At 35.0% G+C, this 218,205-nt stretch carries 224 protein-coding genes, 1 other RNA gene, 2 pseudogenes, 3 riboswitches and 1 other annotated feature (1 of these 231 running past the window's edge); of the genes and pseudogenes, 185 read left to right on the top strand and 42 right to left on the bottom strand.

The features are described from left to right. On the top strand, nt 1–485 hold a 485-nt coding region (locus DW196_RS05710; protein WP_118250566.1), incomplete at its 5' end, for an Ig-like domain-containing protein. A 588-nt stretch (nt 486–1,073) separates the two neighbouring features. On the opposite strand, the gene DW196_RS05705 is transcribed toward DW196_RS05710, so the two are convergent. Both DW196_RS05705 and DW196_RS05700 read right to left on the bottom strand, forming a co-directional pair. Beyond that, nucleotides 1,074–1,661 carry a histidine phosphatase family protein gene (locus tag DW196_RS05705; protein ID WP_222847428.1) on the bottom strand — a complete coding sequence of 196 codons (588 nt, stop codon included), beginning with the start codon at nt 1,659–1,661 and terminating at the stop codon, nt 1,074–1,076. Between the two features lie 15 nt (nt 1,662–1,676). Then, nucleotides 1,677–2,546, bottom strand: coding sequence for an RluA family pseudouridine synthase (locus DW196_RS05700; RefSeq protein ID WP_118250565.1), 870 nt, complete (start codon nt 2,544–2,546; stop codon nt 1,677–1,679). 169 nt (nt 2,547–2,715) lie between these two features. Between DW196_RS05700 and DW196_RS05695 the strand changes: the two genes are divergently transcribed. The 5 genes from DW196_RS05695 (at nt 2,716) to DW196_RS05675 (ending at nt 10,306) form a co-directional block, all read left to right on the top strand. Then, entirely contained in the window at nt 2,716–4,872 is a 2,157-nt protein-coding gene (locus DW196_RS05695; RefSeq protein ID WP_118250564.1) for a PBP1A family penicillin-binding protein, read from the top strand. A gap of 68 nt (nt 4,873–4,940) precedes the next feature. Continuing rightward, a complete protein-coding gene (locus DW196_RS05690) occupies nt 4,941–5,288 on the top strand; it encodes a YlbF family regulator (protein ID WP_071456028.1) in 348 nt (115 codons plus the stop codon). Between the two features lie 100 nt (nt 5,289–5,388). Beyond that, the gene (locus DW196_RS05685; RefSeq protein WP_158563534.1) at nt 5,389–6,603 is read left to right on the top strand and encodes a DNA repair exonuclease; all 1,215 of its coding nucleotides are present in this window, start codon (nt 5,389–5,391) and stop codon (nt 6,601–6,603) included. Continuing rightward, entirely contained in the window at nt 6,600–9,368 is a 2,769-nt protein-coding gene (locus DW196_RS05680; RefSeq protein ID WP_118250562.1) for an ATP-binding protein, read from the top strand. The genes DW196_RS05685 and DW196_RS05680 overlap by 4 nt, the downstream gene beginning before the upstream one ends. Then, nucleotides 9,365–10,306 (top strand): 3'-5' exoribonuclease YhaM family protein, encoded by a 942-nt coding sequence (locus DW196_RS05675; RefSeq protein WP_118250561.1) that lies wholly within the window; start codon nt 9,365–9,367, stop codon nt 10,304–10,306. Before DW196_RS05680 ends, DW196_RS05675 begins: the two co-directional genes overlap by 4 nt. Nucleotides 10,307–10,355: 49 nt before the next feature. On the opposite strand, the gene DW196_RS05670 is transcribed toward DW196_RS05675, so the two are convergent. Further along, on the bottom strand, nt 10,356–11,021 hold the full coding sequence (locus tag DW196_RS05670; protein WP_071456032.1) for a class A sortase: 666 nt from the start codon (nt 11,019–11,021) through the stop codon (nt 10,356–10,358). A 340-nt stretch (nt 11,022–11,361) separates the two neighbouring features. On the opposite strand from DW196_RS05670, the gene DW196_RS05665 reads away from it, so the two are divergent. The 5 genes from DW196_RS05665 to acpS all read left to right on the top strand — a co-directional run bounded on the left by DW196_RS05665 (nt 11,362) and on the right by acpS (nt 16,830). After that, the gene (locus DW196_RS05665) at nt 11,362–12,126 is read left to right on the top strand and encodes a hypothetical protein (protein WP_118250560.1); all 765 of its coding nucleotides are present in this window, start codon (nt 11,362–11,364) and stop codon (nt 12,124–12,126) included. A 93-nt stretch (nt 12,127–12,219) separates the two neighbouring features. Beyond that, nucleotides 12,220–13,269, top strand: coding sequence for a D-alanine--D-alanine ligase (locus tag DW196_RS05660; protein WP_079346714.1), 1,050 nt, complete (start codon nt 12,220–12,222; stop codon nt 13,267–13,269). Between the two features lie 51 nt (nt 13,270–13,320). Then, a complete protein-coding gene (murF, locus tag DW196_RS05655; RefSeq protein WP_118250559.1) occupies nt 13,321–14,694 on the top strand; it encodes a UDP-N-acetylmuramoyl-tripeptide--D-alanyl-D-alanine ligase in 1,374 nt (457 codons plus the stop codon). A gap of 121 nt (nt 14,695–14,815) precedes the next feature. Beyond that, nucleotides 14,816–16,360 carry a DEAD/DEAH box helicase gene (locus tag DW196_RS05650; protein ID WP_071456036.1) on the top strand — a complete coding sequence of 515 codons (1,545 nt, stop codon included), beginning with the start codon at nt 14,816–14,818 and terminating at the stop codon, nt 16,358–16,360. A gap of 119 nt (nt 16,361–16,479) precedes the next feature. Beyond that, the gene (gene acpS / locus DW196_RS05645) at nt 16,480–16,830 is read left to right on the top strand and encodes a holo-ACP synthase (protein ID WP_071456037.1); all 351 of its coding nucleotides are present in this window, start codon (nt 16,480–16,482) and stop codon (nt 16,828–16,830) included. A 29-nt stretch (nt 16,831–16,859) separates the two neighbouring features. Here the strand turns inward: acpS and DW196_RS05640 are convergent, their stop codons facing one another. Continuing rightward, entirely contained in the window at nt 16,860–17,243 is a 384-nt protein-coding gene (locus DW196_RS05640; protein WP_071456038.1) for a hypothetical protein, read from the bottom strand. 124 nt (nt 17,244–17,367) lie between these two features. On the opposite strand from DW196_RS05640, the gene DW196_RS05635 reads away from it, so the two are divergent. The 14 genes from DW196_RS05635 (at nt 17,368) to DW196_RS05570 (ending at nt 31,523) form a co-directional block, all read left to right on the top strand. Then, nucleotides 17,368–19,047: a patatin-like phospholipase family protein gene (locus tag DW196_RS05635; RefSeq protein ID WP_118250558.1), complete on the top strand. Its 1,680-nt coding sequence runs from the start codon at nt 17,368–17,370 to the stop codon at nt 19,045–19,047. After that, complete coding sequence (locus DW196_RS05630; protein ID WP_071456040.1) at nt 19,044–19,262, top strand: YdbC family protein; 219 nt, start codon at nt 19,044–19,046, stop codon at nt 19,260–19,262. The genes DW196_RS05635 and DW196_RS05630 overlap by 4 nt, the downstream gene beginning before the upstream one ends. A gap of 9 nt (nt 19,263–19,271) precedes the next feature. After that, nucleotides 19,272–20,159, top strand: a complete 888-nt coding sequence (locus DW196_RS05625; protein ID WP_118250557.1) for a YicC/YloC family endoribonuclease — start codon at nt 19,272–19,274, stop codon at nt 20,157–20,159. Nucleotides 20,160–20,252: 93 nt separating this feature from the next. Further along, the gene (gmk, locus tag DW196_RS05620; RefSeq protein ID WP_079346734.1) at nt 20,253–20,867 is read left to right on the top strand and encodes a guanylate kinase; all 615 of its coding nucleotides are present in this window, start codon (nt 20,253–20,255) and stop codon (nt 20,865–20,867) included. A gap of 3 nt (nt 20,868–20,870) precedes the next feature. Then, entirely contained in the window at nt 20,871–21,179 is a 309-nt protein-coding gene (gene rpoZ, locus DW196_RS05615) for a DNA-directed RNA polymerase subunit omega (protein ID WP_071456043.1), read from the top strand. A 57-nt stretch (nt 21,180–21,236) separates the two neighbouring features. After that, nucleotides 21,237–23,663 (top strand): primosomal protein N', encoded by a 2,427-nt coding sequence (gene priA / locus DW196_RS05610; protein WP_118250556.1) that lies wholly within the window; start codon nt 21,237–21,239, stop codon nt 23,661–23,663. A 23-nt stretch (nt 23,664–23,686) separates the two neighbouring features. Then, entirely contained in the window at nt 23,687–24,178 is a 492-nt protein-coding gene (gene def / locus DW196_RS05605) for a peptide deformylase (RefSeq protein ID WP_071456045.1), read from the top strand. Then, entirely contained in the window at nt 24,171–25,115 is a 945-nt protein-coding gene (fmt, locus tag DW196_RS05600; protein ID WP_118250555.1) for a methionyl-tRNA formyltransferase, read from the top strand. Before def ends, fmt begins: the two co-directional genes overlap by 8 nt. Beyond that, entirely contained in the window at nt 25,108–26,478 is a 1,371-nt protein-coding gene (gene rsmB / locus DW196_RS05595) for a 16S rRNA (cytosine(967)-C(5))-methyltransferase RsmB (RefSeq protein ID WP_233541922.1), read from the top strand. The genes fmt and rsmB overlap by 8 nt, the downstream gene beginning before the upstream one ends. 17 nt (nt 26,479–26,495) lie before the next feature. Next, nucleotides 26,496–27,248: a Stp1/IreP family PP2C-type Ser/Thr phosphatase gene (locus DW196_RS05590; RefSeq protein ID WP_071456048.1), complete on the top strand. Its 753-nt coding sequence runs from the start codon at nt 26,496–26,498 to the stop codon at nt 27,246–27,248. Next, nucleotides 27,245–29,140 carry a Stk1 family PASTA domain-containing Ser/Thr kinase gene (gene pknB / locus DW196_RS05585; RefSeq protein ID WP_118250554.1) on the top strand — a complete coding sequence of 632 codons (1,896 nt, stop codon included), beginning with the start codon at nt 27,245–27,247 and terminating at the stop codon, nt 29,138–29,140. The genes DW196_RS05590 and pknB overlap by 4 nt, the downstream gene beginning before the upstream one ends. 178 nt (nt 29,141–29,318) lie before the next feature. Next, nucleotides 29,319–30,203, top strand: a complete 885-nt coding sequence (rsgA, locus tag DW196_RS05580; protein ID WP_118250553.1) for a ribosome small subunit-dependent GTPase A — start codon at nt 29,319–29,321, stop codon at nt 30,201–30,203. Nucleotides 30,204–30,219: 16 nt separating this feature from the next. After that, nucleotides 30,220–30,873 (top strand): ribulose-phosphate 3-epimerase, encoded by a 654-nt coding sequence (rpe, locus tag DW196_RS05575; protein WP_233541921.1) that lies wholly within the window; start codon nt 30,220–30,222, stop codon nt 30,871–30,873. Then, nucleotides 30,873–31,523, top strand: a complete 651-nt coding sequence (locus DW196_RS05570) for a thiamine diphosphokinase (protein ID WP_118250552.1) — start codon at nt 30,873–30,875, stop codon at nt 31,521–31,523. Before rpe ends, DW196_RS05570 begins: the two co-directional genes overlap by 1 nt. Nucleotides 31,524–31,567: 44 nt before the next feature. Here DW196_RS05570 and rpmB read toward each other — a convergent pair whose 3' ends face one another. Then, a complete protein-coding gene (gene rpmB / locus DW196_RS05565) occupies nt 31,568–31,756 on the bottom strand; it encodes a 50S ribosomal protein L28 (protein ID WP_071456053.1) in 189 nt (62 codons plus the stop codon). A gap of 218 nt (nt 31,757–31,974) precedes the next feature. Here rpmB and DW196_RS05560 point away from each other — a divergent pair, with 218 nt between their 5' ends. From DW196_RS05560 to acpP, 5 genes are all read left to right on the top strand, one after another. Beyond that, entirely contained in the window at nt 31,975–32,337 is a 363-nt protein-coding gene (locus tag DW196_RS05560; RefSeq protein ID WP_071456054.1) for an Asp23/Gls24 family envelope stress response protein, read from the top strand. A gap of 45 nt (nt 32,338–32,382) precedes the next feature. Then, the gene (locus DW196_RS05555; protein WP_118250551.1) at nt 32,383–34,059 is read left to right on the top strand and encodes a DAK2 domain-containing protein; all 1,677 of its coding nucleotides are present in this window, start codon (nt 32,383–32,385) and stop codon (nt 34,057–34,059) included. A 57-nt stretch (nt 34,060–34,116) separates the two neighbouring features. Beyond that, nucleotides 34,117–36,156 carry an ATP-dependent DNA helicase RecG gene (gene recG, locus DW196_RS05550; protein WP_118250550.1) on the top strand — a complete coding sequence of 680 codons (2,040 nt, stop codon included), beginning with the start codon at nt 34,117–34,119 and terminating at the stop codon, nt 36,154–36,156. 45 nt (nt 36,157–36,201) lie between these two features. Then, nucleotides 36,202–37,206: a phosphate acyltransferase PlsX gene (plsX, locus tag DW196_RS05545; RefSeq protein WP_118250549.1), complete on the top strand. Its 1,005-nt coding sequence runs from the start codon at nt 36,202–36,204 to the stop codon at nt 37,204–37,206. A 66-nt stretch (nt 37,207–37,272) separates the two neighbouring features. After that, nucleotides 37,273–37,512 (top strand): acyl carrier protein, encoded by a 240-nt coding sequence (acpP, locus tag DW196_RS05540; protein ID WP_118250548.1) that lies wholly within the window; start codon nt 37,273–37,275, stop codon nt 37,510–37,512. Nucleotides 37,513–37,732: 220 nt separating this feature from the next. On the opposite strand, the gene DW196_RS05535 is transcribed toward acpP, so the two are convergent. After that, nucleotides 37,733–37,996, bottom strand: a complete 264-nt coding sequence (locus tag DW196_RS05535; protein WP_071457691.1) for a GIY-YIG nuclease family protein — start codon at nt 37,994–37,996, stop codon at nt 37,733–37,735. After that, nucleotides 37,983–38,726 (bottom strand): tRNA1(Val) (adenine(37)-N6)-methyltransferase, encoded by a 744-nt coding sequence (locus DW196_RS05530; RefSeq protein ID WP_071457690.1) that lies wholly within the window; start codon nt 38,724–38,726, stop codon nt 37,983–37,985. The genes DW196_RS05535 and DW196_RS05530 overlap by 14 nt, the downstream gene beginning before the upstream one ends. Nucleotides 38,727–38,857: 131 nt before the next feature. Here DW196_RS05530 and DW196_RS05525 point away from each other — a divergent pair, with 131 nt between their 5' ends. From DW196_RS05525 to DW196_RS05475, 11 genes are all read left to right on the top strand, one after another. Next, entirely contained in the window at nt 38,858–39,496 is a 639-nt protein-coding gene (locus DW196_RS05525) for a 1-acyl-sn-glycerol-3-phosphate acyltransferase (protein ID WP_071457689.1), read from the top strand. 599 nt (nt 39,497–40,095) lie between these two features. After that, nucleotides 40,096–41,229, top strand: coding sequence for an exonuclease SbcCD subunit D (locus DW196_RS05520; RefSeq protein WP_118250547.1), 1,134 nt, complete (start codon nt 40,096–40,098; stop codon nt 41,227–41,229). A 10-nt stretch (nt 41,230–41,239) separates the two neighbouring features. Further along, a complete protein-coding gene (locus tag DW196_RS05515) occupies nt 41,240–44,371 on the top strand; it encodes an AAA family ATPase (RefSeq protein ID WP_118250546.1) in 3,132 nt (1,043 codons plus the stop codon). An 11-nt stretch (nt 44,372–44,382) separates the two neighbouring features. Continuing rightward, a complete protein-coding gene (locus DW196_RS05510; protein ID WP_118250545.1) occupies nt 44,383–47,601 on the top strand; it encodes a DEAD/DEAH box helicase in 3,219 nt (1,072 codons plus the stop codon). A 77-nt stretch (nt 47,602–47,678) separates the two neighbouring features. After that, nucleotides 47,679–49,394 carry an ABC transporter ATP-binding protein gene (locus DW196_RS05505; RefSeq protein ID WP_118250544.1) on the top strand — a complete coding sequence of 572 codons (1,716 nt, stop codon included), beginning with the start codon at nt 47,679–47,681 and terminating at the stop codon, nt 49,392–49,394. A gap of 418 nt (nt 49,395–49,812) precedes the next feature. Next, entirely contained in the window at nt 49,813–50,793 is a 981-nt protein-coding gene (locus DW196_RS05495; RefSeq protein WP_118250542.1) for a GHKL domain-containing protein, read from the top strand. A gap of 28 nt (nt 50,794–50,821) precedes the next feature. Then, on the top strand, nt 50,822–51,394 hold the full coding sequence (locus DW196_RS05490; RefSeq protein ID WP_118250541.1) for a DNA-3-methyladenine glycosylase I: 573 nt from the start codon (nt 50,822–50,824) through the stop codon (nt 51,392–51,394). Nucleotides 51,395–51,499: 105 nt separating this feature from the next. After that, entirely contained in the window at nt 51,500–51,667 is a 168-nt protein-coding gene (locus tag DW196_RS11365; RefSeq protein WP_158563533.1) for a hypothetical protein, read from the top strand. An 18-nt stretch (nt 51,668–51,685) separates the two neighbouring features. Next, nucleotides 51,686–52,102 (top strand): hypothetical protein, encoded by a 417-nt coding sequence (locus DW196_RS05485; RefSeq protein ID WP_118250540.1) that lies wholly within the window; start codon nt 51,686–51,688, stop codon nt 52,100–52,102. Between the two features lie 231 nt (nt 52,103–52,333). Beyond that, nucleotides 52,334–52,702 (top strand): MarR family transcriptional regulator, encoded by a 369-nt coding sequence (locus DW196_RS05480; protein WP_118250539.1) that lies wholly within the window; start codon nt 52,334–52,336, stop codon nt 52,700–52,702. Nucleotides 52,703–52,807: 105 nt separating this feature from the next. Next, nucleotides 52,808–53,914, top strand: coding sequence for an NADH-dependent flavin oxidoreductase (locus DW196_RS05475; protein WP_118250580.1), 1,107 nt, complete (start codon nt 52,808–52,810; stop codon nt 53,912–53,914). A gap of 498 nt (nt 53,915–54,412) precedes the next feature. Here DW196_RS05475 and DW196_RS11360 read toward each other — a convergent pair whose 3' ends face one another. The 4 genes from DW196_RS11360 to DW196_RS05460 form a co-directional block, all read right to left on the bottom strand. Further along, on the bottom strand, nt 54,413–54,553 hold the full coding sequence (locus tag DW196_RS11360; RefSeq protein ID WP_158563532.1) for a hypothetical protein: 141 nt from the start codon (nt 54,551–54,553) through the stop codon (nt 54,413–54,415). A gap of 75 nt (nt 54,554–54,628) precedes the next feature. Continuing rightward, a riboswitch (M-box (ykoK) riboswitch) is annotated at nt 54,629–54,789 on the bottom strand. 35 nt (nt 54,790–54,824) lie between these two features. Next, on the bottom strand, nt 54,825–55,571 hold the full coding sequence (locus tag DW196_RS05470) for a YibE/F family protein (RefSeq protein WP_071457679.1): 747 nt from the start codon (nt 55,569–55,571) through the stop codon (nt 54,825–54,827). After that, nucleotides 55,561–56,664: a YibE/F family protein gene (locus DW196_RS05465; protein WP_158563531.1), complete on the bottom strand. Its 1,104-nt coding sequence runs from the start codon at nt 56,662–56,664 to the stop codon at nt 55,561–55,563. The genes DW196_RS05470 and DW196_RS05465 overlap by 11 nt, the downstream gene beginning before the upstream one ends. A gap of 82 nt (nt 56,665–56,746) precedes the next feature. Next, nucleotides 56,747–56,989: a hypothetical protein gene (locus tag DW196_RS05460; protein ID WP_071457677.1), complete on the bottom strand. Its 243-nt coding sequence runs from the start codon at nt 56,987–56,989 to the stop codon at nt 56,747–56,749. A gap of 424 nt (nt 56,990–57,413) precedes the next feature. Here DW196_RS05460 and ilvD point away from each other — a divergent pair, with 424 nt between their 5' ends. The 13 genes from ilvD (at nt 57,414) to DW196_RS11350 (ending at nt 70,324) form a co-directional block, all read left to right on the top strand. Next, a complete protein-coding gene (gene ilvD / locus DW196_RS05455; protein WP_118250538.1) occupies nt 57,414–59,108 on the top strand; it encodes a dihydroxy-acid dehydratase in 1,695 nt (564 codons plus the stop codon). A gap of 13 nt (nt 59,109–59,121) precedes the next feature. Next, nucleotides 59,122–60,801, top strand: a complete 1,680-nt coding sequence (gene ilvB / locus DW196_RS05450; RefSeq protein WP_118250537.1) for a biosynthetic-type acetolactate synthase large subunit — start codon at nt 59,122–59,124, stop codon at nt 60,799–60,801. After that, entirely contained in the window at nt 60,798–61,283 is a 486-nt protein-coding gene (gene ilvN / locus DW196_RS05445; RefSeq protein ID WP_118250536.1) for an acetolactate synthase small subunit, read from the top strand. Before ilvB ends, ilvN begins: the two co-directional genes overlap by 4 nt. A gap of 24 nt (nt 61,284–61,307) precedes the next feature. Continuing rightward, a complete protein-coding gene (ilvC, locus tag DW196_RS05440; RefSeq protein WP_118250535.1) occupies nt 61,308–62,300 on the top strand; it encodes a ketol-acid reductoisomerase in 993 nt (330 codons plus the stop codon). Between the two features lie 11 nt (nt 62,301–62,311). Continuing rightward, on the top strand, nt 62,312–63,574 hold the full coding sequence (gene ilvA, locus DW196_RS05435) for a threonine ammonia-lyase IlvA (RefSeq protein WP_118250534.1): 1,263 nt from the start codon (nt 62,312–62,314) through the stop codon (nt 63,572–63,574). A gap of 181 nt (nt 63,575–63,755) precedes the next feature. Further along, complete coding sequence (locus tag DW196_RS05430; RefSeq protein WP_118250533.1) at nt 63,756–65,282, top strand: 2-isopropylmalate synthase; 1,527 nt, start codon at nt 63,756–63,758, stop codon at nt 65,280–65,282. After that, nucleotides 65,275–66,330: a 3-isopropylmalate dehydrogenase gene (leuB, locus tag DW196_RS05425; protein WP_118250532.1), complete on the top strand. Its 1,056-nt coding sequence runs from the start codon at nt 65,275–65,277 to the stop codon at nt 66,328–66,330. The genes DW196_RS05430 and leuB overlap by 8 nt, the downstream gene beginning before the upstream one ends. Before the next feature lie 4 nt (nt 66,331–66,334). Next, nucleotides 66,335–67,708, top strand: a complete 1,374-nt coding sequence (leuC, locus tag DW196_RS05420) for a 3-isopropylmalate dehydratase large subunit (protein ID WP_118250531.1) — start codon at nt 66,335–66,337, stop codon at nt 67,706–67,708. Then, nucleotides 67,708–68,286, top strand: coding sequence for a 3-isopropylmalate dehydratase small subunit (gene leuD / locus DW196_RS05415; RefSeq protein WP_118250530.1), 579 nt, complete (start codon nt 67,708–67,710; stop codon nt 68,284–68,286). Before leuC ends, leuD begins: the two co-directional genes overlap by 1 nt. 59 nt (nt 68,287–68,345) lie before the next feature. After that, nucleotides 68,346–69,386, top strand: coding sequence for a nucleotidyltransferase family protein (locus DW196_RS05410; protein ID WP_118250529.1), 1,041 nt, complete (start codon nt 68,346–68,348; stop codon nt 69,384–69,386). Beyond that, on the top strand, nt 69,386–69,526 hold the full coding sequence (locus DW196_RS11355; RefSeq protein ID WP_158563530.1) for a hypothetical protein: 141 nt from the start codon (nt 69,386–69,388) through the stop codon (nt 69,524–69,526). Before DW196_RS05410 ends, DW196_RS11355 begins: the two co-directional genes overlap by 1 nt. 59 nt (nt 69,527–69,585) lie before the next feature. Beyond that, nucleotides 69,586–70,044 (top strand): GNAT family N-acetyltransferase, encoded by a 459-nt coding sequence (locus tag DW196_RS05405; RefSeq protein ID WP_118250528.1) that lies wholly within the window; start codon nt 69,586–69,588, stop codon nt 70,042–70,044. Between the two features lie 103 nt (nt 70,045–70,147). Further along, nucleotides 70,148–70,324 carry a hypothetical protein gene (locus DW196_RS11350; protein WP_158563529.1) on the top strand — a complete coding sequence of 59 codons (177 nt, stop codon included), beginning with the start codon at nt 70,148–70,150 and terminating at the stop codon, nt 70,322–70,324. A 6-nt stretch (nt 70,325–70,330) separates the two neighbouring features. Here DW196_RS11350 and DW196_RS05400 read toward each other — a convergent pair whose 3' ends face one another. Beyond that, entirely contained in the window at nt 70,331–70,849 is a 519-nt protein-coding gene (locus tag DW196_RS05400) for an NUDIX domain-containing protein (protein WP_118250527.1), read from the bottom strand. A gap of 56 nt (nt 70,850–70,905) precedes the next feature. After that, nucleotides 70,906–71,316 carry a helix-turn-helix domain-containing protein gene (locus DW196_RS05395; protein ID WP_118250526.1) on the bottom strand — a complete coding sequence of 137 codons (411 nt, stop codon included), beginning with the start codon at nt 71,314–71,316 and terminating at the stop codon, nt 70,906–70,908. 207 nt (nt 71,317–71,523) lie between these two features. On the opposite strand from DW196_RS05395, the gene DW196_RS11345 reads away from it, so the two are divergent. The 3 genes from DW196_RS11345 (at nt 71,524) to DW196_RS05385 (ending at nt 72,694) form a co-directional block, all read left to right on the top strand. Further along, the gene (locus tag DW196_RS11345; RefSeq protein ID WP_158563528.1) at nt 71,524–71,673 is read left to right on the top strand and encodes a hypothetical protein; all 150 of its coding nucleotides are present in this window, start codon (nt 71,524–71,526) and stop codon (nt 71,671–71,673) included. Next, nucleotides 71,633–72,076, top strand: a complete 444-nt coding sequence (locus tag DW196_RS05390; protein WP_233541925.1) for a DUF2785 domain-containing protein — start codon at nt 71,633–71,635, stop codon at nt 72,074–72,076. The genes DW196_RS11345 and DW196_RS05390 overlap by 41 nt, the downstream gene beginning before the upstream one ends. Before the next feature lie 99 nt (nt 72,077–72,175). Beyond that, nucleotides 72,176–72,694 carry a DNA topology modulation protein gene (locus DW196_RS05385; protein ID WP_118250524.1) on the top strand — a complete coding sequence of 173 codons (519 nt, stop codon included), beginning with the start codon at nt 72,176–72,178 and terminating at the stop codon, nt 72,692–72,694. Nucleotides 72,695–72,711: 17 nt separating this feature from the next. Here the strand turns inward: DW196_RS05385 and DW196_RS05380 are convergent, their stop codons facing one another. Continuing rightward, entirely contained in the window at nt 72,712–73,239 is a 528-nt protein-coding gene (locus DW196_RS05380; protein ID WP_158563526.1) for an AAA family ATPase, read from the bottom strand. Between the two features lie 248 nt (nt 73,240–73,487). On the opposite strand from DW196_RS05380, the gene DW196_RS05375 reads away from it, so the two are divergent. Genes DW196_RS05375 through DW196_RS05365 form a run of 3 tightly spaced genes read left to right on the top strand, consistent with a single transcriptional unit; the run spans nt 73,488 to nt 76,379 of the window. Then, nucleotides 73,488–74,405 (top strand): ABC transporter substrate-binding protein, encoded by a 918-nt coding sequence (locus DW196_RS05375; RefSeq protein WP_118250522.1) that lies wholly within the window; start codon nt 73,488–73,490, stop codon nt 74,403–74,405. A gap of 5 nt (nt 74,406–74,410) precedes the next feature. After that, entirely contained in the window at nt 74,411–75,145 is a 735-nt protein-coding gene (locus DW196_RS05370) for an aspartate/glutamate racemase family protein (protein WP_118250521.1), read from the top strand. Between the two features lie 7 nt (nt 75,146–75,152). After that, nucleotides 75,153–76,379 (top strand): dicarboxylate/amino acid:cation symporter, encoded by a 1,227-nt coding sequence (locus DW196_RS05365; RefSeq protein ID WP_118250520.1) that lies wholly within the window; start codon nt 75,153–75,155, stop codon nt 76,377–76,379. A 286-nt stretch (nt 76,380–76,665) separates the two neighbouring features. Here DW196_RS05365 and DW196_RS05360 read toward each other — a convergent pair whose 3' ends face one another. Then, nucleotides 76,666–77,718 carry an endonuclease/exonuclease/phosphatase family protein gene (locus DW196_RS05360; protein WP_071457648.1) on the bottom strand — a complete coding sequence of 351 codons (1,053 nt, stop codon included), beginning with the start codon at nt 77,716–77,718 and terminating at the stop codon, nt 76,666–76,668. A gap of 165 nt (nt 77,719–77,883) precedes the next feature. Between DW196_RS05360 and DW196_RS05355 the strand changes: the two genes are divergently transcribed. The 13 genes from DW196_RS05355 (at nt 77,884) to DW196_RS05295 (ending at nt 87,898) form a co-directional block, all read left to right on the top strand. Beyond that, complete coding sequence (locus tag DW196_RS05355; protein ID WP_158563525.1) at nt 77,884–78,621, top strand: DUF4396 domain-containing protein; 738 nt, start codon at nt 77,884–77,886, stop codon at nt 78,619–78,621. 85 nt (nt 78,622–78,706) lie between these two features. Continuing rightward, nucleotides 78,707–79,414 carry an MgtC/SapB family protein gene (locus tag DW196_RS05350; RefSeq protein WP_118250518.1) on the top strand — a complete coding sequence of 236 codons (708 nt, stop codon included), beginning with the start codon at nt 78,707–78,709 and terminating at the stop codon, nt 79,412–79,414. A gap of 109 nt (nt 79,415–79,523) precedes the next feature. Beyond that, on the top strand, nt 79,524–80,048 hold the full coding sequence (locus tag DW196_RS05345) for an HdeD family acid-resistance protein (RefSeq protein WP_118250517.1): 525 nt from the start codon (nt 79,524–79,526) through the stop codon (nt 80,046–80,048). A gap of 64 nt (nt 80,049–80,112) precedes the next feature. After that, a complete protein-coding gene (locus tag DW196_RS05340) occupies nt 80,113–80,520 on the top strand; it encodes a DUF4809 family protein (protein WP_118250516.1) in 408 nt (135 codons plus the stop codon). Nucleotides 80,521–80,671: 151 nt separating this feature from the next. Further along, nucleotides 80,672–80,760, top strand: a riboswitch (TPP riboswitch). Between the two features lie 217 nt (nt 80,761–80,977). Then, nucleotides 80,978–81,544, top strand: coding sequence for an ECF transporter S component (locus tag DW196_RS05335; RefSeq protein WP_118250515.1), 567 nt, complete (start codon nt 80,978–80,980; stop codon nt 81,542–81,544). Continuing rightward, the gene (locus DW196_RS05330; protein ID WP_118250514.1) at nt 81,541–82,971 is read left to right on the top strand and encodes an ATP-binding cassette domain-containing protein; all 1,431 of its coding nucleotides are present in this window, start codon (nt 81,541–81,543) and stop codon (nt 82,969–82,971) included. The genes DW196_RS05335 and DW196_RS05330 overlap by 4 nt, the downstream gene beginning before the upstream one ends. Further along, nucleotides 82,910–83,563: an energy-coupling factor transporter transmembrane component T gene (locus tag DW196_RS05325; protein ID WP_118250513.1), complete on the top strand. Its 654-nt coding sequence runs from the start codon at nt 82,910–82,912 to the stop codon at nt 83,561–83,563. The genes DW196_RS05330 and DW196_RS05325 overlap by 62 nt, the downstream gene beginning before the upstream one ends. An 11-nt stretch (nt 83,564–83,574) precedes the next feature. Then, nucleotides 83,575–84,261, top strand: coding sequence for a thiaminase II (gene tenA / locus DW196_RS05320; RefSeq protein WP_118250512.1), 687 nt, complete (start codon nt 83,575–83,577; stop codon nt 84,259–84,261). Continuing rightward, nucleotides 84,242–84,787, top strand: a complete 546-nt coding sequence (gene thiW, locus DW196_RS05315) for an energy coupling factor transporter S component ThiW (protein WP_118250511.1) — start codon at nt 84,242–84,244, stop codon at nt 84,785–84,787. Before tenA ends, thiW begins: the two co-directional genes overlap by 20 nt. Continuing rightward, the gene (locus tag DW196_RS05310; RefSeq protein WP_118250510.1) at nt 84,774–85,601 is read left to right on the top strand and encodes a hydroxyethylthiazole kinase; all 828 of its coding nucleotides are present in this window, start codon (nt 84,774–84,776) and stop codon (nt 85,599–85,601) included. The genes thiW and DW196_RS05310 overlap by 14 nt, the downstream gene beginning before the upstream one ends. Beyond that, the gene (thiE, locus tag DW196_RS05305) at nt 85,598–86,248 is read left to right on the top strand and encodes a thiamine phosphate synthase (RefSeq protein ID WP_118250509.1); all 651 of its coding nucleotides are present in this window, start codon (nt 85,598–85,600) and stop codon (nt 86,246–86,248) included. Before DW196_RS05310 ends, thiE begins: the two co-directional genes overlap by 4 nt. Beyond that, nucleotides 86,238–87,059 carry a bifunctional hydroxymethylpyrimidine kinase/phosphomethylpyrimidine kinase gene (gene thiD, locus DW196_RS05300; protein ID WP_118250508.1) on the top strand — a complete coding sequence of 274 codons (822 nt, stop codon included), beginning with the start codon at nt 86,238–86,240 and terminating at the stop codon, nt 87,057–87,059. The genes thiE and thiD overlap by 11 nt, the downstream gene beginning before the upstream one ends. A gap of 110 nt (nt 87,060–87,169) precedes the next feature. Beyond that, nucleotides 87,170–87,898, top strand: coding sequence for an LPXTG cell wall anchor domain-containing protein (locus DW196_RS05295; protein ID WP_118250507.1), 729 nt, complete (start codon nt 87,170–87,172; stop codon nt 87,896–87,898). 59 nt (nt 87,899–87,957) lie between these two features. Here the strand turns inward: DW196_RS05295 and DW196_RS05290 are convergent, their stop codons facing one another. Then, nucleotides 87,958–88,488: a hypothetical protein gene (locus tag DW196_RS05290; RefSeq protein WP_118250506.1), complete on the bottom strand. Its 531-nt coding sequence runs from the start codon at nt 88,486–88,488 to the stop codon at nt 87,958–87,960. 250 nt (nt 88,489–88,738) lie between these two features. Further along, nucleotides 88,739–88,916: riboswitch (Lysine riboswitch) on the top strand. A gap of 74 nt (nt 88,917–88,990) precedes the next feature. On the opposite strand from DW196_RS05290, the gene DW196_RS05285 reads away from it, so the two are divergent. The 12 genes from DW196_RS05285 to DW196_RS05230 all read left to right on the top strand — a co-directional run bounded on the left by DW196_RS05285 (nt 88,991) and on the right by DW196_RS05230 (nt 100,760). Next, the gene (locus tag DW196_RS05285; protein WP_118250505.1) at nt 88,991–90,205 is read left to right on the top strand and encodes an aspartate kinase; all 1,215 of its coding nucleotides are present in this window, start codon (nt 88,991–88,993) and stop codon (nt 90,203–90,205) included. An 18-nt stretch (nt 90,206–90,223) separates the two neighbouring features. After that, nucleotides 90,224–91,102: a 4-hydroxy-tetrahydrodipicolinate synthase gene (gene dapA / locus DW196_RS05280; RefSeq protein WP_118250504.1), complete on the top strand. Its 879-nt coding sequence runs from the start codon at nt 90,224–90,226 to the stop codon at nt 91,100–91,102. Between the two features lie 3 nt (nt 91,103–91,105). Further along, nucleotides 91,106–91,825 (top strand): 4-hydroxy-tetrahydrodipicolinate reductase, encoded by a 720-nt coding sequence (dapB, locus tag DW196_RS05275; protein ID WP_071457631.1) that lies wholly within the window; start codon nt 91,106–91,108, stop codon nt 91,823–91,825. Nucleotides 91,826–91,840: 15 nt separating this feature from the next. Next, complete coding sequence (gene dapD, locus DW196_RS05270) at nt 91,841–92,560, top strand: 2,3,4,5-tetrahydropyridine-2,6-dicarboxylate N-acetyltransferase (protein WP_071457630.1); 720 nt, start codon at nt 91,841–91,843, stop codon at nt 92,558–92,560. Nucleotides 92,561–92,595: 35 nt separating this feature from the next. After that, nucleotides 92,596–93,741: a M20 family metallopeptidase gene (locus tag DW196_RS05265; protein WP_118250503.1), complete on the top strand. Its 1,146-nt coding sequence runs from the start codon at nt 92,596–92,598 to the stop codon at nt 93,739–93,741. Further along, nucleotides 93,738–94,805 carry an alanine racemase gene (alr, locus tag DW196_RS05260; RefSeq protein ID WP_118250502.1) on the top strand — a complete coding sequence of 356 codons (1,068 nt, stop codon included), beginning with the start codon at nt 93,738–93,740 and terminating at the stop codon, nt 94,803–94,805. The genes DW196_RS05265 and alr overlap by 4 nt, the downstream gene beginning before the upstream one ends. After that, a complete protein-coding gene (gene lysA / locus DW196_RS05255; RefSeq protein ID WP_118250501.1) occupies nt 94,802–96,064 on the top strand; it encodes a diaminopimelate decarboxylase in 1,263 nt (420 codons plus the stop codon). Before alr ends, lysA begins: the two co-directional genes overlap by 4 nt. Before the next feature lie 20 nt (nt 96,065–96,084). Beyond that, the gene (locus DW196_RS05250) at nt 96,085–97,257 is read left to right on the top strand and encodes an aminotransferase class I/II-fold pyridoxal phosphate-dependent enzyme (protein WP_118250500.1); all 1,173 of its coding nucleotides are present in this window, start codon (nt 96,085–96,087) and stop codon (nt 97,255–97,257) included. A 321-nt stretch (nt 97,258–97,578) separates the two neighbouring features. Beyond that, nucleotides 97,579–98,208, top strand: a complete 630-nt coding sequence (locus tag DW196_RS05245) for a sugar O-acetyltransferase (protein WP_071457626.1) — start codon at nt 97,579–97,581, stop codon at nt 98,206–98,208. 76 nt (nt 98,209–98,284) lie between these two features. Next, a complete protein-coding gene (locus DW196_RS05240; protein WP_118250499.1) occupies nt 98,285–99,253 on the top strand; it encodes an ABC transporter substrate-binding protein in 969 nt (322 codons plus the stop codon). Nucleotides 99,254–99,270: 17 nt separating this feature from the next. Then, nucleotides 99,271–100,008: an ABC transporter ATP-binding protein gene (locus tag DW196_RS05235; RefSeq protein WP_118250498.1), complete on the top strand. Its 738-nt coding sequence runs from the start codon at nt 99,271–99,273 to the stop codon at nt 100,006–100,008. Between the two features lie 11 nt (nt 100,009–100,019). Next, nucleotides 100,020–100,760 carry an ABC transporter permease gene (locus tag DW196_RS05230; protein ID WP_233541920.1) on the top strand — a complete coding sequence of 247 codons (741 nt, stop codon included), beginning with the start codon at nt 100,020–100,022 and terminating at the stop codon, nt 100,758–100,760. On the opposite strand, the gene DW196_RS05225 is transcribed toward DW196_RS05230, so the two are convergent. Then, a complete protein-coding gene (locus tag DW196_RS05225; protein ID WP_158563524.1) occupies nt 100,757–101,326 on the bottom strand; it encodes a prepilin peptidase in 570 nt (189 codons plus the stop codon). The genes DW196_RS05230 and DW196_RS05225 overlap by 4 nt on opposite strands. A gap of 108 nt (nt 101,327–101,434) precedes the next feature. Here DW196_RS05225 and DW196_RS05220 point away from each other — a divergent pair, with 108 nt between their 5' ends. Further along, nucleotides 101,435–102,154, top strand: a complete 720-nt coding sequence (locus tag DW196_RS05220) for a hypothetical protein (RefSeq protein WP_071457622.1) — start codon at nt 101,435–101,437, stop codon at nt 102,152–102,154. Nucleotides 102,155–102,206: 52 nt separating this feature from the next. Here the strand turns inward: DW196_RS05220 and DW196_RS05215 are convergent, their stop codons facing one another. The 3 genes from DW196_RS05215 to proB are packed head-to-tail and all read right to left on the bottom strand — an operon-like array spanning nt 102,207 to nt 106,935. Next, nucleotides 102,207–104,834, bottom strand: coding sequence for a YfhO family protein (locus tag DW196_RS05215; RefSeq protein WP_118250494.1), 2,628 nt, complete (start codon nt 104,832–104,834; stop codon nt 102,207–102,209). A 30-nt stretch (nt 104,835–104,864) separates the two neighbouring features. Beyond that, nucleotides 104,865–106,109, bottom strand: a complete 1,245-nt coding sequence (locus DW196_RS05210; protein ID WP_118250493.1) for a glutamate-5-semialdehyde dehydrogenase — start codon at nt 106,107–106,109, stop codon at nt 104,865–104,867. A 19-nt stretch (nt 106,110–106,128) separates the two neighbouring features. After that, nucleotides 106,129–106,935, bottom strand: a complete 807-nt coding sequence (gene proB / locus DW196_RS05205) for a glutamate 5-kinase (protein ID WP_118250492.1) — start codon at nt 106,933–106,935, stop codon at nt 106,129–106,131. A gap of 247 nt (nt 106,936–107,182) precedes the next feature. On the opposite strand from proB, the gene DW196_RS05200 reads away from it, so the two are divergent. The 9 genes from DW196_RS05200 to DW196_RS05160 all read left to right on the top strand — a co-directional run bounded on the left by DW196_RS05200 (nt 107,183) and on the right by DW196_RS05160 (nt 117,375). Continuing rightward, on the top strand, nt 107,183–109,153 hold the full coding sequence (locus DW196_RS05200) for a KUP/HAK/KT family potassium transporter (RefSeq protein ID WP_071457888.1): 1,971 nt from the start codon (nt 107,183–107,185) through the stop codon (nt 109,151–109,153). Between the two features lie 99 nt (nt 109,154–109,252). Next, the gene (locus tag DW196_RS05195) at nt 109,253–109,780 is read left to right on the top strand and encodes a dUTP diphosphatase (RefSeq protein WP_071457618.1); all 528 of its coding nucleotides are present in this window, start codon (nt 109,253–109,255) and stop codon (nt 109,778–109,780) included. 109 nt (nt 109,781–109,889) lie between these two features. Next, on the top strand, nt 109,890–111,260 hold the full coding sequence (radA, locus tag DW196_RS05190) for a DNA repair protein RadA (protein WP_071457617.1): 1,371 nt from the start codon (nt 109,890–109,892) through the stop codon (nt 111,258–111,260). Nucleotides 111,261–111,279: 19 nt separating this feature from the next. Continuing rightward, nucleotides 111,280–112,365, top strand: coding sequence for a PIN/TRAM domain-containing protein (locus tag DW196_RS05185; protein WP_118250491.1), 1,086 nt, complete (start codon nt 111,280–111,282; stop codon nt 112,363–112,365). 101 nt (nt 112,366–112,466) lie between these two features. After that, entirely contained in the window at nt 112,467–113,942 is a 1,476-nt protein-coding gene (gltX, locus tag DW196_RS05180) for a glutamate--tRNA ligase (RefSeq protein ID WP_118250490.1), read from the top strand. Further along, nucleotides 113,927–114,137 (top strand) — a binding site (T-box leader). It overlaps the preceding gene by 16 nt. 53 nt (nt 114,138–114,190) lie before the next feature. Further along, entirely contained in the window at nt 114,191–115,609 is a 1,419-nt protein-coding gene (gene cysS / locus DW196_RS05175; RefSeq protein WP_071457614.1) for a cysteine--tRNA ligase, read from the top strand. Continuing rightward, nucleotides 115,606–116,025: a Mini-ribonuclease 3 gene (locus DW196_RS05170; protein WP_118250489.1), complete on the top strand. Its 420-nt coding sequence runs from the start codon at nt 115,606–115,608 to the stop codon at nt 116,023–116,025. The genes cysS and DW196_RS05170 overlap by 4 nt, the downstream gene beginning before the upstream one ends. Further along, nucleotides 116,006–116,821: a 23S rRNA (guanosine(2251)-2'-O)-methyltransferase RlmB gene (gene rlmB, locus DW196_RS05165; RefSeq protein WP_118250488.1), complete on the top strand. Its 816-nt coding sequence runs from the start codon at nt 116,006–116,008 to the stop codon at nt 116,819–116,821. The genes DW196_RS05170 and rlmB overlap by 20 nt, the downstream gene beginning before the upstream one ends. 17 nt (nt 116,822–116,838) lie before the next feature. After that, nucleotides 116,839–117,375: an NYN domain-containing protein gene (locus DW196_RS05160; protein WP_071457611.1), complete on the top strand. Its 537-nt coding sequence runs from the start codon at nt 116,839–116,841 to the stop codon at nt 117,373–117,375. An 80-nt stretch (nt 117,376–117,455) separates the two neighbouring features. Here the strand turns inward: DW196_RS05160 and DW196_RS05155 are convergent. After that, nucleotides 117,456–118,155 (bottom strand): annotated as a pseudogene (locus DW196_RS05155) (IS6 family transposase). A 62-nt stretch (nt 118,156–118,217) separates the two neighbouring features. Between DW196_RS05155 and DW196_RS05150 the strand changes: the two are divergent. From DW196_RS05150 to DW196_RS05090, 14 genes are all read left to right on the top strand, one after another. Then, complete coding sequence (locus DW196_RS05150; protein WP_118250487.1) at nt 118,218–118,478, top strand: DUF1643 domain-containing protein; 261 nt, start codon at nt 118,218–118,220, stop codon at nt 118,476–118,478. 524 nt (nt 118,479–119,002) lie between these two features. After that, nucleotides 119,003–119,839 carry an ABC transporter permease gene (locus tag DW196_RS05145; RefSeq protein WP_118250486.1) on the top strand — a complete coding sequence of 279 codons (837 nt, stop codon included), beginning with the start codon at nt 119,003–119,005 and terminating at the stop codon, nt 119,837–119,839. Then, nucleotides 119,832–120,611 carry an ABC transporter permease gene (locus DW196_RS05140; protein WP_118250485.1) on the top strand — a complete coding sequence of 260 codons (780 nt, stop codon included), beginning with the start codon at nt 119,832–119,834 and terminating at the stop codon, nt 120,609–120,611. Before DW196_RS05145 ends, DW196_RS05140 begins: the two co-directional genes overlap by 8 nt. A 17-nt stretch (nt 120,612–120,628) precedes the next feature. Then, nucleotides 120,629–121,660 (top strand): ABC transporter ATP-binding protein, encoded by a 1,032-nt coding sequence (locus DW196_RS05135; RefSeq protein ID WP_118250484.1) that lies wholly within the window; start codon nt 120,629–120,631, stop codon nt 121,658–121,660. Between the two features lie 16 nt (nt 121,661–121,676). Continuing rightward, nucleotides 121,677–122,741 (top strand): ABC transporter substrate-binding protein, encoded by a 1,065-nt coding sequence (locus tag DW196_RS05130; protein WP_118250483.1) that lies wholly within the window; start codon nt 121,677–121,679, stop codon nt 122,739–122,741. 16 nt (nt 122,742–122,757) lie between these two features. After that, nucleotides 122,758–124,506, top strand: coding sequence for an adenine deaminase C-terminal domain-containing protein (locus tag DW196_RS05125; protein ID WP_187363579.1), 1,749 nt, complete (start codon nt 122,758–122,760; stop codon nt 124,504–124,506). Next, complete coding sequence (locus DW196_RS05120) at nt 124,490–125,821, top strand: amidohydrolase (protein WP_118250482.1); 1,332 nt, start codon at nt 124,490–124,492, stop codon at nt 125,819–125,821. Before DW196_RS05125 ends, DW196_RS05120 begins: the two co-directional genes overlap by 17 nt. Nucleotides 125,822–125,982: 161 nt before the next feature. Next, entirely contained in the window at nt 125,983–126,402 is a 420-nt protein-coding gene (locus DW196_RS05115) for a MerR family transcriptional regulator (protein ID WP_118250481.1), read from the top strand. Nucleotides 126,403–126,478: 76 nt separating this feature from the next. Next, on the top strand, nt 126,479–127,372 hold the full coding sequence (locus tag DW196_RS05110) for an aldo/keto reductase (protein ID WP_118250480.1): 894 nt from the start codon (nt 126,479–126,481) through the stop codon (nt 127,370–127,372). 94 nt (nt 127,373–127,466) lie between these two features. Next, the gene (locus DW196_RS05105; RefSeq protein ID WP_118250479.1) at nt 127,467–127,754 is read left to right on the top strand and encodes a DUF960 family protein; all 288 of its coding nucleotides are present in this window, start codon (nt 127,467–127,469) and stop codon (nt 127,752–127,754) included. A gap of 45 nt (nt 127,755–127,799) precedes the next feature. After that, a complete protein-coding gene (locus DW196_RS11340) occupies nt 127,800–127,955 on the top strand; it encodes a hypothetical protein (RefSeq protein ID WP_158563522.1) in 156 nt (51 codons plus the stop codon). A gap of 10 nt (nt 127,956–127,965) precedes the next feature. After that, nucleotides 127,966–128,325 (top strand): DUF1643 domain-containing protein, encoded by a 360-nt coding sequence (locus DW196_RS05100; RefSeq protein ID WP_118250478.1) that lies wholly within the window; start codon nt 127,966–127,968, stop codon nt 128,323–128,325. A gap of 12 nt (nt 128,326–128,337) precedes the next feature. After that, the gene (locus DW196_RS05095; RefSeq protein ID WP_118250477.1) at nt 128,338–128,793 is read left to right on the top strand and encodes a JAB domain-containing protein; all 456 of its coding nucleotides are present in this window, start codon (nt 128,338–128,340) and stop codon (nt 128,791–128,793) included. Between the two features lie 605 nt (nt 128,794–129,398). Next, nucleotides 129,399–129,665: a hypothetical protein gene (locus tag DW196_RS05090; RefSeq protein ID WP_118250476.1), complete on the top strand. Its 267-nt coding sequence runs from the start codon at nt 129,399–129,401 to the stop codon at nt 129,663–129,665. 158 nt (nt 129,666–129,823) lie between these two features. Here DW196_RS05090 and guaA read toward each other — a convergent pair whose 3' ends face one another. The 3 genes from guaA to DW196_RS05075 all read right to left on the bottom strand — a co-directional run bounded on the left by guaA (nt 129,824) and on the right by DW196_RS05075 (nt 132,890). Next, the gene (gene guaA, locus DW196_RS05085) at nt 129,824–131,350 is read right to left on the bottom strand and encodes a glutamine-hydrolyzing GMP synthase (RefSeq protein ID WP_071457884.1); all 1,527 of its coding nucleotides are present in this window, start codon (nt 131,348–131,350) and stop codon (nt 129,824–129,826) included. 61 nt (nt 131,351–131,411) lie between these two features. Continuing rightward, nucleotides 131,412–132,335, bottom strand: a complete 924-nt coding sequence (gene coaA, locus DW196_RS05080) for a type I pantothenate kinase (protein ID WP_118250474.1) — start codon at nt 132,333–132,335, stop codon at nt 131,412–131,414. Nucleotides 132,336–132,347: 12 nt separating this feature from the next. Beyond that, on the bottom strand, nt 132,348–132,890 hold the full coding sequence (locus tag DW196_RS05075) for an acyl-CoA thioesterase (protein WP_118250473.1): 543 nt from the start codon (nt 132,888–132,890) through the stop codon (nt 132,348–132,350). Nucleotides 132,891–132,982: 92 nt separating this feature from the next. On the opposite strand from DW196_RS05075, the gene DW196_RS05070 reads away from it, so the two are divergent. The 8 genes from DW196_RS05070 (at nt 132,983) to DW196_RS05035 (ending at nt 144,613) form a co-directional block, all read left to right on the top strand. Next, nucleotides 132,983–133,546, top strand: a complete 564-nt coding sequence (locus DW196_RS05070; protein WP_118250472.1) for a GDSL-type esterase/lipase family protein — start codon at nt 132,983–132,985, stop codon at nt 133,544–133,546. Between the two features lie 3 nt (nt 133,547–133,549). After that, nucleotides 133,550–134,152, top strand: coding sequence for a class I SAM-dependent methyltransferase (locus DW196_RS05065; RefSeq protein ID WP_071457569.1), 603 nt, complete (start codon nt 133,550–133,552; stop codon nt 134,150–134,152). Nucleotides 134,153–134,857: 705 nt separating this feature from the next. Beyond that, nucleotides 134,858–138,433 (top strand): DNA-directed RNA polymerase subunit beta, encoded by a 3,576-nt coding sequence (gene rpoB, locus DW196_RS05060; RefSeq protein WP_071457567.1) that lies wholly within the window; start codon nt 134,858–134,860, stop codon nt 138,431–138,433. A 45-nt stretch (nt 138,434–138,478) separates the two neighbouring features. Continuing rightward, complete coding sequence (gene rpoC / locus DW196_RS05055) at nt 138,479–142,129, top strand: DNA-directed RNA polymerase subunit beta' (RefSeq protein ID WP_071457566.1); 3,651 nt, start codon at nt 138,479–138,481, stop codon at nt 142,127–142,129. 105 nt (nt 142,130–142,234) lie between these two features. Beyond that, complete coding sequence (locus DW196_RS05050) at nt 142,235–142,984, top strand: hypothetical protein (protein ID WP_147408670.1); 750 nt, start codon at nt 142,235–142,237, stop codon at nt 142,982–142,984. Nucleotides 142,985–142,994: 10 nt separating this feature from the next. Beyond that, entirely contained in the window at nt 142,995–143,216 is a 222-nt protein-coding gene (locus DW196_RS05045) for a DUF2829 domain-containing protein (protein ID WP_071457564.1), read from the top strand. After that, nucleotides 143,216–143,965 carry a 3-oxoacyl-ACP reductase gene (locus tag DW196_RS05040; RefSeq protein WP_071457563.1) on the top strand — a complete coding sequence of 250 codons (750 nt, stop codon included), beginning with the start codon at nt 143,216–143,218 and terminating at the stop codon, nt 143,963–143,965. Before DW196_RS05045 ends, DW196_RS05040 begins: the two co-directional genes overlap by 1 nt. 135 nt (nt 143,966–144,100) lie before the next feature. Further along, nucleotides 144,101–144,613 (top strand): QueT transporter family protein, encoded by a 513-nt coding sequence (locus DW196_RS05035; RefSeq protein WP_071457562.1) that lies wholly within the window; start codon nt 144,101–144,103, stop codon nt 144,611–144,613. 45 nt (nt 144,614–144,658) lie between these two features. Here the strand turns inward: DW196_RS05035 and DW196_RS05030 are convergent, their stop codons facing one another. Further along, nucleotides 144,659–146,473 carry a M3 family oligoendopeptidase gene (locus DW196_RS05030; RefSeq protein WP_071457561.1) on the bottom strand — a complete coding sequence of 605 codons (1,815 nt, stop codon included), beginning with the start codon at nt 146,471–146,473 and terminating at the stop codon, nt 144,659–144,661. A gap of 96 nt (nt 146,474–146,569) precedes the next feature. Between DW196_RS05030 and DW196_RS05025 the strand changes: the two genes are divergently transcribed. The 4 genes from DW196_RS05025 (at nt 146,570) to comGB (ending at nt 149,929) form a co-directional block, all read left to right on the top strand. After that, the gene (locus DW196_RS05025) at nt 146,570–147,082 is read left to right on the top strand and encodes a VanZ family protein (RefSeq protein WP_118250470.1); all 513 of its coding nucleotides are present in this window, start codon (nt 146,570–146,572) and stop codon (nt 147,080–147,082) included. A gap of 75 nt (nt 147,083–147,157) precedes the next feature. Then, nucleotides 147,158–147,880 carry a YebC/PmpR family DNA-binding transcriptional regulator gene (locus DW196_RS05020; protein WP_079347082.1) on the top strand — a complete coding sequence of 241 codons (723 nt, stop codon included), beginning with the start codon at nt 147,158–147,160 and terminating at the stop codon, nt 147,878–147,880. A 92-nt stretch (nt 147,881–147,972) separates the two neighbouring features. Next, nucleotides 147,973–148,926 (top strand): competence type IV pilus ATPase ComGA, encoded by a 954-nt coding sequence (gene comGA / locus DW196_RS05015; protein ID WP_118250469.1) that lies wholly within the window; start codon nt 147,973–147,975, stop codon nt 148,924–148,926. Beyond that, nucleotides 148,880–149,929 carry a competence type IV pilus assembly protein ComGB gene (gene comGB / locus DW196_RS05010; protein WP_158563521.1) on the top strand — a complete coding sequence of 350 codons (1,050 nt, stop codon included), beginning with the start codon at nt 148,880–148,882 and terminating at the stop codon, nt 149,927–149,929. Before comGA ends, comGB begins: the two co-directional genes overlap by 47 nt. A gap of 70 nt (nt 149,930–149,999) precedes the next feature. On the opposite strand, the gene DW196_RS05005 is transcribed toward comGB, so the two are convergent. The 3 genes from DW196_RS05005 to DW196_RS04995 all read right to left on the bottom strand — a co-directional run bounded on the left by DW196_RS05005 (nt 150,000) and on the right by DW196_RS04995 (nt 152,675). After that, nucleotides 150,000–151,436, bottom strand: coding sequence for a recombinase family protein (locus tag DW196_RS05005; protein ID WP_118250467.1), 1,437 nt, complete (start codon nt 151,434–151,436; stop codon nt 150,000–150,002). Nucleotides 151,437–151,549: 113 nt separating this feature from the next. Next, on the bottom strand, nt 151,550–152,056 hold the full coding sequence (locus tag DW196_RS05000) for a hypothetical protein (protein WP_118250466.1): 507 nt from the start codon (nt 152,054–152,056) through the stop codon (nt 151,550–151,552). 22 nt (nt 152,057–152,078) lie between these two features. Then, nucleotides 152,079–152,675 carry a LexA family transcriptional regulator gene (locus DW196_RS04995; protein ID WP_233541919.1) on the bottom strand — a complete coding sequence of 199 codons (597 nt, stop codon included), beginning with the start codon at nt 152,673–152,675 and terminating at the stop codon, nt 152,079–152,081. Between the two features lie 174 nt (nt 152,676–152,849). On the opposite strand from DW196_RS04995, the gene DW196_RS04990 reads away from it, so the two are divergent. From DW196_RS04990 to ssb, 11 genes are all read left to right on the top strand, one after another. After that, nucleotides 152,850–153,086 (top strand): helix-turn-helix transcriptional regulator, encoded by a 237-nt coding sequence (locus tag DW196_RS04990; RefSeq protein ID WP_118250464.1) that lies wholly within the window; start codon nt 152,850–152,852, stop codon nt 153,084–153,086. Between the two features lie 3 nt (nt 153,087–153,089). Next, a complete protein-coding gene (locus DW196_RS11695) occupies nt 153,090–153,215 on the top strand; it encodes a hypothetical protein (RefSeq protein ID WP_255415097.1) in 126 nt (41 codons plus the stop codon). Next, nucleotides 153,212–153,919: a Rha family transcriptional regulator gene (locus DW196_RS04985; protein ID WP_118250463.1), complete on the top strand. Its 708-nt coding sequence runs from the start codon at nt 153,212–153,214 to the stop codon at nt 153,917–153,919. The genes DW196_RS11695 and DW196_RS04985 overlap by 4 nt, the downstream gene beginning before the upstream one ends. A 12-nt stretch (nt 153,920–153,931) precedes the next feature. After that, nucleotides 153,932–154,129: a hypothetical protein gene (locus tag DW196_RS04980; RefSeq protein ID WP_118250462.1), complete on the top strand. Its 198-nt coding sequence runs from the start codon at nt 153,932–153,934 to the stop codon at nt 154,127–154,129. A 46-nt stretch (nt 154,130–154,175) separates the two neighbouring features. Next, entirely contained in the window at nt 154,176–154,916 is a 741-nt protein-coding gene (locus tag DW196_RS04975) for an ERF family protein (RefSeq protein WP_370447142.1), read from the top strand. After that, nucleotides 154,913–155,863 (top strand): DUF1351 domain-containing protein, encoded by a 951-nt coding sequence (locus DW196_RS04970; RefSeq protein WP_158563520.1) that lies wholly within the window; start codon nt 154,913–154,915, stop codon nt 155,861–155,863. The genes DW196_RS04975 and DW196_RS04970 overlap by 4 nt, the downstream gene beginning before the upstream one ends. Nucleotides 155,864–155,875: 12 nt before the next feature. Beyond that, nucleotides 155,876–156,538, top strand: coding sequence for a putative HNHc nuclease (locus DW196_RS04965; RefSeq protein WP_118250459.1), 663 nt, complete (start codon nt 155,876–155,878; stop codon nt 156,536–156,538). Between the two features lie 4 nt (nt 156,539–156,542). Then, nucleotides 156,543–157,373 carry a phage replisome organizer N-terminal domain-containing protein gene (locus DW196_RS04960; RefSeq protein WP_118250458.1) on the top strand — a complete coding sequence of 277 codons (831 nt, stop codon included), beginning with the start codon at nt 156,543–156,545 and terminating at the stop codon, nt 157,371–157,373. After that, nucleotides 157,342–158,175: an ATP-binding protein gene (locus DW196_RS04955; protein ID WP_118250457.1), complete on the top strand. Its 834-nt coding sequence runs from the start codon at nt 157,342–157,344 to the stop codon at nt 158,173–158,175. The genes DW196_RS04960 and DW196_RS04955 overlap by 32 nt, the downstream gene beginning before the upstream one ends. Before the next feature lie 234 nt (nt 158,176–158,409). Further along, complete coding sequence (locus tag DW196_RS04945; protein ID WP_118250455.1) at nt 158,410–158,835, top strand: RusA family crossover junction endodeoxyribonuclease; 426 nt, start codon at nt 158,410–158,412, stop codon at nt 158,833–158,835. Then, nucleotides 158,832–159,260, top strand: a complete 429-nt coding sequence (ssb, locus tag DW196_RS04940) for a single-stranded DNA-binding protein (protein ID WP_118250454.1) — start codon at nt 158,832–158,834, stop codon at nt 159,258–159,260. Before DW196_RS04945 ends, ssb begins: the two co-directional genes overlap by 4 nt. A gap of 37 nt (nt 159,261–159,297) precedes the next feature. Here ssb and DW196_RS04935 read toward each other — a convergent pair whose 3' ends face one another. Beyond that, a complete protein-coding gene (locus DW196_RS04935; protein WP_118250453.1) occupies nt 159,298–159,624 on the bottom strand; it encodes a hypothetical protein in 327 nt (108 codons plus the stop codon). Between the two features lie 98 nt (nt 159,625–159,722). Between DW196_RS04935 and DW196_RS04930 the strand changes: the two genes are divergently transcribed. The 34 genes from DW196_RS04930 to DW196_RS04765 all read left to right on the top strand — a co-directional run bounded on the left by DW196_RS04930 (nt 159,723) and on the right by DW196_RS04765 (nt 187,627). Further along, nucleotides 159,723–159,935 (top strand): hypothetical protein, encoded by a 213-nt coding sequence (locus DW196_RS04930; RefSeq protein ID WP_118250452.1) that lies wholly within the window; start codon nt 159,723–159,725, stop codon nt 159,933–159,935. After that, on the top strand, nt 159,932–160,243 hold the full coding sequence (locus tag DW196_RS04925) for a hypothetical protein (protein WP_118250451.1): 312 nt from the start codon (nt 159,932–159,934) through the stop codon (nt 160,241–160,243). The genes DW196_RS04930 and DW196_RS04925 overlap by 4 nt, the downstream gene beginning before the upstream one ends. A 183-nt stretch (nt 160,244–160,426) precedes the next feature. Continuing rightward, entirely contained in the window at nt 160,427–161,689 is a 1,263-nt protein-coding gene (locus tag DW196_RS04920; RefSeq protein WP_118250450.1) for a DNA modification methylase, read from the top strand. Nucleotides 161,690–161,705: 16 nt separating this feature from the next. Further along, the gene (locus DW196_RS04915; RefSeq protein ID WP_118250449.1) at nt 161,706–162,206 is read left to right on the top strand and encodes a helix-turn-helix domain-containing protein; all 501 of its coding nucleotides are present in this window, start codon (nt 161,706–161,708) and stop codon (nt 162,204–162,206) included. Nucleotides 162,207–162,400: 194 nt separating this feature from the next. Then, the gene (locus tag DW196_RS04910) at nt 162,401–163,459 is read left to right on the top strand and encodes a hypothetical protein (RefSeq protein ID WP_233541918.1); all 1,059 of its coding nucleotides are present in this window, start codon (nt 162,401–162,403) and stop codon (nt 163,457–163,459) included. 15 nt (nt 163,460–163,474) lie between these two features. Then, nucleotides 163,475–164,983, top strand: coding sequence for a phage portal protein (locus DW196_RS04905; protein WP_233541917.1), 1,509 nt, complete (start codon nt 163,475–163,477; stop codon nt 164,981–164,983). After that, nucleotides 164,934–165,860 carry a phage minor head protein gene (locus DW196_RS11470; RefSeq protein ID WP_187363577.1) on the top strand — a complete coding sequence of 309 codons (927 nt, stop codon included), beginning with the start codon at nt 164,934–164,936 and terminating at the stop codon, nt 165,858–165,860. Before DW196_RS04905 ends, DW196_RS11470 begins: the two co-directional genes overlap by 50 nt. Nucleotides 165,861–165,979: 119 nt before the next feature. After that, the gene (locus DW196_RS04895) at nt 165,980–166,567 is read left to right on the top strand and encodes a phage scaffolding protein (RefSeq protein WP_118250447.1); all 588 of its coding nucleotides are present in this window, start codon (nt 165,980–165,982) and stop codon (nt 166,565–166,567) included. Between the two features lie 22 nt (nt 166,568–166,589). Continuing rightward, nucleotides 166,590–167,516 (top strand): hypothetical protein, encoded by a 927-nt coding sequence (locus DW196_RS04890; RefSeq protein WP_118250446.1) that lies wholly within the window; start codon nt 166,590–166,592, stop codon nt 167,514–167,516. Nucleotides 167,517–167,520: 4 nt separating this feature from the next. Further along, nucleotides 167,521–167,772 (top strand): hypothetical protein, encoded by a 252-nt coding sequence (locus tag DW196_RS04885; RefSeq protein ID WP_118250445.1) that lies wholly within the window; start codon nt 167,521–167,523, stop codon nt 167,770–167,772. A 32-nt stretch (nt 167,773–167,804) separates the two neighbouring features. Further along, nucleotides 167,805–168,338 (top strand): hypothetical protein, encoded by a 534-nt coding sequence (locus DW196_RS04880; protein ID WP_118250444.1) that lies wholly within the window; start codon nt 167,805–167,807, stop codon nt 168,336–168,338. Continuing rightward, a complete protein-coding gene (locus tag DW196_RS04875) occupies nt 168,338–168,670 on the top strand; it encodes a head-tail adaptor protein (RefSeq protein ID WP_118250443.1) in 333 nt (110 codons plus the stop codon). Before DW196_RS04880 ends, DW196_RS04875 begins: the two co-directional genes overlap by 1 nt. Beyond that, nucleotides 168,660–169,082: an HK97-gp10 family putative phage morphogenesis protein gene (locus DW196_RS04870; protein ID WP_118250442.1), complete on the top strand. Its 423-nt coding sequence runs from the start codon at nt 168,660–168,662 to the stop codon at nt 169,080–169,082. The genes DW196_RS04875 and DW196_RS04870 overlap by 11 nt, the downstream gene beginning before the upstream one ends. A gap of 2 nt (nt 169,083–169,084) precedes the next feature. Beyond that, a complete protein-coding gene (locus DW196_RS04865) occupies nt 169,085–169,468 on the top strand; it encodes a hypothetical protein (protein WP_118250441.1) in 384 nt (127 codons plus the stop codon). Further along, the gene (locus DW196_RS04860; RefSeq protein ID WP_233541916.1) at nt 169,455–170,102 is read left to right on the top strand and encodes a hypothetical protein; all 648 of its coding nucleotides are present in this window, start codon (nt 169,455–169,457) and stop codon (nt 170,100–170,102) included. The genes DW196_RS04865 and DW196_RS04860 overlap by 14 nt, the downstream gene beginning before the upstream one ends. Further along, nucleotides 170,102–170,521 carry a hypothetical protein gene (locus DW196_RS04855; RefSeq protein ID WP_118250440.1) on the top strand — a complete coding sequence of 140 codons (420 nt, stop codon included), beginning with the start codon at nt 170,102–170,104 and terminating at the stop codon, nt 170,519–170,521. Before DW196_RS04860 ends, DW196_RS04855 begins: the two co-directional genes overlap by 1 nt. A 26-nt stretch (nt 170,522–170,547) precedes the next feature. Further along, nucleotides 170,548–170,841, top strand: a complete 294-nt coding sequence (locus tag DW196_RS04850) for a peptide methionine sulfoxide reductase (protein WP_147408669.1) — start codon at nt 170,548–170,550, stop codon at nt 170,839–170,841. A 126-nt stretch (nt 170,842–170,967) separates the two neighbouring features. Then, on the top strand, nt 170,968–173,553 hold the full coding sequence (locus DW196_RS04845) for a hypothetical protein (protein WP_147408668.1): 2,586 nt from the start codon (nt 170,968–170,970) through the stop codon (nt 173,551–173,553). Between the two features lie 3 nt (nt 173,554–173,556). Next, entirely contained in the window at nt 173,557–174,213 is a 657-nt protein-coding gene (locus DW196_RS04840) for a hypothetical protein (RefSeq protein WP_118250437.1), read from the top strand. Then, nucleotides 174,213–176,903, top strand: a complete 2,691-nt coding sequence (locus tag DW196_RS04835; RefSeq protein ID WP_118250436.1) for a phage tail protein — start codon at nt 174,213–174,215, stop codon at nt 176,901–176,903. The genes DW196_RS04840 and DW196_RS04835 overlap by 1 nt, the downstream gene beginning before the upstream one ends. Further along, a complete protein-coding gene (locus DW196_RS04830) occupies nt 176,903–178,897 on the top strand; it encodes a DUF859 family phage minor structural protein (protein ID WP_118250435.1) in 1,995 nt (664 codons plus the stop codon). Before DW196_RS04835 ends, DW196_RS04830 begins: the two co-directional genes overlap by 1 nt. Before the next feature lie 12 nt (nt 178,898–178,909). After that, nucleotides 178,910–179,206, top strand: a complete 297-nt coding sequence (locus DW196_RS04825) for a hypothetical protein (protein WP_118250434.1) — start codon at nt 178,910–178,912, stop codon at nt 179,204–179,206. A 21-nt stretch (nt 179,207–179,227) separates the two neighbouring features. Continuing rightward, nucleotides 179,228–179,443, top strand: a complete 216-nt coding sequence (locus DW196_RS04820; RefSeq protein ID WP_118250433.1) for a hypothetical protein — start codon at nt 179,228–179,230, stop codon at nt 179,441–179,443. Nucleotides 179,444–179,448: 5 nt separating this feature from the next. Continuing rightward, nucleotides 179,449–179,727 (top strand): holin, encoded by a 279-nt coding sequence (locus DW196_RS04815; protein WP_158563519.1) that lies wholly within the window; start codon nt 179,449–179,451, stop codon nt 179,725–179,727. Between the two features lies 1 nt (nt 179,728). Next, entirely contained in the window at nt 179,729–180,472 is a 744-nt protein-coding gene (locus tag DW196_RS04810) for a peptidoglycan amidohydrolase family protein (RefSeq protein WP_118250431.1), read from the top strand. A gap of 154 nt (nt 180,473–180,626) precedes the next feature. Then, entirely contained in the window at nt 180,627–182,537 is a 1,911-nt protein-coding gene (locus DW196_RS04805; RefSeq protein WP_118250430.1) for a class I SAM-dependent DNA methyltransferase, read from the top strand. Next, nucleotides 182,530–183,543: a restriction endonuclease subunit S gene (locus tag DW196_RS04800; RefSeq protein WP_199566560.1), complete on the top strand. Its 1,014-nt coding sequence runs from the start codon at nt 182,530–182,532 to the stop codon at nt 183,541–183,543. The genes DW196_RS04805 and DW196_RS04800 overlap by 8 nt, the downstream gene beginning before the upstream one ends. Before the next feature lie 63 nt (nt 183,544–183,606). Then, nucleotides 183,607–183,852, top strand: coding sequence for a competence type IV pilus major pilin ComGC (gene comGC, locus DW196_RS04795; RefSeq protein ID WP_079348591.1), 246 nt, complete (start codon nt 183,607–183,609; stop codon nt 183,850–183,852). Beyond that, entirely contained in the window at nt 183,845–184,288 is a 444-nt protein-coding gene (locus DW196_RS04790) for a type II secretion system protein (protein WP_118250428.1), read from the top strand. Before comGC ends, DW196_RS04790 begins: the two co-directional genes overlap by 8 nt. Further along, nucleotides 184,272–184,574, top strand: coding sequence for a hypothetical protein (locus DW196_RS04785; protein WP_071457555.1), 303 nt, complete (start codon nt 184,272–184,274; stop codon nt 184,572–184,574). Before DW196_RS04790 ends, DW196_RS04785 begins: the two co-directional genes overlap by 17 nt. Nucleotides 184,575–184,609: 35 nt before the next feature. Next, entirely contained in the window at nt 184,610–184,984 is a 375-nt protein-coding gene (locus DW196_RS04780) for a ComGF family competence protein (RefSeq protein ID WP_071457554.1), read from the top strand. Beyond that, on the top strand, nt 184,962–185,288 hold the full coding sequence (locus DW196_RS04775) for a hypothetical protein (protein ID WP_118250427.1): 327 nt from the start codon (nt 184,962–184,964) through the stop codon (nt 185,286–185,288). Before DW196_RS04780 ends, DW196_RS04775 begins: the two co-directional genes overlap by 23 nt. A 127-nt stretch (nt 185,289–185,415) precedes the next feature. Further along, nucleotides 185,416–186,429: a class I SAM-dependent methyltransferase gene (locus DW196_RS04770; RefSeq protein WP_118250426.1), complete on the top strand. Its 1,014-nt coding sequence runs from the start codon at nt 185,416–185,418 to the stop codon at nt 186,427–186,429. 13 nt (nt 186,430–186,442) lie between these two features. Then, a complete protein-coding gene (locus DW196_RS04765; RefSeq protein WP_071457551.1) occupies nt 186,443–187,627 on the top strand; it encodes an acetate/propionate family kinase in 1,185 nt (394 codons plus the stop codon). Nucleotides 187,628–187,694: 67 nt separating this feature from the next. On the opposite strand, the gene DW196_RS04760 is transcribed toward DW196_RS04765, so the two are convergent. The 4 genes from DW196_RS04760 to DW196_RS04750 form a co-directional block, all read right to left on the bottom strand. Next, nucleotides 187,695–188,150, bottom strand: a complete 456-nt coding sequence (locus DW196_RS04760; RefSeq protein ID WP_071457550.1) for a universal stress protein — start codon at nt 188,148–188,150, stop codon at nt 187,695–187,697. A gap of 17 nt (nt 188,151–188,167) precedes the next feature. After that, nucleotides 188,168–188,467 (bottom strand): hypothetical protein, encoded by a 300-nt coding sequence (locus DW196_RS11245; protein WP_071457549.1) that lies wholly within the window; start codon nt 188,465–188,467, stop codon nt 188,168–188,170. A gap of 3 nt (nt 188,468–188,470) precedes the next feature. Continuing rightward, a non-coding RNA gene (gene ssrS, locus DW196_RS04755) (6S RNA) lies at nt 188,471–188,660 on the bottom strand. A gap of 39 nt (nt 188,661–188,699) precedes the next feature. Next, nucleotides 188,700–189,980, bottom strand: coding sequence for a replication-associated recombination protein A (locus DW196_RS04750; RefSeq protein ID WP_118250425.1), 1,281 nt, complete (start codon nt 189,978–189,980; stop codon nt 188,700–188,702). Nucleotides 189,981–190,092: 112 nt separating this feature from the next. On the opposite strand from DW196_RS04750, the gene DW196_RS04745 reads away from it, so the two are divergent. The 6 genes from DW196_RS04745 (at nt 190,093) to DW196_RS04720 (ending at nt 196,406) form a co-directional block, all read left to right on the top strand. Further along, nucleotides 190,093–190,566: a DUF3013 family protein gene (locus tag DW196_RS04745; protein WP_233541915.1), complete on the top strand. Its 474-nt coding sequence runs from the start codon at nt 190,093–190,095 to the stop codon at nt 190,564–190,566. 15 nt (nt 190,567–190,581) lie between these two features. Beyond that, entirely contained in the window at nt 190,582–191,529 is a 948-nt protein-coding gene (prmA, locus tag DW196_RS04740) for a 50S ribosomal protein L11 methyltransferase (protein WP_118250424.1), read from the top strand. Between the two features lie 2 nt (nt 191,530–191,531). Further along, nucleotides 191,532–192,287, top strand: coding sequence for a 16S rRNA (uracil(1498)-N(3))-methyltransferase (locus tag DW196_RS04735; RefSeq protein WP_118250423.1), 756 nt, complete (start codon nt 191,532–191,534; stop codon nt 192,285–192,287). A gap of 118 nt (nt 192,288–192,405) precedes the next feature. Further along, entirely contained in the window at nt 192,406–194,622 is a 2,217-nt protein-coding gene (locus DW196_RS04730) for a bifunctional (p)ppGpp synthetase/guanosine-3',5'-bis(diphosphate) 3'-pyrophosphohydrolase (RefSeq protein WP_118250422.1), read from the top strand. An 11-nt stretch (nt 194,623–194,633) separates the two neighbouring features. Then, nucleotides 194,634–195,071: a D-aminoacyl-tRNA deacylase gene (dtd, locus tag DW196_RS04725; protein WP_071457543.1), complete on the top strand. Its 438-nt coding sequence runs from the start codon at nt 194,634–194,636 to the stop codon at nt 195,069–195,071. A gap of 150 nt (nt 195,072–195,221) precedes the next feature. Further along, the gene (locus tag DW196_RS04720; RefSeq protein WP_118250421.1) at nt 195,222–196,406 is read left to right on the top strand and encodes an MFS transporter; all 1,185 of its coding nucleotides are present in this window, start codon (nt 195,222–195,224) and stop codon (nt 196,404–196,406) included. 195 nt (nt 196,407–196,601) lie between these two features. Here the strand turns inward: DW196_RS04720 and DW196_RS11750 are convergent, their stop codons facing one another. Together DW196_RS11750 and DW196_RS04710 are read right to left on the bottom strand one after the other, a co-directional pair. Next, on the bottom strand, nt 196,602–196,790 hold the full coding sequence (locus DW196_RS11750; RefSeq protein ID WP_370447145.1) for a DUF3995 domain-containing protein: 189 nt from the start codon (nt 196,788–196,790) through the stop codon (nt 196,602–196,604). Nucleotides 196,791–198,286: 1,496 nt separating this feature from the next. After that, on the bottom strand, nt 198,287–199,264 hold the full coding sequence (locus DW196_RS04710; protein ID WP_079347115.1) for a rhodanese-related sulfurtransferase: 978 nt from the start codon (nt 199,262–199,264) through the stop codon (nt 198,287–198,289). Nucleotides 199,265–199,433: 169 nt separating this feature from the next. Here DW196_RS04710 and DW196_RS04705 point away from each other — a divergent pair, with 169 nt between their 5' ends. Continuing rightward, the gene (locus DW196_RS04705) at nt 199,434–199,865 is read left to right on the top strand and encodes a NusG domain II-containing protein (protein ID WP_071457540.1); all 432 of its coding nucleotides are present in this window, start codon (nt 199,434–199,436) and stop codon (nt 199,863–199,865) included. Between the two features lie 763 nt (nt 199,866–200,628). Here the strand turns inward: DW196_RS04705 and DW196_RS04695 are convergent. The 4 genes from DW196_RS04695 to DW196_RS04680 are packed head-to-tail and all read right to left on the bottom strand — an operon-like array spanning nt 200,629 to nt 203,226. Further along, nucleotides 200,629–201,261: an ECF transporter S component gene (locus DW196_RS04695; RefSeq protein ID WP_118250419.1), complete on the bottom strand. Its 633-nt coding sequence runs from the start codon at nt 201,259–201,261 to the stop codon at nt 200,629–200,631. Between the two features lie 12 nt (nt 201,262–201,273). Continuing rightward, complete coding sequence (locus tag DW196_RS04690) at nt 201,274–201,816, bottom strand: phosphopantothenoylcysteine decarboxylase (protein ID WP_118250418.1); 543 nt, start codon at nt 201,814–201,816, stop codon at nt 201,274–201,276. 4 nt (nt 201,817–201,820) lie between these two features. Continuing rightward, the gene (locus DW196_RS04685) at nt 201,821–202,579 is read right to left on the bottom strand and encodes a phosphopantothenoylcysteine decarboxylase (RefSeq protein WP_118250417.1); all 759 of its coding nucleotides are present in this window, start codon (nt 202,577–202,579) and stop codon (nt 201,821–201,823) included. Between the two features lie 14 nt (nt 202,580–202,593). Continuing rightward, on the bottom strand, nt 202,594–203,226 hold the full coding sequence (locus tag DW196_RS04680) for an NAD-dependent epimerase/dehydratase family protein (protein WP_158563518.1): 633 nt from the start codon (nt 203,224–203,226) through the stop codon (nt 202,594–202,596). A gap of 146 nt (nt 203,227–203,372) precedes the next feature. Here DW196_RS04680 and DW196_RS04675 point away from each other — a divergent pair, with 146 nt between their 5' ends. The 11 genes from DW196_RS04675 to yajC all read left to right on the top strand — a co-directional run bounded on the left by DW196_RS04675 (nt 203,373) and on the right by yajC (nt 214,608). Further along, nucleotides 203,373–204,173: a TIGR00282 family metallophosphoesterase gene (locus DW196_RS04675; protein WP_118250415.1), complete on the top strand. Its 801-nt coding sequence runs from the start codon at nt 203,373–203,375 to the stop codon at nt 204,171–204,173. Between the two features lie 18 nt (nt 204,174–204,191). Further along, entirely contained in the window at nt 204,192–204,578 is a 387-nt protein-coding gene (locus tag DW196_RS04670) for a RicAFT regulatory complex protein RicA family protein (RefSeq protein WP_118250414.1), read from the top strand. A 12-nt stretch (nt 204,579–204,590) separates the two neighbouring features. Then, a complete protein-coding gene (gene mutS / locus DW196_RS04665) occupies nt 204,591–207,179 on the top strand; it encodes a DNA mismatch repair protein MutS (RefSeq protein ID WP_118250413.1) in 2,589 nt (862 codons plus the stop codon). A gap of 15 nt (nt 207,180–207,194) precedes the next feature. Continuing rightward, nucleotides 207,195–209,120: a DNA mismatch repair endonuclease MutL gene (gene mutL / locus DW196_RS04660; protein WP_118250412.1), complete on the top strand. Its 1,926-nt coding sequence runs from the start codon at nt 207,195–207,197 to the stop codon at nt 209,118–209,120. 14 nt (nt 209,121–209,134) lie between these two features. After that, on the top strand, nt 209,135–209,686 hold the full coding sequence (locus DW196_RS04655; protein ID WP_118250411.1) for a nucleoside triphosphate pyrophosphatase: 552 nt from the start codon (nt 209,135–209,137) through the stop codon (nt 209,684–209,686). A gap of 6 nt (nt 209,687–209,692) precedes the next feature. Further along, the gene (msrB, locus tag DW196_RS04650) at nt 209,693–210,118 is read left to right on the top strand and encodes a peptide-methionine (R)-S-oxide reductase MsrB (protein WP_118250410.1); all 426 of its coding nucleotides are present in this window, start codon (nt 209,693–209,695) and stop codon (nt 210,116–210,118) included. A gap of 111 nt (nt 210,119–210,229) precedes the next feature. Then, on the top strand, nt 210,230–210,847 hold the full coding sequence (ruvA, locus tag DW196_RS04645) for a Holliday junction branch migration protein RuvA (RefSeq protein ID WP_118250409.1): 618 nt from the start codon (nt 210,230–210,232) through the stop codon (nt 210,845–210,847). A gap of 15 nt (nt 210,848–210,862) precedes the next feature. Beyond that, nucleotides 210,863–211,876, top strand: a complete 1,014-nt coding sequence (gene ruvB, locus DW196_RS04640; RefSeq protein WP_118250408.1) for a Holliday junction branch migration DNA helicase RuvB — start codon at nt 210,863–210,865, stop codon at nt 211,874–211,876. A gap of 79 nt (nt 211,877–211,955) precedes the next feature. Then, nucleotides 211,956–212,990, top strand: a complete 1,035-nt coding sequence (gene queA / locus DW196_RS04635) for a tRNA preQ1(34) S-adenosylmethionine ribosyltransferase-isomerase QueA (RefSeq protein WP_118250407.1) — start codon at nt 211,956–211,958, stop codon at nt 212,988–212,990. Nucleotides 212,991–213,007: 17 nt separating this feature from the next. Continuing rightward, nucleotides 213,008–214,153 (top strand): tRNA guanosine(34) transglycosylase Tgt, encoded by a 1,146-nt coding sequence (gene tgt, locus DW196_RS04630; RefSeq protein WP_118250406.1) that lies wholly within the window; start codon nt 213,008–213,010, stop codon nt 214,151–214,153. Between the two features lie 83 nt (nt 214,154–214,236). Next, nucleotides 214,237–214,608, top strand: a complete 372-nt coding sequence (gene yajC / locus DW196_RS04625; RefSeq protein WP_118250405.1) for a preprotein translocase subunit YajC — start codon at nt 214,237–214,239, stop codon at nt 214,606–214,608. Between the two features lie 46 nt (nt 214,609–214,654). Here the strand turns inward: yajC and DW196_RS11565 are convergent. The 3 genes and pseudogenes from DW196_RS11565 to DW196_RS04610 all read right to left on the bottom strand — a co-directional run. Beyond that, nucleotides 214,655–214,964, bottom strand: a pseudogene (locus DW196_RS11565) (IS30 family transposase); the annotation flags it as partial. 149 nt (nt 214,965–215,113) lie between these two features. Continuing rightward, nucleotides 215,114–217,051: a heavy metal translocating P-type ATPase gene (locus DW196_RS04615; protein ID WP_370447144.1), complete on the bottom strand. Its 1,938-nt coding sequence runs from the start codon at nt 217,049–217,051 to the stop codon at nt 215,114–215,116. Nucleotides 217,052–217,177: 126 nt separating this feature from the next. Continuing rightward, nucleotides 217,178–217,747: a GNAT family N-acetyltransferase gene (locus DW196_RS04610; protein WP_118250402.1), complete on the bottom strand. Its 570-nt coding sequence runs from the start codon at nt 217,745–217,747 to the stop codon at nt 217,178–217,180. A 233-nt stretch (nt 217,748–217,980) separates the two neighbouring features. Here DW196_RS04610 and rplK point away from each other — a divergent pair, with 233 nt between their 5' ends. Beyond that, nucleotides 217,981–218,205 carry the 5' portion of a 50S ribosomal protein L11 gene (gene rplK, locus DW196_RS04605; protein ID WP_071457521.1) on the top strand. It continues 198 nt past the right edge of the window, so the window shows 225 of its 423 coding nt (coding positions 1–225); the start codon lies at nt 217,981–217,983; its stop codon lies off the right edge, out of view.

The raw sequence follows: 218,205 nt of genomic DNA, 5'->3' as shown, positions 1-218,205 counted from the left end.
ACCAACCAACAGAAGGAGAGCAAGTAGTATCCGGCAAAGGTGTTGGTGGCGATAAAATCACGATCAAAGATAAAAATAATAACGTGATTGGAACAGGGACAGTAGCGGAAGATGGTACGTTTACTGTTAAAACCGATCGTCCGTTAGAAAAAGGGGAAGAATTAACCGTTATCCCAACGACCGATGGAAAAGAAGGGACCCCAGGGACCACAACGGTGGCTGAAAAACCATTCGATAAAGATGCCCATAAACCAACCGTCAACCAACCAACAGAAGGAGAGCAAGTAGTATCCGGAAAAGGTGTTGGTGGCGATGAGATCACGATCAAGGATAAGGGTAATAACGTGATTGGAAAAGAGTCAGTGGGTAAACAAAAATTACCATCTACGGGTGAATATGATAATAAATCATTGTTAAGTACAGGACTATTATTATTAACGTTAGCAGGAGGATTGCTAGGGTGGAAATTGAAACGGAATAAATAAACTAAACAGCTAAGAATCTATTTTTATTGATTAATTGTATAATCAAGTTAGCTGCATTTAAGTTGACAAGTAAAAAGCAAATGGTTGTATACTATATGCTCTATGTCAAATGATGTGGATGAATAAAATTAAGTGTACTTAAGCAACGAAAGCCGATTGGCTTTTGTTGCTTATTTATTTGTTTTGGCTCTTTGTCAACTACTGTTGTTAAGGATTAATACGTTAGTATTTAAGATCTAGAAAGCGTTTGGTTTTCTAGATCTTTTTTGGTGATTTAAAGACAGATTATTTTAAGCAAATTGAATTTATAGTCGTAGCCTAAAATTATAAAAACTTCTCATAACATAGGTATTACGCTTAATCACTTTCCCTGTTTTCTTTGGTTGGAAAAATAATTTGAGTGTATCGCAAATGATTTTTTTAGTTGTCTAGCTTAATTTTACAACCGGCGTTAAACAAAAAAGTAAGAGAATTTCTTCCTTCACTCCACTTAATTCTATTTCATTTTTGAGACTTTTTTATCAATATATTGCCCATCAATACGATTTACTGCACAGCTAATACTTTTAGATCAGCCTTTTTTACTTTTTAAAATTCATGATTGATGGATTCGATAAAAGTGAAAGTATCTTTATCAAATGAAAATTTTAGGATTGAGCAATTTGAAAAACTAATAGTAGAGACTGTTTTAAAATCTAACCAAGCTTGAATAAATAAGTACATAGCACCACCATGACTAACTGCTAAAATTGTATCAGAGTTATCTTCTTTCATTACTTTAGTTAACGTATCGATCATACGTTTTTGGACATCATCGGCTGATTCCCCGCCATAAGGAACAAAAGCATCACCGTATGATGTTTCATTTGGTTTGATTTTAGGGTTTAAACTTTCACTCTCACCTTCAAATAGTCCAAAATGCCATTCTTTTAATCCTTTTAAACGTTTGTAGTTATCGTGTCCAGCAACGATTTCTAACGTGTCACATGCACGTTCCTGCGTTGATGAATAAAAAGCGTCAATCTCGATATGGTTATCTTCAAAGTATCTTTTTGCAATATGAGCTTGTCGAACCCCCTCATCTGTCAAAGGTGAATCACAAAAACCTTGAATTTTTCCAAGTTGATTAAAAAGAGTTTGTCCATGTCGCATTAGATAAAGTGTTTTAGCCAAAATAAACAGTCCTTTCTATTATTTTATTTCAAATAAGCTAGGGGTTGCTTGAACAACAATGTCTTCATTAGTAAAAGGATGTACTAAGTGAAGCGATATTGCATGAAGCTGTAGTCTAGGAGAGGTGGATGACGGATTATATAAAGGATCACCAACGATAGGGTGTTGGATGTTCTCTAAATGCACACGAATTTGGTGAGTTCGTCCGGTATCCAGTTTGCATTCGATATGGGTTGTATTTTTCAAAACCTCAACTACCGACACATGGGTTCTAGCATGTGCTCCCTTTTTTGTATCAACTACGCGTTTTCGTCTATCGTGACGATGACGTCCGATAGGTTTATCAATAGTAAATTGTTTTTCTTTGATAATCCCACTTACTTCTGCTTCATAATAGCGATTGATTTTCTTTTGTTCTAATAATCTGCCAAGTATAGGCAAAATGATAGGATGTTTTGCAAAAACGATGGCCCCACTTGTTTCTTTATCAAGCCTATGTACAACATAAGGAAGTTGATTTTTTGGAGCTAAATAAGCAGCCAAGTCGTTTAGTAAGGTGTCTGACTCTTGCGGTTGATTCGGATGAGTTTTTTGACCGTATGCTTTGTTGACAATGATGAGATGATCATCTTCCCATAAGACATTGACCGAATCTTTATTCCCTAAGGAAATTTCGGGCTTTGTATAATCACTATCTTCGAAAATCATCGTCACTGTATCACCGGCTATTACTGTTTCATGGAACATGACAGGTTGGTTATTTTTTAACACATTTTTTCGTGTTCTTAAAAAATGTCGGACTTTCCTAGGGATGAGCCAATCGTTTTCTAATAGGTCACGAATCGTTTTTTCATGTGTTCCTTCTGGTAAAGTGATAGACAGCTGCATAAGTAGACTCCTTTTTCTAATTTAAACGTTTTTTAAAAAATATCACGTAGTAATTTAATGTTTGTTTGGTATTTTTAATAGACTTATGAAGATAAGTCTTTAGACGTATCAGTTATTTATGATAATATGATACACTAAATATATAAAATTTAATAGAAAGGACATTATCATGGAACAAGTTAAGAAGTATTTAGAAGTGATAAAATCCTGGCTAATCAGGTTTGGTGCATGGTTAAAACCTCATTGGCAAACATTTCGAGTACATCAAAAAAGAATATGGAAGAAATACCATATCAATAAAATAATTTTATTAACAGCTTTAACAGTTGTCTTAGTCACAAGCATTTATCTGTTTTATTTGGCTAAGAGTATGAATGTTTCTGGGTTAAAAGCAGGATTGGAACAATCCACGACGATTTATGATAAAGACGGTGATGAAGCAGGTAAGCTTCGAAAAAATGGCGGAACGTTTGTAACGTTAGATAACATCTCACCGTATGTGGTAGATGCTTTGATTTCTACAGAGGACCGCCGCTTTTATCAGCATAAAGGATACGATGTGAAAGGGATTTTAAGAGCCGTAGCTAGAAAAGTGATTAGAAGAAATAATAGCGGTGGTGGTGGGAGTACTATCACACAGCAGTTAGCAAAAAATGCCTTTTTAGACCAACAACAAACATATACGCGTAAAGCAAAAGAACTCTTTTTAGCAATAGAGTTGGAAAAAGAGTATTCAAAAGATGAAATTTTAGAAATGTACTTAAACAAATCGTACTTTGGTAGTGGGGTTTGGGGAATTCAAGATGCATCAAAAAAATATTTTGGTAAAGATGCTAAAGATTTAACAATTGATGAAGCAGCTGTACTTGTCGGTGTGTTGAAAGGTCCTAGTTTATACAATCCGATTGATCATATGGATTATGCAGTCAATCGCCGTAACACAGTGCTATCTGTGATGGTTGATAATGGAAAATTAGATAAGGCTACGGCAGATGGTTTGATGAAAGAACCGATTTATTTAACGGATACCTATGTACCGGATAAGGAATCGTATAAATATCCTTATTACTTTGACGCGGTCATTTCTGAAGCGACTGACAAAACGGGCTTAACAGATGCGGAAATTTCGAATGGCGGTTACAAAATATATACAGCTTTAGATCAAGTGTATCAACAAGGTATGGACAAAACGTTTGCAGATGATAGTTTGTTTCCTCCTGCAGCGTCAGACGGTGCCATTGTAGAAGGAACGTCTGTGGCGATTAATCCTAGTTCTGGTGGTGTGATGGGGATTATTGGAGGACGTGGTGAGTATACGTATCGTGGCTGGAATCGTGCGACTGATTCAAAATTATCGCCAGGGTCTACGATGAAACCTCTATCTGTTTATACGCCAGCTTTAGAAGCAGGATACAAACCAGATGATATGTTAAAAGATGAAGAGTTATCTTATTATGATGTGCATAACTTCTCTCGCACATATAGTGGTGAAACATCTATGACGAATGCCTTGATACATAGTTTAAATGCTCCAGCAGTTTGGTTAATGCATGAGATTGGCATTGATAGAGGATATAAAAAAGTTGAACAGTTTGGTATTAAGCTAGACCAAGAAGATAAGTATTATGGACTTGCGTTAGGTGGGCTAACAAAAGGAGCTAGACCAATCGACATGGCAAGTGCATATACGGTATTTGCTAACGAGGGAGTTAGAAAAGAAACACATTTTATTACAAAAATTGAAGACTCACATGGTGTGATTATATATGAGAATCAAAAACCAAAATCAACACGTGTGACAACACCTGAAGTGGCTGAAGAGATGACAAGTATGCTTCAAGGTGTATATAGTTCAGGAACAGGAGCCGCTGCTCAGCCGTACGGTTATCAAATAGCCGGTAAAACAGGAACGACTGAAAATATAAATGCAGATGGTATGTCAAAAGATCAGTGGATGATTGGGTACACACCAGATGTGGTAGTAGCTACGTGGATTGGTTTTGATAAGAGTGGACCAGATCATTATTTACCAGGTAATGATAGTAGTTACATTTCAAATGTGTTTAGAACAGAGATGCAAAGTATACTGGGAGCCTCACCCAACACGCCGTTTCCAGTAAAAGACGCCACACAAACTGAAGAATATATTGGTAGCCAAGAAAATAACACGACGACTAATGGAAAACTAGACGGAATTGGTGATACATTAAATGATGTGGGTGGAAAAATCAAACAAGGTGCAGACACAGTAGGAGAAGGTATCAAAAAAGGTTTAGATAAAGTTGGCGAAGCTTGGCAAGGTATTTGGGACAGAGTAACCCAATAAGAGTAGGTTTTTTTAGCGAAACATGTTACAATATTAAGAGAATAAATTTCTATTAAAGGAGCATACATATGTCAAATAATATTTATGATAGTGCCAATCAAATCGAACGCGAAATTCGTCAAATGGATGAATTTTTAGCTTTAAGTAGTGCTTTTGATGCAGTAAAAGCTAATCAAGAAGCATTTGAATTATTTAAAGCATTCCAAGAACTACAAATGACCTTACAACAAAAACAAATGCAAGGTGAAGAATTTTCTGACGAAGATGCTCAAAAAGCACAAGAAATGGCAGAAAAAGTTCAAGGTGAAGCATTAATCCAAGATTTAATGCAAAAAGAACAAGCTTTCAGCATGATTGTTAATGACTTAAACCGCATCATTATGCAACCAGTTCAAGATTTATATACGTTAGATTAATCGACACAATAATGGGTGGTTAAGCAAGTGCTTAACCGCCTATATTTTTTATAGAAATTATTTTCTTTAATATGTGATGATAGTAAAAGGAGTGTGGCGCATGAAATTTATTCATATGGCAGATTTACATATAGATCAACCTTTTTCTGGGATTACTACAGAAGATGTAGCGTTCCAAAAAGAGATACAACAAATAAATTATAAAGTATTTGAAGCAATTATTGATTTGTGTATTAAAAATTCAGTGGATTTTTTATTAGTGGTAGGTGATACGTTTCATCAAGCAACATCATCAATCTATACACAAAAATTTATTATGGACCAGTTTAAAAAATTAGAAGAGCATCACATTACAGTGGTGATGTCTTTTGGCAATCATGATTACTATACTAAGAGTCGTTACTGGTTTGACTGGCCAGAAAATGTCGTACTTTTTGACAAAGAAGAAGTAACGACAAAAGTACTGACTTTAAAGAACGGTCAAAGTGTTTCGATTAGTGGGTTTTCTTATGAACATCAGTGGATTACTGACCAAAAGGCGTTGGAATTTCCTGAAAGAAGTACTGAAACGGATTATCATATTGGTTTTTATCATGGTGAAATTGGACAAGAAGGTAAGTACGCACCGTTTTCTTTATCACAATTAAAATCAACATATGATTATTGGGGATTGGGGCATATTCATAAGAGTGAAGAATTAATGGAAAAACCATTAACAATTTATCCTGGAACACCTCAAGGACATACAAGAAAAGAACGAGACACTAAAGGTGTTAGTTTTGTTGAAGTGAGTGGATCAAGTGTTTCTCAACATTTTATTGATGTGAGTAAAGCAACATGGGTACAACAAGATATCTCATTAAAAGAAACAACAAGAGCAGAACAATTAGCAAAAATAGAAAAAGAAATTATAGCAGCTAGATACATGAAAGAAGTCACGTTATTAGTTGTGAAGCTAAGCCCATCATCAGAAGAAGGCATTAGTGAATTATTATTACACAAAGAAGAAATATTAAGCTACTTACAACGTCAACTACTACGCAAAACATCGTATTATATTTGGTTAGTAGATATTGTGATTGAACCAATTAAATCAAATCAATTAATTATGGGCTTTGAAGCGAGTTTAATTGATGATTTGTCTCAGCATTTTCTACAACGAAATGAGTTTTTCTCAGTCGCTAAGGACATTACCCAACAGCCAATTGTGGGGACTAATATAATATTTGATGAAGAAGACATTCAGCGGATTGTTGAAGAAAGTAGTCAGTTAGTAAAAGATAAAATGATTTTTAAAAATGGAGTAGGCCAATGAAAATAAGACGATTATATATAAATGGGTTTGGAAAATTTAATAATCAAGTCTTCAATCTTAAGGAAGATAATCAGCTCATTTTTGGTGACAATGAATCTGGAAAATCTACGCTTTATCATTTCATTCGCGCGATTTTATTTGGGTTTCCTAAGAAAAGAGACATGGTACGTGATTTCACTCCAGTAGAAGGTGCAACGTATGGTGGTCATATTATTGTGGATCATCCTATTCATGGAGAGTTATATATCGAACGTTTCAAAGAAAAGAATAAAGGTCAAGCATATGTTAGATTAGAGGATGGTCGAGTAGGTGATGAGCACTTATTGATGTCGTTGATAACGCCACTAACGAAAGAAGTATTTGATGAAGTATTTAGTTTTCAACAAGAACAACTGATTGATCTAAATGAGTTGAATGAAGTGAGATTACAGCGTTTGCTCCTAACGGTTGGCTTGACAGGCAGTGAAAGGCTGACAGCTATTTCAAATGATTTTTTAAAGGATAGACAACAAATTTATAAGCCATCAGGTAGAATTCCTTTATTAAATCAACAATTGAAAGAATTTAATCGCTTAGAACAAAGCATTAGATTGGTTGAGGAACAGGAAAATACTTATCGTGCTAAATGGAATCGACGACTTGAGTTAGAAAAACTATTAGAAAAAGAGAAAAAAGAGCTTGAAGATAGTATGTCTCTTGAAAAAACATTACTGGAGCAACAAAAATATTTCCCACTTTATACTGAATGGCAGACGCTAAATCAAGAAACAGGTGGAAGTAGCACAGAACAAGCACCAAAAACGACAGTTAAAAGTGTGTCTGAAGCGTTGCAAGAATATAAATTCTTAACGAAAAAAGAAACGGAATTATTAGAAAATCAAAGTGATATCATTAAAGACATCACGCCAGCTGTTCAATTTTATCTTGAAAATCAAGAATTATTTGACCAATTGTTAGATGATCAATTAAGTGTTCAATCTATCAGTGAGCGTCAAGAAGTGTTGCAACAACAGTTGGATGCTTACACATCTAGTAAAAAAGAGTTGTACGATAAGTATCGTTTGTCAAATGCCTTACTTGATGTGGTGATTGAAGATAAAGAAGAAGAGTCGTTAAAAGAGCTAGCTGAAGCAGAGGAAGAGTTACTTAGAAAACAAGTCATTTTATCTAATGAAAAAAGTCGCTTGTCAATTAGACAACGAAATCTAGATAAAGAATTATCTAAATCAGAAAATCAGTTATCTATTCCATCAATGAGTCACTCAGAAGATGGTGAGATAGATGAGGCACCATTCTTTGATTCATTTACAATCAAAATGTTTTCTGGTTTGTCACTTGCGATTGCAGTCATGATGTTATTGTTGGCCATTGTTTTAGGATTGTCATGGTTGTACGTTATTGTAGCGGTATTTGTCGGTTTAGGTGTGTTTGGGTTTATTAAAGCAAATAAAGTACCCAAATATCATCCTGTAACACCTGAAGAAGCGAAGTCTATATATAAACAGCAACTAAATGAAGCCGATCAATTGGCTGATGAGTTAAATGATTTAGAAAAAAACTTAGCAATTTTCAATGAACAAGAAGCGTTAGTAAATAAACAAAAAGAACAATGGGTGACAGCTTATGGTTTCCCTATGGATGAAACAGTATCAATGTGGTTAACGACTTTACCAGTTTTTAGTCAATTACGCGATATCCAAAAAAATGAGCAAGAGATGACATTACAACTTGCAACAATTGATAAAGCCATTACGTCATATAAAGAGTCTCTTTCATTTGCCAAAGATTGGATTCCTTTAGAAGGTAAAAACATACGTGAGAGCTTTAAAGAAGTTAAACAATTTGCTGATACACAAAAAGAAGCCATCAACCGTTTGGAAGGTAGCGAAACAAATAATATCCAAAGTGAATTAGCTTCTATTAGACATCAAAAATCAGCTTGCCAAACATTGATTAATGAATTAACCAATCAGCATGAATCAACACCAATTGATGTAGCAAAAGAATGGTTAAATCGTCAAGAACAGTTAGGTCAAAATGCTAATCGTATTGACGAGTTAGAACGTCAATTAGAAAATGTGTTTGATTTGTCTAAGAATTATAACTTATTGTCAATTAATAAAAGTTTAATGAAATTAAAAGCGGAACAAGATGAGCATAAAGATCAAGAAAAGGCTTATCAAACCGAGTGGCAACAGATTGATTATGATATGAAACAAATGGAAAAAAATGGGTCATTGGATGATTTACGCCAAGAGAGAGCAACTCAATTATCTAAGATTGAAGAAATGACGGAACAATGGTTAACGCTACGTTTTTCTGAAGAATTAGTGCAACGATTATTCCAATATTTATCAGATCAACAGCTTCCAACGCTTTTAGGTACTGTCACAGGTTACTTCAATTTACTAACTAATAAAACGTATCACAAAGTTCTAGTTGAAGATGGTCAACTAATTATTGTAGACAATCATCAAAGGCAGTGGAAAATCGACCAATTATCAACAGGGACAAAAGACCAGTTGTATATGGCCTTTCGTTTAGCCTTTATTCACTTGCATAGTGAAGATTATGGCTCACCGATTATTATTGATGATGGTTGGTTGCACTTTGATGACACACGTAAAGTAACACTGTTTAAGTTATTAGATATGTTAGGTAAAGATAACCAAGTAATCTGTTTAACGTCTGATACAACCATGAGGGATTATTTTGAAACAAAAGATAAGTCTGTATTGGTTATTGGAAAGGAAGAAACAGCATGAAAAAATTGAGAGATTTAGTAGTAGATGAAACGTTTGAAACATTTGTTTTGCTCAAAACAGCAGATGTTCGAGTCGCTAGAAATGGTAAAAAGTTTATCGCGTTTACTTTTCAAGATAACTCAGGCACAATAGATGGCAAGTATTGGGGTGCGTCAGATGAAGACATTGCGACATTTACTACAGGAAATGTTGTGTTGTTAAACGGAAAGCGTGAACTTTATCAAAATATGCCCCAAGTGAAAATTATGCATCTTCGTTTGGCTAAAGAAGGTGAGCCAACAGATCCATCATTATACATGGAAAAAGCACCGATTGATATTGATGAGATGAAGCAAGAATTCAATGATTATTTGTTAGATATTACGCAAGCAAAATGGCATCGAATTGTCCGTCATATTTTTAGTAAATATCAAAAAGAATTCTTTGAGTATCCGGCTGCAAAACGTAATCATCATGCGTTTGCCGGAGGTCTTGCTTTTCATACATTAACGATGTTACGATTGGCAAAATCAGTGACAAATGAATACTCTGAGCTGAATCCATCTTTATTATATGCGGGGGTGATGTTGCATGATTTAGGGAAAGTCCATGAACTGTCAGGGCCAGTTGCAACAGAGTATACATTAGCTGGTAATTTATTGGGACATATTGTCATGATTGATGAGGAAATTACAACAGCATGTATTGAATTAAACATACCTGAATTAGATGAGGAAGTATTAGCTTTAAAACATGTGGTATTAGCTCATCATGGTCTGTTAGAATATGGTTCTCCTGTTAGACCGAAAATTATGGAAGCAGAAGTCCTACATCATTTAGATAATCTAGATGCGTCAATTCAGATGATGCTAGGTTCTTTAAAACAAATTAATCCAGGTGAGTATACTGAACGTATTTTTGGATTAGATAATCGTAACTTTTACTTGCCGAATATATAAAAAACTTTTCAGCGTGGTTAGTTCTACGCTGAAAAGTTTTTATTTTGTCTTAATAATAATTATTTTGAGCTAATTCAAAGGCATCATGCATATCTTTAGGTGCCTTTTTACCATTAACTTTCTTAACTAGCTCACCTTGTAAAATGAGGCGGTGCTCACCTGAAGTATCACATGTGACTAATGTGACTTGTCGTTTTCCCGGAACGTCTTCGATGACGTCGACACGAGTTGGTTCAACGTACTCTTTCGTTGTGACTTTATATTCGTAAATATATTCTAAGTCGGTTAAATAAATAGAGGATCCTAATTCTACTCGAACTAGTGGTGCGAATAAAAGGGTTGGATCATACATATAATGACTTGCTAGAGCATAATTTCCATTACCCATTGTTTGGTCAGGTTTCATTGTTCCGGCACCGACTGAAATGACGTAATTAGACACACCTTTTAAAATTGGTAAATTTAAATCCACGCTAGGGATAGCGATTCCGCCAATAACATCTCCTACATCACGGCCACGAGACTTTGTTACCGTGTTAAAGTCTAAAGACTCAACTTGGTCAAAATCAAATGTTGCATCTTTCTTTTCATTTTTGACGACATCTTCTCGTGTAATTTTATTAACTTTATATTGAGCAGTATTTTCTTTTACTAAAAAGTTTTTAATTTGGTTATTAAAAATTAATGCAACGCCTAAAAGAAATAGAATCACCATAATGAGATTAAAAAAGAAGTTTTTAATTTTTTGTCCTATTGTTTTTTGAGATTTTTTATGTTTGGTTGATCGTCTATTTTGTGTTGTGTCTTGTTTTTTAGATATAAGAGTAGCCTCCTTTTTTTATAATTCTAACAATTATCATACCATAATTAATAAAAAAATAAAGAAAGGAAGATTATAAAATGTTACATTATTATGTCGTTTTTCAAAAAAAAGAAGTGCTTTTTGTAACCTAAACGTAATTAAACTACAGGTGGTTATCTGTTCATTTTGTTGTAGGAAAATGGTATAGTTATATTAGTGAAATAGACAAGTAAAAGAAAGTTAGGTGAAAGTGTTGCGACAAAATATATATGTTCATTTAGATGGCATTAGTAACTCTGTTTTAACAAAAGGACTAGGTCATCAGGACTTTGATCGTTATACTGTTCATCGCCCTAAAAATTTGTTGTTGCTTGGTGCTAGTGAAATTGAAGGGGAGTATGAAGCACATACAGGTTTTAGGGTCATTCGTGGACAAGAACAAGTGGATCGTTATTTTAGTAATCTAAATTATAATAATCGTCAGGAAATAAAGTGGCTTGATTTTGAGGAATATGATACTTTAAAGCGATTAACAGCTAATGAAATTGCGGAAATATTGTATTTATCTCATATGAAAATGCAATTGCGTTCGCCGTTTTTTTATAAATTGCAGAATAATTATGCATTCTTCGAAACAGAGCAAGAGGTTATGAAAGTATATTATCGAAATATTGATGAGTTTTATCAATCGTTAGCTAAGAAAATTACGGACAAGGTATTGTATCAATTGAATGCCAACCGGTCGATATTTTCAAAACGATGTACAACTATTAATCCTCTACCATATGATATAGTAAAAGAACTAAAAAGCCTTATGCAAGAAGGCACGGTATTTGAGTTTTCTCAGGTTGGTCTAGATGAGGGTGAGTATAGAATTCCAGTACATGTTGTTGAAGATAATTTACGAAAAATCGAGAGCAATCAATTGTTTATGGAAGAAAAAGTAGGTGTGCTAACTTATAAACATCAAAAGATGACGTGGCATTTTACTCACATAAAGAACCCAATAGTATTTTAGTTGGATTTTTTATATAACAGATGAAAAATAAGGAATAGAATTTTATTACATTCTAGAGTATAATTAAATCCTAGCAAATTGAGGAGGACGACCATGAAGATTTTTTTAGTATATGGTGGAAAAAGTGCTGAACATGATGTCTCAATACTGTCAGCATTTTCAATTTTACAAGCGATTTATTACAACTATTACTCTGTGCAATTAGTATATATTACTCAGGATGGTAACTGGTTAAAAGGACGCATTTATAATGAAGCGCCTTTAAATGAAGATGATTTACGTTTAACGATTGCTAATGCACAACCGATTTTGCCAAGTGATTTAAAAGAGGGGAATGCTGTGATATTCCCAGTACTCCATGGACCAAATGGAGAAGATGGAACTATTCAAGGATTATTTGAAGTTCTTAATATGCCTTATGTAGGAGCAGGTGTGTTAGCTAGCGCGTGTGCGATGGATAAAATCATCGGTAAGCAATTATTCCAACAAGTAGGTATTCCGCAGTTACCGTATGTGGCTGTAACAAAAAATGGTTACAAAGACCATCAAGCAGAGATTTTAGCCGAATGTGAAGGCAGTTTGATTTATCCAATGTTTGTTAAGCCAGCTAATATGGGGTCAAGTGTTGGAATTAGTAAAGCAGAATCTCGAGATGAATTAATTCAAGCAATAGATGAAGCGTTTCGTTTTGATCGTCGTGTCATTGTCGAACAAGGAATCGAAGCTCGTGAATTAGAAATAGCGGTTCTTGGTAACGATGAAATCCGAACAACTTTAGCTGGAGAAATCGTTAAAGATGTTGCTTTTTACACGTATGAGTCAAAATACTTGGATAATAAAGTGGAGTTACAAATTCCAGCTGATATATCAGGTGAGTTGCAAGAAACATTGCAATACTATGCTAGAAAAGCATACCAAACATTAGACGGCAGTGGGCTAAGTCGTTGTGACTTTTTCTTAACAGCTAACAATGAAGTCTTTTTAAATGAAGTGAATACAATGCCAGGATTCACACCATTTAGTATGTATCCTTTGTTATGGCAAAATATGGGCTTAAATTATGGCGATTTATTAGAGGAATTAATCCAACTAGCTAAATTACGTTTTGAAAAAAAACAACAAATTGAAGTTGAACAGTTGTAAAGTTGGACACATGTTCAACTTTTTTTGTTGATGATAGAAAGAAGGAAGACCATGAATTTATCAGTACGTGAGATTGTTGCAGCAGTTAATGGGGTAAATCATGCAATACAACATGAGGACCAATGTGTTGAGTCGGTAGAATTTGATACTAGAAAAGTGATTGAAAATAGTTTGTTTGTTCCTCTTAAAGGAGCAAGAGATGGTCATGATTTTATTCCACAAGCCATTGAAAGTGGTGCGTCTTTAGTATTATCAGAAAGAGAATTGTCAGAGGGTGTATCCTACATCAAAGTGGAAGATACATTAGTGGCGTTACAAAAATTAGCTCAATACTTTTTAGAAAAAGTTCATCCAAAGGTAATCGGTATAACAGGAAGTAATGGAAAAACGACAACAAAAGATATGACAGAAGCAGTATTGTCGCAACACTATAAAACATATAAAACACAAGGAAATTATAATAATCATATTGGCTTGCCTTACACGATTTTATCGATGCCAGAAGACACAGACATGCTTGTTTTAGAGATGGGAATGGATCATAAAGGAGAAATCGAAGTGCTATCTAATATCTCAAAACCAGATATCGCTGCGATTACATTGATTGGCGAATCTCATATTGAGTATTTAGGTTCTAGAGCGGGTATTGCGGAAGCAAAAATGGAGATTACGGCAGGACTTAAAGAGGATGGCGTTTTGATTATCCCAAATGATGAGCCATTGTTAAAACGAATGATTATCGATATACCACAAACGGTTGACACTTTTGGTGTTGGAACAGAAGCGACTTTATCTGCATCTATCCTCTCAGAAACGAAAGTTGACACACAGTTTGAAACCAATCTATTTGAAGGAGAAGTATTTTCAATTCCTGTTTTAGGTGGATATAACGTAAAAAATGCTTTAATTGCATTATTGATTGGCCACTTTTTCAATGTGCCAGTTTCAAAAATGAAAAATGGGCTGGCAACATTTGATTTAACTAAAAACAGAACAGAGTGGTTAAAAACAAATGACGGCATTGATATTTTAAGTGACGTGTATAATGCTAATCCAACTGCAATGAAATTAGTATTGGATACATTTTCAGCTTTGAAATTAGAAGGTAGAAAATTCATTGTATTAGGAGATATGTTAGAGTTGGGTGAGCTTTCAAATCAAATGCATGAAAGTGTCGCAGAACATATTTCCCCTAAAAAAATTGATCAAGTATATTTGTATGGTGAACAAATGGAATCACTTTACAATTTGTTACATGAGAGAATGCCACAAGGGTCTATTCATTTTTACCGAAAAACAGAAAAAAAAGAAATGATGACACATTTATCGGAAAAAATGCAGCCAAAAGATACTGTTTTTCTGAAAGCAAGCAATGGAATGGGACTGAGTGAAGTGGTAGAATTTTTATTAAAAAGTCACGAATAGACAAGGTTTTATTGTTAATTATTGGATAATATGATAGTATTATACGAATGCCTATTTTCATTTTTTTTCATTATATAAAAAGAAAAGCAGTCGATATAGCAACAAACTAGGAGGATATCATTTGAAATTTAGTGAATTACAGTTAGAAAAAAGCTTATTACAAGCAATCGAAAATATTGGGTTTGAAGAAGCAACGCCCGTACAAAGTGCCACAATTCCATTAGCTTTAGAAGGAAAAGACGTTATTGGTCAAGCACAGACAGGTACTGGTAAAACAGCCGCTTTTGGGTTACCGATGTTAAATAAAATTGACCCTAATAGACCTGAGTTACAAGGATTAGTTATTGCACCAACACGTGAATTAGCTATTCAAACACAAGAAGAATTATACCGTTTAGGTAAAGAGAAAAAAATTAAAGTTCAATCAGTTTATGGTGGAGCAGATATTGGTCGACAAATTCGTGCGTTAAAAAACAAACCACATATTGTTGTGGGAACTCCTGGCCGTTTATTAGACCATATTAACCGTCGTACGTTGAAACTAGATACAGTGGAAACACTTGTATTAGATGAAGCTGATGAAATGTTAAACATGGGATTCTTAGATGATATCGAAGCCATCATCTCAAAAGTTCCAGCAGAACGCCAAACATTATTATTCTCAGCAACAATGCCAGATTCAATCAAACGTATTGGGGTTAAATTCATGCAAGACCCTGAACATGTTCGTATCAAAGCAAAAGAAATGACAGCTAACCTAATTGATCAATATTACGTTCGTTGTAAAGAATTTGAGAAATTTGATATTATGACTCGTTTGTTTGATGTACAATCACCTGAGTTGACAATTGTTTTTGGTCGTACAAAACGTCGCGTCGACGAATTGGCTCGTGGACTTGAAATGCGTGGTTATAAAGCAGAAGGTATCCATGGAGACTTACCACAGCACAAACGTATGAGTATTTTAAAGGCCTTTAAAAATGGCGAATTAGATATCTTAGTTGCAACAGACGTGGCAGCTCGTGGATTAGATATTTCTGGTGTGAGTCATGTTTACAACTATGATATTCCACAAGATCCAGAAAGTTATGTTCACCGTATCGGTCGTACAGGTCGTGCTGGTAAAGAAGGTATGTCAGTAACATTTGTTACACCTAATGAAATGGGTTATCTACATGTCATTGAAGACTTAACGAAAAAACGTATGACACCACTTCGTCCACCTTCTAAAAAAGAAGCAGTAGAAGGACAAATTGGTGCAGCGATTACTGAAATTAAAGATTTATTAGCAGCTAATGGTTTAGAAAAATATCAATTAGCAGCAAGTGATTTATTAGAAGACTACACAGCAGAAGATTTAGTGGCGTTGTTAATTAAACAAATTTCTAAAGATGATGCAGCTGAAGTCCCTGTAAAAATTACACCAGAACGCCCATTACCAAACCGTCGTGGTAATAATAAAAATGGTGGTCGTGGTAAAGGTGGTAACTATAGCCGTCGTAACAATAATAAAGGTGGCGGACGCGGAAAAGAGCAATATAACAAGAAAAAACGTTATAACAATTCTGATGCACCTAAAAAAAATAATAACAACAAATCAAACAACAAACCATCACAGAAAAAAGATGGTGGCCGTGGATTTGTTATTCGTAACAACGACAAATAATAGTTATACCAATCTAATAAGATTAGATTGGTATTTTTTATTTGTAATAAAATGATTCTATTCGCTTTTTTGTTTTAATGTCGTTATAATAACATTATCATCAAAAAGGAGCACCAATTATGATTATAGGAATTGGTATAGATGCTGTAGAGCTCTATCGCATAGAAGATATTATAAAGAATAATCCAAAATTTATTTCTCGTGTGCTAACGTCTCATGAGTTGGAAATATTTGAAACGTTAAAAATAAAGAGACAAACAGAATTTCTAGGGGGGCGTTTTGCGTGTAAAGAAGCTTTCTCAAAAGCGTATGGGACAGGAATTGGAAAAGTAGGATTTCAAGATATTGAGGTGTTATCAGAAGAAAGTGGTCGACCAATAGTGTATCAGTCTATATTTGAAGGGAAGGTTCATGTGTCCATTACTCATACAGACAAAGTAGCCTTTGCTCAGATTATTTTAGAAAAATAAAATAAACGAAACAACTGTTGTCGTTTCGTTTATTTACTAATTGATAAATTTTGAGAATGATTAGGGTGGATGATGGATATTTTCCTTATATAGTTAGCTGAAATCATACGGATTTCATTCGATTTTTGTAATTTAATGACTAAGGCATTGCGATTAATCGCATGTTGATAAATTCTGCCAACAAGTGTTTCATAACTAGCTTGTGATGGCTCTTGATATTGAAGAACCACCAGACTCTTTTGAAGTATGGCTTTACTGATTTGTTGCTGGATAAGAGCTAAATGCTTTTCCTTTTCTGACTCATCATCTAAAAAAGAAGAAATAAATCTCTGTGATGAACGGGAGATAAAACGAGTAAACTTTTTGACATGATTTTCTTTATTAGGCTTTGTAGACGGTTGCTTTTTTATCATCAGTCATTCTCCTTTTAAGTCTTTCTTTCTTTTATTATACGGAGCAGAGATAGGTTAGTCAAACAAATAATAGTAGTGAAAACAATGGAATATTTGTGAAAAAACGTGAAAAGGTGATGAAAGAATGTTAAAAGAGTGGCTTCCATCAGATTTATATAAATTAAGTCGTTATCAAACTAAAGAGTGGTTACCATTTCAAAATAGTCATAAAAAAGCATTAAAAGCACTTTATAAAAATAGTCTTTCATTGCGAGATGATTATCTAGTAGTTGGATGGTATAAAGGAAATCAATTATTGGCTGTGTGTGATGGTGAAATTAAGGATAATATTTTTTGTGTAACAAATATTGTGAGTACGTCCTACTTATTTGGATTTAGTGAATGTATGATGTTGCTTGATGAGATTGCCAAGAGTCGTCTTTTATCAGAAGTGTATTTACCTGATTTTTCGGATGTTTCATTGGTCAAAAATAAATTGTTAGATTTAGGTTTTGTTAGAAAAAATCATCCCAAACCAGGGTATTATTATCACGTAAACTATCATACTGGAATTGTTTTAGGTGGTGGTGGTGCTAGGGGATCTTATCAAATAGGTGCATGGCGCGCGTTAAAAGAGTTAGGTGTTACCTATAGTATGATCAGTGGAACATCAGTAGGTGCATTAAATGGAGCGTTTATGGTACAAGGTAATTTACATGACGCTGAAGATATGTGGCGTGATATTGCGACAAATAAAATATTAAACTTATCGCTTGGTGATAAAGAAAATAAAACAAGAGAAAACTTGATTCAAGGTGTCAAAAATCTTACTTTATCCGCACTAAAAGAAAACGGCGCTGATAGCACACCTTTGTACCATATGATTGAAATGATGATTGATGAAGACCGAATGTTTGATCCAAATAAAAAACCAATTGATTTTTATTTTGTGACAACTCATGCACCAAAAATGGAAGAGACAGTGAAGTCATTAAAAGATGTACCAAAGGATGAATTAAGTAAATGGCTATTAGCTACATCGTCATTTTACCCTGCGATGAGGGCATGTGAAATCAATGGACAGTATTATGTAGATGGTGGTTATCGTAATAATATACCTAAAGATATCTTGCTTAATCATGGAGCAAAAGAATTAATTGTAATTGATGTGAAAGGGCCGGGTGTTATTAAACCTGTAAAAACCCCTCGTGATATTTGCGAGATTACGATTAGTAGTAAGTGGGGATTAGGCACGGTGTTATTATTTGATAAAGAACGAGCTATCTGGAATATGCAACTAGGCTATTTGGATACAATGAGAACTTTCCACCGATATGAGGGAAATTGGTATGCTCTAGAACCAAATAACTATAAAAAAGAAGCAGTGAAATTAACTAAACATTTTTTAATGTATCTTAAATCACAAGAAGCTATTAAACAGTTAGGTAAGAAAGTAACTCCTCGATGGATGGTTCAACATCATGTTCAACCAGAATTATTTAGCATTTATTTGTTAGAAGAGACTGCCCGTATATTATCGGTAGATCCTTCAAGAGTATATGCTATAGATGAATTATCAGATGAAATTGTCACAGTATTTAATGAGAAAAATGATGACGTCAACGATCAAATGCTTTTATCACTTAGTGAATGGTTAGCAGATTATGTGAAACAAACTGTCCCACTGTCTGAAAAAACTGTTTTGACATATAATTATCATTTGATTGAAACAAAAGTAGAAATAATTGGTAGGCTATTTGATATTAGTTGGAAACCAGTCTTACAAGCGTTATTTATTCATTTTTTAAAGGAGAGAAAAATATGAGTCAAGAATTTTCTTATGAAATTTTGGAAGAAATTGCCGTATTATCTGAAAATAATAAAGGATGGACAAAAGAATTAAATCTTATTAGCTGGAATAATCGACCAGCAAAATTTGATTTACGTGATTGGGCACCCAATCATGAAAAAATGGGAAAAGGCATAACGTTAACTAACGAAGAGTTTGCTGTATTAAAAGAAACTCTAACTAACATGTAGGGGTAAAATATGAAGAGTATGACAGGCTATGGGCATGGAGAATGTCAAAGAGAAGATTATCAGATAGTAGTTGAGATAAAATCAGTCAACCATCGTTTTTTAGATACACAAGTTCGTTTACCAAGAGAGTATAATCATCTTGAAATGGAGATGAAAAAAGTATTAAAAAATCAATTATCTAGAGGAAGAGTAGAATGCTTCGTCACGTTAACAAGGGAAAGCTCATCATCTCAAGAGTTAACGATTAACTGGAAAGTATTAGATAGACTAGTAAAAGATTTAAGTGAGGCTGAATTTCATCGCTACAAAGAACAACCTTTTTCTGCAGAACGCTTTTTAGAAGGTGGGATATTACATCCATCATTAGTTGAGGTAGTAGAAAAAAATGATGTGATAAATGATATTGAAGTAGATTTATTAGCCGTATTTAAGCAAGCGCTAGAAGCACTAAATGTAAGTAGACAAATTGAAGGTGAGGGCCTTCAATCGTTTTTTTATGAATACATTGATTTAATTAAGCAAGAGATATCAAGGATATCAAGAAAAATAGAGACCATAAAACAAGAATATTACGATAAACTGAAACAAAAAATGATGGACTTGATGACCGATACTCCTATTGATGAGTCTAGGTTATTAAGTGAAGTGGCTATTTTAGTGGATAAGGGTGATATTTCTGAAGAATTGGATCGATTGAATGTGCATTTGAATTCTATGGCACAATTACTAAAAAAAGAAGGACCAGTTGGGAAAGAACTAGATTTTTTAATCCAAGAGATGAATCGTGAAGTCAATACAATTGGATCAAAGTCAACTAATTTAGATGTTAAATCTAGTGTGATTCAATTGAAAACGTTGATTGAACAGATTAGAGAACAAGTTCAGAATATTGAATAATTGATAAAAATTCTCATAGATACTTGCAAAAACAAAGTTTAGGGTGCATTATAGAAGGTAAACTAAGAAAATTGTAAGTGAGAGGACGACACGATGCCAGAACGAGGGTTATTAATTGTATTATCCGGTCCATCCGGCGTAGGAAAAGGGACTGTCAGAAAAGCGTTATTTGAAAAAGATGACAATCAATTTGAGTATTCTATTTCAATGACAACACGCAATAAACGCGAAGGTGAAGTCGAAGGTGTGGATTATTTCTTTCGATCAAAAGAAGAGTTTGAGCAGTTAATTTCTGAAGGTAAAATGTTAGAATATGCTGAGTATGTTGGAAATTATTATGGTACACCACTTGATTATGTGAATAAGACACTAGACGAAGGTAAAGATGTCTTTTTAGAGATTGAAGTGCAAGGAGCCATGAAAGTCAAAGAAAAAATGCCAGATGGTGTCTTTATTTTTTTAACCCCTCCAGATTTTAGTGAATTAAAAGCACGAATCGTTAATCGTGGAACAGATGAGTTAGCAGTTATTGAAAAACGAATGACTAAAGCAAAAGAAGAAATCGAAATGATGCGTCATTATGATTATGCGGTAGTCAACGATGAGGTTGAATTAGCAGTGCAACGGATTAAAAAAATTATTGAAAGCGAGCATTACCGTGTGAACCATGTGATTGATCGTTATGAAAATATGTTAAAGGAGTTATAAACTATGTTATATCCATCAATAGATTCATTATTAGAGCAAGTCGATTCAAAATATTCATTGGTTATTTTAGCAAGTAAAAGAGCACATGAACTAGACGAAGGTGCTCAACCAATGATTGAACCAGATAAATTTGTTTCAGTTAAAAATGTTGGCCGTGCGTTAGAAGAAATCGCTGTGGGAGATGTGGTTATTGACCCAAACCCAGAGCTAAAAAGAGAATTACTTAGAAGACAAGAAGAAGAAAAAAAAGCATTAAAACGCCGTGAACATCAAGAACTTGAAGCACGTATCCAATTTGAGAAAAAAATGTAAATAAAAAACCTAAGAGATAGACCTCTTGGGTTTTTTTATTCGATAGAAGGTGAAAAAATGTCAAAGATAGCACACGTGATAGTTGATGTTCCAACCATGCAAACAGATCAGCCATTTACCTACCTTGTGCCGCAAGAAATTGATGAGGCAGTTGAAGTTGGTGTGCGCGTTGAAGTACCGTTCGGAAATGGAAATCGCCACATACAAGGGTTTGTTGTAGGAGTTGATTTCTTAAATAATCAAACAGGAGATAGTGATCAATTAAAACCTTTAGTAGGTGTTTTAGATTTGCATCCAGTTGTTAATGACGAATTACTTCAACTAGCAGATGAAATGGCAAAAACCACCTTTGCATTTAAAATTACGTGCTTGCAAACGATGTTACCAAGTGTGATGCGTTCGACATACAAAAAGTGGTTAGTAGCGATAAAAGATGTGCCACAACACATAGAAGAAGAGGTTTTTTTAGGACTTGGAGAACGAGATTGGGAAGAAATCAAGGAATCATCCTATTTGTCAGAATTACACCGGTTAAGACAAGCAGGTTGTGTCGATGTTCGCTATGAAGTGACGACTAAAAATAAAGTTAAAACAATGAAAGTCGTGCAAGCCAATTTACCTAGAGAAATGCTATTAGATATTCAAGTAAATACTAGAAAAAATGCACATCAAAAGCATCGATTACTTAATTTTTTTATTGACGCTCAAGAAGGTGAGTTTTCAGTGAAAGAATTAGTTGAAGAGCATGATTTATCACGACAAGTTATTAAGGAAGCAGTTGAATTAGGTTGGCTGTTGGAAGAAGAACGAGAAGTGTACCGCGACCCTTATAAAAATAGAGTATTTCAGCAAGATGAAGCACTAGTTTTAAATGATGAGCAACAAGTTGCGCTAGATAGAGTGACAGAAGCTACGTCTGAAAATAAAAATGAGGTGTTTTTATTAGAAGGGATCACTGGTAGTGGGAAAACAGAAGTCTATCTTCAAGCAATCTCAAATGTTTTAGACGAAGGAAAGACAGCCATTATGTTAGTTCCTGAAATTTCTTTAACGCCTCAAACCGTGACGCGATTTAAACGACGCTTTGGTGATAAAGTCGCAGTGTTACATAGTGGCTTATCTCAAGGTGAAAAATACGATGAATGGCGTAAAATAGAACGTAAAGAAGCTCAAGTTGTTGTTGGAGCAAGATCGGCAGTATTTGCTCCTTTAGAAAATATCGGGTTAATTATTATTGATGAGGAACATGAAACAAGTTACAAGCAAGATGAATCACCGAGATATCATGCTAGAAACTTAGCAATTTGGCGTGGGGAGTATCATCATTGTCCAGTGTTACTTGGAAGTGCGACCCCATCTTTAGAATCACGAGCAAGGGCACAAAAAAATGTGTATCACTTGTTGCAGTTAACCAAACGAGCTTCGGACAATGCTACTTTACCAACTGTATCAGTGGTAGACATGCGACGTGAGTTGAAACAAGGTGTCACAGGTAGTTTTTCAGCACCTTTATTAACTGAATTGACTGAGCGTCTAGAGAAAAAAGAGCAGTCGGTTTTGATGTTAAATCGTCGTGGGTATTCTTCCTTTATGATGTGTCGAGATTGTGGTTATGTGTTGCCTTGTCCAAACTGTGATATCTCATTAACGCTTCACATGGATACAAAATCAATGAAGTGTCATTATTGTGGCCATGAAGAAGGTATTCCACAATGTTGTCCAATTTGTGATAGTAAAAAAATTCGTTATTATGGGACAGGGACACAAAAAGTCGAAGAAGAACTGCAACAATTATTACCTGATGCTAGAATTTTACGCATGGATGTTGATACAACACGTAGAAAAGAGAGTCACGAACGGCTATTACAAAAATTTGAAGCCAAAGAAGCAGATATTTTGCTTGGCACACAAATGATAGCAAAAGGACTAGATTTTCCGAATGTGACGTTAGTTGGTGTGTTAAATGCAGATACAGCATTAAATCTACCCGATTTTCGTTCAAGTGAGCGGACGTTTCAATTATTAACACAAGTAAGTGGTCGTGCCGGACGTGGAGAAAAACTAGGTAAAGTGATTATTCAAACCTTTAACCCAGAACATTACGCGATTACTTTCGCAAAAAATCAGCATTACGAAGCATTTTATCAGCATGAGATGAATTTGCGAAGACAAGGGAAATACCCACCTTACTATTACACCGTACAACTTGTGGTGAGCCATGAAGAAGAGCTTCAAGCAGCAAAAAAAATGCACGAGATAGCAAATAAAATCAAACAAGCCTTAACCCCACAAGCCGTCATTTTAGGGCCAACACCAAAACCAATGGCAAGGATGAATCGTCGTTACTTTTATCAAACGGTGATAAAATATCGATTTGAAGAAAATTTAGGGCGAGTACTAGAAGAAATATTACAAGAGAGTCAAAAAGATATTAGAAGCGGCTTGCGCGTTAGTATCGATATGGAACCACAGCATTTTATTTAGTGCTTAAAATAAAGGAGTTTGACATGAGAGACATAATAAAATATCCTAACACTGTATTAACTACCCCGACAAAAAAAGTGACAGAAATTGATGATGAGTTGATAGATTTATTAGATGAAATGCATGCCATTATGCTTGAAAAGGATGGAATAGGACTTGCAGCTAACCAAGTTGGCGTGTCATCTCGAGTGGCTATTGTCCATATAGATGACGAATCAGGTATCTTTGAGATGATTAATCCAGAAATTATAAAAAAATCAGGAAAAACCATCGATGTCGAAGGGTGTTTAAGCTTTCCGGAAGTTTATGGAACAGTGGAGAGATTTGATGATATTACAGTGAGATTTGTTGACAGAGAAGGATATGAAGTTGAGGTTGAGGCCTCAGATTATTTATCGCGTGTGATGCAGCATGAGATAGAACATTTGGATGGTGGGCTATTTATTGATAAAATAATAGAAAGACTATCACCAGATGAATTAATTGATTACATGGAGGAACATGGTTATGACTAAAATAGTATTTATGGGAACACCGGCCTTTTCAGTGCCAATTTTAGAAGGATTAGTGAGTGAAGGGTATGATGTGGTTGGTGTTGTAACTCAACCAGATAGACCAGTCGGAAGAAAACGTGTGTTAACTCCGCCTCCAGTAAAACAAGCAGCTCTTGATTTAAAATTACCAGTATATCAACCAGAAAAAATCAGTCAATCAACTGAATTAGAAGAGATTATCGCTCTTAATCCAGATTTAATCGTCACGGCAGCATTCGGTCAATTTTTACCTGAACGCTTGTTAAAGGCTCCTAAATTTGGTGCGATTAATGTCCACGCATCATTATTACCAAAGTATCGTGGAGGAGCACCTGTTCACTATTCAATCATCAATGGTGACAAAGAAACGGGTGTCACAATTATGGAAATGATTAAAAAAATGGATGCAGGAGATATTTTAGCCCAAGAAGCCATTCCTATATTAGATACAGATGATGTTGGAACAATGTTTGAAAAATTAAGCTTATTAGGGAAAGAATTGTTGTTAAAAATATTGCCAGATTTATTAGCTAACAAGATGATACCAACGCCGCAAGATGAATCACTCGTTAGTTTTTCTCCAAATATTTCACGGGAAGAAGAAAGAATTAATTGGAATAAAACAGCCCAAGAAATCGACTGCCAAGTTAGAGGAATGCGTCCATGGCCGGTAGCTTACGCGATGTATCAAGACAAAAGGTGGAAATTGTGGGACGTGCAACCAGTACAAGATAAAACCACAGATAAATCTCCAGGGACGATTATTTTTAAAGATAAACATAGCTTGCAAATAGCTTGTGGCAAGGAAAGTATTTTACAATTAAATACTATCCAACCAGCAGGAAAAGGCCAATTAAGTGTGACAGATTTTCTAAATGGAATCGGAAAAACAGTGGAAGTAGGAGACGTTCTTGAGTAAACAAAAACAAGTACCAAAACACATTAAACATACAGCTCGTTATACAGCGTTAGATTTACTAACGAAAATTGCCAATAACCAAGCTTATTCAAATGTTTTAATCAATGAAGCAATCAAACGCCATCAGCTATCTGATAAAGATGCCCGTTTGATGACAGAAATTGTCTATGGCACAATCAGTCGTCAATTGACATTAGAGTACTATTTAGCTCCTTTTATTAAAAAAGCTAAAAAAATCGATATGTGGGTAAAACAATTATTATACCTATCAATGTATCAAATGCTTTATCTGGATAAAGTTCCTGAGTATGGTATTTTTAATGACGCTGTGACAATTGCTAAAGCAAAAGGAAATCCTGGTATTGGAAAATTTGTTAACGGCGTATTGCGTAACATTCAACGTCATGGAGTGCCTTCTATAGATGATATTAAAGATGATGTAGAACGTTTATCAATGGAAATTAGTATGCCTTTATGGTTAACCAAACGTTTGATAGACGATATTGGATTTGAAGAGACAAAACAACTAGGAGAATCACTTTTGACACCAAGCCATGTGAGTGCACGAATAGATACACGAGTCATTGCAAGAGATGAAGCGATTAACGTGTTGCGTGAGGAAGGATTAGAAGTAGAGGAAAGTCAGATTTCACCTTATGGAGTGGTTGCTGAAAAAGGATTTTTAGCAAGTAGCTCATTGTTTAAAGAAGGAAAAATGACCATTCAAGATGAAAGTTCTATGTTAGTGGCACCAAGTATGCAAATCAATGTAAATGATACTGTGCTAGATGCCTGTGCAGCACCTGGTGGGAAAACAACACACATCGCCACTTTCTTAGAAGCGGATAAAGGTGGTAAAGTGATTTCATTAGACATCCATCAACATAAAATAAAATTGATCGAGTTAAATGCAGAAAGATTACATGTTGAAGATGTTGTTGAGGCGATATTACTAGATGCAAGAGAAGTGAAAAATAACTTTCCAGATGATTGTTTTGACCGAGTGCTAATTGATGCACCGTGTTCAGGTTTAGGATTATTACGTCGAAAACCAGATATTAAATATCATAAAACTCCTGAAGATTTTATGAACTTGCAACGGATTCAATTAGAAATTTTAGAAAGTATTGTGTCAAAAGTATCACAATGCGGTATAATTACGTATAGTACATGTACGTTAACTCATGAAGAAAATAAAGATGTGGTAGAGAAGTTTTTAAACAAACATCCTGAATTTGAATTGATAGATGTCTCTGGAGCAGAGGAACTAGAAAAAAGTTATCACCAGAAACAGTTACAATTATACCCACATCATTACCATACAGATGGATTTTTCATCAGTTGTTTCAAACGAAAAACATAGATTAAGGGAGTGTAAACATGCAAATTGAATTCCAAACGAGTGTAGGACGTAAGAGAAAAAATAATCAAGATACTGTTGGTGTCTATAAAAATAAAAAAAATATTACGTTAGCTATTGTAGCTGACGGGATGGGTGGACATCAAGCTGGAGACACAGCAAGTTATCTTGCTGTTACTGGATTAGGCGAAGTTTGGGAAGAAACCATGTTAACTCAAAAAGATGATGTCTGTGATTGGTTAGTCGATCATATACAAGAAGAAAATGCACGCATTTTTGATCAAGGAAGTATAAATCCAGAGATGTTTGGTATGGGGACAACCATCGTTTCCACGGTTATTTTAGAAGATGAATTAATTTTAGCGCATGTGGGCGATAGCCGGGCTTATATTGTTCGTGATGAGGAAATTAAGCAATTAACAGATGATCATTCATTAGTGAATGAATTGATAAAAACAGGTGAAATTTCAGCAGAAATGGCACAAAATCATCCTAAGAAAAATATTTTGGTTCGTTCAATCGGCGTACCAGGTGAAGTGGAAGTAGATATTTCTCTTATCTCATTTAAGCCACAGGACATGATTTTACTATGCTCTGATGGATTGACAAATATGTTAACCGATGACGAAATTAAAGAAGTTATGTTGACGGATTCACTATTAAAAAATCGAGTGGAAAAATTGATAGAACTGGCTAATATAGCAGGTGGAACAGATAACATTACGGTGTTAATAATCGATTTTGACGATGACTTACAGGAGGATACACCATGATAAACATAGGAACAAAAATAGGGGGACGCTATGAAATAATTGGTAATATTGGTAGCGGTGGTATGGCAAATGTTTATTTGGCTCGAGATCTGATTTTGAATCGTGAAGTTGCAATTAAAGTATTGCGTTTTGATTTTCAAGATGACCAAAATGCAATTCGACGTTTTCAACGTGAAGCACTAGCAGCGACAGAAATGGTTCATCCCAATATTGTGAGTGTTTATGATGTTGGTGAAGAAAATGGCATGCAGTATATTGTCATGGAATATGTTCGAGGAACAGATTTAAAACACTATATTCGTAACTATTCCCCAATCCCATTAGATACGGTTGTTTATATGATGGAACAAATTTTGTCAGCTGTTTCACTTGCCCATGAACATGGCATTATTCACCGAGATTTGAAGCCGCAAAATATTTTAGTTGATGAACAAGGCAATGTGAAAATTACTGATTTTGGTATTGCAATCGCGTTATCTGAGACATCTTTAACTCAAACTAATACACTGCTTGGTTCTGTTCATTATTTATCACCAGAACAAGCAAGAGGTGGTATGTCGACTAGGCAATCAGATATTTATGCTTTAGGGATTATTCTCTATGAGTTGTTAACAGGACAGGTGCCCTTTGAAGGAGAATCAGCTGTTTCAATCGCATTGAAACACTTCCAAAAAGATGTGCCATCAGTCCGTCAATATAATCCAAGTATTCCTCAGGCATTAGAAAATGTTGTGCTTCATGCAACAGCGAAAGAAGTGTCTGATCGATACAAAACAGTCAATGACATGTATTCAGATTTGAGTACTTCTCTAAGCCCTGAAAGAGCAAATGAACCAGTTTACGCACCAAGTTCTATGACAGATGAGACAATCATGTTAACTCCTGTTAAAGAACCTGAACCAGTCGTATCAAAAATGCCATTAGAAGAATCTGATTTGGATTTACATAGTCAAAATGATGAAACATCAAATGACAAACCTCGATCGAAAAAAAGAGGAAAGGCAATTGCTGCTATTCTTGGTATACTAGTTGTGATAGGTATTGGATTATTCGCATTAGGAACTAAGCAAGATGAGGTGACTATTCCTAATATAGAAAACATGCCACAGTCTGAAGCGATTAAGGCATTAGAAGCAAAGAAAATTAAAGTTAATCCTAAAATAGAGACAATTTCTGATGATAAAATAGAAGAAGGACGTGTTGTTAAAACACAACCACCTATTGGATCTAAAATCAAGCAAAAGGGAGAAATTGTTCTGTATATCAGTTCGGGTAAAAAATCTGTCTCGATGATGGATGTTGAGGGAATGTCAAAAAATGAAGCAAAACAAGCGCTAATAAAATTTGGATTTAAAGAAAATAACATTAGTGAAAAACAGGAAGCTTCTAGTGATGTGGAAAAAGATAATGTTATGTCACAAAGTATTCAACCTGGAACAGAAATTGTTCCTGAAAATGAAAAAATTACATTAACTATTAGTAAAGGTCCGGATAGCTTTTCGCTTGCTTATTTGACAGGATACACACGAGACCAAGTAGCTAGATATATTGATAGTGAAGGATTGTTATTACGAAGTGAAGGACAGGATTATAGTTCCTCTGTTCCACAAGGACAAGTTCTATACACAACACCCGCTGGAGGAACACCGGTTAAAAAAGGTGATTATATTACAGTAGTTTATTCATTAGGACCTGAACCTGTGAAAGCTGAACCAAGTAGTAGTTCAACAGAACATTCAAGCGACACAACAGATTCTACTGAAACGACACACCATTCTGGAGACGGAAATCAAACTAATCAAAATCAAGGAAACCAAAATAATAATCAACAAAATCAAAATAATGGAAATACCAAGCCAAGTCAAAGTGAACCAAAAGAAAAAAAAGAATAGATATTTAGAATGATTAAAAAGTGATTATTGATATCGTAGTAATGATGTCGATAATTGCTTTTTTTGTATTTGTGTAATGTACGTTCTGTCTATATAAGTCTGTATAAAAAAAGAAAAAGGGTATAAAAATATGGTACAATAACACATAGAAAAATGTGATTATCAAAGGAGGAAGTAAATGCCTAAAGGACAAATCTGTAAAGCGTTAAGTGGTTTTTATTACATTGACTATAAAGGCAAGCGTTATCAAACACGAGCACGAGGGAATTTTAGAAATCGAAATATTACACCACTTGTTGGTGATTGGGTAGAATTTGAAAGTACAAATGAAACAGATGGCTATATTTTAGATGTTTATGAACGAAAAAATGATTTAGTTAGACCACCTGTTGCTAACATTGATCAAGGTGTCGTTGTATCGAGCTGTGTGGAACCTAATTTTTCTACTAATCTATTGGATCGATTTTTGGTTACGTTATCTGAAAAAGATATTGCGCCTATTATTTATGTTACGAAGATGGACTTAGCTAGTGATGATGTGAAGCAAAAGATGATAGAAATCCAGAAAGACTATGAACAGATTGGTTACCCTGTTTTACTTGCAGAGAAAGAATCTTTAGAAGATTTAACAGATTTTTTTAAAGATAAGTTAACGGTGTTTATGGGACAATCAGGGGCAGGTAAGTCAACTTTGTTAAATCAATTATCACCAGATTTATCATTAAAAGTAGGAGAGATTTCCGAAAGTTTGGGACGAGGTCGCCATACAACGAGACATGTTGAACTGATTGATTTATTTGACGGATTAGTAGCAGATACTCCTGGTTTTAGTTCGATTGATTTCTTAGAAATGACATTAGATGAATTGCCGAAACGTTTTCCAGAATTTGTTGAAGCGTCAGTTTACTGTAAATTTAGAGAATGCAAACATCGTCATGAACCAAAATGTGAAGTGAAGAGAAGAGTTGAAACTGGTGAAATATTAGCTAGTCGATATGATCACTATTTACAATTTTATGATGAGATTAATAACCGAAAACCAGTATATAAAAAAAATAAATAAAAGTGAGGAAAAAACTATGGTAAAGATAGCACCATCAATATTAAGCGCAGATTTTTCAAAATTGGGAGAAGATGTTAAACGTGTTGATAAAGCTGGAGCAGATTATATTCACATTGATGTAATGGATGGACAATTTGTTCCAAATATTACGTTCGGTCCAGCACTTATTTCATCTATTCGCCCTGTGACTGATTTAATTTTTGATGTTCACTTGATGATAGTAAATCCGGAACGTTTTATTGATGAGTTTGTAAAAGCGGGTTCTGATATTATTACAGTTCATGCTGAAAGTACGACTCATTTACACCGTATCATTCAACAAATTAAAGCGAGTGGCGTAAAAGCTGGAGTTGTCATTAATCCAGGAACACCAGTTGAAGTGATTAAACCTGTTTTATCAATGGTTGATTTAGTCTTAGTGATGACAGTTAATCCAGGATTTGGTGGTCAAAAATTCATCTTAGAATGTTTAGATAAAGTAAGTGAACTAGCAGAGTTACGACAAGCTAATGGATACACTTATGAAATTGAAGTTGACGGTGGCGTGGATGATAAGACTGCAAAAGAATGTGTCAAAGCAGGAGCAGATGTGTTAGTGGCCGGATCATATGTTTATAAATATGATGATGTCGCTGAGCCGATTAAAAAATTAAAAGAAGCAGGTAAGTAATGAAAAAGTCGGTTATTGTGTTGGCCGGTAGTGATAAATCATTATGGCCAAGCATGGATATATTTGATGAAGCAAGTCATATTATTGGGGTTGATAGGGGAGCTTACGAAGGTGTTCGTCATGGCTTATCTGTTGATGTGGCGGTAGGTGATTTTGACTCACTAAGTTCTGAAGAACTTTCTTATGTTAAAGAACATGTAGAAAAAGTGACACAATACCCAGCTGAAAAAGATGAAACGGATACTGAAATTGGTATTTCTGTCGCTAGTGAACTATCAGAAGACGCTAAAATCATCCTAATAGGTGGCACTGGTGGGCGAATAGATCATTTTCTAGCTAATCTATGGTTGCCATTGCAAGATCGCTTTAAATCAGTCACTACAAGGCTTGTGATAAAAGACAATCAAAATACGATTTCTTATTTTCTGCCAGGAGATTATACGATTGAAAAAGAGCCAGATAAAAAATATTTAGCATATGTTTGTTTAACACCTATGACACATTTATCTTTATATGATGCGAAGTATCGTTTAGATGCTGTTGATGTGATGCAACCAACTTCCTATGCAAGTAATGAATTCGTTGGTAAAACAACAAGGTTTTCATTTTCAAGTGGCATCATGTGTGTCATTCAATCTAAAGACAAATAAAAAAAGCAGCCTCTAGTTAGGTTGCTTTTTTAATATCTATTTTATTAAACGCGTTCAACTTTACCAGATTTCAAAGCACGAGCAGAAACCCAAACTTTTTTTGGTTTACCGTCAACTAAAATACGAACTTTTTGAAGATTAGCTCCCCAAGTACGTTTAGATGCGTTCATTGCGTGAGAACGGTTGTTACCAGTTCTTGCTTTACGACCAGTTATATAACATTGTTTTGCCATGATATTCCCTCCTTTGCTTTGCTGGCATTTTTACGATTCTATTAATCATACTAAAATAATTTATCATAAAAAGAAACAAAAAGCAATAAAAAATATGATAAAGTTACAATAAGAGTGATGTTATAAGCGTTTAAAGATAATTATTCTTTAATAAAAATCGTCTTTATGATAAACTAAAGAATGATAATGGGTAATACTGACTTTGAGGAGGTAGTAAAATGGCTGTAAAAATTAAAACACAAGCTGGAACCATTGAAATTTCAAATGATGTTATAGCAACAGTTGTCGGTGGTGCTGCCACAGATATTTACGGGATCGTTGGTATGGCAAGCAAAAATCAAATTAAAGACAATTTAAATGATATTTTAGGTAAAGAAAACTATTCTCGTGGGGTAGTAGTACGCCAAGAAGAAAACGGTGTAGCAGTAGATGTGTACATTATGGTAAGCTACGGGACAAAAATTTCTGAAGTAAGTCGTAATGTGCAAGAAAAAGTCAAATACAATCTTGAAACAATGCTTGGCGTTGTTGCAAATTCAGTAAATGTTTTTATTCAAGGCGTGCGTGTGCAACCTGAATAAAATCATGTGCTATTAAGTGTTAAACATATGAGGAGGAACATTTTAGTGGAACTAAAAGCAATCAACGGAGGGCAATTTCAAGCAATGGTACAAGTCGGCGCCAACAGACTGAACCAAAACGCAGAATTTGTCAATTCTTTAAATGTTTTCCCTGTACCAGATGGTGATACGGGAACAAATATGGATTTATCGATGACTAGTGGAGCAAAAGCTGTTAGAGAGGCAACAACGGAACATGTTGGAGAATTAGCCGCAATCTTATCTAAAGGCCTTTTAATGGGTGCTCGTGGAAATTCTGGCGTTATCTTGTCACAATTATTTAGAGGATTCTCAAAAAAAATTGAAGATAAAGAAGAATTAAACGCACAAGACTTAGCAGATGCGTTTAAAAATGGTGTAGAAGTTGCGTATAAAGCAGTGATGAAACCTGTTGAAGGAACAATTTTAACTGTCTCTAGAGGTGCTGCGATTGCCGCTGAGAAAAAAGCAAAAGAGAGTGATGATGCATTAGAAGTCATGGAAGCTGCTCTTAAAGGTGCTAAAAAAGCGTTAGCTAAAACACCTGAAATGTTGCCTGTCTTAAAAGAAGTTGGCGTTGTCGATAGTGGTGGACAAGGACTTGTTTTTATCTATGAAGGTTTCGTTGAGTCTTTATCTGGCAAAGTAGTTGAAAGTGAAATTTATCAACCATCACCAGCTCAAATGGAAGAGATGGTTAATGCTGAACATCATCGCAGTGTTCAAAGCCATATGTCAACTGAAGACATTAAATTTGGTTACTGTACAGAAATCATGGTAAAAATTGGTGAAGGACCAACAGTTGATAGTACGTTTGATTATGACACATTTAGAAATTACTTAAATGAAATTGGTGATTCATTATTAGTTGTAGCCGATGATGAAATCATCAAAGTTCATGTTCATACAGAGCAACCTGGTGAAGTCATGAATTATGGTCAAAAATTCGGTTCATTAATCAAAATTAAAGTGGATAATATGCGCTTGCAACATGAATCATTACTTGATACTCCAAGTGTACCAGCTGTAGAAGAACCAAAAGAAAAAGTACCTTATGGTATTATTTCAATTGCTGCTGGTAAAGGGGTTCAAGACTTGTTTAGTAGCATGGGTGTTAATCACGTGATTAGTGGTGGACAAACAATGAATCCAAGCACAGAAGATATTATGTTAGCAATCCAATCAGTGAACGCTGAGAACGTGATTATCTTACCTAATAATAAAAATATCTTCATGGCAGCTGATCAAGCCGCTGAAGTGAGTGATGTGCCAACGATCGTGATTCCATCGAAAACAATTTCTCAAGGAATGACGGCACTATTAGGATTTAATGATCAAGTATCACTTGAAGAAAACCAAAAAAATATGTTAGAAATGCTTGAAGGTGTAACAAGCGGTCAAGTCACAACGGCTGTTCGTGACACAAGCATTGATGGCGTTGAAATTAAAAAAGACGATAACTTGGGAATGGTTGAAGGAAAAATTGTGGTATCAATGCCAAGTCGTTTTGATGCAAGTTTAGAAACATTAAAACAAATGATTGATGATGACACTGAAATTGTGACAATCTTAATTGGTGAAGATGGAACAAGTGAAGAAGCATCATTATTAGAAGAAGCGTTGCTTGAAATGGATAGTGATTTAGAAGTTGAGATTCATCAAGGAGATCAACCAGTTTATCCATATCTATTTGCAGCTGAATAAGATAAAAAAGTCAAACATTGGTTTGACTTTTTTTACAGTTAAAAAGGAGGAGTCAAAGTGAAACAGTTAAGTGATAGTGTCGCGACACTTAGTGGTGTTGGCCCAAAGCGTGTGGAGACACTCAAAACATTACACATAGAAACGATTAATGATTTACTGACACATTATCCGTTTCGCTATGACGATATCCAAGAAAAAAAGTTAGAAGAAATTAGTGATCAAGAAAAAGTAGTCTTAAAAGGTATTGCCATTTCTGATGGGGTAGTCAATTACTATGGGCATAAAAAAAGCCGTTTAGTTTTTCGAATGATGGTGGAGCAGGCTGTTATAACTGTGACGTTTTTCAATCAACCCTTTTTAAAAAATAAAATTCGTTCGTCAGAGGAAATTGCAGTTTTTGGTAAATGGGACGCAAAGAGAAAGTCGTTAACAGGTCTAAAAATAATGGCGACACAGCAGCAAGAAGAAGAGTTTACTCCCATATATAGTGTGAATAAACATATCAAACAACAAACACTGGTTCAACTGATTAAACAGGGGTTTGAAGGGTACGGTGAGTTGGTTGAAGAAAACTTACCAGATTATTTATTGGACAAATATAAGCTGATGCCTAAACAACAAGCTGTTAGAGCCATGCATTTTCCAGAATCAATTGAAGAAAATCGTTTAGCAAAAAGGCGATTAGCTTTTGAAGAATTTTTCTTATTCCAATTAAAGATGATTCAACTAAAAGAAGAAGAAACAGCCAAAGAACATAGTAATCCTATTTTATATGATGTGGATGAATTGAAACAGTTTATTAAGACGTTACCGTTTGAATTAACGAATGCTCAAAAACGAGTTGTCAACGAAATTTGTGCTGACATGAGAAGTCCCTATCACATGCATCGCTTACTGCAAGGAGATGTAGGGAGTGGAAAAACAATGGTAGCAGCACTTGCTTTATTTGCCGCTTACACGGCATCCTATCAAGGAGCATTAATGGTGCCAACAGAAATTTTAGCAGAACAACATATGGAAAGTCTAAGTGAATTGTTTGAAAATACACCAGTTAGAGTAGCGTTATTAACTGGTTCGACAAAAGCGAAAGCACGTCGTCAAATATTAGCTGAACTAGCAGAAGGTGAAATTGATATTTTAGTTGGGACACATGCCTTAATCCAAGAAGAAGTTCAATTCAAAAATTTAGGTCTTGTCATCACAGATGAGCAACATCGTTTTGGTGTGAATCAGCGAAAAATATTACGAGAAAAAGGCAATCATCCAGATGTGTTGTTTATGACAGCGACACCAATTCCTAGAACGTTGGCCATCACAACTTATGGCGAAATGGATGTTTCGATTATTGATGAGTTACCAGCCGGACGAAAACCCATCGAAACACGTTGGGCCTTGCCAAAACAATTGGATAGTATTTTAGAAACTATGCGTGAGTTACTAAAACAAGGGCAACAAGCATATGTGATTTGTCCGTTGATTGAAGAGTCAGAGATGTTAGATGTGAAAAATGCAACGGAAATTTACGAGCACTTATCTGCCTTTTTCTCTCCGACGTATCATGTTGATTTATTACATGGCAAGATGAAGGCTGATGAAAAAGACGCCATCATGCAAAAGTTCAAAGACAACGACACACAAGTATTGGTTTCAACAACTGTTATTGAAGTTGGAGTAAATGTCCCGAATGCTACCATGATGGTTATTATTGATGCAGACCGTTTTGGTTTAGCCCAGCTTCATCAGTTGCGTGGACGTGTTGGACGTGGGCAAAAAGCGTCTTATTGTGTGTTGATAGCTAATCCAAAGAGTGAACAAGGTAAAGAGCGAATGAAAATCATGACTGAAACGACAGATGGTTTTGTATTGAGTCAAAAAGATTTGGAAATGCGAGGTCCTGGAGACTTTTTCGGCGCCAAACAATCTGGTCTACCTGAATTTAAAGTGGGGGATATGGTAGCTGATTTTATTATGTTGGAAACAGCAAGGGAAGAAGCCATCAGTCTTTGGAAAACGCCTGAGTGGATACATGATAAATCGTTTGCACCGTTAGCTAATAGTATCAAGAGCACGACATATCAATTAAATCATTTAGATTAACATGCTATAATAAACCTAAATTGTAAAAAAGTGAGGAATCTTATCATGAAAATAGCCGTAGATGCTATGGGCGGAGACAACGCACCAAAAGCCATTGTTGAAGGTGTGATGTTAGCCAAAAAAGATTTTCCAGATATTGAATTTTTATTATTTGGAAAAGAATCAGCGATTAAAGAATATGTGACAGACGATAAAAATATTACGATTATTCACACAGATGAAAAAATCGAAAGCGATGATGAGCCAGTTAAAGCGATTCGACGAAAAAAACAATCCTCAATGGTCTTAGCTGCTCAAGCTGTTAAAGAAAAACAAGCAGACGCGTTGTTTTCTGCAGGTAATACAGGTGCTCTTTTAGCAGCTGGGTTATTTGTTGTGGGACGTATCAAACAAGTTGAACGCCCTGGACTGATGACAACGATGCCAGTTTTTACAGGTGAAAAAGGGGCTGGATTTGATTTTATTGATATGGGAGCAAACGCTGATAATAAGCCGGAACATTTGTTAACATATGGTATCTTAGCTTCTTATTATGCTAGTCAAGTTCGTGGCGTGAAAAATCCTCGTGTCGGTCTTTTAAACAATGGGACGGAAGATACTAAAGGAAGCGAGCTAACGAAAAAAGCATTTGAATTATTAAAAGAAGAACCAAGTTTAAATTTTGTTGGAAATGTTGAAGCAAGAGATTTATTTAATGGTGTCGCAGATGTGGTTGTGACAGATGGGTTTACTGGAAATGCCGTGTTAAAATCCATTGAAGGAACAGCTCAAGCCATTATGAGTAATTTAAAATCATCAATTTTAGATAGTGGATTAAAAGGCAAAATGGGCGCATTGCTATTAAAAGATAGCTTAAAAGAATTAAAACAAAAAATGGACTACTCAAATCATGGCGGAGCTGTCTTGTTTGGTGTCAAAGCACCTGTTGTTAAAACACATGGCTCAACAGGACCAGATGCGGTGAGACACACAATTAGACAAATCCATACGATGCTTGAAAAAGATGTAGTAAATAATTTAGTTGCTTATTTTGATGAGCATCAAGCATAGACAAAAAAAGCATTTACAAGTAAAATACTAAGTAGAGTGAGTGGCTTAATAAAAGGAGGAACTTACATGTCTAGAGATGAAGTATTTGGTAAAATCCAATCAATTATCGTTGAACACTTTGAAGTAGATGAAGATAAAGTGACTGAAACAACAAATATCAAAGAAGATTTAGATGCAGATTCAATTAGCATTATGGAATTTGTTTTAGAATTAGAAGATGTCTTTGATGCAGAAATTTCTGATGAAGATGCAGAAAAAATTGAAACAGTTGGCGCAGCAGTTGATTATATCGTTGCAAACCAATAATAGGTAGAGTATCACATAAAGTGGTACTCTTTTTTATTACCATAAAACAAAAAAACTACCAGCCACATGACTGGTAGAAAAAAGGAGTTGTTTTATTTACTTTGGGGGAGTAAATAAAGTAAAAAAATTGTAGGGTTGTTTGTTACTACACAAAGAATAATAACTCTTATCTATGAAATAAATATGAAGACATGTGTGCAATTGTTTGAATAAAATTCGATTAATTATCGGCTAAATAGGTTTCTTTTTTAAGACGTGTTAATTGTTTAAAGGCATATTCTTTTTGCATGGCTTCACTTTTTGTTTCAAATACTTCATGATGAATCATTTTTGCTGGTCGTCTTTTTTTTAGTCTAGTATATTTTGCGCCTTTACCAGAGTTATGCTCAGCTAGTCGTCTTTCTAAGTTTGTGGTATAACCAGCATAAAAAGTATTGTCAGCACATAATAATACGTAAAAATAGTGATGTTTAACTTGTGCCATGAAGCATCTCCTTAATCTCTGGTAAATACTCATTATCCTCACCATAAACATAAAGAGGAGGAAGAATTCTTAATCCATCTGTTTTCCCATCTTTAATTCCTTCAATGAGTAATGTATTGGCTTCTTTATTCGTTTTGGGATAGACAAATTGGATTCGTTTTGGCGCAATACGATTTTTTTCCATACTATGTAAAATATCAATCAAACGATCAGGTCTGTGTACCATCGCAATTTTTCCATTCATTTTTAATAGCTTAGAGGCTTGTTGAAACACATCATCAATTCCTAAATGAATTTCATGACGAGCAATCGCTAAATAAGGATTAGGGTTTTTTTTACTATTTGGCGCTTCTTTAAAGTAAGGTGGATTGCATGTGATAAAATCCACTGAATCGGGTTTTATAAATTGCGTGATGTTTTTAACATCAGCATGAATCATGGTCATTGAGTCGTTAAACTGGTTTAATTCGATACTGCGTTTCGCCATATCATAGAGCTTTTCTTGTAGTTCAACGCCAGTAATTGTTGCGTGTGTTCTAGGGTGCATAAATAAGCCGATAGCACCATTTCCAGCGCAAAAGTCGACGATAGCCCCTCTTTTAGGAATCGAGGCAAAATGAGCTAATAATACAGCATCTAGCGAGAATGAAAACACATCAGAGCTTTGAATGATTTGTATGTCTTGTGATAGCAGTTGGTCAATGCGTTCACCTGGATTGAGTTTTGTCATCAATTAAGTCACATCCTTTGATATCATTTGTACATTATATCAAAGTTACATAAAAATAGAATAAGAAAAACTTGCAAGTTTTGATTTAATTCGGCATACTGATAGGGAATTTAATGTAAAGGATGAAAAAAATGTATCGAGTACTTTTAGCGGTTGTTCGATTTTTAACGTTTGTCATCAATACCAACTCAAGATTTGTTGGTAAAGACAATCTACCAAAAGATAGAAATTATGTCCTAGTCAGCCCACATAGAACATGGTTTGAACCATTGTACTTTGCTATGGGAGCTTGGCCGAAAAAATTTGCTTTTATGGCAAAAAAAGAATTATTTAAAAATCCGATCTTATCTTATATTTTGAAAAAATGTCATGCTTTTCCTGTGGATCGTGATAATCCTGGCCCTAGTGTGATTAAAACACCAGTTAAAACGTTGAAAAACACTGATTTAAGCGTCATGGTCTTTCCTAGTGGCAGTCGTTACTCTGAAGAACTAAAAGGTGGTGCGGCACTTATCGCAAAAATGGGGAAAGTTGATATTATTCCAGCTGTGTACCAAGGACCATTGACATTCGGTGGATTGTTTACAAAACGTCGTGTGACAGTTGCGTATGGAACGCCAATTGATATCTCAGATATTAAAAAAATGGACAAAGATGGCATTGCAGAAGTGGAAAGACGTATGCAAGAAGCATTTAATCAATTAGATTATCAAGTCAATCCAGATTTCGTTTATGTGCCACCAGTTAAAAAAGAAAAAATAGACTCTTAGAAATTATTCTAAGGGTTTTTATTTTTTATTGTTGACATGTAGTTAATGCAACATCACGTTTGATGGGCATATTTAAATATTAAATGAATAAAAATTAGAGGTTGTGTTCTTAACTAATAGGTTATTATTTGTAAGGTCATAGTAGTTTTGTTCAAAAATCTGTATACAAAGAAGTTAACAGAAATACTAAAATAAGACTAATATGATCGTAAAAAATAAAAAACTCTCACCATAAAATGATGAGAGAAGGAAGGAAAAAATAAAAAAGTTATTTAGCTATTTATTTCTTTTTGGGGGAAAAGAAATAACGTGGATGGTAGGATTCGAACCTACACCTCAAAGGATAGAGAATGAACTGTCTGTTAAATCTCAATGAGTCAAAACACCTCGTTCACCCACAACATAATTAAGTTGTATTAATTAACTATAAACATAGTTTAACGTGATCCTCTTAAATTTAGCTTAAAAAAGTCTGTAGAATTTATGAAATGTGAGAAAAATTTTTCGTTAAAAAAGTAAGTAGGTCAAGATAAGGAATCCATTAAACAAACTGATTAAAGTTTGTTATAATGGAGAGAAGACCTTTTTGGAGGAATACGATGAAATTTTTACATACAGCTGATTGGCATATAGGACGTAAATTAAATGGATTCAGTCTACTAGAAGAACAACGAGATGCATTTGAAAAAATGCTACAGGTTGCGACAGAACAAGATGTTGATGCGATTGTTGTCGCAGGAGATTTATACGATCGCTCGATGCCGTCTGTTGAGGCAGTTGAGTTGTTAAATACGATGATGATTGAGATGAATCTGGTGCATAAATTTCCTGTCTTAGCCATTTCAGGCAATCATGACAGTGCGACAAGATTATCAACAGGATCTCCTTGGCTAGAAAAAGAACAATTTTATTTATACACACAGTTGGAACAATTTTTCTCTCCTATTGTGGTAGGTGATACACAGTTCTTTTTACTGCCTTACATTGAGCCAGTTCATGCAAGATTGTATTTTAATGATAATACGCTAGTAACTATTCCACTTGTTATGGAACGTCTTATGACAGAAGCAAAATCATTCTTTTTACCAGATAAATACCATGTGCTAGTTAGCCACTTTTTTGTGACTGGCGCGTGTAAAAGTGAATCTGAGACACCACTTGAAGTAGGAGGGCTTTCTAGTGTGCCAGCTGATATGTTTAATCTGTTTGACTATGTGGCATTAGGGCATTTGCATGATAAAAATGCATTGAATAATCAAGCATCGATTAAATACAGTGGGTCATTATTGAAATACTCATTATCTGAGAGAAATCAGGATAAAGGTGTCCGTGTAGTGACACTAAAAGATGATGGCGTAGAAAGTCAGTTTATTCCAATAGCCTCTTTACGAGATGTTGTCCTTTTACGCGGCGAATTTTCAGAATTAACAGATTATGAGTTCTATCAAGACGTAAATCGTGAAAATTATATTGCAGTTGAGTTAACTGATAAAACAAGTGTGCCAAATGCTTTATCAGAACTTAGACAAATTTATCCACGAATGATTAGTTTAGAACGTATCAGCGAACAAAAAGATATCACGGATGAGCGCTATGACGATATCGAGATAAAAAAAGTCTCCCCAAAAGAAGTCATCGCAAACTACTTTGAAGACGTGACCGATGAAGCTCTAACCACAAAGCAACATGAATGGTTAGAAGAAGCATTGATTGATGTAGAGAAAGAAAAATAGGAGGGAAATCATGAAGCCTTTAACATTAACGTTAGAATATTTTGGACCATATGAAGATGAGACGATTGATTTTTCTTCTTTTTACGCACAATCATTGTTTTTAATTTCAGGTAAAACAGGTTCTGGGAAGACAACACTTTTTGATGCGATGAGTTATGCATTATATGGAAACACATCAGGTGATTCTCGTGAAGCAAAAGAAATGCGGTCAAATTTTTCGACGATTGATGATGTGACACGCGTAACATTTGTGTTTGAACATGACAAAAAAACGTATCATATCGTTCGTGAGCCGGAGCAATTACGTAGAAGGTTACGTGGTGAGGGAGAAAAATTAGAAAAAGCCAAATCAGTTTTGACAATTTTTGATGAAGATGGGAAAGAAGAAGCACAGTATACCAAACAAATGGATGTTAACATTCATATCCAAGAGTTATTACAACTTAGTGCAAAACAATTTTCGCAAATCGTGATGTTGCCACAAGGTGATTTTCAACGGTTTCTACAATCTGATAGTGACAATAAAGAAGCTGTCTTACGCCAGTTATTTGATACTTCTAAGTATCAAGAAATCGCTAGAAAGCTTAAAGATAAGAAAAAAGAGCATTCTAATGAGTTAAAGAAAGAACAACAAAAATTACAAACGCTCTTTGAACAAGTCGAATGGGATGAAGAGTTCCTAGAAACTGTGTCAGGTGATAGGACAATCGAAGAAAAATTAGCGTTATATGATGAACAAAAACAAAAAAAAGAGCAACACATTGCTGATTTAAATGATAACGTGACGTTAGTTAAGAAAGAACGGGATGACCAACTTGCTGGATTAGAAGTAGCTCGAGCGTTAGAAAAATTATTTGTCGAAAAAGATGAAACCGAAAAAATGCTAGAGAAACGATTGCTTGAAACAGAGAAAATCAATGACTTGAAACAACGTATGACACGTTTTTCTCAATTAGAACCATTAGAAAAAGTACTGATTGATATCAGCACTTCTCAGACAAAGCTAGATGAACAAGTGCAACAACAAACGATAACCAAAACAGAACTTCACGAGGTAGAAAAACATCACTTGGAATTAGTTGATAAGAAAAAAGCACTAGATAATCAAGAAACAACGATAAAAGAGCTTGAAACTTATTTGGTGAAATTAGAAGAACGTCTGCCATTATTTGAAGAAGAAGCACAGTTAGCTAAAAAACTAGCAGAGTTAGTCACAGAAGAAGAAAAACAAGCAGTTGAATTAAAAGAGCTTGAAACACATGTTGAAAACGCAAAACAAAACCAAGATGAGTTGCAACAAGCAGTAGATACTATTCCTTCTTTATACAAGGAACTGACTAACTTAAAAGAAAAACAAGTGAAAGAAACAGCATTATTAGACGATGTGACATCTTTTCAAACTTATCTTGGTGAAGAAGAGTCTTTAAAAAAAGAGTATGAAAAACATGAAGAGACACTGTTGTTACGACAAAAAGAATTAGGGGACTTAAAGCTTAAATTAGCAGAGAAAAAAGATTCGTGGGCACGAGGTCAAATTGCTAGATTGAGTTTAGATTTGATAGACGGTGAACCTTGTCCAGTTTGTGGCGCGATTGACCATCCAGAACCTGCTCATGTAACACAACTATCCAAAGAAGAATTTGATGTCTTAGAACAGGAAATAGAATGTCTTACAACAAAAGAAGAGCAGTTAGTTCAAGATATCAGTCATCTACAAGCACAAAAAGATGCGACACAAGATAAGGTAACTAGTTTAGTATCCAAACAAACCAGTTTATCAGAGAAAATATCAACTAATATGGTAGAGATAGATAAGACACATTGGTTAGAAACAGTGACTAAACAAGTTAAAATAACCACTCAACAAGTGAGTGATTATACAAAACAGCTAACAGAACTTGAAGCCAAACAAACAGAGTTGGAACAATTTAAAGCTGAGTTAGGTCAGCTTGATAAAAAACGAAGTGAAAGTCAGACTACTATCCAACAAATCAAAGAAGAAAAACGATTGTGTCAACATAGTAATGATGAGTTGAAAAAACGTATAGGAACAGATGTTACTTCTTTTGAAGAAGCAAAAAAAGAACAACAAACAATCAAGCAACAAATTGATACTTGGTATGAAGAAAGCAAACAATGTGACAAATCATTATCTGAGATGATGACTGATAAAACGAAATTACAAACAAGGCTAGAGGAATTAGAACATAATAAACAAGTCCTACAAAACGAATTAACCGAACTTGAAAAAAGTAAAACAGCCTTTTTATTTGATTATCAGTGGGATGAAGAGATGCTTCAAACTATCTTAGCCGATAAAGAAAATAAAGTAAGGTATGAAGAAACCATTGCTCAATTTGAAAAAGAAATTTACTCATTAAAAGAAACGTTATCGAGCTTGAAAGATAAAACGAAAGAAGCAGACAAACCAGATTTAACAAAATTAGAGAAACTATACCAAGTAGCAAACCAAAAGTATGAACAAGTGGTAGATGATAAACGTCAACAAGAAATTAAATTGGAGAATAACAATAAAACAATTCAAACGATTCAGACATTGATGACAGATATCAAAGAAGATATGCGAGTATTACATGAGCTGAGTGTGTTATCAGATGTGTTAAATGGAGATAGTGACAATAAATTAAGCATTGAGCGATATGTGTTGCAAAGCTATCTGCGTAAAATTTTGGCCGTTGCAAACCACACATTGAAAAAACTCACACGAGGTCGATATACCTTTGCATTAAGAGATGCTAAACAATCCTCGAAGAAAAAAACAGGTTTAGAAATTGATATTTTTGATGACAATGTAGGGCAACTAAGAGGAGTCAATACTCTGTCAGGTGGCGAGAGTTTTATTGCGTCTCTTACATTAGCATTGGCACTAGCTGAAGTGATTCAAAGTGAAGCAGGCGGTGTGAAAATTGATGCGATGTTTGTTGACGAAGGGTTTGGCTCGCTAGATGAGGAGGCACTTGAAACAGCGATTCGTGCGCTTGAAACAATGGGTGAGAGTAATCGATTGATTGGCATTATTTCTCATGTTAATGAATTAAAAGAAAGAATCCCGCAACAATTAAAAATATCCGTGTCTAAAGACAATCGAAGTCATGCGACACCACAGCTAGAATTCACGTAAGGAGTGGTAAAATGAAGTGGTCCATACCGGAAAAAGTAATAGAAGAAGGACGAGAGTGTGCCAAAGAAGGCAGGGTTGTCTCTTGGTCTAAAAATCTAGAAAGACGTGTATGGTACGCTGAAGTCATCGGAAGTGACATGCTTTATGTTGAACTAGACGGAACAGCTAAAGAAGATGATGTATGCCAGTGTATGTATTGGGAACAACATGGTTATTGCAAGCACACAGTAGCAGTAGAACTTGCAATGCGTGAACAAGGGGTATCACGATTTATTCCTCGTACGGAATTAAAAGAAACAGATGCACCAAAAGTTATTTCTCCAGCTGTTGTTTTTACAAAAGGATTTGAACGACTGCAAGAAGCAGAACTTAGAAAACTGATTAGACAAACAGATGATTTGTTTTTAACATATGGAATAGACATTGTCCCAACGTCTGAGTATCATGATGAACAATCCGTTTTGGGACTCCATTTAAGAATCGGAAGACGAGATACACCAAATAAAACGTATGTTGTAAAAAATATGGATGAATTTTTAGAAGCATATAAACAAGATAGGGAAATTCGGATTAGCACGATTAATTGGAAAGTCGGAGCAACTGCATTTAATTCAGAAGATAATGCATTGATTCGTAGTATGTTGGCTATGAAAGAACAACAAACATTAGTCGTTAATAGTCGCTCACAAGCTAAATCTGTGATTGATAGACGCTATATGATATTAAGTAAGCAAGAAGCACGTGAGTTATTTGATCACTTTAAACATGACAAGTCATTTGTTATAAAAGGTTTTGATACTCAGATTAAACGTGCGGTGATTCATCAAGGGAAGATTCCGCTGACAGTAACTTTATCACCAGTGGGTTTAACGGATTACGAATTGACAATTATTGATCCGTTTATTGTGTTTTTAGAAGAATACCAATGGTTAGTTGGAACAGATGGCTTTTACGAATTAACAGAAGAGCAAGCATCTAGTTATCAAGTATTAACCCAAATGCTGAAACGACTTGATAAGCCAACAATTTACTATACCAAAGATCAGGTGAGTTCACTCTTTTCGTATGTTTTACCTCAACTAGCATTGTTGTGTGACTTTGAATTGCCCGAATCATTAGATGATGAGGTATTACGATATCCATTAGATATTAAGTTGTACTTCCACAAAGAAGAGGCATCATTAGTAGTTCGTGTTGATTTTTGTTACGGGGATTATGTCTTTTCAAATGAACCGAAATATAGCACGTCCATCGGTGAAGAAGGTGTCGTGTTACGTGATAAAGTACAAGAGGAACGGCTACTGACACTATTACGTCATTATGGGTACGGAACTTATGCACAAAAATATAGCAAAAATTTTCCAAATGATTTGGAACGTTTTTACTTCTTCACAAGAGAAATTCCAACGTTTGAAAAATACACGACTGTGCATCTTTCAGATGATATTAAAGCTTTGTATTTAACAGCAGATGAGCATCAACCAAAAGCTCGTATTATTGAAAATGGGTCATGGTTTGATATCCAATTTGATATTTCATCTGTTGATGAAACAGAAGTCAATGACGTATTAAGTAGTTTAATGCAAAATAAAGAGTATCATCAGCTACGCAATGGTCAGGTGTTGATGCTTGATGATGAGGCATATAAAGAAACCAATCAAATGCTACGCTTATTGCGTGAAGATATTCGTTTAGATGGTAATCGTTTAGAAGTCCCAACTTATCGTAGTTTAGTATTGAGTGAAGCTATGACACAGTTATCAGATGTCGAGACGAGTGATTATTTTGAAACGATGGTTGACGAGTTGACCCATCCTGAAAAGGTTGAAGTTTCTTTACCGAATAAATTAAATGCCACGTTACGTGACTATCAGTTAACAGGCTTTAAGTGGTTTAAAACACTTAGCAAATATCACTTTGGCGGAATTTTGGCTGATGATATGGGGTTAGGTAAAACCATTCAGACTATTGCGTATTTACTGTCAGAAAAAGAAGATGGCGAGTTGACAAAACCAAGTGTCATCGTAGCTCCAGCTAGTTTGTTGTATAATTGGCAACTTGAGTTAGAAAAATTTGCACCAAGTTTAAAATCTAAATTGATTATCGGTGGAAAAGAAGAAAGAAACGAACAAATTGCGTCACTTGATGATGTTGATGTGGCGATTATTTCTTATTCAACGTTACGTCAAGATAGTACAGAATTTAGAAAAATTGATTGTCACAGTGTGATTTTAGATGAAGCACAAATGGTGAAAAATTCGACAACAAAAACGTTCCAATCAATATCTGGATTAAAATCAGATCGCGTATTTGCTTTAAGTGGGACGCCAATTGAAAATAGATTAGAAGAATTATGGTCATTATTTAAATTATTGATGCCGGGATTTTTCCCACCAAAACGTCGGTTTAAGCAGCTTGAAACAACTGAAGTCGCCACAATGATTAAGCCTTTTGTATTACGTCGAGTGAAAAAAGAAGTCTTGCAAGATTTACCAGATAAAGTGGAAACAGATCGATATTCTCAATTAACTGGGGAACAAAAAACCGTGTACGTGGCTTATTTAAAACAAATTCAAGAATCTATGTCACAGCTTAATGAAAAAGATTTTAACAAACAGCGTATGTCAATTTTAGCTGGTATTACTCGGCTGCGTCAGATTTGTTGCCATCCAGGATTATTCATTGACGGGTACACAGGTGGTTCTGGAAAAATGGATCAAGCACTTGATTTAATTGAACAAGCCAAAAGTAATGGTCGACGCGTATTATTATTTTCTCAATTTACTGGAATGCTAAGCATTTTAGAAGATGAGTTAGCAAAAAGAGACGTCGGTACATTTTACTTGCGTGGTAGCACACCGGTTAAAGAGCGTCAAGAATTGGTTGAGAGATTTAATCGTGGCGAAAAAGATGTTTTCTTGATTTCACTTAAAGCTGGTGGAACAGGATTAAACCTTACAGGAGCAGATACGGTCATTTTATATGATTTGTGGTGGAATCCAGCAGTTGAGGAACAAGCAACAGGTCGAGCTCATCGTATAGGTCAAACAAAAAAAGTAGAAGTATGGCGATTATTAGCTGAAGGCACCATTGAAGAGCGAATGAATCAACTTCAATTAGAAAAAAAAGCCCTGTTCCAAAAAGTCCTTCATTCAGAAGATGCACCAGAATTGTCATCAATGACGATGGATGATATTAAACATATTTTAGCCATTGGTGATGAGGATTAACATGAAAGGTCACTCTTTCATGTTTTTCTTTTTGTATGATATAGTTTATTTTACAGTATTTATTTAGGAGGAGTTAGATGGTAAAACGATTCTTTTCGTATTATCGACCGTATAAAGCATTATTCATTGTCGATTTTACATGTGCAATTATCGCAGCATTACTTGAATTATCATTTCCGGTTATTGTCAATCAAGTGATTGATAAAATTATGCCGTTAAAAAATATTCGCTTGATTTTATTAGTCAGTGTGGCATTGTTTGGATTTTACGTCATCAATACCACATTACAGTATGTCGTGGTTTATTTTGGACATAAGTTAGGGGTTAATATCGAAACGGATATGCGTAATGAGTTATTTACACACTTGCAAAAACAACCTTACGACTATTATGACAACCAAAAAACAGGAAAGCTGATGACACGTTTAACGAGTGATTTATTTGAAATTTCAGAACTGGCTCATCATGGACCAGAAGATGTGTTTATCACGATTATGACACTTGTTGGGTCATTTCTATTAATGTTTCAAATTCATCCTCAACTAGCTTTTGCGACAGCTGTGATGGTGCCTTTTATTACGATTGCATTAGTCTTTTTCAATAAAAAAATGACAAAAGTCAATACAACGATTTATGAAAATCTTGGCGAATTTAACGCAGGAATTGAAGCCAGTGTGAGTGGGATTCGTGTGACGCAAGCTTTTGCCAATGAAGAACATGAGGTCACTCGGTTTGCCGGACTAAACGAATTATATCGTCAATCAAAACTAGCTTTTTATAAAACGATGGCAGTGAGTTCATCATATAACTATTTGATGATTCGGTTGATTAATTTATTTGCTTTATTATTTGGGTCTTATTACACGATACGTGGGGACATAACCAATGGGAATTTCGTTGGGTTTATCTTGTTATCAAATGTGTTTGCTAGACCAATTGAGAAAATCAATACTATGATTGAGAGTTATCCAAAAGGGTTTGCCGGATTCAAGCGATTTGTTGAAGAGATTGACAAAGAGCCCTCTATCCAAGATAGTGACACGGCAGTTGACTTAAAACCAGTGACAGGAAACATTGAATACAGAGATGTTTCATTTAGCTACAGTGATGGCACGCAAGTATTTGATAACTTATCTTTAGATATAAAATTAGGGGAAACAGTGGCTTTTGTTGGGCCAAGTGGGGCAGGGAAAACAACCTTATGCCATTTATTACCACGCTTTTATGATATTGATAGTGGTGATATTTTGATTGATGGTCAAAACATTCAAGACGTTACATTAAAATCATTGCGTGAACAAATTGGATTAGTCCAACAAGATGTCTTTTTATTTCCAGGAACGATTAAGGAAAATATTTTATATGGAAAATTAGATGCAACAGAAGAAGATGTGTTAGAGGCCGTGAAACTCGCTCACTTAGAACAAGTTATAGACGGCTTGCCTGATGGGTTAGACACAGTCATCGGCGAACGTGGTGTGAGATTATCAGGCGGACAGAAACAACGTGTGGCGATTGCTCGTATGTTTTTAAAGAATCCACCAATTTTAATTTTAGATGAAGCCACATCAGCTCTTGATACAGAAACAGAACAAGTGATTCAAGAGTCACTAGGTGCACTGGCTAAAGGACGCACGACTCTCATCATCGCACACCGTTTAGCGACAATTAAGGATGCAACTCGTATTGTTGTCGTTGATACAACAGGTATCGTTGAAAGTGGCTCACATGAAGAGTTAATGCAAAAACAAGGAGCATATAAAAAATTATATGACGCACAATTTAGAAACTAAAAGCTAGGAGCAACTACTCTTGGCTTTTTTCTTTTTTGTAGGAAACATGTGATAAAATAAAAGTAATCAAACTAAACAACTGGCCAGTGAGGCGATAATCATGGTTTATTTTCTTCAAATATCAACGCTATTAAATATATCGTTTTTAATTCCCATAGTTTTATCAGATTTAACCATAAAAATCGTTCGCTTGTTTCGCTATTTTGGATGGAGTATGGATATAGGACTGATAATTTCAGAACTATTTTTGTACCTTCTTATCTATGTGGTAAGTGTGCTAGTAAGAGATAAAGTTATACCGTTTATTCAATCTAGAAAAAAAGAAAAAGTAACAGTCGGTTGTTTATTAATTGCTTTATGCAGAGTCAGAGTCATATGAATATACAGATATTATGTTGGGACAGAGGTACCAGTTCTCGTGAGTATCATCATTATTATGGCTTTTGCTGTATTGATTTATACGTCTATGCAATCTATATCAAATAGCCAAGAACTTAGGCTAGAAGTCGTAAAGCAAACATTAGAAATGAAGTATATGAACGAATACGCCAAAGAAACAACAAGACAGTACAATGAAATCAGAAAATTTAAACATGACTATGTTAATATTCTATCTTCATTGGATTACTTTATTCAGTTAAAAGATATGGACAAACTATCTCACTGCTATCAAGAGGTTATTAGACCAACACAGGAACTACTAGACACAAACTCTTTTAACTTTAAAGAACTCTCAAATATAAAGTCTGATGAATTAAAAAGTATTCTGGCAATCAAAATGTTGTTAGCAAAAGACCAAGGTGTATTAGTTCAAATGGAAGTGCCAGATGTCATATCAGATAATTTGCCAGTGGATTTTGTGGTACTCATAAGGATGATAGGCATACTATTTGATAATAGTATAGAGGAAGTCGTTCATATACCAGATGGAAAAATAGAAGTTGGTTTGTTTTCATTAGATGATAATTATTTATTTGTCATAAAAAATCCGATTAGGGATAACACCCTATCTCTGCATCAATTAGAAGTCGAAGGATTTTCAACTAAAGATGACAATAGAGGACTTGGTTTATCAAATTTAAGAGAATTGAGTAAACGAGAAAAACACCTCATGTTAGAAACATCTATGACAGACAAACACTTTATCCAAAAAATAATCATCAACTCAGGAGGTAAAAAGATGGTCCCCATATTTATTTGCGAAGACGACGCGATACAACGACACCGTTTAGAAGATATCATCAAAAAATATGTAATGATTGAAGACTATGACATGGAAATTGTTCTATCAACAGATAGTCCTAATGATTTATTACAGTATGTAGATGAGCATAGAGATGTGCGAGGACTTTATTTCTTAGATATTGATTTAGGTCAAGAGATGAATGGCGTCGGCTAGAAAAGTAAAACTATTGAAATGATAGGAGATGGTTATCATTAAACGATGTGAATGGGCAAACAGCAATGATTTAGAAGAACAATACCATGATAATGAGTGGGGCACACCAAGTTATGATGATGCTACATTATTTGAATCACTCATTTTAGAAAGTATGCAAGCAGGATTAAGTTGGTCAACGATATTAAAGAAAAGAGACACGTTAAGAAAAGCCTATGATGGGTTTGACGTGGATAAAATTAGTCAGTATACGACAGATAAAGTGGAGTTATTGATGAATGATGAGGGTGTGATTCGTCATCGCTTAAAAATCCAAGCAACAATTAGTAACGCACAATCTTTTAAACTTATACAAAATGAATATGGAAGCTTTAGTGATTACATTTGGTCATTTGTTGATTTTAAGCCAATTATAAACAGTTGGGAAACAATTAAGTCAGTTCCTTCATCTACCGAACTCTCCGATAAAATTAGTAAAGACTTAAAATCAAGAGGATTCAAATTTTTAGGTACGACAACCGTTTATGCTTTCATGCAGTCAGTCGGGCTTGTTGATGATCATGTGGTTGATTGTTTTAGACGAACGGGTATCACTAATTAACGTTTGAGCAATGATAAGTGTCATTTAGGGTATTTTTATAAATAAAGGACATTTTTATGATAATCTGTACTCATGATAGAACAACATAAATAGGAGCTGAGACAGATGAAAAAAATGATTGATTTACCTGATGTTATTTTTATTTCCCTCTTATTTGGTAGATTATTTTTATTGACAGTAGGAAATGTTGAATTGGTCGTTGTGTTAGTGTTTATATTAATGGGTGTATCTATTTTGTATTACGTTGATCAAAAAAGACGGCTGAATAAATAAAATAATGGAGGGATTGGCTTGAGTGATAGAGAGCAACAAAAGAAGTTTTCACAAAATGCTAATATCAAAAGTAGTGAGTTCAATCGTTTGAACACAAACCAAACAGGACATGCTAATTTTATTAGCAAAGGCCAGACTTTGCTCGTTCCTGATCTAGATAAAAAAACGGATACTGCCAGCTCACCTTATATCTTGATTTATGGTGTATCAGCAGTTACATTATTTTTTGCTCAATGGTTTATTGGAAAAAACTTCTTAGCCAAAGAAATCTATTCATCCACAAAATTTTTAATCATAGTATTAATGGTTAGCGTGTTGTTACCGGAAATAGTCATAAAGATAGTGGTATTTTTAAGAAAAGAACATAAAAAAACCTTGAATGAATTAACCATTCAAGGAAGGAGTTGTTTTTATTTACTTTGGAGGAGTAAATAAAATGAAAAAGTTTGTTAGGGTTGTTTTGTTGGTACATTTATATAATATCTATAATTTGTGAATTTTTTGTTAACAAATAGTGTAATAATTATAAATAGTTGTTAAAGTTACTATTATTACAATAGACATTAGATAATAATAGGCTAATACATTAAAATATTATTAATATTATTAGTTACTTAAATGATGTATAGTGTAGATGTGATACATAATACGGTGAGGAATGTGAGTATGGAAAATAATTTAATGGAGAGATGGTTAGATTATACCAATCAACATAATAAGCTAGAAAAAAAATTAGAAAATACACTAAAAAGAAAAGTGAATTTATCATTAAATGAATATTATGTTTTATATTATTTGGGAAAGACACCTAGCTACTGTATTAAATTGATTGATATAAGTAAATATTTTAATTTAAGTCAAAGTGCGATGTCTAGAATGATGGTTAGAATGGAAAGTGAAGATTATGGTATGATAGAAAGAACGACGTGTCTAGATGACAAACGTGGTATATATATCCATCTAACAAAAAAAGGAAAAAATATGTTGATTGAAGCTGAGAGATATATAGAAATTATCCTAAATGAACGTTTATGATTAAGTCATTATGCTTGCTCATAGACTTTTTTTATTATAACATACTATCCATAAAATGCGTGCGCATGCATTTATATAAAAATTCCCTAAAAGGTGAGGATCATGTTGAAGAATTTTACTGATAGTGTAACATTTAAGCGAGGATTAACATTAAAAAATAGATTGTTTATGGCCCCAATGACAACTAAGATGTCTTTTTACGATGGCGTTATTACAACGGATGAAGCAAATTATTATGGGTTGCGCTCAGGTGGTGTGGGAGCAGTAATCACAGCTGCGGCTAACGTTCAAGAAGATGGTAAAGGTTGGGAAGGCGAGTTGGGAGTTTATGACGATAGACAGATTCCTGGTTTGAGTAGCCTTGCAAGTAGTATTAAAAAAAATGGCACTAAAGCTATTCTACAAATTTTTCATGCTGGAAGAATGACAGATTCTCAGATTTTGCGTGGTACTCAACCAATTTCAGCCAGTAGTATAGCCGCAGAAAGACCAGATGCGGAAATACCACGTGAAATGACTGAAAGTGATATTTTACATTTAATCGATAGCTTCAAGAAAGCGACAATTCGTGCGATCAAGGCAGGATTTGATGGAGTTGAAATACATGGAGCAAATACTTATGTTATTCAACAATTTTTCTCACCACATTCTAATCGACGAAAAGATGAATGGGGTGGCACATTAGAAAAAAGATACCATTTTATTGATACTATTGTCGATGAAATAATTGATACAGTTGATCAATCAGAGGTAGAAAATTTTATTATTGGGTATCGATTCTCACCAGAGGAGTTTGAAAATCCTGGTATTAAATTTGAAGATACGTTGTTCTTAATCGATAAATTATCTAATAAAGGATTGGATTATCTTCATATTTCTTTAAATGATTATAATCGTAAATCTGTTTCTCCTTCTTATCAGGATAAATCGATGCTTGAATATGTTTATCAAAAAATAAATAATAGAGTCCCTTTAATTGGAATAGGTGATGTGAGAACTTCAAAAGATGTCAAAAATGTTCTAGAGAATGCTGATTTTGTAGCAGTTGGTCGTTCTATGATTATTGATCCTCATTGGGCACAAAAAATATTGGATAATAGAGAACCTCTTATTAGAACGTCTTTATCTATGTATGACAGAGAAGAATTGTTTATTCAAGATGGGTTGACTGAATTTCTTGAATTTATGATGCCTGAAAGATTAAAAGAATGATGAGATGACTCATCATTCTTTTTTTATAATAGGATTTAGTTATTTTTTGATAAAAAATAGACCTAACAGGATTTTGTGTTTTTTGTCGTACGTTTCACATTGGAGTGCCTTTTGTTTCTCCAATAAATCTTAAACACCTGTTAGGTCTTATTTTGTTAATAAGGAAGATTTCAAATTCCCACGCCTTTCTATATTGTTTAAACTTCTAATTCACTTACATGTGTTTCTGTTTACATGTCAATCAGATACAAATCTTTTAAATATTACCTTTCTTATAAAGCTGATAAAATTTAAATATCTTGTTAACTAATTGTGGGAATTGTAGTTCCTTATGAGTTCATATTAACTCATTTCTAAATAAAATGCAAGCGATTACATTTTTAAAATACGTATTTGCTTAAGTTATATTTTATATAAAGAAACAGAAAAACAAAAGCCATTTTTAGCTTCTGTTTTCTTCGCAGATATTTTTGTTCGATAAATAATTGTTAGGAAGGCTTAGTTAAATTGACGACACCCAACTAGGGTGGGATGAGGGTCAAAATCTTCAGATAGTGCTGGTACGTTTGTCACTATTTCTGTAGCATTGTGACCTATAATATGTGCAACAACAATGGCAATGGCAATAACTATTATCATAATCATCCACCTCCTAAAATTAAAAATAGCCCTAACCAAATAAAGAGGTTAGGACTTAAAAGAACGAACATATTTTAAGTAATATGTTGAGCTTTAGCACTATACAACGTAAAGAAAAATCTTAGCTATCTTATGAAAAGCCTTCACGACAATTCCTGTTCTACCCATTGGTGTCTCTCGACGTTTTTGGGCAATAGCCTGTGTTTGCATAGGAGCCTCACCTAACAAAATTCATTTATCGTGTTTTATTTTAACAGAATATAACGAATTGTCAATCATTAACTTGTTTTGTGAGTAGAAAAATAGTGATAGGGATGGTGATGGCAATACTAATACCACTAAAAATAATCGCCACCCACTCTGTCACAATTAATTTACTATTCACTAGCTGTGTCAGACTATATTTTAAATCAAATACCCAAATCAATAAGGCAAATTGGCTACCAATCGCTGCAAAAATTAATGTATTAATCGTTGGCCCTAAGACATCTTTTCCAACAGTTAGACCGGATTTTTTCCATTCAGATAATGACAAATCAGGTAATTTCTCTTTGATTTCTATCATAGAAGATGTAATCGAAATAGCGATATCATTAATCGCTGCAACGACGGTCATCAATAATACAGCGACACTTAAATCAACGAAAGATACTCCAATATGTAAGGAATACATATCCATCTCCATTAGGCCTTCAAGAGGAATTCCTTGAAGATGTAACGTTGAGGTAACAAAAAGTATCGGTAGGACCATTAAAAAGATGACAAAAGTACTGCTAATAAAAGCAGATTTAGTTGAGTCATTGTACCCATTGATATTAAATAAATTATTTGCGCTAATTAAAATCGACGTTAAAATCGTTAAAAAAATTGGTGAAAATCCTATATTAATACACAAAATCATGACAAATAACATCGCTAAATTAATAGCTAGTGTGATAAGAGTAAGGACACCTTTACGTTGTTGAAAATACCATAATAAAAAAATCAGAACCATAAATAATACTAAGTTAACGCTCATACTGATTCCCCCTTGTTAGAAAGATACTGGCGATGTAACTGGTGATGGGAATAGTCAAGACGATCCCAATGCTACCAATTAACGCACGTGTCATTTCAAGAGAGAGAGAGATAGGAAACGTATAGTTAAACGACATATCGTTTCTTAAAAAAATCAAAATTAAAGGAATCGATCCACTCAAATAAGAAAAAAACATGGTATTAATCATTGGCCCAATGACCTCAGAACCAACTTGAATCCCTGATTGATACAATGATTGAGGTGTTAATTGTTTATGCCTTTGAGAGATTTCATTCATGGCAGTGCTTAATGTAATCGAAATGTCCATGGAAGCACCCATTGTCCCAATTAATAAACTTGAGATAAATAAGACATGTTGTGGTCTAGTTATTAACTCCATCTCCTCATATCGTAGTCCTTTATGCTTTAGTAAAGTAATGATACTGACACCAAGAACAAAGGTAATAAGGGTGCTACATAAAGTTGTAAGTATAGAAATTTTTGTTTTTTGGTTCCAGCCATTTGAGACAATTAATGTACTGGCGACAATAATCGGGAAAAATAATAAAGAAAGCCAAATGAGTGATTGACTCGAGACATGTTCATACAGAACCAAAAGTAAGTAAAATAGTCCCGTATTGATAAGTAATCCAATCAATGATGCTACACCACTTTTTCGCCCAATTACAATCAGTAGTAAAACAAATCCTAACATCAATATTGCTAGTCCAGTATCACGTTTACTGTCAATGATAGTTGCTTGTGAAAAATCGTTGTCTTTAATAGACAAAAAGACTAAATCACCTGTTTTATACTCTTGATCTTTGATTCGTGATTGGCTAAATTTATTTAAAATAGTTAGCTCTTTTCCTTTATTTTTTGTAGATAAAAGAGTTAGATGGATTTGTTGGGTAGAGATAATATCTTTGTTTTGATGTTCATCAATGGTGTCGTTTTTTTCTACTATTTTAACTTTAGTTATTTTACCAAGTGGTTCTTGGTAGTGGTCGTATTGAAATGTTTGGAAAATCCACCAAGCATTTAATAATAAAATGACCACAGAAAGAACTTTCCAACTATATTTTTTCAACAAGAGAAACCTCCTCATACTTTAGGATTGATAACAGTATAGTTATATTATCCTGATTTTTTATGAGAAGGCTAATGATATCTATTCAAGATAACAGTTTTAATCTTTTTTTAATAAAGACGATTAAAGCAGTTATAAGCGAAATAATAATAGCGTATTTGAAAAAAGTTACCCAAAAAACAAGATTAGGAGCTAAAATAATCCACACCATCCAAAGCACAAAAATAATAGCTAATTGTTGTTTTAAATTTAGTTTTCTGATTAGTAACCATCTTAAAAAATCATCATCATAAGACTTGGTATCTCTGTATTGTTCATATAATTTCATAGATTATTCCTCCTATATAAAAACTTTAACTATTTTCAAAAAATGATGGTTAATAAAAAAGAAATGTGTTACTATTTATAATATATTAAATAAAATTGTATCATAAAAACAAATAGATTAAAAAGACCTAAAAATAAAAAAATCAAAAAAACTGTTGACAGTTTTACAAGATAAGTCTATATTTACTTTAATAATATTTTAATCAAATTCCAATTAAAGGGGAACATTATCATGAGAGAGAGCAAGAATAATTTAGTCATTATTTTATTACAGGTTAGGAACTAGGACACGTTGGGTGAAAAAACATCTACAGGTCGAGTTCCTATTTGTTGTAAGATAATGGGATTCTTGCCTTAAAGCATTCCATTGAGTGTCATACTTAAATGGAATGCTTTTTCTTTTATTTTTAGAGGAGGAAATTATAATGAGAAGTGACAAAATCAAAAAAGGTGTCGACGCAGCACCAGCAAGAAGTTTGTTGTATGCAACAGGACAAGTGAAAAATGCCAAAGACATGAACAAACCATTTATTGCTATTTGTAATTCATACATTGATATTGTACCAGGACATGTGCATTTAAGAGAATTAGCAGATATCGCAAAAGAAGCGATTCGTGAAGCTGGCGGCATTCCATTTGAGTTTAATACAATTGGCGTTGACGATGGGATTGCGATGGGACATATTGGCATGCGTTACTCTCTACCTAGTCGTGAAATCATTGCGGATGCAGCTGAAACGGTGATCAATGCCCATTGGTTTGATGGGGTATTTTATATTCCAAACTGTGACAAAATCACACCAGGCATGTTAATGGCAGCTGTAAGAACAAATGTACCAAGCATCTTTTGTTCAGGGGGGCCAATGAAAGCAGGGATTGATCCAACCGGTAAGGCTGCAACCTTATCATCTATGTTTGAAGCAGTTGGAGCATTTAAAGAAGGTGGCATGACAAAAGAAGAATTCTTATTCATGGAACAAAATGCTTGCCCAACATGTGGCTCTTGTGCAGGAATGTTTACAGCAAATTCAATGAATTGTTTAATGGAAGTTTTAGGAATGGCTGTACCTTATAATGGAACAGCGTTGGCAGTCTCTGATGAGCGTCGTGAATTAATAAAACAATCAGCCGTTCATTTAATGGACCTTGTAGAAAAACAAATAAAGCCACGAGATATTATTACAAAAGAAGCAATTGATGATGCGTTTGCCTTAGATATGGCAATGGGCGGCTCAACTAATACGGTGTTGCATACATTAGCTATTGCCAATGAAGCAGAAATTGAGTATGACTTATCTGATGTTAATGAGATTGCTAAACGTGTGCCTTATTTATCAAAAATTGCGCCATCATCTTCTTATTCAATGCATGATGTACATGAAGCAGGTGGCGTGCCAGCTATCATGAATGAATTAACTAGTATCGAAGGAGCCATTCATCCAGATCGTATCACAGTTACTGGAAAAACAATTAGAGAAAACGTTCAAAATGCTTTGATTAACAATGAAGAAGTGATTCGACCAAAAGAGAATGCATACAGTCCTGTTGGTGGCTTATCAATTCTTTATGGAAATATTGCACCAGAAGGTTGTGTCATTAAAGTTGGAGGGGTTGATCCGTCTATTTCAGTATTTAAAGGAAAAGCGATTTGCTTTGACTCACATGATGAAGCTGTTGCCGCGATTGATAATCATACAGTACAAAAAGGACATGTTGTGGTGATTCGTTATGAAGGACCAAAAGGTGGCCCAGGAATGCCAGAGATGCTAGCACCAACATCAAGTATTGTTGGACGCGGATTAGGAAAAGATGTTGCTTTAATTACTGATGGACGTTTTTCTGGTGCGACACGTGGAATTGCAGTAGGACATATTTCACCAGAAGCAGCTGAAGGTGGACCAATTGGATTGGTTGAAGATGGCGATGAAATTGAAATTGATTTAGTGAATCGTACAATCAATTTAGCTGTATCTTATGATGAATTAGATGAGAGAAAAGCGAAGAAAAAACCATTTAAAGCAAAAGTAACAAAAGGATATCTAGCACGATATACAGCTTTAGTAACCTCAGCACATACAGGGGCTATTATGAGAATACCAGATAATTTGATGGGTGAGTAAGGGGGCAAGTCATATGAATAAAAAAGGAACAGAGCTATTCATTGATTCCTTATTGGATGAAGATGTTGAGATGATATTTGGTTATCCAGGTGGAGCGGTTTTGCCACTTTACGATAGCTTGTATGACAAAAAAATTCCGCATATTTTGACGCGACATGAACAAGGAGCGGTACATGCAGCAGAAGGATATGCTAAAGCCAGTGGCAAACCAGGAGTTGTTTTAGTAACAAGCGGCCCTGGAGCCACTAATGTGATTACGGGAATAGCCGATGCGATGAGTGATTCGGTACCATTAATTGTCTTTACAGGTCAAGTAGCCAGTAGTGGTATCGGGAAAGATGCTTTTCAAGAAGCCGATATTTTAGGATTAACTATTCCTATCACGAAATATAACTATCAAGTGAGAAAAGTAGAAGACTTACCTAAAGTGATTAAAGAAGCTTTTCACATTGCGACAACAGGAAGAAAAGGACCAGTGGTGATCGATTTACCAAAAGATATCACGTTAGATGAAACACCGGTCAAAAAAATAGCCGATGTGCATATACCAAGCTATCAACCAAATTATATGCCACATCCTAATCAAATAAAGAAAGTCGTGACTGCGATAAATCAAGCAAGTAAACCAGTTTTCTTAATTGGTGCGGGCATTCATCACAGTGATGGGACGACCGAATTTAGAGAATTATTAGAAAATTCAAAAATTCCAGTTGTATCGACTCTCCTTGGCTTAGGAATTGTACCAACAGATAATGATTTATTTTTAGGCATGGGTGGTATGCATGGTTCCTATGCAGCCAATCAAGCATTGATGGAAGCAGATTTGTTAATCAATATCGGATCTCGCTTTGATGATCGATTAGCTAGTTGCCCAGAAAGTTTAGCAAAAGACAAAACCATTATTCATATGGATATTGATCCAGCTGAAATTGGGAAAATTATTCCAACAGATATTCCGATTGTAGGGGATGCCAAAGAAGTCATTCGATTATTAAATAAAGAAACATTTAATACAGAAAACTATGATGATTGGCGTGACACAGTTAAAAATTATCAAACAGAAGCACCATTTACTTATGAAGAAACTGTGGAAGAAATCAAACCACAACGAGCGATTGAACTTATTGGGAAAATTACTAATGGGGAAGCAATCGTCGCCACAGATGTTGGTCAACATCAAATGTGGGCAGCCCAATTTTATCCATTTAAATATCAAAATCAACTGATTACTAGTGGTGGTTTAGGCACGATGGGATACGGTATTCCAGCTGGTGTTGGCGCACAATTAGCCAAACCAGATAAACAAGTGGTGATTATTGTTGGCGATGGTGGCTTTCAAATGACCAACCAAGAGCTAGCTATCATAGAGCAGTATCATCTTGCACCGAAAGTCATTTTGATAAACAACCATTCACTTGGTATGGTTCGTCAGTGGCAAGAGAGTTTCTTTAACGAAAGACGTTCTGAATCGGTATTTGATAATCAACCAGATTTTCAAAAAATGGCAGAAGCGTATCATTTAAAATCTGTCAGACTAGATAATGCTGAAACGTTGGAAGAAGAGTTGATTCAAGCGTTTAAAGAAAAAGAGCCAATGGTAATTGAAATTAATTGCTCACCAACAGAGCACGTGTTGCCAATGGTGCCACCAGGAAAACCTAATAATGAAATGATTGGGGTGGTGAAAAGATGAGACGAATAATTTCAGCGAAAGTTAGAAACACATCAGGTGTATTAAATCGTATTTCAGGAGTACTCACCAGACGTCAGTTTAATATTGAAAGTATTTCTGTAGGTGTCACAGAAAACCCTGATGTGTCAAGAATTACCATAGTTGTAAGTGTTGACTTGGATTTTCAAATGGAGCAATTGATTAAACAACTAAATAAACAAATTGATGTCATAAAAGTCATCGATATGAGTGCAGACTCTCATTTAGAGAGAGAACTGGCACTGATAAAAGTTGCAACAACTAGTATCAATCGACAAGAAATTATGTCGATGATTGAGCCATTCAGAGCAAGTGTCATTGATGTGAGTAGTCAATCTATTATCATCCAAATAGCTGGAAGCAGTGAAAAAATTGATGCATTAGTAGATGTATTAAAAGTATACGGGATTCAAGAGCTTGCAAGAACCGGAATTACAGGGTTACTTAGAAGTTCTATAAAATAATAAAATTTATCGGAGGAATTAATTATGGCAAAAGTATATTATGAAGATTCAGTTCAAGGAGATCAGTTAGAAGGAAAAAAAATCGCAATCATCGGTTATGGTTCACAAGGTCATGCCCACTCACAAAACTTACGTGACACAGGTTATGATGTGATTATTGGTATCCGTGAAGGGAAATCAGCAGATGCTGCAAGAGAAGCTGGCTTTGATGTATTCCCAGTAAGTGAAGCAGTAAAAAAAGCTGACGTTATTATGATTTTAGCACCAGACGAAATCCAAGGAGATTTATACAAAAATGAAATTGCTCCATACTTAGAAGCAGGAAATGCCTTAGCGTTTGGGCATGGATTCAATATTCACTTTGATGTAATCCAACCACCAGCTGATGTGGATGTATTCTTGGTTGCACCAAAAGGACCAGGACATTTAGTTCGTCGTACATTTGAAGAAGGATTTGCTGTGCCATCATTATTTGCGGTACAACAAGATGCAACAGGAAACGCTCGTGACATCGCTCTAGCTTACACTAAAGGAATTGGCGCGACACGTGTTGGGGTTTTAGAAACAACATTTAAAGAAGAAACAGAAACGGATTTATTTGGTGAACAAGCCGTATTATGTGGTGGAACAACTGCATTAGTTCAAGCAGGATTCGAAACATTAGTAGAAGCTGGATACCAACCAGAAATTGCTTACTTTGAAGTATTACATGAATTAAAATTAATCGTTGATTTAATGTATGAAGGTGGTATGGAAAAAATGCGTGATTCAATTTCTAATACTGCTGAATATGGAGATTATGTTTCTGGACCACGTGTTGTAACAGCTGAAACAAAAGCACGCATGAAAGATGTATTAACTGATATTCAAGATGGAACTTTTGCTAAAGGATTTATCGAAGATAACAAAAATGGATTTGAAAAATTCTATGGATTAAGAAAAGAACAACAAGGACACCAAATCGAAGCAGTTGGTAAAGAATTGCGAGACATGATGCCATTTGTTAATAACAAATAGGAGGCGTTTCTATGGGGACGTTGGTGACAAGTGAACAAGTTGAAAAAGCCAATCATATATTGGAGCCGGTGGTAACTAAAACACTACTCCAATACGATGATTACTTATCAAAAAAATACGATGCTGATGTATATTTAAAACGTGAAGACTTACAAATAGTTCGGTCGTTTAAATTACGCGGAGCATATTATGCTATCAGTCAATTATCAAAAGAAAAGTTGGCTAAAGGGGTGGTGTGTGCCAGTGCTGGAAATCATGCACAAGGAGTTGCCTATACATGTTTTAAAATGGGAGTTCCTGCTACGATTTTTATGCCAGTGACGACACCAAAACAAAAAGTTAACCAAGTAGAAGCATTTGGTGGAGATCAAGTGACAATCAAACTTGCTGGAGATACGTTTGATCAATCGAAAGATATGGCCATTCATTATGGTGAAGAACATGGATTAACGTTTATCAACCCATTTGACGATGAAAACATTATTGCAGGACAGGGAACTGTGGCTCTTGAAATTGTTGACCAATTAAATAAAAAAGAAGCGTCACCTGCTGATTACGTCTTTACCCCTATTGGTGGTGGAGGATTAATCAGTGGCATCAGTGCCTATTTCAAAGATAAAAGTCCAACAACAAAAATTATTGGAGTCGAGCCGGTTGGAGCAGCCTCTATGTCATTGTCATTAAAGGAGAAAAAAGTGACACCCTTATCTCATCTAGATAAGTTTGTTGATGGGGCAGCTGTGCAAGAAGTAGGAGCAATGACTTTTTTACACAGTCAAGAATTGGTAGATGACGTGTGTGAAGTACCTATTGGAAAAGTATGTAGCACGATTTTAGAGCTTTATACGAAACAAGCCATCGTTGTTGAGCCAGCAGGAGCCTTATCAGTAACGGCATTAGATGATTATAAAGATGATATCAAAGGTAAAACCGTTGTGTGTATTATCAGTGGTGGAAATAATGATATTCAGCGTATGCCTGAAATTGAAGAACGTTCACTGATTTATGAAGGATTAAAACATTACTTTGTGGTTAATTTCCCGCAAAGAGCAGGGGCGTTAAAAGAGTTTGTATCAGACGTTTTAGGTCCACACGATGATATCACTAAATTTGAGTATACGAAAAAAATTAATCGAGGAAGTGGCCCAGTTGTGATTGGTATTTTACTCCAAGATCATGCTGACTACGCTTCGTTAATTGAGCGACTCACAATTTTTGATCCAAATTATATTAATCTACAAGAAAATGAATCATTGTATACATTACTAGTCTAAAGGAGAGAGTGTTATGACAAAGTCAACGACAAGCATTTATCGATTATTATTAATGCAGGGCCCAGTGTAGATAGTACACTATGGGTCCTATTCGACTTTGTCTGACATGGGATTCTTGACTGAAAGACTTCTCATGTTTCTACGTGAGGAGTCTTTTTAATTTGTTAAAGGGGAGATAATGATGAAAACTATTCAATTTTTTGATACATCACTAAGAGATGGTGAACAAACACCAGGTGTTAATTTTAATACAGCTGAAAAAGTAAGAATCGCTAAACAATTAGAAAGTTATGGGATTGATGCATTAGAAGCAGGATTTCCAATCACATCACCAGGAGATTTCGAAGCTGTTTCAGAAATTGCCAAAGCTGTGGATAAGATGACTGTTGTTGGATTAGCTCGTTGTCGTAAAAAAGACATTGATGCTGCATATGAGGCATTAAAACACGCGAATCATCCACAAATCCATGTTTTTTTAGCGACAAGTGAGATTCATATGAAATACAAACTCCATATGAGTGAAGAAGAAGTACTAGCTTCGATTAAAGAGCACGTCGCGTACGCTAAATCACTGTTTGAAAACGTACAATTTTCTCCGGAAGATGCTACACGTACTGAAAAAGAGTTTTTAGTTAAAGCCATTCAAACAGCAGTTGATGCGGGTGCAACAATTATTAATGTTCCAGATACGGTCGGCTATTCAAATCCAACAGAGTATGGTGAATTATTTCAATATATTACCTCAAATTGTCAGAATATTGATAACGTGATTTTTTCTTGTCATTGTCATAATGATTTGGGGATGGCAACAGCAAATGCTTTAGCGGCCATTGAAAATGGTGCGGGACGAGTTGAGGGAACAATCAACGGGATTGGTGAGCGAGCGGGAAATACAGCGATTGAAGAAGTCGCACTAGCTCTTCATATTAGACAAGATTTTTATCAAGCAAAAACAAATATCATTTTAGAAAAAACGAAAATGACGAGTGACTTGATTAGCCGATTGTCAGGTATCCCAATTCATAAAACCAAACCGATTATTGGTGGCAATGCATTTGCTCATGAATCAGGCATTCATCAAGATGGGGTATTGAAACATCCTGATACCTATGAAATTATGACACCACAATTAATTGGACTAAAAACGAATCATTTGCCTCTTGGGAAATTATCAGGTAGCCATGCATTTGGTCAGAAATTAATTGAGTTAGGCTATACGAACTTAACTCCAGAGGAACAACAAATTTTATTTGATGAGTTTAAAGTATTGGCAGATAAAAAGAAGAACATTTTGGACAGAGACATTCATGCATTAGTTGCTGGTAATACTATTTCCACAAGTCAAAGTTTAGAATTAAAGAATTTACAATTGCAATTTACTTCAAATGGTCAACAAGCTGCTGTGATTGAAATTGAAACGGCTGAAAATGACCAATTATCAGATTCAGCAACAGGACTTGGAAGTATCCAAGCAATTTATAATACGATTAATCGAATCATGGATAAAGATGTTCAATTAGATACGTTTAGAATAGAGTCGCTAACAAGTGGAAAAGATGCGCAAGCAGAAGTTCATGTAGAAGTATCTGACCCTGAAACACAGGAATCCGTTCATGGAGTGGGCATTGATTTTGATATTTTAACAGCTTCAGCTAAAGCATATCTCAATGCATTTAGTAAACTAAGAGAAGGTGAGAAACGTGACTAAAATTACAGTATTAAAAGGTGATGGTATTGGTCCGGAAATTATGGATGCAGGACTAGATATTTTATCAGTGTTTAAAGAAAATGGCTTGTTTGATTATGAAGTATCTGAGGAATTAGTTGGTGGAGCTGCGATTGATGCAGTTGGGAAACCACTTCCTGAAAAAACAGTTGAAAGTTGTCAGTCATCAGATGCGATTTTACTAGGAGCTATTGGTGGACCAAAGTGGGACCATTGTAAAGAACGACCAGAAGCCGGACTTTTAGCACTTAGAAAACAATTATCGTTGTATGCTAATATTCGTCCAATTCAAGTTTCAGAAGAACTCGTTCATTTATCACCTATTAAAGAAGATAGAATTACTGGTACGGATTTTGTGATTGTTCGTGAGTTGACTGGAGGTATTTATTTTGGTGAACCACGCGAATTAAATGAAGAAAATGCGTTAGATACATGCATTTATACAAAAGAAGAGATTGAGCGTATCATGCGTGCAGCATTTGAATTAGCTCAAACAAGACGAAAAAAAGTCACATCGGTGGATAAATCAAATGTACTAGCAACAAGCAAATTATGGCGTCAAGTGGCAATTGAGGTGAGTAAAGATTATCCAGATGTGACACTAGAACATCAATTAGTGGATTCTTGTGCGATGGTGATGATTACTAAACCAAAAGAATTTGATGTTATCGTGACTGAAAATATGTTTGGCGATATTTTAAGTGATGAAGCTTCTGTGTTAACTGGAAGTTTAGGAGTATTAGCTAGTTCTAGTTTATCTAAAACAGGTATTCATTTATTTGAGCCAATTCATGGATCAGCACCAGATATTGCGGGTCAAAACGTGGCTAACCCATTATCGATGATTTATTCCGTGTCGATGATGTTACGAGATAGCTTTAAACAATATAAATTAGCTGACATGGTGGATGAAGCAGTTAGACAAGTGATGAAAAAAGATATTATGACAAAAGATTTAGGTGGAAGTTATTCAACAACTGATGTCACTCGACACATTCGTCAGGAATTAATGGAAATTATAGGAGGTTAAACATATGAAAACAACACTATTTGATAAAGTATGGAACAAGCATGTCGTTGCAGGAAACCCTGGTGAACCTCAATTATTATACATTGACCTTCACTTGATTCATGAAGTGACGTCACCTCAAGCCTTTGAAGGATTGAGACTTGCTAATCGTCCACTTAGACGTCCAGATTTAACATTTGGAACAATGGATCATAATGTTCCGACAAAAGACATTTACAATATTTCTGATTTAGTTGCGAAAAAACAAATTGAAGCACTTGAAAAAAATTGTGCAGAGTTTAATGTGTCATTATTCGGTAATGGACATGACAAACAAGGGATTGTTCACATGATTGGACCAGAAATTGGTGTGACACAACCTGGTAAAACCATTGTTTGTGGGGACTCTCATACAGCGACTCACGGAGCATTTGGTGCGATTGCGTTTGGTATTGGGACAAGTGAAGTAGAGCATGTATTTGCGACACAAACATTATGGCAAACAAAACCTAAAAATATGGGTGTTAAAATTACTGGTGATTTGCAAAAAGGTGTTTATGCCAAAGATATTATTTTGTATTTGATTTCAAAATACGGGGTAGACTTTGGTACTGGATACGCAGTGGAATATTATGGTTCAACGATTGAAGGATTAACAATGGAAGAACGTATGAGTATTTGTAACATGTCCATTGAAGGTGGTGCGAAAATGGGAATGGTCGCGCCTGATGATACAACATTGGACTATTTAAAGGGTCGTGAGTTTGCACCAAAAAATTGGGATCAAGCTGTTGAAGAATGGCGGACATTAAAAACAGATGATGATTCATGTTTTGACAGAATTATTGAAATTGATGCCAAAGACATTGCCCCTCAAGTAAGTTGGGGAACTAATCCAGGTATGTGTGTATCTGTTGACGAATCTTTCCCGGAAATCAAAGATGAAAATGACACAAGAGCCTACGATTATATGGACCTAAAACCAGGTGGCTATGCTAAAGATATCGAGCTTGGTTATGTGTTTATCGGCTCATGTACAAATGGTCGCTTGTCTGATTTGGAGGAAGCGGCAAAAATTGTCAAAGGTAAAAAAATTCATGATGGGATTACTGGGATTGTCGTTCCAGGCTCACGTCCAGTGAAAAAAGCAGCCGAAAAAATGGGTTTGGATAAAATATTTGAAGAAGCTGGATTTGAGTGGCGTGAACCGGGATGTTCTATGTGTTTGGGAATGAATCCTGACCAAGTTCCAACCGGTGTGCATTGTGCTTCAACATCTAACAGAAATTTTGAAGGACGACAAGGGAAAGGTGCGAGAACACATCTTTGCAGTCCAGCAATGGCGGCTATAGCTGCAATCAATGGTCATTTTGTTGATATTAGAGAGGAGATGGCATAATGGAAGCAATCAATCATTATGAAGGATATGTTGTGCCAATATTAAATGATAATATTGATACAGACCAAATTATTCCGAAAAACTTTTTAAAACGAATCGAAAAAACAGGTTTTGGTCAGTTTTTATTTGATGAATGGCGTTATTTAGATAATCGTGATGAAAACCCTGACTTTATTCTAAATAATGAAGAGTATAAAAATGCAACGATTTTATTAACTGGTGACAATTTTGGGTGTGGATCATCTCGTGAACACGCGGTATGGGCCTTAGATGATTACGGATTTCGTGTGATTATTGCGGGTGGATACAGTGATATTTTCTACATGAATTCTATTAACAATGGACTACTACCAATTATCTTACCAAAAGAAGAACGAGAAAAAATTGCAAAAGTAAAAGCAACTGATACAATTAAAATTGAGTTGGACAATCAATTAATCAAAGTAGAAGATGAATCGATTCACTTTGACATTGATAAAAAATGGCGTGATAAATTAATTAGCGGTTTAGATGAAATTGATGAAACAATGGCTTATAAAGATCAAATTTTGGCTTATGAAAAAGCACACGGTATTTAATGATTAGCGAGTAAGTGGAGACATTTACTCGCTTTTTTGGTGGGTAAAGGAGAAAAGAGATGGATGTACAACTTGAACAAGTGACAGAAAAGGATGAAAAGGTCATTACAGAGATATTGATTAGGTCTTTTGATTCAGACACACAATATTATTTTGGTGAAAACGCAGTAGGTGGCCCACCAGGATATGATGATGGATTATTAGCACGAAAAATCATTAAAGCAGAGAATTTAACTAGTTTTATGATTTGTCAGGACGAAAAAAAGATAGGGTGTATCAGTATAGATTTCTATAGAAGGGAAGTGGCCTATTTTTGTATCGTGTCAGAGTATCATCAACAAGGAATCGGTACATGTGTGTGGAAAATAATTGAGCAGATGTATGGATCAAATGAGTGGGTGGTTGAGACACCTGATTATTCTTTGAAAAATCACGCTTTTTATGAAAAATTAGGATTTGCAAAGATAGGTGAGACAGTTTATTCAGAAACAGCTAAATCATATGTTTTTGAAAAAATAGATAGAGCCAAACTGACGCGTGAAAAGGTAAAAAAGTTAGTTAAAGAACAACCTGATTTTATGAGGTTACTTAAAATAATTGATGATTTATCATTACAAGACGCTTGGATAGTCGCAGGTACTGTAAGAAATTATCTCTGGAATGTTTTATCAAAATCAAACGAGTTAGATGTTACGACGGATATTGATGTGGCTTTCTACGATAAGGATATTCCGTATGAAAAAAATCAAGAGATACAAGATGAATTAATGAAGAAACACCCAGACTTTAACTGGGAAGTGAAGAATCAAGTTTATATGCACATTCATAATTCAAATACATCAGTTTATAAGAGTAGTAGAGATGCAGTGTATCAGTATCCAGAAAAATGCACGTCTATTGCACTTCGAATTAACAAAGGAGAGATTGACGTATTTTGCCCATATGGATTAGAGGACATAGAGAATTTTGTTGTTTCTCCAACTCCATATACTATGAGTGATAAGGAAAGAATCAAATTATATAATAAACGACAAAAAACGAAAAAGTGGAATGAGAAATACCCGAGATTGAGTATTATTTTGGCAAAGATGGAGAAATAATGAGACAGTATCAAAAAAGAGTATATGAAAATAAAGTAAAGAATGGTTTTAACGTTACAAATGTTGAAACAGAATTTTTATTACTTTATGGCGAAGTTTCTGGAGCATTCAATACATTTAGAAAAAATGAAGATAAATGAGAATAGAGTATATAAATCAAATGGTACTAAATATCTAATAAAGGAGCCAAAAGAGTTAGATGGTTAATATTTATTCAGAATCAAATCAAGTTAAGAAAAAATTGGTTATAAAAGATATTTTAAACGATCTACCTGAATGGTTTGGAATGCCTGAAGCAATACAAGAATACGTTGATTTTGGTATGGAATATCCGTTATATGTCGCATCAAAAAATAGCGAGGTAGTTGGGTTTATCAGTTTAAAAGAAACGAGTTTGAAAACAGTCGAAATTTATTGTATGGGAGTAAAAAAAGAATACCATCATCAGGGGATAGGTCGAATGTTGATAGAGAAAATAAAAGAGGCTTGTTGTGAGCAATATGACTATTTACAAGTGAAGACTGTTGCAAAAGGACACTATCCTCAGTATGATGCGACTAGTAACTTTTATGAATCGGTGGGATTTTGTGAATTAGAAGTTTTTCCTACTCTCTGGGACGAATGGAACCCCTGTTTAGTACTGATTCAAAAAATATGACAGTTGTTATGTAATCTGAAAAATCTATGTTTTTTAATTTATTTAAAGTATAATATTAGGGAAGTATTTATTTCTAACGCTAGGTTTATGAAAGGAGTGGGTGATGAAAAAGTTTTGGAATGTTTTATGGATTATTATGTATGCATTGAGCTTACCATTACAAGTACAAGGTTTACTAAGAGAGGATAATATCTGGCTGAAGTTTGTGGTGTTGTTACTCACTTCGACGATTACAGCTGTTGCGTTAATACAATCAATGAAAAACATTAGGGATGAGTGATCATTTTTAATGTTTTTTATGTTCACTTGTTTGATAAAATAAATCAAAAATCATAGGGTTAAAAAGATAAGGAATAAAGTCTCCTGATTCTACTAGCTGATCAAACTCAGATTGAGTAACGAAGGCAACGTGTTGAACTTCTTCTTTTTGTAATTTAAGTTGTGACATGTCTATATCTTGTTGAACAAAAAAATAATGGTCCCATCCTTCTTCAAAAGAACAAACAAATCTTGAAGGTGTATCTGCTAAATTGATTGATATACCTAATTCTTCATGTAATTCTCGCTCAGCTCCTTTAAAAATAGGCTCATCTGCTAGGACTTGTCCACTTGCAGAAAAATCCCATAAGTTAGGGAATGAATTTTTGTTAGAAGAACGTTGTTGAATTAATAATTCATTTTGATGGTTGAATAATAATACCGTTACAACCATACGATACTCTCCTTTTTTTAAAGGGATACCTCTGACACCAGTTTTTTTAGTAGGTTGTTGTTGGGCATTATAGATAGTAAAAAGTTCTTCCAAGATATTTCCTCCTATAGTTAAACCACCAAATAGTATTCCATTCAGTGGTTAGTAATCTAAGATAATTTTTTTATATAATGAGCCAATGCACTAAGGTTTACTAATTCACCGATGACAATCAAAATGGACACAATCAATTTAGATTCATCCTTTAATAGTGAGAAAAGCAAAATAGCTAGTAAGATACTTAGTGTTATTAGACTGATAAGAGTAGCAAGTTGGAGCGTTTTTCGATTTGATTTTTTCATAATAGCAGTCAATAAAGTAGAATTATTAGTTAAAAAGAGTGAATCAAGAGAAATACCTAATAATTTTGCTAAGACAATTAAAGAATCCATATCAGGATACTCTTTATCATCTTCCCACTCAGCAATGGTATCTTTTTCAACACCCATTTGTTTCGCTAATTGTTCTTGCGTTAACTGTTTCTCAATACGTTTACTTGTAATAATATTTCCTAAATTCATGTAATCTCACTTTCTTTTTTTATGTTTTATATATAATGTAAAAACAATGTATTTGAAACATAGAACTCAATTTATCCACTAGTATGTATTATAATGTATTTTCAAAAAAAGTACTATATTAATGACTATGATTTACAAAATTAAGTAGGTAAACTAAAATGAACAATACTAGGATATATCATTTCGAAATAAAGAGGTAGACCATAAATGAAAGAGAAATTATTAACAAAAATTCCGTCAGAAAACGATGTGTATGCGGATGAAGAGATATATTGGTTAATGGATAATATCGGAAATACAGATGCTAGTATTCGTGATGATATCGTGTTTAATACTTTGGCAAAAGGAAATAGATAAGACTGGCTATTCAGAAATATATGGATGGGTACATGCTTTTGCTCATGGTGGGGATTATCTTAGTAAAGTAGTACAGCATTACTTATTTGAAGAATGTTTATTTAAAGAGGTCTTAGAGACAGTAAGTTATGTACTAGATAATATGGAAAAACCATTTTTAGATGAAGAGGAAAAACGTATAGCTCATGCTATCTTTGTAGGAATTAAACATCATAAAATATCAAATGAACTCATGATAAGTTGGATACATCAATTTAATTTTCCATTAGAAATAAATGCCGATTTTTACCGATTAGCAACATTTAAAAATATTTTAGCCTATATTTATTTTCATTGTTTAACAGAGGAATGTTTAACTAAAAATTTGGAACAAGTTCTTTTGGATTACTTAAAAGAGTATTAGTATTTATTTTAAGGAACGTAGACAATTGATTAACTTTTACTATAATTAGAAACAGCTGTATCAGTCAATCACAATATGACACTACCAAGGAGGTTTTTCATGAAAAAAATAATGATTATCGGCTCACCTGGTACCGGTAAAAGTACACTTGGTCGCCAATTAGAAGATAAATTATCAATTAAGCTATATCACTTAGATAAATTGTTTTGGAAACCTCATTGGGAGATGAGTACAAAGCATGAGCAACAAACTATTCTATCAGATATCGTGGAGAAAGATTCTTGGATTATTGATGGAAACTATAGTAGTACGTTAGACATCAGAATGAAACAGGCAGATACTATTATTTATTTGAAGAAAGCAAGATTAGTTTGTTTGTATCAAGTTTTGAAGCGAGTGATTAAATATCGTGGGACAACTAGACCTGATATGCAAGAGGATTGTCCTGAAAAAATAGATATAGAATTTATAAAATGGATATGGCACTTCCCTAAAAACCACGAGCCATTGATAGAAGAACAAATGAATCAGCTGAATAAATCACAAGTATTAGTCACACTAACTAGTAAAAAAGAAGTGAAACAGTTTTTAAAAAGAATGGAGTATGTACAAGAATAACCTACAGTGAATAGTCGCTATAGGTTATTTTTTAGATAAATTGTCTTTTCAATTATTTCCTTAATAACTGTATCGAGTGACGTACCATCATTGTTAATCTTTTCATGTTGTGGCACAGACTTAAACGCTTCAAGTATCTCATCAACTTTACTCTCACCCCATTCAATTAGTGCTTTAGGGCGTTCTTGGAGTCTTGAAATAATGGTTTCTTTTGATACATCAAGGTGAATATGACAGACTGGTATATTTTCTTCACGTAACTTTCCAAGAATTTCAGAAACAGCTTCTGTTTTGTAAATCGTCATGGGCACAATGATGTCCCCCTCGTATTCTTGATAAATTTTTTTAAGTAGATAAACATTCCACTGGCGCCATTCCGGATAATACTGAAAATCACTTTTTTGCATACTAATAGGCAAATTTGAACGAAAAAGATCACCAATATTTTCTGGATCATACAAAAAAGAAGGCTGAATCTGTTTAACTAATTCAGTCGCCACTGTTGTTTTACCTGCGCCAAATGCCCCGTTTATCCATATAATCATAAGAATTAATCTCCATTCAATTTGTTTTGTTAAATATACCATGGTAGACGGATCAAGTACAAATAATGAATAAAACTAAACTTGTTAATCTATCTATGTATGATTAGGGGATAAGTCAATCAGTTAGTTTGAACAAAAAAGGTATGATAAATGATTGTTTTGCACATAGTATTTTGTTACTGGAAGGATTATAATTTGGAAAACGCTATCACGAAGAGGTTTGTGATTTTTGAAAGAGGGATAAGGCAATGAACGAGTTTAAAATCGCGGCAACGGGTGTCTCAATGAACTATATGCCACAGTATTTAGCGCAAGAATGTGGTTTTTTTAAAGAGGAGGGTGTAGATGTAACAAGTTACACTCCAACTCCTTGGGTAGATGGATTAGATGATATTAACAAAGCAGAGGCTGATGTTCTTTTAGGTGGTATTTGGGTTCCTATTATGTATCACAACCATATAAAAAATTATGTCTCTGTCGCAAAGATTGCATCAAAATGCCCATTGTTTATCGTATCGAGAGAAAAAGTTGACTCTTTTTCATGGACGGCTATGGAAAATAAACGCGTATTAGTATCTGGTGGTGATGGTGCGAGTCATTATGTCGCAGCATTAGGAAGTGCTAAAAAAGGTAGGGCGAATGTAGAAACCATTCGTTTTGTGCATGATTTTTCCACCTCTATGTTATGTGAGTTATTTGAAGGGGGATTTGGTGATTTTATCGTCTTACAACCTGATGTTGCACACTCAATGATTGCAAGAGGTAAAGGATATTTCTATAAAAACTTGACGGAAAAAGATGAAAAAATTCCTTGGAGTGTTTACTACACATTACCTGAAACGATTGCAAAAGACCAAGATAAATTCAATCGATTTGTTGCGGGATTGCAAAAGGGAACGACCTATTTATTGGAAAATGGTGGGGAAGTATGTCGTCCGATTATTGAAAGGTTTTGGCCACATATGTCTGTTGATGAAGGGGTTAACACGATTGATACATTTATCAAACAAGGCATGTGGACCCCTAGCATTAAAATTGAAGAACGTGAATTAGAAACATGGCAAGCCGATTTAGTGTTAGGAGATTTAATTGATGAACCCATTTCTTATAACCAGTTGGTTGATAACAAACCTTTTGAAGCAATAAAAAAACAAGGAGGTATGTAGATATTATGAAAATAATGGTAGCTAATCCAAATAGTAACAAAGAATTAACAGATGTATTGATGGAATCAGCACGACGAGATATCAGAGATTCATCTGTTGAACTCATTCCATTTACCAATCCTTTAGGGTCAAAACATATTGATTCAGTTTTTGGAGATTATCAATCAGTATGGTCATTTGTTCGCGAAATATTAAAAGAAATTGATGAGGTTAAACCAGATGCTGTCGTGTTGGCAGGATTTGGGAATTTTGGCATGTTTGCACTAAAAGAAGCGTTGTCTATTCCAGTTATTCCAATAGCTGAGGCGTCACAAATGATTGCCCCAATGCTTGGGCATCGTTACTCTGTTTTGACAGTATTCAATCAAAATATCCCTTATCAAGAAGATTTAACTCGTTTGTTTGGGATAGAGTCTCGTTTAGCTTCTGTCCGTGGAATTGAAATGAATACAGATATTATTGAAACAACAGACACGACGAAAGCGTCTCTTGAATATACCGTTGATAAATTAATTCATGAAGATGGTGCAGAAGTTGTCGTATTAGGCGGGGCGAGATTTGCACCGTATGCTCAAATGTTGAGTGACAAATTTAATATACTAGTAATTGATCCGGTCGCTGTATCTGTTAAATTAGCCATTTTATTTGTTGAAAGTGGATTATCTCAAAGTAAGATAAGAAAATTCAATCAACCGCCACAACCATTAGTTAATTATTTTGTTGGTAAAGAAGGGGAGTAACGAAAAGATGTTAGAAAAAATAAAAAATTCAAGCCTATCTATGCGTATTGTCGTTGGATCGATTATTGGGATATTCATTGGTTTTGCTTTTGGTGAGAGCACGGCCGATATCCAGTTTTTAGGTGATATTTTCTTACGTTCAGTGAAGATGTGCGTGCCACTTCTTATTTTTTGTTCAATAGTAGAAGCAAGTGCCTCGTTGCCTTTGCAAGAATTAAAATCAGTTGGCTTTAAAACATTAGGTGTATTTTTCGTGAGTACATCACTATCAGCTGTTTTATCAGTTATTGTCGCAAAATTTTTCCCACCAGTATTAAATATTACTGTTCCTGGAAAAGGTGCTTATGAAGGTGCAGCAGTAAGTGAGAGTATTCAAGAAACACTGGTAAATTTTATCCCAGATAATGCAGTTGCAGCTCTAGCAAATGGTACGATTGTTCAAATTATTATATTTGCCGCATTGTTTGGAATTTCAGTTAATATATTGAAAGAGAATAACCCAGCAGTTAATAGTGTGTATGAATTTACATTAGGATTAAGAAAAGTTATTATGCAAATCGTGACCATCGTTATGATTTATGCTCCAATTGGTATTTCGGCTATGATTGCAGGGGTTATTGGAACGAGTGGTGTTAGTGCTCTTACTTCACTAGGGCAGATACTATTATTAGTGAGTATTGTAGATATTATCTTTTTTGCAGTATACACATTATATATGTCAGTGAGGTATAAATTAAATATTGTCCAATTATTAAAAAATAGTTCAAGCATTATATTAATGGCATTTACGACAACATCCTCAGCAGTCACTTTGCCAGTTGCTTTGAATGAAGTACCAAATAAAATGGGCGTTAAGGAAAGAATTTCTGATTTTGTGCTGCCACTTGGAAATGCTTTGAATACAAATGGTGCCCCAATTTCCAATATTTTATCAGCAGTTGCCTGTGCATCTATTTTTGATATAGAATTTACTACATCAAAATTAATTTTACTAGGTGTATTTGCCATCGTCGCATCATTTGGTAATCCAGGTGTTCCTGGCGGTGGGATTGTCTCAATGGCCATTGTGTTCCAAATGATTGGAATACCAGTTGAGGGAGTAGCAGTTTTTGCGGGATTAGATTATTTTTACTCATTAACACGCGCTCCATTAAATGTGATGGGGAATGTGTATTCATCCATTATTGTTAGCAATAAATTAGATGAATTTGATAAGAATGTTTTTAATGATTAAAGTTGTAAGAAGTTTTTCATAAAAGGAGATATAAAAACGAATAACAAAAAAGTACTTACTATAATAACAGTGTCAATAGTAACTCCATTTTTTAGGTAATCTATCTTTCTATAATAAGATATCGCATCATTGATTTAAATATTTTTTTAAATAAGTCTATTTGTAGTAGACGAGTATCAGTCATTTGTGATCACTCTCCTTGTTTTCTTTGGTTCGAAATATAACTTGAGTGTATTACAAATGATTTTTTAGTTGTCTAGCTAATTTTATAATCGGCTTAGTAACACTATTCTTGTAATTGAATAATGGTTTGTACAGGGTGATGATCAGTGTATTTGAAGTTGTAGTCAAAACTATTCGTTCGTTTAACTTTGATATTATCTGAAACGATAAAGCCATCAATCACATAGACTTGAGAGGATTCATAATTACCAGTAAAAGCATGGTTTAATACTCTGACTGATGGATGGGTATCATCATATGAAAAAGAGAAATGGTTAGGGATATCAGTTGAACTAATACTCCCAGGTTTCCATCCATTCTGTCCTGTGTTTGGAAAGGGATTACTTCCATCAAAGACTTGATTAAAATCTCCCCCGGCAATGACATAATTACCTTTGTTATATTCTGTTTCAAGTATTTTTTTTAGTAATTTACTTTGTTCGATCTTCCCTTGTCCGTCATCATAGGCATCCAAATGTAAATTAAAAACAACTAATTCTTTTTTGCTATCCTTGATAGGAAATCTTGTTTCAAGCAATGCACGTTTTAAATTAGCTAGCCTGATTGGCCATGGAAAAGGATTTGGTAATGCAATACGTTTGGCTTCATTCATATTTAAGTTAGTCATAGTCGCTATACCACTTTCTACTTTGCCAATTGGAGGTAAAGGAAAGGGAACATAGGGAACATTGAAATTGTAAGCAAAAACACTAGGCACATGAAGTGATGTTGATAATATACTTTTTTGATTTATATAATATGAGCGTTTTGAATTAATATCGACTTCTTGTAAAAGATAGATATCAGAAGAATGCTCTTTTAACATGTTTATAATACCAGTTAAGTTTTGTTTTATAAACTCACTGGATTTTGGTTGAACTGTTTCTCCACCATCCATAAAAAAATCTTCGGAGCTAGATAAGCCCCCATAACCAATATTTAGTGTTAACAATGAAATATCATGGTGTTTCATCAACTCTTCTTTTCCATTCGTGACGGTTAAATTTTCCGTTTTTTTTGGTTTGTATTCATTTACAGTGAGATAACCAATAAATAACAATATAATGATTAACGAACTCACCATAACTCCAACTATTATTTTTAATATCTTTTTCATATTCTCTCCTTTATGTCAGTAAAATGACTAAGATTTATTATAAAACAAATCAGAGCACTTAAAAATAAGATGTTGTCATTTTTAAGATTAAAGTCATTGGAAGATCACATTTTTTTCGATGTAAGTCTCTATACTGAACATAATTCATTAGAAGGAGGTATCATTATGTTAAATATACCCTATTGGTTAACAGCTTTATCGTGGGTTAGTATCATACTTGCAAGTCTCTGTTTTATTTATATTGTATGTGATATCATCAAACATCCACAACAAATGAAAATAATGACTCTTGTTTGGCCGTTAACAGCTTTATTTGGTTCAATTATATGGGTTATAGCTTACAAAAAGTGGGGTGAAAATAACTCATCACATGAGATGGTAATGGATGGTTCAATGACTATGGAAAAATCAATGAACCCAAAACCTATGGCTGTGTCTGTTTTTATTGGAACATGTCATTGTGGAGCTGGATGTAGTTTAGCTGACTTAATGATAGAATGGCTTTTATATTTTTTTCCAACACTCTATATTTTTGGTGGCTATCCTATTATTTTCTCTCAGAAATTATTCTCGGGATTTGTTTTAGCCTTTATTCTTGCACTTTGTATCGGTATTATGTTTCAATATTTTGCCATTGTTCCTATGAAACATTTATCTAGAAAAGAGGGGATTGTAGCAGCTATAAAAGCTGATACATTATCTTTATCTTGTTGGCAAATTGGAATGTATATTACGGTATCATTATGTCAATTAGTTGTGTTTCCTCATTATTTTGGAGGAGCGATTCCCCCAACAAGTCCAGTTTTTTGGTTTATGATGCAGATTGCTATGTTAGTAGGTTTTTGTACAGCATATCCAATGAATTGGTTTCTTATAAAAACTGGTGTAAAAGAGCGAATGTAAGGTCATTGTTATTGGTATGGTATACAGTGAAGATAAAAATGTGCCAATGGTATAATAAAGTTATCAGAAAAAAGGAGGAGTTGTAATGACTTTATTGGCATTATTTCAAACTGTTTTAAGATTAGGGTTGTCGATTGTCATGGGAGGGACAATTGGCTATGAGCGAGAACAAAAAAATCGGCCAGCAGGAATGAAGACGCATATATTGGTATGTCTAGGTGCGACAATTATTGCATTAGTTCAGCAAGAAATAGCTCAAGAAGCAATTCGTTTAGTAAGATCAAATCCTGATATTGCTCACATTGTCAAATTTGATCAGTCGAGATTAATTTCACAAGTAGTAAGTGGTATAGGTTTTCTAGGTGCAGGAACGATCATTGTGACACGACAACGTATCACGGGATTGACGACAGCAGCTTCACTATGGTCATGTGCTGCAATTGGTATAGGATTAGGAATGGGCTTTTATTTGGTTACGATACTAGGATTTCTTTCAATTATGTTTTCCCTTTCTTTGGTTAAAAGGATTATCACAGTGTCCAAAGTTAACAATTTAGAAATTCAATATGTGCATCGAAAGGAAACGAAAGATTTTATAAATCATTATTTTGATGCTCATCATATTGAAATAGATGATGTGACGTTTGAAGTACAAATTATAGATGGTGAAAAGTATTATAAAAATGTGTATACAATTGATTTACCAAAGTCGCTAACGTATGCAGATGTTATCGAGGAGTTATCAATGTATACAAATGTACGAGAAATAAGATTGGTGGCTATTAGTGACTGAATAATGATGCGTATGTTATTTTTTTAGAGTGTAAGTATAATTTCTTGCGAATTTAGTTACAAAAGAATAGTATGATAATAAACATAGAAGTTAAGAGAGGAAGAGGATTATGTCAAATGAACGAAATGGTTTTGATTGGTTTTCATTTTTACTAGGGATTTTATTTATTTTTGCTTCACTTACGTCTTTTCAAGACCCAACAGGAAATTTAGTGGCTATTGTGGTTGTGTTTGGAATGTTTGCTATTATAAAGGGGATTTTTGAATTATTTTTAAGAAAAAAAGTCAGAGAGTTTACGGGAATATCTTCCACAATGCCAATTATTATTGGAGTGTTTGATGTAATTGTTGGAATTTTTTTATTGTTTAATATCTCAGCAGGTGTCATTGCGTTACCTTTTGTTTTTGCTATTTGGTTTTTATTAGATTCTTTTGTTGGTTTGTTTAGCTCAGGGGCCTTAAAAAAGAGTAGTACAGGTTATTATTGGTTTTCTATTGTTATTAATATTTTAGGTGTGATTGTTGGGTTTATGTTATTAGTGAATCCGGTATCGTCCGCTTTAACCTTAAGCTTTTTAGTAGGATTTTACTTTATGATGTTTGGTATTACAGAAATCACATATGCTTTTCGTTAGAAGATTAGATTACTATGTTATAATATAAACAAATTAATCATAGAAAAAGCAAAGGTGAGATAAAATGGAAAAAATTGTCATTCATTGTACCACAGAAATTGTTCATGGTGGATGTAATGTTTGTCCAACAACTGCAACACCGACTTATGATGTAGAGATAGCTGGAAAAACAACCGCCATTCCTAATCTTGATGTTGTTTCCTTGTTACGTCCAATTTTAAGAGAGCATGGTTACAAAGAGCGTCAGGAATATGATGTAGCTGGGGATTACGATGTATTTGAAAACACATTGAATATCGTAAATATTTTTGAATCTTATCAAGGATTACGTTTTGAAAATGGTCAATTAATTAAGCACGTAAAACCAAGTTATACAACTGACACGGAATTATTTAAAGTAGTCAATGAATTGTTAACAGAGCTATTTAAACTTGAAAAAATAGATTTTATTACTGATATACCTGAAAATTAAAACGACCTGTTTTTCTTTATTCACATGATGTGAGTAAAGAAAACAGGTCTTTTATATAGTAATAATATATAATCACCTCTATTTATAAAGATTTTGGAGATTGATTGGCTATTTTTATGAAAGCGTGTTATATTTGAGTAGAATTAAATACTAGAAACATTTGGGGTGCGTAAAGCTGAGATTATACCCATGGAATCTGCTCCAGTTAGTACTGGCGAAGAGAAATGTATCATTTATGATGAAAACATTGAACCTAGGTCTATTTACGCCCATCCAATTTATTTGGACGGGCTTTTTTATTGGAAAAGTGTCAATTTTTATCAAGATGAATCATCAAAAGCAACTCTCCTTTGTTTCTTATCATAGAGAAAAAGGAGGTTTTTTATATTTAAAATTAACACTTATTTAGTATATTTCGAGGGACATAAAGGTAAATAGAATTAGGGAGATGGGTAAAATGAAGGAAAAGTGGACGTTACGTCAGGTTGTTTTGTTAGCATTATTAGCCTTTTTATTTGGTGGTGTATTTATGGGAGCAGGGTTTTTATATGCTGGATTATCAGCTATATTAACGCCCCTTGGGTTAAGTCCTTTTGCTAATGAAATATTATTTGGTTTATGGACAATGGCTGCACCAATGGCAGGGGTATTAATTCCTAGAAAAGGAAGTTCAATTTTAGGAGAAATGTTGGCTGCATTAGCAGAGATGTTGTATGGAACATATTTTGGACCAGGTGTTCTTATTTCAGGTTTTTTCCAAGGGTTAGGGACAGAACTAGGGTTTATGGTAACACGATATAAACGCTACGACATCGTGCCATTATTCTACGGGGCAATTGGTACAACAGTCTTAAGTTTTGTGTATGAATTTTTTAAATTTGGTTATGGAACGTATTCAATTGGGATGATTTTATCACTTCTTGCTGTGCGGTTTTTATCGGTGACGTTCTTTGGCGTTGTTGTGGTGTCAATGGTCATGAGGCTTTATAACCGTTCACAAGAGCTTTCGGTAGTAAACGAATGAGAGGGATTGGATTAAGTGAGTTGACGATTAAACGTGGCGATAAAGAGGTGTTACGTCAGGTTGACTTTGTTTTTTCTCCTCATGAATTTATTTTGCTATCTGGTGCCAGTGGTAGTGGTAAATCAACATTATTAAAAGCCATTGCTGGATTCGCTGATGTGCCATATTCGGGAACAATCGCCGTTGATGGAAAGAGTCTAACACAAGCGAATATGTCTGATAAAGCTAGACAGATAGGCATGATGTTTCAAAATCCAGGGCAACAATTTACGATGAAAACGTTACGTCGTGAAATCATTTTTGTGTTAGAAAATTTGCAAACAAAACCTAGTGATATTACGGAACAAATGCAAGAAGCCGTACTATTAGCAGATACGACAGAATTATTAGATAGGCAGCTATCTACTTTGTCAGGTGGGGAAAAACAACGTGCGGCATTAACCGTTCTTTTAGCGATGAGAAGTCCATTTTTATTACTAGATGAGCCGTTTGCCAGCATTGATCCTAAAACAAGAAAATTACTAATTCAACAGTTACATCAATTAAAAAATCAAGGTAAAACGATTATTATTTGCGACCATGATTTTAATGATTATGCTGATGCGGTTGATACATGGGTGACACTAGATAATCAAGTATTACAAAACGTTCCAGTAGCTCTTTTAAAGCAAGAGCAGACAAATGTACTATTGACTGATCATAGAGCGCCTATGGATGCCATTTTAAGATTAGAGGATGTCAGATACAAGCAAAATAAACGCGAGCTACTGAGTCAAGATTCTTTTCATTTTTTTAAAGGAATCACGACACTGACAGGAGATAATGGAACAGGAAAATCAACGTTGTTTCGTTCGATAGCACAATGTCATCGTTATAAAGGCAAGATGTTTTTATACGATAAAAAGCTTAAAAAAAACCGTACGCTATACCAGACATTGTCCTTAGTTACTCAAGAAGCAGAAAAACAATTTGTGACACTCACACCAGCTGAAGAATTTACTTATAGTGAGTATCAGTGGGAGGACGCTAAACGTCAAAGACAAGAAGCAATTGAGTTTTTAGGATTGGCACCACTACTTAATCGAAGCGTATTTCATCTAAGTGAAGGACAGAAGAAAAGTATTCAATTATTGATGATGTTGAGTTTAGATGTGCCGTTTTTATTATTAGACGAGCCATTTTCAGGTTTAGATGAACGTGCTGCCAACTATTTTGCTAATTGGTTTAAAAGACAAGCAAACAGACAAGATATGATGATTATTTCGCATCGGTTGGCACCGCTTGATGGGGTTAGTCAGCATCATGTGCATTTAGATAAGAAACAATTATGGCAACAAGATTATTCGGTAGAGGAGGAGATAAAGGATGTCAGTGACGAAAAGTTCTGCTTTAGTGCTAAGCGGACTACTACTACTTTTGACTATTGAATTATCATTTACCTCATCTGTGACGTTAAACTGGTTTGTTATGTTAGTCAGTGCTTTGTATCTTCTTAGTATGAAAAAATGGTTTGGGTTGTTTGGTTTAGTTTTTTTTCCATTAATTCCAGCGTTAGGAACGTATTGGTCAGTTTATCTATATGGAAATAATCCTGATTATGGTCTTGTTCTAGTGAGTCGAACCTTTGCTTTTGCTGCGATTGGCATGGTGTTTGCGTTTGGGGTCGACTTAGAAGAATTACTATTAATTTTAGAGCAAAAAAAATTACCAGCGCCATTTGTTTATGGCATTTTAGTTGTGTTACATGCGATGCCTGTGATTCAACGAGAGATTGTGGCACTAAGAGAAGCCAGTTTATTTCGTGGAAAAAAATTATATTTTTATTCGCCATTGATGTATTTAAAAGTTATTTTTGTCGCCAACCATTGGCGGGATAGTTACACAGAAGCCATGTTTTCAAGAGGATTTGATGAAGAAGGCGAAAGGACGCATTATACACAATATAAAGTGTGTCCTAAAAGTTTAGTTATATTAGGTATATTAACGGTTATATCACAATTTATATTAATCATTACTTAGGAGGAAGAAAGATGTTTACAAAAATTGCACGAGAGAAATCAGCACCTTATTGGGAAGGAAGTTTTACTCATTCATTTGTTGCAGGACTTCAAGAAGGAACGTTATCTGATGAAGCGTTTCGCTATTATTTGATTCAAGATGGGTACTACTTAGACCATTTTAGCAAACTTCACCGTTTGATAGCAGAACAAGTAGAAGATGAAGAAGTAAAAGAGATGTTACTAACAGGAGCAGATCACTTAAAAGAAGGTGAGATGAGTATTAGAGAGGATTTCTTTACTGAGTTAGGCATTACAGATGAAGAAGTTGCTAGCACTGACATTGCTCCGACTGCTTATCATTATGTGTCACATATGTATCGCCAATTAATTGATGGGACGCCAAATAGTGCAGTCGCAGGGTTACTACCATGTGCGTGGTTGTATCAAGAAATTGGGACTGAATTAATAAAGACAGGTTCTCCTCATCAGTTGTATCAACGATGGATTGAAACATACTCTGGTGAAGAATCAAAAGAAGAAGTCGCTCATAAATGTGCTTTACTGAATCGACTGTATGAAGAAAGCGATAAGGAAGAACAAGAAAAAATGATTGAGGCCTTTTATGTGAGTGCTCAAATGGAATACCTATTTTGGGAAATGGCATACACACATCAAAAATGGCCGGAAGGAGAAAAAGATGCCGTCTCAAACTACTAATTTAAAAAAACTACTGATTTTATCTCTAATGGTTGCGATGGATGTGGTATTATCACCACTCTTTCGCATCGAGGGAATGGCACCAATGTCTAGTGTAATGAATGTGATTGGTGTGATGATAATGGGACCTTTTTACGGCACGATTATGGCACTTGTCTGTGGCGTATTACGAATGATGCTTCTAGGTATTCCACCACTAGCCTTAACAGGTGCTGTTTTTGGTGCATTACTTGCTGGAATATTTTACAAACTTTATCCAACAATTTACAGTGCGATGTTTGGTGAGTTTCTAGGAACAGGAATTATTGGATCATTATTATCCTATCCTGTGATGGCTTGGTTTACAGGAAGTCGTAATGGTATGTACTGGTTTTTCTATACACCAAGATTTATTGGTGGCGCGGTGATTGGTTCGCTTGTGGCTTTTATCGTGATGAAAAAATTAGCGAATGTTCCAACGTTTCAACGAATTCAAGCGATGTTTTTTTATGTGAAAGTAGGTGACGAGCAACATGTTACAAGTTAATCAATTTCAAACACCCTTTCCTCTAACACCTTCTCCTTTAGTGCATTGTATTACGAACTCAGTGACATGTGAAACGGTCGCAAATAGTGTGTTATACATTGGAGGAAAGCCAATTATGACAGAAGATACGCGAGATTTTTCAGATTTATATGAACAGGTAGGTGGTGTGTTAATCAATATTGGCCATTTATCAGAAGAAAAAGAAACCGCTATAGTACTAGCTATGGAAGAGGCTCATAAACGTAACGTCCCTATCGTTGTAGACAATGTCGGCGTCTCTAGTTCAAGAATACGAAAAGAAGTAGCCCATAGGTTATTGTCTCTTGAACCAACTGTTGTCAAAGGCAATGTGTCAGAAATGCGAACGTTGTGCAATTTAGCCAGTCATGGAAAAGGTGTTGATGCAGCAGAAGAAGACCAAGATTTGTTAGCGATGAAAGAATTAGAAGAAGGACTATTAGCACTAGCTAAAATCCATCCAAATACGTGTTTTCTAGCGACAGGACCAAGTGATTTAGTTGTGTATCAATCACAAATTGTACTACTACAAAATGGCATTGAAGCGCTGGATCAATTCACAGGAACGGGGGACGTCGTTGGGGCATTAATTGCAACACTTTTAGGTAGTGGGGTGGATGTATTGCCAAGTGTTTTACAGGCAGTAAGCTATTTTAATTTGTGTGGTGAAGAAGCATTAGAAATAGTTCAAAATGACGCGAAAATTGCGAGTATCCGTGAAGAAACATTGAATCAATTATCATTATTAAAACAAAATGAGTCATGGCAAAACGGGATAAAAGGAGATTGGTTATGATTGATGAGGCATTAACATTGTATTTAGTGACAAATTCAGATGGGTTATCTGATGACGTCTTTTTTACAAGAGTAGAGGAAGCATGTAAAAATGGTGTGACACTTGTCCAATTAAGAGAAAAAAAAGCTAGCACACGAGAATTTTATCAAAAAGCATTAGCAATTAAAGGTATCACGGATAAATATGGCATACCTCTTATTATCAATGACCGAGTCGATGTGTGTTTGGCAGTTGATGCAGCAGGCGTGCACATTGGGGATGATGAGTTGCCGGTGGACATGACACGTCGTTTGATTGGTCCTGATAAATCGTTAGGTGTCTCAGCTAAAACCGTTGAGCGAGCACTTGAAGCCAAAGAACAAGGAGCAGACCATTTAGGTGTCGGGGCCATGTTTCCAACAACGACGAAAGAAAATGCTCCAACAACGGATATCTCAGTTTTGCAAGATATCATTCACGCAGCACAATTACCAGTTGTCGCGATTGGCGGGATTAAAGAAGAGAATATGGCGGCATTACGTGATACAGATATTTCAGGTGTTGCGATTGTGAGTGAGATTATGCAAGCAAACGATATTACCAAAAAAACACAAGTATTAAAGCAACAAATTGTCGATATAAAGGAGAAAAATCATCATGACCGTTAACCAAACCCCACAAGTAGTAACCATTGCCGGGAGTGATTCAGGTGGTGGAGCAGGAATTCAAGCAGACTTAAAAACGTTTCAAGCACGAGATGTTTTTGGGATGAGCATTGTCGTTGCCTTGACTGCACAAAACACATTAGGTGTACAAAGTAGTTTGCCGATACCATGTGACTTTGTTGCAGAACAATTTGATTCTCTCGCAGCTGACTTTCATATTCGAGCATGTAAAACAGGGATGCTTGCCGATAAAGAACATGTTCAAATTGTTGTTCAAAAACTAAAAGAAGTGGATTTTGGCCCACTGATTGTAGATCCTGTGATGATTGCTAAAGGAGGGCATTCGCTATTACAAAAAGAAGCGGTAGATTGCATTAAAGAAGAGTTACTCCCACTAGCTTCGGTGTTAACCCCAAATATTCCAGAAGCAGAAGAATTAATTCAGCAAGAGATAAAAACAAGCGAAGATATGATTCAAGCAGCACACGTTTTACAAGAAATGGGTGTTAAAAATGTGATAATAAAAGGAGGTCATTCAACCGATATTTTGGCAAAAGACTTTGTCTTACTAGAAAATGGCGAGACATTTTTGATGAGTTCAAAACGCATTGAAACGATTAAAACACATGGGACGGGTGATACATTTTCATCATGCATAGCTGCTGAAATAGCAAAAGGTAAGTCGGTTAAAGAAGCGATACAAATTGCGAAAAGTTTTATTCAAGGTGCGATAGAACAAGAGATATTTGTTGGGCATGGACATGGTCCAACGAATCATTGGGCTAATCCAGTTCAAGATATTATCATTGATTAACAGACTTTAAAATGGATGTTTATTATTGCCGAACTATCAAATGAATGTTACAATAATGTTACAAAGGAGTAACAACGTTGTAATGTTTTGTTGTTAAGGAGGTAATTGACATGAAAAAGTTAATTTGGAGTAGTATTTTAATAAGTACGTTAATGGTTGGTAATATTAGTCAAGCAGCTGATTCATCAACAGCAACAAAAGAAAGTGAGTCAATTAGTCAAGTGACGACTAATTCGACTGAAACGACAACAGAGTCGACAAGTGAAGCAATTCCAGATGGTCTTGCTATCACAAAATCAGATATTTCGTTATTAATCAGCGATATGGTAAATGAAGGCAAATTATCACAGTTTCAATACGAAGATTTCCAAGCACGTATAGAGAAAGCAACAACAATAGAAGAAGTAACTTTAGTTTATTCTGACGCGCTTGATTTAGCAAAATTAAATAAAGACTTATATCAAAGTAGTTTTGATGAAAAAGTTTATAATACAAAATATCAATTAGGCTTATTAGTTAAAGCATGCAAACTGACACAAAAACAAGCAGATCAATTCATTGAAAAAATTGATAAAAGTACAACAATCGAAGAGTTAGATAATTTGTGGGCAGAAATTGAAGCTACAGTGAATAAATCAACAGATACAACAAGCAGTACTAACTCAAGTTCAAGCAGTGTTAAACAGACACAAGAAGTTAAAATAACACCCAAATCTGACACAAAAAATAGCTCATCCAATTTACCAAAAACAGGTGAAAAACAATCGAATGTTGGATTACAGTTAATAGCTGTAGTGTCATTACTTATGACTGTTATATTGATAAAACGAAAATCATAAAAACTAAAATAAAAAGAGAGTCGCAACCAGTTCATTTTAGTTCTGACTCTCTTTTATACCTATTCTGAAAATGTCACAGATAGTGTGGCTTCTGGATCGATACTGGTTAATAATCTTTGATAATAATCTGTTGCTTGATCTTTTAACCATTCTTTATTCATATCAATGTATTTAACTAATGTATCATCACTCATCGCGTTGTTTGATAACTCGTGAGTGTCGATGTCTTCAGTAATGAAACTGAGAATGTCATTCTTACTGTTGACTACTTCAAAACTTGGGTTACTAATCCCCACCACGATAAATTCTGGAATGGCGATGTTGTATGTGTTTTGTAAACCGGGTGCTTTTTGTATCGTCACGTCATTGCCATCAAGTCCTAATTTTGCTTCAAAAGTTCCTTTGACATATGTTGTTTTTTCACTAAAAGGAACGTCCATTCCTAAAAATGTTTTCACCTGACTTTTATCGTAAATATCTGTCACGCTCAGTCCTAGTATCGCCACTTGACTGCGTTTAGTCATGGCATTGACAACTTGTATTTCAGATGTTTTCGATTTGGTATGCCAAATCGAACCATTACCTGACATTAATCCAATAACCCACGTTCCAAGTAGTAGTGCTACAAAGCAAAAAATAGCCCATATATGAACTTTTAGTTTAAAAAATTTTCGAATAATCAGTCACACATCCTTTTTGGTTTATTATACTATAAAAAAACATTTTGTTGATGAAATAACATTTAAATTTTATCTTCTCATTTTTTCTCAGACAATTTTTATCATTATACTTGTCATAAGAGAATTGATTTGCTATAATCATAAACAATAATTAAATAAAAGTTAGAGATGAGGCGCATTGATCATTATTAGATAAGGTTTGGAATCTGCAAGATACCTTATTGAAAGGGTGATATGCCGAAATGTATATGTTATTGCAGTAGCATATGCGTTGGATTTGTAGTTAATAGCTATAAGTCTGTCATTATTTTCAAAAATAATGGGGTGCATCGCTTGTAGATAGTTAAGACAAGTTCATGCCTGTGAACTTGTCTTTTTTATTTTTCGATGCCGATATAGGAGGAAAAATAAAATGACAAAAAGAAGTGTCATTAAATTTGGTGGAACATCGGTCGGAGATTTTTCAAAAATTAAAAACATTGCAAAATATCTAGCAAATCGTGCCAATAATGGTGAGGAATTAGTTGTCGTTGTTTCTGCGATGGGGAAAACGACAGATGAGTTGTTAAAAAATGTTGATTTGTTATCCAAGGAACCAGACCAATATGATTTAGCCCTACTTCTAACTACTGGAGAACAACAAACGATTTCTTACTTAGCTATTGCGCTAAAAGAGCTTGATGTCAAGGCAAAAGCGATGACAGGATTTCAAGCAGGGATAAAAACAAAAGGGCATTACATGAAGAGTAAGATACTAGAAGTCGATAATGAAGCTTTTAAGAAAGCGTTCTGTTCAAATAAGGTGGTTGTTGTAGCGGGTTTTCAAGGGATGAATGCAGATGGCGAGTTAACAACGCTTGGTCGTGGAGGAAGTGACACAACAGCTGTTGCCATTGCATCATCTTTAGAAACATCTTGCGAAATTTATACAGATGTTGCAGGAGTGTATGGCACGGACCCACGAATATATCCAGCAAAACGAATAGATGTTGTGAGTTTTGAAGAAATGATGGAAATGAGCGCATTAGGCGCTGGCGTACTTGAAACAAGAAGTGTTGAAATTGCTAAAAATTATCATGTACCCATTTATTTAGGACAAACATTATCAGATGAAAGAGGGACTTGGATTATGCCACAAAAAGATATATTAGAGAAAAAATTAGAGAAAAAAGCAGTAACAGGTGTTGCACTTGATAAAGACATGCATTATGTCACATTTAGCTATCCAGAAAATGATGCCACTTTATTGAAACAATTGTTTATTTTATTAGAAAAAGAAGAAATTAATATAGATATGATTTCTCAAATTGTCAATGAAGACGGGTTGCAATTGTCGTTTACGATGAAAGACACAGATACGGTCGAATTAAAACATATATTTGATACGTTACACAAAGAATTTACTGAATTAAATTACGTGGTGAAATCAGACTATGTTAAAGTATCCGTGATTGGTTCAGGCATGCGAGATATGTCTGGTGTTGCAAGTAAAGTATTTATGACATTGTTAGAAAATGATATTGAATTTTATCAAGTAACCACCTCTGAAATTAGTATTTCTTATGTCGTGGATCAGACAAATGGTGTGTTAGCAGTTGAAAAATTATGTGAAGCGTTTGGGTTATAAAAGAGAGGAGAATGAATGATGACCCCATTATTTAAAGGTGCAGCTGTTGCAATTACCACTCCATTTAGTCATGACGAGGTAGATTATGCGACATTTGAAAAACATGTAAATTTTTTAATCGAGGAAGGACTTCAAGCGTTATTTGTTAATGGGACAACTGGCGAAGGATCGACATTAACAGAAGAAGAACGACTTAACTTAATTCGTTTAGCTCTTAAAGTATCAAACGGACGAGTACCAATTATCGCAAATACAGGGACAAATGATACAAGAGCCTCATTATCACATTCTTTAAAAGCAAAAGAAGCCGGTGCTGATGCGATTATGTTAATTACACCTTATTACAATAAAACAAGTCAACGTGGTTTAATCAAACATTTCACATTGATAGCAGATGCGGTAGGGTTACCAGTTGTCTTGTACAATGTACCTTCTCGAACTAATATGACGATTGAACCTGAAACGTTAGTTGAATTAGCAAAAAATCCTCATATTGTAGCATTGAAAGATGCAACAGGAGATATGGAATATTTACGTCAATGTAAAGAATTATTACCTAGTGATTTTGCTATTTATAGTGGTAATGATGATGCGATTATCCCGTTTTTTGAAGGTGGAGGAGACGGTGTGATTTCTGTTTTAGCTAACGCTACACCAAAAGAATTTCAAGAAATTTATACGACATTCCAGGAAAATCCAGCTGAGGCTAAAAAATTATTTGAACAAATTTTACCACTTATTAAAAGTTTAAGTGTTGATATCAATCCAATGCCAATTAAAGCTTTAGTTAATCATTTAGGTTATGCTGAAGATAAAGTTCGTTTGCCATTGGTCGAACTAGAAGACGATGCACGTGCGCCAATCGAACAAGCATATCATGCATTTAAAGGAGAGTAATCTATGAATATTATATTAGTTGGCTATGGTGCAATGAATCAACGAGTGGCTCATTTAGCGAGTGAGAGAGGACATCGTGTAGTGGGTATTGTGACGCCTGTTGAAGGAGAGTATCCTTATCCAGTGTTTCAAGTGACAGATGAGTTACCTAAAGCAGATGTTATGATTGATTTTTCTCATCCAAACTTAAGTTTACCGATGATTAAAAAAAATACTGGAATCCCGTTAGTTGTGGCAACAACTGGACAAAAAGAAGACATCATTGCGTCATTAGAAGCTGTATCCAACACAACACCAGTTTTCTTTAGTGCCAATATGAGTTACGGAGTCCACGTGTTGACGGAAATTATAAAATACAGCGTACCATTACTTGAAAATTTTGATATCGAATTAACAGAAAAGCATCACCGTAAAAAAGTCGATGCACCAAGTGGCACTCTCGTGAAATTATATGATGCGATTAAAGAAATCAAACAAGAGTCTTATCCTGTTTATGATAGACATGAACGCCATACGCCAAGAGATGATGACGAAATCGGAATTAGTGTGATTCGTGGTGGCTCGATTGTTGGAGAACATGAAGTGCTATTTGCCGGTGAAGAAGAAACAATTCAAATTATTCACCGAGCACAGAGTAAAGATATTTTTGCCAATGGTAGTTTAGATGTGGCTGAAAAATTAGTCCATAAACAACCAGGATTTTATACATTTGATAACTTATAGAAAGAAGGGGTATTTTTGGAATTACAATCAGCACAAGAAATTATTCAATATATTAGTGAGAGTAAAAAGCAAACACCAGTAAAAGTTTATGCCAATGGAGAATTTAAAGGAGTCGAATTTCCAGAAAGTTTTAAAGTGTTTGGTTGCAAATGCTCGAAAACAATTTTTGCAGATTATAGTGAGTGGGAAGTGTTTTATGAAGCGAATCAATCACTTTTTAAAGAGGTAGAGATTGAGTATGACAGACGTAACTCAGCTATTCCTCTTATCGATCAAACAAAATTAAATGCTCGTATTGAACCAGGTTCATTTATCCGCGAGCACGCAGTGATTAAAGATGGTGCAGTTGTCATGATGGGAGCGACTATTAACATTGGGGCGGTCGTCGGCGAAGGAACGATGATTGATATGAATGCTACACTTGGTGGGCGAGCAACAACTGGAAAAAATGTTCACGTCGGTGCCGGAGCGGTGTTAGCAGGTGTTATCGAACCACCTAGTGCTCAACCAGTTGTGGTAGAAGATGATGTGTTAATTGGCGCCAATGCAGTTATTTTAGAAGGCGTTCGAGTTGGAAAAGGAGCGGTTGTAGCTGCAGGCTCAATCGTAACAGAAGATGTTCCAGCTGGTAGTGTTGTAGCAGGAATTCCAGCAAAAGTGATTAAACAAGTGAGTGACGTAAATGAATCAAAAATTGAAATCGTTCAAGCATTGAGAAAGCTAAATGAAGATTAATCCAAGAAAGATTATAGATAACAGGAGATGGTCGTGTGACAGAAGAGTATTTAATACAGACACGTCGTTGGTTGCACCAACACCCTGAATTAAGTTTGCAGGAATTTGAAACAACTGCTTTTATTAAAAAAGAGTTGGATAAAATGGGTGTAGCATATGATACGCCACTTGAAACAGGTGTTGTAGCTTATATCAAAGGAACTGGAGATAAAAGTATTGCGTTTCGAGCAGATATAGACGCGTTACCTATTCATGAAGAAAATAATTTGGATTACCGCTCACAAGTAGATAATGTCATGCATGCATGTGGTCACGACGGTCATATCACCATGTTATTAGCGTTTGTTAAACAGGTAAAAGAATTATCTAAGGTTTCTCCACTTAAATCAACGGTTTATTTCATTTTTCAACCGGCAGAAGAAACTTATGGTGGTGCAAATATCTTACTAAACCAGTATCAGTTTGATATGACACCATCGTTTGTTTTTGGGTTACATATGATGCCAGATGAAAAAGAGGGAGTCATTGTATCTAAGCCAGGACCTATTACAGCTAGTGCAACAGAGTATCGTTTTTTTGTTAAAGGACTATCGGCTCATGTTGCCAATAAAGAGCAAGGCCATTCAGCTGGAGAGGCATTATTAACTATTTTAAATCAGTTATCTCAACTGCAACAGTATCATCTCGCCGGGTTACACCAAAATATTGTGCATATTGGCTCATTTAAATCTGGAGAAGCGATTAATACTGTCCCATCAAATGCGTATCTAGAAGGCACGATAAGAACTTATAGCCAAGAGGATTTAGACATTGTAAAAGAACAAATGACAAAAATTAAACAAGCAAGTGAGCTGTTGACAAATTGCTCGGTTGATCTAGTGTTTGCTGAAGGGTATCCTTCAACGATTAATGATGTGACAGCTTATGACTTGATGAAAGACGCGAGTGAGGACACAAGTTTAACGTGGGTTGAAAAAGATGAACCTTATCTATTTGGAGAAGATTTTTCATTTTATCAACAACTAGCCCCATCATCATTTGCTTTTTTAGGTTGTCGTAATGAGGACAAAGGTTATGTCACAGGGTTACATACATCGACCCTTAATTTTGATGAACGAGTACTGGCAAAAGGTGTTGAGTTATATACATCATTATTAAAACGATTCGAGGAAACAGTATGACAGCAACTTGGACGGTAAATAAATCAATTTTTAAAGAAAATATCAAACAAGTCGCCGGCAATTTACCAGTGATGGCTGTTGTAAAAAACAATGCGTATAATTTTGGACTAGACTTTGCGATTAAAACGTTTCTGGAGTCTGGAGTAGAAACGTTTAGCACGACATCTTTACGAGAAGCCATTAAAATTAGACAATTAGCACCGGAAGTAGTGATTTTTTTAATGAATCCCTCTGTTGAATTTGACACGTTAAAAGAGTGGGACATTCAGATGACATTACCGTCTTTATCTTTTTATCATCAATATAAGAATGAGTTATCTGGGATTAAAGTCCATTTAGAATATGAAAACTTACTTCATCGTTCAGGGTTTAAAACATTTGATGAGATGAAACAGGTGATAAAAGAAAATAGTGACTTACCTAAAGAAAAACAACTAGATATTACAGGGATTTGGACGCATTTTGGCTACGCTGATGAATTTGATGTGAGTGAATATGAGATAGAAAAAGAAGCGTGGTTAACAGGATTAAACGATATATTAAAACAATATGATTTTCAATTTATTCATGCACAAAATAGTGCGAGTTTCATGCGGGATGAGTTATTTGAAAACCACACTCATGCAAGATTAGGCATCGTGTTGTATGGTTGCCGCCCATATTCAAGTTTATCTGAAGTCTCTGTGAAACAGTCACTAACATTAAGTGCTAATGTGATTCAATGTCGTGAGTTAAAACAAGGTGAATCAATTGGTTATAGTTTTTCTTATACTGCTGATAAAGATATGACGATAGCAGTTGTTGATATTGGATATGGTGATGGCTTATTACGCACGCGTAGTAAACATGACTGTATTATTAATGGTACACGGTACCAAATCAATGCACTCATGATGAGTCACTTATTGGTTGAAGTGGATAAAACAGTGAAGCCACAAGATACTGTTGTGTTATATAGTAAAGACATGCGAGTTGACGAATACACGTTTAAAGGGGTAGGAGCTAACTCTGAACAACTCAGTGCACTGAATCATTGTACGTTAGAAAGGAAGATTATTGAATGACACTAGATTATATAAATGGTGAATTAACCTTACATGGTCATAAATTAACAGATATCGCACAAGAATACGGCACACCGCTTTTTGTTTATGACGAAGAGATGATTCGTAATCAGTGCCGAAGATTTCATCAAGCTTTAAAGTCTTCAGGTTTAACGTATACCATTTCTTATGCATCAAAAGCTTTTTCAGCTATTCAATTATTTAATTTAATGGCAGAAGAGAACATGGGACTTGATGTGGTGAGTGAGGGAGAGCTATACACTGCCTTACAATCGAGTGTGTCACCAGATACGATTCATTTTCATGGAAATAATAAAACGGATCAAGAAATTCGTTATGCAATCGAGTCGGGAGTCGATTATTTTGTGATAGATAGTTTATCAGAAATTGAACGATTAAATGAGTTAGCAACAAAAAAAGTCAAAGCATTACTTAGAATCAACCCAGGTGTTGAAGCACATACACATGAGTTTATCCAAACAGGTCAAGAAGACAGTAAATTTGGTTTAAGTATTCAAAAAGGGCTGGCTCTTGACGGGGTTAGAAAAATTGAACAAGCTGAAAATATAGAGTTTATGGGGGTTCATTTTCATATTGGTTCTCAGATTTTTGAATCTACTGGGACGGTTGCCACAATTAAACAAGTCATCAATTGGTTGTCAGATAATCAGATTCAAGCTCAAGTATTAAATATTGGTGGTGGATTTAGTATCAAGTACACGGATGATGATGTGAGTTATCCGATTGAAGAAGGAATTAAAACCATTACAGATACATTGAAAACAGCATGTCAAGAAGCAAGTTACCCACTTCCTGCCATTTCATTAGAGCCAGGGCGTTCGATTGTGGGAGAAGCGGGTATGACACTATACGAGGTAGGAACGGTTAAAGATATTCCTGAAACAAATTATTATGTGTCGATTGATGGAGGAATGAGTGATCATATCAGAACAGCGCTTTATGGAGCTACGTATGACTTATTATTAGCAAATCGAGAAGAAGAACACGATAAATTGATGACAATTGCCGGTAAACTTTGCGAATCAGGTGATATTATTAGACGAGACATAAAATTACCGTCAAGTATACACCGTGGAGACCTACTTGTGGTATTATCAACAGGTGCCTATCATTACAGTATGAGTTCCAATTATAATCAAATGTTAAAACCTGCTGTAGTCTTTGTCACGCCAAAAAAAGTTCGTTTAGTGGTGAGACGTCAGACACTAGAACACCTTACAGCACAAGATGTAAGGTAAAACGAAAGAAGAGAAGAGCAATGGAAGAGATACAATTTAACAAAAGAGCCATCAATCTACAAGTACCAGGAACAAGAAAATTTTCAAATCAAGTCAAAGAATATGAAGACGGGGTGGACTTAACACTTGGTCAATCTGGCTTTGCAACACCTGAGTACATTAGAGAAGCTATGATTGAGGCAATCAACCAAAATAAATTGAGATACACACACAATAGAGGGTTAATCGAATTACGTGAAGCTATTTCAGCTTATAATAAAAAACGTTTTAATGTGACATATGATGCTGAGACAGAAATCATTGTGACTAACGGTGGGTCTGAAGCAATTGATAGTGTGTTACGAACGATTCTTGAAGAAGGAGACGAGGTGATTATCCCTTGTCCAACTTATTTAGCGTATGAACCAATTGCGAAACTTCAAGGAGCTAATACTGTCTTAATTGATACGACGAAGACCAATTTTGTCTTAACAAAAGAAGCTTTAAAACAAGCTATTACACCAAAAACCAAAGCGATCATTTTTAATTACCCAACAAATCCAACAGGTATGATTCCATCGTTGGAACAAATGAAAGAACTGGTTGATGTATTGAAAGACACGGATATATTTATTCTGACGGATGAAATATATTCTGATAATGTTTATGATGGTGAGTTTCATTCATTTATGGAGTTTCCGGAAGTTAGAGAACAATTATTTGTCATCAATGGTTTGTCTAAATCTCACGCGATTACAGGTGGGAGAATCGGCTACATATTAGCGCCACCTTTTGCAACAGAGCAAGTCACAAAAGTGCATTTGTATAATTCAGTTTGTGTGGCTACTCCTTCTCAATACGGAGCGATAGCTGCTTTTACAGATGAAACAGGACCAGGTATTTTAGCAAAAATGAATGAGGCGTATAAAGAACGACGAGATTTTACGTATAAACGTTTGAGAGAAATGGGGCTACCCGTTGAATTGCCAAAAGGTGCCTTTTATATTTTTCCGATTATAGCTGAATACAACAAAGATTCGTTTGAATTTGCCTCTGAACTTTTAGAAGCAGAACATTTAGCTGTGGTACCAGGAAGAACTTTTTCAATTTATGGTGAAGGTCATATTCGTCTATCTTTTGCGTGTTCAATGGAAGAACTTGAAGAAGGATGTAACCGATTGGAACGATTTTTATTAACGTATAACAAACAATAAAGATTAGATCTATTTTATTTATTATGTGATTACTACATCTTTGTGATGTGATAGCTTGTTTTTCTAGTCATAACCTTTTATGAATAGATGTTGTCGATTGAACAGTCTATCCTCATCTATTTAAAAGTATTGTCAGAATATATCTTTTGAAGGATTCAAGTTTCCAACTAGGCGAGAGTCGTGGAGTAGACTTGTGTCTTTCTTTTTTTAATCTATTAGAATAAATAGTTTAAAAAAAGAACAGCATCGTCGTTACTCAATTGAAATGATGTGTCATATTTGTTTAAATAGATGTAGTAAATAAAAGCGAAGAGGTATCTTATGAAGACACAAAGAGAACGAATGACTAATGGAGACATTTATTATCCAGGTAGTGGTGATTCTGAATTAAGACATTTATTTATGGAGAGCAGACGTTTGATGAGAGAGTACAATCAAACTAGTGAAAATGAGCCAGAAAAACGTAAAGAAATGTTGAAAAAATGGTTAGGCAAAACAGGAGACAACATATATATTGAGCCGAATTTTAAGTGTGATTATGGTTTTAATATATCTGTAGGAGAAAAATTTTATGCTAATTTCGACTGCATTATGTTAGATGTCTGCCCTATTACAATTGGAGATTATACCATGTTTGGACCCAGAGTGAGTTTGCTAACAGCCTCTCATCCGATTGATGCTGAAATTCGGACATCTGGTTTAGAAATTGGTTCACCAATTAGAATAGGCAATCAAGTTTGGCTTGGTGGCGGTGTGATAGTTAATCCAGGTGTAACGATTGGGGATAATTGTGTTATTGGTTCTGGTTCAGTTGTCACCAAAGATATTCCTGCTAATACAATTGCTGCTGGGAACCCGTGTCGTGTAATACGTGACATCACAGAAGAAGATAAAAAATATTGGGAAGAAAAAGCACAAATATATTGGGATGAAGTCGAAAGTCAGAAGTAATGACGGTATATGGTATATTGCATAAAGTTATGTTACTTTATATAAGTAGATAATCTAGCACAAAGGAGTTTTATTAGTGAAAAAGAAATTAAGATTGTTTGGGTTAGTATCAGTTGTAACATTAGGTTTGTTAGCTAGTTGTGGGACAAAAGAAGGAACACAAGAGAAAAAGACGATAGATACGTCGCAAAAAGAAACACTATCATTAAGTTTTGGTGCCATGCCAGCTGTAGATAGTTTACCAGTTTATATTGCAGAAAAAGAAGGTTACTTCAAAGAAGAAGGACTAGACTTAGAATTAAATAGTTTTAAATCACCTAAAGACCGTGATGCTGCGTTAATCAGTGGAAACTTAGATGGGGCTAATACTGACCTTATTGCACTAAGTACGTATAGACAAGGCGATATGGATGTGAAAATTGTTAGCCAATCAATTGGAACGTTTTCGATTTTAACAGGAAATAATGACATAACGTCTTTAACTGATTTAAAAGGAAAAACAGCAGGATATGCCAAAAATCAAGCACCGTATTACTTCTTAGACGAAGCATTAAAATCAAACGGCTTAGAAGTGAGTGAAGTTGGCTTTGAAGAAGTGCCTCAAATTCCAATTCGAGTGGAATTGACTCTTAATCATAAAATTGATGCAACGGTAGTTCCTGAGCCATTTAGAACAATTGGAATGGCACAAGGTTTAAGAGAATTAACTAACAGTCAAGAGTTAGACATTCAATCAACAGTATTTGGCTTTACAAATGATTCATTGACTAATAATAAAGAAGCCATTGAAGCTTTTTACCGAGCTTATAACAAAGCCGTTGATTACGTTAATGAGCATGATATAGATACGTATTATGATGTATTAAAAGAAAAAATTGGGTTTACAGATGAAATAAAAAAAGACGTGACATTGCCTAAATATGTTCATGCTGAACAAATTGATGGTAAACAAGTCGACCATGCTTTTAATTGGTCTAAAGAAGAAGGAATCTTTACAAAAGAATATAACCAAAAAGATGTGATGAGTGATTTACTCGTTAAATAAGTATAGAGGTGAAAGAGATGTTAAACATTGATAAAGTCAGCGCGTCGTATGATGATGTCGGCCTGATTTTGGATGACATCTCTTTTACTGTTTCTAAAGGAGACATTGTGGCATTGATAGGGCCTAGTGGAACGGGAAAGTCAACACTATTAAACTCGATTACGACACTTCATAAGGAGTATGAAGGGATGATTACTCTAAATGGTGACGTCATAAATCCAAAAAAACAAAAAATTGCTTGGATACCACAAAATTATGGTTTATTACCTTGGGAGACAGTAAAAGAGAATATTTTATTAGGTGGAACTATTCGTAAATTAAAACCATCTGATTTAAACTCACGATTAAATCATTTAGTAGAGGAGATTGGATTGGCGGCTCTTTTGGAACGTTACCCAAATCAATTAAGCGGTGGCCAACAACAACGCGTTGCTATTGCCCGAGCGATGCTAGTGACGCCAGATATCTTTTTATTAGATGAACCATTCTCAGCCCTAGATGCGTTAACACGTGAGCATATGCAAGAGTTATTCTTAACACAGTGGTCAAAAGAATTATCACCGACTATTTTAATAACCCATGATGTTGAGGAAGCAGTGTTTATGGCAAGTCAACTCGTTTTATTATCTGGTAAACCCGGAACAATCAAAGCAGTAATTGATAATCCTAGCTTTTCACTTTCATTAGAAGAAAAAAGGCTATCTCCATTGTTTTATGACACTATTAAACAAGTGAGAGGAGCGATGGAAAAATAATGAGAAAAAATATGTTAAAACTTATTCATGCTCTGATAGCATTTATTTTTTTAAATTGTTTGTGGTGGTTGGCTAGTGTGTCGCTCAATCAAAACATGTTGCCATCACCTTTTGCAGTGTATCGTCATTTATTTACAATGAATTCCTCCATCCTATGGTTACACACTTATAATAGTCTGGTTCGCTTATTTTGGGGAATGTTTATTGCAATAGTAATTGGGTTTGTGATTGGAGTGTTGATGGGGAGATTTCCGAAAATAAATCAGTTATTAGATCCCATCGTGTATTTAACTTATCCAATTCCTAAAATTGCCTTACTACCTATTATTATGCTGTTATTTGGTTTAGGTAATGTGTCAAAAATTACTTTACTTGTTTTAATCATTGTATTTCAAGTGGTTTTATCTGTTAGAGATGGTGTAAAGACTATTCCAAAAAATTACTATCATCATTTATATGTGTTAGGAGCTAGCCAATTTCAGCAGTTTTACAAAATTACCTTGCCGGCTGCTTATTCAGCTATTTTAAATGCGATAAGAATTGCGTTAGGAACAGCTATAGCTATTTTATTTTTTACAGAAGTGTATGGCACTAGCTATGGGTTAGGATTTTTTATTATGGATGCTTGGGGCCGATTGGATTACTTAGATATGTATAGTGGTATTTTGGTATTGAGTTTAGTAGCATTTATTTTATTTCAATTAATAGACTTGGCAGAAACTAGAGCTAACAAATGGCGTAAAACTAATTAAAATAGGTAGATAACGACAGTTAAAGCTGTCGTCAGAAAAGGAACAAACGCAATTTTTTCTATACGTTTTGATGAGAGTAAATTCATGAACAAAATAAATAGAATACCAAGTGATGATGCGATGAAAATGAGCCAAATGAGTTGTAAGCTAGACAAACATGTTGCCCACATGACTAAAAGTTTCACATCACCAAAGCCTAATTGATTAGGTAACAGGTAGCTGATTAGTCGTAATATCAGTAAGACCATCATAGGTAAAACAATTTGTATATGGGGTATCTGTGATATAAGTAAAGAGGTAAAAAATAGTAGGGATAGGAATGGATCGACGATGTATTGGTAAATATCAATAATCGATAAAGAAAATCCCATTAAAATAAGTAAAATATCAGTTGTAGAAGTATGCTGCAGACATAGTAGAATTAAAAAGCATATACATCCCAATAGATTATGTAAAGATATAATCTGTTTAGGGTGTGTCATGCTTTTTTCTTGATGAAACTGGTAAAAATAAAAGTAAAATAAGATAGTATAAAACCAAGATAAAAGTAAGTATATTAAGAACAATAGAATTCCCTCCTTTAAGAAAAGATACGTAATAAGACAAAACATTCTTTTTAAAAAAAAGTATGGTAAAATAATAGTAATAAAGTCAAATAATGGAGTGTAGATGGCATGTTTAAACATAAAAAAAAACTTGTTTTAGTATTTTGTATGATTGCTCTTTTCTTTTTTTCTGGATGTTCATCTAAAGGAGAAAATGTAGATAAAGTGGTGTCGTTATTTGCCAATCGTTTATTCTATGATACACAAGTGGATGACTATAAAGAAATGTTTTCAGATAGCCAGTTATATAATAAACGAGCTCAAGAAGTAGAAGAAGATTTACAAAATAATTTTGCTACAGTTTTTGAACCAATTTCTGGAACATTATCTAAAAGCGAAAGAGAAGATATCTCAATATCATTAATTGATAAAATCAGAGACAAGGCGAGTTACTCTTATACAATTGATGAAACCACAAAAAATACTATAAAAGTGACATATCATATTAAAGGGTTTGACTATGCTCATCTAGTAGGCATGACGATGTCAAATTTAATCAAAAATGAGGATAAAATAGAGCCAGGATCTGTTGGGGCAAAACACATCGTGACATCTGCTTATTATGATGCATTGGAAAAATCATCAAGTGTTGATAAAGCAGTTGATGTCAGTGCTTACTTTAAGCAAGATAATAACAAAAAATGGTTAGTAGATAAAACAAAGTCAAAAGAAACAGATATTCAGAATTTATTATTTGCTTTTATGACCGGTAAAAAATACGATGATGATTATGAAAAAAAAATGTTGGAAGAGATCAATCAAATTACGACACAAGATTCAACAAAATAAGCAAAAATACCTTTTTTCCGATTAATTGGAAAAAAGGTATTTTTAAGCTGGATTAATTAAAGGGCTCTTCTTTTTTTTTAACTTTTTTTGTGTTTGTAAATATGTAGTAAACAATGAACAGTCCTGTAGCACTAAAGAAACATATGACACCAACAACAAAACCAGGAGGTAAGAAGCTTAATTCAATATCATGAACACCTGCTGGAACGTTAAATGTTAAGAACCCATCTTGAAAATCTTTTGTTGCGACTTGTTTATTATCAACTTTTACGGTCCAACCTTTATCAAAAGGAATGGTCGTAAAGACGACTTGTTCTTCAGGAGTTTCAACATGAGCCGTTGCTTTTCTACCATTTACAACAAATTCTACCCCTTTATCTTTTATAGAGTTCATTGCAGCATCGAATTTTGGGATATCCAATAAAACAACTGGCGGATTAATTAATTCAACTTCATCTGTCCCATAAAGTGTCACAGAAAATTCAACGATCGAATCTTCTTTGAAATATCCTAGGTTGTAATATTGTCCAGTGATACCAATTTGTGACTCATAACTGACATTTTGCGTCGTTACTTTAGCTGTAGAACTTTTTAATGCTCCAAAGTTTGTTGGAAATAGACTATAGTAAGCTTGTTTTCCAGCAGGAACACTAACTTGGTAGTTAACTACTTTTGCGACATTCGGCTTTTGCTCTTTGATAGCTATTCGATTATTAGATAAATTAGTGATTTGAGCATTCTGTGTACTAATTACTGATGGTGATGTGAAGGTATAGTAAACTTCATTTAAATCAGCTAATTGATTGACTAAATTCGTTTGAGCACCTAAATTATCCTTTTCAGGTAGTTTTATTTTATACAACTCTTCATTTGTAAGCATTCCTATAGGTATAGCATTTTTATTTTCATATAATGTGTATTTTCCTCGTTTTTCTATAGGTAAAAAACCATACTTCAACACGTTTTGAGTACTGATATTATATTTAATCCCCATCAAGCTATCCATTAATAATGTATTATTTTGATAGCGTATATTTAAACTAGTCCCTCTCGATCTAAACCCTAAAGTATTTAGTAAAGCAGAAGAATGTCGATTTCTAATAGAAGAAAACATACTAATGCCGCTATAACCATAATTAAAGCTATCATTGCTTGAAATTGGAGATAATGATTCTAAACGTTGGAAAGAGTCTTTATCGTCTTCTTCAGCTTTATCAACCAAGTATTTATAATCAGGATATGGACTAGAGTAAAGACTTCTTGAAGCATAGTTCCAGTCTTCTAAAATACCATTTAACATAAATGATGTATTGATGTAGGCTTCCCCAGTTACTATGAGTAATAATAGAAAGACAAAAGATTTTCTAGGTAACTGATTGATTTGATAGAAAAAGATTCCCACAAGATATAAAGCCAAGAATAAAATGGTCAAGACAAATTGTTTCAATGTGACAAAAGCATAACTATCTTTACTTGAAGCAAAGAATGCCATTGAAAATAGTACGGCTAAAATTAAGACAATTCCAACCATCACATTTAAATCTTTTTTAGTGAATTTTTCCCATCCAAATCCAGCTAGCATCACAACTAAAAATGAAAATAAGAAGCTATATCTGAATAAAAACATGTTTGGAGCATGCATGCCGTGCCAGAATAAGTTAAGCGGTTCAATATAAAAACTTGCTATTAAGACGGCAAACAAACTGGCATAACCAATTTTATTCTTTAATGGAATTAATCGTGAACAGAAGTAGAAAATACAGAAAATAAGTGGCAAAATACCAACATAAATAAAAGGAATAGAACCGTATTTTGTTGTATCATAAACCCCTATCATATTTTTTATGACGATGTCCCAAAAGGCAGTTGCTTCTGTTTTAAATTTTGTCATTTCTGATAGGGTTTCACCATTAGATAATAAATCAAAAACAGCTGGAAGAATCATAATCATTGATGCAACACCAGCAAGTAGTGACGTTGTTAAGTAGGGAATGATTCGTTTTTTATATAATTGTGAGTTTGTTACCACTCTAACAACGAAATAAAGAAATGAAAACAATCCAACCATAAATCCAAAATAAAAATTCGAAACAAACAACAAGAAATATGAAACAAATAACAGTGCGGACTTTCCTTTTTCAAGCACGCGATTGATTCCTAAGAAGACAAGAGGTAGGTACATAAAGACGTCTAACCACATAATTAATTCTGATTGAGCCATAGCAAACGACATTAAGGAATATGATATGGCTAAAGTCACATGAGAGAGATTTGGTAATTTATACGTTTCTTTGGCAAAATACCAAAAAGATAGACTTGCAGCACCAATTTTAATCAACGTCATAACATATAATGCATCAGGAATATTTTGATTATCAAAAAAGAAGACAATCGGTGTGAATATTCCACCTAAATAATAAGAAATAAGTGACCAGTAGTTCAACCCAAGTGAGGCATCCCATGTATAAAAGATACTTTGTTTACCATGTAAAACATTATTAAAACTCGCATGAAAATTTGAAAACTGTGAAAAGGCATCACTTGCTAATACGCTTCTAGCACTTCCAGGGTAAATTCCTAGGCTAAGATAGACGCCTATCATGATTAAAAAGGGAATTATAAAAGCAGTAAGTCCATACTTACCACTAGTTTTAAAACTTTTTTTTATTTTTGATGACATAATCGTTCATTTCCCTCCTGAAAAGTAAATTTATCTAATTTGGCCTTCCCCAAAAACAATATATTTTGTTGTGGTTAAATCATTTAATCCCATTGGTCCTCTTGCATGAAGTTTTTGTGTGCTAATCCCAATTTCGCCACCAAAGCCGAATACACTCCCATCAGTAAAACGTGAAGAAGCATTAACGTAAACCACAGCAGCATCAATTTGTTGCATGAATTTTTGTGAGTTTTGGTAACTATCTGTCACAATCACTTCTGAATGTTTTGTTCCATAATGATTAATGTGGTGAATGGCTTCATCTAAACCATCGACAAGTTTGATAGCTAAGATTAGATCGTTAAACTCTGTCGCAAAATCTTCTTCAGTCGCTAGTTTAGCGGTTGGGAGGTAGGGAAGAGCTTCTTTATCGGCACGTAATTCAACATGATGATTATCCAGTTCAGGACCAACTAACGATAAAAAGTTTGTTGCTATAGACTTATTTACTAAAAGAGATTCTGTAGCATTGCAAACAGAAGGACGCTGGCATTTTCCATTAATGACGATATCTTTTGCCATCTCTAAATTTGCTTTGTCATCAACATAGATATGGCAATTTCCTGTTCCAGTCTCAATCACAGGAACAGTCGCATTTTTGATAACAGATTGTATTAAATTTGCTCCACCACGAGGAATTAAGACATCTAGATAGTCAGATAGTTGCATAAATTTTGTCGCCGTTTCTCTTGATGTGTCATCGATAAATTGGACACATTCTTTAGGGAAGTCAACAGCATCTAAGGCTGCTTGAATAGTGTGAACTAAAGCTTGGTTAGAATGAAATGCTTCTTTTCCACCTCTTAAAATAATGGCATTTCCAGATTTTAAGGCAAGGGAAGACGCGTCTGTTGTAACGTTTGGTCGTGACTCATAAATCATTCCAATTACGCCAAGTGGCACACGCTGTTTACCAATCAGTAAGTTATCTTCGTTTCGCCACATATGATCAACTTTTCCGATTGGATCATCTAATTCAATGGTAGTTTTAATATCTTGTTGCATCGTGTGAATGCGCTCTTTAGTCAAGAGTAAACGATCGACCATAGTTTCAGGAATACCGTTTTCACGAGCTAATTCAATATCTTTTTTGTTAGCGGATAGAATATCTTCCATATTATTATCAAGATGTTTCACGATTGATAATAATGCATTATTTTTAGCTTTAGTCGTTGCATTGTTTAAAAAGAATGCAGCTTTTTTTGCCTGTTTACCAAGTGTCTCTAACAGTGTCATGTATAACTCCTCCTTTTTATCACCTATTTGAAAAAAGTGTCCCTATTGTTTTGCCTTCTAAAATATCAAATAAAATAGCCGGATCTTTTCCACTAGCTAAAATCATTTGAGATTGATTGTCTAGAACTCGTTTTGCTGCTTTTAGTTTACTAGCCATACCTCCAGTACCAAACTCGCTTCCCTTATCACCTGCTGCCATTTTCATAACATCTGTAATTTCAGAAATATGGGAGAAAAGTTGAGCTTCTGGATTTGTTTGTGGATTATCATCGTAAAACCCATCAATATCAGATAACATCAGTAATAAGTCAGCCTGAGCTAAGCTACATACAATAGCAGATAATTGGTCGTTGTCGCCAAATTTTGTTAAGTGGTCCAATTCATCAACCGACACGCTGTCATTTTCGTTAACGATAGGAATCACTCCCATATTAAGCAGTTCTTCAAATGTGTTAATGACGTTTTGTCTGCTTGTTGGAAAGTCAATCACGTCGCGAGTTAATAACACTTGGGCAGATTGCTGATAGTAGGCTGCAAAACGTTGTGTGTATATTTTAATCAGTTCCGATTGACCAATTGCAGCCACCGCTTGTTGTTTTGCGATTGTTTCAGGTCGTTTATCTAAACCAAGTAATTTCATTCCAACACCAATCGCACCTGAAGAAACTAAGATGACTTCGTACCCTAGTTGTCTAAGTGATGTGAGTGTAAAAGCTAATTGATCGATTGCTCGTAAATTAATCTCTGTATTTGGTAGAACCAACGAACTGGTCCCGACTTTAATAACGAGTCGCTTACTTTCCTTTAATAATTTTTTTCTCTCCAAAGTAATCCCTCTTTTTTGTTTAATGACTATTTTTTTTAGTGTCTATCCATGCTATAATAACTTATTTTTAATTGTGTTTCCACTAATAGAAAATGAATTTTTTTATTTGAGTGTTGACTTTAAAAAAAATGAGTATATGATTGTCATGAATACTAACTTTTTAAAGAAATGAGGAGTGAAAAAAGTGAGTCAAAAATCTAATCAACAAGCTATAGATCGTTTTACATTAGGTGGAACGCTTGTTGCTATGGGAGTTGTTTATGGAGATATTGGAACCAGTCCTTTGTACGTTATGAAAGCCATTGTGGATGGAAATGGAGGACTAGCCCACGTATCAGAGACGTTTATCTTAGGTGCGGTATCATTAGTTTTTTGGACATTAACTGTATTGACAACGATAAAATATGTCATGATTGCACTAAACGCTGATAATCACGGTGAGGGTGGTATTTTTTCACTTTTCACATTAGTTAGAAAGAATAGTCGTTATTTGCTTTATCCTGCAATGTTAGGTGGGGCGACATTACTCGCTGATGGGATTTTAACGCCAGCAGTGACGGTCACAACGGCTATTGAAGGCCTTAGAGGGATTCCTTCTTTTTACGAGACGTTTGGCGATAGTCAACAAATTATTGTCATTATAACGGTTATTATTATCTTTTCATTATTTATGGTACAACGATTAGGAACAAAAAAAGTCGGCACACTGTTTGGGCCGATTATGTTTGGTTGGTTTACATTTATTGGATTAATTGGTCTATCAAACTTCATGGGAAATCTTTCAGTTATTCGTGCACTAAACCCATATTATGCTGTTCATTTATTGTTTTCTGGAGAAAATAAATTAGGAATACTTATTTTAGGAAGCGTGTTTCTAGCAACAACTGGAGCAGAAGCATTGTATTCAGATTTGGGGCATGCTGGTAGAAAAAATATTCGTGTAAGTTGGCCATACATCAAAGTCTGTTTAGTTTTAAATTACTTTGGTCAAGCAGCGTGGATTATCCGTGTTAAAGATATGCCTGAGTATCAAAATATGGATATGCTTAATCCATTCTTTAGAATGATGCCACAAGCACTGACTGTTGTAGGGGTGGTTTTTGCCACAGTTGCGGCGATTATCGCGTCACAATCATTAATTTCTGGTTCGTATACATTGGCCTCAGAAGCGATTAAATTACGTTTACTACCAAGGATGAAAATTATTTACCCAACTGACCAAAAGGGGCAATTGTATATTCCAGGGATTAATAACATGTTAATGATTGGCTGTTTAGCTGTTGTGTTTGGCTTTCAAACATCTGCTCGTATGGAGGCTGCTTATGGATTAGCAATCACCATTACAATGTTAATGACAACTATCTTGTTACTTGTTTACTTACTACAGGAAGGAACCCCAAGGCCACTAGCGTATCTGATTTTTATCTTTTTTGCAGTAATTGAAAGTATCTTCTTTGTTTCCAGTGCATCTAAGTTTATGCATGGAGGCTATGTGGCATTAGGAATCGCGTTAATTATTTTCCTCGTCATGCTCATTTGGCATCGTGGAAATATCATCACGGAAGCAACATCTAAACGAATTTCCTTATATGACTACAAAGAGCAATTAGGTGAGTTAAGAGATGATACGGATTGGCCACAACTTCAAACTAATTTGGTCTTTCTAACATCTAAAATTAAGGGTCATTTAATTAATCGAGAAATCATGTATTCAATTTTAGATAAAAGCCCGAAACGTGCGAAAGTGTATTGGTTCGTGAATGTATTTGTTACCGATGAGCCATACACTAAGGAATATTATGTGGATATGATGGAGACGGATTACATCGTGAATGTACAATTACGATTAGGATTTAAAATGCCGCAAGAGGTGAATGTCTATTTAAGACAGATTGTCCATGATTTGATGAATGAAGGAAAGTTACCAAAACAACCTCAAAAATATTCGATTACACCAGGAAGAGATACGGGAGATTTTTCATTTGTATTGATACGTGAAGAACTATCGCGTGTGACCGAATTAAACTGGTTAGATACTTTAGTGATGCAAGCCAAACTTGGCATTAAGCGTTCAGCAGTTGATCCAGCTAAATGGTACGGATTAGAATATAGTGATGTGATTATGGAGTATGTGCCACTTGTGATTCAACCAAAGAAAAATAAAGTGACATTACGGCAAGTTCAGGTCAACGAATTTTATGAAGACGATGACGAGTAAGACAATTAATAAAAGAAAGAGTAAGATTTATTTTTACTCTTTTTATTTGCCCTGTTTTCGGGTAGGATTAAAGAAATTAGAAGTAAAGGAAGGTAAACTATGAGTAAAGTAAGAGGGTTTGAAAAAGTATCAACATTTGAGGACATTAATTTACCAAAAAGAGCAACTAAAAGTGCTGCAGGATATGATTTTGAGTCGGCTGTTGATATTGTGATTCCAAGTATTTGGAGGCAAGGCATTGCTAAAGTATTAAAAGCCGTTTTATCAAAAGAGGTGTTAACAGTGGATGCTAACATGCAAAAAGAGCTAAAAGCAACGCTTGTTCCAACAGGAGTAAAATCATATATGGGTGACGATGAGTTTTTACAAATTGCCAATCGTTCAAGTAACCCGTTAAAAAATTTTTTAGTGTTAACAAACGGTGTAGGGATTATTGATAGTGATTATTATAATAATGCAGAAAATGAAGGGCATATTATGATTCAATTATTAAATTTTGGTTTAACAGATAAGCACATCAAAAAAGGAGATCGAATCGCTCAAGGGATCTTTTTACCCTTCTTAAAAGCAGATAATGACTCGGCTAAAACAGAACGCACTGGCGGATTTGGTTCATCTGGTAAATAATTCTTAAGATGAAATGGACTCTTTATTAGAATCGGATGATTTATGTTAAAATAAAGTGTATTAGCAATACCTAATAAAAAAGCAAAAATTGTAAATTAAGGATGATTTTTTGGCAAAGAAAAAAAGAAGTGAATATGTCTGTCAAACATGTGGCTATATTTCCCCAAAGTATTTAGGTAGGTGTCCTAATTGCGGAGAGTGGAATACTTTAGTTGAAGAAATCGCCTCAGAGGTTCCAACTAGACATAGCAGAGTTAGTTTGACAGGTGAAGTGAGCAAACCCCAAAAACTTCAAGAAGTGACTGCTCAAAAAGAGCCACGGGTTAAAACACAGTTAGGTGAGTTAAATCGTGTGTTAGGTGGAGGAGTTGTCCCAGGGTCTATGGTGTTAATTGGTGGAGACCCTGGTATTGGAAAATCTACTTTACTATTACAAGTGTCTCAACAACTAAGCTTATTAAAGGGAACTGTGTTATATGTTTCTGGTGAAGAAAGTTCACAACAAATAAAAATGCGTGCGGAACGCTTGGCTGATGGTAGCAATGATTTTTATGTTTATCCTGAAACAGATATGGGACGAATCAAGCAAGTTATTGAGCAATTAACACCAGATTATGTGATTATTGATTCGATTCAAACGATGGTTCATCCTGAAACAGAGAGTGCTGCTGGAAGTGTGAGTCAAGTTCGAGCGAATACGGCTGAGTTAATGCAAATTGCTAAAACAAACAATATTGCCATCTTCATTGTAGGACACGTGACGAAAGAAGGCTCGCTTGCAGGACCACGGATGCTTGAACATATGGTGGATACAGTACTTTATTTTGAAGGAGATAGACACCATACTTTCAGAATACTGCGTGCTGTAAAAAATCGTTTTGGCTCAACAAATGAGATTGGTATTTTTGAAATGAGGCAAGCTGGATTAGTAGAAGTGTTAAATCCATCAGAAGCATTTTTAGAAGAGCGAATTGACGGGGCGACAGGTTCAGCGATTGTATGTTCGATGGAAGGTACGCGTCCTATTTTGGCAGAGATACAATCACTTGTAACGCCATCTGTTTTTGGAAATGCTAAACGAACGGCAACAGGGCTAGATTACAACCGTGTGTCACTGATTATGGCTGTGTTAGAAAAACGTGCTGGATTATTATTACAAAACCAAGATGCTTATTTAAAAGCAGTTGGTGGAGTGAAGCTTGATGAACCAGCGATTGATTTATCCATCGCAGTGAGTATCGCATCAAGTTACAAAGATAAAGGGACTTCTCCTCAAGATTGTTTTATTGGTGAAATTGGGTTAACTGGTGAGATTAGACGAGTGAACCGAATTGAACAGCGTGTTGGCGAAGCACAAAAATTAGGCTTCAAACGTGTGTTTATTCCAATAAATAATCTGCAAGGTTGGACACCACCTAAAGACATTGAAGTGATTGGTGTCGAAACATTATCAGAAACATTATTTAAAGTATTTTCTTAAGTAAAGGAGGAGAGATAGTATGCAGAAAAAAATTTACGCGCTTGTTATGGCTTTAATTGGATTTAGTTTAGGTGTGGCATTATTCCCATTATTATGGAAGGCAACAAACCAAGATACATTAAGTTGGTTAAATAATGATATTACTAATGGAATTATTGGAGCAATTATTTTTGCAATTATCGCTACATTGACAGAACAACATTTAGTATCAGGTTTAAGAAAAATAGAAAAATTTATTACAGAACAAAGTTTATCTGATTTATTGTTTGGTAGTATTAGTACGATTATTGGGTTATTATTAGGAGCACTTATTTCGATTCCATTTTATTCACTCCCTTTAATTGTTCCGGCAATTATTATGTTAATCACAGGGTACTTAGGATTTAGAGTGGGCACCATGAAAACAGAGGACTTTAAGAAATTATTTGTGCCAAAATCCAAAAAAGTTTCGGAAGAAATTCTTGATCGTCGTGTTGATGACTATTTTCATAAATACAAGGTTTTAGACACAAGTGTCATTATTGATGGACGTATTTATGATATTGCAAAAACTGGCTTTATTGAAGGAACGTTATTAATCCCAAATTTTGTTTTATATGAATTACAATACATTGCGGATTCAGGGGATAGTATGAAACGCGTTCGTGGGCGTCGGGGGTTAGATATTTTAAACGCCTTGCAAAAAGAAGAAAATATATCGGTTGAAATGTATGAAGGTGATTTTGAAGACATTCAAGAAGTCGATAGTAAATTGATTAAATTAGCTAAAATGTTAGATGGTATTGTGGTTACAAATGACTACAACCTAAATAAAGTGTGTGAATTTCAAAATGTGCCAGTATTTAACATTAATGCCTTGGCAAATGCTGTTAAACCAGTTGTTATTCCAGGTGAGACGATGGATGTTATTGTGATGAAAGATGGTACAGAACGCCAGCAAGGTGTGGCTTATTTAGATGATGGAACAATGGTTGTGGTTGAAGATGGTAAACACTTTATGAACAAGAAAATAAATGTCATTGTAACGAGTGCATTACAAACGGCTGCTGGTCGAATGATTTTTGCAAAACCAAGTCATTCTCAAACAACGATAAATGCTGATTAAAGGTTACAAAACTCTTGTGAAAGTGCCTTTACTATTTGGGTAAATGCATGTAAACTTAGAAACATAGGAAGCGATAATACGTGAACAAGGAAGGTAATACCATGGGAAATAAAGTACGTGTCAGATATGCACCAAGTCCAACAGGTCATTTGCATATTGGAAATGCTCGAACAGCATTATTTAATTATTTATTTGCTCGTCATCATGGCGGTGATTTTATCATTCGTATAGAGGATACAGACCAAAAACGTAATATTGAAGACGGAGAAAAAAGTCAGTTAGATAACTTAGCATGGCTAAATATTGACTGGGATGAGTCACCTGATAAGCCAGGTGAATACGGTCCTTATCGTCAATCTGAAAGAAAAGATATCTATCAACCATTAGTAGATCAATTATTAGCAAGTAATTTAGCTTATAAATGTTACTGTACCGAAGAAGAATTAGAAACAGAACGTGAGAGCCAACGTAGTCGTGGACAAATTCCACGTTACAACGGAAAATGTGCTCACTTAACACCGGAACAACAAGCAGCTAAAGAAGCTGAAGGAATTACACCAGTTGTTCGTTTTAGAGTACCAAAAGGCGAAAAATACACATTTGATGACATTGTAAAAGGAAACATTACATTTGAATCTGATAGTGTTGGTGGCGATTTTGTCATTTTAAAACGTGACGGTATGCCAACATATAACTTCGCGGTTGCTGTGGATGATCATTTAATGAAAATTACACACGTTTTACGTGGAGATGATCATATTGCGAACACACCAAAACAATTAATGGTTTATGAAGCATTTGGATGGACTCCACCAAGATTTGGTCATATGACATTAATCATTAATACTGAAACAGGTAAAAAATTAAGTAAACGTGATGAAACGATCCTACAATTTATCGAACAATACCGTGAATTAGGTTACTTACCAGAAGCGATGTTTAACTTTATTAGTTTACTAGGCTGGTCTCCAGTGGGTGAAGAAGAAATCTTTAGCCAAGAAGAGTTTATTAAAATCTTTGATGCAGATCGTTTAGGTAAATCGCCTGCAGCATTTGATAATAAAAAACTTGAGTGGATTAGCAATCAATACATGAAACAACTTGATAGAAAAACAATGGCAGAGATGGCTTTACCATACTTAATCGAAGCAGGTTTAGTAGAAGAAAACCCATCAGCTGAAAAACAAGCATGGGTGGAAGAATTGGTAAGTCTTTACCAACCACAAATGAGTTATGCAAAAGAAATTGTTGAATTATCCAGTTTATTCTTTAATGATACATTGACATTTGATGATGCCGCTAAAGAAGTCTTATCAGATGAGCAAGTACCAGAAGTATTAGAAGCATTTAAAAAAGAATTAAATGACTTAGAAGAATTTGATGTTCCAGCAATTAAAAAAGCAATTAAAGCTGTACAAAAAGAAACAGGTGCTAAAGGTAAAAAACTGTTCATGCCAATTCGTGTAGCCGTGAGTGGTCAAATGCATGGTCCAGAATTAGCAGAAACGATTCTTTTATTAGGTAAAGATCAAGCAACTGAACATATTAATTTAGCATTAAACGAAATACAAGGATAAGAAAAGTAAGTGATATCGTGTCTTTAGAGAGCTTGTGGTAGGTGCAAACAAGTGGCAATATATCAGTGAAATGCCTCTTTGAGTAGGACTAGTGAAATAAGTAGTTAGTCTCGTGTGATAGACGTTACATTATCAAAAAGATTCACTAAGTAAAGTGAATGAAAAAAAGTGGAACCACGTGAGAGCGTCTTTTAACAGTATATGTGTATTGTTAAAGGGTGCTTTTTTGTTTGTGAGAGGAGAGAATCATGGGAATAAAAATTTATAATACTTTAAGTCGTAAAAAAGAAAATTTTGTGCCAATTAAACCAAATGAAGTCAGCATGTATCTATGCGGACCAACTGTTTATAACTACATTCATATAGGAAATGCTAGAAGTACCGTAGCATTTGATACTGTTCGCCGTTATTTTGAATTTAGGGGCTACAAAGTTAATTATGTTTCTAACTTTACAGATGTGGATGATAAAATTATTAAGACAGCGAATCAAGAAGGTATTTCAACCAAAGAATTAGCAGATAAATTTATTGACGCATTTAAAGAAGACACTGGCAAATTAAATGTGCAACCAGCTTGTTTACATCCACGTGTTGTTGATCATATTGATGACATTATCGACTTTATTTCTGTGTTGGTTGAAAAAGGATATGCCTATGAGTCACAAGGAGATGTGTACTATCGTACGCGTAAATTTGAACCATATGGTAAATTAAGTAATAAAAGTATTGATGAATTAGAGACAGGTGCGAGTCAAAGAACGGGTGCTGAATCAGCTAAAAAGGAAGACCCGCTAGACTTTGCTTTATGGAAAGAAGCAAAAGAGCATGAAGTATCATGGGATTCACCTTGGGGAAAAGGTCGTCCAGGCTGGCATATTGAGTGCTCTGTGATGGCAACTAAACATTTAGGTGATACAATAGATATTCATGCAGGTGGACAGGATTTAGAATTCCCTCATCATGAAAATGAAATAGCTCAAAGTGAAGCGAAAACGGGTGAAACGTTTGCTCATTATTGGATGCATAATGCGTATCTAACTGTAGGTGAATCAGGTGAAAAAATGAGTAAATCACTTGGCAACTTTATTACCGCACATGATTTGATGAAAGATGTGTCACCAGAAGTGGTGCGTTTCGCTTTATCAACGACACATTATCGTCGACCAATGCCTTTCAATGAGACAACCATCAAAGAAGCAACGACTAATTTAGGACGTATAAAAAGTAGTTACAATAATGCAACGTTTAGATTAGAAACAGCAGTGGATTCTTTAGAAAACGACCATGATTGGTTAAAAGAGTTGTCTTCATTAATGATAGAATTTGTCACAGAGATGGACGATGATTTCAATGCCGCGAACGGTATCACGGTTGTTTATCAATTAGTGAAATACTTGAATCGTTATCTAGAAGAAGATGCGGTGTCAAAAGAAGTTATCACGGCTTACCAAGAAACATTAGAAAAACTAATGCTTATTTTTGGGATTGAACTTGTTAATCAAACGGATTTATTAGACGGTGACATTGATGCGTTAATCGCTGAGAGAAATGCCGCTCGTAAAGAAAAAAACTTTGCTAGAAGTGATGAGATACGTGATTTATTAAAAGAACAAGGGATTATTTTAGAAGATACCCCTCAAGGAACAAGATGGAGTAGAAGTGAATGACAAATGAAAAAGATTATACCTTATTAAGTGGGTTAACACTAGCTTATGTGGGGGATGCCATATATGAGACATATATTCGCGATTATTTAGTAAAAAGTGGGCAAACTCGCCCGAATCAATTACACCGTTTAGCAACACATTATGTTTCAGCAAAAGCACAACATTATTTGATTGAACAAATGATGATGCAAGACTTATTAACTGAAATAGAACAAGATATCTATCGCCGTGGACGTAATGCTAAAAGTCATACGAGTGCCAAAAATACGTCGATTGCTGTGTATCGATCATCAACTGGATTTGAAGCATTGATGGGGTATCTACATTTAACAGAGCGAAAAGAACGCTTAGAAGAAATTATTGCATGGTGTATTCAGACAATAGGAGAAAAAAATAATGAGAAAACCTCAAAATAAACGAAGACCAGATAGACAACGCCCAAAATTTGATAACAAAAATCAACAAGAAGCAGATGTGCCAACACCAGAAATGGATGATGTGGTGTTAGGAAAACATGCCACAATAGAAGCACTGCAAGCCAATCGAGGCAATAAACTATTTTTACAAGAAGACATTAAAGGAAATAAAATTGAAGAAATTAAACAATTGGCTCAAGAGAAGATAGTGTCTATCAAATGGGTACCAAAATCTAAATTAGATGAAATGGTGGATGGCTTAAATCATCAAGGCATCGTCTTAAAAATTACGCCATATGAATACCTATCGTTATCAGAATTACTAGAAAAAACCAAAGAAAAAGAAAATCGTTTTTTCTTAATTTTAGATAGCATTATGGACCCACATAACTTAGGTTCTATCTTAAGAACAGCTGATGCAGTAAATGTTGATGGTGTGATTATTCCAAAACATCGTGCAGTGGGAGTGACACCAGTGGTAGTAAAAACTTCGACAGGAGCGGTAGAGCATATTCCTATTTCACGAGTGACAAACCTTTCGCAAACAGTTAAGGAACTAAAAAAAGAAAACATCTGGGTATTTGGGACAGATATGGAAGGCACAGATTATACACAGTGGAATGTTTCAGGAGACATTGCTTTAATTATTGGCAATGAAGGAAAAGGGATGGGACAAGCACTTAAAAAAGAAGTAGACGAGATGATTACCATTCCGATAGATGGACATGTTCAAAGTCTCAATGCGAGCGTTGCAGCTGGCTTATTAATGTATGAAGTGCATAGAAAAAGGAGATAAATTATGGAGGGCATCACATGACACGAAAATTAAAACATCAAGTCCTCTTTGTTGATGGATACAACATGATTGGTGCTTGGCCTGAGTTAAATCGTTTGAAAAAACAAGATAAACTAGGTGACGCTAGAGACCAATTATTATTTATCTTATCCAATTATGCAAAGTATAAAGGAATCGAAATCATCGTTGTATTTGATGCCCAACTTGTTCCTGGAATTCAGCAAACATATGACAAGTATGGCTTGACGGTTATTTTTACAAAAGAAGATGAAACGGCTGATACTTATATTGAGCGAGAAGTGCCTAATAAAATGAATGCATTGACCACTGTTCGCGTGGCAACAAGTGATTTAGCAGAACAATGGGTGATTTTCTCTCAAGGAGCATTACGAGTATCGGCACGAGAGCTATTTAATTCAATTAAAGAAGTGGAAAAAGAAATTCATTCTGACACACAAGACTACCAATATCAAAATTTGAGGCGAAATAGTCCTTGGAATCAAGAACAAGTCAAAACACTACAAGAGTTATTTGATGATTTAATGTATCATTAAACAAAGGCTCTTTGTCAAATAGGAGGTTGTGTTGCAAAGTTAAAAAAATAAGCAAATACATCCAAATTCTGATCAATGGTCTATGCTGCTTTAAGTAGATTTTCAATTTCATCCCATGGGGAAAAGTCGAAGAGGTTAATTTCTCTTCGACTTTCTTTGTATAGTGCTGAAACAACCTCAATTCCTTTGATAGTTGCTGCAGCAGTGTACGTAGATTGGAAGTTATTCCCATAGGGAAGTCTACTCTTTACCTGTCGATGGTCTTGTTCCAATATATTATTGAGATATTTGGACTTTCAATGATTAACTTTTCGATCAAGAATCCTTTTTTTCTTTCAGTTATTTAATTGCCTTGAGTGAAGGAGCATATTTATCCGTCACAATTGAACGTGACTGACCGTAATCTCGAATGAGCCGCTTTATAAAAGCTTTAGTAGAGACTGTATCGCGATGAGTTCGCAATCACATATCTAGAGTGTTTCCATTTGAATCAATCGCACGATAAAGATAACGATTTTTCCCTTTAACTTTGACATACGTCTCGTCAATTCTCCAGGAATCACTTAGCTTTTACCTTCTATTTCTCTTTTTTCAAATGTGATACAGCAACTTTCCGTATTGATGCACCCACCTATAAATCGTTATGTGACTAACTTTATTGCTATATTTTTTCATGATAATGGAACAATCACGATAACTTAAAGGAAAATGGCAGTATAGGCCAAAGGCTTCAATAATAATTCGATAGTCGTATTGTTTTCTTTTAAAATATTTCTTCATTATCGTGCCTCCAGTAATTTTAGTTAAAGTCATTATATCGAAAAATTGTCCTTAATTAAACTTTGAAACACAACTTTGTTGCCATAATTACTTTGAAACCAGTATCAGCAAGTGGATTAGAGAATGATTTAACGACGATATTAATTCAAAATTATGTGGTTGATATGGGTTACAAAGGTTATCTAGTTGTTAATCTTGTTTCAGGAGTTGATCCGACAAAGAAATTATCAGAAAAACTACTTGATAGAGAAATTGAAGATGAATTGTTGAAAGAAGTATTAAACAAAAAAGATATCCAACAAATCATCATCGGCTGTGGGTAGCAGTGGCATAAAAAGGGTTTGCGCAGGAAAGGTTGAACGGAATACTTAGTAAGTGTTTGTTTAAATAGTAATAACGAATCAATAGTGGTTCATTGGAAACACATAGGGACAGCAAATTAAAGAATTGTCGGTTCACGATATGTATTGGAAGTTATTTGAGTATCAAAAATATTTCTTTTGATGATGGTATCCAATTTATTCTATTTAATGACAGTGACCTAATTTAATAGTATATAGAATGAAAAATAGGTAAGTCATAAGATGTAAACAGAAATTATTGTTTGGGAATATTAGTTAAAAGTTCGTAAAAAAAATAATGATAGTGTTTTTTTATATATAGTTTAATAAGGTTTAGTTCGGTGGTTAATAGGTTTTTTTGTGCTGTGTTTTCATTTTTTATTGTTTTTTTAGCTAAATATGTTTAAAATCGAACTTTTTTAAATATTGGACTTATTATTGTATTGATTTTAATTAAAAAATGAATTATAATTCATTGAGTCAAAAAACGAACGAGGAGTTTTTATATGCAAAAGAAAGTTCCGTATTTATTTGTTTTAACAGGTACGATTATTGTTTTATTTTTTATGATTATTCCTTTATTAACAAGTTTAATTCCAACATTTTTTAGTGAAGGTGACTTAACATTTAGTCAATATACTTCTTTTTTTAAGGATTCATATAATCAATCAGTAGTGATAAGAACGGTTCGTATTTCTGTCATTGTTATGGTTATTTGTATGTTATTAGGGATTCCTACCTCTTATTTTATTGCTGGTGTGGATAAAAAGTGGAAAGGTCTGTTAATGGCGATGACACTTTTTCCATTATTAACCAATTCTGTTATTAGAAGTTTTGCTTGGATTAACATTTTAGGTAAAAATGGTATTATTAACTCTGTTTTATTAAAGTCACATATTATAGAACAACCATTAAATTTACTTTATTCAGAATTTGCTATTATCATTGGCTCGGTTTATTTATTTTTACCAACTATGATTATGACGTTAATTGGCGTTATGGAAAGTATTGAACCAGAGATGTTAGAGGCAGCTGAAACATTAGGAGCAAGTCCTTTCGTAGCATTTAGAAAAATTATTTTACCACTTTCTATTCCCGGAGCAATTGTGGGGAGTACGTTGGTTTTTACAGGGACTTTGACAGCTTATACAACTCCACAGTTGTTAGGAGGAAATCAAAAAATGGTACTATCTACCTTACTTTATCAAAAAGCTAATACATTAGGAGATTGGACTCAAGCAAGTATTTTATCCTTTATTATGATTTTTATTACAGTCCTTGTTATGCAAGGGTTAAACTGGTTGGTAAAAAAAGCAGATAGGAGAGTTGACCAGCATGCGTAAACAAAAAGGTATGACGATTATTGCAATTTTTGTTTTTTTGTTTTTATTTTTACCTCTTTTACTTATAATCATTACATCATTTGGAACAGAGTCAGCTATTAAATTTCCTATTAAAGGTTTTACTTTGGACTGGTATTTAAATGTTTTTCAAACAGAAAGTTTTATTTCTGGTTTTAAATTAAGTTTAACGATAGGCGTTTTAGCAACATTACTAGCTTTGTTGATAGGTATTCCTATATCGTATGTCTTAAATCGTTATAAAATAACTGGGAAAAGTCAGTTTAAAAGTTTTTTCCTGTCACCAACAATTATTCCAGGAATTGTAGTTGGTTATGTCTTATTTCAATGGATTGTGATTAAGTTAGGTTTTTCAGTTTTTATAGGTTTATTAATAGGGCATTTTTTGATTAGCTTGCCTTATATTATACGAGTAGTGGGTTCTAGTTTGGAAAAGATGGATGTTTCCGTTGAAGAAGCGGCTTGGACGTTAGGTTGTACTAGACAAAAAGCTTTCATAAAAATTGTGTTACCTAACATATCATCTGGCATTTTTGCTTCATTTATGTTGGCTTTTGTTAACTCCTTCAACAATGTTCCAGTGTCCATGTTCTTATCAGGTCCGGGTGTTAATATGTTACCCACCTCTATATTAAGTTTTATGGAGTATAACTATGATCCCACTGTTTCAGCTTTATCTGTCATCATTATGTTGTTAACAGTTGTAATGATGGTTATTATTGAAAAAACATTAGGACTTGCTTCTATTTCATAAATTAAGGAGAGATTTTTGTGTCGTTTGTTGAATTAAAAGATATTGATGTGAGCTATGATGGTAAACAATCGATTTTAAAAGAATTAAGTATTGCAATGGAAAAAGGAGAATTGGTTTCATTGCTTGGCCCAAGTGGCTGTGGTAAAACTACGACGTTACGAGTTATTGCAGGGCTCATTAAACCAACTAGTGGGGATTTTATGGTTAATAATAAAAACTTGACCAGCGTTCCTGTGCATAAACGTCAGTTTGGAATGGTATTTCAGAGTTATGCTTTATTTCCTCATTTGACGGTGGAAGAAAATGTTGCTTTTGGATTAAGACTTCGTAAAGAAAAAAAAGAAGTGATTGATAAGAAAGTAGAAGAGATGCTTTCAGCTTGTGGATTGGATGGCTTTTCTAAGAGATATCCCAAACAGTTATCAGGAGGGCAACGACAAAGGGTAGCTTTAGCACGTGCTTTAGTAGTAGAGCCCGACTTGTTACTATTAGACGAGCCGTTAAGTAATTTGGATGCTAAGCTTCGTGTTGCTATGAGAATTGAGATTAAACGAATTCAACAAAAACTAGGCATTACAACTGTTTTTGTTACTCATGATCAAGAAGAGTGCTTTTCTATTTCTGATCGCGTGGCAATTATGAATAGAGGGATCATTGAACAATACGATACACCTGAAATGATTTACCGTTATCCTAAAACAGAATTTGTTGCTCGATTTATAGGATTTGAAAATTTCTTTAAAGTAAAAAAGAAAGATTTAGTGGTTATGACTGAATCTGGAGTAGAACTACTTGTTTCTGAACGTTATGTCAAATTAACTGGAGATTTGATGGCAACAATTCGACCAGAGGATATTTCTATCTCATCAGCAGGTCTTATCAAAGGACGTATTTTGGTTAGAACATTTCTAGGCAAGAGTTACCAATATGAAGTTGAAACAGAGATTGGGTCATTGTTAGTGAATGGGGATGACCATCAAATGTATGAAGTTGGTCAAGAGATAGGGTTGGATTTTTCAAAAGAAAAAATTATTTTATTAAATAAATAGATAGGGGATATATAAAATGAAAAAGGGTTTATTAGCTATTTCAGCGGTTGCGCTACTAGTATTAACTGCTTGTGGAAACAGCGAGGCAAATATAAAAAAAGAGAGTAATAAAAAGGCAGATCAATCGATGGTTGTCTCTACATTTGGATTAAGTGAAGATATAGTTAAAAAAGATATTATTACACCATTTGAAGAAGAATATTCAGCTAAAATCACTTTAGATTTAGGTAATAGTTCTGATCGATTTACTAAACTAAAAAATAATAAAAAAGCGAATATTGATGTTATTGAGCTATCACAAGCTAATTCAACAGAAGGTAATACATCAGATATGTTTGAAAAAGTAAGTGAAAAAGAAGTCCCAAATTTGGCGGAATTAACAGATGGAGCAAAAGAAGTCTTTGAAAATGGTGGGGGTATTCCAATTGCTGTAAATAGTATCGGGATTATTTACGATAAGGAAAAAATCGGCAAAGAAATTACGAGCTGGGATGATCTTTGGGATTCTGCTTTAAAGGGGAAAATCTCAGTTCCTGATATTTCAACAACAGCGGGACCATTAATGTTATATGTAGCAAGTGATCATGCTAAAACAGATATTACATCGGATAAAGGTGAGGCAGCATTTTCAGAAATGAAAAATTTAAAGCCTAATGTAACAAAAACTTATACAAAATCGTCAGATTTGGCGAACATGTTTCAAGCAGGAGAAATTGAGGCAGCAGTTGTAGCTGATTTTGCAGTTGATATTATCAAATCATCTTCTGATACTCTAGAGTATGTTGTTCCAAAATCAGGAACTTACGCAAATTATAATACCATTAATGTACCGAAAGCATCAGCTAATAAAGAATTAGCATATAAATTTATTAATTATAGAATTAGTGAAGAAAGTCAAAAAACAAAAGCAATCTCTTTAAATGAAGGACCGATTAATAAAAAAGTAACATTATCTGAAGAAGAACAAGGTAATAAAACATACGGTGAAGTTGCTAATAGAGCCAAAATGGTCGATTTTAATTTTGTGAATGACAATTTATCTACTTGGCTAGATCGATGGAATAAAATTATGAACCAATAAAAAGAGGGTATTAGACATGATTGTGGTGGATATTCAAATTAAGGATGTGTCTTTGTTTCAAACTGTGACACAAAAATTTTTTAAAAAAAATGTGTATATAAAAAAAGATAAAATTTATCATATTTCTAATGTTGAAGAAGAAACAATTATAGCTAATACTATTATTGATGGCCAGGGACTGTTTATGGTTCCTGGCTTGATTGATAGTCATATGCATATTGAAAGTTCAATGTGTACACCAGAGAATTTTTCAGATGCAGTTTTACCATTTGGTGTAACAACAGTTATTGCGGATGCACATGAAATTGGTAATGTCTTTGGTAATGAAGGATTGGATTATTTTATGTCAGCTAAAACAGAGCTTGATATCTTTCATGCAATCCCTTCATCAGTTCCGTCAACAACACCGTCTTTAGAAACAACAGGAGGCATAATTGGATTAGGAGAAGTTGAAACATTACTTAGAAATCCAAACGTTATTTGTTTGGGCGAAGCAATGAATTTTAAAGGTATCTCATATGATAGAGAGTCGCTCATTGCACAAATTATTCGTTTGGTTCAAGAAAAAAGACCGACAATGCCTCTAGAAGGTCATTGTCCAAAAATTCAAGGAACTGAATTATCTGACTTCTTGTATAGTGGCATCTCATCAGATCATACACATCAATTTCCAGAATCGTTAAAAGAACGAATTGAAAATGGTGTTTTTGTCCAATTACAAGCAAAATCACTGACGAAAGAGAATATAGCTGTTATAAAGGAAAATAATTTTTATGAATATGTCAGTATTGTGACCGATGATATCATGGCAGATGAATTGTTAGATGGTCATTTAGATGTTAATTTAAGAAAGGCTGTTGCATGTGGGTTACCAATAGAAAAAGCGATTTATATGACGACTTATACTCCAGCAAGAAGAATGAGTTTGAATGATCGTGGAATCATTGCTCCAGGCAAATTAGCAGATTTTATCTTACTAGACGATTTGGAGACGTTTAATATAAAAACAGTTTATAAAAAAGGTCGAAAAGTCTATGGAACAGATATTGGCAAACAAGACAAAAAAGAGTATGACTATGCGTACTATCCAAGTCATTATTTTGATACATTATCTACTAGAAAGTTGACACTAGATGATGTAACACTAAAAGTTGAGACTGATTTAGAGAAAGTACGTTGCCAGGTCATTCGTAAATTTGAAGTAGGAACGTTTACAGAACCTATTACAAAAGAAATTCCTGTTATTGATGGTTGTTTAGATTGGGAAACTGCAGATTGTTCGCTATTAATTGTGATGGAGAGATATGGAAAGAATCGTAATATTTCTTATTCATTGGTTGAAAAACCGATTGATTCTAAAGGTGCTATTGGAACAACTTGGGCACATGATCATCATAATATTATGATTATGGGAAATACTAAGCAAGACTTACTCAAGGTACAGCACGAGCTACTGGATATAAAAGGAGGCTATTGTGTTTCTTTGAATAATGACATCATTGGGAGTTGTCCGTTGCCATTAGGTGGTATTATTTCAACAGCACCAATTTCAATTCTTGGTTTAAAAGTAAAAGAAATAAGACAAAGTATGAGACAGCTTGGTTATAAAAACATGAATGAAATTATGTCTTTTTCAACGTTATCACTACCAGTTTCACCAGCAATTAAAGTAACAGATATGGGAATGCTTGATACGAAGACTCAAGAATTTTACTCTCTTATACATGAAGAAGATGGGACGTTACTAAATGCAAACACTTATTAAGAATGCATACATATTAACAATGGATGATGAATTTAGTGTGTATGAAAAAGGATATCTTTTAATTGAGAATGACCAAATTAAACAGTTAGGACATATGGGAGAAGAACCAATATTAAAAGAAGGTTATCAGGAAGTAGATGCTAATAATAGTATATTACTACCTGGGTTTATTAATCTTCATACTCATTTGGGGATGATTCCTTTTCGATCTTTAGGAGATGATATACCTGATCGATTAAGACGTTTTTTATTTCCATTAGAAAAAGTGATGACAAAGGATTTAGTTTCAACAAGTAGTGAGTATGCCATGGCAGAGCTGATGTTATCTGGGACAACAACAGTTTCTGATATGTATTATTTTGAAGATGCTGTTGCTATTAGCTGTGAAAAAATGAAAATGCGTGGTTTTTTAGGACAAACAATTATTGACATGCCAACATGTGATTATTTAACTGCAGACGAAGCAGTGGAAGGATCTCGTCTATTTATAGAAAAATGGCAAAACTCTGATTTAGTTACACCCATGATTGCGCCACATGCTACTAATACAAATAGTGTTGATATTCTGAAAAAAATAGTGATGATTAGTTCAGAAATGAATTCACCAATTATGATGCATGTTTCAGAAATGGATTACGAACTAGCTAAGTTACAAAAATTATATAAGCAAACTCCTATTGAATTTTTGGAAGAATTAGGTTTCCTAAATTGTCATCTGATTATGGCTCATGGTATTTTATTGAGTGATGAAGAAATTGAACTATTATCAGAATCTAAGGGAAAAGTCAGTGTTGCTCACTGTATTGGAGCGAATACAAAGTCAGCTAAAGGTGTAGCACCTATTAAACAACTAATTGATAAGGGAGTGACTGTGGGTTTAGGAACAGATGGTCCAAGTAGTGGAAACACTTTAGATATGTTTACTCAAATGAAAATGATGGCCAATTTTCAAAAAACACATTTGAAAGATCGCTCAGCATTTCCTGCAAAAGAAATTGTTGCTTTAGCAACAAAAGGTGGAGCGAAAGCATTAGGAATGAATCATAAAATTGGTAGCTTAGAAGTTGGAAAAAAGGCCGATATGATGTTAATCGAAACCAACTCAGTTAATATGTTTCCTATCTTTGACCCATACTCAGTGTTGGTTTATTCAGCAAATGCTAGTAATGTCGAAAGTACATGGATTAATGGCGAACGTGTTGTTGAGAAAAAGCAATTAGTTGAGCAAGATTTATCAGTATTGCGAAGTAATTTAAATACTCAAATGGATGAGTTTAGAGAAGAAATTGAAAGAATACAAAGAAGACCATATTAATATATGATGTGTATATGAAACTTTAAATGTAAATTTAAGTTATTCAAACTATATTTATATATGATACGGTTTTTTTATATGTTACTAAAATAATGAGTGGCTATGAAGTAAGGTCTAAGGTTTATAATCATATTATATTAATAATATGAGGAGATATGAATATGAATATCAAAAAAGCGGCAGAGATGTTTGACTTGAGTACGGATACATTACGTTATTACGAACGAGTGGGAGTTATTCCTCCAGTCAATCGAAATGAGAGTGGTTATAGAGATTATCAAATAAGAGACTTAAATTGGATTTACTTGGCAAAAAATCTACGTCGTGCAGGCTTATCGATTGAATCGATGATTGAATTTGCACAATTATCTCAATTAAGGGGATTACAAGATGTTGATGAAGCTCAAAAACAATTATTACTAGATCAATTGGGTGAACTAGACAAGAAGTTGGCAGAAATGAATGAAGTAAGAGACTTATTAGTCTATAAAATTGATACGTATGATAATCACTTAGCTAAATTTAAAGCCGGCAAGATGACAGATGAGAATATTGAAAAATTATGGGAAAGAAAAAAATAAGTTTTTACTTGCTATGGAGTGAACTCTAAGGTTTATGATAATTTATGTACTAATAAATGTTTAGGAGGACGAGTATATGAACACAATCAAATTAAATAATGGAGTCAAAATGCCACAACTTGGATTTGGTGTTTATCAAATACCATTAGAAGAAACCGCTGAGGCTGTGTATCAAGCCATAAAAGTCGGATATCGGTTAATCGATACTGCAGCTATTTATGGAAATGAAAAAGAAACAGGACAAGGGATTAAACGAGCGATTGAAGAAGGTATCGTCACTCGTAAAGAACTATTCATCACATCTAAATTGTTTATTTTACAAACACCGGAAGAAAAAGCAATGAAAACAATAGAGCATTCACTTTCCATAATGGGATTAGAGTATTTAGATTTATATCTTATTCATCAACCATATGGAGATGTTTATGGAGCTTGGAGAGCCTTAGTGACTGCCCGAAAAGAAGGGAAACTGAGAGCGATTGGCATATCAAATTTTAAATCATCTAAAATGATTGAGTTTGTTGGATTAAATGAAGTAAAACCTCAAATCAATCAAATAGAGGTCAATCCTTGGCATCAACGAATAGAAGATCAAGAATGGCATGAAAAATATGATGTTCAAATAGAAGCATGGGCACCATTTGCGGAAGGGAGACATGAATTATTCCAAAATCAAGAATTAGCAGAAATTGGGAAAAAGTATAATAAAACGGTGGGACAAGTGGTATTGCGGTGGTTAATGCAAAGAAATATCATTGCTTTAACAAAATCTGTTCGTCCTGAACGCATGGCAGAAAATTTTAATATTTTTGATTTTGAATTGTCAGAAGAGGACATGAAAAAGATTGCTCAACTAGATAAAAAAGAATCTGCTTTCTTTGATCATGATGAACCTCAACAAGTTGAGTGGTTTATGAAACGAATGTTAGATACAGAAAAAGTAACAGATAAGATTGATAAATTGATATAAATTAATTTTCAAATATATATTATAACTGTGAGCCCAACAGCCTTTTAGGTTGTTGGGCTTTTTTGTGTACACAAAAATAGAAGGGGGAAAAGAGATGTTTGATAGACAAAATCAGTATTACGTGACAAAAGGCGTTCAAGAAGCGGTACCTTATCAACTTCAATATTTTTGTTGGCAGTTGATTTTACAACGGGCAAAAGAAAATGTCCCAACCATGGATTACCTACAAATCATTGAATTCGATGTGGATGCTGAACATGAACTATTAACGATTGTTCATCGCCAAGAAAAACCAGAAGTGAAACAGATATATCATCTTCACTTGTTTGAAGAATACCACTCACTTAGTGTGAAAAAAATATGGGCAATTGATGATGGCTAAGCTCAAACCATGTTACTACCAGAAGAATATTAAGGAGGAAACAAGATGAAAGTAGAAACACATACGATAAAAAATGAAGTCTTTTTGAATGATGACAGAAAGAATCGTTACTTACTACAACGGACATGGGGATCAAAAAACCAAGCGATTGTCGCATTGATTACCTTGAAATCAGTTTCAGTGAGCGAGGGTAGAAAATGATCTAACTATCATGTTGATTCAAAACCATGTGGTTGAGATGGGATATCAAGGCTATTTAGTTGCGAACCTTGTCTCAGGGATTGATTCGTCAAAGAAACTATCTGAAACATTACTGGATAGGGAAACAGAAGATGAATTATTGAAAGAAGTATTAAACAAAAAAGAGGTCCAACAAATCATCGTAGGCTGTGGGTCAGCAGTGACACAAAAAGGATTTGCGCAGGAACGGTTGAAAGAGATTCTATCTTTATTAACTAAGACAAACCAACACAAAGTGGTGGCGATTGTAGATGACGACAATCACCCTATTCATCTACTTGTCCCAAGTATTCGAAATCAACCATGGACATTGAAAAAAATCAAACTATAAGGAGAGAAAAGAATGACTATATTACCAAGTAAACGCGTATCAATTGTGAGCCTATCATTAGTAAAAGAATCCAGTCTGTTATATGGTCCAAGACGTTGTCAAACGTCAGATGATGCGTATGAATTGATTCGACCATTCATAGAAAATAAGGATAGAGAACATTTAGTGAACATTGGCTTAAATAGTAAGAATGAACCGACGGTGGTTCATTTGGTTCATATCGGGACAGTAAATCAAAGTATCGCAGTACCTCGAGATATATTAAAATCAGTTTTATTATCAAATGCAACTCTTTTGATGATTGGACACAATCATCCGAGTGGTGATCCGACCCCGTCTTTAGCGGATGAACGTTTAACTGAAAAACTCTATAAAGCGAGTGAGTTATTTGGAATTGAATTACTCAACCACTTAATTATTGGAGATGAGTGTTACTACTCATTTCGTGAACATCAAAAATTAGGATGAACAGCCGTTATATATTGATAGTGAGGAAAGGAGCAGAAAAATGGATTGGAAAGAATGGTATGAACAGGAAACTGGGAAACAAACAAAACAAGAGTAGTGGTCAGGAGAAACCGTGGAGTTGGGAAAAGACGAGCTATCTCCTGAGTTAATACCAATAAGATTGCTTAGATAGACTATCAGAGCCCCTAACAGTCTCTTTTTATGGCTATGGGGTAGATGATGTGATATACGTAATGCCACTAAAAGACTCATATCAGGTGGTATATGGATTATTACAAGGTCCTAAAGTAGTGGCAGCCATTATCGTGGAGTGTGATGGAAATGAATAACTATCGACAAGTGATTATAGCATGTCTGAAACAAGTCATCGCGACATTAACTGAAAAGGAGGACAGAGAATGAATCAATGGGTGAAATTTTGTTTAACAGTTGGGACAACGATTATTTGTGAGGTGATTTGGTTAATCGATAGTAAAAGCTAATGGAATGACTGTCTGACAAATAGGGTGTCAATGTCAGTGACAATAGGGTGGACAAGCGAACAGGCAATGGCCAAAGAAACCCGATACACTAATATTAATTGATGGGAAGGAGGGTGACTTTATGTGACGAAAGAACTAAGTAGTTTGAATGAGGTGTATCAAACAATTGCGAAGGTCACGTCATTAGATGATGTGTTACGATTATATCAAGAGTTTAAAGGCTTGACGATCACATTTCCAACCAAACTGATTAGTGCAGATTATGTGAAACCGTATCTTAAAAAAGAAACACAAAAAGGCCAACAATTATGGATGTATTTGCTTATTTTTTTAAACTTTGCAACACAACCTTTAGTAGATATTCTTCTTGTAAATCCTTTAAAAGCATAAAAAAACTCTCTTATCAATTATTAAATAATTGATAAGAGAGTTCTAGAACAGTTGTAGGTCAAGTATTCCAAGAATAGCTGCTAGTTTAACTTTATTGAGTATACCAATTTTAGCTGTAGCTATTGTTCTAAGTAAGTTAACAGCGAGATCAATTCTGATTATTCCCACTCAACAGTTGCAGGTGGTTTACTTGTAATATCATACACGATACGGTTAACGTGATCGACTTCATTTACGATGCGAACTGAGATTTTTTGTAATAAGTCCCAATCAATACGAGCAAAGTCAGCAGTCATACCGTCAATTGATGTAATCGCACGGATACCGATAGTGTAGTCATAAGTACGACCGTCTCCCATAACCCCAACAGAACGGATACCTGGTAAAACAGTAAAGTATTGCCAAATGTCACGATCTAAACCAGCATTTGCGATTTCTTCACGTAAGATAGCGTCACTTTCACGCACAATTTCTAATTTTTCTTCAGTGATTTCGCCTAAGACACGGATACCTAATCCAGGACCAGGGAATGGTTGACGCCATACGATTGAGTCTGGCATGCCAAGTTCAGTACCTAACGCACGAACTTCGTCTTTAAATAATGTGTTTAATGGTTCAATTAATTTGAAGGCCATGTCTTCAGGAAGTCCACCAACGTTATGATGTGATTTGATCACTTCAGCTGTATCAGTTCCACTTTCGATAACATCTGTATAAAGTGTTCCTTGAGCTAAGAATTCAATACCATCAAGTTTTGCTGCTTCATCATCAAATAAGTAGATAAATTCATTACCAATGATTTTACGTTTTTGTTCAGGGTCAGATACACCTTTTAATTTATCTAAGAAGCGATCTTTTGCGTCCACTTTAATGATGTTTAATCCAAATTTTCCACCTAAACTTTCCATAACTTGGTCCGCTTCACCTTTACGCAATAAACCATGATCAACAAAGATACAAGTTAATTGATCCCCAATAGCACGTTGTAATAATACCCCAACGACACTTGAGTCAACCCCACCTGATAAAGCAAGTAAGACTTTTTTGTCTCCAACTTGCTCGCGGATTTTAGCGATTTCGATATCAATAAAGCTATCCATTGACCAATCACCTTTACATCCACAGATGTCAAAAGCAAATTGACGTAGCATATCGTTACCATTGATTGAATGACGAACTTCTGGATGGAATTGAACAGCATACATTTTTTTCGCATGATTTTCCATAGCAGAGATTGGACAGTTTTCACTTGTTGCTGTAACAGTGAATCCTTCAGGTACTTCAGTAACTAAGTCACCATGGCTCATCCAAACTTGTTGTTCTTCCGGTAGAGAATCAAATAAAGTTGATTCGTTTGTTAGAGATAATACAGCTTTACCATATTCGCGGCTATCAGCTTCAGAAACAACGCCACCTAATTTGTGTGTCATTAATTGCATACCATAACAAATGCCTAAAATAGGAATGCCTAATTCAAATATTTCGGGGTCAATATTAAAACTTCCATCATCATACACACTGTTTGGTCCACCAGAGAAAATAATTCCTTTAGGAGCAATTTCTTTGATTTCTTCAGCAGTAATTTTGTGGCTCAATAATTCTGAGAATACGCCCAATTCACGAATACGTCGAGTGATTAATTGGTTGTACTGGCTACCAAAATCTAACACTATAATCTTTTCCATATCTTTAAGTTCAGATACTTTCGTCACTTACTTCACCTTTTCTTTCTATATATTAATATTATTAAAACTTACGTAAATAAATTTCATCAATCTCGTGATTTTGTGCTTTGTGCAAGATAACATCTGCACGGCTACGAGTTGGTAAAATAAACTCATTGAGGTTTTTTAGATTGACATCTTTCCACACACGACGAGCCATCGCTAATGCATCTTCACGCGGACCATTAGCATATTCATAATAATAATTAGTTTTATCGTTTTTTGCAAGAACCAATAAATCTTCGAAGCGTTTTAAATACCAACTTTCAATCAGTTGTGGATCAGCATCGACATAGACTGAAAAGTCGAAGAAATCACTGATATAAATGTGTTGATTCGCTGGAAGTTGTAGGACGTTAATCCCTTCAACTATCAAGATATCAGGTTGCGAAATTGTTTCAAATTCCCCGGGAATAATATCATAGACCTCATGAGAATAGGTAGGGATTTTTAAATTATCTCCACCGTTTTTAACAGCATTTAAAAAAGATAATAATTTTTCCATATCATAACTTTCAGGAAATCCTTTTTTATTTAAAATACCTCGTTTAGTTAATTCATCAGTAGAATATAAAAAACCATCCGTTGTGATGAGTTGGACATGACGTCTTTTAAAAATACGAGAGAGCATCATTTGTAGTAAACGAGCTGTCGTGCTTTTTCCAACGGCCACACTACCAGCAACACCAATGATAAATGGAGAAGGAGGTAAAAACTTCTGCATGAATAACCCCTTACTTAGATGTAGTGATTCATATTCCTTCATATATATATTGATTAAATGAGTCAGTGGAATATAAATGTCCTGTACGTCTTGTAAGGAAATAGTATCGTTGTAACTTTTAATTTGTTGCAGTTCTTCATCCGTTAATGGTGCAGTACCATTACGATAAAAACCTTGCCACTCATCACGAGTTAAATGATAGAAATTTGTTTTTTCATCCATGAGTCGACTCCTCTACTTATCATCTTCAATCAGATTAGGTAATTGTTGAGAGATATATTGACCTAATTCTTTATTAAATGATAGTTCTCTTAGTCTATTTTCTCGTCGCTTATTGTATCCTTTATGAATCATTTTTTCTTCAATAGATTCAGGTATAATCGCAGGAACGCTTGTAAAGGTCTCATCCACTTTTACAACAACAAATGTCATAAAACAGGTTGCAGCTAAATAGTGTTGTCCTGTGTTCAAGTTTTCGCCAGTTACTTTGACAAAAACTTCCATTGATTTTTTACCAGTACCTGAAACATATGCTTCAACCGTTACAGCATCATTTTCATAGATAGGATGTAAAAAATCTAAACTATCAGTTGATGCTGTCATTGTTGGAATACGGCAGTGGCGAGAAACAGCAATAGAAGCTGTGTCATCGATTAAAGACATTAGTTTTCCTCCAAATAAGGCACCGAATGAGTTAAGATCATTAGGAAATACGCGATGAGTTTGAATAGCGTAAGATTCCTTGCATTTTTTTTCATTTGGTAGTGATACAAACACGTTAAAAACTCCTTTTTTCGTGGTATGATATTATAAAGTCTAACTGATTATATCATAGATAAACGCTGAGATAATGAAATGAGGTTTGAAAGATGAAAAAAATAATATTATTCGGTGATAGTATTACTGCAGGTTATAAAAATGGTGAAATTGACATTGTTTTAAATACAAAGATCGAACAGTTGTTAAATAAAAAAGTTAAGATTATAAATGCGGGAATTCCTGGTGATACCTCTAAGGGTGCGATTAGTCGTTATCAAGATCATGTCGTGTCTTATGAGCCAGATATTGTGACGATTTTCTTTGGGGCAAATGATGCTGAAAAACTTTCAGGTATTTCATTATTACAATATGAAGAGAATTTAACTTACTTAGTGGAACAGATTGGTGCAAAAAAGGTCGTGTTGATTGGCCCACCTTATGCTCATCAAATGATGTATCGAAATGAACGCCCACTAGTTGATTTGATGCAATACAATAATGCGGCTCAACGAGTTGCTAAATTATTTAACATAAGCTACATTGATTTATTGGGAGAAATGATTGCCTCTGAAACCCCAACAAGTTATTTACAATCTGATGGATTACATTTTTCAGAAGATGGGTATAATTTATTAGCAAAATTAATAGTAGACACAATTAAAGAAAGAGTGTGAAAAATGACAGCACATTATTATACAAACAAACCTGAAACGGCTCATGACAGGAAAACGTTGACGTACCCATTATTAGGAAAAACATATCAGTTTATTACCGACAGCAATGTTTTTTCAAGAGATAAAGTGGATTTTGGTTCACGCGTTTTAATAGAAGCTTTTTCAGATGATGATTTACCAGAGGGGGACATATTAGATGTCGGCTGTGGTTATGGTCCTATTGGTTTATCTTTAGCAGATTCAACTAAACGCCATGTGCATATGGTTGATGTAAACGAGCGTGCGATGGAATTAGCAAGAGAAAACGCTGAATTAAATGGAATAACAAATACGGAAGTGTATGAATCAAGTGTCTATGATTCAGTGACAAAACAAGATTTTTCAGCTGTTGTAAGTAACCCTCCAATACGTGCAGGAAAAAAAATTGTGCATAGAATTATAGAAGGCGCGAAAGAACATTTACAACCAAATGGTACCTTAACGATTGTTATTCAGAAAAAACAAGGTGCACCGAGCGCGAAGAAAAAAATGGAAGAAGTCTTTGGACAAGTTGAGGTAATTACAAGTTCAAAAGGATATTACATTTTTAAAAGTTATAAAATATAACGTTAAATCCGAACGATTTAATACATAGGAAGCTATTCAAAAAAAGATTTAACGAACGTATTGCGTATGGATAGGAAAAAAGTGGGATAAAAAAATCAGTGAAAATCATTATAATGAAATAGCAGTTCCGTTTAGAGATGGTTTGTTATGAGACTTATACTCCGTTTTGTGTCTATAAGTCAGAACGCGTGTTTAACACACTGTTTTAGTATGAGTAAGGGCATATGAACAACAGGTTCCGATATAATGAAAAGAAAAGAACATTTAGTTGTTTATCTAATGACTTATCTAGGGGAATAGGATTAGGTAAGCAGGGAACGCCAGTCTTGATTAATTGACTCATGTAACTATTTTTTGTAGGGGAAAAATAGTTACGGGTAAGTTTGTTATGAGGGATTGTTTTATGGGGGATGAGCTAGAAGAGATTCTAGCTTTTTTTTATTGGAAAATGTTGACAAATAAGTTTTTTTACGCTAGAATGGTTAGTTGCAGAAACCTTTATGTTTTGAATGTTGAAGGCGATGAAATATTGTCCATATGCCTTTATTTTATAGGAAAACAAAAATAGAACGACCATATCAAGATATGTTCAACGTCTATTTTTGGTTTTTTTTTACTTTAAAACACATAAGTAATTAAATTGTTATATTTTTTTAACATTTGTAACATAAGGTATTTTTGAAAAAACTCAGAGGGGTGACTAATTTGGTTGGACACGTAGTGAAATACGGAAAACACCGAGAAAGACGTAGCTATTCTAGGATTAGTGAAGTACTAGAATTGCCAAACTTAATTGAAATTCAAACTGATTCTTATAAGTGGTTTTTAGATGAAGGTTTACGCGAAATGTTTGAGGACATTATGCCAATTACAGATTTTAGCGATAAATTATCATTAGAATTTGTCGATTACGAAATGAAAGAACCAAAGTATACAGTTGAGGAAGCTCGCGCACATGATGCTAACTACTCAGCTCCTATCCACGTAACATTACGTTTGGATAATCAAGTGACAGGAGAAATCAAGTCGCAAGAAGTGTTCTTTGGAGATTTCCCACTAATGACAGAGATGGGAACATTTATTATCAATGGTGCTGAGCGTGTAGTGGTATCACAGTTAGTAAGATCACCCGGAGTTTATTTCAATGAGAAGAAAGAAAAAAATGGACATGAGGGATTTGGAACAACTGTTATTCCTAACCGTGGTGCATGGTTAGAGCTTGAAACAGACGCGAAAAACCTTTCTTATGCTCGTATTGATAGAACAAGAAAAATTCCTTTAACAGTATTAGTTAGAGCATTAGGATTTGGTTCAGATACGACTATTACAGAAATTTTTGGTGAAAGCGAAAGTTTACAATTAACAATTGAAAAAGATATTCATAAAAATTCTAGCGATTCTCGTACGGAAGAAGCGTTAAAAGATGTTTATGAAAGACTTCGTCCAGGCGAGCCAAAGACTGCTGAAAGTTCAAGAAACTTATTGAACTCTCGTTTCTTTGATCCAAAACGTTACGACTTAGCAGCAGTTGGTCGTTACAAAGTAAATAAAAAATTAAGCCTTAAAACACGTTTGTTAAACCAAACGTTAGCTGAAACATTAGTTGATCCTGAAACTGGAGAAATCCTTGTAGAAAAAGGAACAGTTATCACGCATACAGTGATGGATGAATTAGAAAAACATTTAGATAATGGTTTAAACAACGAAACATACTATCCAAGTGAAGATGGTGTTGTAACTGAACCAATGACTGTTCAAGTCATTAAAGTTGTGTCACCAAAAGACCCTGAACGTGTTGTAAACGTCATTGGTAACGGTCAACTTGATGCAGATGTAAGAACAATTCGTCCTGCTGATATTGTGGCTACGATCAGTTACTTCTTAAACTTAATGGAAGATATTGGAAAAGTAGACGATATTGACCATTTAGGAAACCGTCGTATTCGTTCGGTTGGTGAGTTATTACAAAATCAATTCCGTATCGGGTTATCTCGTATGGAACGTGTGGTTCGTGAAAGAATGTCTATCCAAGACACTGAAACACTAACACCACAACAATTGATTAACATTCGTCCAGTTGTGGCATCTATGAAAGAATTCTTTGGTTCTTCTCAGTTATCACAATTCATGGATCAAACTAATCCATTAGGCGAGTTAACGCATAAACGTCGTCTATCAGCTTTAGGACCTGGTGGTTTAACACGTGACCGTGCTGGATATGAAGTACGTGACGTGCATTACTCACATTATGGTCGTATGTGTCCGATTGAAACACCTGAGGGACCAAACATCGGGTTAATCAATAGTCTATCAAGTTATGCGAAAGTAAATAAATATGGTTTCATCGAAACACCATATCGTCGTGTTGACCGTGAAACAAAACGTGTTACAGAACATATTGATTACTTAACAGCTGACGAGGAAGACCATTACATGGTAGCGCAAGCGAACTCTCCATTAAATGAAGATGGTACGTTTGCCGAAGACTTAGTTATGGCTCGTATTCAAAGTGAGAACTTAGAAGTATCAGTTGATAAAGTTGACTACATGGACGTTTCACCTAAACAAGTAGTTGCGGTAGCGACAGCATGTATTCCTTTCTTGGAAAACGATGACTCTAACCGTGCACTTATGGGAGCGAACATGCAACGTCAGGCAGTACCTTTGATTCAACCACGTTCTCCACTTGTTGGAACTGGTATGGAATACAAAGCTGCCCATGACTCAGGAGCAGCACTTTTATGTAAACATGATGGTGTCGTTGAATACGTTGATGCACGTGAAGTACGTGTTCGTCGTAATGACGGTGCTTTAGATAAATATAATGTGATTAAATTCCACCGTTCAAATGCTGGTACAAGTTATAACCAACGCCCTATCGTTAGAAAAGGTGAAATCGTTGAAAAAGGCGATACACTAGCTGACGGTTCTTCTATGGAAGAAGGGGAAATGGCATTAGGACAAAACGTTTTAGTAGCATTCATGACTTGGGAAGGTTACAACTATGAAGATGCGATTATTATGAGTCGCCGATTAGTTAAAGATGATGTGTACACATCTATTCATATTGAAGAATACGAATCAGAAGCACGTGACACAAAATTAGGGCCTGAAGAAATTACTCGTGAGTTACCAAACGTTGGGGAAGATGCACTTAAAAACTTAGACGAAATGGGTATTATCCGTATCGGTGCTGAAGTAAAAGATGGTGATTTACTTGTTGGTAAAGTCACTCCTAAAGGGGTAACAGAATTATCAGCAGAAGAACGTCTATTACATGCAATCTTCGGAGAAAAAGCTCGTGAAGTTCGTGACACCTCTCTACGTGTTCCACATGGTGGAGGCGGTATTGTTCATGATGTTAAAATCTTTACTCGTGAAGGCGGAGATGAGTTATCTCCAGGTGTTAACATGTTAGTTCGTGTGTACATCGTTCAAAAACGTAAAATTCATGAAGGAGATAAGATGGCCGGTCGTCATGGTAATAAAGGGGTAGTATCTCGTATTATGCCAGAAGAAGATATGCCATTCTTACCAGATGGTACACCAGTTGATATCATGTTAAACCCATTAGGGGTACCTTCTCGTATGAACATTGGACAAGTATTAGAGTTGCATTTAGGTATGGCAGCTCGCTCGTTAAACATCCATGTTGCAACACCAGTATTTGATGGGGCAAATGAAGAAGATGTATGGAGTACTGTTGAAGAAGCAGGACTTGCTCGCGACGCTAAGACTGTTCTTTATGATGGACGTACAGGTGAACCATTTGATAACCGTATTTCTGTAGGTGTAATGTACATGCTGAAACTTGCTCACATGGTTGATGATAAGTTACATGCACGTTCTATTGGACCTTACTCATTAGTTACACAACAACCACTTGGTGGTAAAGCACAATTTGGTGGACAACGTTTTGGAGAGATGGAAGTTTGGGCTCTTGAAGCATACGGAGCAGCTTACACTTTACAAGAAATCTTGACTTATAAATCAGATGACGTTGTAGGTCGTGTGAAAACTTACGAATCTATCGTTAAAGGTGAACCAATTCAAAAACCAGGTGTTCCTGAATCATTCCGCGTACTTGTTAAAGAGTTACAAGCTTTAGGATTAGACATGCGAGTATTAGATGCAGACGATCAAGAGATTGAATTACGTGATATGGATGATGAGGACGATGATTTGATTACTGTTGATGCCTTAGCAAAATATGCTAAAGAGCAAGAAGAAAAAGCATTAGCAGAAAAATCGTTGAAAGATGCACAAGAAAACCAAGAATAATCCAGCTGAATTATTCTGACAGACAAAGAAACGGAGGGACATCTTTTGATCGATGTAAATAAATTTGAAAGTATGCAAATTGGACTAGCTTCTTCTGAAAAAATTAGAAGCTGGTCATATGGTGAAGTGAAAAAACCAGAGACAATAAACTACCGTACTTTAAAACCAGAACGTGATGGTCTTTTCTGCGAGCGTATTTTCGGTCCTACTAAGGACTGGGAATGTGCTTGTGGTAAATATAAACGTATCCGTTATAAGGGAATCGTTTGTGACCGCTGTGGGGTTGAGGTAACACGTTCTAAAGTTCGTCGTGAACGTATGGGTCATATCGAACTTGCAGCTCCAGTAACACATATTTGGTATTTTAAAGGAATTCCTAGTCGTATGGGTCTTGTATTAGATATGAGTCCTAGAGCATTAGAAGAAATCATTTATTTTGCTTCTTATGTAGTCACAGATCCAGGTGACACTAACTTAGAATTAAAACAACTTCTAACTGAACGTGAATACCGTGAAAAACGTCAGCAATATGGCCAAGCATTTAAAGCTGGTATGGGTGCTGAAGCAATCAAACGTTTATTAGAACAAGTTGATTTAGAAAAAGAAGTCGCTGAATTAAAAGAAGAATTGAAAAAAGCGTCTGGACAAAAAAGAACGCGTGCTATTCGTCGTTTAGATATCTTAGAAGCATTCCGTACATCAGGAAATGATCCTGACTGGATGGTAATGGACGTTGTGCCAATTATCCCGCCAGATTTACGCCCGATGGTCCAATTAGAAGGTGGACGTTTTGCAACAAGTGATTTGAATGACTTATACCGTCGTGTCATTAACCGTAATAACCGTTTGAAACGTTTATTAGACTTAAATGCACCAGGAATTATTGTTCAAAATGAAAAACGTATGCTTCAAGAAGCGGTAGATGCGTTAATCGATAATGGTCGTCGTGGCCGTCCAGTAACTGGACCAGGTAACCGTCCACTTAAATCGTTATCTCATATGTTGAAAGGGAAACAAGGTCGTTTCCGTCAAAACTTATTAGGTAAACGTGTTGACTACTCAGGTCGTTCAGTTATCGTTGTTGGCCCTTTCTTAAAAATGTACCAATGTGGGTTGCCAAAAGAAATGGCAATTGAATTATTCAAACCATTTGTGATGCATGAATTAGTTAAACGTGAAATTGCAAGCAACATTAAAAATGCAAAACGCCAAATCGAACGTCAAGAAGACGCTGTTTGGGATGTATTAGAAGATGTGATCAAAGAACACCCTGTATTACTTAACCGAGCACCGACTCTACATAGACTTGGTATCCAAGCGTTTGAGCCAGTTTTAGTTGAAGGACGCGCGATTCGTCTTCACCCATTAGTATGTGAGGCGTATAATGCCGATTTCGATGGGGACCAAATGGCGGTTCACGTTCCATTAAACGAAGAAGCTCAAGCTGAAGCACGTATGTTAATGCTTGCTGCTCAAAACATCCTTAATCCAAAAGATGGTAAACCAGTTGTTACACCATCTCAAGATATGGTCCTTGGTAACTACTACTTAACAATGGAAGAACCAGGACAAATTGGTGAAGGAATGATTTTCCGTGACTTAGACGAAGTTGTTCTAGCATGGAGAAACGGTTGTGTCCACTTACATACTCGTATTGGTTTACAAACAAGCTCAATGCCTGAGAAACCATTTACAGAGTGGCAACGTGAACGCATTTTAACAACAACTGTTGGTAAAGCAATCTTTAATGAGATTATGCCACCAGAATTCCCTTACTTAAATGAACCAACTGATTATAACTTGACAGTTCAAACACCTGATAAATACTTTGTTGAAGCTGGATCAGACATTCCTGCATTCATCAAAGAACAACCAGAAGTTGGACCATTCAAGAAGAAAAATCTTGGTAATATTATCGCTGAAGTCTTCAAACGTTTCAAAATTACTGAAACATCTAAAATGTTAGATAGAATGAAAGACTTAGGTTACAAACATTCTACTTATGCAGGTATGACTGTAGGGATTGCCGATATCGTTGTTTTACATGAAAAACAAGCAATGATTGAAGAAGCACATGACCAAGTAGAAAAAGTAACAAAACAATTCCGTCGTGGTTTAATCACAGATGACGAACGTTATGAACGAGTTATTGGTATTTGGAATGCAACAAAAGATGCTATCCAAGAAAAACTGATGGAAAGTTTAGACGCACGTAACCCAATCTTCATGATGAGTGATTCTGGAGCCCGTGGTAACATCTCCAACTTTACTCAGTTAGCAGGTATGCGTGGACTTATGGCCGCTCCTAACGGTCGTATCATGGAGTTACCTATCGTATCTAACTTCCGTGAAGGGTTAACCGTCTTAGAAATGTTTATCTCGACTCACGGTGCGCGTAAAGGTATGACCGATACTGCCCTTAAGACAGCCGATTCAGGTTACTTAACTCGTCGTTTAGTTGACGTGGCCCAAGATGTTATCATTCGTGAAACTGACTGTGGAACTGACCGTGGTTTAGATATTTCAGTGATGAAAGAAGGAAATGAAATCATTGAAACTCTTGAAGAGCGTATGTTAGGTCGTTACACACGTAAATCAGTGATTCATCCTGAAACAAAAGAAGTGATTGTTGGTGCGAATGAAATCATTACAGAAGACATTGCAAAACAAATAGTCGATGCAGGTATTGAGCAAATTACGATTCGTTCAGTCTTTACATGTAATACAAAACATGGTGTATGTAAACATTGTTATGGCCGTAACTTAGCGACTGGTTCTGAAGTTGAAGTTGGAGAAGCAGTTGGTACAATTGCTGCCCAATCAATCGGTGAGCCTGGTACTCAGTTAACCATGCGTACATTCCATACGGGCGGGGTTGCTGGAGACGATATTACTCAAGGTTTACCTCGTATCCAAGAGATTTTTGAAGCACGTAATCCTAAAGGACAAGCTGTTATTTCTGAAGTAGCTGGTGAAGTCATCGAAATTACTGAAGATCAAGCAGATCGTACAAAAGAAGTGATAGTAAAAGGAACAACAGATACAAGAACATATTCTGTGCCTTATACTTCTCGTATGAAAGTTGCTGAAGGTGATATTATTGACCGTGGTACTCCATTAACAGAAGGATCAATTGATCCAAAACAATTGTTAACTGTTAAAGATGTATTAGCTGTTGAAAATTATCTGCTTAAAGAAGTACAAAAAGTTTACCGTATGCAAGGGGTAGAAATCGGAGATAAACATGTTGAAGTTATGGTTCGTCAAATGTTACGTAAAGTAAGAGTTATGGATCCAGGTGATTCAGATATCTTACCAGGTACACTAGTTGATATTAGTGAATTTAAAGACCGTAACTATAACACACTTGTTTCTGGTGGAACACCTGCAACTGGTCGTCCAGTCTTGTTAGGTATCACTAAGGCCTCACTTGAAACAAACAGTTTCTTATCTGCTGCATCATTCCAGGAAACAACTCGTGTCTTGACAGATGCTGCGATTAGAGGTAAAAAAGACCACTTACTTGGATTGAAAGAAAATGTTATCATTGGTAAAATCATTCCAGCTGGTACTGGTATGGCTAAATACCGTAACATGGAACCAAAAGAAGTGGGCGTAGCAAGTGAAAATGTATATAGTATCAGTGATATTGAAGCACAAATGGCTGCTGCAGAAGCGTTAAAAAATCAAGAATAAATTTTAGAACTAGCATAAGTCGAATAGACTTATGCTAGTTTTTTTATCGAGTCGGTTATCATTTCGTGTTAAACTTAATTTATCAAAATAAAAAATGAGGCGAGTATGATGAAAAAATGGGTAGCATTATTGTTATTATCTTTAGTGTTGGTTGGTTGTAGTCAAAACTCAAATAATGATGAGACGGAAATTAGTCAAACTAGTTCTAGTGAAGAAGCTAGTCAATCAACAACAAAACAAAGTTCAACGACAGAAACATCCGAACAAAGTTCAACTACATCTGAAGAGACAAACCAAAATGGTTCTGGTGAAACAACTCTATCAAAAGAGATGTTTTATCAAACTGGCGTGTTACAAAACATAAATCAGCAATTTTTAAACTGGGCAAGTGATAGAGCGAAGGTTGGAGGCATGGCTGTTACATCTGAGTTTTTTGATCACGGAGCAGCAGGTCGGGGAGATTGGTTTACTGTAACACCAGATGGACTAGCAATGGCACAAGATCTGGAAAATCCTGGCTATGATTTTTTCCCACTTCATGTCGTAGGTGGTGTAACATTTTATTATTCGATAAATGGTACTCTTGGAGCCACAAATGAGCGTCAACAAAGTTCATTTGCAGCTGGATTTAGTGAAGTAGCTGATACCACTAAACCAATTGTTAAGTATATTCTATGTGATAATGGTATGATTTATGAGTTAAAAAGTGATGTATCATTATCAACTGGTTTTAATGAAGCAAGTGATGAAGGAACTATTCCAAAAAGTCAAATTAACGTAAAAGAGTTTAGTTATTCAGAAGATACAGATGCAATCAGTGAATTACAACGTATATTATCAATAGTAAATAAATAAGGAGAACAATATGACATTTGAAAAAATACTACCAGAATTAAAAGCAGGGAAAAAAGTAATTAGAAAAGGCTGGGGTGGTTTTGAGTTGTATGTCACACTTGTGTCAGGTAAAACATATGACGATTGTCCCGTGACTGATTATTTTTTAATTAAAACAAGTGATGAAGGTTTTTCAAGTTTTGCGCCAACTGTGTGCGATATCTTAGCAGATGATTGGGAGATAGTAGATTAATGAATTCTATTAATTATACAGAGTTTAAAGGGAAAGTAGTCTTTGTCACAGGAGTGGCGTCTGGTATAGGCAAAGAACAAGCTTGTTTGTTTTTAGAGCAAGGGGCATATGTGTTTGGTTTTGATAAAGAAGAAATAGAAAAACAATACTCAGAATCATTTACTTTTTTTAAAGGTGATGTCACTAAAAAAGATGATTTGGAACAAGCAGTTAGTGAGTGCTTAGCGAAGTATCGTAAAATAGATATATTATTAAATACTGCTGGTAAATTGGATGAGTTTAAGCCATTGAATGAAATATCTGAGGAACTATGGGATGTTATCTATGAAACGAACGTGAAAAGTTACTTTCGATTGACTAAATTAATATTACCGATGATGTTAAAACAACAAGGTGGTACGATTATCAATATGGCGTCTATCGCAGGGTTGATTGGTGGTGGGGGTGGTGTTAGTTACACCATGTCAAAACATGCTGTTGTCGGATTTACAAAACAATTGGCTTTAGATTATGCTGAACAAGGGATTCATGTGGTTGGGATTGCACCAGGAGCAATCAAAACGCCAATGAATGCAGCTGATTTTTCAGGAGATGGACACATGGCTAAATGGGTAGCAGATGAAACGCCTTGTAAACGTTGGGCATCGCCTGAAGAAGTGGCTCAATTAACCCTTTTTTTAGCAAGTCAAGCATCATCTTATATACAAGGAAGTATAGTTCCAATTGATGGTGGATGGATGACAAAATAGGATTGTTTTTTTGTAGAAAAAGTGTATCCTATTAATTAGCGAGTTTTCGCACTACAACACTTCGTTGGGAAATATTTCTCACATCCTTTGGTTGTAGTTATTAGCAAGGTAATTCCTTGTAAAGGAGAAATGTAAATGGAAAATAAAAAAGAACAATCTGTTGTGGCGTCTTGGACAACACAAGATACAGCAAAAATGGCCATTGTGGCAGGATTGTATGTTGCAGTGACGTTAGTGTTATCGGTCATTAGTTTTGGTGTGATTCAGTTAAGATTATCTGAAATGTTTAATTATTTGTCACTTTATAACAAACGCTATATAGTTGCTGTGACATTAGGTGTGGCGATAGCCAATGCTTTTTCACCATTAGGAATTATTGATGTATTGGTTGGAAGTATTAGTACGTTTCTAGTATTGGTCATCAATTATGCCATCACGAAACGTATCAACAATATGAAAATAAAAATGGTTGTAACAGCTATGACGTTTGCGATATCTATGTTTACTGTTGCAGGACAACTCACAGTATTATATAATTTACCATTTTTCTATAACTGGCTAATTATTGGCTTAGGAGAACTATTTTCGATGATAGTTGGTGGGGTTATGATATACTGGATGAGTAAAAAAATTGATTTTACTAAATAAACAAACCTCTATGATTGATATTGCTCAATCATAGAGGTTTTTAATTTATTTAACGTAGTCTTCTGTTAATTCTAAGAAAGTATTAACGTCTTGAATCATCATATCAATTCCAGCTTGCCAGAATTCACTTGATGTTAAGTCAACACCTAAATGTTTTTTGGCTAATTCTTCAGTTGTCATTGACGCTGTATCACGTAATAAAGCGATATAGTCATCTTCAAATGATGTTCCTTGTTTTTGAGCGAAGGCATAAATACCTAAGCTGAACAGGTAACCAAATGTGTATGGGAAGTTGTAGAATGGCACATCATCAATATAGAAGTGCAGTTTACTTGCCCAGAAATGTGGATGATAAGAATTCAATGAATCACAGTAGCTTTCTTTTTGAGCAGCGACCATTAAATCAGTGATTTCTGTATCTGTTAAGACTTTTTCTTTTCGTTCAGTATAGAAATTATTTTCAAAAATGAAACGTGCGTGAATGTTCATAAACATCGCTGTGGCGTTTTGCATTTTAATATCAAGTAAATTGATTTTTTCTTCGGCTGATTTAGCTTGTTTAAGCGTTGCGTCAGCGACAATCAGTTCGGCAAAAGTACTAGCTGTTTCGGCTACGTTCATGGCGTAATCTTGACTAACGGATGGTAAATCCCACATCACGTGTGAATGGAAAGCATGTCCTAATTCATGAGCTAATGTAGAGACTTCGTTGATTGATTCACCGTATGTCATGAAGATACGAGATTCTTCATTTTCTGGTAATCCAGTACAATAACCACCTGGACGTTTACCTGGTCTATCTTCTGCTTCAATCCAACTTTTTTCAAAGGCCATTTTAGCAAAGTCAGCCATTTTAGGACTAAATTTATTGAAATTTTCAATAATAAAATCAGCTGCTTCATTGAATGTGTAACGTTTTTCTTCAAACTCACCTAAAATAACAGGTGCATCTTGATCTTGCCAATCCATTTTTTCTTTACCAAATAATTGTGCTTTACGAGTTAAGAAATCAACGAATGGTTGTTTGTTTGCGGCGATTGTTCCCCACATAGCATCCAATGTTTCTTTTTTCATACGATTATACTCTAATGGAATTTCCAAATGATCAGTGATACCATGTAGTTTGTTATTTGTTAATCGAAATCCATCTAAATGATTTAGGGTGTCTGCAAAAAGTGGTGCATAATTTGCCCAAGTTTTTTCCCATGTATCAAACAAACGTTGTCTAACATCTTTATCAGCGTCTCCCATCATACGGTTAAAAGCTTGACCGGCTGAAAGATACGTTGTTTTACCATCTTCTTCAAATGGAAATTGGATGTTTGCTACGATTGTATCGTAGTGAGAGCTCCAAGCATTGAATCCATCTGTTGATAATTGGTTAATAACGGACTCTTCATTTTCACTTAATAAGCGTTTGCTTTGTTCACGAGCTTCTGTTAAATTAAAAGCCACACCTTGTTTTTTGGCAAAGTCAGAATGAAGAAGTGTGTTCCAAGTATCAGTTGAAAGGTTAGTTAGTTTTTTATTAAATAAGACATTAGCGTTTTTAAAACCAGTCAATTTAGTAAATAAACCAGCTAATACACTACCAGCTTTTTTATTGTTTACATCTGCAGATTGAATGGCATTGACAAAACTAATTGTTTGACCAAATCCTTTAGATAGTTTTTCTTGAACAGTCATGATTGCCTCAAATGTTTGGAAATCAGGCGCATCTGTTTCTGGATTCCAGTCTGTGACAAGTGATTGGTATTCTGTAATCTCGTCATCTAGTAATAATAGGCGTTGTTCTAACTCTTTTGAGTCAATACCTCCGTTAAAAATTGAATCTAAATCCCATGTTATTGAATATGTCATTTTATCTGACTCCTTTCATTATGGTTATATTATACCCTATACTATTAAAAAACAATGATAAAAAAGCAAAAAAATTTAAGATTGGAGAAGTTCATTATGAAAAGTAAATTAAGTCAACCTAAAGTGTATACTGCAATCGCGATTGTGATTATGGTTATTTTATTTTATAGTTCATCAAAAACCTATACAGAGCAAAGTTCTGTTCCACTACTTCAAAAGTGGTTGCAAAGTGAGCCATTTGCATCAAAACTTCAAGGAATAATGTTTAATTATGGTGACAGTGAAGTCAGTATTCGAGCAATGGGTTATTTTAAATTTGTTGAATTTTTTATCCGAAAAGCCGCTCATTTTTTTACATTTTTTATTCTAGGGGGAAGTTTGTTTTTAGTGTTACATTCTAAATTAAAGCAATCAATCTGGAGTTTGTTTTTTGCGTGGTTTAGTGCGACAGGTTATGCAGCGATGGATGAATATCATCAAATGCTAACAGGTGATAGAACACCACTTTTTCAAGATGTGATGCTTGATAGTGTTGGGGCGTTAACAGCATGTGTGATGCTAGTGATTTATTTTGGATTTATTCACAATAGGTCAAAGAAGGTTAGATAAAGGTCTCATTATAGAACAACTTATGTTAAACTAAAGTTATGTGTTTTATATTATTTTAGAAAGAGGGGAATTGAAATGGCAGGACATTCAAAGTGGAATAACATTAAGAATAGAAAAGGAGCACAAGATGCTAAACGTGGTAAAGTGTTTCAAAAATTATCACGCGAGATTTATATGGCAGCAAAAAGTGGTGGTCCCGATCCATCTTCTAACCCTTCATTAAGATTAGTATTAGATAAAGCAAGAACAGCCAATATGCCTAATGATAATATCCAGCGTGCAATCAAAAAAGCAACAAGTGCTGGTGAAGGTGAAAACTATGATGAAGTAGTATATGAAGGATACGGCCCAGCAGGTGTTGCCATTTTGGTTCATACTTTAACAGATAATCGTAATCGTACATCGACTAATGTGCGTGTGGCGTTTAATAAAAATGGTGGTTCTTTAGGAGAATCAGGTTCGGTAGCGTATATGTTTGATCGTAAAGGATATATTGTGATTGAACGTGAGGGACTAGATGTGGATGAAGATACGATGACATTAAGTGTGCTTGAAGCAGGTGGAGACGACATCGAGGTGTCTGATGAAGTATTTGAAATCTACACGGATCCAAGTGAATTTACAGCGGTGCGAGATGCGTTAGAGAAAGATTACACATTAGCGCAAGCAGAATTAACAATGGTGCCACAAACACTGGTTGAATTGAGTGATAGTGACAAAGAAAAATTAGAGAAAATCGTTGATACGTTAGAAGACGATGATGACGTGTCAGAAGTCTTCACATCAGCTGATATGTAAATAAATGACCAACTAGATAACGTCTAGTTGGTTTTTTTGTGTTTTTTAGGTCAATTTCAAAAAAATCGCAAATATAAGTTATGAGAAAGGAAATGACAATGAAAAAACTTGCTATGACATTATTAGATTATGGTTTTTCCAATCAAATGAGTGATTTGTATGTCTTACCAAAATCATCACATTATGAATTATCATTTAGGCACCATCATGATATTCATCGTTACAGTCAGCTCTCTCATAAAACGGCAGAGCAATTGATTTTATATTTTAAATATCTAGCTGGAATGGATATTGCAGAAAAACGAAAAGTACAAATGGGTGGAACGACAATAAAACGCAAACAAGGAAACGTCAGAATACGTTTATCTGTGGTAGGAGATTTTCTAAATAGGGAGACATTGGTGATTCGTTTTTTATACCCGATGTCTTCAAAGACGCTTCATTTCATCAACCCAAAACAGTTAGATAGCATTAACCAACAAGTCACGCGTAATGGCTTGTTTTTATTTTCTGGTCCGACTGGTTCTGGAAAATCAACGACCATGCATACTTTGATGCAGCACCTGATTCATAAACAAAATAAACATATTATTACGATTGAAGATCCTGTTGAAATTGAAGACAGCCATCTTATGCAATTGCAAGTGAATGAAAAGATTGGGCTGATATATCAAGAATTAATTAAAGTATGTTTAAGACATCGCCCAGATTGTTTGATGATTGGCGAAATAAGAGATGGGGAGACAGCTCAGATGGCTATGCGAGCGGCTTTAACTGGACATTTAGTTTTTTCGACTATTCATGCAAAAAATAGGAAAGGAGTTGAAGCACGATTAATCGAATTAGGGATTCCTAAAGAGGAAATCAATCAAAGTGTACAAGGAATTATCTATCAAGAGATGATTCCACTGACGACAAAAGGAAAATATGGTGTGCTATATGATATATCAGACAAAGAAAATAAAAACAGCTGGGAAAAAAGCTTGCAGAAAGCCTACTATGAAAAAAGAATTACACAAAAAACTTACCAAACCTACCAAAATTAAGGCTTTATCACGTCAAGAGCAATATGAATTTGTATACCTATTAGGGAACCTTTTAGAAAATGGTTTTAGTTTAGAACAAAGCATCAAATTTATGCGGACAATCTCTATCAAACAGGATAAACAATTTAAATACATTGAAAAGAAGTTGTTGAAAGGAGAGAGGTTTGCTAATTGTTTGATGGGTGTAGGTTTTTCTAAAGAACAATTAGCGCCAATCAAGTTTTCTGAAGTACATGGAGACTTAGTAGGAACGTTAAAGCGAATGTCCACCCAAATGAAAGAAAGGGAAAAACAACGAAAAGACATGATAAAAGTACTAAGTTATCCAGTGTTATTGTTGTTATTTTTACTTGCAATGATAGTCGGAATGAAGTGGTTCATTTTACCTCAGTTGTCTGATTTATCCCAAGATGATTCACAACCTAGTATGTTTACTTTATTGGATAATGGGCTGAAGTATGGTGGTATTGGTTTGATTCTGATTTTTGCTAGTTGTTATTTGATAAATAAACGATTAAACCGAGAATCACAAATCAAAAAATTACAGTTGTATTGTAAAATACCGCTTGTCGGAAAATTATTAACAAGTTATTACACGTCTCTATTCGCAACAGAATGGGGAAATTTATTATCCCAAGGAATGGAATTTAAAGAAGTCGTTTTAATTATGCAACAAAAAGGCTATTCTGACTTGATGCAAGAGATGTCAAAAAAACTTAAAATAAAATTAGAAGAGGGTATTTTTATTGATGAGCCAATCAGTCAGTGGTCGTTCTTAAAACCAGAACTAACCTGGATTATAAGACAAGGAGAGGTTCACGGCAAATTAGGTCAAGAGCTAGTGGTATTTGGACAACGAGAGTGGGAAGTATTTATTGCCGAATGTGAGAAGAAAATTCAGTGGCTACAGCCAATCACATTTTTATTAATTGCTGTGTTGATTGTATCAGTTTATGGCTCTTTATTATTACCAATATACAGTGGAATGGGGGATTTCTATTGAATACGTTAAAGAAGTTAAGAAAAAAACATGACGGTTTTACGTTGCTTGAAATGCGGTATAGTAAATATATTTATACCGCAAAACGCCACTGTATCACCATTTCATCATCTTTTAGGGTTATTTGTTTTATGAGCTTTCTAACTATAATTTTCTGCTTTTCGTAATCTAACTTAAGAATAGAACCTTTCAGATTCTTCAATATATCGGCTGCCTCGCTTATTTTAAGTTCAGGTTTCTGTTTGTTTGTCTTGTTTAACTTTCCTTCGATAGCAGTTTTTTCTTTTTGTATTAATTCCTTTTTGTCATTAAGCATTTCTAAAGACAGTGTCTCGTCCAGGTATAGACTAACAAGTTTTTCAAGCTTACGGTCTAACTCTTCTAGTCTTTTAATAAGGGGTGTGTCGTCGATTTCTTGGGCGCTATGTGAGCTTTTTTGAATAAGTTGTGGATTTATACGTATTTTTTCTATCTCGCTTAAAACGACGTTTTCGAGCTCCTCCTTCGGATAGTCACAAGAAGGGCAGTTATCAGCTTTAACCATAGTAACGTTCTTTTTCTTTCCAGTTCTTGAATGACATTTATATATTTTTGTTCTAGTGCCGTCTTTCTTTTTAGCGTACTGGTGCAGTCCAAGAGCAGCTCCACAATGACCACAACGCACTAATCCAGAAACTAAGTATTTTGCCTGGAATGGTCGAGGATTATTATTTTTCTTGTATGCTTCTTTTTGTCGGATTTCTAATTGTTTTTGCACTTCGTCATAGACCTCTTTAGAAACAATAGCTTCATGATTGCCAGGGAAAATCTGATCTTTATATTTTGTGTAACCAGCATAAGTAGGATTATCTAGTGTTTGCCTGATAGTTCTATAAGACCAAGCTATATCTTTCCCAATGTGGCCTTCATCATTCATTTTGTCTCGTAACTTTGTAATTGATATGCCCGATAAATAATCATGAAATATCTGTTTAACGATTTGCGCTTCAAGATCCACAACTTCGTAACTATCATCTTTGTGTGTGTATCCAAATGGCGCCCAATGCCAGCTCATAGCTTTCCCAGCCTTAGCACGTCCTATTTTCCCCATTGTCATACGCTCTTTTATTTGTTCTCGTTCGAGTTGCGCAAATACTGCTAAGATACCAATCATAGCTTTACCAAATGGAGTAGAGGTATCGAAGTTCTCGTTTAAAGAAACAAAATTAGTATTGTTTATGCCAAAAACATCTTCGATTAAAAATAAGGTGTCTTTTTGAGAGCGTGATAGGCGATCTAGTTTATATACTAAAACAGTCTCAATTTTTTTATTTTCAACATCATTTATTAATTTTTTAAGACCTGGTCTGTCTATATTTGAACCAGTAAAACCAGGATCCTTATAAATATTAGCCACTTGCCAGTCTTTCACTTCACAAAACTTTTTTAATTTATCAATTTGTTCATCGATTGAATAGCCTTCTTCAGCTTGTTCATTTGTTGAAACTCTTACGTAAATAGCGGTTTTCATATTATTTCAGCTCCTATTATGTTAAAATAGGGCATGACAAATAGACCTTCGTGGTCGTTGTCAGCCATAATACACTACTCAAACTTTGGTCGGGGCGAGTGGTGTTTTTTTATTTAAAATGTTGGTTGAATTACGTCTTTAGTTTTCGTTGAATATGCAATCAATATAGAATCATTATTCTCATCTTGGTAAGCAAAAGTTATAGCGTCGTTGTCGTTCGCTAATTTCTTTGCTTCATCAGAAATGATTTGTCTAATTGAATTGATATACATGTTTTGCTCTTCGTTCGCTTCTCCACTTCTAATGGCTTCATCAGACTCAGATAATTTTTTTCTTGTATCTTGATCTGTCACTTCAATTCGTATCACTTCGTGAGGTTTATCTGATTCGCTATCGACTACGTCCTTATCTAAAGTAAGATCTACAGATTTAGCGTCTTTATTAAATTCATTTTCTAATAGCTTTACAACTTCATTATTTTCAGATTTAGTGTCTGTATTTTCTTGTGTAGTTTCCACTTTTCCCTTACTTTCTTTAGTTGGCTCTGGATCATTGTTGCTGCAAGCAACTAACCCAATACTAACTAATGTAATAAATACCATACTAACAATCTTTTTCATTTTAATTCCTCCACTTTATTTCTTATAGAACAGATGTAACCTCAATCGCTTTACCTAAAATTCTTGCGGGGTTATTTTCATTAACGATGTAAGGATTATAATCTGGATTTAAAGGCTCAAGAATAAGTGAATCTTGTACTTTTCTTACACGTTTAAGAGTTGCTTCAGTATCCCCATTAACTAGAACTGCTGCAATTTCTCCGTTCTCAACATCGGGTTGTTCTCTTATTAGGACAAAACTACAGTCTGGAATTTTTGGTTCCATAGAATCCCCTTTAGCTTTTAAATAAAAAAGATCTCCTGCAGGTAGGTTAGTACTAGAACGATCACGATAACCTAATATGTTTTCATTAGCAGTGATAGGGTCACCGCACGCAATCTCACCTATTATAGGTACCGATATGATATCACCTTTAAATAGTTCGATATCCTTGAAAAAGTAACTTAGAGGAACATCAAACATCTGTGCCATCACCTCAATCTTATCCATTAGAGGTTTATTCGCTCCTCTTTCCCATGAAGATACTGACGTTGATGCTACATCTAGCCGTTTAGCTAATTCTAATTGAGTTAGTCCGTTTTCTTTTCTCAAAAGTTTTATTTTATCTTTTAATTCCAAACTTTCCACCTCCTATATATAAGTACATTATACATCTGTACACGTCTAAAGTAAAGTTTTTCCGTAGTTTTATTTAGTTTTAGAGCATGAAAATAAAGTAAAACTGTAATTTCGTGTTTACAATACGGTAATTCCGTAGTATTATAAATTTACACAAGGAAGGAGATGACGTAAATGGAAAGATATACAATCGAGCAAGCTCGTAAATTGTCTGGTAAAACTCAAGTTCAAGTTGCTGCTGAATTAGGTATGAGCGAAGCAACTTACATCAAGTACGAAAAAGGACGTTCTGTTTTTAGAATGGATGATGCATTTAATTTTTCTAAAATTACGGGTATATCAATAGATCGTATAATTTTTTTAAGCGATAACTACGGAAAAACCGTAGTTATGAATGGAGGAGGTAGATAGAAAATGAATTTCAAAATTAAGCACATTGATTCGAGGGGGAAAAATATTCCTAATATTTCAAAAGTAGTATTACCAAAAGCTCTAAGTTTAACGATCTATCAAATAATTAAAATGGAGGTTCCAGCGTGAAAGAATTAGTAGTAATAGAAAATGAGCAAGTAGTAACAACAAGCTTGCGAGTTGCAGAAGTATTTGAGAAACAACATAAACATGTTATTGAAGCCATCGAGTTAAAAATTCAATCGGCCGAAAATTCGGCTCATTATAAAAAGATGTTTGCAGAAGGAAGTTATAAGGATTCAAGAGGTAGAAATCAAAAACTTTATTATTTGAACAAAGATGGATGGACATTTATAGCATTTGGATTCACTGGTAGGAAGTCTGACGAATTTAAACTCAAATACATAGAAGCTTTTAATAGAATGGAAGAACAAATTAAGAGGGGAAGCCAGCATGGACTCCCAACGGATCCGATGGAAATTTTACAGCTCACATTTGATGCTCAAAAGAAAACAAATGAGAGAGTAGGAGCTTTAGAAGGGGATGTTAAAGAAATTAAAGAGAATCAACTGATAAGCACTGAAGATAAAAACTCACTTGATCGAATGATTAGACGGAAAGTTGCAATTATTTGTAAAGAACAGCATCTAGAACAAAAAGCAAAGTCATTACTCTTTAGTGACATAGGAAAAAGTATAAAAGAATTGTTTGGAGTACCTCATAGAGGGCGTATTAAAGATAAAGACTTTACAGCAGCTATTGATTTTGTAAATACCTGGGAACCTTCGTCTCTAACGAAAACTAGAATAAATCAATTGACGCTTGAAATATAAAGGGGGATAAAGATGAGTTTCTATTTAAGCAGAATCAACGGTTATGCATTGATAACATTTATCTTAGGGATAGTCGCACATTATTTATTAGCAGAAAAAGTTCTGATTTTAGCAGTACCCATGTTTCTATGTTGGTTAGCCAGTCACGATATTAAGAGTTTTGAAAGAGAACAACAAAAGCGACTTCGCCGCCAAGCAAAAAGTCGCTAACAAAAATATAAAACAAGGCCATTATAACATGAAATGAGGAAAGATAATGAAAATGAGTGAAGAAGTAGATGAGCTTTTCAACGGAATGTTTTTACTAAAAAGTAAATTGAAGCAACCTAAGTTCGATAGTTCTGTAGACTACAAGACAAAAAAAGGTGATCGTACAAAATTTGAATACGCAACATTGAAAGCAATTGAAGAAGCAATTCGAGAAGCGGCGCAAGCGGCTACATCAGGAATCGACTTCCAACAAGAGGTTATCAACGAAAACAATAGCCTAGCAGTTAATACAATTATTTACCACACGAGCGGTCAGTGGGTAATGCATGGGCCATTCACATTTCCTACAAATGGACAGAATCCACAAGGTCTGGGTAGCCTTTCAACATATGCAAGAAGATACGCATTGTCGGCAGCATTTGGCATTGCAGCAGATAAAGACGACGATGGCCAAGCAGCCAACAATGATCACAAAGAAAACCAGCAAGAACCTTATCAAAATGAGCAACAAAGTAACGAACAGAAAATAGAAAAGACGATAGCAGAATATAAAAACTATTTACTGAAAAACCAGCGGGATCTTAACGAATTGAATCAATACATTATCGAAAAGGAAAACGTAGGACAAATTGAACAAGTCGATAGATTACGAGTTATGGGCTATTACAAAGCTTTTGTAACGAAGCAACAGACAGCTAATGCAGAAAGAGAACAACAAACAGCACAAGATCCAGTTCAGACAGAACTAGACGGAGTTAATCCTGTGAGATGGGGGCAAAGAAGATGAGTAATGAACTAGCAACAGAAAGAAAAATATATTTAGATTTTACACCTGCAGTTTTAGACATGACAAACTACGACGAGTTGAAAGTCGAAGTTGAGAAGTATGCAGATAAATACAAAGGACTTGTATTTACGAGGGATGAAAAGACAGGAGCGAATCAAGCAAGGTCAGAATTACTAGCTCTACAAAACGCAATCGAAAGCGAGCGTAAAAATGTTAAGCAAGTTTACAACAAACCTTTAAAAGAGTTTGAAGATCAGATAAAAGAATTAACCAAACTGATTGATGAACCTTTGAATGATATACGAGAAGGACTCAAAGTAATAGAAGATGCAGAGAAAGATGAACGAAAAACAGCTTTAATGACACTTTTAAGAAGCAAATTAGAATCGTTAGACATTTGCATAGAAGATTTAGAGATGGAAGCTAGATGGCTTAATAAAGGAAACTGGACATCAAAATTAAACCCAACTTCTAAATTTGAAGCTGATATAGATCAAGTAATAGCCCAAGCATTAAAAGAAAAAGAACGAAAAGAAACAGAGTTACGGATTCTAACAGAATTTTGCAAGGCTCAAGGAATCGAAGCAGCAGGATGGACAAGTCAACTGGAATTCAAGTCAGCGTTAGAAGTTATTGATCTAATTAATTTAGAAAAAGAACGAAAAGATAGATTAGCAGCTGAACAGGAGCAAAAGCGAAAAGAACACGAAGAATTCATAGCGAAGCAACAAGAAACAATCAAAGAAGCTAATGAATTTGCAGGGATGGAACAAACAAATAACCAGCAAGAAACCAAGATTTCAAATGTCATCAGAGTGACAGGAACTATCAAGCAGCTCAACACATTAAATGACTTTCTGATTAATAGCGGAATAGAAGTAGAAGAAGTGAATGCTCAGGAAGAATTAACTCAAGACAGTTTAACAATTGATGATCTGCCCTGGTAGGAGCGAAAAAATATGGAGTATGAGGGACGAATACTAAGAGTCGTAGGCAATGAAGTCACTTTCAAACTAGATCGTAACTTTGACATTGCCGAAGCTAAAAGATTATCAATTACTGAAGAACCAAGAAGTATCATAAGAGTGACTGATGAGCGCAACATTACTAAAGCGCAAAATGGAATGATATACGGACTGTTTCACGATATCGAGTTATACACAGGTTATCCACAAGAGTGGGTTAAAAGTGTTTTAAAAGCGATGTTCTCCGCAGAAAAAGGTATTGAGTCATTTAGTTTAGAGCAATACAGCATTAGTCAAGTGTTCGCAGGAGAGTTTATCGAGTATATTCTCGAATTTTGCTTTGACAATGAGATCCCTTTTAAATATCAAAAGTTCCATTTATCAAGTGATATAACAAGAATATTATTCCTTTATTTGAAACATAGATCATGTTTTGTTTGTGGAAAACCACATGCAGACATGGCTCACTACGAAGCAGTAGGGATGGGGAGAAACAGAAAGAAGATAGACCACTCCAAACACAGATTTATGACGCTTTGTAGAGAACACCATAATGAGCAACACAATATAGGATTACCAGAATTTATGAAAAAGTACGTGTTAGTACCTATCAAACTAACGCCAGAACAAGTTAAAGAATTCAATATAGGAGGATAAACAAATGGCTGAAATAAGCTGGATAAAGCTTAAAACTACCATGTTTGATGATGAAAAAATAAGACTGATTCAATCAGTGCCAGAATCAGACGCAATATTAGTGATTTGGATTAGGCTTCTAGTTTTAGCAGGTAAGACTAATGATGATGGGTTAATTTATATTCAAAGAAATATGCCATACACAGAAGAAATGCTTGCAACGTTATTCGGAAAAAACGTTAATACAATTCGCCTAGCATTAACGACATTAGAGGGATTTAATATGATAGATCTAGGTAAAGACGGATTAATTGCAATAACTAATTGGGAGAAGCACCAAAACGTTGAGGGAATGGATAAAGTACGACTACAAAACGCAGAGAGAAATAGACGTTATAGAGAGAGAAAAAAACAACTAGCATTAAATAGTGGAGACGTTAGCATGACGTCACGTGACGGTACAGATAAAGAATTAGATAAAGATAAAGATAAAGAATTAGATAAAGATATAAATACTAAGTCCGGTTCTGAAGAACAAGACGTTATACCTTACAAAGAGATTGTAGATTATCTAAATTTGAAAGCAAACAAGAAATACAGACATTCCACACCTAAAAGCAGATCTTTTATAAAAGCACGCTGGAACGAAGGGTTTAGATTGGACGAATTTAAAAAGGTTATCGACAATAAATGCTTTGACTGGATGGTTCCAGGTAAAAAAATAAATGGAACACCAGCTATTAATTATTTAAGACCTGAAACGTTGTTTGGTACAAAGTTTGAAAGTTATTTGAATGAGAATGTTATGAAAGGAGCTAGTCAACGTGACACAACAGAATACGACAACCTTTTCTAGTGTGGGAGCTGTTTTACAAGAGAGACTGAAAGAAACAGATGAGACATGCCCAATACATAAAATCAACTTAATATCAGCTTTTGGAAAAGCTTCAATATGCATGGAATGTGGTCGGGAAGCAATTGCTAAACGAGATCAAGAACTAGCTGAAGAAACAATGAAAGAGCATGTCAAACGCAAAACGCAATATTGGTTAGAAAGGCGTTCGGTATTTCTCGATGAGACTTTGAGAAAAGCAAGTTTTGAGAATTACAAAGAAGATGACGAAGAAACAGCTAGAAACAAAGAACAAGCTTTAAAAATTGCTAGAGAATATTTTTCAGGAGCAACATATAACACAATATTTACTGGAAAGCCAGGTACAGGAAAGAGCCATTTATCAATGAGCATGCTGAAGGTTGTGAATGAACACAGTGAACCATTTAGAAAATGCCTGTTTGTTTCAATTGATGAGTTGATGCGACGAATAAAAGACAGTTTCAAAAATAAAGATAGCCAATACACAGAGCAGCGCATGATTGAACTATTAACGGGAGCTGATTTATTAGTCATTGATGATCTAGGTGCAGAAACTGGTGCAATAGATAGCGATAAAGCAGCATCGAATTTCACAACCAAGACTCTGTACGCCATTGTAAACGGCAGAGCGAATAAGCCAACAATCATCACAACAAACTTAAATAGCAAAGAGTTAACAAAAATGTACGACAGTAAACTGATTTCAAGAATGTTCAGAGGGGCAGAAGGACACATTATTTCATTTAAAGAAACGAATGATAAACGTATAAGTGTTGAATTTTGATAGAAAGGTAGTGTTATAGATGAAGCAGCAAGAAACGATTTGTAAAGATTGCTACGGTAGAAGGATTATTTACCAGACTAACGGATTTACAGGTATAACGACAGTGTCACCATGTAAGAGATGCAAAAAAGAGCCAGAGAGCAATAAAGTGTGGAAGGATTCTTTAATTAAGAATCTGGCTAAGAATAATCAAATGACTGAAGAACAAGTAGCGGAATTCATAGGAGTTTGAGGATGATTAAATACACGCTACACATCGAACCAAAACCACAATCTCGGCCACGCTTTACCAGGGATGGTAGAGCGTACGAGTTGAAAGAGATGACTAGATGGAAAAGGTCAGTAGCTCAAACGTTAAAGCTTAAGCGATCAACAGCCATCATAGAAGGCCCAATATTCATCTCTGTGACGTTTTATATATATCCACCACAAAGGATAAGTAAAGTTAAAACAAAGCGACCACGAACAAATGAGGAGCTAGAAAAGATGTATGTTGATACACGCCCAGACTTAGACAATTATGTTAAGGCGCTTTTAGATGCAAGTGACAAAATACTCTTCAGAGATGACGGACAAATAGCAGCATTAAGCTCACAAAAATTATATTCATTAGATCCAAGAATTGAGATAGAAATACATAAATTGGAGGAGATAAAATGATTAACAACATAACTTTAGTTGGAAGGCTCACACGAGATCCTGATTTAAGATATACCAGCAACGGACAAGCAGTAGCAACGTTCAACCTAGCGGTTAATAGAAATTTTACTAATGCGAGTGGGGAGAGAGAAGCAGACTTCCCTAGTTGTGTTATCTGGAGAAAGCAAGCAGAGAATCTGGCCAACTACGCAAGAAAAGGAATGCTTATAGGGATTACTGGTCGGATTCAAACGAGGAACTACGAGAACCAGCAAGGGCAAAGGGTGTATGTAACAGAGGTAGTTACCGACAACTTTCAACTTTTGGAGAGAAGGCAGGATAATAACGGTCAGAGTCAACAAAATAGTAATCAAAGTAAGTCATTTGATGATCCATTTGGAAGTAATACTCATATTGATATTAGCGACGATGACTTACCGTTTTAAAATAAAAACTACCTCATATAGAGGTAGCTGAAATACGCTATTTAAAAACTAAGTCTGACTCAAGAACAATTGTTGCGGGAAAACTAGCTCTAGTTACGAGTTTACGATTTATTAAATCTTGATGTTGATCTGTTTCTTCGATATCAAACCACAATCTAGTTCCATGAGCCCATGTTTCATCACTATCTTTAACATCATTAATTTTGTAAACTGCAACGATTTCAGTTTTATAGCTGACAATCATATAATTTGCATTAAAAACAGTTTCTTTTTTAATCGGCCAGTTACCTGCAGCACGTTTCATTAAATCTTTTGAGTTAGTCGGTAGTTCGGTTATTTTGGTTAATAAAAATTTTTCAGTCATAATAATAAGCCTCCTGTTACTTTGATAATACTATTGTATTACTTTATAGTTACTTTGTAAAGAGAGATATATTATACGAAAAAAAGGGGATGATATACATGCTACGTATCTACCACACAACTAATAAGGCGTTAATAGTGGACGAATACATGAAAACCTATGCGATAGAGCCAATAGAAGTCGCCAGGCAATACGCTAGAGGTAAAAAGCATGTTGATAGGCCTAGAGAATCGCTAGAATTAGCTTTAAATAATGTTGTTGAAAATAGGTTTACTAGAATAAATATAAAAGATGAGGGGATAAACGGATGAGGCCAGCAACGAAAGCAAAACTACAAGAAATTTTATTTGATTATCCTTATTACGATGATAGGATATCTAGTTTAGGAGAATGTAAACAAAGAGATGTGATGGCAGAAAGAAAACAAGCAATCACAAGACTTCTAAATAAAAGCAACAATGATAGTTTAAGGCAAGCAATAAGACTGTATTATTTCTCTAAACCAAGACGTTACACTTGGCAAGGGGTGGCATTTGAGTGCGGAATGCATCCCAGCCATCTAAGTAGAGCGCATATGGAATTTTTACATAAACTAGCAAGAGAGCTAGGCGAGATGTGAAAAGTCAATTTACAGTCAATTTTTAGTCAATTAATAGTCAATTTAGACCTTCTAATCTCACTTAGAATAGATAAAGAAGGGGAATAACTTCCAAATCGGGAATCTTGCAACGGAAAACGATAAGGAAGGAGAGTAGGGTCGGCCCATTCGCCGACTCTTTTTTTATGTTCAAGGAGGTACGAGATGGAAATTATAAATAAAAAAGTCGATGAATTAATACCTTACATAAATAATCCGAGACACAATGAGCAAGCCATAGATGCACTGGCCTCCAGTATAAAGAATTTCGGATTCAAAGTTCCGATAGTTGTAGATAAAAACAACGAGATTGTAACTGGTCATACCAGGTTAAAAGCGGCTAAGAAGTTAGGGCTTGAAGAAGTGCCTGTATTAATTGCTGATGATCTGACAGAGGAACAGGTAAAGGCTTTTAGGTTAGCGGATAACAAAGTCGGTGAGCTTGCTACTTGGGATGAAGAAGCGCTGCAAGTAGAACTAGATGCCCTTTTATCTGAAGAATTCGACATGAGTGAGTATGGATTCACTGAGGAGGACTTTCAAGAGGTAGAGAACCAGACAGAAGAAGATGACTATGATGAAGAAGTACCTGAAGAACCGCAAACGAAATATGGTCAGGTTTATCAATTAGGTAATCATAGGTTAATGGTTGGAGATTCCACTAAAGAGGAAGATGTGGCCAAACTTATGGGTGGTGAAAAACTTAACCTACTCTTAACAGATCCACCATACAACGTAGCATACGAAGGAGGAACGAAAGATAAGCTGACTATTCAAAACGATAGTATGGACGATGCAAAGTTTCGCTTATTCCTAACAGATGCCTTTCAAGTAGCTAATTCAGTTATGGAACCAGGAGCGGCTTTTTATATATGGCATGCAGATAGTGAAGGGTTCAATTTTAGAACAGCTGTTAAAGAAACAGGATGGCTTTTAAAGCAAACTTTGATATGGGTTAAAAGTTCAATCGTGTTAGGTCGCCAAGACTATCAATGGATACATGAACCTTGTTTATATGGATGGAAAGATGGAGCAGCTCATTATTTTACATTTGATAGAACGCAAGCAACTGTAATCGAGGATAAACCTAATTTAAACAAAATGAGTAAGGATAAACTAAAGGATTACATTTTATCTATAGAAGAATCGCAAGGGCCAACAACAATTATTAGAGAGAAAAAGCCTACCGCAAATAAAGAGCATCCGACAATGAAGCCTATTAAGTTGCTATCAAGGCAAGTGATGAACAGCAGTAAGAAAGGTCAGAATGTAGGTGACTTCTTCGGTGGATCAGGTAGCACGTTAATCACATGTGAACAACTGGAAAGAAATTGTTTCACTATGGAGCTTGATCCACGATATGCAGATGTAATTATCAACAGGTGGGAAAACTTAACAGGAGAGACAGCTGTGAAAATATCAGACTAGGAAAGGAGGGTGGCCAATGGCAAGGAAAAAGAAAAAGCCAGGACTTGTAAGAATTACATATCATGATTGGTTAACAGAGGATAGTTTAGTCAAGCTAGAAGGATGGGCTCGTGATGGATTAACTGATAAACAGATTGCAACAGAGAAAATAGGTGTAACTGAGAGAGCGCTGGCTAGTTGGAAAAAGAACCACCCTTCAATCCGTTCAGCCTTAAAAAGAGGTAAAGAGGTAGTAGACCGTGAAGTGGAAAATGCCTTATTGAAAAGCGCTAAAGGTTTCTACGTAGAAGAATCAAAAACAATCATAGAGATTATGCCAGATGGGGAAAGGAAGCAACGTATTGAAAAGACAAAGAAATACATAGCGCCTAACTCAACATCTCAAATCTTTTGGCTTAAGAATCGTAAGCCAGAGGAATGGCGAGACAGACGAGAAACAGAACTTAGTGGCAACCTTAATCTTGCTAATACAGCGCTTGAGATTGATGAGTATTTAAACGGTAGCGATACAACATGAATGCACAACAAAAGAAGTACCTAGATCTAATTAAGAATGAACCTTATAAGTTTGGTCATTGGGTCGGCTTTATTGATCTAACAGAGCTACATAACGAATGGTTAAAAAGTTTTTTATTTGAGGTTGACGACCAAACGCTTTTAGCACATCGGGGATCGTACAAAACAACTGACCTAGCTCTTGCAATATCACTGATGATTGTTCTATATCCACAGAAAAATATTATCTTTTTTAGGAAAACAGACACGGACGTTACAGAGATTATTAATCAAGTGGCCAAAATTTTAAAGAGTGATTACTTTCAAAAATTGGTTTATGTGCTATATAACGTTCATTTGGTACTCACGAAGTCAACAGGCAGTGAGATAGATACAAACCTACATACGAACTCAAAAGGTACGTCGCAATTGTTAGGTATGGGGATAAAGACGTCTATCACAGGGAAGCATGCTGACATTGTTATTACAGATGACATTGTCAATGTGAATGACAGGGTTAGTCGTGCAGAGCGTGAGCGGACTAAAATGCAGTACCAAGAGCTGCAGAACGTAAAGAACCGTGGTGGCCGATTTATCAACACAGGTACTCCCTGGCACAAAGAGGACGCTATATCAATGATGCCGAATGTTAAAAAATTTGATTGCTACTCAACAGATTTAATCAGCAAAGAGGAACTGAAGGCATTAAGGGAGAGTATGACTCCTTCTCTATTTGCAGCGAATTATGAGTTAAGACACATAGCGAGCGAACAAGCGATGTTTGAAACACCTAACTACATAAACGATGCACAACGCATTCATGACGGTTTGTGTCACATTGACGCAGCATATGGAGGTAAAGATGGTACAGCATTCACGATTATCAAAGAAGAAGCTGACGGACAACTGGTGGCGTTTGGTAAACGTTGGGACAAGCATGTAGATGACTGCATAGATTCAATAATGAGTTTACACGCTCACTATTTAGGCGGCAGTTTTTCTTGTGAAACAAACGGTGACAAAGGATATTTAGCAAAACATCTGAGAGAACGTGGTGCATTTGTTGAGGAGTATCACGAGAACCAAAACAAATACATTAAGGTGGCAACGTACCTACGTAAACACTGGAATCAAATTCATTGGTTAGACGATACAGACCCAGACTATATGAATGAAATTCTTGATTACACAGAGAACGCAGAACATGACGATGCACCAGATAGCGCAGCAAGTCTTATCAGACAAATCAAGTCACGCACTAAATGGCTTTATTAGAGAGGAGGTAAAAGAGTGAATACGAAACAGTTATTAAGCGATAGTCCTAAAGAGATTGGTGAAGGGTTACTAGACGCTATTAATCAAGACAGATCAGCAAAAGTTAAAGAAAAAGCTAGAGAAGGCGTGAAGTATTACGAAGGGGAACACGATATCTTAAAGAATCGAGTTTTTTATATTGATGACAATGATGTGCTGAAAGAGGATAAGTTCGCTTCAAACATACGAATACCTCACCAGTTCCTAACAGAACAAGTAGACCAGAAAACACAGTATCTTTTATCAAAGCCGATGGAGTATGAAACAGAAGATGAAACGTTTTATAGCTACTTAGAAGAATACTATGATGAGGAATTCCAATTGTTCCTTCAAGAGATGGTCGAAGGTGGAAGCCAAAAAGGTTTTGAATATGCATATGCTCGTACTAATTCAAATGACAAGCTGTGCTTTCAAGTTGCTGATGCTTTATGTGTGTTTTCTATTTACGATGACACAAACGAATTGAAGCGTGTCTGCAGGTACTATGACAAGAATATCTATCAGGAAGATAAAGAAGTAGTTATAACGATTGCTGAAGTGTGGGATGACAAGCAAGTGTGGTTTTTCAAATCAGAAAAAGGCAAAGCATTTGAGTTTGATATTGATCGAGAGATGAATCCAAGACCTCATATTTTAGCTGTTAACCAGGACGGACAGAAAGCATCAAGAAATTATGAGCGGATCCCGTTTTATCGCTACAAGAACAACAAAAAAGAAACAACAGACTTACAACCAATCAAAGCGCTCATAGATGATTACGACTTAATGAATGCCTTTATGAGTAACAATCTACAAGACTTCGCAGAAGCAATATACGTTGTGTCAGGCTTCCAGGGTGATGATTTAAGCAAGCTACGTCAAAACATCAAAGGAAAGAAGGTCGTTGGAACAGGAACTGGTGGAGGTATAGACATTAAAACGGTCACTATACCAGTAGAAGGCCGCAAAACTAAGATGGAAATCGACAAAGAGAATATCTATAAGTTCGGAATGGCTTTTGATTCTACTCAAATTGGAGATGGGAACATAACTAACATTGTTATTAAGAGCCGCTACACACTTTTAAACATGAAGGCGAACAAAACAGAGGTCAGACTTCAAGCAATGATGAAATGGATCAATGAAATGGTAACAGCAGATATTAATCGCAGATACAAAGAATCGTTTAATGCATCGGACGTTAAGTTTTCATTTATTCGTGAGGTTATGGTCAACGAGAATGACCTAGCACAAAACGAAAAGGTCATAGCTGAAACAAAACAGATACTAATAAATACGATTTTAGCAGCATCATCAAGAATAGATGATGAGTCGGTTCTTAGATTGATTTGTGAGCAGTTCGAACTGAACTGGGAGGAAGTGCAATCAGCAATAGAAACGCAAAGTTATACGCAAGGTCTTGCTGAAGGGACAGACCCAGTGGAGGTGAACATAGATGGCGACGCAACTCAACAAGTGGCAAACGGAACTGGAGAAGCTGACTGAACGAGAGTATAAGAAAACAGATAGTTTATTATTCAATACTTATCGAAATGCACTAAAGGAGATCAAGCAGCGCTTAAGTCATTATGTTAATGCTTATGAGCAGTTATCCTTTTCTAAGAAATTAGAAGTCGAGCGCTTATTTAACGTGGCACTAGAAATAGACAACATCCTAAATCTTACTTATTCATCAGTAGGGGAGATTATAAAAGATTGTTCAGCTAATCAAGCAGCACAAGGGTATAACGGTGTGTGGTACCAATTAGAACAGTCAGAACGCATTAAATTAGCTCTGCCACTAATTCAACATGATTTTATTATGGAGCTTGTTAATAAGCCAGTAGCAGGCAAGACATTATCAAGAAGGTTATATCTTGAACGTGAGAAGTTGGCCAAGGTTGTAACGAATGAAATTATACAAGGGTTATTTGATGGTGAAGGTTACAGAGTAATAGCTAAAAGAATATCAGATCAGACAGAAGCAAGCTATAAACAAGCTTTAAGAATCGCAATAACAGAAAGCGGACGTACTCACTCAAATACAACGCAAAAAGGGTATGTAGAGGCAGAAAAGCTAGGTATCTCAATTAAAAAGAAATGGCTCGCAACACTAGACAAAAAGACCAGGGACGACCATAGAGAGTTAGATGGCCAAACAGTCGGAGTTAACGAGAAATTCAAAATACACAACTATGAAGCAGAAGGGCCACGGTTGTTCGGTGTGGCTAAAGAAGATGTTAACTGCAGATGTACAACCATTTCAATAGTTGATGAAGTTAGTCCAGAACTACGAAAAGATAATGAGTTCAAGGACTATGCACCATTCACTAATTATAAAGAGTGGAGCAAGAACTTATGGGGTGCAAGAAGTGCTAAATAGAAAACAACTGACCTAAGCAAGTCAATAAACTACTTAATTCACTGATGGCCAAGTGTGAAATGGCTAATTGCACGTGATCCCGACCACGTAAAAAGGGTAGCAACAGGAGGTATGTAAAAATGGATTTTAAAGAGTATCTATCAAGTTTAGGAATCGAAGAAAAGACAGTTAACTCAATTGTGGATGGCATGCCTAAGAACAATTTATATATCGCAAGTGAAGATAACTTGGATACTCGATTCTCTAAAATTAAAGAGCAAAAAGAACAACTGGAAAGTGATTTAAATGCAGCTAATGATTTGGTTTCTGAATTACAGAAAACAGTCAAAGACAATGAGGGAGCCACTTCTAAGATTGAACAGTATCAGAAGGAAGCTGAAGACGCTAAAGCGGCACGTGCTGAAGCAGAAAAGACGTATGCAATTAAAGATGCGTTACGAGAAGCAGGTGCAACAGATATTGAGTACATGATGTTCAAGCTTGGTGACGTTGAAATGGCTGATGATGGAACTGTTAAAGATTTAGACAACAAGATTAAAGGTTTACAAGAGTCTAATGCTAATTGGTTTAAGTCTAATGACAATAAACCAGATGGTTCAAATGGAGGGTATAAGCCGATTGATAACAAGTTAGAAGATGGCGACCCAGCAGACCCAGAAATAGCAGCACAAGCAGCGTTTGAAGCAGCAGTAGGAATACAACCATAAAAAAAGAAAAGAGGAATAAGTAATGCCAAACACTTTAGAATACAGTAAAATTTTTCAACCAGTATTAGACAAACAAGTAGTGCAAGAAGCTACATCAGGTTGGATGGAAGCAAACGCAGGGCAAGTTAAATATAACGGTGGTAACGAAGTGAAACTACCGAGTTTAACAATGGATGGATTGGGCGACTATGACCGTCAAACAGGATATGTAGATGGCGACGTAACTCTAGAATGGGATACTCATAAGTTAACTCAAGATAGAGGACGACGTTTCCAATTAGATTCACAAGACGTAGACGAAACTAACTTCGTGGCTACTGCAGGTAACGTAATGGGTGAATTCCAACGTACTCAAGTAGTGCCAGAAATTGATGCATACCGTTACTCAAAAATTGCTACGTTGGCTAAAGGAGCAGGGAACAGTCGAGAAATCGAATTAACAGCAAGCAATGCATTAGATGAGTTATTACAAGACTTAGCTGTCTTAGAGGATAAAATCGGAACTCAAAACAATGTGATTGTAACGCTTAGTCCAGTTATGGTGCAGCTGTTAGCAAGTAATGAACACTTTAAGAACTTAACAAGCGAGTCAGTGTTGAAACAAGGTGACCTAGATCTACGTTTAACATCAATCAACGATAACGCATTACGTAAAGTAGCGTCTAAATTGTTGAAATCACAGTTCACATTCCAGGATGGAAAAACAAGCGGCCAAGAAGCAGGTGGAGTTGTCAATGCTGCAGGTGCGCAAGATATTAACTGGTTAATTAAAACCAAAGATGCGCCAATCGCAATCAGCAAGACTGATGTTATTCGTGTGTTTGATCCACTAACTAATCAAGACGCAAACGCTTGGAGAATGGACTACCGTAAATATCATGATTTATGGATCCCTAAAAATAAGCTGGAAAAAGTGTATGCAAACTTAGTACCAGTAACAGGAGGTTAAGAAGATGGCTATCTTAATCAAAGACAACGTGGTGAAGGTTAAAGAAGAACAGCGTGAGATTGACAAGCTGTTAGAACTTGGATACAAGCTTCAAGATGAATCTTCCCAAGATGGTGTTGGCAGTGATGATCGTAAAGAAGAACTCACCAGAGACGAACTAAAAGAAGCACTAACGACTCTAAATGTTGATTTTAAAGGTAATGCAAGCAATGACGACCTAAGAGCGTTATACGAGGAAGTAAAGGGCAGTCAATAATCTGCCCTTTCTTTTGAGAAAGAGGTGATTCGGTGATTTTGACTTTAAAAGAAGCACAAGTGATTGATGAGAACATCACTCAAAACGATCTAGATGCATACGAGCAAATGGTGCGTCAGTTAACGAGTAATAACTTTCAAAATAAGAACATTCGATTCTTTAAACTTTTATTTGAAGGGACAAACAAGATTCTATTAGGATCTAGCGTTTTAGGCTTGAGAGTTGGTGACACAATACAAGTCAGTGAGTCCAGGTACAATGACGGACTGTTTGTTGTTTCAGAAGTCGGTAATGACTACATCGAGTGTGAGAGTGCTAACTTCTTTAATTTAGAAGTGAAGGAAGCTTTTATAACCAAGATTGAGTATCCAGCTGACATTAAACAAGGCGTTGAGTCGTTAATTAAATATCAAAAGAAGATGGGCGGTAAAGTCGGGATTAAATCTGAATCGATTGCTCGAATGAGTACCACTTATTATGACGTTAACGCTAATGATAATTCTCAAGGATTCCCTGCAGCTAAAATGGACTTTTTGAAGAAGTACGAAAAGATGAGGTGGGGATAATGTATTCACCTCAGTATTTAAAGGTTCAGTTAAAGTTACAGGTTGATGACGGAATCGGCGGTTATATCGAAATGTGGAACGATTATAAGAGCTTTGAAGGATATATCGACTTGTTACAAGGGACAGATTTAAACAGCTCACAGCAAGCGTTTATTGAAGAATCTACACATATTGCGGTTATTCCAGAATATCAAGCAGGCATAACAGATGATATGAGATTAGTAGATGAATCTGGCCGATGGTATGACATAACCTATGCAGATGATCCAGTAGGAGTTAATCACCACAATGAGTTGTATTTGAAGTATGGCGGTATTGTGCATGACGTTTAAATTAATCGACAACACAAGCAAAGTGAAAAAACAAATGAACTCAGCTAGTGAACGAGGTATGAAGAAAGCACTTTTGATAATAGAGTCTGCTGTAAAATCTGGAACTCCTGTTTTAACTGGCGGTCTTAGAGACTCAATTAATCATACGCTTAAATCAATAGGGGCCAGTGTCGAGGGTAAAGTTGGGACACCGTTAAAATATGGTATATACGTTGAGTTTGGTACTGGAGAACACGCTGAAAATGGTGCAGGACGTCAAGGTGGCTGGATGTATCAAGATCCTTCGGGTAAATGGTATTTTACGAGAGGTCAGAAAGCGCAAAAATTCATGCGTAAAGGGTTTAGACAAAACAAAGATAAAGTTCAAGATATTCTTGAAAAAGAATACAGTGCTACTTTTAGAGGAGGGTAAGGATGATTGAATTAGTAAAAGTCTTAACTGTTATTTTAAGGGCAGCTCTTAGCGAAACCTACTATGACAAAAACAGAAAAGAAAAAGTAATCTATCCTTACGCAACCTTTGACTTAGATAGCGAGTATATAGAAAGAAATCAAGAGGGTTTTTATTTAGACATAGATATTTTTGATTTGAATTCTAGTTACCTTAAACTTTTTGAAGTGGAAAATAACTTTAAAGATACATTAATTTACAAACGAGAATTAACAGAAGAATTTAACTTGATTTTCAGTTTTCAAGGTTCTAATAAAGTGCCTATGAATGATGAAGATTTAAAACGTAGAACGTTAAGGTTTTACGTAAAAATAGACTGGAGGACGAAAGAATATGGCATTGCCTAAAACAGGTTATACAAAAACAAGTTCAGAAAATTTTATTATTGATGCTGCAACCATTTTTACTGATTTTAAATATGATGCAACAGGCGGTTTCACAGGCACTCCACTAGGGGCTACGTCAGGAGGGGTTACGGTTAGTATTGAACAGACTTATCGTAAACCAGAAGTTGACGGAGCATACGTGATGGACGTTGTCGGGTTACAAGTTATGGAGTCAGCAGTAGCGACAGTGACTGCTAACTTGAAAGAGTTAACTGCAGAGAACCTGCGTAGAAGCTTGAACGGAACGATTGAAGATGCAGCGACAGGAGAAGCGCCTAAAGGTTACAAAGTAATCAAAACTAAACGTTATGTAGAAGAAGCGGACTACATTCCATCTGTAGCAGTCGTGGGGATCCATAACGGAACTAAACAACCAGTTATTTTTAAATTAGATAATGGGTTAGTTACAAGTCCGTTAGAGGTAGCGACAGAGGACAATAATGAAGCAGTTGTAGAACAAACAATCACAGCTCATGCAAGCTATGATCAATTAGCTGCTGACGAATTCCCATGGGCTATCTATTTTCCAGGAGAAGTACAACCAGCAACTAGAATGGCTACGCAAGATACAAGTACAAAAGAGGTGAGTAAATAATGGCTCTAGAAATGCGTGAATTAAAAGGTGATGACGTTTTTTCTCTATTAAGCATTGTAGGAAAGTTAGACATCAAAGATGAGTTTGTAAAAATGTTTGAGTCTAGTGTTGAGGACGCTATTAAATCAGTACCAACAGACAAAAAGAAGAAAGAACCAACAAGAAAAGAAAGAGAAGAAGCAGAGTTAAAAGCTCAAAAAAGAGGTATGAACGCAGTAGCTCTTATCCTTCAAAAGGTTTTGCTAAATATCAATCTTGTTAAATCAGATATTAATGAGTTGTTAGCAGAATTGACAGGTAAAAAAGTATCTGAGATTAAAGAGATAGGCTTGAAAGAATATACATCATTATTAGTAGCATTCTTCAAAAAGCCAGAATTAGCCGATTTTTTCTCATCTATCGCTTCCTTGCTCAAGTAAAGGATGGCGAATTATGGCTTAAAGACTTGTTGTGGAAACGATACGCTAATCCGTTAGAACTTTTAAAAACTTATAGTTTAGAAGCCACAGCGGATTTTTTATTTTATCTGATGGATAAAGATAAAGAGGAACTATTGTGGGATATGTGGGTTCACACTTCTATGGAAAAATCGTTTAAAGAATTCAAAAAGATGCAAAACGTTCAATCTTTACGTAAAAAACAGAAAACGTCTATAGTAACTGACGAACAAGAGAAAGAATTACTTAAATTTGCGTCGCAATTTGTGAACATAAACCAGCAAAAAAAGGAGGATGACTAGATGGGTGAAGTATTTAAATTGTTTGGAACAATTGGCGTAGACAACAGCAAAGCAAATAGAGCTTTAGATGAAGTCAGTCGTAAAGCTCAAAAATTAGGCACCTCCTTACAAACTGTTGGAAAGTCTATGGTAAACACAGGGAAGGTTATGTCTACGGCTATCTCTTTACCAGTTGCCGCCGCAGTAGCTTCTAGTATCAAGTCGTTTGCTAATTTAGAACAAGCTATTGGTGGAGTTGAAACTTTATTCAAGAGCTCTGCAGGAGCTGTTATAAAGAATTCAGAGTCTGCTTATAGACGTGCTGGTGTTTCGGGAACGGAATACATGGAACAGGTCACTAGTTTTAGTGCAACTTTACTTCAAGGATTAGGTGGAGACACTGAAAAAGCGGCCAAAATAGCTGATATAGCTATGGTTGATATGTCAGATAACGCAAATAAGTTTGGTACTAATATAGGCTCAGTTCAAGATGCCTATCAAGGGTTTGCTAAACAGAACTATACAATGTTAGACAACTTAAAACTTGGTTACGGTGGTACTGCTGGTGAAATGGCACGCTTAATAAATGATTCAGGAGTTCTAGGCGATACAATGGTTGCTACTGCTGATAACGTTAACGATATTGATTTTCATACCATGATTGAAGCGATACATAAGGTTCAAGATGAAATGGGGATCACTGGAACAACTTCTAAAGAAGCGGAAGAAACGGTATCAGGTTCTTTTGGAATGATGAAAGCTAGTTTACAAGATTTGTCTGCAGGCTTCGGACAAGAAAATGCGAATATGGAGTCGTTGATGGCCAACTTTAAAAGCTCGGTTGAAGCTTTTGTTGGGAATATAAAACGAGTTCTAGGCAACATGTGGGATAACCTGCCTTTAGCTGAATGGCAAAAATGGGTAGGTGTAGTAATAGTAGCAGCAGGGCCGATGCTTCTTGTTTTTGGAACTATCATTACTAAAGTGGGCGCTGTAGCTTTAGCAGTTGGAAAAGCTGGTTCTGTTATGGGAGGCCTAGCTTCTCTTTTTCCAGGTTTAACAGCTGGTTTAGGTCTTGTTAAAAGTGGTTTTGCTTTATTGATGGGGCCAGTTGGACTGGTAATCGGTATAATAACTGCTCTTATTGGTGTTTTTGTTTATCTGTATAAAACGAATGAAGATTTTAGAAATAAAGTCAACGAAGTTTGGGGACAGATAAAAGAATTTATAAATAGCGCAGTGCAAGAGATATCTAGTTTTGTACAAGAAATTTTTGGTTCATTAGTATCTTGGTGGTCAGAAAATAATGAACTAATCAAACAAACAGCTGAAACAGTCTGGAATGGAATATTGGCTATTGTAAGTACAGTTATGTCTGTTTTAAGCCCTCTTTTAACGACAGCGTGGGAAGCTATTAAAACAGTTGTTACCTTAGTTTGGGAAAACATCAAAACAGTAATCAGTACTGCTTTAGACGTTATTTTGAATGTTATTAAAGCTGTCATGCTTCTGATAAATGGAGATTGGACTGCAGCGTGGGAACTGATTAAAGAAAGCCTCTCTTTAATCTGGGAAGCTATTAAAGTGTTGATTGAAAACTATTTATTAATCATACAGCAAGTCCTTACAGTTGCTTGGGAAGCTATTAAATTAGCAATGGAACTAGCTTGGGAAGGTATCAAGTTAGTTATTCAAACAGCTATTGATTTAATAGTTGTAGTGATATCAACAGCTTGGGAAGTTATAAAGTTGGCGACGTCTTTAGCCTGGGAAGGTATCAAGTTAGCGATATCTTTAGTATGGGAAGGTATTAAAGTTATTGTACAAACCGCTATTAATATTGTTAAGGCAATTGTAACAACAGGGTGGAATGTAATTAAAACAGTAACGTCTACAGTGTTTAATGCTATAAAATCTGTTGTTACTACCGTTTGGAATGGCATAAAAGCAGTAATACAAACAGTTGTTAATGTCATAAATAGTGTTGTAACAGCCGCATGGAATGCTATTAAGAGTGTAACCTCAAGCGTTTTTAACGCAGTTAGAGGAGTAGCAAGTAGTGTATGGAACGGTATTAAATCGACTATACAATCAGTTGTTAATTCAATAAAAAGTGTTGTTACTAGCGTATGGAACGGTATTAAATCAACAACGTCAAGCGTGTTTAATTCAATAAAGAGTGTTGCTACAAGCACTTGGAACGGTGTTAAAAATGCAATGATAACACCAATAGAAGCAGCAAAAAGTAAAATCAGCGGAATAGTGAATGCAATAAAAGGTTTCTTTAGTGGTATGCGTTTAAGAATTCCTAAGATTTCAATGCCACCGTTACCTCATTTCAGTTTGAGTGGATCGTTTAGTTTAAAACCGCCATCAGTACCTAAGTTAAGTGTTTCTTGGTACAAAGACGGAGGTATTATGCAAGATCCAACTATGTTTGGAATGAATGGTAACAGCATGATGGTAGGTGGAGAAGCAGGGCCAGAAGCAATTCTACCGTTAAATCCTAAAACTTTAGGTGGTATCGGATTAGGTATTGCTAAAGAGATGGAACATGGCCAAGACGCAGTGGTTTCTAAATTAGATCAATTAATAAGAATTATTGAAAGCCAACAAACGCAGATTAATAACTTGAAAGTTGTTATGGACAGTGGTGCATTAGTTGGTTCGATCAGTAGTCAAATGAACCGAGCGTTAGGGCAAGCAGAACGATATGACAGAAGGGGGCGATAGTCTATGAGACAGGTAAAAATAGGCAGCAAGTGGACTTTTACTGATTATGGACTATTGCTTAGTCCTAATTCATCTGTAGGAGAAGCGAAACCTAAAACACATTACATCGACATACCGTTTGGAGATGGATTTATAGATTTAACCGAGTCTTTAACTGGAGAAGTTTCCTATGATAAACGTGAGGTAGACTTTTCTCTTGTGTTGCCAGCTGATAGCGGTAGATGGGACGAAATAAGGAAAGAGTTAGTTAATAATCATCATGGCAGAAAGCAAGAAATAATCATGCCGCAATATCCAAAATATAGATTTATAGGTCGTTTGAGTATAGGGACAATAGATGAAGATAAAGCAGTGGCGATTATTCCAATAAGTGCTATTTGTGAACCTTACATGCTTAAGAAAGACAAAACAATAGTGAATAAAGTTGTTCCTTCAGGTGGAACATTAACAACTACTTTATCGAATGAACGAATGGCCACAGTGCCGACTTTCACAGTAAATAACACTGTTCAAATTGTATTCAACAACAAGACTTATAATCACGGTGCTGGAACGTTTAGAAATGCAGGAGTTGTGTTGCTTCAGGGGGATAACAACCTTGTTATCAAAGCGCAAGCAGGAACGACTGTAAAAATTGAGTACCAGGAAGGAGCTTTATAATGTATTTCGTTAAATTGGACGGTCAGACGTTTTATGATCCCAGAATAGAAGAATACGAGATATTCGATTCTAAATTAAAGCTAGAAGTAAATAAGGCTGGTGCTCTTGATTTTACAGTATATCCAACACACCCACTGTTTGCTCGTATCAAGAAACTAAAAAGTATAGTAGAAGTTTATCAAGACGAAGTCCTTTTATTTAGAGGGCGTGTGCTTGATGACGAACTAGAATTTGATAGAGCTAAAACAGTTATATGTGAAGGTGAACTTGCTTATTTAAACGATACAGTGTTAAGACCTTATGAGTTTTCAGGGGGAGTCAGAGAATACCTAGAATTATTAGTAGAACAACATAACTCACAAGTGCCAGTAGAAAAACAATTCAGGGTAGGGACTGTAACTGTTAAAGATCCAAATGATTATATCGTGCGTTCGGACAAAACGTATCCTCAAACTTGGGACGTTGTAGAAAGTAAGCTCATCAAGTCGTTAGGTGGCTATTTAATTGTACGTAGAGAAAATGGTGTTAACTATCTAGATTATCTTGAGGATAGCAACGAGAAAAGTCTTCAAAAAATTGAACTAGGTCAAAATTTACTCGACTTAGCAACTAGATCAAGTGCAACAGAGTTATATACTGCAATCTTGCCGTTAGGAAAAGAAGCGGAAAGTGAAGATGGCCAAAAAGGTGCTAGGCTAACAATTGAGTCCGTGAACGATGGTAAAGACTTTATACAAGATGATGAAGCAGTAAAAAAATATGGTTTTCTTATGAAATCTGTTACTTGGAACGATGTAACGGTGGCGACTAACTTATTAAATAAAGCAAAACAAGAGCTTGCTCAACTTGTTAAATTAAGTCTAACGCTAGACTTAACAGCTATTGATTTGTCACTTGTAGACGCAACGATAGATGAGTTTAGAGTTTTTGAATATGTACAAGTCGTTAGCGTGCCACATGGTGTTGACGAACTGTTACTTGTTGAAAAACAAGAACTACATCTTACTAATCCATCACAGGATAAACTTTCTATTGGTTATCAACGTAGAACGCTAACAGAGAATCAAATTCAAACAGATAAAGCTATAAGCAATATTGATGTTATCGAAGGGCCAAAAGGAGAGCCAGGAGAACCTGGTAAAGACGGAGAACAAGGCCCTCCAGGAATACCAGGAGAAAAAGGTGCTGATGGCAAAACTCAATACACTCATATAGCTTATGCAAATAGTGCAGACGGAACTAAAGATTTTTCTTTAGATAATCCAGAAAGAAAGTATATAGGAATGTACGTTGATTTCACTCAAAAAGATTCAAATACACCTAGTGATTATGCATGGTCGTTAATCAAAGGTGCAGATGGTACGAACGGAACACCTGGAAAACCAGGAGAGGATGGTAAAACACCATACTTCCACACAGCGTGGGCGAATGGTGTGAATGGTGAAGATTTTACAACAGTTTACCCGAACGAGAATTTAATTATAACGTTAAAAAACAAAGAGTATACAGGGAGTAGGGAATTTGTTAACTCTCCCGATTGGAATATAGCTCCGATAATTGATACGCATGGTTTAGACGCTATTTTTACTTACACGTTTGAAATAATTGGGGCCAAAGATGGAACTTTCAATTTCTATTGTCAAAATGGTAGTGGAACAAAATATTCAATAGCTGGAGATATCGATAGAACTTCGGGCTTAAAATTGACAACTTCTTGGAAAAAATATGTTATAAGTACTCGACATCGTTTATCTAATAATAGTGAAAAAAAGGCATTATTAGCCTTCTATTCAAATTATGGTAGTGGAGCCATTATGAGGGTTAGGAATATGAAAATGGAGATTGGCAATATATCGAGTCCAGGTCTAGACAACAAAAGACCATCTATGCAATATATCGGTACCTATTCAGACTTCACGGAGAAAGATAGTGAGGACTATACAAAATATACCTGGTCAGCTTTCAAGGGGCGTGGGATAACAAGTATCACAGAAGAATACGCCATATCTGACTCAAAAACAGACGCTCCAACAATGGGATGGTCTGTCAGAGTGCCAGAGTGGGAAATTGGGAAGTATCTGTGGCTTAGAAGTAAGATAGTCTATTCAAGTCCAACAGAGACGGTCTACACAGAGGCAATTTGTGATACGACTTGGGAAGCTGTGAAAGACCTAGAGGAAGCAGTAGACGAGAAGCTAAATGATAAGGCTGATAACGACTACGTCACAGAAGTTGTTACAACATTAGAGACCTCTATAGAAAAAGAGTCGGACTCTATACGAACAGAAGTGAAAGAAACTTATACAGCTAAATCAGAACTTAGTGAGTATCAAGAAGAAGTATCAAGTGAGTTTGAACAGACGAAGAACTCGTTTAACTTTAATTTCAAGAACCTAGTGGAACAAATATCTACACTAGACCATGACACGCAAGTAAAGTTCCAGGAAATAGTAAAGTATATTCGTTTTGAAAACGGAAATATCATTCTTGGTCAAGTAGGGAATGAGCTTATTTTAAAGCTTCAGAACAACAAAATTCAGTTCTTACAAAGTGGAGCAGAGGTAGCATACTTTACTAACAACAAACTATACGTAACAGATGGTGAGTTTATTAACAGTTTAAGACTAGGTAGCTTTGCTTTTATTCCTCGTGATAATGGCTCGCTAGACTTTAAGAAGGTGGTGAACTAATGGCTTTAAGTGGTTCAAATACATGGGATGTACAGAAAACAAGTGGAAATTTGAAGATAAGAATGGACTGGTCAGCAACACAAAATGTTGCAAACAACTATTCTGATGTGAAAGTTAACATAACAGTCATTCGTGGAGCATATGGCTACAATACTAACTCGACAGCAGACGCCCAATCGTTATGGATTGATGGTACAAAGTATACAGCAACAAGCAATGTAGGTGGAGGTAGCAATTCATCTACGCTCATCATGTCCAGGACTAAAAGAGTTTATCACAACTCTGATGGTACTAAGTCCTTCAGTATGCAGTTTCAAAAATACTTCGGTGTTTGGTGGGGTGGATCTCTTGTAGGAACGCAGACGTTTCCAAAAGTAAATGCAACATTAAATAGGATTCCGAGAGCCAGTAGCATATCAAGTATTAGTGGTGGTACTTTAGGTAGCCCATTAACGGTCAACATAAGTAGAGCGTCTGGATCCTTTACTCACAAGGTTAAATACTATCGGACAGATGGCAAGTTAGGCCATGAAATGAATAATGTTGGTACAAGTGTTAGTTTTACGCCGTCAATCAACGACAGCAACTTACTACCTAACTCAACATCTGGCACAGCTAAGATTGTAGTAGATACATATAGTGGAAGCACAAGAGTTGGCAGCACCTCAAAAAACTTTACAGCAAGAGTTCCTAGCAGCATAGTACCAAAAATAAATTCTGTCGGTATTTCAGAAGCAACGCAAGGGTTAGCTGCTAAGTTTGGTGTGTACGTTCAAAACAAATCAAAGCTCAGTCTTTCTATTTCAGCAAGTGGATCCTACAGCAGTACGATACAAGTCCATAGGATAAAAGTTAATGGTACTAGCTACAACAAATCAAGCGCAGTTACTGACATTCTACAAACACCAGGAACTAATAAAGTGATTTTTGAAGTCGTCGATTCAAGAGGTAGAACCGACACAGTATCACGTGATATAAACGTAGTCTCGTATGATGAGCCTATCATCAACAGTCTATCTGCTACTCGTTCAAATAGTGATGGTTCTGAGAATAACGAGGGAACGTACGTCAAAATTTCTTATGACAGTTTGATAAGTCCCGTTGTAAATAAGAATAATAAAACATTTAAATTGAGGTATAAGAAGTCAGGAACTAGTGAGTGGTCTGAGACAATTTTATCAAGTAACTCATATTCTCTAAAATCGTCTTCTGTTTTACCAAACTTTCACGAGGACTACAGCTATGACATTCAATTTGTAGCAACTGATTACTTTACTACAGTTATAACACAAACTAGCATTCCATCTGGATTTACTCTCTTAAACTTTCATCCTGGTGGTCGAGGAATGGCTATAGGAGAAGTAATGGGAAGGTCTGATGGGTTAGATGTGAGAATGGAAACATTATTTAAGAGAGCTCCTACAATCAAAGCACCAACAAGCGATAAGCAAGATAATGAAGTATTAAAAATTAGGAGAGCTGATGGATCGCTGATGTCGTATTTATCGATATCTGAGAAAGAAGATACTATGAAAATTCATATGTATGATAAAGCAGGAAAATGGCGAAGTTATCATCAATTAAATGAAAATGGCGAGGTCACACTTGGTGGGGAGTTGTCAGTCTCTGGAGAAGTAAATTCTCAAACAAGGACTGCATCGGTTTCTTTTTCAACTGGTTTTAGTAATTATCATGCAGATGCAAGAACTCATCTTAGGGTAACAAGAAGTGGGCGAATTGGTTATTTACACGGTGTGATAAAAAACTCTGCTGAATTAGCAGCAGGAGCAGCAATTAACATAGGCATTGCACCTGAAGGTTTTAGACCTAATATTTATGCTAAAAATTTATGTCAGGGAACAGGAGCAAACAAGTTTGTGACTGAATTTTCACCTAGCGGAACGATAACCATACACAGGTATTCAGATTCGAATTATAAACCAATTTCAGAAGGTTCCTGGTTAAACGTTTATGTTCCTTTTATAAGTGAGTAAAGGAGAAATTAAATGATTAGTATTTATAGAAAAATAGAAGAACAAAGTGATAGTGACGCAAATTTTGAACAAGCATTTATTGAAGAAGGCGAAGAAGTACCAGAAGGGTGGACAACCAACTTAGATGAAATGCCTACGGAAGTTAAAGATCCAGAGAAAGAGCAATGGAAACAACAAAACGAGCAGCTATTACAAGAACAAAAAGAAAACAGGTTGCTATTACTTCAGATGAAAACAATGATATCTAGTTTGATGGAAGAAGTTATCAATTTACAAAGTGAACGTGTTGAGAAGCAGGATAAAGAATAAGTAAAGGTGGTAAAAATGTAGATGAGTGAACCAGTTTTGGTAGCAATAATTAGTTTGCTAGGTACAGGCTTTGGTACATTTGGCGGTATTTTAACAACTAACAAGCTAGTTAATCATAGATTAAGTGAGTTAGAGAAAAAAGTAGAAAAACATAATAATATCGTTGAACGAACATATGGACTTGAAGGTCGTATGAGAGAAGCGGAACATGACATTATGGAAATGAAAGGAAAATGATTGATATGGAAAATGTGATGGCGGCAGCAACAATAATTGTACCTGTAGTTTTAGGAGTTACGCAGGTGTATAAAACAACATTTGGAGGAAAAAAACGTCTTCCAATTATTAACTTAGCTATCGGTATGATTATTGGTGGTTTGTGGGCTGTATCTTTTACGCCAGATGAATTAGTTACTTTTATCTGGGGTGGAGCGTTGTCTGGGATGGCAGCAGGAGGTTTTTATGATTTAGGTGTTAATTTAAAAGAAATTGCAGTTTCAAAAGGGGAAGGGGACAGATAAAATGGTAGTTAAAATAGAAAAATCAATTGATTTCATGTATGAGTTACAAAGAAAAGGTATTAGATATTCAATGACTGGTGCTAGAGATGGCTCAGATGGCACAGGTGATTGTTCAGGAACCATTGTTCGTTCTTTAGAAAAAGCTGGAGCAAGTAAACCAGGATGGTTATACAATACAGATTCTATGCATGATTACTTAATTCAAAATGGCTATAAATTAATAGCTACAAATAAAAGTTGGATGGCTAAACGTGGCGACGTTGTTATTTTTGGAAAAAAAGGTGCTTCAGGAGGAGCTGCTGGCCATGTAGTAGAATTTATTAGTAATACTCAAATTATTCACTGTACATATAAAAATCCACAGATGAACGGTGTTTACGTTGATAATGAAGCCACAACATGTCCTTATTTTATGGGATGGTATGTTTACCGCAATACTAATGCAAATACAGCACCTATTACAACACTGCCTGTAACAGAACGTCCTGACAAAGTAGGATGGTATATGGAAAAAGGAACATTTCAGGTTACTATTAATGAACCTATAATGATTCGAGATAAAGCTGTTGACGGTAAAATTATCGGAAAAGTCTATAAAGGTGATAAAATTAAGTATGATCAGTTTACACATAAAGGTGGGTATGTGTGGATTAGACAACCACGAGCTGATGGAACTTATGGTTTTATTGCAACAGGTCGATCTAATGGTCAAAAGCGTTTAGATTACTGGGGAACATTTAAATAGATCAGAACGACATTATCTATATTAGGTAGTGTCGTTTTTTGTTAGTTACGTATGTTCATTTGTGATATTTTGATTGTAAAAGACTGAAAATTGACCTATTATTAAACTAGTTAAAACATACTAAAGAATAGTGAAAAATAGGTGGATAGATAAAATGGTAAATGAAAGAACAAGTACTGATCAGCTAGTTAGAAGATTTATAGAGGATTTAGGAGTTTCATACGAGGAACAAGGATCATCTAATGTGCAAATAAAAGAGGCTTTAAAGAATGCTAGTAAATCAAAGGACTCTAGAGGAGTAGGTAAGCCAGAATTTATCTTTTTTTCAGGAGATCATTTAATAATCATTGAAGATAAACTTGCAATAGATAAGCTAGAATATAAAGATGAAAATGATACAGTAGATACTGAATTTCCTTATAGGAGAGATTATGCAGTTAATGGTGCAATTCATTATGCTAAGCATATTATTAAGAAAACTAACTCTTATAAGGAAGTTATCGCAATAGGTGTAGCTGGTGATGGCTTACATTATCAAATACAGCCTTATTTTGTAACGGAAAATGAAATACAAGAATTACCCGATATGAAAAGTTTAGAGGATATATCTCCTGAGAATATTGAGGAATTTTATAATGTAGCTATCAAAGGTGAGTTACCTAAAGAAGAAAGAGAATTACGAGAAGTTAATAAAATAGCTGCAGATATGCATGAGGATTTAAGGAATTACGGACAATTAGAGGGCGAAAAGAAAGCAACTGTTGTATCAGCTATATTATTAGCACTGGAAGAACCAACATTCTCACTAGAGCAGTTAAAAGGTTCAGATAGAGAGGGCAGTGCTGATGGAGAATTGATTTTCACAGCAGTACAGCGCTTCTTACAAAATGCAGGAATTGTGCCTTATGCAAAAGTAGGTGAAATGTTAGATCAGTTCACTTTTATTCAAAGGGACGTAACGTTGAACACAGTAAATAGTAACTTAGAAATGACACCTCTGAAATACTTTGCGACTACACTAGAAGCAGAGATTATGGAAAAAATCAAAAGTAATACAGATTTTGATATTTTAGGTAATTTCTATGGTGAGTTTGTTAAGTACGGTGGTAGTGATGGTAATTCACTAGGTATTGTGTTGACACCAAGACATATAACGTCATTAATGGCTGAACTTATTCAAATAAATAAATCTGATTATGTACTGGATCCAGCATGTGGTACAGGGGCATTTTTAATAAGTGCTATGAATAGAATGTTAGATCAAGCAGAAAATGATGATGAAAGAACTGACATAAAGCAGAACCGTTTATATGGAATTGAGATTCAGCAAAAGTTATTTACTATCGCAACAACCAACATGATTCTAAGAGGAGACGGTAAGAGTAATTTAATTCGTGATAATAGTTTGACATTTGATAAGGAAGTTATGAAAGAACATGGGGTAAATAAAATTCTAATGAACCCTCCATATTCTCAAGCTAAGAACGATCAGACACAACATTTATCAGAATTAAGCTTTATTCAACATGCGTTGGATATGTTAGTGGTTGGTGGCCAACTATGTGTAATAGTGCCTCAATCAACAATGGTTGGTAAAAACCGTCATGATAAAGCAAGGAAGAAACAAATTTTAGAAAGTCATACTTTAGAGTCAGTGATAACATTAAACACCGAAACATTTCACGGTGTAGGTACTAATCCTTGTATTGCGGTGTTTACAGCAGGTGTGTCACATCCAGAAAATAAACGTGTATCTTTTATTAATTTTGAGGATGATGGATATGTTGTTAGAAAGCATATCGGTTTAGTTGGAGATGGAACTGAAAAAGGAAAGCGTGAGCATCTACTCAATGTTTATAGAGATAACGAAGATGATAACAGTGCGTTTATTGTTAAAACGACAATAGATGATACCGATGAATGGTTGCACAGTTTCTATTATTTTAATGATGATGTGCCTACAGAGGAGGACTTCGAAAAAGTTATTGCTGATTACATGGCTTTCAAGTATGACATGCAAATTCATGGGAAAAGTTATTTATTTGAAGGTGATACTAATGAATAGAAAATTTGAACAAATTGATTGGGAATTTTTTTCTTTAGATGAAATATTTACGACTATTCAGAGAGGTAAAAGATTAACAAAAAAAAATCAAATAAAAGGTGATATCCCATATATTAGCTCTACCAAATATAATAATGGAGTAGATGGCTTTATTGGAAATGAAGAAAATGTTCGTAAATATTCTAATTGTTTAACTATTGCTAATAGTGGAAGTGTAGGGAATATTTTTTATCATGATTATGAATTTATTGCTTCAGATCACGTTACAGCACTAGTAAATGAAGAATTAGTTAAAGAGCATTACATGTTCTTGATTGCTTCAATATCTATGATTGGAGAAAAGTATTCTTTTAATAGAGAAATATCCGATGACAGAATAAAACGGGAAAAAATTAAGTTGCCAGCAGTTAGTCCTGACGAACCTGATTGGGAATTTATGAAGGAGTACATTGAATCCAAGCAAGAAATAATCAGCGATTTACCACCTCAAGTTAATCTAAATGTTGTATCAGATGAAAGAAAATTGTCAGATGTAACTTGGGATACAATAAAAATTAGTGATCTTTTTGAAATAGACAAGACGGTGACACAAGTGAATGATAAGGAATTATTACCTTATATATCTGCAAAGAAAATGAGAAATGGTTTAAAAGAGTTTAGTAATGATTTTACAAATGCAAAAGCAGGCAATACAATAACATGGAATAAAATTGGTGATGGGGGAGCAGGGCTAGCTTATTATCAGGAAACTCCATATGTCGTTGATAGCATCAACGTTATGGTATTGAAACCTTTATTTAACATGAATAGATACAGTGGGCTATTTATAGTAGGTATACTTTCTCAATATCATGGAATTTTTGGACATGGTTATACATTAACGGATAAAAGATTTTCAATGTTAAAGATAAAAATTCCAATTATTGAGGAGACAGGAAGAATAGACCTTGAATTTATGGAGCAATATATGAAGAAGAAGGAAAATGAAGTGTTAGAAAAACATTAAAAAAAAGAAGCGGACGAATAAAAAACCGCTTCTTTTTTGATATATTTGGTTACCTATATTGAAATGCTGATTGTGTTATTAGTTATTGCTGTTTTGATTATTTTGTTTGTACCAAATTTGACGAAACAACAAGCCGGTATTAACAAACAAGGAGATGAAGCGCTAGGTAAGGTCATCCAAACGCAAACTGAAATGTACTATTTAGATCATTCTGAACGACCAAAAGATTTAGATGAATTAGTTCAGGGAGGATATATTTCAAAAGAACAAAAAGACAAAGCCGAGAAAATAGGCATTGTGGTTGAATGATGAAGGTTTTACATTCTGGGAATGTTTATGTGTGTTACTTGTTATTAGTATTTTAGCTATCATGCCAATTTTAAAAATAGAGAAGTGGCGGGAAAAACAAACTGCTGCTTCTCAACTCATTTTGTTTGAACGATTATATGAAAGAAGTCAGCATAGTGCCGTTGTTGAACAAGAACAGAGCAAAGTTAAAGCAATAAGCTCCTCACAGTGTCTCTTCTTTAGTTACACCTTTAAGGGAGAAAAAATAGAAGAGAAGATTGAAATAAACAGGCCTTTATATATTCAAAAAGACAGTGAAGTAACGCTACAGAGTGGATCAGCTAGTCCAAGTGTTTTAGAAACCTTTGAGTTTTATGATGACTCAACTCAAACGAGCATTCGATATGTGGTTCAGTTAGGTAGTAGTAAGGTGTTTAAATATGTTGAGAAAAAATGATGGGTATTTATTATTAGAAAGTCTTTTAGCTATGCTTGCCTTAACAGTGGGAATCCTTTTTATGTGTGAAACCTTCGTTTTTATCAGATATGAACAGGAGAAAAGTCAGCATGATTTAGAGCTAGCGATTTTTGCCAAAGAATGGCAGTATGCTACCACACAAAAAGATAAGGAAGCCTTACGCAAAAAAGCAGAAAAAGAAAAGATAGTGATAATTGATGGGAGTGATCAACAGATTGTTTTAAAGAAAAATGGTCGCGTGTTAGATATCAGCAGAGATGGCTGACATCACAAAGTGGTTTTACACTGTTTGAGTGTCTTGTGGCACTTAGTTTAACGATGGGATTATTATTATTTGTGACACCATTTATCAAGCAGGTCAATGGCATATGGCAAGTACAAAAAGACGCATCTTATCTGGAAATACAGATTGGAAAACAACAATTAGAGTATGAAATAAAAGAACTGACACTTGTTGAGGTACAACCTAGTCAATTGATTTACAAAAAAATAGGTGCAGATAAAGAGGATAAAATCATTTTTGACTTATACAAAGACACATTGAGGAAGCAACCTGGATTTCACCCAATTATTGTAGGTCTTAAAACAGCGAACTTTATTGAGCACGACCGTATGATTGAGATGAATTTAGAAACAGAAAAAGGGGAGAGATATGTCTACTTTTTACAAAAATAATGAAGGAGGGATAGCGATCCCTTTTTTGTGTTTATTGGCACTTTTTACGATTAGCACCTTATATTTTATTGATGATTACAAGCAAAAGCAGTTGTTGATGAAGCAAGCAACAGACTCTTATTTAGCAGATATACTTGAAGAAAAATCTCAAGCAGATATTTTAATAATGGAAAATAATGAAACGAAAATTGTTAATTATTCTGTGGGGCAAGTGACACTTGAGAAAAGTAGATTTGGTAGTTTGGTGAAATTAAAAATAGAACTTCACAGTGGTTTTAAACGACATGTTTTTGTAAATAATTAGTAAAGGCTATCATCAGACGAAAAAAAACCCTATCTTTTTCAGTTTGAATGCCTTGAAATATCTAAATTCTTTCGATAGAATAGGAAAGTAAGAGATTTGTGAATAAGACAAGGAAGAGGTGACACATTTGTCTCAAACGAATGTTGAGATAGGCTTTCAAGATTTGAATGAATCTGTGAAATTGCTACAGAAGACATTGGACACGTCTTTTTTTGATGCCTATGTTGAAAACGGTGAAAACTTATTGGATGGTGGCAGTGTTCGTGTGATTGATAACGTACCAAGTCAGTCTGAGGTGACACAACTTGAAACATATTACCAAGAATTATTAAATATGGACTTGTCAGTTGAAGAAAAACGAAAAATCACCCAGTTAACATTACTTAGTGGCTTAAAGGTGGAACCACTTCAAGCAAATCATCAACTAACACCAGATAGTATTGGTTTTTTATTTGTTTATATGATTGAACAACTAACCAAACATGAAAAAAACAATATGGTTGTTGGGGACTTGTCAGTTGGTATGGGTAATTTACTCTATACAATTTTGAGTAATTTGGATTTAGCTGGTTACAAAGATATTCGAGGCGTTGGCGTTGATGCTGATGACTTGCTATTACAAGTAGCTGCAGTAAACAAGAATTGGTTAGGATTAGAGGTTGAATTATTTCACCAAGATTCTTTAGAGCCACTTTTTATCGAACCACTTGATGTGGCAATAGCTGATTTACCGATAGGGTATTATCCTAAAGACGAAGTAGCAAAAGACTTCATGACATCTTTTCCTACTGAACATAGTTATGCTCATCATTTAATCATGGAACAAAGCATGCGATATGTTAAAGAAGGAGGATTTGGTTTATTTTTATTACCAAATAACTTTTTGGAAACAGAGCAAGCAGATGTCCTAAAAAAATGGTTAGTGGAAGAAGTTTACTTACAAGGCATATTACAATTACCAAAAACTCTTTTTAGTCAAAAAGGTTTAGGAAAATCAATCGTCCTGGTTCAAAATAAAGGTGGAGAATCCTCGCAATCAAAAGAAGTATTGCTTGCAGAATTGCCATCTTTGAAAGAAAATCAAAGTGTATTAAATTTTGTCAATCAATTTCGTCAATGGTGCGAATCGAATATAAAATAGAGGAGAAAATAAAATGTCAAAAACAATCGCAATTAACGCTGGAAGTTCAAGTTTAAAATGGCAATTATATACAATGCCAGAAGAAACAGTAGTCGCTAAAGGAATCGTAGAAAGAATTGGTTTAAATGATTCAATCTTTACTATTAAATATGGCGAAGATGAAAAATATGAAGTAATCAAAGACATCGAAGATCATGAAATTGCTATTAACATGTTATTAGAACAATTAACAACATTAAACATCATTGACTCATTTGATGAAATCACAGGAGCTGGACACCGTATTGTAGCTGGTGGGGAACATTTCAAAGAATCAGCTATTATTGATGATAAAGCACTTGCTTTAGTTGATGAATTAGCAGAATTTGCACCATTACATAACCCAGCAGAAGCAAAAGTTATCCGTGTATTCCAAAAATTATTACCAAATACATTAAACGTTGGAGTATTTGATACATCATTCCATACAACAATGCCAAAAGTAAATTACTTATACAGTATTCCAACTGAGTACTATGAAAAATATGGTGCTAGAAAATATGGTGCACATGGAACAAGTCATCGTTACGTTGCAGAACGCGCAGCTGATATGTTAGGTAAACCAATCGAAGAGTTAAAAATCATTACATGTCATTTAGGTAATGGCGCTTCTATTACAGCTGTTGAAGGTGGAAAATCAATTGATACATCAATGGGATTCACACCACTAGCAGGTGTTACAATGGGAACTCGTTCTGGTGATATTGATGCATCATTATTACAATACTTAATGGGTAAATTAGAATTAACTAATATTAAAGATATGATTGATATCTTAAACAAAAAATCTGGTTTATTAGGTTTATCAGGTATTTCAAGTGACATGCGTGACTTACAAAACTCTGATACAGAAGCAGCAAAAATTGCTTTAGAAATCTTTGAAGACCGTGTACGTAAATACATCGGTAGCTACGTTGCAACAATGAATGGTGTAGATGCGATTGTCTTTACAGCAGGAATTGGTGAAAACGCAGTAGATATCCGTAAAAACATTATTGATGGTTTAAGCTTCTTCGGTTGTGAAATGGACGCTGATAAAAACAATGTTCGTGGAGAAGAACGCATTATTTCAACTGATGATTCAAAAGTAAAAGTATTATTAGTTCCAACTGATGAAGAATTAATGATTGCTAGAGACGTTGAAGCATTAAAAAAATAATTAGATAGATAAAAAGACGAGAGCCAAATGATTGGTTTCTCGTCTTTTTTGATTTTTAAGGTTTGTTTTATTGTTTGTTATCCACGTCTGTGCGAACGACTAAAACATCACTTTTTGCATGAACAGAAACATAGCTAGAGACAGAACCTAATAAAATTCGCTCCATTGTATTTAATCCAGTTGCACCTAACATAATTAAATCAATTCCTAATTCTTTTGGTAAATCTTCAGATAGAACGATTTTAGGTACACCGATACGAATCACTGTTTCTACTTTGTCAAACTTGTGTTCATGAGCGTATTCAATATATTGTTTTAAGGCTTCATCAGCCTCTTTTTTAGCATTTGTTGCAAGTGTCTCGTCATAAGATGAAACAGTCTCAAATGCGCGCATATCAACAACATGAGTAATATAAAGGGTGGCATCGTTTCGTTTGGCTACATGCACTGCTTTTTTTAGTGCACGTTCTGATTCTTTTGATCCATCCATTGCGACCAATATTTTTTTGTATTCTTTTTGCATGATAATCCATACTCCCCTTAGTAAATGTTTTGAGATAATATTATACTAAATACAGCCGATACGCAAAGTACAATAATGATGAAAGCTAAGCTAGTTAACTTTGTTGCAAAAAATAACCCAATAACTATACCAATAATCGCTAATACAAGAAGTGATACTGAAAAAGCTTTTAATGTGGGTTGATTTTTTTTAGTAAAAACGACTAACAAAGCCTCTTGCTTTTTTGATAAAAAATAACTAATAACACATAAAATAAAAGCAAAAACTAATAGAATAATGTTATACAACGTATCACAACCTTTTCTTTTTAAACGCACAAAAAAATATCCGTCGATGCCGTTTTGTATCCCTGATGGTTGAACCCGCTAAAAAATGCAGGTGGGAATCGCTGTAAATACCTCAAACTACCAAATGAAAAGGCCTGTTTTTAATAAATACTCGTTGATTCCCAAAGTAAAACGATTTGTTCGGTCAACACTAATGGGGATACTGCGTACATCACAGATATCTTAGTTATATAATAGCACAGGAATTAAGATTCTTCAATTGTTAGGACTGGCCTTTCTTTTGCGATATTAGCCATTCCCACTGTTTTCCTAAAGCTATTTCGTATTTTCCAGTTTTAACAGGTTCGTAATAAGAGGCATTTTTAATTTTGTTTGGTAAGTACTGTTGTTTGACCCAATGATTGTCAAAACTGTGTGGGTATTTGTAATCGACTCCACGATTTAATTTTTCAGCACCGTTGTAATGTGAGTCCTTCAAATAATCAGGAACGTCTCCTGTATTTCCTTGTCTAATGTCACTTAAGGCATTGTCAATCGCGACGATACTTGAATTTGATTTTGGTGATAAACACAAATCAATGACAGCATTAGCTAAAGGAATACGTGCTTCAGGAAAGCCTAATTTTTCAGCTGCTTGAACAGCCGAAACAGTTCTTGCACAAGCTCCAGGATTAGCTAGACCAATGTCTTCATACGCAATCACCATCAATCGCCTACAAATCGACATCATATCCCCAGCTTCAACGAGTCTTGCCATATAATGCAAGGCAGCATCCACGTCACTTCCACGAATACTTTTTTGAAACGCAGAAATCACATCATAATGAGCATCGCCGTCTTTGTCATGAGTGAGTGATTTTCGTTGCACACATTCTTCTATGATGTCTAAAGTAATGATTATTTTTCCATTAGTATCAGGTTTAGTTGATTTAACAGCAAGTTCTAAGCCATTTAGTGCACTTCTCAAATCGCCATTGGTTGCTCGTGTTAAATGAATCATAGCTTCATCAGTGACCGTCACATCCAAATCACCTAACCCATCCTGACTGTCAGCTAACGCTCTTTCAATCGCTTGTTTGATATCTTCTTCATTGAGCGGTTTGACTTCAAAAATCTGCGTTCGACTTCGAATCGCTGGGTTAATTGAAATATAAGGATTTTCAGTTGTCGCACCAATCAAAATCACCCGACCGTTTTCTAAATGAGGCAATAAAAAATCTTGTTTTGGTTTATCAAGGCGATGGACTTCATCTAGTAATAAGATAAGGGTGCCACTCATTTTTGCTTCTTCTACAACAATTTGTAAATCTTTTTTACTATCTGTTGCAGCATTCAACATGCGAAAAGCATAGTGAGTTGAGCCTGCAATCGCACTAGCAATACTTGTTTTTCCAGTTCCAGGTGGACCATATAAAATCATAGAGGATAATTGTTTGGCATCAACCATACGGCGAATGATTTTTCCTTCACCAATTAAATGGGTTTGGCCAACAACATCATCAATCGTTTTTGGTCTCATACGATAAGCGAGAGGTTTATTCATCTGTCTTCCCCCTTTAATAAACTCATTATAACATAGGATTAGTAATGACAAATGCTAGCAACTTTTGTATGATAGGAGAGACAATACAAAGAAAGTGTAAGTGTGTGAAAAAATGAAAGACAACATGTTAACAGAATTAGAAAAACAACTTGAAAAATCTTTAGGAGACTTTGATTTTGCGATTGATTGGGATGTTAGGCAACACAGAATTGAAGTATCTGTTGTATTATTTGCTGAAAACAAATCAAACGATGTCATCGAAGACGAAGAAGGCGTTCAATCGGAAGAAGAAGTGATAGAGTTTGAAGATAGTTTAGTATTATATGCTGATGATAAAGAAACACCTGATGAATTAGAATATTTAACTGTGATTCCATTTAATCGTAAAAAAGGAATGGCAAAAGGAGATATCACAGCGTTAGCAAGCTATTTAGCAGAAGTATTAGTTAATGGACAAGATGATTTGCTAGATTTCTTAAATGATGAAACCATCGAAACGTTTGAGTTAGTATGGGATGATGCGGCGTTTGAAGAAGTGAAAAAAAATAATAACGAGACAGCTATGGTAGCTTATCCAAAGTATTAAAAGGGAGATTAGACAATGAAGTGGAATCAATTATCTGTTATTACTTCCAGTGAGGCAGTAGAAGCAGTATCAAGTATTTTAATGGAAGCAGGAGCTAACGGGGTAGCTATTGAGGACTCAATGGACCTAGTGAATTTTGAAAGTGACCCTTTTGGAGAGATTTTAGATAAGGAGACGTTTTCTCATCGAAAAGAAGGGGCAGAAGTGATTGCTTATTTCCCAGAAACATTATTTTTACCAGAAATTATTCCTAGTATTCAATTAAAAGTAGAAGAACTTGCGACATTCGGTTTAGACATTGGCAAACATAGCATCACTGCTTCTGAAGTAGAAGAAAGTGATTGGGCAACTGCCTGGAAAAAATATTATCACCCGGTCAATATTAGCCGTTATTTAACGATTGTCCCTGAATGGCAAGACTATACACCAAACAATCCTGATGAGCATATTATCTATCTTGATCCAGGCATGGCATTTGGTACAGGGACACATCCAACCACACGTTTGACTTTACAAGCACTTGAAGTGACATTACGTGGTGGAGAGACAGTGTTAGACGTTGGAACAGGTTCTGGCGTATTAAGTATTGCGAGTAAGTTTCTAGGAGCAAAAGACGTCTATGCTTATGATTTAGATGAGGTTGCGGTAAATTCAGCAAAAGAAAATATGGCATTAAATCCTATCGCAACAGACGTACATGTTTCCGCTAATGACTTATTAAATGGTGTTGATAAAAAAGCGAACGTCATTGTGGCGAATATTTTGGCTGACATTATTGTGCTGATGTTAAAAGATGCGCATCGTTGCCTGAAAGATGACGGAACACTGATTATTTCAGGAATTATCGAAGACAAAGTACCAATGATTTTAGAAGAATTAGAAAAAGAATCATTTGTTGTGGATCAATTATTCAAACAAAAAGATTGGTATGCTATCATCGTAAAAAAACAATTGGAGGATTAAACATGCAACGTTATTTTTTGCCATATGATTATGACGAACAAGCAACGTTTGAATTAAGAGACAGCGATTTTCATCATGCGAAAAATGTGATGCGTATGACAGTAGATGATGAATGCTTTTTAGTCTTTCAAAACCAAGTGGCCATTAAAGCAATCGTTGTGTCTATAGAAGAGTCTACGATTGTATTTAGTGAAGTCTCAAAAGAAGAAACGCAAAAAGAGATGCCAGTCAATGTGACGATCGCTTGTGGGTATACTAAAGGCGATAAACTAGAATTAGTCGCACAAAAAGGCACAGAGCTTGGCATGCATGAATTGATTGGTTTTCCTTCAAAAACGTCTGTCGTCAAATGGGATGAAAAAAAACGAGTTAAGAAAACGCAACGATTGGAAAAAATCGTAAAAGAAGCGTCTGAACAATCTCACAGACAGGTTGTGCCTAATGTCCAACTATATCGTTCTTTTAAAGAGTTATTAGAAAAAGCAAAGGACTTCACTCATTGCTTAGTAGCTTATGAAGAGTCTAGTAAGCAAGGTGAAAAAAGCCAGTTTGCTACCACATTATCAGCTTGTAATCCTGGTGAGTCTTTACTTATTATTTTTGGTCCAGAAGGTGGTTTAACACCAGATGAGATTAAGGTATTAGAAGAGTGTGACGTTAAAAGTTGTGCGTTAGGGCCACGTATTTTACGAGCTGAAACAGCACCACTTTACGCGTTATCAGCCATGAGTTATCAATGGGAACTATGTGAAAAATAAACAAATAAAAAAATCATGATAAATTGAAAATAGTGAATTAAGTGCGTTATAATAAGAGTAATAGAATTAAGTTAAAAAGTACTATTGTGGTACTTTTTTTTCATAAGGAGGGGAAAACATGCCAAAAGAAAAAGATTTGACCGCTGAAGAAGTAATAAAAATGGTATCGACTTATATGAACCCTCAGCATGTTGCATTTGTTGAAAAAGCAAGTGATTACGCAAGAGAAGCACATAAAGAACAATTTAGAAAATCAGGGGAGCCATATATTATTCATCCCATCCAAGTAGCAGGGATTTTGGCTGAATTAAACATGGATCCTCATACTGTTGCCACAGGGTTTCTACATGATGTGGTGGAAGACACAGATGTTACGTTAGAAGACTTGGAAAAAGAATTTGGTCCAGACGTTGCCATGCTAGTAGATGGTGTGACAAAACTTGGAAAAATTAAATACAAATCACATGAAGAACAACTCGCTGAAAATCATCGTAAAATGTTATTAGCCATGTCACAAGACTTGCGTGTGATTATGGTGAAACTAGCAGATAGAGTTCATAATATGCGAACACTGAATCATTTAAGAGAAGACAAACAACGACGTATTGCAAAGGAAACCTTGGAAATCTATGCTCCCTTAGCTCATCGATTGGGGATTAGTTTGATTAAGTGGGAGCTTGAAGATCGCTCTCTTCATTATTTGAATCCTCGTCAATATTATCGCATTGTTCACTTGATGAAATCAAAACGTGGTGAACGAGAACAATATGTCGCTCAAGCAGTAGAAGAGATTAGAGAAGCGACAGAAGAGTTGGGAATTTACGGTGAAATTTATGGTCGTCCAAAACATATCTATTCAATTTATTGTAAAATGCATGATAAGAAAAAAGAATTCTCTGAAATTTATGATTTATTAGCTATTCGTGTGATTGTTGATTCAATTAAAGATTGTTATGCTGTTTTAGGCGCAATTCATACAAAGTGGAAACCACTTCCTGGGCGATTTAAAGATTATATTGCAGTACCTAAGACAAATATGTACCAATCACTCCATACCACAATTATTGGACCTAATGGTAGTCCAATTGAAATTCAAATTAGAACGCATGAGATGCATCAAATTGCCGAGTTTGGGGTAGCAGCTCATTGGGCGTATAAAGAAGGAAAAACAGATCAACAAACGGATAATAATGCTAACCAAATTAGTCTACTTCGTGAAATCATTGAGTTACAAGATGAAAATTATGATGCCTCTGAGTTTATGGCTAATGTTAAAGGTGAAATCTTTAGTGATAAAGTATACGTGTTCACACCAAAAGGAGACGTAACGGAATTACCGAAAGGCTCAGGCCCCCTTGATTTTGCTTATAATATCCATACTGAAGTCGGAAATAAGACTACAGGTGCAAAAGTTAATGGTAAGATGGTTCCACTTGATTATAAGCTAAAAAACGGGGACATCATTGAGGTCTTAACTTCTCAAAATTCATTTGGACCTAGTCAAGACTGGGTGAATATGGTGGTAACAAGTAAAGCCAGAAATAAAATCAAACGCTTCTTCAAAATTCGTGATAGAGAAGAAAACATTGATAAAGGAAAACATCAACTTGAAAAAATGTTTGAAGACAATGATTTTGTCGCCAAAGATTTTTTAACAAAAGAAAAAGTTGATGACGCATTAGAAAAATTTGCATTCCAGCAATTAGATGATTTGTATGCAGCTGTTGGTTTTGGTGAAATCACTGCGCAAGTTGTGTTTAATCGTCTGACTGAAAAAGAGCGAAAAGAACGTGGTATCAAGAAACAACAAGAAGAAAATGAAGAGTTGATGAAACAATCTGCTCAGAAAAAAGAAGCCAATCGAATGAAGATTCGCCATGAAGGTGGCATTGTCATTCAAGGAGCGGATAATCTATTAGTGCGAATCAGTCGTTGTTGTAATCCTGTACCTGGTGATGAAATTGTTGGCTATATTACGAAAGGTCGTGGTGTGTCGATTCACCGTAAAGACTGTCCAAATATGAATAGTTCACCTGAAGTAAAAGAGCGTCAAATTGAAGTTGAGTGGGAAGATACAGCAGTCAATAGTGAAACGGAGTACAATGCTGATTTAGAGATTTATGGCTACAATCGCTCAGGATTATTAAATGATGTGCTACTCGTTGTAAATGCTAACACTAAAAAACTGATGAGTGTGGAAGCAAAGACAGCTAAGAATAAAATGGGTGTCATACATTTAACAATAAGCATTCGTAATTTGGCTCATTTAGAACAAATTGTTGATAAGATAAAAAATATACCAGACGTTCATAGCGTGAAGCGAACAAAAGGGTAGGTGAGAACAGTATGCGAGTAGTATTGCAACGTGTATCAGAAGCAAGTGTCTCAATAGATAACAAAAAAGTAGCGAGTATTGAAAAAGGATATATGCTTTTAGTTGGTATTGCAGAAGAAGATACGAAAGAAGAAGCAGATTATCTGGCAAAAAAAATAAGTAAACTAAGAGTTTTTGAGGATGAAGAAGGAAAGATGAATCTAGATATCCATCAAATTGAAGGCAGTATTTTATCCATTTCGCAGTTTACCTTATTAGCTGATACTAAAAAGGGCAATCGTCCAAGTTTTGCTAAAGCTGGTCGTCCTGATATGGCTAGTAAGTTATACGATTATTTCAACGAGCAGCTACGTCAAGAAGGCATAGAAGTAAAAGAGGGTGTCTTTGGAGCGGATATGTTAGTTGATATAAAAAATGATGGACCAGTAACGATTATTTATGATAAATAATTAAAAAGATATCAAACATCTAAAAACAGGTGTTTGATATCTTTTTTTAATTGCTGTAAAAAAAAATAATAAAAAACGAATTTTTTTCTTTCATTTTGTGAATAATTATGATTTAATAGTAAAAATGGTTAAAAGAAGGAGAGATTGTTCGTGTCTAAGTATCAACGAAAAGTTTTAGTATCAACAGCGGCAGGTATCGGGTTAGAGAACATGGATATCATGTTTTTGGCATTTTCATTATCATCTATTATTTCATCACTACAGGTTACAAGTGCTCAAGCGGGATTTATTTCCACTATTACTAATTTGGGCATGTTGGCAGGTGGTATTTTTTTTGGTCTTTTAGCCGATAAAATAGGAAGAGTTAAAGTCTTTTCATATACAGTCATTACCTTTTCAATTGCATCATTGTTGATGTTTTTTGCTTCAAATATTTATTTGATTTATTTATTCCGTTTTATTGCAGGTGTGGGAGCAGGTGGAGAGTATGGGGCATGTATGTCACTTGTCTCAGAAACCTTTTCAAAGAAAAACTTAGCAAGAGCAACGTCGGTAGTTGCGATTGGTGGACAAGTAGGAGCAATTGTTGCGGCTATTTTAGCCTCATTGATTATTCCTGTACTAGGTTGGAAGATGTTGTATGTTATAGGTGTTTTACCAATATTTTTTGTTTTATTTATTAGACGAGGTTTAGAAGAACCTGAAAGTTTTAAAGAACGTCAAGAAAGTGGTGAAAAACCAAAATTATCTTTATTATTTAAAGATGTTCAAACGACTTGGCAAACAGTGGGACTAACTTTAATGGTGACAGTCCAAATTGCGGGATATTTCGGTTTGATGAACTGGTTACCATCTATTATGCAAAAACAACTAGGCTTGTCTGTATCAGGATCGTCATTGTGGATGATTAGTACTATTTTTGGCATGAGTTTAGGAATGTTGACATTTGGAACGGTGATGGATAAACTTGGTCCGAAATTATCATTTGGGTTATTTTTAATTTTTTCATCATTGTCAGTCTATTTAATTGTTTTAGCAAAAGGGCAATGGAGTTTGCTACTTTCAACGATGTTAGTTGGCTACTTTATTAATGGCATGTATGGTGGATACGGTGCCGTGATCAGTTCTCTTTATCCAACTGAAATACGTGCGACAGCTAATAATGTGATTATGAACTTAGGTCGCGCAATTGGTGGTTTTTCTTCGGTTGTGATTGGCTTTTTAATGGATAATTATTCTTTAACAGCAGTAGTTGTGTGCCTATCAGCCATTTACCTTGTAAGTTTATGTGTGATGTTGACTATCCCAGGGTTTAAGTTATACAAAGAAAACTAAAGACATCATCATCTTTAATTTTTCTTAATTAAAAGTTTAGATAAATTAATAAAAAAAAGCATGGTTTTGTCATGGGTTGAGACTATTATATAAACATACCAACGAAACAACCCTAACAAACTTTTTCATTTTATTTACTCCTCCAAAGTAAATAAACAACTCCTTTTTGTCACTAGAGAAATCTAGTGGCTTTTTTTATTTTAAAGTAGCCAATTGAACAACCAATGAAATGTTTAGATACACACATATTGGGATATAAATCATATTATCCATTTTTGAAAAGGTCGTATCTTTTTCTCTTTTAAATATACCAAAACAGTTAAACTCGCCAATAATTCTACCTATAAAAACAAAACAAGCTATTGTTAGTAAAATAGAGACAATTTTAGGATTACCAATATGATAAGAATAAATAATTTATAAAAGAGCTAATATGAAAAAGGCTAAAGAAACTAGAGAACACGTAAATGGTCCAGTTGTTTGATTAAAAAATTATGGTTTGAGATTATACTTATATTCTGGAAGAACATACTCTTCAAAAATAATCTCACCAAAAGCCCAATAAATATGTAAGAGACCTATACTAATAAGTAACAGGACAGACAATCAGAAAAAAATAAATGACATACTTTCACGCTCTTTCAAGTTAGTTAATTCATTTTTGTATGTTAAGTATACTCTTATCAAGTTGAAAAAGCTTAATAGAAACAGGTAAAAAATATCTTTACTTTTTTTTAAGTAAAATATCACAAAAAGAATAAAATAGGACATCGTTTTTTCATAAATAGAGGTTATTATATATTCATACTAATAAAACAACCCTAACAAACTTTTTCATTTTATTTACTCCTCCAAAGTAAATAAACAACTCCTTTTTGCCACTAGTGAAAGCTAGTGGCTTTTTTTTAGACTAGGGGATTATAAGTTCAGCCATCAATGTCTAGCTCCCAAGTCCTGACCTAGTGAAAAAAAGATAAATTTGCCCCATTGCGCGCTTCGCTGCTCATTCAGGGTTAAATTTCCTATTTTTCATAGGTCAAGGCGGACTTGTCCGCTTTTCTTATGTTATTGAGCTTTTTTCAAAAATGAAATGAGTATGACTTTTATGATGAGGGAATAAAACAGGCCAATCATTATTTTTGATAACTTGTTAAAAAATCATAAATTAAGGCATTTAGTAAATGATTAAATGAGATGAGTGAAGAGAGATAATTCCAAATTATTTTTACTCTTTCTTAAGTAAAAAGTCACAAAAAGAATAAAAAAGGACATCATTTTTTCATAAATAGAGGTTATTATATAGTTATACCAACAAAACAACCCTAACAAACTTTTTCATTTTATTTACTCCTCCAAAGTAAATAAACAACTCCTTTTTGTCACTAGTGAGAACTAGTGACTTTTTTTATTATCATAAATGATCAACTATACTGATGAAATCATCGTATGAGATAGGGATTATTTGTTCTATAGAATATGGAAAAGGTAAGTTGAATGTATTGTTTAGATGTTCTGTCACATAGTAGATTTATTTATCCAATGAAACAGCTAGTCCGAGTTCGAAGAAAGAAGTATTATCCAGTGATAGAAATTAGAGAACTGTTTTTATGGTATCAACTGTTTGCTCTAATGAAGAACACATACCAGCCATAATGCAAAAATCATTGAGAAAACCAAATGCTGTTATTTCTTATTTTACATAAAAAGAGGATAGAGCGCTGTTTTCTATGATAGGATTAATTGAAATTTGGTAGATATATTTTGCTTTAGTAGACACATCTTTATCTACTTTATCATTGTTTTAATTATTGCACTATTATACACACTAGATACAAAATAAACCTCCAATAACTATCTTTGTTAGAGGTTTAAAGTAACTATTATTGTACAGTTTCCATTCTTTCAACGTCAAATTCTTCACCTAAGTCATGAATTCTTTTAATCCATTCTTCTGGTGTAATGTCATTTTCAGTGATGTAACGATTTCTTTCATGAATACGACAGTCATGAGAACACCCACGTACATATTTTGCTTCGTTTTCTTCAGAGCACAAGATCTGTCTGTTACATTCTGGGTTACCACAGTTAACGTAGCGTTCACAAGGTGTACCATCAAACCAATCAACACCAACGATAACTGGGTCAACATGATTGATAGGAACACTAATACGTTCATCGAATACATACATTTTTCCATCCCATAGTTCACCTTGAACTTCAGGATCACGACCATAAGTAGCGATACCACCATGTAATTGACCAACATCATTGAAGCCTTCACGAACTAACCAACCAGAGAATTTTTCACAACGAATTCCACCAGTACAGTATGTCACAACACGTTTATCCATAAATTTTTCTTTGTTATCACGAATCCATTGAGGTAGTTCTCTAAATGTGCGAATATCTGGACGAACAGCTCCTCTAAAGTGACCTAAATCATACTCGTAATCATTTCTTGCATCGATTACAATCGTATCTTCATCTAAAATAGCTTCTTTAAATTCTTGAGGTGATAAATAGTTTCCAGTTAATTCTAATGGGTTAATATCATCTTCTAATTTTAAAGACACTAATTCAGGACGAGGGCGAACGAACATTTTTTTGAATGCTTGCTCATCAGCGGGATCAATTTTAAAGAAAATATCTTTAAATCGTTCGTCAGCATGCATGTAATCCATATAACGTTGTGTATCTTCGGTTAAACCTGAGAGAGTTCCATTGATACCTTCTTTAGCAACTAAGACGCGGCCTTTCAAGTTAAAAGATTTACATAATTCTAAATGCTCTTTGGCAAATTCTTCAGGATCTTCAATAGGGACATATAAATAATATAATAATACTTGATACTTTGACACTGTAATTCCTCCTAGAGTTTGTATCAGACAATTATAGATAAAAGTCTATAAAATAGCAATATTGATATTTTTTTCACAAGCATGTAAAAAGAGATTTAAATAAATAAGTTGACGATTTTTGAAATTAACGTTATCTTACTAAGAGTAGTGCTTGAAAGGAAATAAAGAGATGAAGATATGGCATGAACTAAAAAAGCAATGGCGGTATATGGATGGTGTAGTAATTATCTGCTTGATAGTTTTATCATTTGTTCCTTATGTGGTATTTGGTATAAATCAAGCGAAACATAAAGAGGATACTAGTGGAAATATTGCAATTGTTACAATAAAAGGTAAAGAAGTTGACCGTTTTGATTTAAATGAAAACACAAAACATTTTGAGAAAACCTACTACCCAGGTGGGGATAAATATAATATTGTTGAAGTTGATGGAACTCGCATACGAGTAAAAGAAGATAACAGTCCAGATCAAATTGCGGTTATGACAAGTTGGATTAGTCGAGTAGGACAAACAAGTATTTGTTTGCCCCATCAGTTAGTGATTGAGATAAAAGCTAAAAATCCAGATAATGATGAAGATGAAATGATTATGACGTATTAAAAACTCTTACGACAAAGTAAGAGTTTTTTGTTATACTTATATAAGAAATAGGAAGCGTTATGGCAATGAAAAAAATCTATTATTTATTGTATATTGTTATAGGAATCTATTGTGTGTCATTGTTAATCTCTGGCAAAATATGGTTTATGATATCATGTTTATTGTTGTTAGGTATGACTAAGTATTATTCGGTTAAACGCAACGAAGAATTGAATTATATGTGGCAGCTAGCTAAAGAAAAAAACATTCCTATAATTACTTTGAGTGAACTGTCTAATATGGGATAACTCGATTTGAAAGCCACTCAACGTGAAGAATCTGGACGATATTTACCATCTCGTCAGTTAGTACGACAAACCATCGAAAAGTTAGAAAATTACAAAGGATAGTGAAACATTTTTTGTAAAGTAGCAAATATCGAGATGACTACTAACGATTATAAGTAATAGCTTTTATTTTTTTACTAATACCACGCCAATTATTAAAAAAGCAGTACCGATTAAATGAACCAAAAAACGTTGTGTAACTGATTTTACTTGAAATAACAATTACTAGATTAAGAACAGTACCAGTCTACATCCACCATTGACTTAGTTGGCATTTTGGAATAGTGATTGGACCCTTATGTAAAAAATCCCTACTTTTATTAAAGTAGGGAAGACTGATATAAGAACATAAGCAAGCGTAATTATTATACGGGTTATGCCTTATAGTTAAGTCTATAAATAGTTTACCATAATCGTTCAAAAAAACAACGATAATCTTATGAAGATTGTCCACCTTTCTGATATATTTTTATTAACACACCAGTTATGGCACTTACTGCGATTCCTGCGACTAAAGCTTCAGGAACACCGTTGATAAAAATAACACTTAAAACGGCTTTATATAGTCCAGATCCAATCGCAACACCTTTTAGTTGAGAATATGCGTCTTGGAATACTAAATAAATTAAGTTCATTACTAAAAGTGTATTGACCATTGATGCAGCAACACCTGATAAAAACAATGATAGTTTTTCAGGCACTTTATTAGTGGATTTCAACCACTTGTAAATAAAGTAAGGCACAACCCCAGTTAATATTCTAGGAATAAGTGCTATGAATATTGCCCATAAACTACCATTATTTGTTCCAAGAACAGGAATAAATGGTGAAAAGGCAAATGATAAAGCTGAAGGTGTCATGGTATTGATGGTCATACTAAGTAGTCCAAAAGATAACCCTAGAAAAGCACCTATTCTTGGTCCTAAAACAATTCCTCCAATAATAACAGGAATGTGTACCAACGTCGCTTTTATAAAACCTAAGTTGATAAACCCTAGTGGTGTAAATGAAAAGACGATGATAATTGCTAAAAATATAGCAGTGAGTGTTAAACGTTTTGTTTTCACGATGAAACTCCTTTTTTATTTTTTGATTAATTGTTCTTTTACGGTATTAACGATCACATCGACATCAGCTAAAGCACCTTTACCATAATCTCCACAGGCCAGTAAACTTTCTTTTGGTTCGATGATTTGATACCCATCTTCTTCTAGTTGTGTGAGATTACGCTTCATTGCAGGGTTTGTGTACATATATGTATTCATAGCTGGTGCGATTATTTTTGGTATATCATGGACAGCTAAGGCAGTTGTCGACAGCATATCATCGGCAATGCCATTTGTTATTTTTCCAATAATGTTCGCTGTAGCTGGAGCAACTAAAAATAAATCTGCTCGTTTGACCACGTCTATATGATTGATATCACTTGGTTTATGTTCATACATAACGTCTGTATGGACTATTTCTTTTGATAAAACTTGAAGTGTCAAAGCTGGGATGATTTTTGTACTATTGTGCGTCATAATCACTTCAACATCAATATTTTGTTTTTTTAGTTGACTGATGATATCCGCTACTTTATAAGCGGAAATACTAGCGGAAACACCTAATAATACTTTTGGCATATACTTATCCCTCCTGTTTAATCAATGTCAGTAGTGTGTTTGCGATGTCTTGTTTCGTATGGCATCTTTCTTTAATCCCTTGATGATTAATAATTAAGGCTTCGTGTTTGTCTGCTGAAATATTTTCTAAGTCATTAGCCACAATGTAGTCAGCCTTATTTTTTTTGATACTGTCTGTTGCAGCAGCTACTAAATCAGCATCACTCACACCAACTAATAACTTAAACCCAATTAATTGAGTTGTTGGTTGCCATTTTTTTATGGAGTGAATTACTTTAGGTGCTTTTTTTAATGCAATAATGAGTTGTTCAGAAGTTGAACGGATTTTTTTCTCACCCGTATTTGATGCTAATATGTCAGAAGTAAGAGCTATTTTTATTAAGTTTTCTAGTTCATCTTTAGTTGAAGGTGACTTAGTTGATATCATATCGGCTAAGTTTTTTGCTATGTCAATTTCCGATGTCGTATAGTCTAACTCATAATCACTGACAGCCATACTATGAATGACAGTATGGATAGGTGTCGTGGTTAAAATGTCTTGCATCGTTTTTTCTAAATCTCTAACAGAAGCAATAGGAAAAAATTTGATAGCTGTATTATTTGGTAGGACTGCTTTTGGTCCATGAACATAAAAAATAGTATCAACATGTTCAGCAAGTGTTTCTGCTATTACTTTTCCTAACGAACCTGTTGCATGGTTGGTTAAATTTCTTACCGAATCGATTGCTTCAGATGTTCCTCCTGCCGTAATTAAAATATTCACTTTAACGCGCTCCTTTATTGTGTTAAATCAACATATTTACTTGTTTTATCAGGTGACTTGACGACATTTAAAATGGCGCATGCCAAATGATTGACGTCTATTGGATAAACTTGTTTACACCAATGAGAAAGCACGGGTATCTTAGCACCGAGTTTCAATACAACGCCTTGTGTTTGTTTTAAGAGATGGTTCTTATCTGTTACTAAACCAGAATAAACAATAGTATTTTGATTGTCTTGAGAGATAATCAAAGATTCAGCTTCTTTTTTTGCTTTGATATAGCCTGATGGCCCAAATTTTGCTGAGAGAAACAGATAAGGTATCTGCTTTGTTGCTGCCCAATTATTAATAATATCATTTGGTTTGATAATGCTATTAACATAGGTTTGTTTCGTTGTTTGCTTTAAAATTCCAATTAAATTAATACAATAGTGAATAGAATCTGGGATGTCGTTTTGCCAAGTGTCATGTTTTACTACATCACTTGCAATCCAAGTCATGTTCGCATGATGCACCCAATTTTCATTTATACTAGGTTTGCCGTGCGTTGAAATGCTATAAACGTGATAGCCTTGTTCTATCGCTTTTTGACAAATTTTTTGTCCAATAAAACCGCTTCCTCCAAAGATAAGTAGTGTGTTTGGCACGATGTTTCACCCTTTCAAGAAACACTATTTTTTCCATTCTAACATAAAAATAACAGAATGAAAGATAGAAAAAACTTTGATTTCTTTTATTTAGGTTTGAAACTTGTTAAAATATATAGGTAGCTAATTAGAAAAGAGGAAAATAAATGCGTTTATTATTTGTTGGAGATGTTGTCGGGTCATTAGGAAGAGAAACCTTAGGCACCTATCTTCCAAAGTTAAAGAAAAAATATCGTCCCCAAGTCACGATTGTGAATGGTGAAAATGCCGCAGCAGGTCGTGGGATTACAGAAAAAATATACAAAGAAATCTTGCAAGATGGGGCAGATGTGGTGACTTTAGGTAACCATGCTTGGGATAATCGCGATATTTTTGAGTTTATACAGGACGCAAAAAAAATGGTACGACCAGTTAATTTTCCAAAAGACACAACACCTGGACAAGGAATTGTGTATGTAAAAGTCAATACGATTGAACTGGCTGTAATAAACTTGCAGGCAAGAACGTTTATGACACCAATAGATGATCCATTTGATGTGATAGATAAATTAGTAGAAGAAGCATCGCAACGAACATCACACATATTTATTGATTTTCATGGTGAAGTGACAAGTGAAAAACAAGCAATGGGCTGGTTTTTAGATGGACGCATTTCAGCGATTGTTGGGACACATACACACGTTCAAACAAATGATGCACGTATTTTGCCAGAAGGAACGGCTTATTTATCTGATGTTGGAATGACAGGACCCTATGATGGTATTTTAGGAATGGAAAGAAGTGCGGTCATTGAAAAATTCCGTACAGCATTACCACATCGCTTTGAAGTTGTGACAAGTGGACGTACTATCTTATCTTATTGCGTAATCGATATTGATGATAAAACCGGAAAAGCCACCAAAATAGAGGCAAGTACAATAAGTGCGGATAACCAATTTAGAGAGTAAACCTTGAAAGGAGCTTTTATGACAGAAAAAAGACCAGAGTACGATGATAATATTCAAGCGTCTATGACAGAGTTGCTTGATAGTTTAAAAAATCATGAGACCATAAAAGCCTATAAAAAAATTGAACAACGAATTGATGAGCATGAGGGACTAAAACAATTGGTTGAAGAGATCAAAGTTTTGCAAAAAGAAGCTGTTAAATTTGCTCACTATGATAAACCTAATGCAGAAAAAGAAGCCATACGTCAAGCAGATGAACTGCAAGAAGCGTTTGATACACATCCATTAGTAGTTGAATATAGAGAGTGTTTAGTTGAAGCAAATGATTTATTACATCATTTGGCTTCGATTTTACAAACTCAAGTGAATGATACATTAGAACAAAAGTTAAATGAAGAAGAGTAGGGAAGTGATGGTATGCCGCAAAAAACAAAACATACACCTATGATGCAACAATATTTTGAAATAAAAGCTCAATATCCAGATGCTTTTTTATTTTATCGTTTAGGTGATTTTTATGAAATGTTTTATGAGGATGCAGAAAAGGTGTCACAGCTATTAGAATTGACTTTAACCAGTCGAAATAAGAATGCTGAAGATCCTATTCCAATGTGTGGAGTGCCACATCATTCGGCTGCAAATTATATTGATATTTTAGTAGAAAAAGGATATAAAGTAGCCATTTGTGAGCAAGTGGAAGATCCAAAAACAACAAAGGGCATGGTTAAACGTGAAGTTGTCCAACTTGTTACACCAGGAACAGCTTTAGGAAAACAAGAATCAGATGCAAAACAAAATAACTTTTTAACAGCGATAGTTTATGATGACGAAACGAAAAACTATGGCTTTTCCTATACAGATTTAAGTACGGGAGAAATCAGTGTGGCCACGTTATCTGATGACGAAACGGTACAAAATGAGTGTAGTGCATTGCGTACAAAAGAAATCGTGATTGGTAGTGAGTTGCCAGAGGAGTTATTTTCATGGTTTGAGGCGCAATCTATAGTCCAATCTAAACAAAAAATTGGCACTGTTGAAGCAGAGTTTAGCTACCTAATGGAAAAAGTATCAGATGAACTAGCTAAACAATCCATTCAGACGTTATTGTCTTATCTTTCAGATACTCAAAAAAGACAACTTAGTCACTTACAACAAGCACAAGTTTATGAACCAAGTCATTTTTTAAAGATGGATTATTATTCGAAGTATAATTTGGAATTAACACAATCTATTCGCTCAAAAGATAAAAAAGGCACGCTATTATGGTTACTTGATGAAACACAGACAGCGATGGGTGGACGATTATTAAAACAATGGATTGATCGCCCATTATTAAAATTATCTGCAATTAAAGAGCGACAAGAGATGGTAGAAAGTTTAACGCAAGCTTACTTTGAACGTATGGACTTAAAGGATTATTTACGTCATGTATATGATTTAGAACGTTTGGCAGGACGAGTGGCTTTTGGAACAGTCAATGGACGAGATTTGTTGCAATTAAAACAATCCTTAGAACAAATTCCGATGATTCAATCGATTATTCAAGGATTAGATAGTGGGCAATTTGGAACATTATTAGAAAAATTGACACCAATGGATGACTTAGTTGAGGTTATTAGTGAGTCGATTAATGAAGATGCGCCGTTATCTATCACCGAAGGAAATGTGATTAAAGATGGATACAATGATGAATTAGATACGTACCGTGATGCGATGAAAAATGGTAAACAATGGTTAGCAGAAATGGAAGCGAAAGAACGACAAGCAACAGGCATTAAAACATTAAAAATTAAATTTAACCGAGTGTTTGGTTACTTTATTGAAGTGACGAAAAGTAATATTCAAGATGTGCCAGCTGATCGCTATGAAAGAAAGCAAACATTAGCTAATGCAGAGAGATATATCACACCAGAATTAAAAGAGATGGAAACATTAATTTTAGAGTCGCAAGAAAAATCTCAAGATTTGGAGTATCGTTTGTTTTTGGAAGTCAGAGAAACGGTGAAAGAATCAATAGACCGACTACAGTCCTTGGCAAAATCAGTGGCAACACTTGATATTTTACAAGGGTTTGCTGATATTAGTGAAACCTATCAATACGTTCGCCCAGAAATGACCACCAATCAATCAGTTATCCAGATAGAAAATGGTCGTCACCCAGTGGTTGAAAAAGTACTAGGCAGTCAAGAATATGTGCCTAATAGTATTGAGATGGATAAAGACACAATGATATTATTAATCACTGGACCGAACATGTCTGGTAAGAGTACATATATGAGACAATTGGCATTAACGGTTATTATGGCGCAAATCGGTTGTTTTGTGCCGGCAGAATCTGCGGTCATTCCTATTTTTGATCAAATTTTTACTCGAATTGGTGCGTCAGATGATTTGATATCGGGTCAAAGTACATTCATGGTCGAAATGATGGAAGCTAATCAGGCGTTGAGATACGCCACACCAAACAGTTTGATTTTATTTGATGAGTTAGGTCGTGGGACAGCTACTTATGACGGAATGGCATTAGCCCAGGCAATCATTGAGTACATTCATGAATATGTTGGTGCTAAAACATTATTTTCTACGCATTATCATGAAATTACAACGCTTGAAGATGAGTTAAAAGGTGTCAGCAATCGTCATGTTGGGGCCGTAGAAGAAAATGGTGAGGTCGTCTTTTTACATAAAATGATGGAAGGTCCAGCTGATAAAAGTTACGGGATTCATGTAGCGAAACTAGCTGGATTACCAGAAAATTTACTCCACCGAGCATCTGATTTATTAGAAAATTTTGAGTCACAAGCTGTTCACACAACAGACGTAACTGAAATCGTTGTCGAAAAAGAAAATAAACAGGTAGACGATGTTGGTCAACTATCGTTATTTGGGGAAGAAACATCAGAATCAAGTGAAGTGGTGAATGAGATTAAAAACTTAAACTTATTAAGTGTGACACCACTTGAAGCATTAAATATATTATCTGAGTTACAGAAAAAAGTGCAGTAAAAGGAGGCTAGAAGCATGGCGAAAATTGAAGAATTATCACAGATTTTAGCAAACCAAATTGCTGCTGGTGAAGTAGTTGAACGTCCTGCTTCAGTCGTCAAAGAGTTGCTGGAAAACTCGATTGATGCCGGTAGCACGAAAATTGATATTTTTATCGAAGAATCGGGATTAAAAAAAATTCAAGTGATTGACAATGGTGAAGGAATTTCTTCTGATGATGTCCTAAATGCTTTTAAGCGACACGCGACTAGTAAAATTCATAACCGTGAAGATTTGTTCCGTATTCGTTCACTCGGTTTTCGTGGTGAAGCATTACCAAGTATAGCCTCAGTATCTGAAGTCACACTTGAAACGTCAACGGGTGAGGAAGGAAGTTACCTTTTCTTATCAGGTGGTGTAGTGAAAGAGCACAAAGCTCATTCTTTACGTAAAGGAACAAGTATTACTGTTGAAAATATCTTTTTTAACACACCAGCTAGACTGAAATATGTGAAAACATTACAAACAGAGTTAGCTAATATTGGTGATGTCGTTAATCGGTTAGCTATGAGCCATCCAGATATTTCGTTTTCATTAACTAATGATGGTCATCGAATGTTACGAACACTAGGAAGTGGTGATTTAAAACAAGCGATTGCTGGCGTGTATGGCGTTAATACGGCAAAAAAAATGATAAAAGTTTCTGGTGAGGATTTGGATTTTAAATTAACGGGCTATGTGTCTTTACCAGAAGTTACGCGAGCAAGTCGTAACTATATTTCTCTTATTATAAATGGTCGCTACATCAAAAATTTTATTTTAAATAAAGCGATTGTGTCAGGATATGGCTCAAAACTGATGGTTGGTCGGTTTCCGATTGCAGTATTATCGATTGAAATGGATCCGTTACTTGTTGATGTGAATGTTCATCCCACTAAACAAGAGGTCCGCTTGAGTAAAGAAAAAGAACTTGTAGTACTTATTGAAACAAGTATTGCTAAAACATTAGGTGAAGAAGTGCTAATACCAAGAGTCAATGACACTAAGCCATTTATGAAACAAGTTGATACGGTAAAAGTTGAGCAACAACAGCTCCCTTTTGAGCATTCAGCTAAACCACTAGAGCGTAAACAACAAATTAAAGATACTAACTTAGCCTATGATTCCTTGACGGGTGAGTTTTATTTAAAAAACAATGAAGAAAAAGAGTTATTTAAAGAAGCAAAAGACTACACAAATGGTGTATCAGAAAAACTTGATGATGCGGATTATACGCAAGAAAGTGACATAGAATCAAATACTGTTTCTCATGAAGTGATTGAAGAAGTGGTTGATCTACCAGAAACTGATACAAAAGAAGCACCAACGCATGCTTTTCCACACTTAGAGTATTTTGGTCAAATGCATGGCACCTATTTGTTTGCTCAAAGTGATGAGGGACTTTATATTATCGATCAACATGCTGCCCAAGAACGTATCAAGTATGAATACTTTAGAGAAAAAATAGGTGATGTAGGCGAAGACAAACAACAACTCCTTGTGCCGATTATTTTAGAGTACTCAGTGGATGATTACTTAAAAATCAAAGAGAATTTATCAGTATTTGAAAAAGTGGGGATCGAGTTAGAAGACTTTGGACAACAAAGTTTTATTATCCGGTCACACCCAACTTGGTACCCGATTGGAAAAGAAGAAGCAACGATTCGTGAGATGATTGATATTTTTCTTAATGAAGGAAAAATTGACGTGAAAACATTCCGTGAAGATACAGCGATTATGATGAGTTGCAAGCAATCAATTAAAGCCAATCATCATTTAGATGAACGTCAAGCACGAGCATTGTTAGAAGAATTAAAAACATGTGATAACCCATTTAATTGCCCACATGGTCGTCCGGTCTTAATTCATTTTACAAATCAAGATATGGAGAAACTCTTTAAACGAATTCAAGAGCCACATTAGAAAGGAAGACGTACATGATATTAGCGTCAGCATCACCTAGAAGAAAAGAATTATTGTCATTTGTGACAAGTCATTTTACGATAAGTCCAGCTGATATAGATGAAACAGTCAATGTAGATGAATCACCAAAAGACTACGTTAGTCGTATGGCTAGAGAAAAAGCTAAAGAAATCGTTAAACTTTATCCTAATGAAACAGTAATTGGGTGTGACACAACGGTTGTGTTAGATAATGATATTATAGGAAAACCAATGGATGAAAAAGATGCCTACAACATGCTAGAAAAACTAAGTGGCACCACACATAAAGTAATGACAGCCGTTTGTGTGATAACCCCTGAAAAAATATATGAACATATCGAAGCTGTGGATGTGTTGTTTTATGATTTGGATGAAGAAGACATCACTGGTTACATTAAAACTGGTGAACCAATGGATAAAGCAGGGGCTTATGGTATCCAAGGAAAAGCAAGTGTGTTTGTCAAAGAGATAAAAGGGGATTATTTTTCTATCGTTGGCTTACCAGTTGGTTATTTAAACCAACTATTTAAAGAATTAGGAAGGTGAAGAAAGTTGGCAAATAAAGAAGAGTTAAAACAAACATTAACCCCTTTACAGTATCAAGTCACTCAAGAAAATGGCACAGAACGTCCTTTTTCAAGTGAGTATGACCAGTTTGATAGAGAAGGAATATATGTTGATATCGTGAGTGGCGAACCGTTATTTTCTTCAACAGATAAATACGATGCGGGATGTGGCTGGCCGTCATTTACGAAACCTATTGCGACATTAAAAGAACTTGAAGATACAACACTTGCAAGAGTGCGAACTGAAGTAAGAAGTTCACAAGCTGATTCTCACTTAGGTCATGTGTTTCCAGATGGGCCACAAGAAAAAGGTGGACTAAGGTATTGTATTAATGGTGCTGCGTTACGTTTTGTACCAGTTGAAGACCTGGAAAAAGAAGGTTATGCTGAGTATTCTACTCTTTTCAAATAGTGAAAGCTTCCCATGTTTATGGGGGCTTTTTTTAATAAGGAAAGCATAGGATAATTGTTCGGGATATGGTACAATTTTAGGGAACATGCGTACGTGAAAGGAAGAAAACAAGTGTATGAATACATCAAAGGGACAGTGACATTTACTAGTCCTTATTATATAGTCGTTGAAACAAATGGATTAGGTTATCAAATTGCAGTGGCGAATCCTTTTCGCTACTCAGCTTATTTAAATCAAGAGGTGACTGTTTACTTGCATCAAGTCATTCGAGATGATGCCCATTCACTTTACGGGTTTGCCACACTTGAAGAAAAGCAACTATTTTTAAAATTAATCAGTGTCTCAGGAATTGGACCAAAAAGTGGCTTGGCGATTATGGCGTTAGATGACCATTCAGGTTTAGTTCAAGCAATCGCAGCGCAAGACGCGACATATTTAACTAAATTCCCAGGTGTTGGAAAGAAAACAGCACAACAAATGATTTTAGATTTACAAGGTAAATTAGATGATGTCGAAATAGATGTGTCTGAAACAACGACTATTTCAACACAGGAAGATTTATTTACTATAGAGCCAACGCAACAATTAGATGAAGCAATCGAAGCACTCAAAGCACTTGGTTATTCTGAAAGAGAGATTAAGAAAATCAAAAAAGAGCTTGAAAGTTATCAAGATAAAACAACAGACGAGTACTTACGTATTGGACTGAAATTATTAATGAAAAAGTAGGGGATGGTAAAGAAGATGTCAGAACAAGAAGAACGACTTGTCTCTTCTGAAACATTAGACGCGGAAGAAACGGTGGAAAAATCACTTAGGCCAACACGGTTATCTCAATATATTGGCCAACAAAAAGTGAAAGATGAATTGACGATTTACATCAAGGCAGCCAAACAACGAAATGAAGCACTTGACCATGTCTTACTATATGGACCACCTGGATTAGGTAAAACAACGATGGCCATGGTGATAGCAAATGAAATGGACGTCAGCATCAAAACAACGAGTGGTCCAGCTATTGAAAAGCCAGGAGATTTAGTGGCAATACTAAATGAGTTAGAACCAGGTGACGTGTTATTTATTGATGAAATTCATCGTTTGCCACGCGTGGCGGAAGAACTTTTATACTCAGCTATGGAAGATTTTTATGTTGATATTATGATTGGTCAAGGCCCAACCTCTCATCCAGTTCATTTTGAGTTGCCTCCATTTACTTTGGTAGGGGCAACGACACGAGCTGGTATGTTATCAGCACCTCTTAGAGATCGTTTCGGGATTATTTGTCACATGGAGTACTATGATGAAGCTGATTTGAAAGAAATTGTCATTCGTTCGTCAGATATTTTTGACGTGATAATTGAGGAAAGTGGTGCTTATGAGATTGCAAGACGTTCAAGAGGCACACCACGTATCGCCAACCGCTTGTTAAAACGAGTGAGAGACTTTGCACAAGTCACAGGTGAAGGAATTGTCACAAAACAAATTGCTGATGACGCGTTAAAAATGCTTCAAGTAGATGATAAAGGACTAGATTATGTCGATCAGAAATTACTTCGTGCGATGATTGAGTTATACAATGGTGAACCAGTTGGGTTAACGACGATTGCTGTAAATATCAGCGAAGAACGTGAAACAGTAGAAGACATGTATGAACCTTACCTTATCCAGAAAGGGTTCATCAAACGCACACAACGAGGAAGAATTGTAACAGAATATGCGTATCAACACTTAGGTTATCCTTACAATCAAGAGAGTTAAGCTATCAGACTGTTTTTATTTGAGACTAAAAGTGTTAAAATACAACAGGAGAAGGAACAGAAAGGAAATAGGTGAGGATATGACATTAAAAACCTCTGACTTTGATTTTGATTTACCAGAAGAACTGATTGCACAAACGCCACTTGAAAATCGTGCATCATCAAAGTTATTAATATTAGATTCTAAAACAGGAGCAATTGAAGACACTCAATTTCCTGCGATTATAGATGAATTAAACGAAGGAGATGCTCTTGTTATGAATGATACAAGAGTTCTTCCTGCAAGACTTCACGGAGAAAAGCCTGATACAGGTGGACATTTGGAAGTTTTATTGTTAACAAATACAACAGGTGACACATGGGAAACCTTGATTAAACCTGCCAAACGTGCTAAAAAAGGAACGGTGATTTCGTTTGGAAACGGTGCTCTAAAAGCAGTTGTTGATGAAGAATTAGAGCATGGTGGTCGCATTATTACTTTTTCTTATGATGGTGTCTTTTTAGAGATTTTAGAATCACTTGGAGAAATGCCATTACCACCATATATCAAAGAGAGACTAAGTGATAATGACCGTTATCAAACTGTCTATGCGAAAGAGAATGGGTCAGCAGCCGCTCCAACAGCTGGGTTACATTTCACACCAGATGTATTGAAAAAAATTGAAGACAAAGGTGTTAAATTAGTATATTTAACCCTTCACGTTGGACTTGGAACATTTAGACCAGTCAGTGTTGATGACGTGGAAAATCATAAAATGCATAGTGAATTTTATCGTTTAACTAAAGATGCCGCAGACACACTTAATGCGGTTAAAGAAAATGGTGGGAAAGTTGTGGCAGTAGGGACAACATCTATCAGAACACTTGAAACCATTGGGACAAAGTTTGACGGCAAATTACAAGAAGACAATGGATGGACAGATATTTTTATTAAACCAGGCTATGAGTTTAAAATAGTCGATGCATTTTTAACTAACTTCCATTTGCCAATGTCGACATTGATTATGTTAGTCAGTGCTTTTGCCGGAAAAGAAAACGTCCTACATGCCTATGAACATGCTGTAAAAGAAAGATATCGCTTCTTTAGTTTTGGGGATGCGATGTTTGTCAAATAAAGAAAGAGAGAAGAGACATGACAGAACCAGCAATTAAATATCGATTGATAAAAAAAGAAAAGCATACTGGCGCAAGATTGGGTGAAATTATAACACCTCATGGAACATTTCCAACACCAATGTTTATGCCAGTTGGAACACTTGCGACTGTAAAAACAATGGCACCAGAAGAATTAAAAGAGATGGGTGCAGGAATTATTTTAAGTAATACCTATCATCTGTGGTTACGCCCTGGTGAGGACATTGTAGAAGGTGCAGGTGGACTACATAAATTTATGAACTGGGACCAAGGAATTTTAACCGATTCTGGAGGATTCCAGGTCTGGTCATTATCAGATATGCGACAAATTGAAGAATCTGGTGTTCATTTTAGAAACCACCTAAATGGCTCTAAGATGTTTTTATCACCAGAAAAAGCTATTCAAATTCAAAATAAATTAGGACCAGATATCATGATGAGTTTTGATGAGTGTCCACCATTCCAAGAAAGTCATGACTACGTGAAAAAATCTATTGAGAGAACATCACGTTGGGCTGAGCGTGGATTAAAAGCTCACCAAAATCCAGATCGTCAAGGATTGTTTGGGATTATTCAAGGAGCTGGGTACAAAGATTTGCGTGAACAAAGCGCGCGTGAATTAGTTGGCTTAAACTTCCCTGGTTATTCTATCGGAGGGTTATCAGTAGGAGAACCTAAAGAAGAAATGAACAGAGTGCTTGAATACACAACACCACTGATTCCAGAAAATAAACCTCGTTACTTAATGGGTGTTGGAACGCCAGACTCATTAATCGATGGTGTAATTCGTGGAGTTGATATGTTTGATTGTGTGTTACCAACACGTATTGCAAGAAACGGAACATGTATGACAAGTCAAGGACGTTTGGTCGTTAAAAATGCAAAATACGCAGAAGACTATCGTCCAATTGATGAGAAATGTGATTGCTACACTTGTCGCAATTACACACGAGCTTACATTCGCCATTTAATTAAGTGTGATGAAACGTTTGGTATTCGTTTGACGTCGTACCATAATCTATATTTCTTATTAAATACAATGAAACAAGTGAGACAAGCCATTATGGATGATAACTTATTAGAATTTAGACAAGCATTTTTTGAAGAGTATGGATTTAATAAAGAAAATGCCAAAAATTTCTAAAATTTACTGAGTTTTTGTAGTTAAACATTTAAAAATTTGTTACAGTTATAGTTGAGTGAAATAAGAAAGAGGTGAACTAAGTTATGCAAACATTGATACCATTGATATTAGTGATGGGTGGGATGATGTTTTTTATGAGTCGTTCTCAAAAGAAACAACAAGCTCAACGTCAACAATTATTAGATAGTATGCAACCTGGTAGTGAAGTTGTGACTATTGGTGGACTATACGGAATCGTTCATGAAGTAGATAAAGAAAAAGGAACAGTTACCCTTGATTGTGAAGGGATTTATTTAGAATTTGAACGTGGTGCAATCAGAACCGTAAAAGCTCCTACAGCTCCAACATCTAACGAACCAGTTGAAAATACTGAACCTGAACCTGAAGTTGAAGTAACTGAAGTTGAAGTGGTTGAAGAGCCAGTAACTGAAGAAGAAAAAAAAGATAACGAATAATAAGAAAATAGTACTTTTTAAGTGCTATTTTTTATTTTTTTATTTGTCAAATTAAGCTAGACAAAATATCATTATCTATATAACTCAAAAATACTTCCAATTTTGTTTTATAGTTTAATGATTTTCTTGGAATATTATTTCTTTTAGATGCGATAGATTGGATAAAAGATTCCTTAACTTCGTTGAAATCAATTTGATTAGGTAATCTACCTTTGCGTAATAACCCATTAAAGAGTTCGTTTAAGTCTTTTTTAGTGTGTTCCTGAATTTGCAAAATAAATATCAATATCATTTAGCTTGCTGATTGATTTAAACAGATGGCATGGAAATTTTTTAAACCAATTATTTAAACTATTGTGATCACTCTCTTTGTTTTCTTTGGTTGGAAAGACAATTTAAGTGTATCACAAATGATTTGTTTGGTTGTCTAGCTTAATTTTACAATCGGCGATATAAAAAAACAGGAGATAGAATTTAGTCTCTCTCCTGAATATAATGATATATTTTAATTTTTGAGTGGTATTAAAAGTCTTAATCCATTAAATAAGACAACTAATGTAGATCCTTCATGGGCTAAAATACCAATAGGTAAGTTCATTTGACCCAAAATATTTAATACAACAAGTAATGCGACAACACCCATAGAGAAAATAATGTTTTGTTTAACCACTTTATCTAATTTTTTAGATAAACGGTAAGCGTAACCTAGTTTGTCTAAGTCGTTTTGCATTAAAACAACATCTGCTACATCAATGGCAACGTCCGTCCCATCACCCATAGCAACACCAATATCAGCTTTTACAAGAGCTGGTGCATCGTTTACCCCATCACCAACCATGGCTGTTAAACCATATTTGTTTTGAAGTGAGCTAACAATTTGTGATTTGTTTTCAGGTAGAACATTTCCTGCAACTTCGTCAATTTTAAGTGTATTTGCAACCGCACGACCAGTACGTTCAGCATCACCCGTGATCATTGTAGTGTGAATATTATGTTCTTTGAAATATGCAACAAGCTGTTGTGCTTTTGGATTTGGTAAGTCCATCATGGCGATTAATCCAATGACCACATCATCTTCAGAAAATAGTACGACTGTTTTTCCTTCTTCAGCATATTTTCTTTCAAATGATTCAATGTCAGAAGACACGTTAGTAAATTGAGAAGATCTCCCGATTTTGTATGTATGTCCTTTATAAGTTGATACGAGTCCTTTCCCAATTTGATTTTCAATAGTTAATGGAATGTCATTAACTCTTTCAATTGATTCGACAATCGCATTAGCTAATGGATGATTGGCTTGTTTTTCCATAGCTATAATTAAATCAGTATAGAATGTTTCTTCGTTTATGATGTGATCAATAAAGTGAACATCAGTGACTTTTGGTTTTCCTTCGGTTAATGTACCAGTTTTATCAAATGCGATAGCTTTAATCTCTGAAAGGTTTGAAAGGTAAGATCCGCCTTTGAATAGAACCCCGCGTTTAGCTAAGTTTGAAATGGCAGATAGTGTCGCTGGAATATCACTTGCAGCAAGGGCACAAGGAGAAGCAACTGTTAAGAAGACCATGCCTTTGTAAAAACTATCATACCAAGCCATGTTGAAAACAAGTGGCATTAATACAATGTATAAGAATACAAGAACCATAACACTCGTTACATATTTGGGTTCTAACCGTTTAATCTTTGTGGCAGTTTTAGATAGGTTTGATTGAGATTCATTGACTAACTGTAAAATTTTAGCAAATACAGTGTCTGTACTATCTTTTGTTACAACCATTGTAATGGTTCCATCACCATTGATTGTACTACCAAAAATATTGTCACCAACTGTTTTTTCAGCAGGAATGCTTTCACCGTTGATTGATGATTCATCAATTGATGTGTATCCAGTTAGAATGGTTCCGTCAGTTGGAATTTGTTCCCCATTCAATACTTTCAAATGATCGCCAATTTTTAGTTGAGCAACATCTACTGTCTTAGTAGAACCGTCTGAAAGTATTAATTTAGCATTAGTTGGACTTATTTTCATTAAAGAAGTAATTTCTTTTTTACTTTTATTTTCCACATAATGTTCTAAAAAGTGAGCGGCAGCAAAGATAAGAATTAGAAGAGCCCCCTCAGTATAATCTCCTATAAGTGCTGCACCGATTGCTGCAAGAGACATTAAAACATGGACATTTGGCATAAATTTTTTAAGTCGTTTGGTTTCTTTAATGGTATCTTCAAAACCTTCAATCATAATGTGGTATCCAGAAAGAACAATAGTTGAAACGGACAGAATGGTTTTCAAAGTACCAACTGGTAAAAATAAACTAATCAGAAATGTTGCTAAACCTATAAAGAATAGAACGACTGGTAGATTACCATGGTCGTGATTGTGTGCGTGGCTGCATTTTTTATGATCATGTTCAATGGCATGTTGTGATTGTGACATGTGGTTCATCTCCTTTTTATATAAGTAAATAGTCATATGAACATTTATTCATATTTAAATTATATATCCTTATACAAGAAAAAGCAAATAAAACCTCGATTATTTTTTTGAATAATCAAGGTTTTATAATGTTAGTTAAATATGTTTTTGTAAATGCTCGTATCTATGACCGGCAATATCAATTTCACCAGATTTTTCAAAACCATTGTTCAAATAAATTCTTTTGGCATTGTCATTAACTAAATCACAATTCAAACCTATAATAGAAAGATTTGATTGTGTTGCTAATTCAGAAAGAGAGTTAAGCAACTCTTTTGCGACACCTTTACCACGATGATTAGGAGATGTTACTAATGTATCCAAATACCATTCATTATCAAAGGCTTCTTCTTCAGTAAATAAACGATATTTTTCTATTGGTAAGTTGTTTTGTTCAAGAATTTCAAAGAATCCTTCATCAATATTTTTTTCTAAATGATGTGGGTAGCCAAAAGCCACACCAGCGACTTCACCATCAATTTCTTTTACTAGTGCATTTTTGTAACCATAACGATGAGTTGGTTTTTCTATAAAACTTGTAACGAGTAAATTTTTTACTTCATCTTCAGATAATTTATCAAAGATGTCTAGCTCCATATCTTTTAAGACAATCATAACTAAATCAATTGCTTGACTAGCATCTTTTTTTTCTGCAAAACGAATCATTTTGTATGGTTCCTCCTTTTTGGTATAAATTAAGTACAGTTACTATATCATGCGTATAATATAGGAGCAACTTGCAAAAAAGTAAAAATATAAAAAAGAGTATTGATTATTTTAAAAATGATAGTATAATATGAAGGTACGTGTAATACACGTATTTCTTTTTTATTTACAGTGTGGGAGGAGAAATTTACATCTCCATTAAACCACATCACGGACTTAAGGAGGTATGTCTCGTGGCAAAGAAAGTTGAAAAATTAGTTAAATTACAAATTCCTGCAGGGAAAGCAACACCAGCTCCACCGGTAGGTCCAGCATTAGGTCAAGCGGGTATTAACATTATGGGATTCACAAAAGAATTCAACGCTCGTACAGCAGATCAAGCTGGTTTAATTATTCCAGTTGTAATTTCTGTATATGAAGACCGTTCATTTACATTTATTACAAAAACACCACCAGCT

The sequence above is a fragment of the Vagococcus sp. AM17-17 genome, assembly GCF_003471765.1.
In the GTDB taxonomy this organism is placed as follows: Bacteria; Bacillota; Bacilli; order Lactobacillales; family Vagococcaceae; genus Vagococcus; species Vagococcus teuberi.
This window is presented reverse-complemented; position numbering and strand designations above follow the sequence as displayed.

Excerpts from the sequence above, each read along its gene's own strand:
- ssb (WP_118250454.1), top strand. The coding sequence starts at position 158,832 with ATGATTAACAACATAACTTTAGTTGGAAGGCTCACACGAGATCCTGAT.
- DW196_RS05325 (WP_118250513.1), top strand. The coding sequence starts at position 82,910 with ATGTCAGTGACGAAAAGTTCTGCTTTAGTGCTAAGCGGACTACTACTA.
- DW196_RS04915 (WP_118250449.1), top strand. The coding sequence starts at position 161,706 with ATGGCAAGGAAAAAGAAAAAGCCAGGACTTGTAAGAATTACATATCAT.
- alr (WP_118250502.1), top strand. The coding sequence starts at position 93,738 with ATGACAGCAACTTGGACGGTAAATAAATCAATTTTTAAAGAAAATATC.
- DW196_RS05005 (WP_118250467.1), bottom strand. The coding sequence starts at position 151,436 with ATGAAAACCGCTATTTACGTAAGAGTTTCAACAAATGAACAAGCTGAA.
- DW196_RS05470 (WP_071457679.1), bottom strand. The coding sequence starts at position 55,571 with ATGAGCGTTAACTTAGTATTATTTATGGTTCTGATTTTTTTATTATGG.
- ruvB (WP_118250408.1), top strand. The coding sequence starts at position 210,863 with ATGTCAGAACAAGAAGAACGACTTGTCTCTTCTGAAACATTAGACGCG.
- DW196_RS04675 (WP_118250415.1), top strand. The coding sequence starts at position 203,373 with ATGCGTTTATTATTTGTTGGAGATGTTGTCGGGTCATTAGGAAGAGAA.
- DW196_RS04930 (WP_118250452.1), top strand. The coding sequence starts at position 159,723 with ATGCTACGTATCTACCACACAACTAATAAGGCGTTAATAGTGGACGAA.
- DW196_RS05345 (WP_118250517.1), top strand. The coding sequence starts at position 79,524 with ATGTCAAATGAACGAAATGGTTTTGATTGGTTTTCATTTTTACTAGGG.
- DW196_RS05185 (WP_118250491.1), top strand. The coding sequence starts at position 111,280 with ATGCAGAAAAAAATTTACGCGCTTGTTATGGCTTTAATTGGATTTAGT.
- DW196_RS05630 (WP_071456040.1), top strand. The coding sequence starts at position 19,044 with ATGAGTCAAGAATTTTCTTATGAAATTTTGGAAGAAATTGCCGTATTA.
- DW196_RS04690 (WP_118250418.1), bottom strand. The coding sequence starts at position 201,816 with ATGCCAAAAGTATTATTAGGTGTTTCCGCTAGTATTTCCGCTTATAAA.
- DW196_RS05570 (WP_118250552.1), top strand. The coding sequence starts at position 30,873 with ATGAAAAAGTCGGTTATTGTGTTGGCCGGTAGTGATAAATCATTATGG.
- DW196_RS05390 (WP_233541925.1), top strand. The coding sequence starts at position 71,633 with ATGATATCGTGTTTAATACTTTGGCAAAAGGAAATAGATAAGACTGGC.
- DW196_RS04785 (WP_071457555.1), top strand. The coding sequence starts at position 184,272 with ATGTTGAGAAAAAATGATGGGTATTTATTATTAGAAAGTCTTTTAGCT.
- DW196_RS05515 (WP_118250546.1), top strand. The coding sequence starts at position 41,240 with ATGAAGCCTTTAACATTAACGTTAGAATATTTTGGACCATATGAAGAT.
- DW196_RS04875 (WP_118250443.1), top strand. The coding sequence starts at position 168,338 with ATGTATTCACCTCAGTATTTAAAGGTTCAGTTAAAGTTACAGGTTGAT.
- tenA (WP_118250512.1), top strand. The coding sequence starts at position 83,575 with ATGTTTACAAAAATTGCACGAGAGAAATCAGCACCTTATTGGGAAGGA.
- DW196_RS05030 (WP_071457561.1), bottom strand. The coding sequence starts at position 146,473 with ATGACATATTCAATAACATGGGATTTAGATTCAATTTTTAACGGAGGT.
- DW196_RS11340 (WP_158563522.1), top strand. The coding sequence starts at position 127,800 with ATGAAAGTAGAAACACATACGATAAAAAATGAAGTCTTTTTGAATGAT.
- DW196_RS05365 (WP_118250520.1), top strand. The coding sequence starts at position 75,153 with ATGTTAGAAAAAATAAAAAATTCAAGCCTATCTATGCGTATTGTCGTT.
- leuD (WP_118250530.1), top strand. The coding sequence starts at position 67,708 with ATGGAAGCAATCAATCATTATGAAGGATATGTTGTGCCAATATTAAAT.
- DW196_RS05700 (WP_118250565.1), bottom strand. The coding sequence starts at position 2,546 with ATGCAGCTGTCTATCACTTTACCAGAAGGAACACATGAAAAAACGATT.
- DW196_RS04775 (WP_118250427.1), top strand. The coding sequence starts at position 184,962 with ATGTCTACTTTTTACAAAAATAATGAAGGAGGGATAGCGATCCCTTTT.
- ilvB (WP_118250537.1), top strand. The coding sequence starts at position 59,122 with ATGAATAAAAAAGGAACAGAGCTATTCATTGATTCCTTATTGGATGAA.
- DW196_RS05025 (WP_118250470.1), top strand. The coding sequence starts at position 146,570 with ATGAAAAGTAAATTAAGTCAACCTAAAGTGTATACTGCAATCGCGATT.
- dapA (WP_118250504.1), top strand. The coding sequence starts at position 90,224 with ATGACCCCATTATTTAAAGGTGCAGCTGTTGCAATTACCACTCCATTT.
- DW196_RS04865 (WP_118250441.1), top strand. The coding sequence starts at position 169,085 with ATGATTGAATTAGTAAAAGTCTTAACTGTTATTTTAAGGGCAGCTCTT.
- ilvC (WP_118250535.1), top strand. The coding sequence starts at position 61,308 with ATGGCAAAAGTATATTATGAAGATTCAGTTCAAGGAGATCAGTTAGAA.
- DW196_RS05125 (WP_187363579.1), top strand. The coding sequence starts at position 122,758 with ATGATTGTGGTGGATATTCAAATTAAGGATGTGTCTTTGTTTCAAACT.
- DW196_RS05430 (WP_118250533.1), top strand. The coding sequence starts at position 63,756 with ATGAAAACTATTCAATTTTTTGATACATCACTAAGAGATGGTGAACAA.
- DW196_RS05505 (WP_118250544.1), top strand. The coding sequence starts at position 47,679 with ATGGTAAAACGATTCTTTTCGTATTATCGACCGTATAAAGCATTATTC.
- DW196_RS05245 (WP_071457626.1), top strand. The coding sequence starts at position 97,579 with ATGAAGACACAAAGAGAACGAATGACTAATGGAGACATTTATTATCCA.
- murF (WP_118250559.1), top strand. The coding sequence starts at position 13,321 with ATGAATTTATCAGTACGTGAGATTGTTGCAGCAGTTAATGGGGTAAAT.
- comGB (WP_158563521.1), top strand. The coding sequence starts at position 148,880 with ATGAAAAAAGAATTACACAAAAAACTTACCAAACCTACCAAAATTAAG.
- DW196_RS05510 (WP_118250545.1), top strand. The coding sequence starts at position 44,383 with ATGAAGTGGTCCATACCGGAAAAAGTAATAGAAGAAGGACGAGAGTGT.
- DW196_RS05685 (WP_158563534.1), top strand. The coding sequence starts at position 5,389 with ATGAAATTTATTCATATGGCAGATTTACATATAGATCAACCTTTTTCT.
- DW196_RS11350 (WP_158563529.1), top strand. The coding sequence starts at position 70,148 with ATGAAAAAGTTTTGGAATGTTTTATGGATTATTATGTATGCATTGAGC.
- DW196_RS04835 (WP_118250436.1), top strand. The coding sequence starts at position 174,213 with ATGTATTTCGTTAAATTGGACGGTCAGACGTTTTATGATCCCAGAATA.
- DW196_RS05520 (WP_118250547.1), top strand. The coding sequence starts at position 40,096 with ATGAAATTTTTACATACAGCTGATTGGCATATAGGACGTAAATTAAAT.
- DW196_RS05680 (WP_118250562.1), top strand. The coding sequence starts at position 6,600 with ATGAAAATAAGACGATTATATATAAATGGGTTTGGAAAATTTAATAAT.
- DW196_RS05660 (WP_079346714.1), top strand. The coding sequence starts at position 12,220 with ATGAAGATTTTTTTAGTATATGGTGGAAAAAGTGCTGAACATGATGTC.
- DW196_RS04820 (WP_118250433.1), top strand. The coding sequence starts at position 179,228 with ATGAGTGAACCAGTTTTGGTAGCAATAATTAGTTTGCTAGGTACAGGC.
- DW196_RS11470 (WP_187363577.1), top strand. The coding sequence starts at position 164,934 with ATGGCGACGCAACTCAACAAGTGGCAAACGGAACTGGAGAAGCTGACT.
- DW196_RS04920 (WP_118250450.1), top strand. The coding sequence starts at position 160,427 with ATGGAAATTATAAATAAAAAAGTCGATGAATTAATACCTTACATAAAT.
- DW196_RS04730 (WP_118250422.1), top strand. The coding sequence starts at position 192,406 with ATGCCAAAAGAAAAAGATTTGACCGCTGAAGAAGTAATAAAAATGGTA.
- DW196_RS04935 (WP_118250453.1), bottom strand. The coding sequence starts at position 159,624 with ATGACTGAAAAATTTTTATTAACCAAAATAACCGAACTACCGACTAAC.
- DW196_RS05395 (WP_118250526.1), bottom strand. The coding sequence starts at position 71,316 with ATGAATTTAGGAAATATTATTACAAGTAAACGTATTGAGAAACAGTTA.
- DW196_RS11360 (WP_158563532.1), bottom strand. The coding sequence starts at position 54,553 with ATGATAATAGTTATTGCCATTGCCATTGTTGTTGCACATATTATAGGT.
- DW196_RS05410 (WP_118250529.1), top strand. The coding sequence starts at position 68,346 with ATGGATGTACAACTTGAACAAGTGACAGAAAAGGATGAAAAGGTCATT.
- DW196_RS05350 (WP_118250518.1), top strand. The coding sequence starts at position 78,707 with ATGACTTTATTGGCATTATTTCAAACTGTTTTAAGATTAGGGTTGTCG.
- DW196_RS05065 (WP_071457569.1), top strand. The coding sequence starts at position 133,550 with ATGACAGCACATTATTATACAAACAAACCTGAAACGGCTCATGACAGG.
- DW196_RS05535 (WP_071457691.1), bottom strand. The coding sequence starts at position 37,996 with ATGGCACAAGTTAAACATCACTATTTTTACGTATTATTATGTGCTGAC.
- DW196_RS04765 (WP_071457551.1), top strand. The coding sequence starts at position 186,443 with ATGTCAAAAACAATCGCAATTAACGCTGGAAGTTCAAGTTTAAAATGG.
- leuC (WP_118250531.1), top strand. The coding sequence starts at position 66,335 with ATGAAAACAACACTATTTGATAAAGTATGGAACAAGCATGTCGTTGCA.
- DW196_RS04810 (WP_118250431.1), top strand. The coding sequence starts at position 179,729 with ATGGTAGTTAAAATAGAAAAATCAATTGATTTCATGTATGAGTTACAA.
- rlmB (WP_118250488.1), top strand. The coding sequence starts at position 116,006 with ATGAGAAAACCTCAAAATAAACGAAGACCAGATAGACAACGCCCAAAA.
- priA (WP_118250556.1), top strand. The coding sequence starts at position 21,237 with ATGTCAAAGATAGCACACGTGATAGTTGATGTTCCAACCATGCAAACA.
- DW196_RS04830 (WP_118250435.1), top strand. The coding sequence starts at position 176,903 with ATGGCTTTAAGTGGTTCAAATACATGGGATGTACAGAAAACAAGTGGA.
- ilvN (WP_118250536.1), top strand. The coding sequence starts at position 60,798 with ATGAGACGAATAATTTCAGCGAAAGTTAGAAACACATCAGGTGTATTA.
- DW196_RS05375 (WP_118250522.1), top strand. The coding sequence starts at position 73,488 with ATGAACGAGTTTAAAATCGCGGCAACGGGTGTCTCAATGAACTATATG.
- DW196_RS05295 (WP_118250507.1), top strand. The coding sequence starts at position 87,170 with ATGAAAAAGTTAATTTGGAGTAGTATTTTAATAAGTACGTTAATGGTT.
- DW196_RS05370 (WP_118250521.1), top strand. The coding sequence starts at position 74,411 with ATGAAAATAATGGTAGCTAATCCAAATAGTAACAAAGAATTAACAGAT.
- DW196_RS05145 (WP_118250486.1), top strand. The coding sequence starts at position 119,003 with ATGCAAAAGAAAGTTCCGTATTTATTTGTTTTAACAGGTACGATTATT.
- DW196_RS05100 (WP_118250478.1), top strand. The coding sequence starts at position 127,966 with ATGTTGATTCAAAACCATGTGGTTGAGATGGGATATCAAGGCTATTTA.
- DW196_RS05040 (WP_071457563.1), top strand. The coding sequence starts at position 143,216 with ATGAATTCTATTAATTATACAGAGTTTAAAGGGAAAGTAGTCTTTGTC.
- DW196_RS04805 (WP_118250430.1), top strand. The coding sequence starts at position 180,627 with ATGGTAAATGAAAGAACAAGTACTGATCAGCTAGTTAGAAGATTTATA.
- queA (WP_118250407.1), top strand. The coding sequence starts at position 211,956 with ATGACATTAAAAACCTCTGACTTTGATTTTGATTTACCAGAAGAACTG.
- ilvD (WP_118250538.1), top strand. The coding sequence starts at position 57,414 with ATGAGAAGTGACAAAATCAAAAAAGGTGTCGACGCAGCACCAGCAAGA.
- DW196_RS05640 (WP_071456038.1), bottom strand. The coding sequence starts at position 17,243 with ATGATAAAAAAGCAACCGTCTACAAAGCCTAATAAAGAAAATCATGTC.
- DW196_RS05690 (WP_071456028.1), top strand. The coding sequence starts at position 4,941 with ATGTCAAATAATATTTATGATAGTGCCAATCAAATCGAACGCGAAATT.
- cysS (WP_071457614.1), top strand. The coding sequence starts at position 114,191 with ATGGGAATAAAAATTTATAATACTTTAAGTCGTAAAAAAGAAAATTTT.
- DW196_RS05480 (WP_118250539.1), top strand. The coding sequence starts at position 52,334 with ATGGAAAATAATTTAATGGAGAGATGGTTAGATTATACCAATCAACAT.
- DW196_RS05340 (WP_118250516.1), top strand. The coding sequence starts at position 80,113 with ATGGAAAAAATTGTCATTCATTGTACCACAGAAATTGTTCATGGTGGA.
- DW196_RS05590 (WP_071456048.1), top strand. The coding sequence starts at position 26,496 with ATGCAAATTGAATTCCAAACGAGTGTAGGACGTAAGAGAAAAAATAAT.
- DW196_RS04825 (WP_118250434.1), top strand. The coding sequence starts at position 178,910 with ATGATTAGTATTTATAGAAAAATAGAAGAACAAAGTGATAGTGACGCA.
- rpe (WP_233541921.1), top strand. The coding sequence starts at position 30,220 with ATGGTAAAGATAGCACCATCAATATTAAGCGCAGATTTTTCAAAATTG.
- DW196_RS05130 (WP_118250483.1), top strand. The coding sequence starts at position 121,677 with ATGAAAAAGGGTTTATTAGCTATTTCAGCGGTTGCGCTACTAGTATTA.
- dapB (WP_071457631.1), top strand. The coding sequence starts at position 91,106 with ATGAATATTATATTAGTTGGCTATGGTGCAATGAATCAACGAGTGGCT.
- DW196_RS04855 (WP_118250440.1), top strand. The coding sequence starts at position 170,102 with ATGGCTCTAGAAATGCGTGAATTAAAAGGTGATGACGTTTTTTCTCTA.
- DW196_RS05045 (WP_071457564.1), top strand. The coding sequence starts at position 142,995 with ATGACATTTGAAAAAATACTACCAGAATTAAAAGCAGGGAAAAAAGTA.
- DW196_RS05195 (WP_071457618.1), top strand. The coding sequence starts at position 109,253 with ATGAGTAAAGTAAGAGGGTTTGAAAAAGTATCAACATTTGAGGACATT.
- dtd (WP_071457543.1), top strand. The coding sequence starts at position 194,634 with ATGCGAGTAGTATTGCAACGTGTATCAGAAGCAAGTGTCTCAATAGAT.
- DW196_RS05490 (WP_118250541.1), top strand. The coding sequence starts at position 50,822 with ATGGTTATCATTAAACGATGTGAATGGGCAAACAGCAATGATTTAGAA.
- DW196_RS05095 (WP_118250477.1), top strand. The coding sequence starts at position 128,338 with ATGACTATATTACCAAGTAAACGCGTATCAATTGTGAGCCTATCATTA.
- DW196_RS11345 (WP_158563528.1), top strand. The coding sequence starts at position 71,524 with ATGAAAGAGAAATTATTAACAAAAATTCCGTCAGAAAACGATGTGTAT.
- DW196_RS04670 (WP_118250414.1), top strand. The coding sequence starts at position 204,192 with ATGACAGAAAAAAGACCAGAGTACGATGATAATATTCAAGCGTCTATG.
- DW196_RS11365 (WP_158563533.1), top strand. The coding sequence starts at position 51,500 with ATGAAAAAAATGATTGATTTACCTGATGTTATTTTTATTTCCCTCTTA.
- DW196_RS05285 (WP_118250505.1), top strand. The coding sequence starts at position 88,991 with ATGACAAAAAGAAGTGTCATTAAATTTGGTGGAACATCGGTCGGAGAT.
- lysA (WP_118250501.1), top strand. The coding sequence starts at position 94,802 with ATGACACTAGATTATATAAATGGTGAATTAACCTTACATGGTCATAAA.
- DW196_RS05110 (WP_118250480.1), top strand. The coding sequence starts at position 126,479 with ATGAACACAATCAAATTAAATAATGGAGTCAAAATGCCACAACTTGGA.
- DW196_RS04895 (WP_118250447.1), top strand. The coding sequence starts at position 165,980 with ATGGATTTTAAAGAGTATCTATCAAGTTTAGGAATCGAAGAAAAGACA.
- DW196_RS04870 (WP_118250442.1), top strand. The coding sequence starts at position 168,660 with ATGACGTTTAAATTAATCGACAACACAAGCAAAGTGAAAAAACAAATG.
- DW196_RS05105 (WP_118250479.1), top strand. The coding sequence starts at position 127,467 with ATGTTTGATAGACAAAATCAGTATTACGTGACAAAAGGCGTTCAAGAA.
- DW196_RS05020 (WP_079347082.1), top strand. The coding sequence starts at position 147,158 with ATGGCAGGACATTCAAAGTGGAATAACATTAAGAATAGAAAAGGAGCA.
- DW196_RS04615 (WP_370447144.1), bottom strand. The coding sequence starts at position 217,051 with ATGAACCACATGTCACAATCACAACATGCCATTGAACATGATCATAAA.
- rpoZ (WP_071456043.1), top strand. The coding sequence starts at position 20,871 with ATGTTATATCCATCAATAGATTCATTATTAGAGCAAGTCGATTCAAAA.
- DW196_RS04735 (WP_118250423.1), top strand. The coding sequence starts at position 191,532 with ATGCAACGTTATTTTTTGCCATATGATTATGACGAACAAGCAACGTTT.
- fmt (WP_118250555.1), top strand. The coding sequence starts at position 24,171 with ATGACTAAAATAGTATTTATGGGAACACCGGCCTTTTCAGTGCCAATT.
- DW196_RS05330 (WP_118250514.1), top strand. The coding sequence starts at position 81,541 with ATGAGAGGGATTGGATTAAGTGAGTTGACGATTAAACGTGGCGATAAA.
- rsgA (WP_118250553.1), top strand. The coding sequence starts at position 29,319 with ATGCCTAAAGGACAAATCTGTAAAGCGTTAAGTGGTTTTTATTACATT.
- DW196_RS04890 (WP_118250446.1), top strand. The coding sequence starts at position 166,590 with ATGCCAAACACTTTAGAATACAGTAAAATTTTTCAACCAGTATTAGAC.
- DW196_RS05050 (WP_147408670.1), top strand. The coding sequence starts at position 142,235 with ATGATGAAAAAATGGGTAGCATTATTGTTATTATCTTTAGTGTTGGTT.
- comGC (WP_079348591.1), top strand. The coding sequence starts at position 183,607 with ATGCTGATTGTGTTATTAGTTATTGCTGTTTTGATTATTTTGTTTGTA.
- thiE (WP_118250509.1), top strand. The coding sequence starts at position 85,598 with ATGATTGATGAGGCATTAACATTGTATTTAGTGACAAATTCAGATGGG.
- DW196_RS04655 (WP_118250411.1), top strand. The coding sequence starts at position 209,135 with ATGATATTAGCGTCAGCATCACCTAGAAGAAAAGAATTATTGTCATTT.
- gmk (WP_079346734.1), top strand. The coding sequence starts at position 20,253 with ATGCCAGAACGAGGGTTATTAATTGTATTATCCGGTCCATCCGGCGTA.
- DW196_RS04800 (WP_199566560.1), top strand. The coding sequence starts at position 182,530 with ATGAATAGAAAATTTGAACAAATTGATTGGGAATTTTTTTCTTTAGAT.
- DW196_RS05210 (WP_118250493.1), bottom strand. The coding sequence starts at position 106,109 with ATGACACTGTTAGAGACACTTGGTAAACAGGCAAAAAAAGCTGCATTC.
- pknB (WP_118250554.1), top strand. The coding sequence starts at position 27,245 with ATGATAAACATAGGAACAAAAATAGGGGGACGCTATGAAATAATTGGT.
- DW196_RS05000 (WP_118250466.1), bottom strand. The coding sequence starts at position 152,056 with ATGAAAAAGATTGTTAGTATGGTATTTATTACATTAGTTAGTATTGGG.
- yajC (WP_118250405.1), top strand. The coding sequence starts at position 214,237 with ATGCAAACATTGATACCATTGATATTAGTGATGGGTGGGATGATGTTT.
- DW196_RS04960 (WP_118250458.1), top strand. The coding sequence starts at position 156,543 with ATGGCTGAAATAAGCTGGATAAAGCTTAAAACTACCATGTTTGATGAT.
- DW196_RS04750 (WP_118250425.1), bottom strand. The coding sequence starts at position 189,980 with ATGAATAAACCTCTCGCTTATCGTATGAGACCAAAAACGATTGATGAT.
- DW196_RS04885 (WP_118250445.1), top strand. The coding sequence starts at position 167,521 with ATGGCTATCTTAATCAAAGACAACGTGGTGAAGGTTAAAGAAGAACAG.
- DW196_RS05405 (WP_118250528.1), top strand. The coding sequence starts at position 69,586 with ATGGTTAATATTTATTCAGAATCAAATCAAGTTAAGAAAAAATTGGTT.
- DW196_RS05170 (WP_118250489.1), top strand. The coding sequence starts at position 115,606 with ATGACAAATGAAAAAGATTATACCTTATTAAGTGGGTTAACACTAGCT.
- DW196_RS05460 (WP_071457677.1), bottom strand. The coding sequence starts at position 56,989 with ATGAAATTATATGAACAATACAGAGATACCAAGTCTTATGATGATGAT.
- DW196_RS04990 (WP_118250464.1), top strand. The coding sequence starts at position 152,850 with ATGGAAAGATATACAATCGAGCAAGCTCGTAAATTGTCTGGTAAAACT.
- DW196_RS05695 (WP_118250564.1), top strand. The coding sequence starts at position 2,716 with ATGGAACAAGTTAAGAAGTATTTAGAAGTGATAAAATCCTGGCTAATC.
- mutS (WP_118250413.1), top strand. The coding sequence starts at position 204,591 with ATGCCGCAAAAAACAAAACATACACCTATGATGCAACAATATTTTGAA.
- thiW (WP_118250511.1), top strand. The coding sequence starts at position 84,242 with ATGCCGTCTCAAACTACTAATTTAAAAAAACTACTGATTTTATCTCTA.
- DW196_RS04815 (WP_158563519.1), top strand. The coding sequence starts at position 179,449 with ATGGAAAATGTGATGGCGGCAGCAACAATAATTGTACCTGTAGTTTTA.
- guaA (WP_071457884.1), bottom strand. The coding sequence starts at position 131,350 with ATGGAAAAGATTATAGTGTTAGATTTTGGTAGCCAGTACAACCAATTA.
- DW196_RS05115 (WP_118250481.1), top strand. The coding sequence starts at position 125,983 with ATGAATATCAAAAAAGCGGCAGAGATGTTTGACTTGAGTACGGATACA.
- DW196_RS04970 (WP_158563520.1), top strand. The coding sequence starts at position 154,913 with ATGAGTAATGAACTAGCAACAGAAAGAAAAATATATTTAGATTTTACA.
- DW196_RS05310 (WP_118250510.1), top strand. The coding sequence starts at position 84,774 with ATGTTACAAGTTAATCAATTTCAAACACCCTTTCCTCTAACACCTTCT.
- DW196_RS05530 (WP_071457690.1), bottom strand. The coding sequence starts at position 38,726 with ATGACAAAACTCAATCCAGGTGAACGCATTGACCAACTGCTATCACAA.
- DW196_RS05140 (WP_118250485.1), top strand. The coding sequence starts at position 119,832 with ATGCGTAAACAAAAAGGTATGACGATTATTGCAATTTTTGTTTTTTTG.
- coaA (WP_118250474.1), bottom strand. The coding sequence starts at position 132,335 with ATGGATGAAAAAACAAATTTCTATCATTTAACTCGTGATGAGTGGCAA.
- DW196_RS05560 (WP_071456054.1), top strand. The coding sequence starts at position 31,975 with ATGGCTGTAAAAATTAAAACACAAGCTGGAACCATTGAAATTTCAAAT.
- DW196_RS04980 (WP_118250462.1), top strand. The coding sequence starts at position 153,932 with ATGAGTTTCTATTTAAGCAGAATCAACGGTTATGCATTGATAACATTT.
- DW196_RS05070 (WP_118250472.1), top strand. The coding sequence starts at position 132,983 with ATGAAAAAAATAATATTATTCGGTGATAGTATTACTGCAGGTTATAAA.
- DW196_RS04945 (WP_118250455.1), top strand. The coding sequence starts at position 158,410 with ATGATTAAATACACGCTACACATCGAACCAAAACCACAATCTCGGCCA.
- acpP (WP_118250548.1), top strand. The coding sequence starts at position 37,273 with ATGTCTAGAGATGAAGTATTTGGTAAAATCCAATCAATTATCGTTGAA.
- DW196_RS05355 (WP_158563525.1), top strand. The coding sequence starts at position 77,884 with ATGTTAAATATACCCTATTGGTTAACAGCTTTATCGTGGGTTAGTATC.
- DW196_RS05235 (WP_118250498.1), top strand. The coding sequence starts at position 99,271 with ATGTTAAACATTGATAAAGTCAGCGCGTCGTATGATGATGTCGGCCTG.
- def (WP_071456045.1), top strand. The coding sequence starts at position 23,687 with ATGAGAGACATAATAAAATATCCTAACACTGTATTAACTACCCCGACA.
- acpS (WP_071456037.1), top strand. The coding sequence starts at position 16,480 with ATGATTATAGGAATTGGTATAGATGCTGTAGAGCTCTATCGCATAGAA.
- DW196_RS11695 (WP_255415097.1), top strand. The coding sequence starts at position 153,090 with ATGAATTTCAAAATTAAGCACATTGATTCGAGGGGGAAAAATATTCCT.
- DW196_RS04975 (WP_370447142.1), top strand. The coding sequence starts at position 154,176 with ATGAAAATGAGTGAAGAAGTAGATGAGCTTTTCAACGGAATGTTTTTA.
- DW196_RS04840 (WP_118250437.1), top strand. The coding sequence starts at position 173,557 with ATGAGACAGGTAAAAATAGGCAGCAAGTGGACTTTTACTGATTATGGA.
- gltX (WP_118250490.1), top strand. The coding sequence starts at position 112,467 with ATGGGAAATAAAGTACGTGTCAGATATGCACCAAGTCCAACAGGTCAT.
- DW196_RS05250 (WP_118250500.1), top strand. The coding sequence starts at position 96,085 with ATGGAAGAGATACAATTTAACAAAAGAGCCATCAATCTACAAGTACCA.
- DW196_RS05335 (WP_118250515.1), top strand. The coding sequence starts at position 80,978 with ATGAAGGAAAAGTGGACGTTACGTCAGGTTGTTTTGTTAGCATTATTA.
- DW196_RS05525 (WP_071457689.1), top strand. The coding sequence starts at position 38,858 with ATGTATCGAGTACTTTTAGCGGTTGTTCGATTTTTAACGTTTGTCATC.
- DW196_RS05385 (WP_118250524.1), top strand. The coding sequence starts at position 72,176 with ATGAAAAAAATAATGATTATCGGCTCACCTGGTACCGGTAAAAGTACA.
- rpmB (WP_071456053.1), bottom strand. The coding sequence starts at position 31,756 with ATGGCAAAACAATGTTATATAACTGGTCGTAAAGCAAGAACTGGTAAC.
- prmA (WP_118250424.1), top strand. The coding sequence starts at position 190,582 with ATGAAGTGGAATCAATTATCTGTTATTACTTCCAGTGAGGCAGTAGAA.
- tgt (WP_118250406.1), top strand. The coding sequence starts at position 213,008 with ATGACAGAACCAGCAATTAAATATCGATTGATAAAAAAAGAAAAGCAT.
- comGA (WP_118250469.1), top strand. The coding sequence starts at position 147,973 with ATGACAATGAAAAAACTTGCTATGACATTATTAGATTATGGTTTTTCC.
- mutL (WP_118250412.1), top strand. The coding sequence starts at position 207,195 with ATGGCGAAAATTGAAGAATTATCACAGATTTTAGCAAACCAAATTGCT.
- DW196_RS04705 (WP_071457540.1), top strand. The coding sequence starts at position 199,434 with ATGAAGATATGGCATGAACTAAAAAAGCAATGGCGGTATATGGATGGT.
- DW196_RS05290 (WP_118250506.1), bottom strand. The coding sequence starts at position 88,488 with ATGTCAGGTAATGGTTCGATTTGGCATACCAAATCGAAAACATCTGAA.
- DW196_RS05230 (WP_233541920.1), top strand. The coding sequence starts at position 100,020 with ATGTTAAAACTTATTCATGCTCTGATAGCATTTATTTTTTTAAATTGT.
- ilvA (WP_118250534.1), top strand. The coding sequence starts at position 62,312 with ATGGGGACGTTGGTGACAAGTGAACAAGTTGAAAAAGCCAATCATATA.
- DW196_RS05160 (WP_071457611.1), top strand. The coding sequence starts at position 116,839 with ATGACACGAAAATTAAAACATCAAGTCCTCTTTGTTGATGGATACAAC.
- DW196_RS05670 (WP_071456032.1), bottom strand. The coding sequence starts at position 11,021 with ATGGTGATTCTATTTCTTTTAGGCGTTGCATTAATTTTTAATAACCAA.
- DW196_RS11355 (WP_158563530.1), top strand. The coding sequence starts at position 69,386 with ATGAGACAGTATCAAAAAAGAGTATATGAAAATAAAGTAAAGAATGGT.
- DW196_RS04860 (WP_233541916.1), top strand. The coding sequence starts at position 169,455 with ATGGCATTGCCTAAAACAGGTTATACAAAAACAAGTTCAGAAAATTTT.
- DW196_RS05215 (WP_118250494.1), bottom strand. The coding sequence starts at position 104,834 with ATGTCATCAAAAATAAAAAAAAGTTTTAAAACTAGTGGTAAGTATGGA.
- DW196_RS05625 (WP_118250557.1), top strand. The coding sequence starts at position 19,272 with ATGAAGAGTATGACAGGCTATGGGCATGGAGAATGTCAAAGAGAAGAT.
- DW196_RS04760 (WP_071457550.1), bottom strand. The coding sequence starts at position 188,150 with ATGCAAAAAGAATACAAAAAAATATTGGTCGCAATGGATGGATCAAAA.
- DW196_RS04910 (WP_233541918.1), top strand. The coding sequence starts at position 162,401 with ATGATTGTTCTATATCCACAGAAAAATATTATCTTTTTTAGGAAAACA.
- DW196_RS05220 (WP_071457622.1), top strand. The coding sequence starts at position 101,435 with ATGTTTAAACATAAAAAAAAACTTGTTTTAGTATTTTGTATGATTGCT.
- DW196_RS05035 (WP_071457562.1), top strand. The coding sequence starts at position 144,101 with ATGGAAAATAAAAAAGAACAATCTGTTGTGGCGTCTTGGACAACACAA.
- thiD (WP_118250508.1), top strand. The coding sequence starts at position 86,238 with ATGACCGTTAACCAAACCCCACAAGTAGTAACCATTGCCGGGAGTGAT.
- DW196_RS04925 (WP_118250451.1), top strand. The coding sequence starts at position 159,932 with ATGAGGCCAGCAACGAAAGCAAAACTACAAGAAATTTTATTTGATTAT.
- DW196_RS04845 (WP_147408668.1), top strand. The coding sequence starts at position 170,968 with ATGGTAAACACAGGGAAGGTTATGTCTACGGCTATCTCTTTACCAGTT.
- DW196_RS04745 (WP_233541915.1), top strand. The coding sequence starts at position 190,093 with ATGAAAGACAACATGTTAACAGAATTAGAAAAACAACTTGAAAAATCT.
- DW196_RS05675 (WP_118250561.1), top strand. The coding sequence starts at position 9,365 with ATGAAAAAATTGAGAGATTTAGTAGTAGATGAAACGTTTGAAACATTT.
- plsX (WP_118250549.1), top strand. The coding sequence starts at position 36,202 with ATGAAAATAGCCGTAGATGCTATGGGCGGAGACAACGCACCAAAAGCC.
- DW196_RS04610 (WP_118250402.1), bottom strand. The coding sequence starts at position 217,747 with ATGATTCGTTTTGCAGAAAAAAAAGATGCTAGTCAAGCAATTGATTTA.
- DW196_RS05120 (WP_118250482.1), top strand. The coding sequence starts at position 124,490 with ATGCAAACACTTATTAAGAATGCATACATATTAACAATGGATGATGAA.
- DW196_RS05360 (WP_071457648.1), bottom strand. The coding sequence starts at position 77,718 with ATGAAAAAGATATTAAAAATAATAGTTGGAGTTATGGTGAGTTCGTTA.
- DW196_RS05200 (WP_071457888.1), top strand. The coding sequence starts at position 107,183 with ATGGGAGTTGTTTATGGAGATATTGGAACCAGTCCTTTGTACGTTATG.
- DW196_RS05380 (WP_158563526.1), bottom strand. The coding sequence starts at position 73,239 with ATGATTATATGGATAAACGGGGCATTTGGCGCAGGTAAAACAACAGTG.
- DW196_RS04965 (WP_118250459.1), top strand. The coding sequence starts at position 155,876 with ATGGAGTATGAGGGACGAATACTAAGAGTCGTAGGCAATGAAGTCACT.
- DW196_RS05635 (WP_118250558.1), top strand. The coding sequence starts at position 17,368 with ATGTTAAAAGAGTGGCTTCCATCAGATTTATATAAATTAAGTCGTTAT.